Annotated in this window: 205 protein-coding genes and 2 tRNA genes (2 of these 207 running past the window's edge); 39 read left to right on the forward strand and 168 right to left on the reverse strand. The window is 57.2% G+C overall.

Going from position 1 to position 230,686, the window contains the following annotated elements:
• The 27 genes from QGH30_02375 to sprA all read right to left on the reverse strand — a co-directional run.
• A protein-coding gene (locus QGH30_02375) for a GWxTD domain-containing protein (GenBank protein ID MDP7021177.1) crosses the window boundary here: on the reverse strand, positions 1 to 438 show its 5' portion. 1,026 nt of this gene lie to the left of the window's left edge; the window shows 438 of its 1,464 coding nt (coding positions 1-438); its start codon is at positions 436 to 438; its stop codon lies beyond the left edge, outside the window.
• Between the two features lie 26 nt (positions 439 to 464).
• Entirely contained in the window at positions 465 to 1,406 is a 942-nt protein-coding gene (locus tag QGH30_02380) for a PorV/PorQ family protein (GenBank protein ID MDP7021178.1), read from the reverse strand.
• Between the two features lie 31 nt (positions 1,407 to 1,437).
• Positions 1,438 to 3,960 carry a hypothetical protein gene (locus QGH30_02385; GenBank protein ID MDP7021179.1) on the reverse strand — a complete coding sequence of 841 codons (2,523 nt, stop codon included), beginning with the start codon at positions 3,958 to 3,960 and terminating at the stop codon, positions 1,438 to 1,440.
• An 8-nt stretch (positions 3,961 to 3,968) separates the two neighbouring features.
• Positions 3,969 to 7,004: a TonB-dependent receptor gene (locus QGH30_02390; GenBank protein MDP7021180.1), complete on the reverse strand. Its 3,036-nt coding sequence runs from the start codon at positions 7,002 to 7,004 to the stop codon at positions 3,969 to 3,971.
• Positions 7,005 to 7,208: 204 nt separating this feature from the next.
• Positions 7,209 to 7,904, reverse strand: coding sequence for a lipoate--protein ligase family protein (locus tag QGH30_02395; GenBank protein MDP7021181.1), 696 nt, complete (start codon positions 7,902 to 7,904; stop codon positions 7,209 to 7,211).
• A gap of 56 nt (positions 7,905 to 7,960) precedes the next feature.
• A complete protein-coding gene (gene gcvPB / locus QGH30_02400; protein ID MDP7021182.1) occupies positions 7,961 to 9,427 on the reverse strand; it encodes an aminomethyl-transferring glycine dehydrogenase subunit GcvPB in 1,467 nt (488 codons plus the stop codon).
• Positions 9,424 to 10,776 carry an aminomethyl-transferring glycine dehydrogenase subunit GcvPA gene (gene gcvPA, locus QGH30_02405; protein MDP7021183.1) on the reverse strand — a complete coding sequence of 451 codons (1,353 nt, stop codon included), beginning with the start codon at positions 10,774 to 10,776 and terminating at the stop codon, positions 9,424 to 9,426. Before gcvPA ends, gcvPB begins: the two co-directional genes overlap by 4 nt.
• A complete protein-coding gene (gcvH, locus tag QGH30_02410) occupies positions 10,776 to 11,159 on the reverse strand; it encodes a glycine cleavage system protein GcvH (GenBank protein ID MDP7021184.1) in 384 nt (127 codons plus the stop codon). Before gcvH ends, gcvPA begins: the two co-directional genes overlap by 1 nt.
• Before the next feature lie 9 nt (positions 11,160 to 11,168).
• Positions 11,169 to 12,272 carry a glycine cleavage system aminomethyltransferase GcvT gene (gene gcvT / locus QGH30_02415; GenBank protein MDP7021185.1) on the reverse strand — a complete coding sequence of 368 codons (1,104 nt, stop codon included), beginning with the start codon at positions 12,270 to 12,272 and terminating at the stop codon, positions 11,169 to 11,171.
• Between the two features lie 8 nt (positions 12,273 to 12,280).
• On the reverse strand, positions 12,281 to 15,085 hold the full coding sequence (gene uvrA / locus QGH30_02420) for an excinuclease ABC subunit UvrA (GenBank protein ID MDP7021186.1): 2,805 nt from the start codon (positions 15,083 to 15,085) through the stop codon (positions 12,281 to 12,283).
• On the reverse strand, positions 15,075 to 18,674 hold the full coding sequence (locus QGH30_02425) for a tetratricopeptide repeat protein (GenBank protein MDP7021187.1): 3,600 nt from the start codon (positions 18,672 to 18,674) through the stop codon (positions 15,075 to 15,077). Before QGH30_02425 ends, uvrA begins: the two co-directional genes overlap by 11 nt.
• An 8-nt stretch (positions 18,675 to 18,682) precedes the next feature.
• Entirely contained in the window at positions 18,683 to 19,978 is a 1,296-nt protein-coding gene (gene asnS / locus QGH30_02430; GenBank protein MDP7021188.1) for an asparagine--tRNA ligase, read from the reverse strand.
• Positions 19,979 to 20,136: 158 nt separating this feature from the next.
• A complete protein-coding gene (locus tag QGH30_02435; GenBank protein MDP7021189.1) occupies positions 20,137 to 20,595 on the reverse strand; it encodes a hypothetical protein in 459 nt (152 codons plus the stop codon).
• 132 nt (positions 20,596 to 20,727) lie between these two features.
• The gene (locus QGH30_02440; GenBank protein MDP7021190.1) at positions 20,728 to 21,771 is read right to left on the reverse strand and encodes a hypothetical protein; all 1,044 of its coding nucleotides are present in this window, start codon (positions 21,769 to 21,771) and stop codon (positions 20,728 to 20,730) included.
• An 8-nt stretch (positions 21,772 to 21,779) separates the two neighbouring features.
• Positions 21,780 to 23,051 (reverse strand): pitrilysin family protein, encoded by a 1,272-nt coding sequence (locus QGH30_02445; protein ID MDP7021191.1) that lies wholly within the window; start codon positions 23,049 to 23,051, stop codon positions 21,780 to 21,782.
• 1 nt (position 23,052) lies between these two features.
• Positions 23,053 to 25,143: a polyribonucleotide nucleotidyltransferase gene (locus QGH30_02450; GenBank protein MDP7021192.1), complete on the reverse strand. Its 2,091-nt coding sequence runs from the start codon at positions 25,141 to 25,143 to the stop codon at positions 23,053 to 23,055.
• A 99-nt stretch (positions 25,144 to 25,242) separates the two neighbouring features.
• A complete protein-coding gene (gene rpsO, locus QGH30_02455; protein ID MDP7021193.1) occupies positions 25,243 to 25,512 on the reverse strand; it encodes a 30S ribosomal protein S15 in 270 nt (89 codons plus the stop codon).
• Between the two features lie 129 nt (positions 25,513 to 25,641).
• The gene (gene ribF, locus QGH30_02460; GenBank protein MDP7021194.1) at positions 25,642 to 26,571 is read right to left on the reverse strand and encodes a riboflavin biosynthesis protein RibF; all 930 of its coding nucleotides are present in this window, start codon (positions 26,569 to 26,571) and stop codon (positions 25,642 to 25,644) included.
• 4 nt (positions 26,572 to 26,575) lie between these two features.
• Positions 26,576 to 27,469, reverse strand: a complete 894-nt coding sequence (gene truB, locus QGH30_02465; GenBank protein MDP7021195.1) for a tRNA pseudouridine(55) synthase TruB — start codon at positions 27,467 to 27,469, stop codon at positions 26,576 to 26,578.
• 4 nt (positions 27,470 to 27,473) lie between these two features.
• Positions 27,474 to 27,827 carry a 30S ribosome-binding factor RbfA gene (gene rbfA / locus QGH30_02470; GenBank protein ID MDP7021196.1) on the reverse strand — a complete coding sequence of 118 codons (354 nt, stop codon included), beginning with the start codon at positions 27,825 to 27,827 and terminating at the stop codon, positions 27,474 to 27,476.
• A complete protein-coding gene (locus tag QGH30_02475; GenBank protein MDP7021197.1) occupies positions 27,814 to 28,095 on the reverse strand; it encodes a DUF503 domain-containing protein in 282 nt (93 codons plus the stop codon). Before QGH30_02475 ends, rbfA begins: the two co-directional genes overlap by 14 nt.
• A 12-nt stretch (positions 28,096 to 28,107) precedes the next feature.
• Positions 28,108 to 30,660, reverse strand: coding sequence for a translation initiation factor IF-2 (gene infB / locus QGH30_02480; GenBank protein ID MDP7021198.1), 2,553 nt, complete (start codon positions 30,658 to 30,660; stop codon positions 28,108 to 28,110).
• Positions 30,661 to 30,972 carry a ribosomal L7Ae/L30e/S12e/Gadd45 family protein gene (locus QGH30_02485; protein ID MDP7021199.1) on the reverse strand — a complete coding sequence of 104 codons (312 nt, stop codon included), beginning with the start codon at positions 30,970 to 30,972 and terminating at the stop codon, positions 30,661 to 30,663.
• Between the two features lie 10 nt (positions 30,973 to 30,982).
• The gene (nusA, locus tag QGH30_02490; protein MDP7021200.1) at positions 30,983 to 32,548 is read right to left on the reverse strand and encodes a transcription termination factor NusA; all 1,566 of its coding nucleotides are present in this window, start codon (positions 32,546 to 32,548) and stop codon (positions 30,983 to 30,985) included.
• On the reverse strand, positions 32,541 to 33,035 hold the full coding sequence (gene rimP, locus QGH30_02495; GenBank protein ID MDP7021201.1) for a ribosome maturation factor RimP: 495 nt from the start codon (positions 33,033 to 33,035) through the stop codon (positions 32,541 to 32,543). The genes nusA and rimP overlap by 8 nt, the downstream gene beginning before the upstream one ends.
• 92 nt (positions 33,036 to 33,127) lie before the next feature.
• The gene (locus QGH30_02500; GenBank protein MDP7021202.1) at positions 33,128 to 34,033 is read right to left on the reverse strand and encodes a M28 family peptidase; all 906 of its coding nucleotides are present in this window, start codon (positions 34,031 to 34,033) and stop codon (positions 33,128 to 33,130) included.
• A 7-nt stretch (positions 34,034 to 34,040) separates the two neighbouring features.
• The gene (gene sprA, locus QGH30_02505; protein ID MDP7021203.1) at positions 34,041 to 40,310 is read right to left on the reverse strand and encodes a cell surface protein SprA; all 6,270 of its coding nucleotides are present in this window, start codon (positions 40,308 to 40,310) and stop codon (positions 34,041 to 34,043) included.
• 199 nt (positions 40,311 to 40,509) lie between these two features.
• Between sprA and QGH30_02510 the strand changes: the two genes are divergently transcribed.
• Together QGH30_02510 and QGH30_02515 are read left to right on the forward strand one after the other, a co-directional pair.
• Positions 40,510 to 41,847, forward strand: a complete 1,338-nt coding sequence (locus tag QGH30_02510) for an LptF/LptG family permease (protein MDP7021204.1) — start codon at positions 40,510 to 40,512, stop codon at positions 41,845 to 41,847.
• Positions 41,844 to 42,941, forward strand: coding sequence for an LptF/LptG family permease (locus QGH30_02515; protein MDP7021205.1), 1,098 nt, complete (start codon positions 41,844 to 41,846; stop codon positions 42,939 to 42,941). Before QGH30_02510 ends, QGH30_02515 begins: the two co-directional genes overlap by 4 nt.
• On the opposite strand, the gene crcB is transcribed toward QGH30_02515, so the two are convergent.
• The 23 genes from crcB to QGH30_02630 form a co-directional block, all read right to left on the reverse strand.
• Entirely contained in the window at positions 42,938 to 43,315 is a 378-nt protein-coding gene (gene crcB / locus QGH30_02520) for a fluoride efflux transporter CrcB (GenBank protein ID MDP7021206.1), read from the reverse strand. The genes QGH30_02515 and crcB overlap by 4 nt on opposite strands.
• A gap of 53 nt (positions 43,316 to 43,368) precedes the next feature.
• Complete coding sequence (locus tag QGH30_02525) at positions 43,369 to 44,631, reverse strand: adenosylhomocysteinase (GenBank protein MDP7021207.1); 1,263 nt, start codon at positions 44,629 to 44,631, stop codon at positions 43,369 to 43,371.
• Positions 44,632 to 44,654: 23 nt separating this feature from the next.
• Positions 44,655 to 45,836 carry a methionine adenosyltransferase gene (gene metK, locus QGH30_02530; protein MDP7021208.1) on the reverse strand — a complete coding sequence of 394 codons (1,182 nt, stop codon included), beginning with the start codon at positions 45,834 to 45,836 and terminating at the stop codon, positions 44,655 to 44,657.
• Between the two features lie 8 nt (positions 45,837 to 45,844).
• Positions 45,845 to 46,831, reverse strand: coding sequence for a sugar phosphate nucleotidyltransferase (locus QGH30_02535; protein MDP7021209.1), 987 nt, complete (start codon positions 46,829 to 46,831; stop codon positions 45,845 to 45,847).
• Positions 46,831 to 47,904, reverse strand: a complete 1,074-nt coding sequence (locus QGH30_02540) for an SIS domain-containing protein (protein MDP7021210.1) — start codon at positions 47,902 to 47,904, stop codon at positions 46,831 to 46,833. The genes QGH30_02535 and QGH30_02540 overlap by 1 nt, the downstream gene beginning before the upstream one ends.
• Complete coding sequence (gene ptsP / locus QGH30_02545) at positions 47,888 to 49,672, reverse strand: phosphoenolpyruvate--protein phosphotransferase (protein ID MDP7021211.1); 1,785 nt, start codon at positions 49,670 to 49,672, stop codon at positions 47,888 to 47,890. The genes QGH30_02540 and ptsP overlap by 17 nt, the downstream gene beginning before the upstream one ends.
• On the reverse strand, positions 49,662 to 49,934 hold the full coding sequence (locus tag QGH30_02550) for an HPr family phosphocarrier protein (protein MDP7021212.1): 273 nt from the start codon (positions 49,932 to 49,934) through the stop codon (positions 49,662 to 49,664). The genes ptsP and QGH30_02550 overlap by 11 nt, the downstream gene beginning before the upstream one ends.
• A 60-nt stretch (positions 49,935 to 49,994) precedes the next feature.
• Complete coding sequence (locus QGH30_02555) at positions 49,995 to 50,447, reverse strand: PTS sugar transporter subunit IIB (protein MDP7021213.1); 453 nt, start codon at positions 50,445 to 50,447, stop codon at positions 49,995 to 49,997.
• Positions 50,448 to 50,450: 3 nt separating this feature from the next.
• Positions 50,451 to 50,840: a hypothetical protein gene (locus QGH30_02560; GenBank protein ID MDP7021214.1), complete on the reverse strand. Its 390-nt coding sequence runs from the start codon at positions 50,838 to 50,840 to the stop codon at positions 50,451 to 50,453.
• Between the two features lie 13 nt (positions 50,841 to 50,853).
• A complete protein-coding gene (gene hprK, locus QGH30_02565; protein ID MDP7021215.1) occupies positions 50,854 to 51,840 on the reverse strand; it encodes an HPr(Ser) kinase/phosphatase in 987 nt (328 codons plus the stop codon).
• 4 nt (positions 51,841 to 51,844) lie between these two features.
• Positions 51,845 to 52,399: a ribosome-associated translation inhibitor RaiA gene (raiA, locus tag QGH30_02570; GenBank protein ID MDP7021216.1), complete on the reverse strand. Its 555-nt coding sequence runs from the start codon at positions 52,397 to 52,399 to the stop codon at positions 51,845 to 51,847.
• Between the two features lie 179 nt (positions 52,400 to 52,578).
• Complete coding sequence (rpoN, locus tag QGH30_02575) at positions 52,579 to 53,961, reverse strand: RNA polymerase factor sigma-54 (GenBank protein MDP7021217.1); 1,383 nt, start codon at positions 53,959 to 53,961, stop codon at positions 52,579 to 52,581.
• Between the two features lie 9 nt (positions 53,962 to 53,970).
• Positions 53,971 to 54,711: an LPS export ABC transporter ATP-binding protein gene (gene lptB / locus QGH30_02580; GenBank protein MDP7021218.1), complete on the reverse strand. Its 741-nt coding sequence runs from the start codon at positions 54,709 to 54,711 to the stop codon at positions 53,971 to 53,973.
• The gene (gene lptC, locus QGH30_02585; protein ID MDP7021219.1) at positions 54,704 to 55,297 is read right to left on the reverse strand and encodes an LPS export ABC transporter periplasmic protein LptC; all 594 of its coding nucleotides are present in this window, start codon (positions 55,295 to 55,297) and stop codon (positions 54,704 to 54,706) included. Before lptC ends, lptB begins: the two co-directional genes overlap by 8 nt.
• Before the next feature lie 147 nt (positions 55,298 to 55,444).
• Positions 55,445 to 56,437 carry a KpsF/GutQ family sugar-phosphate isomerase gene (locus tag QGH30_02590; GenBank protein MDP7021220.1) on the reverse strand — a complete coding sequence of 331 codons (993 nt, stop codon included), beginning with the start codon at positions 56,435 to 56,437 and terminating at the stop codon, positions 55,445 to 55,447.
• A complete protein-coding gene (locus QGH30_02595) occupies positions 56,434 to 56,970 on the reverse strand; it encodes an HAD hydrolase family protein (protein ID MDP7021221.1) in 537 nt (178 codons plus the stop codon). The genes QGH30_02590 and QGH30_02595 overlap by 4 nt, the downstream gene beginning before the upstream one ends.
• On the reverse strand, positions 56,957 to 57,787 hold the full coding sequence (gene kdsA / locus QGH30_02600) for a 3-deoxy-8-phosphooctulonate synthase (GenBank protein MDP7021222.1): 831 nt from the start codon (positions 57,785 to 57,787) through the stop codon (positions 56,957 to 56,959). The genes QGH30_02595 and kdsA overlap by 14 nt, the downstream gene beginning before the upstream one ends.
• Positions 57,784 to 59,421: a CTP synthase gene (locus tag QGH30_02605; GenBank protein MDP7021223.1), complete on the reverse strand. Its 1,638-nt coding sequence runs from the start codon at positions 59,419 to 59,421 to the stop codon at positions 57,784 to 57,786. Before QGH30_02605 ends, kdsA begins: the two co-directional genes overlap by 4 nt.
• Positions 59,422 to 59,456: 35 nt before the next feature.
• Positions 59,457 to 60,161: a 3-deoxy-manno-octulosonate cytidylyltransferase gene (gene kdsB, locus QGH30_02610; protein MDP7021224.1), complete on the reverse strand. Its 705-nt coding sequence runs from the start codon at positions 60,159 to 60,161 to the stop codon at positions 59,457 to 59,459.
• Positions 60,162 to 60,221: 60 nt separating this feature from the next.
• Positions 60,222 to 60,473 (reverse strand): 50S ribosomal protein L27, encoded by a 252-nt coding sequence (rpmA, locus tag QGH30_02615; GenBank protein ID MDP7021225.1) that lies wholly within the window; start codon positions 60,471 to 60,473, stop codon positions 60,222 to 60,224.
• Between the two features lie 8 nt (positions 60,474 to 60,481).
• Entirely contained in the window at positions 60,482 to 60,790 is a 309-nt protein-coding gene (gene rplU, locus QGH30_02620) for a 50S ribosomal protein L21 (protein MDP7021226.1), read from the reverse strand.
• Between the two features lie 88 nt (positions 60,791 to 60,878).
• Complete coding sequence (locus QGH30_02625; GenBank protein MDP7021227.1) at positions 60,879 to 62,423, reverse strand: Rne/Rng family ribonuclease; 1,545 nt, start codon at positions 62,421 to 62,423, stop codon at positions 60,879 to 60,881.
• An 82-nt stretch (positions 62,424 to 62,505) separates the two neighbouring features.
• Positions 62,506 to 64,209: a hypothetical protein gene (locus QGH30_02630; GenBank protein MDP7021228.1), complete on the reverse strand. Its 1,704-nt coding sequence runs from the start codon at positions 64,207 to 64,209 to the stop codon at positions 62,506 to 62,508.
• A gap of 214 nt (positions 64,210 to 64,423) precedes the next feature.
• On the opposite strand from QGH30_02630, the gene QGH30_02635 reads away from it, so the two are divergent.
• Complete coding sequence (locus tag QGH30_02635) at positions 64,424 to 65,320, forward strand: proline dehydrogenase family protein (GenBank protein MDP7021229.1); 897 nt, start codon at positions 64,424 to 64,426, stop codon at positions 65,318 to 65,320.
• Between the two features lie 2 nt (positions 65,321 to 65,322).
• Here QGH30_02635 and QGH30_02640 read toward each other — a convergent pair whose 3' ends face one another.
• The 3 genes from QGH30_02640 to trmB are packed head-to-tail and all read right to left on the reverse strand — an operon-like array spanning position 65,323 to position 67,271.
• The gene (locus QGH30_02640) at positions 65,323 to 65,688 is read right to left on the reverse strand and encodes a hypothetical protein (protein ID MDP7021230.1); all 366 of its coding nucleotides are present in this window, start codon (positions 65,686 to 65,688) and stop codon (positions 65,323 to 65,325) included.
• Between the two features lie 9 nt (positions 65,689 to 65,697).
• Entirely contained in the window at positions 65,698 to 66,684 is a 987-nt protein-coding gene (locus QGH30_02645) for a tRNA pseudouridine(13) synthase TruD (protein MDP7021231.1), read from the reverse strand.
• On the reverse strand, positions 66,681 to 67,271 hold the full coding sequence (trmB, locus tag QGH30_02650; protein MDP7021232.1) for a tRNA (guanosine(46)-N7)-methyltransferase TrmB: 591 nt from the start codon (positions 67,269 to 67,271) through the stop codon (positions 66,681 to 66,683). The genes QGH30_02645 and trmB overlap by 4 nt, the downstream gene beginning before the upstream one ends.
• A gap of 75 nt (positions 67,272 to 67,346) precedes the next feature.
• Here trmB and QGH30_02655 point away from each other — a divergent pair, with 75 nt between their 5' ends.
• Positions 67,347 to 68,072: a deoxynucleoside kinase gene (locus QGH30_02655; protein MDP7021233.1), complete on the forward strand. Its 726-nt coding sequence runs from the start codon at positions 67,347 to 67,349 to the stop codon at positions 68,070 to 68,072.
• Between the two features lie 32 nt (positions 68,073 to 68,104).
• Positions 68,105 to 69,424, forward strand: coding sequence for a hypothetical protein (locus QGH30_02660; GenBank protein MDP7021234.1), 1,320 nt, complete (start codon positions 68,105 to 68,107; stop codon positions 69,422 to 69,424).
• Between the two features lie 103 nt (positions 69,425 to 69,527).
• On the opposite strand, the gene QGH30_02665 is transcribed toward QGH30_02660, so the two are convergent.
• From QGH30_02665 to purL, 6 genes are read right to left on the reverse strand one after another with little or no spacing between them, the layout of a single operon-like run.
• The gene (locus QGH30_02665) at positions 69,528 to 70,688 is read right to left on the reverse strand and encodes a saccharopine dehydrogenase C-terminal domain-containing protein (protein ID MDP7021235.1); all 1,161 of its coding nucleotides are present in this window, start codon (positions 70,686 to 70,688) and stop codon (positions 69,528 to 69,530) included.
• Between the two features lies 1 nt (position 70,689).
• Positions 70,690 to 71,061: a hypothetical protein gene (locus QGH30_02670; GenBank protein MDP7021236.1), complete on the reverse strand. Its 372-nt coding sequence runs from the start codon at positions 71,059 to 71,061 to the stop codon at positions 70,690 to 70,692.
• Between the two features lie 59 nt (positions 71,062 to 71,120).
• Entirely contained in the window at positions 71,121 to 72,542 is a 1,422-nt protein-coding gene (gene purF, locus QGH30_02675; protein ID MDP7021237.1) for an amidophosphoribosyltransferase, read from the reverse strand.
• Positions 72,535 to 73,125, reverse strand: coding sequence for a hypothetical protein (locus QGH30_02680; GenBank protein MDP7021238.1), 591 nt, complete (start codon positions 73,123 to 73,125; stop codon positions 72,535 to 72,537). Before QGH30_02680 ends, purF begins: the two co-directional genes overlap by 8 nt.
• Positions 73,115 to 73,951, reverse strand: coding sequence for a phosphoribosylformylglycinamidine synthase I (gene purQ / locus QGH30_02685; GenBank protein ID MDP7021239.1), 837 nt, complete (start codon positions 73,949 to 73,951; stop codon positions 73,115 to 73,117). Before purQ ends, QGH30_02680 begins: the two co-directional genes overlap by 11 nt.
• On the reverse strand, positions 73,944 to 76,319 hold the full coding sequence (gene purL / locus QGH30_02690) for a phosphoribosylformylglycinamidine synthase subunit PurL (GenBank protein MDP7021240.1): 2,376 nt from the start codon (positions 76,317 to 76,319) through the stop codon (positions 73,944 to 73,946). Before purL ends, purQ begins: the two co-directional genes overlap by 8 nt.
• A 125-nt stretch (positions 76,320 to 76,444) precedes the next feature.
• Here purL and sppA point away from each other — a divergent pair, with 125 nt between their 5' ends.
• Positions 76,445 to 77,470, forward strand: coding sequence for a signal peptide peptidase SppA (sppA, locus tag QGH30_02695; GenBank protein ID MDP7021241.1), 1,026 nt, complete (start codon positions 76,445 to 76,447; stop codon positions 77,468 to 77,470).
• A 52-nt stretch (positions 77,471 to 77,522) separates the two neighbouring features.
• Here the strand turns inward: sppA and QGH30_02700 are convergent, their stop codons facing one another.
• From QGH30_02700 to QGH30_02750, 11 genes are all read right to left on the reverse strand, one after another.
• Entirely contained in the window at positions 77,523 to 78,062 is a 540-nt protein-coding gene (locus QGH30_02700; GenBank protein MDP7021242.1) for a hypothetical protein, read from the reverse strand.
• Complete coding sequence (purB, locus tag QGH30_02705) at positions 78,059 to 79,375, reverse strand: adenylosuccinate lyase (protein ID MDP7021243.1); 1,317 nt, start codon at positions 79,373 to 79,375, stop codon at positions 78,059 to 78,061. The genes QGH30_02700 and purB overlap by 4 nt, the downstream gene beginning before the upstream one ends.
• Complete coding sequence (locus QGH30_02710) at positions 79,372 to 80,535, reverse strand: trypsin-like peptidase domain-containing protein (GenBank protein MDP7021244.1); 1,164 nt, start codon at positions 80,533 to 80,535, stop codon at positions 79,372 to 79,374. Before QGH30_02710 ends, purB begins: the two co-directional genes overlap by 4 nt.
• A 2-nt stretch (positions 80,536 to 80,537) precedes the next feature.
• The gene (gene fsa / locus QGH30_02715) at positions 80,538 to 81,185 is read right to left on the reverse strand and encodes a fructose-6-phosphate aldolase (protein MDP7021245.1); all 648 of its coding nucleotides are present in this window, start codon (positions 81,183 to 81,185) and stop codon (positions 80,538 to 80,540) included.
• A gap of 63 nt (positions 81,186 to 81,248) precedes the next feature.
• Positions 81,249 to 81,998 carry a tRNA pseudouridine(38-40) synthase TruA gene (truA, locus tag QGH30_02720; protein MDP7021246.1) on the reverse strand — a complete coding sequence of 250 codons (750 nt, stop codon included), beginning with the start codon at positions 81,996 to 81,998 and terminating at the stop codon, positions 81,249 to 81,251.
• Entirely contained in the window at positions 81,995 to 82,735 is a 741-nt protein-coding gene (locus QGH30_02725; GenBank protein MDP7021247.1) for an energy-coupling factor transporter transmembrane component T, read from the reverse strand. Before QGH30_02725 ends, truA begins: the two co-directional genes overlap by 4 nt.
• The gene (locus QGH30_02730; protein MDP7021248.1) at positions 82,732 to 83,862 is read right to left on the reverse strand and encodes a glycosyltransferase; all 1,131 of its coding nucleotides are present in this window, start codon (positions 83,860 to 83,862) and stop codon (positions 82,732 to 82,734) included. The genes QGH30_02725 and QGH30_02730 overlap by 4 nt, the downstream gene beginning before the upstream one ends.
• A 2-nt stretch (positions 83,863 to 83,864) precedes the next feature.
• Positions 83,865 to 85,190, reverse strand: a complete 1,326-nt coding sequence (locus QGH30_02735) for a TldD/PmbA family protein (protein ID MDP7021249.1) — start codon at positions 85,188 to 85,190, stop codon at positions 83,865 to 83,867.
• Positions 85,190 to 86,626 (reverse strand): metallopeptidase TldD-related protein, encoded by a 1,437-nt coding sequence (locus tag QGH30_02740; protein MDP7021250.1) that lies wholly within the window; start codon positions 86,624 to 86,626, stop codon positions 85,190 to 85,192. The genes QGH30_02735 and QGH30_02740 overlap by 1 nt, the downstream gene beginning before the upstream one ends.
• 41 nt (positions 86,627 to 86,667) lie before the next feature.
• Positions 86,668 to 87,165: an NUDIX domain-containing protein gene (locus QGH30_02745; GenBank protein MDP7021251.1), complete on the reverse strand. Its 498-nt coding sequence runs from the start codon at positions 87,163 to 87,165 to the stop codon at positions 86,668 to 86,670.
• Positions 87,162 to 88,364, reverse strand: coding sequence for an alanyl-tRNA editing protein (locus QGH30_02750; GenBank protein ID MDP7021252.1), 1,203 nt, complete (start codon positions 88,362 to 88,364; stop codon positions 87,162 to 87,164). The genes QGH30_02745 and QGH30_02750 overlap by 4 nt, the downstream gene beginning before the upstream one ends.
• Before the next feature lie 98 nt (positions 88,365 to 88,462).
• Between QGH30_02750 and QGH30_02755 the strand changes: the two genes are divergently transcribed.
• Positions 88,463 to 89,674: a hypothetical protein gene (locus tag QGH30_02755; GenBank protein ID MDP7021253.1), complete on the forward strand. Its 1,212-nt coding sequence runs from the start codon at positions 88,463 to 88,465 to the stop codon at positions 89,672 to 89,674.
• Positions 89,671 to 90,903 carry a peptidoglycan DD-metalloendopeptidase family protein gene (locus QGH30_02760; protein ID MDP7021254.1) on the forward strand — a complete coding sequence of 411 codons (1,233 nt, stop codon included), beginning with the start codon at positions 89,671 to 89,673 and terminating at the stop codon, positions 90,901 to 90,903. Before QGH30_02755 ends, QGH30_02760 begins: the two co-directional genes overlap by 4 nt.
• Here QGH30_02760 and lnt read toward each other — a convergent pair.
• The 43 genes from lnt to QGH30_02975 all read right to left on the reverse strand — a co-directional run bounded on the left by lnt (position 90,825) and on the right by QGH30_02975 (position 132,984).
• Complete coding sequence (gene lnt / locus QGH30_02765) at positions 90,825 to 92,357, reverse strand: apolipoprotein N-acyltransferase (protein ID MDP7021255.1); 1,533 nt, start codon at positions 92,355 to 92,357, stop codon at positions 90,825 to 90,827. The two genes, QGH30_02760 and lnt, sit on opposite strands and share 79 nt — an antisense overlap.
• Before the next feature lie 50 nt (positions 92,358 to 92,407).
• The gene (locus tag QGH30_02770) at positions 92,408 to 93,850 is read right to left on the reverse strand and encodes a sigma-54 dependent transcriptional regulator (protein MDP7021256.1); all 1,443 of its coding nucleotides are present in this window, start codon (positions 93,848 to 93,850) and stop codon (positions 92,408 to 92,410) included.
• Between the two features lie 63 nt (positions 93,851 to 93,913).
• Entirely contained in the window at positions 93,914 to 94,918 is a 1,005-nt protein-coding gene (gene purM / locus QGH30_02775) for a phosphoribosylformylglycinamidine cyclo-ligase (GenBank protein MDP7021257.1), read from the reverse strand.
• A gap of 10 nt (positions 94,919 to 94,928) precedes the next feature.
• A complete protein-coding gene (locus tag QGH30_02780) occupies positions 94,929 to 96,239 on the reverse strand; it encodes an HD-GYP domain-containing protein (protein MDP7021258.1) in 1,311 nt (436 codons plus the stop codon).
• Positions 96,240 to 96,315: 76 nt separating this feature from the next.
• Positions 96,316 to 97,053, reverse strand: coding sequence for a hypothetical protein (locus QGH30_02785; protein MDP7021259.1), 738 nt, complete (start codon positions 97,051 to 97,053; stop codon positions 96,316 to 96,318).
• A gap of 114 nt (positions 97,054 to 97,167) precedes the next feature.
• Positions 97,168 to 98,076: a PfkB family carbohydrate kinase gene (locus QGH30_02790; GenBank protein ID MDP7021260.1), complete on the reverse strand. Its 909-nt coding sequence runs from the start codon at positions 98,074 to 98,076 to the stop codon at positions 97,168 to 97,170.
• 1 nt (position 98,077) lies between these two features.
• A complete protein-coding gene (gene argS, locus QGH30_02795) occupies positions 98,078 to 99,736 on the reverse strand; it encodes an arginine--tRNA ligase (GenBank protein ID MDP7021261.1) in 1,659 nt (552 codons plus the stop codon).
• Positions 99,733 to 100,113, reverse strand: a complete 381-nt coding sequence (gene rsfS / locus QGH30_02800; GenBank protein MDP7021262.1) for a ribosome silencing factor — start codon at positions 100,111 to 100,113, stop codon at positions 99,733 to 99,735. The genes argS and rsfS overlap by 4 nt, the downstream gene beginning before the upstream one ends.
• A 23-nt stretch (positions 100,114 to 100,136) precedes the next feature.
• Positions 100,137 to 101,126, reverse strand: coding sequence for a polyprenyl synthetase family protein (locus QGH30_02805; protein MDP7021263.1), 990 nt, complete (start codon positions 101,124 to 101,126; stop codon positions 100,137 to 100,139).
• Between the two features lie 28 nt (positions 101,127 to 101,154).
• Positions 101,155 to 101,895: a twin-arginine translocase subunit TatC gene (gene tatC / locus QGH30_02810; GenBank protein ID MDP7021264.1), complete on the reverse strand. Its 741-nt coding sequence runs from the start codon at positions 101,893 to 101,895 to the stop codon at positions 101,155 to 101,157.
• 3 nt (positions 101,896 to 101,898) lie between these two features.
• Complete coding sequence (locus QGH30_02815) at positions 101,899 to 102,768, reverse strand: hypothetical protein (protein MDP7021265.1); 870 nt, start codon at positions 102,766 to 102,768, stop codon at positions 101,899 to 101,901.
• The gene (gene nrdR / locus QGH30_02820; protein MDP7021266.1) at positions 102,765 to 103,238 is read right to left on the reverse strand and encodes a transcriptional regulator NrdR; all 474 of its coding nucleotides are present in this window, start codon (positions 103,236 to 103,238) and stop codon (positions 102,765 to 102,767) included. Before nrdR ends, QGH30_02815 begins: the two co-directional genes overlap by 4 nt.
• Before the next feature lie 10 nt (positions 103,239 to 103,248).
• Positions 103,249 to 104,505 (reverse strand): serine hydroxymethyltransferase, encoded by a 1,257-nt coding sequence (gene glyA / locus QGH30_02825; GenBank protein ID MDP7021267.1) that lies wholly within the window; start codon positions 104,503 to 104,505, stop codon positions 103,249 to 103,251.
• Positions 104,506 to 104,555: 50 nt separating this feature from the next.
• A complete protein-coding gene (gene rpiB, locus QGH30_02830) occupies positions 104,556 to 104,999 on the reverse strand; it encodes a ribose 5-phosphate isomerase B (protein MDP7021268.1) in 444 nt (147 codons plus the stop codon).
• Positions 104,999 to 105,940: a branched-chain amino acid transaminase gene (locus tag QGH30_02835; GenBank protein ID MDP7021269.1), complete on the reverse strand. Its 942-nt coding sequence runs from the start codon at positions 105,938 to 105,940 to the stop codon at positions 104,999 to 105,001. The genes rpiB and QGH30_02835 overlap by 1 nt, the downstream gene beginning before the upstream one ends.
• Before the next feature lie 19 nt (positions 105,941 to 105,959).
• A complete protein-coding gene (locus tag QGH30_02840) occupies positions 105,960 to 106,406 on the reverse strand; it encodes a low molecular weight protein arginine phosphatase (protein ID MDP7021270.1) in 447 nt (148 codons plus the stop codon).
• On the reverse strand, positions 106,403 to 107,056 hold the full coding sequence (locus QGH30_02845) for an L-threonylcarbamoyladenylate synthase (protein MDP7021271.1): 654 nt from the start codon (positions 107,054 to 107,056) through the stop codon (positions 106,403 to 106,405). The genes QGH30_02840 and QGH30_02845 overlap by 4 nt, the downstream gene beginning before the upstream one ends.
• Positions 107,053 to 107,520: a 5-(carboxyamino)imidazole ribonucleotide mutase gene (gene purE, locus QGH30_02850; protein MDP7021272.1), complete on the reverse strand. Its 468-nt coding sequence runs from the start codon at positions 107,518 to 107,520 to the stop codon at positions 107,053 to 107,055. The genes QGH30_02845 and purE overlap by 4 nt, the downstream gene beginning before the upstream one ends.
• Positions 107,517 to 108,794, reverse strand: a complete 1,278-nt coding sequence (purD, locus tag QGH30_02855; protein ID MDP7021273.1) for a phosphoribosylamine--glycine ligase — start codon at positions 108,792 to 108,794, stop codon at positions 107,517 to 107,519. Before purD ends, purE begins: the two co-directional genes overlap by 4 nt.
• A 52-nt stretch (positions 108,795 to 108,846) precedes the next feature.
• Positions 108,847 to 109,710 carry an ABC transporter permease gene (locus QGH30_02860; GenBank protein ID MDP7021274.1) on the reverse strand — a complete coding sequence of 288 codons (864 nt, stop codon included), beginning with the start codon at positions 109,708 to 109,710 and terminating at the stop codon, positions 108,847 to 108,849.
• Positions 109,707 to 110,804 (reverse strand): ABC transporter permease, encoded by a 1,098-nt coding sequence (locus QGH30_02865; GenBank protein MDP7021275.1) that lies wholly within the window; start codon positions 110,802 to 110,804, stop codon positions 109,707 to 109,709. The genes QGH30_02860 and QGH30_02865 overlap by 4 nt, the downstream gene beginning before the upstream one ends.
• Positions 110,801 to 112,315, reverse strand: coding sequence for an ABC transporter ATP-binding protein (locus QGH30_02870; protein ID MDP7021276.1), 1,515 nt, complete (start codon positions 112,313 to 112,315; stop codon positions 110,801 to 110,803). The genes QGH30_02865 and QGH30_02870 overlap by 4 nt, the downstream gene beginning before the upstream one ends.
• A 1-nt stretch (position 112,316) precedes the next feature.
• Positions 112,317 to 113,309: a BMP family ABC transporter substrate-binding protein gene (locus QGH30_02875; protein ID MDP7021277.1), complete on the reverse strand. Its 993-nt coding sequence runs from the start codon at positions 113,307 to 113,309 to the stop codon at positions 112,317 to 112,319.
• Positions 113,306 to 114,280 (reverse strand): carbamate kinase, encoded by a 975-nt coding sequence (locus tag QGH30_02880; GenBank protein MDP7021278.1) that lies wholly within the window; start codon positions 114,278 to 114,280, stop codon positions 113,306 to 113,308. The genes QGH30_02875 and QGH30_02880 overlap by 4 nt, the downstream gene beginning before the upstream one ends.
• A complete protein-coding gene (locus QGH30_02885) occupies positions 114,261 to 115,277 on the reverse strand; it encodes a hypothetical protein (GenBank protein ID MDP7021279.1) in 1,017 nt (338 codons plus the stop codon). Before QGH30_02885 ends, QGH30_02880 begins: the two co-directional genes overlap by 20 nt.
• 56 nt (positions 115,278 to 115,333) lie before the next feature.
• On the reverse strand, positions 115,334 to 116,251 hold the full coding sequence (murQ, locus tag QGH30_02890; protein MDP7021280.1) for an N-acetylmuramic acid 6-phosphate etherase: 918 nt from the start codon (positions 116,249 to 116,251) through the stop codon (positions 115,334 to 115,336).
• On the reverse strand, positions 116,251 to 120,330 hold the full coding sequence (locus tag QGH30_02895) for a C25 family cysteine peptidase (GenBank protein MDP7021281.1): 4,080 nt from the start codon (positions 120,328 to 120,330) through the stop codon (positions 116,251 to 116,253). The genes murQ and QGH30_02895 overlap by 1 nt, the downstream gene beginning before the upstream one ends.
• Positions 120,331 to 120,427: 97 nt before the next feature.
• Positions 120,428 to 120,991: a hypothetical protein gene (locus QGH30_02900; protein MDP7021282.1), complete on the reverse strand. Its 564-nt coding sequence runs from the start codon at positions 120,989 to 120,991 to the stop codon at positions 120,428 to 120,430.
• A 147-nt stretch (positions 120,992 to 121,138) separates the two neighbouring features.
• On the reverse strand, positions 121,139 to 121,708 hold the full coding sequence (locus QGH30_02905; protein ID MDP7021283.1) for a hypothetical protein: 570 nt from the start codon (positions 121,706 to 121,708) through the stop codon (positions 121,139 to 121,141).
• 182 nt (positions 121,709 to 121,890) lie between these two features.
• Positions 121,891 to 122,451, reverse strand: coding sequence for a hypothetical protein (locus QGH30_02910; GenBank protein MDP7021284.1), 561 nt, complete (start codon positions 122,449 to 122,451; stop codon positions 121,891 to 121,893).
• Between the two features lie 106 nt (positions 122,452 to 122,557).
• Positions 122,558 to 123,142, reverse strand: a complete 585-nt coding sequence (locus QGH30_02915) for a hypothetical protein (GenBank protein ID MDP7021285.1) — start codon at positions 123,140 to 123,142, stop codon at positions 122,558 to 122,560.
• A gap of 285 nt (positions 123,143 to 123,427) precedes the next feature.
• Positions 123,428 to 123,502, reverse strand: a tRNA-Val gene (locus QGH30_02920).
• Positions 123,493 to 123,684 (reverse strand): hypothetical protein, encoded by a 192-nt coding sequence (locus tag QGH30_02925; GenBank protein ID MDP7021286.1) that lies wholly within the window; start codon positions 123,682 to 123,684, stop codon positions 123,493 to 123,495. The genes QGH30_02920 and QGH30_02925 overlap by 10 nt, the downstream gene beginning before the upstream one ends.
• Before the next feature lie 321 nt (positions 123,685 to 124,005).
• Complete coding sequence (gene mltG / locus QGH30_02930) at positions 124,006 to 125,025, reverse strand: endolytic transglycosylase MltG (GenBank protein MDP7021287.1); 1,020 nt, start codon at positions 125,023 to 125,025, stop codon at positions 124,006 to 124,008.
• Complete coding sequence (gene ruvX / locus QGH30_02935; protein ID MDP7021288.1) at positions 125,015 to 125,437, reverse strand: Holliday junction resolvase RuvX; 423 nt, start codon at positions 125,435 to 125,437, stop codon at positions 125,015 to 125,017. Before ruvX ends, mltG begins: the two co-directional genes overlap by 11 nt.
• Entirely contained in the window at positions 125,430 to 125,873 is a 444-nt protein-coding gene (locus QGH30_02940) for an ATP-binding protein (protein ID MDP7021289.1), read from the reverse strand. Before QGH30_02940 ends, ruvX begins: the two co-directional genes overlap by 8 nt.
• 3 nt (positions 125,874 to 125,876) lie before the next feature.
• Positions 125,877 to 126,221, reverse strand: coding sequence for an STAS domain-containing protein (locus tag QGH30_02945; protein MDP7021290.1), 345 nt, complete (start codon positions 126,219 to 126,221; stop codon positions 125,877 to 125,879).
• Positions 126,218 to 127,216, reverse strand: a complete 999-nt coding sequence (locus QGH30_02950; protein ID MDP7021291.1) for an RluA family pseudouridine synthase — start codon at positions 127,214 to 127,216, stop codon at positions 126,218 to 126,220. Before QGH30_02950 ends, QGH30_02945 begins: the two co-directional genes overlap by 4 nt.
• The gene (gene lspA / locus QGH30_02955) at positions 127,213 to 127,713 is read right to left on the reverse strand and encodes a signal peptidase II (protein MDP7021292.1); all 501 of its coding nucleotides are present in this window, start codon (positions 127,711 to 127,713) and stop codon (positions 127,213 to 127,215) included. The genes QGH30_02950 and lspA overlap by 4 nt, the downstream gene beginning before the upstream one ends.
• On the reverse strand, positions 127,694 to 130,831 hold the full coding sequence (ileS, locus tag QGH30_02960; GenBank protein MDP7021293.1) for an isoleucine--tRNA ligase: 3,138 nt from the start codon (positions 130,829 to 130,831) through the stop codon (positions 127,694 to 127,696). Before ileS ends, lspA begins: the two co-directional genes overlap by 20 nt.
• A gap of 3 nt (positions 130,832 to 130,834) precedes the next feature.
• Positions 130,835 to 131,584 carry a hypothetical protein gene (locus QGH30_02965; GenBank protein MDP7021294.1) on the reverse strand — a complete coding sequence of 250 codons (750 nt, stop codon included), beginning with the start codon at positions 131,582 to 131,584 and terminating at the stop codon, positions 130,835 to 130,837.
• A 114-nt stretch (positions 131,585 to 131,698) separates the two neighbouring features.
• Positions 131,699 to 132,385 (reverse strand): YggS family pyridoxal phosphate-dependent enzyme, encoded by a 687-nt coding sequence (locus QGH30_02970; protein MDP7021295.1) that lies wholly within the window; start codon positions 132,383 to 132,385, stop codon positions 131,699 to 131,701.
• A complete protein-coding gene (locus tag QGH30_02975; GenBank protein ID MDP7021296.1) occupies positions 132,385 to 132,984 on the reverse strand; it encodes a thymidine kinase in 600 nt (199 codons plus the stop codon). Before QGH30_02975 ends, QGH30_02970 begins: the two co-directional genes overlap by 1 nt.
• 112 nt (positions 132,985 to 133,096) lie before the next feature.
• Here QGH30_02975 and QGH30_02980 point away from each other — a divergent pair, with 112 nt between their 5' ends.
• Positions 133,097 to 134,713 carry an alpha/beta fold hydrolase gene (locus QGH30_02980; GenBank protein MDP7021297.1) on the forward strand — a complete coding sequence of 539 codons (1,617 nt, stop codon included), beginning with the start codon at positions 133,097 to 133,099 and terminating at the stop codon, positions 134,711 to 134,713.
• Between the two features lie 131 nt (positions 134,714 to 134,844).
• On the forward strand, positions 134,845 to 135,486 hold the full coding sequence (gene rplC, locus QGH30_02985) for a 50S ribosomal protein L3 (GenBank protein ID MDP7021298.1): 642 nt from the start codon (positions 134,845 to 134,847) through the stop codon (positions 135,484 to 135,486).
• 6 nt (positions 135,487 to 135,492) lie between these two features.
• Here the strand turns inward: rplC and QGH30_02990 are convergent, their stop codons facing one another.
• Both QGH30_02990 and QGH30_02995 read right to left on the reverse strand, forming a co-directional pair.
• The gene (locus tag QGH30_02990; protein ID MDP7021299.1) at positions 135,493 to 136,350 is read right to left on the reverse strand and encodes an RNA polymerase sigma factor RpoD/SigA; all 858 of its coding nucleotides are present in this window, start codon (positions 136,348 to 136,350) and stop codon (positions 135,493 to 135,495) included.
• A gap of 66 nt (positions 136,351 to 136,416) precedes the next feature.
• On the reverse strand, positions 136,417 to 137,829 hold the full coding sequence (locus QGH30_02995; GenBank protein MDP7021300.1) for a trypsin-like peptidase domain-containing protein: 1,413 nt from the start codon (positions 137,827 to 137,829) through the stop codon (positions 136,417 to 136,419).
• Positions 137,830 to 138,020: 191 nt separating this feature from the next.
• On the opposite strand from QGH30_02995, the gene QGH30_03000 reads away from it, so the two are divergent.
• Complete coding sequence (locus QGH30_03000) at positions 138,021 to 138,782, forward strand: UDP-2,3-diacylglucosamine diphosphatase (GenBank protein MDP7021301.1); 762 nt, start codon at positions 138,021 to 138,023, stop codon at positions 138,780 to 138,782.
• On the opposite strand, the gene QGH30_03005 is transcribed toward QGH30_03000, so the two are convergent.
• From QGH30_03005 to QGH30_03050, 10 genes are all read right to left on the reverse strand, one after another.
• Positions 138,779 to 139,729 (reverse strand): PorV/PorQ family protein, encoded by a 951-nt coding sequence (locus QGH30_03005; protein MDP7021302.1) that lies wholly within the window; start codon positions 139,727 to 139,729, stop codon positions 138,779 to 138,781. The genes QGH30_03000 and QGH30_03005 overlap by 4 nt on opposite strands.
• A gap of 12 nt (positions 139,730 to 139,741) precedes the next feature.
• On the reverse strand, positions 139,742 to 142,972 hold the full coding sequence (locus QGH30_03010) for a T9SS type A sorting domain-containing protein (GenBank protein ID MDP7021303.1): 3,231 nt from the start codon (positions 142,970 to 142,972) through the stop codon (positions 139,742 to 139,744).
• Positions 142,973 to 143,060: 88 nt separating this feature from the next.
• Positions 143,061 to 143,336, reverse strand: a complete 276-nt coding sequence (locus QGH30_03015; GenBank protein MDP7021304.1) for a DUF1858 domain-containing protein — start codon at positions 143,334 to 143,336, stop codon at positions 143,061 to 143,063.
• Position 143,337: 1 nt separating this feature from the next.
• The gene (locus QGH30_03020) at positions 143,338 to 143,742 is read right to left on the reverse strand and encodes a hypothetical protein (GenBank protein ID MDP7021305.1); all 405 of its coding nucleotides are present in this window, start codon (positions 143,740 to 143,742) and stop codon (positions 143,338 to 143,340) included.
• Positions 143,742 to 144,413: a hypothetical protein gene (locus tag QGH30_03025; protein ID MDP7021306.1), complete on the reverse strand. Its 672-nt coding sequence runs from the start codon at positions 144,411 to 144,413 to the stop codon at positions 143,742 to 143,744. The genes QGH30_03020 and QGH30_03025 overlap by 1 nt, the downstream gene beginning before the upstream one ends.
• Before the next feature lie 64 nt (positions 144,414 to 144,477).
• Positions 144,478 to 145,149, reverse strand: a complete 672-nt coding sequence (locus QGH30_03030) for a Crp/Fnr family transcriptional regulator (GenBank protein ID MDP7021307.1) — start codon at positions 145,147 to 145,149, stop codon at positions 144,478 to 144,480.
• On the reverse strand, positions 145,133 to 145,546 hold the full coding sequence (locus QGH30_03035; protein MDP7021308.1) for a VOC family protein: 414 nt from the start codon (positions 145,544 to 145,546) through the stop codon (positions 145,133 to 145,135). The genes QGH30_03030 and QGH30_03035 overlap by 17 nt, the downstream gene beginning before the upstream one ends.
• The gene (locus tag QGH30_03040) at positions 145,543 to 146,949 is read right to left on the reverse strand and encodes an NAD(P)/FAD-dependent oxidoreductase (protein ID MDP7021309.1); all 1,407 of its coding nucleotides are present in this window, start codon (positions 146,947 to 146,949) and stop codon (positions 145,543 to 145,545) included. The genes QGH30_03035 and QGH30_03040 overlap by 4 nt, the downstream gene beginning before the upstream one ends.
• A 49-nt stretch (positions 146,950 to 146,998) precedes the next feature.
• A complete protein-coding gene (locus QGH30_03045; protein MDP7021310.1) occupies positions 146,999 to 148,465 on the reverse strand; it encodes a TonB-dependent receptor in 1,467 nt (488 codons plus the stop codon).
• On the reverse strand, positions 148,462 to 148,782 hold the full coding sequence (locus QGH30_03050) for a hypothetical protein (protein MDP7021311.1): 321 nt from the start codon (positions 148,780 to 148,782) through the stop codon (positions 148,462 to 148,464). Before QGH30_03050 ends, QGH30_03045 begins: the two co-directional genes overlap by 4 nt.
• 128 nt (positions 148,783 to 148,910) lie before the next feature.
• On the opposite strand from QGH30_03050, the gene QGH30_03055 reads away from it, so the two are divergent.
• Together QGH30_03055 and QGH30_03060 are read left to right on the forward strand one after the other, a co-directional pair.
• Positions 148,911 to 151,091: a FlgD immunoglobulin-like domain containing protein gene (locus tag QGH30_03055; protein MDP7021312.1), complete on the forward strand. Its 2,181-nt coding sequence runs from the start codon at positions 148,911 to 148,913 to the stop codon at positions 151,089 to 151,091.
• A gap of 8 nt (positions 151,092 to 151,099) precedes the next feature.
• Positions 151,100 to 151,804 carry a class I SAM-dependent methyltransferase gene (locus QGH30_03060; GenBank protein MDP7021313.1) on the forward strand — a complete coding sequence of 235 codons (705 nt, stop codon included), beginning with the start codon at positions 151,100 to 151,102 and terminating at the stop codon, positions 151,802 to 151,804.
• Positions 151,805 to 151,834: 30 nt separating this feature from the next.
• On the opposite strand, the gene QGH30_03065 is transcribed toward QGH30_03060, so the two are convergent.
• The 5 genes from QGH30_03065 to QGH30_03085 are packed head-to-tail and all read right to left on the reverse strand — an operon-like array spanning position 151,835 to position 159,803.
• Positions 151,835 to 154,612 carry a glycoside hydrolase family 38 C-terminal domain-containing protein gene (locus QGH30_03065; protein ID MDP7021314.1) on the reverse strand — a complete coding sequence of 926 codons (2,778 nt, stop codon included), beginning with the start codon at positions 154,610 to 154,612 and terminating at the stop codon, positions 151,835 to 151,837.
• Positions 154,609 to 155,550 (reverse strand): glycoside hydrolase family 130 protein, encoded by a 942-nt coding sequence (locus tag QGH30_03070; protein ID MDP7021315.1) that lies wholly within the window; start codon positions 155,548 to 155,550, stop codon positions 154,609 to 154,611. The genes QGH30_03065 and QGH30_03070 overlap by 4 nt, the downstream gene beginning before the upstream one ends.
• Entirely contained in the window at positions 155,534 to 157,531 is a 1,998-nt protein-coding gene (locus tag QGH30_03075; protein ID MDP7021316.1) for a sodium:solute symporter, read from the reverse strand. Before QGH30_03075 ends, QGH30_03070 begins: the two co-directional genes overlap by 17 nt.
• Complete coding sequence (locus QGH30_03080) at positions 157,528 to 158,550, reverse strand: carbohydrate-binding family 9-like protein (protein ID MDP7021317.1); 1,023 nt, start codon at positions 158,548 to 158,550, stop codon at positions 157,528 to 157,530. Before QGH30_03080 ends, QGH30_03075 begins: the two co-directional genes overlap by 4 nt.
• Complete coding sequence (locus tag QGH30_03085) at positions 158,547 to 159,803, reverse strand: COX15/CtaA family protein (protein MDP7021318.1); 1,257 nt, start codon at positions 159,801 to 159,803, stop codon at positions 158,547 to 158,549. The genes QGH30_03080 and QGH30_03085 overlap by 4 nt, the downstream gene beginning before the upstream one ends.
• 184 nt (positions 159,804 to 159,987) lie before the next feature.
• Here QGH30_03085 and cyoE point away from each other — a divergent pair, with 184 nt between their 5' ends.
• Positions 159,988 to 160,896, forward strand: a complete 909-nt coding sequence (gene cyoE, locus QGH30_03090) for a heme o synthase (GenBank protein ID MDP7021319.1) — start codon at positions 159,988 to 159,990, stop codon at positions 160,894 to 160,896.
• 11 nt (positions 160,897 to 160,907) lie between these two features.
• Here cyoE and QGH30_03095 read toward each other — a convergent pair whose 3' ends face one another.
• From QGH30_03095 to QGH30_03185, 19 genes are all read right to left on the reverse strand, one after another.
• Positions 160,908 to 161,216 carry a cytochrome C oxidase subunit IV family protein gene (locus tag QGH30_03095; protein ID MDP7021320.1) on the reverse strand — a complete coding sequence of 103 codons (309 nt, stop codon included), beginning with the start codon at positions 161,214 to 161,216 and terminating at the stop codon, positions 160,908 to 160,910.
• Between the two features lie 8 nt (positions 161,217 to 161,224).
• Positions 161,225 to 162,019 carry a cytochrome c oxidase subunit 3 family protein gene (locus QGH30_03100; GenBank protein ID MDP7021321.1) on the reverse strand — a complete coding sequence of 265 codons (795 nt, stop codon included), beginning with the start codon at positions 162,017 to 162,019 and terminating at the stop codon, positions 161,225 to 161,227.
• On the reverse strand, positions 162,016 to 163,638 hold the full coding sequence (gene ctaD, locus QGH30_03105; protein MDP7021322.1) for a cytochrome c oxidase subunit I: 1,623 nt from the start codon (positions 163,636 to 163,638) through the stop codon (positions 162,016 to 162,018). Before ctaD ends, QGH30_03100 begins: the two co-directional genes overlap by 4 nt.
• A 9-nt stretch (positions 163,639 to 163,647) precedes the next feature.
• On the reverse strand, positions 163,648 to 164,598 hold the full coding sequence (gene coxB, locus QGH30_03110) for a cytochrome c oxidase subunit II (GenBank protein MDP7021323.1): 951 nt from the start codon (positions 164,596 to 164,598) through the stop codon (positions 163,648 to 163,650).
• A gap of 16 nt (positions 164,599 to 164,614) precedes the next feature.
• Positions 164,615 to 165,424 (reverse strand): SCO family protein, encoded by an 810-nt coding sequence (locus QGH30_03115; protein MDP7021324.1) that lies wholly within the window; start codon positions 165,422 to 165,424, stop codon positions 164,615 to 164,617.
• Positions 165,421 to 165,711, reverse strand: coding sequence for a hypothetical protein (locus QGH30_03120; protein MDP7021325.1), 291 nt, complete (start codon positions 165,709 to 165,711; stop codon positions 165,421 to 165,423). The genes QGH30_03115 and QGH30_03120 overlap by 4 nt, the downstream gene beginning before the upstream one ends.
• Positions 165,712 to 165,720: 9 nt before the next feature.
• On the reverse strand, positions 165,721 to 166,935 hold the full coding sequence (locus QGH30_03125) for a quinol:cytochrome C oxidoreductase (protein MDP7021326.1): 1,215 nt from the start codon (positions 166,933 to 166,935) through the stop codon (positions 165,721 to 165,723).
• A gap of 3 nt (positions 166,936 to 166,938) precedes the next feature.
• Entirely contained in the window at positions 166,939 to 167,580 is a 642-nt protein-coding gene (locus QGH30_03130; GenBank protein MDP7021327.1) for a cytochrome c, read from the reverse strand.
• Entirely contained in the window at positions 167,581 to 168,117 is a 537-nt protein-coding gene (locus QGH30_03135; protein ID MDP7021328.1) for a DUF3341 domain-containing protein, read from the reverse strand.
• Positions 168,114 to 169,574 (reverse strand): polysulfide reductase NrfD, encoded by a 1,461-nt coding sequence (nrfD, locus tag QGH30_03140; protein ID MDP7021329.1) that lies wholly within the window; start codon positions 169,572 to 169,574, stop codon positions 168,114 to 168,116. The genes QGH30_03135 and nrfD overlap by 4 nt, the downstream gene beginning before the upstream one ends.
• Positions 169,567 to 172,512 carry a TAT-variant-translocated molybdopterin oxidoreductase gene (locus QGH30_03145; protein ID MDP7021330.1) on the reverse strand — a complete coding sequence of 982 codons (2,946 nt, stop codon included), beginning with the start codon at positions 172,510 to 172,512 and terminating at the stop codon, positions 169,567 to 169,569. The genes nrfD and QGH30_03145 overlap by 8 nt, the downstream gene beginning before the upstream one ends.
• Positions 172,500 to 173,159 (reverse strand): cytochrome c3 family protein, encoded by a 660-nt coding sequence (locus QGH30_03150; protein ID MDP7021331.1) that lies wholly within the window; start codon positions 173,157 to 173,159, stop codon positions 172,500 to 172,502. The genes QGH30_03145 and QGH30_03150 overlap by 13 nt, the downstream gene beginning before the upstream one ends.
• A gap of 116 nt (positions 173,160 to 173,275) precedes the next feature.
• The gene (locus tag QGH30_03155) at positions 173,276 to 174,865 is read right to left on the reverse strand and encodes a tetratricopeptide repeat protein (GenBank protein MDP7021332.1); all 1,590 of its coding nucleotides are present in this window, start codon (positions 174,863 to 174,865) and stop codon (positions 173,276 to 173,278) included.
• 15 nt (positions 174,866 to 174,880) lie between these two features.
• Positions 174,881 to 175,168 (reverse strand): hypothetical protein, encoded by a 288-nt coding sequence (locus QGH30_03160; protein MDP7021333.1) that lies wholly within the window; start codon positions 175,166 to 175,168, stop codon positions 174,881 to 174,883.
• A 99-nt stretch (positions 175,169 to 175,267) separates the two neighbouring features.
• Positions 175,268 to 176,614, reverse strand: coding sequence for a sigma-54 dependent transcriptional regulator (locus QGH30_03165; GenBank protein ID MDP7021334.1), 1,347 nt, complete (start codon positions 176,612 to 176,614; stop codon positions 175,268 to 175,270).
• 51 nt (positions 176,615 to 176,665) lie between these two features.
• Positions 176,666 to 178,063 carry a hypothetical protein gene (locus tag QGH30_03170; protein ID MDP7021335.1) on the reverse strand — a complete coding sequence of 466 codons (1,398 nt, stop codon included), beginning with the start codon at positions 178,061 to 178,063 and terminating at the stop codon, positions 176,666 to 176,668.
• 28 nt (positions 178,064 to 178,091) lie between these two features.
• Positions 178,092 to 178,787 carry a hypothetical protein gene (locus QGH30_03175; protein ID MDP7021336.1) on the reverse strand — a complete coding sequence of 232 codons (696 nt, stop codon included), beginning with the start codon at positions 178,785 to 178,787 and terminating at the stop codon, positions 178,092 to 178,094.
• Positions 178,788 to 178,953: 166 nt separating this feature from the next.
• Positions 178,954 to 180,333 carry a sigma-54 dependent transcriptional regulator gene (locus tag QGH30_03180; GenBank protein MDP7021337.1) on the reverse strand — a complete coding sequence of 460 codons (1,380 nt, stop codon included), beginning with the start codon at positions 180,331 to 180,333 and terminating at the stop codon, positions 178,954 to 178,956.
• The gene (locus tag QGH30_03185; GenBank protein MDP7021338.1) at positions 180,330 to 181,556 is read right to left on the reverse strand and encodes a HAMP domain-containing sensor histidine kinase; all 1,227 of its coding nucleotides are present in this window, start codon (positions 181,554 to 181,556) and stop codon (positions 180,330 to 180,332) included. The genes QGH30_03180 and QGH30_03185 overlap by 4 nt, the downstream gene beginning before the upstream one ends.
• 47 nt (positions 181,557 to 181,603) lie before the next feature.
• On the opposite strand from QGH30_03185, the gene rlmN reads away from it, so the two are divergent.
• Positions 181,604 to 182,668 carry a 23S rRNA (adenine(2503)-C(2))-methyltransferase RlmN gene (rlmN, locus tag QGH30_03190; protein MDP7021339.1) on the forward strand — a complete coding sequence of 355 codons (1,065 nt, stop codon included), beginning with the start codon at positions 181,604 to 181,606 and terminating at the stop codon, positions 182,666 to 182,668.
• Here the strand turns inward: rlmN and QGH30_03195 are convergent.
• Positions 182,665 to 184,113, reverse strand: coding sequence for a sodium/proline symporter (locus tag QGH30_03195; GenBank protein ID MDP7021340.1), 1,449 nt, complete (start codon positions 184,111 to 184,113; stop codon positions 182,665 to 182,667). The two genes, rlmN and QGH30_03195, sit on opposite strands and share 4 nt — an antisense overlap.
• Positions 184,110 to 185,840, reverse strand: coding sequence for a Na+:solute symporter (locus QGH30_03200; GenBank protein MDP7021341.1), 1,731 nt, complete (start codon positions 185,838 to 185,840; stop codon positions 184,110 to 184,112). Before QGH30_03200 ends, QGH30_03195 begins: the two co-directional genes overlap by 4 nt.
• 67 nt (positions 185,841 to 185,907) lie before the next feature.
• Between QGH30_03200 and QGH30_03205 the strand changes: the two genes are divergently transcribed.
• The gene (locus QGH30_03205; protein MDP7021342.1) at positions 185,908 to 187,251 is read left to right on the forward strand and encodes a DUF4139 domain-containing protein; all 1,344 of its coding nucleotides are present in this window, start codon (positions 185,908 to 185,910) and stop codon (positions 187,249 to 187,251) included.
• Here QGH30_03205 and QGH30_03210 read toward each other — a convergent pair.
• The 10 genes from QGH30_03210 to QGH30_03255 all read right to left on the reverse strand — a co-directional run bounded on the left by QGH30_03210 (position 187,248) and on the right by QGH30_03255 (position 199,730).
• Positions 187,248 to 188,660, reverse strand: coding sequence for an oligosaccharide flippase family protein (locus QGH30_03210; protein MDP7021343.1), 1,413 nt, complete (start codon positions 188,658 to 188,660; stop codon positions 187,248 to 187,250). The two genes, QGH30_03205 and QGH30_03210, sit on opposite strands and share 4 nt — an antisense overlap.
• A 37-nt stretch (positions 188,661 to 188,697) precedes the next feature.
• Complete coding sequence (locus QGH30_03215) at positions 188,698 to 190,380, reverse strand: S8 family serine peptidase (GenBank protein ID MDP7021344.1); 1,683 nt, start codon at positions 190,378 to 190,380, stop codon at positions 188,698 to 188,700.
• 7 nt (positions 190,381 to 190,387) lie between these two features.
• Positions 190,388 to 192,931, reverse strand: a complete 2,544-nt coding sequence (locus tag QGH30_03220) for a DUF2817 domain-containing protein (protein MDP7021345.1) — start codon at positions 192,929 to 192,931, stop codon at positions 190,388 to 190,390.
• A gap of 102 nt (positions 192,932 to 193,033) precedes the next feature.
• Positions 193,034 to 193,879 (reverse strand): 4-hydroxy-3-methylbut-2-enyl diphosphate reductase, encoded by an 846-nt coding sequence (gene ispH, locus QGH30_03225; protein MDP7021346.1) that lies wholly within the window; start codon positions 193,877 to 193,879, stop codon positions 193,034 to 193,036.
• Between the two features lie 58 nt (positions 193,880 to 193,937).
• Positions 193,938 to 194,933 carry a FlgD immunoglobulin-like domain containing protein gene (locus QGH30_03230; GenBank protein ID MDP7021347.1) on the reverse strand — a complete coding sequence of 332 codons (996 nt, stop codon included), beginning with the start codon at positions 194,931 to 194,933 and terminating at the stop codon, positions 193,938 to 193,940.
• A 262-nt stretch (positions 194,934 to 195,195) separates the two neighbouring features.
• Positions 195,196 to 196,518 carry a BamA/TamA family outer membrane protein gene (locus QGH30_03235; GenBank protein MDP7021348.1) on the reverse strand — a complete coding sequence of 441 codons (1,323 nt, stop codon included), beginning with the start codon at positions 196,516 to 196,518 and terminating at the stop codon, positions 195,196 to 195,198.
• A gap of 55 nt (positions 196,519 to 196,573) precedes the next feature.
• Positions 196,574 to 197,665 carry a hypothetical protein gene (locus QGH30_03240; GenBank protein ID MDP7021349.1) on the reverse strand — a complete coding sequence of 364 codons (1,092 nt, stop codon included), beginning with the start codon at positions 197,663 to 197,665 and terminating at the stop codon, positions 196,574 to 196,576.
• On the reverse strand, positions 197,652 to 198,263 hold the full coding sequence (locus tag QGH30_03245; protein ID MDP7021350.1) for a hypothetical protein: 612 nt from the start codon (positions 198,261 to 198,263) through the stop codon (positions 197,652 to 197,654). The genes QGH30_03240 and QGH30_03245 overlap by 14 nt, the downstream gene beginning before the upstream one ends.
• The gene (locus QGH30_03250) at positions 198,260 to 199,171 is read right to left on the reverse strand and encodes a DUF4097 family beta strand repeat-containing protein (protein MDP7021351.1); all 912 of its coding nucleotides are present in this window, start codon (positions 199,169 to 199,171) and stop codon (positions 198,260 to 198,262) included. Before QGH30_03250 ends, QGH30_03245 begins: the two co-directional genes overlap by 4 nt.
• Positions 199,152 to 199,730 (reverse strand): sigma-70 family RNA polymerase sigma factor, encoded by a 579-nt coding sequence (locus tag QGH30_03255; protein MDP7021352.1) that lies wholly within the window; start codon positions 199,728 to 199,730, stop codon positions 199,152 to 199,154. Before QGH30_03255 ends, QGH30_03250 begins: the two co-directional genes overlap by 20 nt.
• 70 nt (positions 199,731 to 199,800) lie before the next feature.
• Here QGH30_03255 and QGH30_03260 point away from each other — a divergent pair, with 70 nt between their 5' ends.
• From QGH30_03260 to QGH30_03310, 11 genes are all read left to right on the forward strand, one after another.
• The gene (locus QGH30_03260) at positions 199,801 to 200,484 is read left to right on the forward strand and encodes a hypothetical protein (protein MDP7021353.1); all 684 of its coding nucleotides are present in this window, start codon (positions 199,801 to 199,803) and stop codon (positions 200,482 to 200,484) included.
• Positions 200,485 to 200,511: 27 nt separating this feature from the next.
• Positions 200,512 to 201,798 (forward strand): phosphopyruvate hydratase, encoded by a 1,287-nt coding sequence (gene eno / locus QGH30_03265; GenBank protein MDP7021354.1) that lies wholly within the window; start codon positions 200,512 to 200,514, stop codon positions 201,796 to 201,798.
• A gap of 38 nt (positions 201,799 to 201,836) precedes the next feature.
• Positions 201,837 to 202,175, forward strand: a complete 339-nt coding sequence (locus tag QGH30_03270) for a septum formation initiator family protein (GenBank protein MDP7021355.1) — start codon at positions 201,837 to 201,839, stop codon at positions 202,173 to 202,175.
• Positions 202,176 to 202,275: 100 nt separating this feature from the next.
• A complete protein-coding gene (locus QGH30_03275) occupies positions 202,276 to 202,509 on the forward strand; it encodes a hypothetical protein (GenBank protein ID MDP7021356.1) in 234 nt (77 codons plus the stop codon).
• 37 nt (positions 202,510 to 202,546) lie between these two features.
• Positions 202,547 to 202,620 (forward strand) — tRNA-Met (locus tag QGH30_03280).
• 181 nt (positions 202,621 to 202,801) lie between these two features.
• Positions 202,802 to 203,890: a 4-hydroxyphenylpyruvate dioxygenase gene (gene hppD, locus QGH30_03285; protein MDP7021357.1), complete on the forward strand. Its 1,089-nt coding sequence runs from the start codon at positions 202,802 to 202,804 to the stop codon at positions 203,888 to 203,890.
• Positions 203,891 to 203,898: 8 nt separating this feature from the next.
• Positions 203,899 to 204,876, forward strand: a complete 978-nt coding sequence (locus QGH30_03290; GenBank protein MDP7021358.1) for a fumarylacetoacetate hydrolase family protein — start codon at positions 203,899 to 203,901, stop codon at positions 204,874 to 204,876.
• Positions 204,876 to 206,021, forward strand: coding sequence for a homogentisate 1,2-dioxygenase (locus tag QGH30_03295; protein ID MDP7021359.1), 1,146 nt, complete (start codon positions 204,876 to 204,878; stop codon positions 206,019 to 206,021). The genes QGH30_03290 and QGH30_03295 overlap by 1 nt, the downstream gene beginning before the upstream one ends.
• Positions 206,022 to 206,031: 10 nt before the next feature.
• Positions 206,032 to 206,667, forward strand: a complete 636-nt coding sequence (locus QGH30_03300; protein MDP7021360.1) for a flavin reductase family protein — start codon at positions 206,032 to 206,034, stop codon at positions 206,665 to 206,667.
• A gap of 148 nt (positions 206,668 to 206,815) precedes the next feature.
• Complete coding sequence (locus QGH30_03305; protein ID MDP7021361.1) at positions 206,816 to 207,703, forward strand: hypothetical protein; 888 nt, start codon at positions 206,816 to 206,818, stop codon at positions 207,701 to 207,703.
• Positions 207,704 to 207,745: 42 nt separating this feature from the next.
• A complete protein-coding gene (locus QGH30_03310; GenBank protein MDP7021362.1) occupies positions 207,746 to 210,460 on the forward strand; it encodes a metallophosphoesterase in 2,715 nt (904 codons plus the stop codon).
• Between the two features lie 41 nt (positions 210,461 to 210,501).
• Here QGH30_03310 and QGH30_03315 read toward each other — a convergent pair whose 3' ends face one another.
• From QGH30_03315 to QGH30_03340, 6 genes are all read right to left on the reverse strand, one after another.
• A complete protein-coding gene (locus tag QGH30_03315; GenBank protein MDP7021363.1) occupies positions 210,502 to 211,764 on the reverse strand; it encodes an SBBP repeat-containing protein in 1,263 nt (420 codons plus the stop codon).
• A 30-nt stretch (positions 211,765 to 211,794) separates the two neighbouring features.
• Positions 211,795 to 212,145 (reverse strand): hypothetical protein, encoded by a 351-nt coding sequence (locus QGH30_03320; protein ID MDP7021364.1) that lies wholly within the window; start codon positions 212,143 to 212,145, stop codon positions 211,795 to 211,797.
• Between the two features lie 68 nt (positions 212,146 to 212,213).
• On the reverse strand, positions 212,214 to 213,083 hold the full coding sequence (locus QGH30_03325) for a cation diffusion facilitator family transporter (GenBank protein ID MDP7021365.1): 870 nt from the start codon (positions 213,081 to 213,083) through the stop codon (positions 212,214 to 212,216).
• 65 nt (positions 213,084 to 213,148) lie between these two features.
• Positions 213,149 to 215,128 (reverse strand): M1 family aminopeptidase, encoded by a 1,980-nt coding sequence (locus QGH30_03330; GenBank protein MDP7021366.1) that lies wholly within the window; start codon positions 215,126 to 215,128, stop codon positions 213,149 to 213,151.
• Positions 215,129 to 215,236: 108 nt separating this feature from the next.
• Positions 215,237 to 217,396 (reverse strand): pitrilysin family protein, encoded by a 2,160-nt coding sequence (locus QGH30_03335; protein ID MDP7021367.1) that lies wholly within the window; start codon positions 217,394 to 217,396, stop codon positions 215,237 to 215,239.
• Positions 217,389 to 218,894, reverse strand: coding sequence for a pitrilysin family protein (locus tag QGH30_03340; protein ID MDP7021368.1), 1,506 nt, complete (start codon positions 218,892 to 218,894; stop codon positions 217,389 to 217,391). The genes QGH30_03335 and QGH30_03340 overlap by 8 nt, the downstream gene beginning before the upstream one ends.
• Positions 218,895 to 219,133: 239 nt before the next feature.
• Between QGH30_03340 and rpmB the strand changes: the two genes are divergently transcribed.
• From rpmB to QGH30_03400, 12 genes are all read left to right on the forward strand, one after another.
• On the forward strand, positions 219,134 to 219,325 hold the full coding sequence (gene rpmB, locus QGH30_03345) for a 50S ribosomal protein L28 (protein MDP7021369.1): 192 nt from the start codon (positions 219,134 to 219,136) through the stop codon (positions 219,323 to 219,325).
• Positions 219,326 to 219,570: 245 nt separating this feature from the next.
• Entirely contained in the window at positions 219,571 to 220,635 is a 1,065-nt protein-coding gene (locus tag QGH30_03350; protein MDP7021370.1) for a hypothetical protein, read from the forward strand.
• A gap of 147 nt (positions 220,636 to 220,782) precedes the next feature.
• Complete coding sequence (locus QGH30_03355) at positions 220,783 to 222,615, forward strand: glutamate mutase L (protein ID MDP7021371.1); 1,833 nt, start codon at positions 220,783 to 220,785, stop codon at positions 222,613 to 222,615.
• A gap of 12 nt (positions 222,616 to 222,627) precedes the next feature.
• Positions 222,628 to 223,755, forward strand: a complete 1,128-nt coding sequence (locus QGH30_03360) for a hypothetical protein (GenBank protein MDP7021372.1) — start codon at positions 222,628 to 222,630, stop codon at positions 223,753 to 223,755.
• 1 nt (position 223,756) lies between these two features.
• A complete protein-coding gene (locus tag QGH30_03365; protein ID MDP7021373.1) occupies positions 223,757 to 224,188 on the forward strand; it encodes a hypothetical protein in 432 nt (143 codons plus the stop codon).
• Positions 224,175 to 224,555 (forward strand): hypothetical protein, encoded by a 381-nt coding sequence (locus tag QGH30_03370; GenBank protein MDP7021374.1) that lies wholly within the window; start codon positions 224,175 to 224,177, stop codon positions 224,553 to 224,555. Before QGH30_03365 ends, QGH30_03370 begins: the two co-directional genes overlap by 14 nt.
• Positions 224,552 to 225,742, forward strand: a complete 1,191-nt coding sequence (locus QGH30_03375) for a hypothetical protein (GenBank protein ID MDP7021375.1) — start codon at positions 224,552 to 224,554, stop codon at positions 225,740 to 225,742. Before QGH30_03370 ends, QGH30_03375 begins: the two co-directional genes overlap by 4 nt.
• 3 nt (positions 225,743 to 225,745) lie before the next feature.
• Positions 225,746 to 226,462 carry a hypothetical protein gene (locus QGH30_03380; GenBank protein ID MDP7021376.1) on the forward strand — a complete coding sequence of 239 codons (717 nt, stop codon included), beginning with the start codon at positions 225,746 to 225,748 and terminating at the stop codon, positions 226,460 to 226,462.
• Between the two features lie 7 nt (positions 226,463 to 226,469).
• Complete coding sequence (locus QGH30_03385; protein MDP7021377.1) at positions 226,470 to 227,315, forward strand: hypothetical protein; 846 nt, start codon at positions 226,470 to 226,472, stop codon at positions 227,313 to 227,315.
• Between the two features lie 15 nt (positions 227,316 to 227,330).
• Positions 227,331 to 228,098 carry a hypothetical protein gene (locus QGH30_03390; GenBank protein MDP7021378.1) on the forward strand — a complete coding sequence of 256 codons (768 nt, stop codon included), beginning with the start codon at positions 227,331 to 227,333 and terminating at the stop codon, positions 228,096 to 228,098.
• Positions 228,099 to 228,113: 15 nt separating this feature from the next.
• Positions 228,114 to 228,278: a hypothetical protein gene (locus QGH30_03395; protein MDP7021379.1), complete on the forward strand. Its 165-nt coding sequence runs from the start codon at positions 228,114 to 228,116 to the stop codon at positions 228,276 to 228,278.
• A gap of 10 nt (positions 228,279 to 228,288) precedes the next feature.
• A complete protein-coding gene (locus QGH30_03400; GenBank protein ID MDP7021380.1) occupies positions 228,289 to 229,929 on the forward strand; it encodes a UDP binding domain-containing protein in 1,641 nt (546 codons plus the stop codon).
• On the opposite strand, the gene QGH30_03405 is transcribed toward QGH30_03400, so the two are convergent.
• Positions 229,926 to 230,686: the 3' portion of an NADH-quinone oxidoreductase subunit N gene (locus QGH30_03405; protein ID MDP7021381.1), read on the reverse strand. The gene runs 673 nt beyond the window's last position; the window shows 761 of its 1,434 coding nt (coding positions 674-1,434); the start codon falls outside the window, past its right edge; the stop codon is at positions 229,926 to 229,928. The genes QGH30_03400 and QGH30_03405 overlap by 4 nt on opposite strands.

Here is a 230,686-nt window from a genome sequence, read left to right on the forward strand (position 1 = left end):
TCCCCCAAGCCGAGCGCCCTTTTCCTCCACTGTGAACTCAAGTCGGTAGTCCCCCGGAGGAAGGATCCACTCCTCGGTGACCAGAAGCTGTTCCTCCCGACGGGAATCGGAAAGAGAACGGACCATGACTTGATTGTGAGTGCTATTGCGATGCAATTCCCCGCCTTCATGAAACTCGAAAGAGAATTGAAGTTCTGTGCGAAGGCTGTCGCTTTCCTGCCAGTGCAGGCGGCGAGCTGGAATAGAGGCCAGAAGAAGAAGACGGCTACTGTCCGGGGAATGAGGAAAGGAATAGGTCCATAGGCGGAAGGGAAGATCCCCGCCGGCAATCGCAGACAGGCTCTCTGCATGCAGAGCTGAAAACAGCCCCGGAAGAAGAACCAGGGCTGTCAAAAGAGTCCATTTTCGAAGGTGCATCCTGCGCCCCATCTTCATCATGCCGTGTTGCGGGGCGTACTCGCCATCTAGTAGGAGAAGCTCACGCTAAAGCGGTGTGCGACACCCAGCCAGGAGAGATCCTCGAATGCATAGTCAATGTGCATCTTGGACTTCTCGCTCGTGTTTACTTCAAGGCCGAAGCCGAAGGTCGCACCGTTTGCATCGTAACCGGCATTGTACCCGCCCCTCAGGTAGAGGAAACGGTTGAAGGAATACTCCAGACCCAGGTTGGCGCGCTCCTTGTTGTCTGAAGGGTGGCTGAACTCAACGGTGCCAAGAAGGAAGTGGGCATCCATTTCCAGAAGGTCTGCGGAAAGCCCCACCTTGAAAAGCATGGGCATCTTCGCCGGACGGGAGTCGAAGTCAATTTCTCCGCCCATGTTCTGCACAACCATCCCCAGGCGCATTCCCCGAATTCCGATGCGGTAGATCAGACCGAAGTCCACAGCCACTGTATTCACGCTGCGCTCTGCAAGGCCCATGTGAATCATGTTCACGGTCACTCCCGTGGAGAAACGATCCGTGAAGAACTGTGCATAGGAAAAACCGAAGCTCATGTCCCCTGAGTCAAACTCCCGCCCCGTGCCTCCGGGCAGGTAGATGGTTCTTTCAATCTGGGGATCCATGGTCAGTCCGCGAGCCGTCAGGGCCATAGTGCCCGGCACCCAGTCCGTCTGGAAAGCGTAGGACACGTAGTCCAACTTGATGTCCGCAGGCCATTCGAGGTGATCCACGTGAAGAGATGTATTCGGGATCTCCACCAGACCCGCCGGGTTCCAGTAGGCCGCACTGGCATCGTCGGCAACGGCGGTAAAGCTGTTCCCCATTGCGGAACCCCGGGCACTGGGACCGATCTTCAGAAACTGGGCACCGAAGGTTCCCACCTTCTCGAAGATGTCTCCACTGGCCTGCGCCGTGGGTGCCAGACCAAGCAGAACCATGAGGGTCATGAGCACGAAGCGTTTCACCGTAACCTCCTGCAGAAGAGAAGACTCTTCTTCATCGGATGATCGTAAACTTGTCCACAAAGGGCTCGAAATTGCCGTCTTCTGTGTGAACCGAGTAGAGATAAATCCCGCTGCACACATCCTGTCCATTTCTGCTGACCAAATCCCAAATGGCTGTTCCAGTGGAAGCAAAGTCCCCGGAACTGTTCGCAGAGCTTGCATCATGATGGATCGTCTGCACCAGATCTCCCGAAAGGGTGTAGATACGAATCTTGCAAATCGCTGCGGGAAGATGGCGGAACTCGACCTTCAGACCGGTCGGGTCCTCATTGTTGGAACCCAGTGCCCAAGGCTCAAGAGTTTCCGTAGTCGCTGGGTTCGGCACCACATAAATCCGGTTCTTGTCGTAGTTCCAAGCCGCCTGGCTCTCACTCTGGGGAACTGCATAGGTGAACCCCGCCGAGGGATCTCCGGAAAGACCCTTGTCGAAACGCAGGATGTCTCCCTGATCATCATAAACCGGGACATGATCCATGGCCGTCACACTGTAGAAGTAGTGCATTCCCGTGTGCACCCTGCTGTCCTCGTAACGGTAGTAGTTGCTCCCGCCCGGGATCCCCAGATTGGTCTTGGCCAGGCCAATGGCCGTGTCCGCATCTGCCAGTGAGAAACCCTGAGGGGGAAGGAAGTCCAGAGCAGAGCCGATATTGGTTCCTGAAAGGAGAGCCTCTTCGTAATAGGTAACGAGTCCGGGATCAATGTTCGGCTGGTAGCGTAGAATTTCAAGACCCGTGTCCGGCTGGAGACCATTGACATGATCGTACTCCGCCAGCAACATCCAGAGATCGCTGGAAGGTCCATTCTCAATCGAAGAGCCGTAGGGGCGTTTCCAGTTGTCCGCCCGCCAGATCCGGTAACCCTCGAAGTCATAAATCAGTTCACTGACATCGGGAATCGACTCACTGAAGTTGTCCCAGAAAACAACGTTCTTGCCCTCGGTCATCCAGACCCGGATGTTCGGGGGAGGCGGAGGAGATCCGTAAAGCCAGTTGATCTGGGTTTCCTTGCCGTCAAGGCCCGTACACCAGTAGATGGGATTGGCACAACGCTCATTGGCTTCGATCTCAAAGAGACAGTCGTTGTTCACCCAGGTCGGAGTGTTTCCAGGAATCGTGGTAATGGTGCTGTCACAGGGGTTGAACCAGTCCACCGGATCGCGGGAAAAGATGAGGGACTCATTGCAATCCTCGCCCGTGTCCAGGTTCTCATCCAGGTTGAACCAGTTTCCATCGAAGGTCATTTTCGCCTGGGCTGCATTTTCCAGAAGACCCTCACGACCGCGACCCACCACAAAGGCAACCTGGAAAACCAGACTGTCTCCGGGGGCAAAGCCCTCTTCTCCACCAAAAGGACCCGCTGAAAGCAGCATCCGGTAATCCCGGGGAACCTCGGAAGGCTTGTCACTGCCCATGGAACTCATCAACTGGTAGCGCTCGTTGTCATTCGAGGGATCGCCGCCGTCGGAGAAGGCAGCCTGTCCGCTAAAGGCCTGCCAGGTTCGCAGTTGCACCCGCTCGGGAGCAATCTCGCCCTTGGGGTCAGTAGAGTGGCCGAGGAACATGATTCCCACCTGTCCTTCGGTATCTCCATTGTCACCGTCATCATCCATGGCAATCCCCATGGGGAACTCCACCGGAATATTGAAGGATCCCTTGCGAACACAGGACTGGCCGGTCTCAATGTCGAGAAGATCATCTTCGTAGTTATTGGGCAGACTGCGGGGCCCGACATCGGGATCCGCAAAGAAAGCCAGATAAAAATCCTCGAGCGTCTGTTCCCCTTCATTGAAGATGGAAAACTCCACCCCCACGAAGTCGTCCACACGATCATTTTCCCACTGGTAACTCTCCTGAACGACACGCAGGAAGAGGGGATGGTGATCGGGAGAATTGTTAAAACTCTCAGGCAGATCATCCCGGTATTCACAACGAAACATCTGGTTGGAGATGGCCGCATAGTCTTCATCAATCAGGCCATCGCCATCGTTGTCAAAGCCGTCGATAGGATCCTCATCGGCAGGGCCGTCACCATCATCATCCACTGCAGGAGAAGGGCTTCGATTGCCCCCCCGGGAACCTTCGAAGCTCCGGTACACCGTGTAGATCGGATCTGTCTCCGGACGGAACTCCCACTGCCCGGCCTGGGTCGTGGAAACGTAGGCGTTCCCCCCTTTCAGCGCGCCACACCAGATCCCGGCAGACCAGAGATACTCCACACCACTGCCGGCAGGCCACTGTGCAGAGGGCGCCTCGCTCATCTGGATTCCCCAACTGGGATAGGAACCGAAGACCCCGAAATTCGTGATGTTCATCTGGAGTTCGCCCACATTATGAACGAAACTCCCGTCCCATGTCATCGTGTTCAGGGCGGAGGGTATGTTGCCCCCCATGTCGCTGATCTCCTGATGTGCCAGGAGTCCCTGACTGAAAAGAGGGAGAAGGGCCAAAGCAAACATCAGGACACGCCGGAAGCTGCCCCCTTGCTCTCTCTGATTCAATGCTCTGCCAAAACTCATCGGCTCTCCTAAAACTCGAGTCCGAATCCGATACGGAATGTGCGATGCGAATAGTAAACCCGTGGGTCGTGAACGGGGTAGTATTCATCATCCCCGTCCCCATCCATGTCTGCGAGGTAGGCTCCCCCGAAGTTCCCCGTCTCTGTCAGGTACTGGGTATAGGCCGGAGAACAGTAGCGGGGTCCCGGCCAGATTCCCGGAGAGATCGAACCCACCATGTCCTGATCCAGAAGGTTCCTTCCGTCAAAGAAGACACTCAGATCCTGCCCCCAGATGTTGAAGAACTTCTGTGCGGTCAGCGTCACGCTGTGGGTTGCGGGAAGGCGGCGAGAGTTCTCCAGCTCCGGATCCTGCCTGCGAACAAAGCGGAATGCAGGAGTCCAGGGGAATCCAGAACCAAAGCTGTAGGTAAGGGATCCTCCCCAGTTTCCCGGATCCTGAATCTGCAGGGAAACATCCAGGCTGTGGCGCTGGTCCCAGTTCAGGGGAAGTTCCCGGGTCGGCAGATGGGTCAGCCCGGCCGCGGAGGTGCCAAAGAGAGCGTCACTGGCCACACCGTCTGCATAGCTGAAGGTGTAGGCGATCTGACCACCGTAGTTGTCAGCAAAGCGGCGACTCAGGGTCAACTCCATACCCCGCGCAGAGGCATAGGCCTTGTTGATGTAGCGGTAGCTGATGTCTCCGGTAACCGTATCCTGAATGGAGGAAGTCGTGATCAGCGAGTAGATGTCCTTATAGAAGAGAGCAAAATCGCCGGTCACATTCGCCGTGAACTGGTGAGAGATACCCGCCTGGTAGGAAACCGTGATCTCCGGCTTCAGGTCCGGGTTTCCAAGAACATCCGTTCCTGCGTTCGGATCCTGGGTCTGGAAGAGATAGTTGTTCGCCGGAGCCTGGATAAAACGCCCGTAGTGGAAGTGAAACTTGTCCCGGTCGGTGATCGGGAAGGCCAGTCCGAGACGGGGACTGAGAGCATGCTTGTAACGCTCGATGTTCGGATCCACCCCGGCAGCCCGAAGGAGAATCTCCACGCCGTTTCCGGGGCTGAAGAGATCGTAACGGACACCAAAGTTGGCGACCAAGCCCTGAAATTCCCAGCGATCCTGGGCATAGAAGGAAGCCAGAGGCGCATAGTTGTGAAAGACGTTTGCGCTCAGGCCCTGGGCACGCCCCAGAACTCTCCCCGTGAAACTGTCCGTCAGGGTGCGGGTGACACCGGGGAAGGATACGGACTCACTGTCCATGTCATTATATTGAGCAAGCAGACCAGTCTTGAACTTGTGTCCCCTCCAGCGATTGCTCGTCAGATCGAACTTCAGAATGTAGCTCTTCACATGGCGGTCAAAGTAGGAAGGGTAGTCATAGGCCGTCGCAAGGAAGGGATTGTCGGGGTCCGTGTACCAGGAGAGTCCGGTCACGCGCTGATCCGTGGACCCGTTGTGAAGAACGGCAGGCTGTCCTCCCGAGAGATATTCACCGGGGAGCTTGTCTCCGACACCGGAATGCCTTTTGAAGTCCAGACGGGTCAGGGCCAGCTTGTAGAAAACATCATCGCTGAGATTGTGAATGGCGATGAACTTCTCGCTGTTTGTGAAGTTGTCACTCGAGGTCGTGTGTTCTGCTGAGTTGTAATACACTTGAGAGCTGTCATCCTGCACATAGCTCCACTGACTGAGGCCATCATAGAAGCCGTCAAAAAGCTCTTCCGTTAGAACCAGGAACTCCGCCCCCGACCAGGCACTCTTGACACGCATGGCATCACAGATTTCGAGCACCTTCTCATCGATGCCGGCCGGCTTGTAGGCAACCAGTATTTTCTCAAAAGCATTGGGAAGTCCCTGCTTCTGAAGCTCCTTGTTGCGAAGATAGAAGTCATCATACCAGGGACCATGGTAGGCGGCGGTGCTTCCCCGGATCACATGGAAGTAGACGGTCTCTTCGTCAATCACTTCACCACTGGGTTCAAGACGCTCGAAAATATGGATCCGGTTCACATACCCTTCCTGGTTCCAGTTGTGAACATAGGGATCACTTCCAGACCAGTTCAGGTTGGTTTCGAAGTTGAACTTCAGTTTCGGGCTGACCTTCCAGGTCAACTTGTTCTGCACATTGAAGGAACTTGTCGCGCGTTCCCCGAACTTGATAAACCCATCAAAGAACTTCCATTCCTTGCGGCGATCCAGAGTCAGGTTCTCTCCGTCACTCCAGCTTCCCTCGCCGGAGATGTACCAGCGAAAATCGGGGTTCCAGAAGGGCCCGCCCATGCCGAAGGAGACTCGGTCGTAGTTCGTATAGGTCTTGTCCTGTCTCCCGTAGTCATCGGTATAGAAACGGAAGGTGCCTTCGAACTGGCTGCCACCTTCCCGGGTTGTGATGTTGAAGACAGCCGACTGCGCGTTTCCGAATTCGGCATCCATCCCGCCGATCACTGCTTCGGCTTCAGCGATAGCCACATTGGAAACTTCCACTTTACCGCCCAGAGGGTCATTGACCGGAACTCCGTCAATCATGAAGGTCACCTCACCGGAGCGACCCCCGCGAACGTGAAGAGATCCACCCTGCATCGTAATGCCGGCCTGCAGGGCCATGGCCTCTTCCACATTGTCCACCGCAAAGTTTTTCAGGTCGTCGGCACCGACTCTCTTGCCCACGGAAGAGCTTTTGACATCCACTGCGGGAGCTTCGCCCTCCACGACAATCGTATCCACGGTCAGAGCCACGGAAGGAGCCATGTTGAAGTTCAAGGTCACAGTCTGCTCGGCCATGACGATGACATTCTCCTGGTCGAACTGCTCGTAGCCCATGTAGATGCATCGAATGGTGTAGGAGCCTTCAGGGATGAGGATCGTGAAACTGCCATCCTCCAGCGTCATGGAACCGAACTCGGTGTTGACGACCATCACATTGGCGAAGGGAAGGGGGACTCCGGTTTCCGCATTGATAACCCTTCCCTCAATCTTGCCGATCTGGGCTTCTGCAAAAGAAGGAAGAATGAGGAAGATGGCCAGGGCAGTAACCAGACATGAAAAACCCCGAGCACGCATGAAAGCCCCTTTTCTGCAATCCAATCCCCGGGAAGAAAACCGAACACCGGCTCCTCCACAAACAAAACACCCCGAGAGGGATCTTCAGAAGGCCCGAAACCGATCCAGACGGGGTGGGGTTGGGGACGCTAAGCACTGGCAATTTAGTGCCTTGAGTCCCTCAGCGTCAACCCCATTTCACGGGAAAGAAAAAGCGGACAAAGCTCAGCGGAAGTCCTGAATCTCCGGAGCCTTGATTTGAAATTCCTCGCAAAAAGCATCCATCAGGCTCTCCGCCAGACGCTGCCGGGAGGGAACCCTGTCCAGATGCAGTGAGAGACAGGCGGAACGGGAGTTCAACTGCCGTCGGGTTTCCTTGCGAGAGGCCGGATCGCCGGGCATAAGATCGGCCAGATCCAGGTGAGCAGGGCCTATCGGAAGTGAACCGTGCTGAAGAAAGGCACGCTTTCCACGAAACTGCGCGCTCCCTGCCATTTTCTTTCCCTCCAGTTCCAGCTCGGAGAGTCCGGGGGCCAGAAAACAGGGATCCGGGAGCTGGGGATCGAGTTCGCGAGCAGGCGCAGGATTGCTGAGACGGGGAGATAGACCAAGTTTCCGGTAGAAGCGGAGCAGAGCCTGGGAAATCCTGTGGTGACTTTCCGCAATGCTTCCCTCAAAAATGTCCTCAAGAGGGGCCGCAAGACAGTAGGTCAATTCCTCCGCATGAAACACGGCCCGGCCCCCACTTGGACGGCGGACCCAGCCATAGCCCCGACGGGACAACTCCTCAAAATCCAGACTCTTTTCAGGATTCTGGTGACGACCGAGAGAGACCGTCCAGGGGCTCCAGCCATAGATTCTCAGCAGGGAATGATCAGAGCCGCTCTCCAGTGCTTCCCAGGCCTCCCGGTCACGGCGCATGTTCTCTTCGCCGTCGCAATCCGGGTCGAGCCGGAGGATCCAGAAGTTTCGGGAACTCAGGGGGAAACCTCGCCGGCCTCGGGATCCCGGCTACCACAGGCCTGGGAAACCAGACAAAGATGCCGGGCAGCCCTTGTCTCATCCAGCCTTCCCACGGGAGTTTCATGCGGTGCTTCCCGAAGAAGCTCGGGGTTTTCCCTTGCCTCTTCTGCAATCTGCCGGATCACCCGCACAAACTCGTCCAGAGTCTCGAGAGTCTCGGTTTCTGTTGGCTCGATCATCAGGGCTTCGGGAACAATCAGGGGGAAGTAAATGGTCGGAGCATGCATGCCGAAATCCAGCAGACGCTTGGCAAGATCGAGAGTACGCAGATCATGTTTCCGGAGGAAACTCCCGCTCGCCACAAACTCATGCATGCAGAGACCCTCGCGGGGCATATCCAGGATGCCCCGAAGTTTCATCTGAAGGTAGTTCGCATTCAGAACGGCCGCTGCGCTGATGTCCTTCATGCCATCGCCTCCCACTCGGAGGATATAGGCAAGGGCGCGAAGGCAGATCCCTGCATTCCCGTACCAGGAATGCAGGTCACCGATGCTTTTCTCCGGGATGAAGAACTCCAGACGGCCTTCAGACTCCCTGACTCTGCGACCCGGAAGATAGTCCATCAGCTTCTCGCAGACCGCTACCGGACCTGCTCCCGGACCTCCGCCGCCATGAGGGGTGGCGAAGGTTTTGTGAAGGTTCAGGTGAAGGATGTCAAAACCGATGTCCGCCGGTCGAACTCTTCCGAGCAGGGCATTCATATTGGCCCCGTCCATATAGAGGAGAGCTCCGGCCTCATGGACGCGATCTGCAATTTCCCGGATGTCCTTTTCAAAAAGACCAAGAGTGTTCGGGTTGGTAAGCATCACCGCAGCGGTATCATCTCCCAGCTCACGGTCGAGTGCTTCCAGATCCACCAATCCCTCTTCCGTGGAAGGAATCACGATCGTATTCATCCCCGCCATCCGGACTGTGGCCGGGTTCGTGCCATGGGCACTGTCCGGGATCAGAACCTTGTCACGCTTTTCTCCCCGGTCTTCGTGCCAGGCGCGTGCCATGAGCATCCCCGCAAACTCACCCTGAGCGCCGGCCGACGGCTGAAGACTGAGAGCGGCGAAACCCGTAATCTCCAAAAGTGCCTCTTCCAGATCCTTCATCATCTGAAGGCTTCCCTGCAAGGACTCCTCTTCCTGTGCGGGATGGCAACCGGCAAAACCGGGATCGGCTGCCAATTGCTCGGAGAGAACCGGATTGTATTTCATGGTGCAGGAACCGAGAGGATAGAAACCCCGGGCAATGGAGTGATTCTTCACGGAGAGATCCACAAAGTGACGAAGGATCCCCAGTTCATCCAACTCGGGAAGGCCTGCATCCTTCTTGCGCAAAATGTGCTCCGGCAAATCATGAGCTGCAAAGCCCTCAGAAGAGGGAAGACGAAAGGCGCGCCGTCCGGTGCTGCTTTTCATAAAGAGATCGCTCATGAGGCAAGACTCCCGAGCAATTCTTCCAGCCTGTCGAGGTCTTCCGGACGATGTTTCTCAGAGACCGTAACAAGCATCGTATGATCGCCCATCATGGGAAAGTCCCGGTCGAGAGGAATCCCCGCATAGACACCTTCCTTGCGCAAGTCCGAAAGGATCTCCCGGGCCGGGCGGGGTGTGCGCAGGACAAACTCCTGATAGAAGGGAGCGGAAAAGGCAAGCGAATAGCCCGGCAACTGTTGCAGGCGCTCCGCCAATGCCTTCGCCCGGCTGGCGAGCCCCCGGGCAAGTTCTTTCATGCCGGATTCTCCGAGACAGGCCAGATAAACGGTGGCAGCCAGCATCATCAGCCCCTGATTCGTGCAGATATTGCTGGTCGCCTTTTCCCGACGGATATGCTGTTCGCGAGTTTGAAGGGTCAGGACATAGCCGTCCCTTCCTTTCGCATCCACGGTCTTGCCCACCAGACGACCGGGCAGTCTGCGCAGGTACTTCTTCGAGGCCGCCATGATCCCCAGAAGAGGGCCGCCGAGATTCATCGGGAGGCCAAGAGACTGGGCTTCCCCGGTCACCAGGTCTGCATCAAAGCTGCCCGGGGGTTCCAGAAGAGCCAGACTTCCCGGCTCGCAGTGTACGATCAAAAGAGCGCCCGCCTCGCGGGCAAGAGGAGCCAGCGACTTCAGGTCCTCAATGATGCCGAAGTAGTTGGGACTCTGGACAACAAGAGCCGCCGTTTCACTGTCGAGTTGTTCCTTTACGAGGGCTGGATCCAGCCGGCCCTCCTTCGTCCAGGGCAGGGACTCCAGATGGTAATCCTGCCCCCGGGTGTAGGTCTCCACGACCCGACGCACCGAGGGTTGCAAGCTCCCCGGCAGCAGGACCCTCGACCGGCCAGTGGCCGCGCCAGCCAGAAGAACGGCCTCCGCAAGAGCACTTCCCCCATCGTACATGGAGGCGTTGGCCGCTTCCATACCGGTCAGGCGGGCAATCATGGTTTGAAACTCGAAGATGGCCTGCAGTGTGCCCTGGGAAACCTCGGGCTGATAGGGAGTGTAGGCCGTATAGAACTCTGGGCGGGAGAGAATCTGGGAACTCATGGCCGGAATGACCCGATCATAGATCCCGCCGCCGAGGAAGGAAAGGGTGCAGGAAGCGGGATGGTTTGCTGAGGAAAGATCCTCCATGCGGATACGAAGCGAGTGTTCATCAAGTCCCGCTGGAAGAGAAAGATCATCGCGGAAATGACAGTCAGCGGGAACCGAGGAAAAGAGTTCCTCCAGATCCGCAAGACCCAGTTCCGACAGCATCTGCCGCAGGTCATCCTCGCTGTGAGGGACGAATCCCCGCATCACTCTCCGATCAGGCCCCGATAGGCCGCTGCGTCGAGCATGTCCTCGCACTGTGCAGGATCCTTCAGGCGGACACGAACCATCCAACCCTCTCCATAGGCATCCTGGTTGACCGTTTCCGGCGAAGATTCCAGGGAATCGTTCACCTCCAGCACCTCTGCTTCAAATGGACAGTTCAGTTCCTCCACGGTCTTCACGGCCTCCACGGTCCCGAAGGCATCCCCGGGAGAGAGCGTGGATCCTGCAGCCGGAAGTTCCACATAGATAATGTCGCCCAGTTCGCCCTGCGCATAGTCGGTTACTCCGAGGGTTGCAACATCGCCCTCCAGACGCACCCACTCATGTTCCTTCGTATAACGAAGATCTTCGGGAATCTGACTCACATCCACTCCTCAGGCGCGTAGCGCAGCTTGCTGGTAGAAGGGTAACTTGCGGCGAATGGCCGATACCCTTTCTCCCCGGATCTCAACCGAGAGATCCGACTTGAGACAATCTCTTCTTACGAGAGCCAGACAAAGGTTCTCATCCAGAGTGGGAGCAAAGCTGCCACTCGTCACCCGCCCGACTTCCTCGTCTTCGCAGAAGACGGCAAAATCCTGCCTTGCAATTCTCCGCCCCGGAAGAGACAGACCTAGAAGTCGCTTTGCGGAAGGATCCTGTTTCCTTTCCCGAAGCGCATCCCGGCCAATGAAGTCACCCTTGTCCATTTTTACAAGCCAGAAGAGGCCGGCTTCGAAGGGGTCCGTTTCTTCGCCAAGCTCATTACCGTAGAGGCAGTAGCTGGCCTCAAAACGGAGAGTGTCTCTTGCCCCCAGACCCGCTGGCTTCAGGCCCGAATCGGCACCGAGGTCCATCAGCCGATCGGCAATTCCATGCGCCATTTCTGGGGGAAGATACATTTCATAGCCCAGTTCTCCGGTGTAGCCCGTGCGACTGAGAATCAGCGCCTGTTCCCCGAACTCCATCTTCATGAAATGGTAGTAGGGAAGGGCGTGAAGCTCCATGGTCCGCTCGGGGAAAAGTGCGGAGAGAAGACCGCGGCTTGCCGGGCCCTGAACAGCGATCTGTGCCGTTTGACTTGAGTGATCCTGAACTTCGAGGGACGGTAAACGATCCCGGCACCAAGCATACATCTTCTCAACATTCGAAGCGTTGACCACCAGGAGGTAATCCTCCTCGCCCATTTTATAGACGAGAAAATCATCGAGGATGCCCCCGTCCTCACGGCATGCAACGGTATAGAGGATGGAAGATTCGCCGAGAGAGGAAAGGTCATTGCTCACAATTCGCTGAAGTCCCTCGAGAGCCCCTGGCCCGCTGATGCGGATCTCCCCCATGTGGCTGACATCGAAGAGGCCGGCATTCTGGCGAACGGACTGATGCTCCTTGAACAGCCCATCATAGGAAACCGGAAGTTCCCAGCCGTGGAAGTCTACTAGTCGAGCGCCCATTTTCTCGTGCCATGAATGAAGCGGTGATTTCTTGAGAGTTTTCATTGAGGCTTTCAGGATGTCCTCCTGTCTTCCTCCCGACTCAGGAGGATCTTCCCTGTATGGCTTTCCGGGCAGTCCAGAATCCCTCTGGGCGGGCCCTCATAGACAAGCCCACCACCCTGGGGGCCTCCCTCGGGACCCAGGTCGACCAGCCAGTCGGCCTCCCGGATGATGTCGGGATTGTGTTCAATAATAATGACCGAATGGCCCCTGTCAACCAGGCGGTGAAGGATCCCCATGAGAGTACGAACATCTTCAAAGTGAAGACCGGTACTGGGTTCATCGAGTATGTAAAGCGTTCGCGAACGGTTCCGTCTCCCCAGTTCCTTCGCGATCTTCAGGCGCTGGGCCTCGCCCCCGGACAGGGATGTGGCACTCTGGCCCAGACGGAGATAGGAAAGACCCACATCCCGAAGACTCCCCAGTGACGAAGCCACCTTGGGCACCTCGGAAAAATGATCGAGTGCCTGCTCAATCGTCATGTCCAGAACTTCCGAGATATTCTTGCCACGATAATGGATTTCCCGCGTTTCCCGATTGAAGCGCTTCCCCCTGCATTGCTCGCAGGGGACAAAGGCCGGAGGCAGGAAGTGCAGGGTTACCTTTCGCTGCCCTTCGCCCTTGCAGGTCTCACAGCGCCCCCCCTTGATATTGAAACTGAATCGACCCGGACCGTAGCCGCGAAGCCGGCTTTCGGGCAAAGAGGCAAAGAGATCGCGAATCACTCCCCAGGCTCCACTGAAGGTCGCAGGATTGCTCCGGGGAGAACGCCCAATGGGCGCCTGATTCACATGAATCACATCCCCGAGATGCTCGCTCCCGAGAACTTCGTCACAGAGACCCGGTCGCTCCGTGCTGCCGCAAAGGTCCCGGGAAAGTGTTGCATAAAGGACATCGTGAACCAGGCTGCTCTTGCCGCTCCCGGACACCCCGCTCACACAGCTGAGGCGCGCGAGGGGAAAACGAACCCGAAGCCCCTTCAGGTTGTGTTGACGGGCACCCCGAACTTCCAGAAAGTCCGAAGGAAGCTCTCTTGGCTCCCGAAACTCGCCCGTATCTTCGCTAAGGCAACGGCCCGTGGGGCTATCTGCATTGCCGCGCAAATCCTCCAGGCTCCCCTGAGCCACCACGTTCCCGCCGTGTTCTCCCGCACCCGGGCCGAGGTCGATAATCCAGTCGGCCCTTTCCATGGTCTCCCGATCGTGTTCGACAAGGAGAATCGTGTTCCCCCGATCCCGCAAAGTGTGAAGCGTGTCGAGCAGGGCATGGTGGTCTTTCAGGTGAAGCCCGATGCTGGGTTCATCGAGAATGTATAAGACCCCGGTCATGCTGGTTCCAACCTGTTCTGCCAGAGAGAGACGCTGGCGTTCTCCTCCTGAAAGTGTGTTGGCTCTTCGATTCAGGGACAGGTAGCCAAGCCCGACTTTTCTTAGAAATCCGAGCCGGCTGCGAATCTCGGGCAGGATCTCCGATGCCACCGCTCCCCGGGCTCCGGAAAAACCCAGGCGATCGAAAAAGGGAAGCAGTTCATCGAGGGAGAGAGAAGAAAGCTCGGCAAAGTTCAAGCCTCCCAGTCGAACCCGCAGAGCTTCGGCACCAAGGCGCTGCCCCTTGCACTCCGGACAGGGATCCTTGGCCATAGCCTTCTCGATCAGCTTGCGAAGAGGCGTACTGGAAGTCTCCCGGTAGCGTCTCTCCAGATAGGGAAGAAGCCCTTCGTAGTTCCGGGATCTGCGACCGCGGGGAGTCTGCAGTTCAATGCTGATTCCCTTTTCGCCATTGCCATACAGAAGCAGACGGCGCGTTTCCCGTGAGAGTGAGGAGTAGGGAACCTTCATGGAGAAATCGAGGGCGTTTGCAAGTGCTTCCACCTGCACATAGAGCCAGGACCCGCGGGCACCCTTGAGAATGTCAATCGCCCCCTTTTCCAGACTCAGGCTCTCATCCCGGATCAGGAGGCTCTCGCTGAGCTTCATCTGAGTCCCCATGCCCTGGCAGGCAGGGCAGGCTCCGCTGCGGCTGTTAAAAGAGAAGAGACCGGGAGACAGCTTTGGCAGGCTTCCCCTCTCGGCGCTAGCCAAAGAAAAGGTCCACTCTTCCTTTCCGCAAAGAATGCGCACCCGACCTGAGCCCAGAGCAAGAGCACGATCCAGCCCGGCAGAGAGGCGCTTGTGGCTTTTCTCCCGGAGCAGGATCCGGTCGACCACTGCATCTACACTGTTTCTCTGTTGTGCCGGCAGGGAGGGAAGATCATCGAGATCCACTACCTCTCCGTTCAGCCGGACCCGCACAATTCCCGACTTGCGAAGGCGATCCAGCAAACGCTTCTGCGCCCCCTTCCTTTCCTCCAGCACCGGAGCAAAGAGTGTCAGGGAAGAATCTTCCTCCAGTCCTTTCAGCCTTTCGAGAATCCCTTTTCTGTCCAGATGAAAACCCTGGCTGCCCTCTCCCAACTCCCCCAGTCTCGCATAGAGGAGGCGCAGGAAATTGCCGATCTCACTGATCGTGCCCACCGTGGAGCGAGGGCCGGCCTGTGTGCTGTGCTGAGTGACCGCAACGGCGGGGCTCAGACCTTCTATCAGATCAACATCGGGTTTCCCGAGTTCCCCCAGTAGCTGTCGAGCCTGGGAGGACAAGCTCTCGACATAGCGTCGCTGCCCTTCGGCAAAGAGGGTGTCGAGAGCAAGACTGCTCTTGCCCGAACCGCTCAAGCCGGTCAGAACCGTAATGGAGTAACGGGGAATCTCGAGGTCGATGTTGCGAAGATTGTTCTCCCGGGCCCCGAATATGCGAATCGGGGGAGCCTTACGGGACATTGGCGTTTCCCGCAAGACGCTCGAGCCCCTCCCGGGCGGCTCGCCCGAAGTCGGAGTTCTCGCCCTGGGAGGAAAGAACCTTGCGGAAGAGACGGTCGGCCTGACTGGCATCCCCGAGTTTTTCGCTAAGCAAGGCGCTTCGAAGCGTGGCCGTCACCCCCCACATCCCCTGGTCATTGTAGAGGTAGGAAACTTTCAGGAACGCGGTGGCCGCTTCTGCGAGATCTCCCCGGGCTTCCAGACAGTCGGCGATCCAGAAATGGAGCCTCGCCTTGCCCTCCCGGTCCTGAAAAAACTCCGCGTTCCGGTAGGCCAGAAGGGCCCGGTCAAACTGCCCGAGTTGCTGGAAGAAATAACCAAGCTTCATCATGGCCTCGGGCACTTTCCCGTCTTCCGGATAGCGGGCAAGAAAAGACTGGATGCGCTCCAGAGCCTCCCGGGGATTCCCCGTTTTTTCCAGGGCAAGCGACGACCAGTAAAGCAGGTCCGCGTCCGGGTTTTCTTCCAGGGATAGAGCCAGCTCGTAATTGCGACTGGCCTCCTCGTAGTCGCCACGATTAAAGAGAATCCCGGCCGCTTTGACAGATGCACGAAATGCGGCAGGGCTTCCCGGGTGCTCTTCCTGCAAGGTAGCAAAGAGAGACAGAGCGCGGTCATATCGCCCGGCCCGTGCTTCAATGAGGGCTGTCTCGAAGCTCACTTCCGCAGCGGCCACACTCTCCCCGTGACGATCCAGACAGAGAGAAAACCAGCGTCGGGCTTCTTCCAGCCTGCCCTCTTTCCCATGCCATCGACCGAAGGCAAGAAGGACTCTCGCGCTCTCATCTTCTCCAAGGGGGCTTGCATCCTCCAGAGACTTCCAGATCGCAAGAGCCTCCTCCCCCCGATCCAGTTGAAGAAGCGAGCGAATGCGGAGCGAACGCAGCAGAGGAAGATTCTCTCCGGAATCCGTTCGGGTAAGAAGGGAATCACAAAGTGCCAGAGCCTCTTTTCCCTGCCCTGAATCCAGAGCGCCGCGAGCAAGTTCGATGGCCGATTCCTCAGAGTAACGACCCGACCAGCCGAGCTTCAGAAGTTCCTGCAAGACTCCTTGTCGGGAAGATGCTTCTGTGGGAAGAGCGGCCAGCCGCCAGAGAGCTTCCCGACGGAAACGCTCTTCGCCATTTTGGGAAAGCCAGACAAGATCCTTCCGCTGGGCATCCCCCTCTCCCATCCTCTCGGCCGCCAGAGCCGAGCGGAATACGGTGTCGTCCACAAAGGGATTGTCCGGGTACTCCTCGCGAATTCTCCGATAGTAGTCTCGAGCCTTCTCCCAGTTTCTCAGAAAAAAGTGACAGTCTCCAAGATGGATCAGGCAACGGGGAATTCGTGAGCTTCCGGGAGCCATGCTTTCGTATTCACCGAAGAGAGTGAGCGCCGTTCGAAATTCCTTTCTCTTTTCAGCCAGTTCACCAAGGCCATAGCGAGCCTCCACTCCCTCATAGCGGGTGGAGAACTGGTCGAGAAGAATCCGGTACTGAATCTCCGCATCTTCCATGCGGTTCAATTTCCGGGAAGCACGGGCGAGAGTCAGTCGAGTGGCGGGTGCTGCGGCCCCGCTGGAGTCCAGAGTCAGAGATCTCCGGCAATCTTCAAGCACGGCCAGAATGCGTTCTTCCTCGATGTCGCCGGACTGCTGCTCCAGAAGAATCTCCGCCCTGCGGGAAAGAAGAAGTGCAGAACGCGGGGAGGCAGGCCAACTTTCAAGATACAGATCGAGGAAGGGCATCTGTTCCGGGCCCTGTTCCAGGCGGTCCAGTTCCAGAAGTGTCCGCTCATAATCGCTGCCTTCCAGAGTTTCCGGGCGGCTCGAACGCGAGGCCCAGCGAAAAAACTCCAGAGCGCGCTCCCGCCACTGGAGTGCGGTCTTCTCATCGCCGGCAAGAACCAGTTTCCGGGACTGAAGAGCGGAGACGCGACCTGCCTCATACGCGGCATGGGCCGACTCGTCAAGATCCTCCAGAGACTCCGAGAGTGCTTCAAAATGTGCGACGGCGCGGGGAAAATCCTTCAGTTGCTCTGAGAAGACCCGCCCCAATCTCAGGGAGGCGGCAACACTGAGTTTGGACTCGGATCGCAGGATATCGACAAGTTCCTCGACCGCAGCCTCCTTCAGCACCCGCTCGTAGCGTGCGACGGACTCCAGATGGTCCCGGGCCTGCAGTCCCCAATGGCTTCCTCCGTACTCCTCCTGAAGTTTCATCAAGAGGAAATCGCCCTCTGCGCCACGCTCCAGTTCCGCAAGAAGAAGGGCACGATAATAGAGAGACTCCTGATACTCGCTTGCCCTGCTTTTTTCCTTTTCGAGCAGTTCCCAAGCCTGCAGAGCCGGCATGTTTTCATCCCGATTCCGGAAATATAACCCGAGACGAAGGAGGCTTTGGGAACGTTCTCTTGCAGAATCGAGAAGAGGAAACAAGTCGCTGTGAAAAACAGGATACTCCGAGCCGGGGTCATCCTCAAAGACGGTCTCGCATAATGCGAGCAGCGTCTCTCTTTTCTGTTCGACGTTCAGGTCCAACTCCAGGGACTTCCTCCAGGAGGCTTCCGCTTCACCTTCCTTGCCGAGGGAGTCCAGAGTTCTGGACTGCAGAATCCAGAGTGAAGACGAACTGCCGTGAGTCCGAATTGCTTTTCCGAGAATCAAGAGAGCTTTCCGGGGGTCAGCCGCACTCAGCAGAAGTTCCGCTTCCCGCATGGCCTGTACCTGCGAGTCGGCCCTTCCCGGGAAACGAAGCTGGAGTTCCCCCAGAGCAGAGGCGGCCTCCTTCAAGTGACCGTATTCCTCCAGATAGTCTGCCTTCCTTTGCAATGCCCGAAGAACCAATTCCTTCTCGTCGAAGCGGGAGAGGATCCAGTCGATTTCATCAAGGGCCTTGCCGGTCTCCCCCTGTGAATGACGAATTCCAGCAAGACGCAGGGAAGCAAAACCCGCAAGGGGATGGTTCGGCAGAGAACCTTTCAGTGCTTCCAGATCCAGAGCGGCACTTTGCGGATTGTCTTCCCCTCGCAGGTCTGCTCTCTCGTAGAGAGCCTTTCCGAGGAGTTCGGAGTCCGAACTGTTTTCGACAATCCAGGCAAGCAGTTGCAAGGCTGCCGGTCGGTTCCCCTGCGCATGGCGAATTCTCGCGGAAAGATAGACGACCTCGCCCTTCTCTTCGCAGTCAGGGTGCTCCCGGAGAAGCCTCTCGATCAGGGGGTCAGCAAGTTCGAAGCGACCCTCCCGGGCGCACTCTCTGGCTGATTGAAAGAGAAGGTCACAGAGACGGGGATCCTCGGGTCGAAGATCGGCAAATCGCTGAAGGTGTCGAGACAGTTTCTCCAGTTCCCCCAAGGCAAGTGCGCTGAGAGATGCCAGATGATGGATTTCATGAGAAAGTTCGTGTCCGGGATTCTTTGACAGAGAGGATTCCATCTCTCGAAGGGCGACCTCATGGAGACCATCTTCATGGAGTTTCTGAAAAAACTGCAGCTCCTCGCCGGCATCAAGAGCCAAGGCCGAGGACAGCGAGAAAAGAAGGAGAGCCGGAAAGATCCAGGCGAACTTCATTGATTACCTCATGGCTTGATCCGGTACATCATTCTCGGGAAGGGGATGCACTCCCGTACATGCTTCCGCCCTGTCAACCAGGCAAGGGTTCTCTCCACACCGAGCCCGAATCCGGCATGAGGAAAACTGCCATAGCGCCGAAGATCCAGGTACCAATCGTAGGGTTCGCGGGGAAGCCCGTGTTCCTCGATTCTCTTTTCCAGAAATTCAAGATCGGAAGAACGCGCCCCTCCCCCGATGATTTCACCATAGCCTTCACTGGCAAGACAATCCACTGACATGCAGTGTTTTTCGCTCTCCGGGTCTGGCTCCATGTAGAAGGCCTTGATAGCTGTCGGAAAGTGATGCACAAATACCGGGCGGTCGTACTTCTCTGAAAGAGCGGTCTCGTCCTCTGCTCCAAAGTCATTTCCCCATTCAAAGTCTCGCCCCATGTCCTGAAGCATCTGCACGGCCTCATCATAATGAACTCTGGGGAAAGGAGCCTTGATCTTTTCCAGCACACTGACATCCCGCTCCAGAACATTCTCCAGCAGGTCCCGGTGCTCGTGAAGAACCCTTCCCGTGATGTACTCCAGCATCCTCTCGCTGGTTTCCATGACATCATTCAGATCTGCGAAGGCCATCTCCGGCTCCACCATCCAGAACTCTGTCAGGTGGCGACGGGTTTTGCTTTTCTCGGCACGAAAGGCCGGACCGAAGCAATAGACCTTACCAAAAGCCGCTGCGGCCGCTTCGTTGTAAAGCTGCCCACTCTGCGTGAGGTAGGCCTCTTCTTCAAAGTAGTCCACGGTAAAGAGAGTGGTCGTTCCTTCTACAGAGCTCGGTGTAAAAACCGGAGCATCTACGAGAAGGAAACCTTCTCCATCGAGAAAATCACGGATACTCCGGATCAGAGTGGCACGGATGGTCAGTACCGAATGCTGGATTCTGCTCCGAAGCCACAGGTGTCTGCGCTCCAGAAGGTAGTCGATCCCGTGTTCCTTGGGAGTAATCGGGTAGTTCTCACTCCCTGACAGGAGACGAAGATCCTTGACCAGAAGCTCATAGCCTCCGGGAGCTCGATCATCCTTGTGGACTTCCCCTTCCAGCTCAATGCAGCTTTCCTGTGTCAGGGACTGGGCCAGAGAGAAGACTTCCTCTCCGATGTCATTCAGGGAAACAATGGACTGGAGAATCCCGCTGCCATCTCTCACCTGAAGAAACTGGAGTTTCTTGCTCCCCCGCTTCCCATAGAGCCAGCCCCGGATTCTCACCCGTTCCCCGTCATGGTTTGCAAGCTCGGCGATTCTCACTTCGTGCATGTTCTCTCCCAGAGTCTCAAAACAGAAAGCCCAAGAACCATTGCTTTCGAAGCAGGGATTGTATCAGAGGGGAATGACTTTTCAATAGCAGAAGGAAAAGAAGAGTCAGGAGCAAAAAAAAGAGGGGAGGACGAATCCTCCCCCCAGCGAGAAATCAGCTACTTTTTGCGGGCCTTCTTGGCGGCCTTCTTCTTGGTCGCCTTTTTCTTGGCCGGCTTCTTTTTCGCAGCCTTCCTCTTGGCGGCCTTCTTCACGACCTTCTTCTTGGTCGCCTTTTTCTTGGCGGCCTTTCTCGCGGTCTTCTTCTTGGCAGCCTTCTTCACGACCTTCTTCTTGGTCGCCTTTTTCTTGGCAGCCTTTTTCGCGGTCTTCTTCTTGGCGGCCTTCTTCACGACCTTCTTCTTGGTCGCCTTTTTCTTGGCAGCCTTCTTCGCGGTCTTCTTCTTGGCAGCCTTCTTCACGACCTTCTTCTTGGTCGCCTTTTTCTTGGCGGCCTTCTTGACAACCTTCTTCTTGGCAGCCTTCTTCGCGGTCTTCTTCTTCGCGACTTTGCGGACCGTCTTCTTCTTCACGGCCTTCCTCTTGGCAGCCTTCTTGACAACCTTCTTCTTCGGCATTGCCTATCCTCCTGACTAGGTAATCAAACACATGAAGAGGAATCGATCCTGCTTCAATGGAATGAGTAACGAAAGACTGAAAAACTTGTAAAGAAGTTTTTCCCTGTATTGCGTTTTTTTTGAAACCGCTCTTCAGCTTTCATTCACTGGAGAAGCAAGTTCCCGGGAACGGTTTTCAATTTTCACTTGCCTGGACGGGTAGTCGCGAATCGTCAAGTGCGCGCGAGTCCAGGGAAATTCCTGTCCAAGGTAAAGTGCCTGGGCCGCGAGATCCCTGTCTTTAAAGGCTCTCTCGCACTTCTCTCTTTTCCTTCCTTCGAGTCCTTCGAGTTCCCTTTCCAGGGATGTTTCGAAATCTGCGATGAGATAGATGCGATAGTCGAAGAAAGCAAAGACATCTTCCTGAAAGAGAAAGGGACCATCGAGAAGAAGAATACTTCGTGAACCAAGTTCCAGATGACGCTTCCCTTCGTGTCGCTCCCGATCCGGATTGAAGACATCATAACTGAGGGAGCGGGATGTCCCTCCCTGCAAGGGAAGGAGAACTTGCTCGCGAAGGCGGTCAAGGTCGAATCGTTTTCGATAGTATCTTTCGGCCGGCGGATAGCTGCGATCCCTGCGCTGCTTTCTCGCCGCCGTAAAATCACGGAGAGAAATATGGACGGGGTCAAATCCCAGTGAGGTCAAAACGACAGACAGATCTTCACAGAAACGAGTTTTGCCTGAATGCCGAATTCCGTTGACCGCGGTGAGGAATGGTCGATCCTCCCGCTTGCGTTTCATGTGAAGGAGAAGAGAGATCGCGTCCTTCACCACAAGAGAGGGTGCGAGAACTTTCTCAACATTCAGACCTTCTCCCGGATCCAGAACGGGTACTCCCAGCTTTCTCGCCCATGAGGTTCTACCTCCATGACGGGAAACAAAAAGGGTGGAACCCAGCTTGCCCTCCGCATGAAGTGCCGCCAGAAGAGGTCGCCCTTCATCCAGTGATGAGCCTGAGAAGATCCTGTGGAAGAATGTGTCTCTTCTTACCTGGTCGGGAACCTCTCCCGGGAGAAAGAGACAGCGCTCTCTGTGGTCAGTCTCCAGTGTCCGCTTCCAGACTTGAAGTGTTTCAGGGTTGGAGATGATGTCCCGGTCCAAAAGAAGAGAGCTGGCGTCACTTGCCAGAGGCATGTCTCCCATCAGAATGGACTCCTCTCTTCATTGGGACCGATGGACACCAGAGAGAGGGACTCGGGATCCAGAAACTCTTCCGCCAGTTCCTGAAGTGTTCCTGCCTGTACGGAGTCCACTCCCTCCACGATCTCTTCCAACTCAAGAAATCTCCCGTAACTGAGTTCATTCCTTGCAAGGCGGGCCATGCGACCAGGGATACTCTCCATGGACAGAAGCAGGCTTCCCTTCAACTGCGCCTTGGCGTCCTCCAGTTCCTGCTCTCCGCAACCCTCCCGTGCCAGCTTTTGGAATTCATCCAGAGTTCTCCCCAGAGCTTCCTTCCTGCGTTTTGGAGATACAGCCATTGAAGTTCCCAGAGTGCCCGTATCTGAAGCAAAGTCTGCATGGCTGTAGACTGAATATGCAAGCCCGGATCTCTCGCGAATCTCCTGAAAAAGGCGACTGCTCATGCTCCCACCGAGAATCGTGGAAAGCAGGAACATCCCATAGCGGCGGGGATCATGAAAGCTCATACCTCGCCTCCCCAGCCAGAGATGCTGTTGCTTCAGATCCCGGGAAACATGCCGAAATGACTTGTGCGGTTTCGAAGGGGAAGGGAAGTCCCGATCCACATCGCCTGCTGCGGTCCGGGGAAAATGATCCTGAACCCGGGAGAAGACCTCCTCGTGAGTAAGAGGCCCCGCAACGGCGATCACTAGCCGGTCCGCACTGTAGCGCTTCTTCATCCACTGCCGGACATCTTCGGCGCTAAACGAGAGGACGGATTCCTCGTTCCCAAGAATCGGCTGGGCCAAGGGGTGCTCGCCAAAGATCTCCTCGCTTGCAAGGTCATGGATCCAGTCATTGGGATCATCAGTGACACCGCGAATCTCCTCGACGACCACCATTTTTTCCAGCTCCAGCATCTCCGGCTCCAGAAGAGCGTTATGCAGGAGATCCGATAGAAGATCGATCGCCGTATCGAAATGTTCCGCCAGAACTCTCGCGCTGAAACAGGTGCTCTCTTTTGAAGTGAAAGCGTCCAACTGCCCCCCCAGACGATCCAGGCAGGACGCGATTTCGAAAGCACTGCGATTTCGGCTCCCCTTGAAGACCATGTGCTCCAGGAAATGGCTGATCCCCTGGAGGCGGCCTTCCTCATGCCGGCTGCCACTGCGAATCCAGACTCCCATCGAAACCGAGAGAGCTGAAGGCAGGGTCTGGCTAAGCAAAGTGGCCCCCCCGGGGAGGGCCACTTTCTTTCTGTCTTCCTGAATCGCATAAAGCTTGGGATTCATACTACCGGCTTTCTGCCGCCTCCTGAAGAAGAGCCTTCCGGCTCAGACGAATCTTGCCGGAAGAGTCCACTTCCAGAACCTTCACCTGAACAGCGTCGCCGACCTGCAGAACATCTTCCACCCTGTCGATCCGACGTGTATCCACTTCAGAAATGTGCAGCAGTCCTTCCTTGCCGGGAAGGATCTCCACAAAGGCACCGAACTTGACGATGTCCTTCACCTTGCCTTCGTAGACCTTTCCGACTTCGGCATCAGCCGTCAGCATCCGAACCCAGTCAAGAGCCGCATCGCCACTCTCCTGGTCGACCGCAGCGATCTTGACTGTTCCGTCGTCTTCGACTTCCAGCGATGCTCCGGTCTCATCCTGGATTCGGCGAATGGTCGCACCACCCTTGCCGATGATGTCCCGAATCTTGTCCGTAGGAATGCTGATCGAAGTGATCTTCGGTGCATAGGGACTCAGGCTTTCACGAGACTTGTCAATCGCCTCATTCATCACATCCAGAATATGCGCTCTGGCCGTCCGGGCCTGCTCCAGTGCCTGCGCCATGATCTCGCGGGGAAGACCCTCGATCTTGGTGTCCAGCTGGAAGGCTGTGATTCCCTTCGCGCTTCCCGTAACCTTGAAGTCCATGTCTCCGAGGTGATCCTCGAGTCCCTGAATGTCCGTCAGGATGCGATAGCGCTCCCCGTCGGTGATCAGGCCCATGGCAACACCAGCCACATGGTTTTCCAGAGGAACTCCACCGTCCATCATGGCAAGACTGCCACCGCAGACCGAGGCCATGGAACTCGAACCATTCGACTCGGTGATGTCACTGACAATCCTCAGGGTGTAAGGAAAGACATCTTCGCCGGGAACATGATTGCTCAGGGCACGCTCGGCCAGGTTACCGTGACCAATCTCACGGCGACTGGTGAAAAAGCGGCCCGTTTCGCCCACACTGAATCCGGGGAAGTTGTAATGAAGCATGAAACGCTTGAAGTACTCGCCCTCAATGCTGTCGATTCGCTGCTCGTCGCGGGAAGTACCCAGAGTCAGAGCGACCAGCGCCTGGGTTTCACCACGGGTAAAGAGAGCAGAACCGTGAGCGCGGGGCAGGTAGCCCAACTCGACACTGATCGCACGGACCTCTTCGAGCTTTCGGCCATCGGCCCGCAGTTCCTCATCGAGGATCATCTTGCGCATGAGCTTTTTCTCAAGATGAGAGAAGGCCTTGCCAAGCCACTTCTCCTGCTCCGGAAAAGCTTCGGCCTGCTCCTCGAGAACCTTCGCCTTGAGTGAGTGAAGATCTGCTTCCCGCTGCTTCTTGTGGTCATTGCGACCAAGACGATCGAGTTCCTCGCCGTAGCTGTTCTCCACGGCTTCGGCGATTCCTTCAGGCATTTCCGGCGGAGAGAAAGAGAGCTTCTCTTTGCCATCGGCCTTTTCAAAGAGTTCCCTTTGCAGGGCGTTCATTCTCCGGACGTTCTCATGTGCGAACTCGATGGCCGCGATCATGTCTTCTTCGGAGACCTCTTTTGCGCTTCCTTCCACCATCATGATGGAAGTGTCACTTCCGGCCACAACGATGTTGATATCGCTGTCAAGAGATTCGTCGGTCGTGGGGTTGGCCTTGAAACTGCCATCCACCCGGGAAACCCTCACACCGGAAATCACATCCCCGAAGGGGATCGACGAGAGGTTCAGTGCCGTGCTGGCACCAGTGATCGCCAGAGTATCCGGCTCATTGACTCCGTCATAACTGAGAACAAAGGCCACTACCTGGACCTCGTTCATGAAACCGTCGGGAAATAGAGGACGGATGGGACGGTCCACCAGTCGACTGGTCAGGGTTTCCTTTTCCGTGGGGCGTGCCTCACGCTTGAAAAACCCTCCAGGAATCTTCCCGGCCGCATAGTACTTTTCCCGGTACTCGACCATCAGGGGAAACCAGCCGCGCTCGGGATCTTCCCGACCGACAACAGCGGTTACAAGGACCAGGGTGTCGCCCTGGCGAACGAGAACGGAACCGGACGCCTGACGGGCGATCTTCCCGGTTTCCAGGACATACTCCTGCCCTGACAGTTCGAGACTGACTCTAGAATGCATGAATTACCTCCGTGGCCCGGATGGGCCATGGGCGGGAATGAGAAGGGACTCTCCCTTCGGGTGGAGGGGACCTTCCCCCCCAATTCATTTCCTGCCGACTTACCTTCGCAGGCCGAGGTCCTTGATCAACTGACGGTAAACATCAAGCTTGTTCTTCTTCAGGTAATCAAGAAGCCGGCGGCGTCGGCCGACCAGCTTCATGAGTCCGCGACGGGAATGATGATCCTTCGCGTGAACCTTGAAGTGTTCCGTCAACTGGCTGATCCGTTCCGTCAGAAGCGCAATCTGCACTTCCGCAGAACCGGAATCCTCGGTGTGAAGTCGATACTTATCAATGATGCTTTTTTTAGCATTCGGCTCAAGTGCCATCGTCGATACCTCCAGGAGGGTTGAGCTGACACGATGGCGGCAGGCGATTTCACCCACCAACAGGACAGCAAGCTAACACAGTCCCTTTCGGCTGTAAAGGGTCTGAGCTGAAGTCTTTACGGGTTTTTATCAGGAATTCCGTCCGAGAAACCGTCTCAGATTTCTGACATCTTCCTCGATCTGCCGAACCAGAGAGGCCAGATCCGGAAAGCGTTGTTCATCTCTAATTCGTTGAAATATATCCAGTTCCAAGACCTCTCCCAGAAGATCCCGGTGAAAGTCCAGCAGATGGACTTCCGCCACAAAGGAATCCCTCAGCGTGGGAGCCCAGCCGAGATTCATGAGGCCCGGAAAGGCCGCATCCTCGAGTCTCGCCTCCACCCGGTAGACTCCGGGAGGAGGAAGCAGTTTTTCCGGCAGAAAGGCATCGAGGTTTGCCGTGGGAAATCCAAGTTCCCTTCCCTTGCCGGCACCCCGAACGACACGGCCGCTCAATCTCCAGGGCCGACCCAGTTGGGCTGCAACTTCCTCCAGCCGCCCTTCCCGAAGATCCCTTCGAATGCGGGTACTGCTGATCACCTGCCCCTCATGAAGACAGGGAGGTATCACCTCCACGGAAAAGCCTCGCAAAGCACCTTCCTTCCGGAGCTCCTCAATGCCTCCTTCACGGTCGCGGCCCATTCGAAAGTCCTCCCCGATCACCAGACTTTGGGTTCCGAGTGCGGAAGACAGAACTTCCGCGCAAAACTGTTCAAAGGGCAGGGCGGCCCACTCAGGACTGAAGGGCAGAAGCAGAATTTCATCAATCCCACGTCGTCCGATTTCCAGACATCGCTCCTCAGGAGTGCAGATCAGGGAAGGAGACTGCTCCGGGCGAGTCACCGCAAGAGGATGGGGATCAAAGCTGAGAACCAGCGAAGTGTCCAATGACTCCTCATCCTTCCGAAGTTTGAGCTGGTCCAGGATCTTCGCATGCCCCCGGTGGATGCCATCAAAGACCCCCACCGCTACCGAACGGCTCTGTCCTCCGGGAACTTCTGCAGGATCCCGATAGATCATCACCTCAGGCCTCCAGCATTCTACGAAGACGCAGGGCCGGACCCTCTTCCCTCATCTCCACTCGCCCGAGAGCGAGAAGGGCATCTCCCTCTCCCAAAAAACGCATCCATGTGCCCGGCTCTGGCAGGGGAGATTCCATTTGAAGCTGCTCTGCTCGAGGTTGTTCCCCATGCAGAAAGCGCGGCAGGAAGTCCCCGGAAACACGGGCCGAGGGTAAACTCGCAAAGGCAAGCCCGAGAGGAAGGCCCGCCTCAAACCCTGACTCCTCGATACTCTCGATGGAAACCGCATCCTTCACGCTAAAGGGACCCGCAGCATTTCTGCGCAGGGAAGACAGATGTGAAGGAATCCCCAGAATCTCTCCCAGATCACGGGCCAGCGAACGGATATAGGTTCCCGAAGCGCAATGGACTTCCAGATCGACTTCCCTCTCCCTTTGCTCCAGAAGACGAATGTCGTGAATCAGTACCGGACGCACCGGGGCTTCCGGCTTTTCGCCCCTACGCACTCTTTTATAGAGAGGAACCCCGTCGATCTTGATGGCGGAGTACAGGGGAACCCGCTGTTCCTTCCGGCTTGCAAGATCCAGAATTGACTCATGGAGAGCATCCCGGTCGACTGTGAAATCCTCGAGAGACTCGAGCACAGCCCCTTCGCGGTCATCGGTTTCCGTGGAGGAGCCGAAGCAAACCGTTCCCTGATAACGCTTGTCATGTTCGCGGAAAACTTCGGCAAGGCGGGTGGCCTTCCCGGTCAGGACGAGAAGAAGTCCGGAGGCAAAGGGATCCAGGGTGCCCGTGTGCCCGACCCTTCGAATGCCGAGAGAACGCCGAACCCTGTCCACCAGATCATGGCTGCTGGGACCCTCGGGCTTGTCGATGAGGAAGACCCTTTCCACGGGCTTACTCCCCTTCTTCGTCCAGCAATTCCTCAAGCCGGTTTACCCGGTCGAGACTTTCATCCATCTGGAAGCGGATCTCGGGAGCCTCCCGAAGTCCCAGAGCACGTCCAACCGCGCCGCGCAGAAAGCCTGCACTCTTGTGAAGTCCTCGAGTAACTTCATAGGGGTCTTCCCCCACCGGGGGCATATAGAAGACCTTGGCCACGGAAAGATCGCGGTTCATCTCCACGGAAGTGAAGACCACGCCTTCCACCCTTGGATCCCGAACCTCATTGAGCAGGAGATCGCTCAGAGCCTTCTGGATCATGTGTTCAAGTCTCTGTCGATAGTGTCCCGACATGCTAGCAGTACTCACATTCTTCCTCGAGAATCTGGACGCGTCTTTCGCGTTCCAGAAGAGCTCGGATTTTAGTTCTCTGGGAATCTCCTGAAGCTCGGTGATCCACCACGGAAGCCACGCCCAAGGTTGTGCGATCGGGGATGTCGCGAGGCTCGACCTCGGAAACCGATAGATTCAGATCGCGACGAAGCCGGTTCTTGAGCGACTCCAGAATACTTCGTCTCTGCTTCAGGCTCCGGCATCCTGGCAGACGCAAATGAAGCCTCAGGACGAGAACCCTCAAGGACCCTCCCGACTAGAGTTTGCGGGCAACCTCTTCGGTCAGGAAGGACTCCAACTGGTCACCCACCTTGAGATCCTGGAAGTCCACCAAACCGATTCCACATTCGAATCCGCTTTCTACCGAGCGGACATCTTCCTTGAATCGCTTCAGGCTGGAAATTCTTCGAGTCCCTATGACGATGCCGTCGCGAATGATCCTGATCTGGTTGTTTCGCTCAACGGTGCCTTCCTTCACAAGGCAACCGGCAATGACACCAATCTTGGGAACCCGGAAGAGTTCCCTAACCTCGGCCATTCCCGTCACCTTCTCCACCTGGTCAGGCGTAAGCATGCCTTCCATGGCATTTCTGACAGCGTCCACTGCCTCGTAAATGATGTCATAGGTGCGGACATCCACGCCTTCGCGCTTGGCCAGATCGCGGGCCTGACTCTGGGGACGAACATGGAAACCGATGACAATCGCATTACTGGCAGCGGCCAGAAGAACATCACTCTCATTGATCGTGCCCACGGACTTGTGGACCACGACCACTTTGACTTCCTCGGTGCTCAGTTTCTGGAGACTGTCTGCCATGGCCTCCACCGAGCCTCCCACATCGCCCTTGAGAACCAGTTTGAGTTCGTGGACTTCTCCCTGCTGGATCTGGGTGTAGAGCTGGTCGAGAGTAAGGAGCCTCTTGTAACGAATTTCCTGCTCCCGCTTCAGCTGCTGTCGCTTCAGGGAAATCTCGCGGGCTTCCTGCTCGGTATCCAGTTCCATGAAACTGTCTCCAGGCTCCGGCACGCCGCCCGAACCCATGACTTCCACGGGCATCCCGGGACCAACCGAAGTCACCTTGTCACCCCATTCGTTGACCATAGCCCGAACCGCACCGAAGTGCTGTCCTACGGCAAAGAAGTCACCAACATTCAGGGTGCCCTGCTGGACGAGAACCGTAAAGAGAACTCCTCGACCGGGATCTTTCTTCGCCTCGACCACCGTTCCCTTCACAGAAAGAGAGGGAGCGCCCTTCAGTTCGAGCATCTCCGCCTGCAGAAGAACGATTTCCAGAAGCTTGTCGACATCGATTCCCTGCTTGGCAGAGATGGGAACCGCCGGGATATCTCCCCCGAAATCTTCCACCGTGATTCCGTGCTGAAGGAGATCCTGCTTCACCCGATCGGGGTTTGCATCCGGCAGGTCGATCTTGTTCACAGCCACGATGATCGGAACTCCCGCGGCCTTCGCATGGTCAATGGCCTCCACAGTCTGGGGCATCACGCTATCATTGGCCGCAACCACCAGAATCACAATATCGGTAACGGAGGTTCCCCTCGCGCGCATGGCACTGAAGGCTTCGTGCCCCGGAGTGTCCAGGAAGGTAACACTCCCGCCCGGTAGTTTCACGGAGTAGGCACCAATGTGCTGCGTAATCGCGCCCGCCTCACGGGCAACCACATTTGCCTTTCGGATGTAGTCGAGAAGTTTCGTCTTTCCGTGGTCGACATGACCCATGACGGTAACAATGGGAGGACGAGAGGAGAGATCGGACTCATCCACCTCCACCACTTCTTCTGCCTTCTCTTCCCCGTACTCGCTAAGGAACTCGACATCGAAGCTATATTCAGCGGCGATCAACTCGATATCTTCCTTTTCCAGTCTCTGGTTGATTGTCACCATCATCCCGTTTTGCAGACAACTGGCGATCACATCGGTTTCCGGCACGTCCATGGCCTGGGCAAGTTCAAAGAGCGTGGAAAGAGGAAGAACCTTGAGAGGAGTGTTGGCTTCCAGCACCTCTTCACCCTCTTCTCCCTCCGATCCTTTGCGCCTCTTCCGGGTCTTTCCTCCCGTATCGGCCATGGCCTGGCGAACGCTCTTGGCGATTTCCTGTTCAGCGAGACCGGAGGTTCCGCGCTTCTTCCTTTTCTTCCGGCGGCTGGGGCCACTGCCAAAAGCACCGGCGGTTCCTCTTGCACTGCTAACATTGCCGCGGACTCCCGGGCCGCCTCGGCCACCCTGGGACTTGAACTTGAAGCCGGTCAGGAGATCCTGGCCCTGACGTTTTTCCTGCCCACCGCTGGACTCTGCAGCTGGACGCTGGGGACGCTGGGAACGGCTCCCCGGGCCGAAGCCCGGCGCATAGCGAATCACTCGTGGCTTATCTTTCTTTTCCTCCACCTCCGGAGTGCTTTCCTCTTTACTGCTTTCCCCGGATTTCTCCTCCGGCTCCGTTTTTTCGGTTGGCTTCTGTGTTTCCTTTTCTTCCGCCTTCGGCTCTTCGGAAACCTCTTCCAGGGCGACGGCGGCTTCCTCTTCTTCCGAAGCTGCTACCTTACTTACCTTCTTCGCCACTTTCTTGGCCGTTTTCTTACTTGCCTTCTTCGCCACCTTCTTGGTCGCCTTCTTGGCAGGCTTGGAAGCCTTGCCAAACTCCGGGTACTTCTTCCCGAGGGACTCGATCATCTCGTCCGAGCAGGGCGACATATGGCTCTTGACATCAAAACCCTGATCCCTGAGATAGTGAACCAGGTCGACACCCTTGGCACCGATGGTTTTGGCAACCTGGTAGATTCTCTTCGCCACTTAGGCCTCCCTCTTTCTTCCCGCTTTCAATCCTTCACCGGCACGGGAAACAGCCTGTGCCAGATTCGGATCCGTGAGCCCGAGAACGGAGATTTCCTTCCGCCCCATCCAGGCTCCCAAAGTTCTTCGATCCACGGTTCTAAGAACCGGTACTTCCCCTGTTTCCATTCTCAAAAGGGACTCTCCTGCATCTTCTGCGAAAACCAGCAACTTGCACTGTTTCCGGTGCAGGGCCTGCCGAACGGCACGAAAACCGATCAGCAGGGATCCGCTTTTGCGGGCCATATGCAGCGCGGCCCGAAACTTGTCCAATCCAGGTTCCTCAGGCATCCCCGGACTCGGATCCCGTCTCCGCAGCCTCTACCGATTCCTCTTCCGAAGGAGCATCTTCCTGCTGCACTTCGACGGGATCCGCTGCGGCCTCTTCTTGAGATTCCGCTTCCTCCCCAGAGTCATCCACCTCACTGAAGGTCAGGGTGGAAGCATCCACCTCTTCGCTTTCAGCTGGCTCTTCCTCATCCTCCGAGAAAGCATCCTCTTTGAAAATCTGGGCCTCCTCCGCATCGCGAGCCTCCTGGGCGCGCTCTTCGTGGGCCTTGAGTTCCTTGTCGATGAAATCCTTGCGGGCTTTCACGATTCTCTCGTCCTCGACAAGAGCATTGTCGAAGAGGGCCTGGGCCTTGACCTCTCCCACGCCGGGCAGTTCCTGCAGGGCATCGGGACCCAGTTTCACGATCTTCGCCACGCTTTCGATTCCAGCTTCCTTCATCACTTCAAGAAGCTTGTCCGTGACCCCCGGCAGTTCGGAAAGCACAAAGGGAATCTCCTCTGCCGCCTGCTCCCGAATCTTCAGGATGGTGGAGGTCACCAGATCCAGATTCCACCCGGTCAGTCGGGCGGCAAGACGGACATTCTGCCCTTCCCTGCCGATGGCCAGTGAAAGCTGGTCATCCTCCACAATGACCTGCATCTCGCGATTATCCCAGTCCAGAATCCGGATTGCGGACACCTGGGCGGGAGAGAGAGCTCTGGAGACATAGGTGGCAACATCCTCGTCCCAGGGAACAATGTCGATGCGCTCACCGCTGAGTTCCTTCACAATCGCCATGACACGGGCACCCTTCATGCCGACGCAGGCTCCCACCGCATCCACTCTCTCATCATGAGAGTGAACGGCCACCTTGCTCCTCCAGCCCGGCTCCCGGGCAATCCCCTTCAGTTCCACCAGGCCCTCATAGACCTCCGGGATTTCCTGTTCGAAGAGACGAGCCAGAAGATCCGGGTGAGTTCTGCTGAGGATGATCTGCGGACCCTTGCTCTCCCGATGGACTTCCAGAACCAGCCCACGGATTGTTTCGCTCTGATGAAAACGCTCACGACGAATCTGTTCTCTCCAGGGCAGGAGGGCTTCGGTGCGACCCAGATTGATCAGGATACTGCCGCGATCAATCTGCTGAACCGTGCCCGTGATGATCTCTCCGACGCGACCGCTGTATTCGTTGAAGATGTTCTCCCGCTCCGCATCCTTCACGCCCTGAACCAGCACCTGCTTGGCAATGTGGATGGCATTCCTCCCGAATTCCGAAACTTCCAGGGGAATCCGAATCACATCACCGGGCTCGGGGTTGTCCACGAACTCTTCCGCTTCATCCACGGTCAGTTCCTGGTCCTCCTCGATGAGGTCCTCTTCGGTGACCACGCGCTTGACCAGATGAACCTCGATCTCGCCCTTTTCAGGAGAAATCTCCACATCCACCTCGGCCTCGCTCCCGTGCTTGCGACGAACTGCGGAACGGAGGCTGAAGATCAGGGCCTCCAGCAGAGTTTCCCGATCGACCTTCCTCTCCCGGGTGATCTGTACCAGTGCGTCAAAAAAGCCGTCACTCATGCGTTCCTCCATCAGAATCCCTCTTGCTCCTGCGAAAGGAGTAATCGGGCAAGAGTCGGGCTCCCTGGATTTCCTCCAGGGGAAGCCTCTCGTTTCCGTTTTTCAGTCCCAGAAGAACCTGACCGTCCTCGAATCCCAGAATCTCGCCTTCCAGAGTCCGGATCTCGCCACTCTCCCCCTGCTGCCTCAGGGAGGCACGAGCACCGGTCGAAATCTCGAAGTGGCGCGCTGTCTTCAGGATACGGTCCATGCCCGGAGAAGAAACCTCCAGAACATAGCCCCCGTCCAGAAGACCCGCTTCCTCGATGGCCGCCGAGATATTCCGGCTGATGGCGGCACAATCGTCCAGCCCCGGACCTTTTTCACCGTGCAAGTAGATACGGAGCATCATTCCCCGGCTCCCGCCACGGTCGATTCTCCAGTCATAGAGCTCAAAGTCGCTTTCCAGAAGCTGGGCATGAATCAATGCTTCCAGTTGATCGTGCATAGCTCCCTCACAGCTCGGGCAAGAAAAAAAGTGGGTTCCCACCCACTTCACGCATACTTTAGCCAAGTTCAGGGACTCCCGCAAGGGGCAAATTACCAGCTGGGCAGGCTCTCGTAAAGCAGAGCAAGCAAAAGGGTTCCCACCTGCAAGAGGGAATTGGGAGAGCAGTTCTCCGGACGGTCCTCCAGAGTGTGCCAATAGCGATACTCCAGATCCACCAGATCGATGGCGGGAATCCCTTTTTCCAGGAAAGGGACATGATCATCCCAGACGGCAGTTCCTCGCCGGGGAAGAAAGGCGGGAAGCCCCAGTTCGGCAGCCAGAGAGTAGATGAGAGCCATTTCCTGCGGCAATGCAGCCAGGGAATAGGCTTCCATGGGCAATTTCAGGTTCTTTCCCCCCACCAGATCGACCAGAAGAAGCAGGCGGCAAGTCCAGGAAGGATGATCCTCGACAAAGGTTCGGCTTCCGAGGAGGAAATGCTCTCTCTCCCCGGCCTTGCCATAGTCCTCCCCGTCAAAGAAGAGAAATTCAACGGGCAGGGGAGGAGGAACTTCCGCACAGATTCGGGCCAGTTCCATCAATACGGCCACGCCACTGGCCCCGTCACTGGCTCCGGGAATCGGCAGTTTCCTCCTGGCCTTCTCCTTTTCCATCTCCGCACGGGGACGGGTATCCCAGTGAGCCGCAAAGGCAACCGGGAGGCCATCGGCCCCCGGCATCCTCGCCCTGATATTGACCAGAGAGAGGGAGTCGGGACCATAGGGGTCCGCCTTCTGGAAGCGATGTCGCTCCACCTCGTAGCCCAGGTCCTCCAGAGAGCGGGCAATCCACTCCCCGCAGAGTTTGTGGCCGGGAGAGCCGGGATTGCGAGGCCCCATATCGCACTGGGCGAGAAGATCCTCCCAGGCACGACCCTCATTGAAGGAAGGAAAAGCCAAAGCAGGAAGGCTGATCAGGAGACCCAGCAGAAGTGTCGGAAGAGGGCTCTTTCGCATCGGACTCCTAGAAGATCAGGGTCGAGGTCAGGGTCAGTCCCAGGCCGGTCTTCTTTTCTCCTGTCAAAACCCAGTAGGAGCGGCTGAAGTTTAGCGTGGCTCCCCCGGTCAGTTTGTCGGAAAAGCGATAGTTGGCTCCCGGTGAGAAGCTCCAGGTGCTGCTTCCCCCCAATGGCTCCGTGAAATCATCCGAGGACACCCTCACATTACTGACTCGAGTGTACTTCAGAGCCGCCCTCATATCCAGCCGGCTCTGGAAGGCCGGCATCCAGGTCAGCCCCAGAAAACGCTTTCCGGAAGAAGAACTGAGGCTGTAGTTGAAGTCCACGCCCGCAGTGAAATTCCGGTTACGGGTCGTTTGCGTGTTCTGCCCGTTCTCCGTGGACTGATAGCTGACCGTCAGGTTGCTCCTCATGCGGTTCTTCCAGGAGATGTTCCAGTGCGGAGTAAAGACTCTGCCGACGCTGCGGGTCTGCAGACCGGTTCCCAGATTATCCGTTTCCGTGAGTGTCGACTTGAAGCCGAAGCCCAGGCTGCTACTGTCCATGAGATTGCCCCAGAGAGGCCACTTCTCCACAGAACTCAGTTCCACACTGAAACTCGGCCAGGTCCACCTCCGGTTGATGCTCCGGCTTGAGCGGCTGTCCTTGTCTGTGCGGGACCAGTCGAAATTGGTGGAAATCTGCACCTTTGACCAGAGGTTGATGCCGCTGGACATCCGGAAGTCCCGGGTCTCGTCCTGCTGGTCCGCTTCTTTCAGTTCCAGCAACTCCCCTTCGCTGCCGTATCCCGGCAGACCGGGAGACTCGATAAACCCCAGGCGATAGAGAGGATCTGCAGATCCGGTCACATTGTTGAAACTGCTTACCAGTCTCCGGCTCAGATCTACCTTGATCGGCTTGATCCCTCCCAGCAGGGCAAAGGCCTTTTTGGCAAGGTAGAGAGGGTCCTTCAAGTTCTGGAGGCTGTCTGCAGGAGCCTCGGTCAGGGCCAACTCTTCCTCCTGCTCCTCGATCCAGCGACGCGTGACCCGCTTGAGAGCCCGAGGATCGGGGCCGCGCAGCGGATCCACGGGTACGAGAACGTGCGATGGAAGGCGCTTCGGCTGCACCGTTGCAGGCATGCTCTGGGATGGGCTCTTGGCAGCGGAGCTTGTTCCGGTCACCTTCTGGATCCAGCGCCCCACATCCAGGTTGTAGTTCGTACTCAGGTTGTTGGTGTTCTGGATATTGAGGGCATCTTCACGGGCAGAGCTCCCCCCGATTCCGGAGAAACTCGGAACGCTTTGGGAATAGGAACTCCTGAAATTGAGCTTGGGGCGGAACTTCCGAAAGAAGGGAAGAGTGTAGTCGAGCGTCAAACCCTGGCTCTGGCTCTTCTGGAATCCCAGATTGAGTTCCACGCCACCGAGATCTACCCGCTGAGCCAGTTCATGCTCCAGATCCCGACTGTCACTCATGGAGAAATTGCCGCGAAGGGAGGGGAAGAGATTCCAGTTGAAGGAAAAGTTGTTGTTCATGCTGCCGCTCGTCACATCGGGGTTCCGGCTGTATCGCTCACCGATGGCCGTCCAGTTCTTCTGGGAAGAACGGCGGGTCTTCGAAGACAGGTTCAAACTCTGGGGGCTCCACCTCAGACGGGCTCCCAGAGGCAGGGGAAGTTCCCTCTCCTTGAAGTTGCCCTGCCAGGAGATCGTATGATTGACCCCTTCCTGCCAATCCACCCGGTAGGGTCCCTCGCTCTTTCTCTGGGAGAGAGAAGCATTGAGCTTCAGGTTGTCCAGAAAGACACGCATGAACCAGTTCTGCGAGGGCTTGCGGCTCAGGTTCACCGAGAAGCCCTGGGTTTCCGTGACCGAGGTACTTTCCCTTCGCTTCCCGGAATCGGTGATCTCCACATCACTGCCCGGTTCGTACTTCGGAGTACTGCTGCTGAAGCTGCGATTCACACTGACAGGCATCCGGTATCCAAAGAGCGGAAGGAAGTGCTGAAGATCAGTCGAAACATTGACTCCCCAGTTCCGGTTCCTCTGCCCTGACCCCTGCGTCGCTCTCAGTCCGCGGAACTCGGGATCGGTCTCCTGGAAGTTGGCACCGATGTTCAGGACATTGGCCAGATTGGCCGAGGCATTGACCTTCCCCGCATAGCCGACATCCCTTCGCACATCCCGTACACGGATGTCATTGATCCAGGCCTCGCCATTGAGTTCTTCGGTTTCCGAGGTATTGCGAATACCAAAGTAGAGGGCCTTGACCCGACTGAGATCCGGAGAACCCACTTTCCGGAGAATGTACTCCCGACCGGGAACATTGAGATCCCCTACGACACTCATCACCGTGTCTTCGGCGCTGAAGAGCTTCATGTCCGTCCAGTCGGTCATGCTGATGTTGAGTTCCCTCCATCCCGGAGAGTCAGGCCTGTGCTGCAACTCGTAGTAATTCAGGCTGTCAAATGCTGCGCGCACGAAGAAGTCATGCCCCAGAGCTTCATCATCCGGGTGCAGATAGAAAGAGACAGAGCGGTAGCCGAGCAGGTTCAGAGCCTGGTAGTCCTTTCGGATCAGCACCTGATGTCCCGGCAGGATCCTTTCATAGACGAAATTCAGAGCCTGCTCCCTTTCGGGCAGCCCTGTCTCGGGGTCAATAATCGTCTCATAGGGCCAGGTGAAGGTGGCATTGTCCTTGGTGTTGACCACCTCTACACGAAAGTCCTCGCCGGGCCCCCAGGACTCCGGCTCCAGGGAAACCCCGTCCTCCGAGGACTGGATGGCGTGATTCTTCCAGCGGTTGCCCACAATCTTGATACTGGCAATCTCAAGCGTATTGAAGGGTTCGCTGGCCGCCAGTTCGTTCATTCCCTCTACCCAGAAGCGGAAATACTTGACCCGGCTCCAGTCCGGCTCACTGGCGCCATCACTTCGAATCCCCGCATCCGTCAGTTTCAGACGATAAAGCCGCCAGGCCTTGGAGGCCTCGGGCAGGGAAGCTGTCTCTTCATCGTAGACGGACACCATGTCGATGAGAGGAGTCTCATCCAGATCCACCGCAAGAGTGAAATAGCTGTCCTTGACATCCAGTTGCCCGTCCTTGTCGAGGTCTTCGGTGTCCAGGCGCCGGTTCTTCTCCCTCCCGTTGACCTTGAAGTAGGAATAGGCATAACTCTCCGACTGCACGCTCGCATCATAGTTGTCCCCGGCAGGATCGTTCTCGTCAGCCCAGGGACTCTCCATGCCCTCTTCACTGCTGTCGTAACTGCCATCGAGTCCGGTATCCTCGTCGATTTCATCGAAGGTCCCGCGATTGATTCGGTCCTCGGTATTGAACTCGTTCTTTTCCGGTTCAAAGAAATCTTCCGAGAGATCCCCCATGTCGAAGTGCAGGGTTCCGTAGCGGAGAGTGGAATCCTGCTGGAAGTCGTTGACCCAGATCTCCAGATACTCTGCTTCACTGAGATCGAGTCCCTCTCCGCTGAAACCCTGCATGAGTCCACACCAGAGGCTATCGCCAAGTGCGACATTGGCATCATTTACTTCCTGCAGGGCAGGCCAGACGGAAATCTGATCCTGCTTGAGATTCACCGGAATCTCGAGACGAAGAACATCCACCGTTTCGCGAGACTCCTGATCGGGGAGGCTCAGGTTGAAGTCCCTGCGGAAGGTCGTTTGCTGCGGATGAAGCCAGTAGGCAGCCTGAGCCCGGTTCTCCGGAAGAACGGGGATATCCGCTCCGCCGATATTGGGAATCCAGTCGACCGGCTCGCTGGCCTCCATCCAGAGACTGCGGCTCAGGGACAGGTCATCGGCATCCTCGATTCCCTCCATGTCATCGAGATAGGCATGATCATCGACATTCGGATTGGGAAAACTGACGGCGATTTCTCCGGAAATCTTCAGCGAACTCGCCGCATCGGTATCCACTCTCGGCAGATAGTTCATGGCACGAGTGAGAAACTCGGGTTCCATCTGGTAGTTGCCCAGAAGGTTTCCGACCACATTGCGCGTGGATTCTTCCCCCAGTCGAGGTCTGCGCGAGCCACTGTAACGAGCTTCATACAGCCAGGAACTGGCCACACGACCGTTTTTCCCAAACTGGTAGTTTCCATGAAGCCCGACCAGGCTGCTTTTCCCGCCCCCGAAAATCGGCTTGTACTGGTAGGTGATCGAAATATTGCTGTCCGGCGTCAGACGGCTGGCGGCATCTCCGATCAGTTCCACTTCTCCCGAGAAATAATCGATCCGGTAATCCGTGTTCTTGCTCAAAGTCTGCCCATCGAGCGTGACCAGTTCGCTCCCCTCCATGATGTCGAAGGCATTCAGGTTGAAGCGGCTGGAAACCGTGGCCGAGCTGTAGCGAATCAGGTAGCGGTTGTATGCAGGATCCTTCAGGAGATCCCGTCTCCCGATTTCATAGAGGTAAGGGTTGCGATCATCGCTCTCTTCTGCCAGAAAAAAGCTGTCCACACCCGTACTGGTCCAATCGTAAACGAGTTCCTCCGGAGGGTCGAAGGGATTGACGTAGGGGAAGAAGAGCAGCCCTCTGGATTCATCTACCCAGACCTGGTCCACCTTCCCGTCATGCCCTTCGCTGGAACTTCCCGTCCCGTAATACTGGTCCAGACCGAAGATTCTCAGATAGGGAGTCGTATCGCCTTCGGGGTGAGAAGGGTCGGGTCTTGTGGACACCCGATGAACTTCCACTTCCAGCGTGTTGTAGTCCAGATTGCGTCCGCCAAGACTGTAAACATTCCGGAACATATAGTCCCAGGTTGGACTTTCCGGCAGAAAGTTCTCCGGCTTGATCAGTTCCAGAGCCAGCGTATCCGGGTTCTCGGTGAACCAGCCCTCGCTCGTGCTCAGGTCCACGGTTCCCACATGAAGGCTGTCGCCGGTCTCTGAATGGTGGGCCACATAGCTGACGGCAAGGATGTCGCTCTCCTGAATCGGGTAGTTCAGTTCCAGAGCGACGAAGTTCTGCTCGGGGTCGAGACGGAGGATGTAGTCGGTTCCCAGGGTCAGAAGACGGAAAGAACCGAATGAAAGGTCGTGGCCTTCGCCCCCGTCGGCGAGACCGTCACCCAGACTGTCGACCAGGGCATAACCGGCATACTGGATTTCCCCCTGGGGACTCGGAGGAACGAAGTCTTCAAGAAAGACATTCAGAGTCGCTTCGTCGACAATCCAGTGGTAATAGGTTTCCGCAGAACCGGGGTGATCGAGGTAGAAGAACTGGTTGGCGAGAAACTGCGTATCCAGAACATAGTCACTCTGAACCACCTGACCCGTGTTGTTGAAGGTCCGGCTGCTCATCTCGCTTTCCTGCTTACTGGCAATGGCCGTAAACTCCAGGTTGCCGAGATTGCCGAGCAGCTTGATTCCAAAAAGGCCCTTGTTGCTTGCGCTGTAGGTGATCAGTCCCGCCGTGGGAAGCGTCAGGTGGGTGTCTCCCATTTCGATGAGCTGGATGACTTCGTCGTCTTCCCCTTCATAGCGAAGACGGATATTCTGTGCTTTCGAACTCAATTGCTCCCCATGGCTCTCCACCTCCACGTGAACCTTCTCGCCGACGGTTCCACTGAGTTTGATCGAGAGATCCTGTTTCATCTCCAGGCGTGGAAAGAGATCCTGCCCGCGACCGGACTCATCGGTCAGAGGTTTGTTGGTGATCGTGGACGTTCCTCCGAAGGAAATCGACTGCCGACCCGTCACGGTGATATTGCTCTTCTCTCCCCGGCCCACCACTCTCTCGATACTCGCAGGCAGTTTGATGGGAATATCAAAGTCCGCCCAACTCCCCCGCTTCTCCTGACCGACCAGTTCCTGCCGCGTCTGCGCCGCCTTCTTCAGCATCGTTTCGCGCCGGCGATCCCGGATTTTCCGACGAAGATACTCCTCGCGATCCATGAGATCCCGGCTCAAGCTGCCGGGGAAAGTCCGGCTACCCTGAAGCCCCCAGGGATCCTCTCTCAGGGAACAACTCGTGATTTGCTCCAGAATCTTCGGGCGGCGAGTCCATATTACCCAGGAACTTTCCGAGAGGATCCGTATTTCATCTTGGGAAAAGACCGTCTTCGAAGAAAGACGCAGATCGGAAGCGAGCCAGTGAGAATCATGAAGCCCGCGAACACGGTGATCCAGCGGAAAGTAGCGACTTTGCTCCGAGTACTTCAGCAGACCGGGGACGGGAGTATCGCGGAGCGGGAGAACTTCTGCGAGACTCCCCGCAGACAGAAGAAAGAGGAGAAGCAGCAGGAGCCGGTTCCTTCTTGTCGCTTGCTGCATGAAACCTCTCTCAATAACCGTCCCCCACGGGGGACAGACCCGTCCCTTCCGTGGGACGGGAGAACGTCACGGCGATCCGGAGAAAAGCGGCCCGATTCTCTGCGCTCTTCTTCCCTGAGGTCGAAGAGTGAAAAAGCTTGTCCTATTCTGCAAGGAAAATTAGCCTTGCTTGCCTGCTAAACTCCTACAGGAAAAGGAAATGTTCCGAATCAGCGACCGCTACATCCTTTCAAACCACCGGGCTCCCTATTTTTTGAGCCTCGGGGTTCTGACCTTCCTATTCCTGATCAACATTGTCATCCAACTTCTGGAGCTTTTCCTCGCACATGATGTGCCTTTTTTGACGGTTTTGGAAATGATTGGTCTCAGTCTGGGACACATTCTCGCACTGACCATTCCCATGTCCGTCCTTCCGTCCACCCTGCTTGCCTTTTCCCAGATGGAGGAAGAAAACGAAATCGCAGCACTTCGCTCCGGGGGAGTCAGCCTTTACCGAATCATCCTGGGTCCCTTTCTCGCGACCTTGGCCCTGATGATCTTCGTCTTCTTCTTCAACAATTTCCTCATGGCCGAAAGCAATCACCGGCTAAGGAGTCTGCAGAGTGATATCCACAGGAAGAAGCCTTCGCTGGCCATTGAGGCGGGACGATTCATCGACGACATTCCGGGGCTTACCCTCTACACCCGCCGCATGGAAGATCCGAGTGGTGACCTTCTGGACCTCTACCTCTTTGAAACGGACCGGGGAGGAGTGACCTCGGTCGTTACTGCACAGTGGGGACGCATCCTGCCCGCAGAAGGAAGCCAACTCCGCATGCACCTGAAAGATGGGGAACAGTTCGAGATCAACCCGGCAAACCGGGAGGAGCTTCGTCTTACCCGTTTTCAGGAGATGGAATTGCTTCACGAGGACTCCGAAAGGGACCTGATTCGAAAGAAGAGCAGTTGGCGGGGCGACCGGGAGCTGAACACCGTCATGCTGTCGGAGAGGATTGAAAAGGGTCGCGCAGAAGTGGACACGATGACCGTGCAGATGAAGCGGGTCGCAGAAGAGGCTCTCGAAAAGAATCTGGCGCTTCTGGACACTCCTCCTCAGGCCGTCGATGCCCGCTCCATGAAAAGACTGGAACAGAATACAAAAGAGCAGCTGAAAAATCTGGCCCGCAATATCGCGACCAAAAAGGAGAAGATCTCCCGCTACGAAGTGGAGAGGCACAAGAAGTACGCGATCCCCTTTGCTGTTCTGGTCTTCTTCTCTCTGGGTGCGCCCCTTGGCATCAAGACCGGGCGCAGCGGAAAGTCATGGGGTGTGGCCTTCAGCATTCTCCTCTTCTCCGCCTACTATGTACTGATCGCTCTTGGCGAGAATCTGGCAGACCGATCCTACCTTCCCCCGATTCTTGCCACCTGGACACCGAACATGATCCTTCTTCCTCTGGGAATCTGGACCCTGTACTGGACAAACCGGGAAAGCCGGACTTTCTCGCTCCTTCCCCGCCTTCAGGAATGGCAGAGGAAGAGGAAGGAGTCAAAATGATCCGGGTTTTCGACCGACATATCATTCAACAGTTCCTTCGCTTCTATCTGTTTTCGATTCTGGCCTTTGTCCTGTTTTTCCTTGTCACTGATTTTTCCGAGAACATCGCACGCTATAACGACCGGGGGACACCCGGACTGGTGATTGCGAAGCTCTACCTCTTCCAGATCCCCTGGATCATGATCTTTCTTTCCCCTGTCTGCGTCCTTCTTTCGACCTTCTGGACCTTCGGGAGAATGAGCCGTGATCGGGAATTGAGTGCCCTTTTCAGTTCCGGCATCTCACTCTATCGGATTCTTCTGCCCCTGATTCTTGTGACCAGTCTGCTCAGTGCTGGCAGCTACTTTTTCAATGACCAGGTTGTCAGCCGTAGCATGCATGCCCGCAGTGAACTGGAGAAGGCCGACAAGAAACAGCGAAAACCGCGGCGTGCAGGGGAGCGCATTCGCAATCTCTATCGACGGGGAGAAGACGGGCGCATTTACTGGGCCCAGCAGTATGACCCATCGAAGGAGAGTTTCCAGAATCTGGCTATCATGGATTTCGAGAAGTCCCGCCTTCGCCAGCTTCTCATCGCCCGCCACGCCTTCTGGACCGGAGATGAATGGATGCTCCGGGACGCAAGGATAACCGAGGTACCGGACTCGCTGCAGGAATCAGGGGAAGGCAGAATGCTGTCCCTCCAGAAGGAAGTGCTGGAAGGCCCAGCCCTCCTGCCTCGCGATTTCCTTGAACAGAAAAGCGAGCCGGATGCCATGCAATACGAGGAACTCAGGGAGCACATTGAACGCAGTAATCGCTCCGGAGAAGATGCAAGCCACCTGGAAGTTGACCTCCACATCAAGCGAAGCTACCCCCTGGCCAATCTGATTATCCTTCTGATCGGCACCGGTTTGAGTGCCCGACACCGGAGAATCACCATGGCCGCGGGAGTGGGCTGGACCGTGGGCGTAGGGCTCTCCTACATCGCACTCCTGAGAATCGGAATGGCACTCGGGCATGCTGGAGTCATGTCAGCATTGGCGGCTGCCTGGATCCCGAACCTGATCTTCCTGACCCTGGGCATTCTCTTCCTGAAGAAGGCAAGCCGCTAGAAAAGGCGAGAGAGAAGAAAACCAGCCCAGACGGCAAGGATCCCGATCGAAACCTGCAGGAACACATTTCCGGCAGCCATCGCCCACTGCCCTTCCCGCAGCATCTCAAAGGACTCCAGACCGAAGGCGGAGAAGGTGGTGAATCCTCCGAGGAAACCGATCATAAGAAAGAGCTTCCACTCCATTCCCCAGAAACCACGAAGTTCCGCAAGTCCCCCGAGAAAACCGATGAGAAGGCATCCCGTAGCATTCACCAGAAGAGTTGCCAGAGGCGAGCAATTCGCACAGGGTAGCTTGAGCACGGCAAGCCCCGCTCCGTAACGCATCACGGAGCCCAGAAAACCGCCCATCCCCACCATGAGGAATTTCGTCATCTTTCGCTCTTTCTGGATAAAGGCCCGGGGCGCCAGGCCCCTGGCTTCCGGAATCAGGTACCCGCCGAATAATCCGTGGCATAGGCAATCTGCTCATCACTGAGCTTGTCGATTGCAATGCCCATGGTCTTTAGCTTCAGGGCCGCTATCTCGCGATCCTGTTCAAGGGGAATATCAAAGACCCGCGCTTCCATGCCCTTGCCTTCGCGACTCATCCAGAGCAGGCTCATAAACTGGTTGGCAAAAGACATGTCCATGACCTCGGAAGGATGTCCTTCCGCTGCTGCGAGATTGACCAGGCGGCCCTTGGCCAGAACATAAACCCGGTTGCCGGAGGGAAGCCGGAACTCCTCATTGTCCTTTCGAATCTCACGACCCTCGCCTGCAAGCGCAGAGAGTTCTTCCAGCTTCAGTTCGCAGTCATAGTGACCCGTGTTGCAAACCACCGCGCCGTCTTTCATCGACTCGAAGTGATGGCCCACAATGATGTCCTTCATGCCGGTTGCAGTGATAAAGACATCACCGATCCGGGCAGCCTCATCCATGGTCATCACCTGGAAGCCTTCAAGCGTGGCCTTCAGAGCCTGGGTCGGCTTCACCTCGGTCACGATCACTTCGGCCCCCATGCCCCGCGCACGCATGGCCACTCCCCGGCCGCAGTGGCCGAAACCGGCGACTACAAACTTCTTGCCGGCAAGCAGGATGCTCGTTGCGCGGAGAATGCCGTCGATGCTGGACTGCCCGGTCCCGAAGACATTGTCAAAATCCCACTTGGTTTCCGCATCGTTCACTGCCACGACAGGATAGAGAAGCTTTCCGTCTTCGCCCATGGCGCGAAGCCGGTGGACGCCCGTCGTGGTTTCTTCGGTTCCCCCCTGCACCCGGGAGCAGAGTTCCGGACGCTCGGAGTGAGCGCGGAAAATCAGATCCGCCCCGTCGTCCAGAGTGAGGGTGGGATTCGCGTCGAGGCACTGGTCAATCGCCCAGTAGAACTCTTCCGTGTTCATTCCATGCCAGGCATAGATGGGCACATCGGCAGCAGCCAGTGCGGCCGCGACCTCGTCATTGGTGGACAGGGGATTGCATCCACTCCAGGCCACTTCCGCACCTGCGGCGATCAGGGTTTCCACCAGAACCGCCGTTTCCTTGGTCACATGAAGGCAACCTGCGATCAGGTGTCCCTCAAAGGGGCGGGTTTTGGAGTACTTCTCGCGAAGACTCATCATCACGGGCATCCGGCTTTCCGCCCACTCAACCCTCATTCGCCCTGCCGAGGCCAGGGAAAGATCTGCAACCTTGAATGTTTCCGTCTTCATTCCCATTCCTTTCAGAATCCTGATCAGGATCCCTGACTCATTGCGGCCTCAAGAGCCTGCTTCAGTTCTTCTGCCTTGTCGGTGTCTTCCCAGCGGAAGCCCTGATCTTCCCTTCCAAAGTGACCGTAGGCCGCAGTCTTGCGGTACTGGGGGCAAAGGAGATTCAGATGCTCGATAATCAGTGCCGGGCGGAGGTCGAAGACCTTGCGCACCGCTTCCTGAAGCAAAGCATCGCTCACTTTTCCAGTCCCGAAGCTGTCGACCATCACGCTGACCGGCTCCGGCACAGCAATTCCATAGGCCAACTGAACCTCGACCTCATCGGCAAGATCCGCAGACACAAGATTCTTGGCAATGTAGCGAGCCATGTAGGAAGCCGAGCGATCCACCTTGGAAGGATCCTTGCCGCTGAAGGCTCCCCCGCCGTGGCTGCCCTTCCCGCCGTATGTATCCACGATGATCTTCCGTCCAGTAAGTCCGGCGTCCCCCATCGGACCACCAATGACGAAGCTGTCCGTTCCGTTGATATGGAACTTGCAACCATCAAAGTCATATCCACTTTTCTTGAGAACAGGGAGGATCACTTTCTCCTTAACCTCTCTGCGCAGATTCTCGACTTCCCATTCTTCGTCGTGCTGAGTAGCCAGAACCACGGTATCGATTCGCAGGGGCTTGTTTCCCTCATACTCAACGGTCACCTGGCTTTTCCCGTCCGGGCGAGCCATGGGAAGCTCTCCGTTCTTTCTGAGGTCTGCCAGGCGCTTTGTGAGCTGGTGAGCCAGGACGATGGGAAGAGGCATCAACTCAGGGGTCTCCTTGCAGGCATAGCCAAACATCATGCCCTGATCCCCGGCGCCCTGTGGCTTCCCGTCACTTCGGTCCACGCCCTGATTGATGTCGGGGCTCTGCTTGTCGATGCAGGTCAGCACCGCACAGGTATGGCTGTCAAAGCCCATGTCGGAACTCGTATAGCCGATCTCCGCAATGGTCTCCCGCACGATCTTTGGAATGTCCACCCAGGCTTTCGTCGTGATCTCCCCGGCAATAATCGCCGTCCCCGTGGTGACCAGGGTCTCGCAGGCAACGCGGGCACTTCGATCTTCCTCAAGAATCGCATCCAGAATTGCATCGGAAATCTGGTCCGCAACCTTGTCGGGGTGCCCCTCGGTTACAGACTCGGATGTGAAGAGGTGTCTTTCGGCCACCTTGTCTCCTATTCTTTCCCGCCCATGAAGACGGACTCGTTTCCCAAAATCACTTGCCCTTCGGCTCTGGAAACTTCGCAGTTTGCGCCCAGCAGGGAAGCAGACAATGTACTATCTGTCACTCGGCAACCCTCGTCGATCACCGAGTTCTCGATCCGGCTGGAAATGACCCTTGATCCGGCACCCACAGAGACATGGGGACCGATCCTGCTCTCTTCCACAATGGCGTCCGGATGAAGATAGACCGGAGGAATGATCTCCACACCATCCCGCGCCTCAAGTTTGGCGGCGCTTTCCAGAAGAACCCGGTTTGTCTTGAGCCAGGTTTCCGGCTTTCCGACATCATACCAGTTCTCGATTTCGAAGGGGAGAAGTTCCTCGCCCGCATCAATCATGGCCTGCAAGCCATCGGTCAACTGGTATTCCCCCCGGGTCCGCTGGTCGCGAGCCACAATATCCGACAATGCTCGATAGAGAGGAGCCAGGTCACTGAAAGAATAAAGACCGACAAGAGCCAGATCGCTCTTTGGATGCTCCGGCTTTTCCACCAGATTGCTGATGCGACCGCCTTCGAGTTCGGCTACCCCGAAACGCCGGGGATCCTCCACCCGCTTGACCCCCATCGCATGGGAGCCCAGAGAAAGAAACTGTGCAAGATCCGCCTTGAAAATCGTATCGCCCAGCACGCCCACGGCCGGACCTTCCCTCAGGGAGGCCTTCTCCATGGCCATGAGAAAGGCGTGGCCGAGACCCTCGCGTTTCTCCTGAAGAACGAACTCCACTTCCAGTTCGTAGTTCTTGCGAACCCAGTCGAGAATCTCATCCCCGAGATAGCCCACCACAAGAACCACTTTCTCCAGTCCGAGCCCCACGAGAGAGTCCAGAATGTGCGCCAATACGGGGCGTCCTGCCACGGGCAGGAGTGCCTTGGGAGTGCTGTAGGTGTGCGGTCGAAGCCGGGTTCCGACTCCCGCCGCCGGGATGATGGCTTTCATTACGATTCCTGTGTCCCTGTTTTACTCAGGCGTTCTTTCATGGCAGAGAGGGGACGCACATGGGTCGGCTCTTCCCCACGCATGAGTGCATGATAGACTGTTATAAAATCGCCAAACAGGACACTTGTCAACAGTCTGCTGAAGAGGAAATGGCCGGAAGAGGGAATGTTGATCCCGGGCAGCTTTCTCTCTCTCAGGATCTCCTCGCTCAATTCCCTGCGAAGGAGAGTCCGGGAATGTGCATCGCTCTCGCCGATCCAGAGCGCCGCGCCCGGAGGATCCGGGTCCCCGGTCCAGGGAATCCAGCTGTTATGATGCAACTCGGGCAGGGAACGGGAGAGGGACGATCTCTTTGCGTTTTCTTCAAACTGCCCGCGAAGACGGGTGGCTACTGCTTCATAAGCAGGACTGAGAGCCACGAGAACCGGTCGAAATTCCCCGAGTAGTTCTGCGGCTCCCTTGGCGGGATTCCCCACGAGCGGGCGATCCGGGTGACAGAGATCAAGGGTCTTCGACAAAGACTCGTGAAGATCCACGATCTCTTCCTGCGAAAGCCCGAAGCCCCACTCCCCGGAAAGACGGAGAAGTCGTCCCAGCATGTAGGGAAGGGCGGCCCGTGGAGGTTTTCCTTCAGGAACCGGCAATCGCAGAAGACCATCCTCCCGCAAGTTCTCCGCCAGCATTCCCCCCGAGCACATTCCGAAGCGTGGAAGGTCCCGGTCGCGGGCCTCCGAATAGAGAGACAGGGTTTCTTCCGTGTTCCCCGAGTAACTACAGGCAAGAAAAAGATCGCCCTCGCGGCTCGGGGGAAGGGCATAGTCACGAATCGCAATCAGTTCCGGCCCTCCGGTGGCACGCCAGAATCCGGCCAGGATTTCCGAAGCAATGGAAGAGCCTCCCATTCCTCCCACAAGAAAACGGGCAGGCCGGGGCGGTACATCCTGTAGGGGAAGCTCCAGGGCTTCTCGCAGCATGGACGGGAAATCCCGGAGATGATCGAGCATCCCCTCCGGGTCTCCGGCGATTCTTCTTGCAGCATCATCCAGAATGCCGGGATCACTGTTCCGAGTCATCTTCCCTCATCATTTCCTTCAGGCCCGGGAAGAAGCCCCAGGCCGCTTCCCTTGTGTTCTCTCTTACTTCCAGGGCGGTTCTTCCCGCCCAGGCCGCCTTGACCACCTGCCTTGCCTGATCGAAGGTGATCTGTCGAATCACACGCTTCAGTTCCGGAATCCGGTAAGGCGCGCAACTCACTTCATCAATCCCCATGCCGAACAGCAGGAGGAAAAAGAGAGGGTCATCGGGCAACTCGCCGCAAAGCCCTACCCAATTGCCCTCTCCATGACCCGCCTTGATCGTCCTGCGAATCTGCCGAAGGATCGCAGGATGGAATGGATCATAGAGATTGGAAACCAGAGGATTGTTCCGGTCAATGGCCAAAGAAAACTGGATCAGGTCATTAGTACCGATACTGAGGAAATCCAGTTCACGGGCAAGAAGATGGGCAATGGCCACCGAACTCGGTGTTTCCACCATCACGCCCAGAGAAATATCCTTGCCGTAGTCCAGCCCCTCGCTGTCCAGCTCTCCCTGCACCTCCTGCAGGATCTCCCGGATTCTCCGAACCTCTTCCACGCTGGAAACCATAGGGAACATTAGTCGCAGGTTCCCGCTTACTCCGGCACGAAGCACGGCACGAAGCTGGGTCCTGAATGCTTCATCCTCTCCCAGGGAGTAGCGGATGCCCCGCCAGCCCATGTGAGGATTCTCTTCGCGGGGGAATCGCATCCAGTGAGGAACCTTGTCCCCGCCCAGATCCATGCTGCGGATAATGACCGGGTCGGAATCCATGTCCTCAAGCACACTGCGATAGGCGGCCACTTGCTCTTCTTCGTCTGGAGCCTCATCACGACTGAGAAAAAGATACTCGGTGCGGAAAAGACCGATTCCTCCCGCCCCATGCTCTCTGGCCGCTCTGGTTTCCCCGGGAACCTCAATATTCGCAAGAAGCTCGATGCGGCGGCCGTCGCGACTTTCTGCCGGGAAATCCTTGTAACGGAGCATTTCCCGGCCCCAGGCCGCATAGGCATCCTGCAGTTCCTGAAAACGGCTGTGGGCTGCCTTGTCAGGATTGATGACAATGCGCCCCGTGTGGCCGTCGAGGATCATCTCGTCCCGGGGAAGGGTGTTTTCCAGAAGCCCTTCAACTCCCGTCACCACGGGAATGCCCAGGCTGCGTCCGAGAATCACCGAATGGCTGGCCGGGCCTCCGCGCTCAATGGCAAAACCGAGAACCATGTCCCGGTCGATGGTCACGGTATCCGAAGGAGAGAGATCTCTGGCGACAATGATCACCTTCTCGTGAAGGTCCCGAAATCCGGTGGAACCATGTCCGAGCAACTTGGCGAGGACCTTTCGCTCCAGGTCTTTCAGATCCTCGCTTCGATCGGGAAGCCCCGAGGGCAGATCCCGAAAGGAATGGATGACCCGTTCGCAGGCACGGCTCCAGGCCCACTCCGCACACTTGCCGTCGGCAATGCCCTCCCGAACCTGGCCGATGAGAAACTCGTCCTTCAGGATGAACCGATGGGCCTCGAATATCCGGGAATGATCTTCACCGAGGGACTCGGCCACTCGCTCCTGTGCTTTCTGGACTTCGTCATCCACCTTCTGGAGAGCCGCAAAAAAGCGTCGACTTTCCTCTTCGACTTCTTCGGGCTTCAGGGAGCGAAACTCAATGGTGGGGATTTCCGTCTGGTGAAGAAGAACCCGCCCGAGAGAAATCCCGGGAGAAGCCGGGAGCCCTTTCAGGCTCGTGGGTTTTCGTTCTTCAGGGGGCATTCTCGTAGAAACCTCTTTTAAAGAGATCGTCGATCTTCTCCATGGATGATTCCTCGCCCTCACCGGTCGTGCGAACCAGGATCTTCGATCCACGCGCCGCTCCAAGAGCGGCCACGCCGAGGATGCTCTTGCCATCCACCTCAATGACTCCATTGGACAGGGAAATCTTGCAGGGAAGGGAAGAGGTCAGCTTGACCAGTTCACTGGCTGCACGAAGGTGCAGTCCCTTTTCGTTGGTGATTTCAAGTTCTCGCTCTTGCAAGGAAAACTCCTGTCTCGATCTGGAGGTAAAGGATGACTATCAGATTGCGAAGAAAACGGCTCAAGTCAAGCCGTTTTCCCCTTTCTGAGGATAGGGTTCAGGGGAAAGGGAAGGAAAAGACTGCAGAAGAACCTCCACACCGTCTAGAATAGCTTGTCCCATCAGGACTTCGCTCTCTTCACTAATGCACACATCCTCGCTCAAACGGCGGCCCTCCTTTTCCCGAAGCCCGATCAGAATCATCTGTCGGGGACTCCTGCCCGCTTTCTGAAGAAGGGAAAGGATTCGGGGGTGGTCGCAAAGCCAGAAATCGCCCTCCTGATATTCCGGCACAGCATCCCGAAGCGGATTGACAAAGAGAAGTTCTGTCTCGCCGGCGGCTTCCAGAAAAAGAAGTTGGAGAGAATCCCCGAGCCGCTCGGAGACAAGAACGGTTCGACCTTCTGAGTCCTTTCGCTCCCAGCCCCGGAGGATCCGTCCATGCAGAAGCCGGTCATCAAGATAGAGGATCATGATTCAAAGAGAGGGGGGCTCAAGTTCACGGATAGCATTCTGTCCCCGATTGAGAAGGCCTTTCAACAGATCCCTGGCTTCCATTTCTTTTCGGTGCGAAAGAAAATAGAGGAGCATGGGAAGATTCACGCCGCTTACCACCGGCAGGTTCTTTCTCCGCCTGGCGTTTTCCAGGCAGGCGCTCGCACAGGATCCCCCGAAGTAGTCGGTAAAGAGGAAAGTGTCCTCCCCCATTTCATCGAGCAGCTCGGAGACTCGGGCTTCCAGATCCGCTGCCGAAAGTCCCTCATTGCTGATCGTCTGGAATCCTTCGAGGGGCCCAAGAATCCCTGAAAGAGTGTCCTGAAGTGCCTGTCCCAGCAGACCGTGAGCCACCACCAGTGCTGAGATCATCCCCTGCCTCCTGTCACTCCTCGTCCTTTCGAAGGTATTCCAGAGTCCGGACCTTGCCCTGCCTTGCAATTCCCTCGGTCAGTTGCCGGTTGAATCGTTCGGCAGGATCCAGGCCATAGACCTTCAACATATGGTTCATTGCAATGGTCTCTGCGATCACCGTGATGTTTTTACCAGGGAAAATCGGGAGCAGAACCAGGGGAATGTCCACCCCGAGAATGGAACCCTTTTCGTATTCAAGTCCGGTGCGGTCGTAGTGCTTGCCCTCTTCCCAGATTTCCAGACGAACCTCCACCTCGACTCGCTTCTGGATGCGGATAGCGCGGATGCCGAACATCTCGCGGATATCGATCAGTCCGATCCCACGAAGTTCCATGAAGTGTTTAAGGAACTCGTCGCCCCTGCCAATCACCACATCCTCGCCCCGGCGGATCAGGTGGACAACATCATCGGCCGCCAGACGGTGACCTCTTTCCACGAGATCCAGGGCAATTTCGCTCTTTCCGATTCCGCTGGGCCCGGTGAAGAGGAGACCCACACCGTATACGTCCACGAGGGATCCATGCATGGTTCCCCGGGGAGAAAAGCTGTCGGCGAGATAGGACCCCAGACTCCGGACGAAGTCTGTCGTCCTGCGAGAAGTTCTCAACAGGGGGATCCCGTGTTCATTGGCAAGATCCAGAAGAAACTCGGGGGGAGTTTCTCCGCGAGTGATGACGAAACAGGGAACCGGCTTGCAAAAGAGGTTTTGCAAGGCCGCCTCGACTTCCTGCCTGGAGAGCCTTTCAAGATAGGAGAACTCCGCTCCCCCGAGAACCTGAATCCGATGGCTCTGGTACTTCTCGGTAAAACCGGTCAGGACGAAGCCGGGCCGAGAGACTTCAGGAACCGTGATATCCACGGAAGATTCAAGGGCGTCCCCTAGTACCTCGATCTCCAGGCTGTCGGCCGCCTCTTCAATGAACTCCCGAACCTTCAAACTCTGGTTGGCGATTTCCATGTTCTTATTCCTCGGGCTGAATCAGCCCATAGTTGTCGTCTTTTCTCCGATAGACGATGCACATGTGTTCGGTTTCTGAATTGCTGAAAACCCAGAAATCATCCCCATGAACTTCCATCCGGCTGATGGCTTCCGCAGGGCTGAGTCGATCCAGATGCAGCATCTTCTCCTGAATTACCTGGGGAGACTCCTCCACTTCCATTCCGCTGCCCAGGATGGTGATCGACCCGGACTCGAAACCACCCACCCCTGCGGCCACCGTCTTCCGGTTCCTTCGGTTCAGCATGCGGGTCTTGTACTTTCTCAACTGCCTCTCCAGCTTGTCGGACAGACCATCCACGGCGGAGTGGAGATCATCGCCGCTTTCCTTGGCCGTGAAATCTACTTGAGGAGCATGAAGAGAGGCTTCTGCAATCTGCCAGTGCTTTTCGGAGCTGAGAAGAACCCGCACCTCCATAATTCCGTCCATATAACGATCCAGTTTCCCCAGCTTCTCTTCAATGTACTCCCGAAGAGAATCGCTCATGTCCATTTTGCGAGCAGTGATCGAGATTTTCATCGTAACCTCCTGGCCGGGGAAGGGTGAAAAAAAACCGCGCAGGGAAACCCACGCAGAAATGCCACTGGGGCAGGGAACGGTTCTTTTGACAAGACTGAATCAATCTCACTCCGGGAAGGGATAGGATCACCTTCTCTTGGAATCTTAGCAGCGAGCAGGCATTCCGGCAAGTCGGAATGCTAGTACTCCTTGCGCATTCGTGCAGGCAGAACCCCCATCTGTTCCCGATACTTGGCAACAGTTCGCCGGGCAATCACCAGACCCTCGTCCTGCAAGGTGCTCATGATTTTCTGGTCGCTGTAGGGTTTGCCCTTGTCTTCTTTCCGGATAATCTCACGAATCCGGTCCTTGGCCGCCTTCGCACTGACTTCTTCTCCTCCGGAAGTACTCAGGGAACTGGAAAAGAAGTACTTCAGGGAATAAGTTCCGCGAGGGGTCTGAACATATTTCTGACTGGTTACCCGGCTCACCGTGGACTCGTGCATGCCGATCCGGGTGGCCACCTGCTGAAGAGTCAGCGGGTTCAGTGCCTGGGGACCCTTGTCGAAAAACTCCCGCTGTTCTTCCACAATTGCATTCATGACCTTGACCATGGTGCTTCGCCGCATCTCGATGGTCTTGATTAACCACTGAGCATCGCTGGTTTTTCCCTGAATAAAATCCTTCGTCTCCCGGGACTGCTTCGCCATGTCCTCCTGATAGGCCTTGGAGACCCTCAAGCGGGGCAGGAAACGGTCATTGAGAGTGACAACATATTCCCCGTCCACCTCATCAACAATCAGGTCCGGCGTTACATAGTGAGGATCCTCATTGGAGTAACCGAGGCCGGGCTTGAGATCCAGTTCACCCACCAGAGACACGGCCTCCTGCACTTCCTTAATGGAGAGCTTCAGCTTTCGGGCAATCTCCGGGAACTTCTTGTGAAGCATGGCCTGAAAGTAATCGCGCACCAGAGTGGCCGTCAGACTATTCTCTTCTCCTCGCGCCTTCAACTGCAGGAGAAGGCACTCGGACATGTCCCTTGCGCCGATACCGACCGGCTCAAGAGACTGAACCTGCACCAGGGCCTTCTCCGCAACCTCCTCACTCACACGAAACACATGAGCGATTTCCTCCAGAGAAACCGTCAAGTATCCCCGGTCATCCAGACTGCCGATGATGTACTCGCTGATTTCCAGAATCTGGGCATCCTCGCAGTGGATGCGAAGCATCTGGAGCAAATGATCTCCAATATCCTGATGGTAGATGGGAGCCTTTTCGATAAAGTCCTCTTCGGAGACATCTTCATGCTGATCGTGCTGCATCTCCAGGCCGTCGTTGAAGAAATCGTCCCAGGTCTCGTTACTTCCGGCGGCCTGTTCCTCGGTCCCTTCATTTTCACCCTGCAAACGATCGCTCTCCTCTTCCTCGATTTCGAGAATGGGATTGCTTTCAAGCTCGTTCTTCAGTGCTGTCTCCAACTCCATCGTTGGAAGCTGTAGAAGTTTCAGGGCCTGCTGAAGCCGGGGGGTCATGACCAGCTTCTGGTGCAGGCCCATATTGAGCCGGAACTTCATCTCCATCAAATACTCCTAGAGACGGAAGGTTTCCCCGAGATAGACCTCGCGGACCTCTTCGTTTTCGATCAGTTCCTCCGTCTGACCGGAGCAGACGATACTGCCCTCACTCAGTACATAGGATCGGTCGGTGATACTCAGGGTTTCTCTCACATTGTGATCGGTGATCAGGATGCCGAGGCCCATTTCTTTCAACTGACTGATGATCTCCTGCACATCTCCCACCGCAATGGGATCAATCCCAGCGAAAGGCTCATCGAGAAGGAGATAGTAGGGTTCCGTGGTCAGCGCTCTTGCGATCTCCACTCTCCGACGCTCGCCACCACTGAGTTGGTGCCCGTAGCTTTTTCGAAGATGGGAGACCTTGAGTTCCTTCAGCAGTCTCTCGCGCCGCTCCTCCCTCTCTTCCTTTTCCAGGGGAAGATACTCGAGGATGGCATCAAGGTTGTCCTGTACCGTCATTCGACGGAACACCGAAGACTCCTGGCTGAGGTAGCTGATGCCGAGGCGGGCCCGACGGTACATGGGCATGGACTGGATTTCATTTTCTCCGAAAAGTACCCGGCCGCCATCAGGGCGAATCATGCCAACGATCATGTAGAAGGTCGTCGTCTTCCCCGCGCCATTTGGCCCCAGAAGTCCGACCACTTCGCGGGGGCCGAGGCTCAGGCTGACACCATCCACCACCCTGCGCTTTCCATAAATCTTGACCAGTTCTTCGCCCCTGAGAATCCCGGGTTCAGACCGTTCAATCATCAAACTCTCCTTCCATGTCCGCGATCCTGCTGAAGGGCTCCCGGGCAATGGTCACATCCTCCAGACCCTCGTCGCTTCGAATCTCGTAGCCACTGTAATAGTCTTGCCCTTTCCAGACTTCTACGAAGGAATCCGTGTGGAATTCCCGGCGGACATGGTCCCAGTGCAGTTCGGAGCTTGTCAGTACATATCCTTCAGTACTGACAATCCTGACGTTTCCATAGGCAGTCCCGTTGCTCTTGCCGTCACGCCGATCCTGACTGGCTGAATCCGCAGTAAGGACGCTTCCCGCCACACCCTGCTCGTCGTAGAAGCAGAGTCGGATTCCGTGAGCCCGTACTTCCGGGCGAGAGTCGTAAATCCAGGCCTGCTCCCCTGCGAGAGTCATCTGAAGTCTCCCGGAATCCCTCTCGGCAATCTCGAAATCCCAGAGGATTTCCCGGGGAATCTCCTTCGCGGAATCCAGGCCGGACTCCTCTGAGCGGCGAGAACAAGCGAGAAAAGACAGGAGAATGCCCAGAAAAACAATGAAAACTGGCCCGAGAGAGGGAAGGGGGGAACGCTGGTGGACAGGCTTTAGTGACAAGGCAACTCGTTTTCTTTCAGTGAGTTATGATTCACTTAAGGCTATAATAGACCCTTGGAGAGAGCTTGTCAAGCAATCCATATGCCAGAACTATGGGGAATCAGAAGAAATCAGGAGAAAGGCAGGGAAAGCACGGGGAAGGGCAAACTAGCCCAGTCCGGCGCGGAGAATATCATGAATATGGATGAGTCCCAGAGTCTTGCCCTTCTCATCCAGAACCACCAGGCCGGTGACGGGTCCCGGTCTCTGTTCTTCCATGAGGGTCAGGGCCTCCGTGGCCAGAAGATCGGGGGAAGTGCAACGGGGATGGGGACTTGCATATTTCTCAACGGCCTCTTCCAGTGGTTCCGCTGTATCACCCTGCAAAAGAGCCCGCTTGAGGTCGCCGTCCGTGAGAAGACCCCGGATATCTCCGCCTTCTTCCTCCAGCAGGCAGACCATGCCCAGCCCTCCCTCAATGATCGCAAGAAGGGCGTCTCGAAGCAGGGTCTTCGGAGTAACCCAGGGCAGGTCCTCCCCACTGTGCATCAGATCCCGGACTCTCAGGCTGAGCCGTTTTCCCAGAATGCCCCCCGGGTGAAGTCGCAGGAAGTCTTCGGAACTGAAGCCCCGCAGTTGCAATAGCGCAATGGCCAGAGCATCGCCCATGACCAGGGCCGCCGTACTGCTCGAACTGGGCGCCAGATTATTGGGGCAGGCTTCCTGCTCGACCGAACAGTCCAGGGCAAGATCCGCTTCCCTGGCAAGACGGGAATCCATCTTGCCGCTCAGGGCAATCGTGAAACAGCCTTTTCCCTTCAGGAAGGGAAGCCAGTAAGCAAGCTCCTCGTTCTCCCCGCTCTTTGAAATCAGGATGCAGAGGTCTTCCCGTCGAAGGAAACCCAGATCGCCATGGGCTGCCTCGGTGGCATGAATAAAGGTGGCAGGAGTTCCCGTGGAACTGAGAGTGCTGGCCACTTTGCGCCCGACATGACCCGACTTGCCCAGACCGGTCAGCACGACACGCCCTTCACAGCGATGAAGGGCTTGCACGGCCTGAACGAAGTCTTCGCCCAGTCTCCCGGACAGGGAGGCAATGGCATCGCCGGTGATCGAGATCACTTCTCGCCCGGCATCGAGAATCTTCTGCGAGTCGCTCATGAGTCCTCTCCAAGAAAGGGAGCACAGACTCCGTCCCACAGATCCTGAGCCTTCAGCACCGCCTCGATCACTTCCCTTGCGGCTCCCCTCCCGCCGGAGCAGTCCAGCTTCCAGTCCACGAAGTCCAGAAGCTCGGGGCGGGCATTGGCCGGAGCGGCCGACAGACCCACTTCCCGCATCCCGGGAAGGTCGAAGAGATCATCGCCCACAAAGATGGCTTCCTCCGGAGACACCTTCATTTCCTCCAGAATCTCCCGAACCGCCTGTCCCTTGTCCAGTCTTCCGAGCCGGATGCAATCCACCTTCAAAGCTTCTGCCCGGTCTCTCAATTCCTGCTCATCCTTGCCGCTACAAAGGGCCAGGGACAGTCCCGCCTGCCGCGAGAGATAAAAACCGAAGCCATCGTGTACATGGAATTTGCGACCACCGCCGAGGTGAGGGCTGCTCAGGCTTCCATCGGTCAACACCCCGTCCACATCAAAGATGAAGAGCCGGATTCTGCGAAGGGAGGAAAGGAGTTCAGGGGAGGGCATTTCCCGCCTCCATGGCAGATGCGAGGGTTTCCAGATTCTCGAGAAGCTCTTCGGCTTGCTTGAAATCCAGTTGAGTGGTCGAGTCACTAAGCGCATTTTCAGGATCGGGATGAACTTCCAGGAAGAAGCCGTCCACGCCCATGGCAAGCGCGGCCCGGGCCATGGGAAGAACATGTTCCCGGCTGCCGCCTGTGGAACCTCCCGCTGCGCCGGGCTGCTGCTGGCTGTGAGTCAGGTCAAAGAGAACCGGATGACCGCTATGCCGCATGGTGGGAAAGCTGCGGAAATCCACCATCAGGTCCCGGTAGCCGAAACTGCTGCCCCGCTCGGTGAGCAGAATCCTGTCGCTCCCGGCACGACGAACCTTCTCCGCAGAAAAGGGAAGATCCGAGGGCGAAAGAAACTGACCCCTTTTGATATTAACCGGCAAACCGGTCGCGCCTGCGGCCTCCAGAAGAGAACTCTGTCGACAGAGAAAGGCGGGGATCTGAAGCGCATCCACGACTTCGGCCGCCCGGGCGGCATCCTCCACCTGGTGGATATCGGTAATCGAGGGAAGCCCCGCACCCTGTGCCACCTCTCCGATCATTCCCAGAGCTTCCTGGGGATCCAGGCCCCGGAAACTGTCCACGGAGAGTCGATTGTCCTTGAGAAAACTGGCCTTGAAGACCAGAGGCCAGTCCAGGCGACGGGACAACTCTGCCAGAAAAGCAGCGCTGTCCTCCAGCATGCGCCGTCCCTCGACCACGCAGGGCCCGGCGATCAGAAGCGGCCTGCGCCCCCCCACTTCCGCCGATCCGATGGAAAAGCGGCTCATGTAACTTCCGCCTTCTTCTGGCTGAGGCGAAGCGAGGTCGCCACCAGTTCACGGAAGAGAGGATGAGGGCGCCCCGGACGGCTCTTCAGTTCCGGATGGAACTGGACGGAGATGAAAAAGGGATGCGAGGGAATCTCGACGATCTCCACCAGTTCCCCGTCGGGAGAAAGACCGGACAGTTTCATGCCCGCCTTCTCCAGCTTTTCCCGAAAGAGATTGTTGAACTCATAGCGGTGACGATGACGCTCGTGGATCAGTCCGGAGCCGTAGCAGACCTCGGCCAGGGAACCGGGCGCAATTTCGCAGGGATAACTTCCCAGCCGCATGGTGCCGCCCATCTGGGCAATGCCCTTCTGTTCTTCCATCAGGCAGATCACCGGAGAGGGGCTCTGTGGAGAAAACTCCGTGCTGTCAGCTCCGGGCATTCCGGCCGCATTTCGGGCAAACTCGATCACTGCGGACTGGAGACCCAGACAGATCCCGAGGAAAGGGATGCCCTTCTCTCGCGCCAGGCGAATGGCCTCGATCTTGCCGTCCACGCCCCGAACCCCGAAGCCCCCGGGAACCAGAATCCCGTCCACGCCCTCGAGCCTCTCTTCCACATTGCCTTCGTTCAGAGCTTCACTGTCCACCCAGCGGACACTCACCTGTGCCTGATTGCTCTGTCCTGCGTGAATGAAGGCTTCGATGATACTCTTGTAGCTGTCGTGGTGATTGACATACTTGCCGACCACGGCAATCTCCAGCTTCCGGGGAGCCGACAGGATTCCCTGCGCCATTGCCTTCCAGGAAGCAAGATCCGGTTCCTTCGACTCCTTGCCCAGCTTTTCCATGACCTGACGGTCGAGGCCTTCGGCATGCAGGCGAAGGGGGACCTCATAGATAGACTCGACATCCCGTGCCTCGATGACATCCTCGGAGCGCACACTGCAGAACAGGGCGATCTTGTCTTTTACGTCCTGGGCAAGGGGCCGCTCGCTTCTGCAAATCAGAAGATCCGGTTGAATGCCGATTTCGCGAAGCTTGTTGACACTGTGCTGCGTGGGCTTGGTCTTGATTTCCCCTGCCGACGCGATCCAGGGAACGAGGGTGAGGTGGGCGTAGAGCACATTCTCGCGACCATGCTCGAAGGGGAACTGTCGGATCGCTTCCAGAAAGGGAAGGCCTTCAATGTCACCCACGGTGCCGCCGATCTCTGTGATCAGCACATCGAGTTCCGGATCCTGTTCGGCCACTCTCAGAATGCGGCCCTTGATCTCATTGGTCACATGCGGAATAACCTGCACCGTGCGCCCGAGGAAATCTCCCCGTCGCTCCTTGGTCAGAATGGAATCGTAGATCTGCCCCGCAGTAACATTGTTGTCCCGGCCCAGGGCCTGATCGAGAAAGCGCTCGTAATGTCCCAGATCCAGATCCGTCTCGGCACCATCATCCGTGACATAGACCTCTCCATGCTGGAAAGGACTCATGGTTCCGGGATCCACATTCAGATACGGGTCGAGCTTCAGGAGAGACACATTCAGCCCCTGCCGTTTGAGCAAGAGACCCAGAGAAGAAGCGGCAATCCCCTTGCCGAGAGAGGAGACAACGCCCCCCATGACAAAGATGTACTTCGTACGACCCTGCTTGGACACGGGAAACTCCTTTTATCTGTGGGAACCCGAAGAGACTAGAGTGCTTCCAGGTCTTTTTCAATGACTTTCAGATCTTCCGGGCGATCCACTCCCGGAGACCAGTTCTCCACCGTCGCGACCAGAATCCTCATCCCGGATTCCAGAGCCCTCAGTTGTTCGAGGTTCTCGGAGGATTCCCTCTTCGTCGGGGGCAGGGAGATGAACTTTTCCAGCGCGCCGGGGCGATAGAGATAAACCCCGATATGGCGAAGAGTCTCCCCCCGCCTGTTCTCGAACTGTCGGGAGAAATCAAGGGCCAAGCCCTTTTCATCGAAGCAGACCTTGACCCGGTCGGGATTATTACTTTCCCCTTCCCCGAGGGGACAGGCCAGGGTTCCGATCTCCGCCTCCGGGGACTCTTCCATGGCACGAAGAAGCGGTGTCAGAGACCGGGGATCAAAGAGGGGTTCATCGCCCTGCAGGTTCAAAATCCAGCCGGTCCAGCCCCGGGAAGCCTCCGCCACCCGGTCGCTTCCGCTGCGATGTTCGCTGGATGTCATGACTGCCGCAAAACCTGCATCCTCGACCACCCGCAGAATCTCCTTATGGTCGGTCGCCACGAGAAGACGATCCACATCGGGAATCCGGGATGCCCTCTCACAGACATGGAGGATCATGGGACGCCCGGAAAGCGGGGCAAGCATCTTGCCCGGAAAGCGGCTTGATGCCATTCGGGCCGGGATCACGACCAGAAGCGACATATCCCCCCATAAAAAAAGCAGGCACTGAGCCTGCAATTCAAAAAGGAAGGGGAAGAAAAACTAGGGGAGCACATTGCAGACCCTGCGATCCTTGCCCTTGCGGGAGAAGTTTACGGTCCCGTCCACCAGGGCAAAGAGAGTATCGTCACGACCGCGACCGACATTCTCGCCGGGGAGAATCTTCGTTCCCCGCTGACGAACCAGAACGCTTCCTGCAGAAACGCCCTGCCCGGAGAAACGCTTGACTCCAAGATACTGGGCATTGCTGTCGCGTCCGTTTTTGGAGCTTCCTACACCTTTTTTATGTGCCATGGGGACTCCTAGCTGATTTCCTTGATCTTCAATTCCGTGTATAAGGTCCGGTGCCCAATGGTCCGGCGATAGTTCTTCCGGCGCTTCATCTTGAAGACCCGAAGTTTCGAACCCTTGCCATGAGCCATGACTTCGGCACTGACGCTAACGCCTTCAAGGTAGGGCTGCCCCGCCTCGAAATCAGAGCCCTCTCCCCGGGAGAGAACTTCTTCAAAAACGACCGTTTCACCGACTTCGGCGCTCAGCAGGGGAACCCGGATCAACTGATCGGGCTTCACCTTGAACTGCTTGCCTGCAACTATTACCACAGCGTACACCGTGGGTCCTCCTTCTTCTTGCACAAGGGCATATATCTAGTCAATTTGAGACCTTCTGTCAAGATGCTCATTCGCATCCTCCCGATTATCAGCTACTTACCGCGGAAATCAGGTCCCTTCCGGTCTCCATTGCCGTCACCTCGAAATGTTCGCGGTGAAGTCTAGGATCATCGAGAATATGAAGCTCCACGCGGAATTCCTGCTCCAGTTCCTGAAGAAACTCCAGACGATGCGTCCGCAGATAATAGGCAAGAACCGGGTTTACACGAATCATGTACTTCCGCTCCCGCACCCGGGAGGCAACTCTGCGCAGAAGGGTCTCCATCTTGTTGCTGAGGCTCTCCGGCGTAAGGATATGTCCGGAACCACCGCAGTAGGAGCATTCTTCATTGTAGTAGTGAAGGAGACTGGGTCGCACTCTCTTGCGACTCATCTCCACCAGGCCCAGAGGCGTAATGTCGTACATCTTGGATCTCGCACGGTCGGCCCGCAGACAGTTCCGCAGTTCGTTGGCCACTTTCTGGCGGTCGCTCTCTCGATCCATATCGATGAAGTCGATCACGATGATTCCGCCGATGTCCCGTAGCCGCAACTGGCGGGCAATCTCGCGGGCCGCATAGAGGTTGGTAGTCAGGATCGTCTCGGCCTGATTCTTTTTCCCAACATACTTTCCGGTATTGATGTCGATGGCTACAAGAGCTTCCGCGTGGTCGAAGAGAAGATAACCGCCCTTCTTCAACCAGACTTGCCGGCGCATTGCCTTTTCCAGCTCCGCCTCAATCCCGAAGTGGTCAAAAAGAGGTTCCTGTTCCCGGTAGTAGAGAACTCGCCTCTCCAGTTCGGGAGAGTAGCCTCGAACATACTTGGCCAGGGTGGCATGTTCCTTCTCGTCATCGATCAGGAGTCTCTTGACATCTTCATTGAAGAGGTCGCGAACCAGCCCCGTGGTCATGGAAACTTCCTTGTGCATGCAGGTCGGTGCCTTGGCCCGCCCGGACTGGGACTTGATCTTCTGAAAGGCACGCACGAGTTCCTTGATGTCCTCTTCGATCTGTGCGCTTTCCACTCCTTCGCCCGCGGTGCGAACGATCACTGCATAGCCCTTGGGGGTAACTTTCTGAATGATGCGCTTGAGACGACCGCGCTCGTTCCGGTCGAGAATCTTCCGACTCACCCCCACGTACTCGTGACCCGGCATCAGGACGCAGAACTTGCCCGGGAGGGAAACCTGCGCGGAAAGCCGGGCGCCCTTCGTGCTGATCGGTTCCTTGGTGACCTGCACATCGATCTTGTCGCCCTTCTTCAGAAGCGACTCGATGGGAGGGAACTGTGAGGAATCGCGACGCCGGCGACGGCCGCCGGTGTGGGCATCGCCCTCACCCTCGATTTCCTGAAGGAGGGAATCCCCTTCCGCAAGATCGGATACGTGGAGAAAACCGGCCTTCTCCATGCCAATATCCACGAATGCGGCCTGGATTCCGGGTAAGACCGCCTTGACGGTGCCCTTGAAGATACTGCCGACAGTGCGCGCATCATCCGGTCGCTCCACGAGAAACTCCACGAGTTCCCCCTGTTCGCGAATAGCAATGCGCAGCTGCGCCGAAGTTACATTGACGAATATTTCCTTTTGCATGAATCCCCATTTCGTGTTTCCACACGCAGGGAGCCAGCCCATCCCGAAGGGATGCGATCAAGGGAAGAAAAGCGGAAAGCGTCTAGGGAGAGAGTTCCTCCAGAGTCAGCAGGATTCTTCGTTCGCCGTCGGGCCAGGTCCAAGCCTCATAGAGGATCTGCATTCCGCTTGGCGTAAAGCGCGGAAACAGTTCCTGCCCCGGATTGTTGGTCACCCTCCATGGGTTTCCACCGTCAGCGTCCATGATCCACAAGTCAGAGCTTCCGTAGAAGCCCGAACTGTAGACAATCCTGCTCCCGTCCGCTGAATAGGACGGGTAGCTTTCCAGTTCAGAGGTGTCGGTCAGTTGAACGCGTTCTGCGACGGTGACCGAATCCCCCTCAAATGCAAGGTTCAGGCGGAAAAGATCTCCGCCATCGACATAGAGCAATTCTTCCTCATTGACCGGGTTGAAAAAAGGCTGGCGTCCCCCATCATCCGTGAGAGCGCGAGGCAACTGGCCTGCGTCAGGCAACCCGTTCACATTCAATTTTACAATCCAGAGCCCGTCGCTTTTGATGTCGGCATCCTCATCGGAGATGCCGTCTTCGTCATCATCGTCGGCAGGCACATAGCCACTGGAAAGAGAGGCCCGCAGTTGCGCGTGCCGGACTTCTCTGTCCTCAAAGTTTGCGAGGCCGTCCCCATCGTCATCCTGATAGGTCCCGGGCCAATCGTCATCGTTCCAGTCCCCGGGATTGTCCTCATCGATCTCGCCATCTCCATCATTGTCGAGACCGTCATTGGGATCTTCATCCATGAGCCCGTCTTCATCGTCGTCATGGGCTGCAATGTAGTTTCGCATGTTCCAGCCCGCGCTACCCTCTGCGGGGTCTGGATCCTGCATGACGGAAACTTCCGGATCCTGAAAATCCGCCAGGCCGTCATTGTCGTCATCTACGCCCAGGTAGCCAGGGGCACCGTCATCCGAACCCCCGTCCTGGCTTTCAATAGAACCGATCGGGTCTTCGCCCTTCGCGACGTCCCAGTCGCGGTCGTAGTGTTCGAGAGTGGTGTCGGCAAAGGCAAGCCACTGCTGGCCAAAGTCGTCCGCAATGGAAACCGTTGCGTAATTCCCGCCCGTGAAACCCCATTCCACGGGAAGAGTGTCCGATTCCGCCACATTCTTCTTCGTGTACCAGTACTGCCAGTTCGGAGGACGCCCTGCGCCGGAGTTGTAAACCTCGTCGAGGGGAGGGTCGTATTCACTGCCGGAGAGGGGGCTTGTCGTGGAAGCAATCTGGCTCAGCTTGGTAAATCCCATGGAGTAGAAAATGCGGTCGTTCAGGGAATCGTAGGCCAACTGCCGAGGACCCGCGAAGTACACTCCCCCGGGGTAGCTGGGATGGCTGGCACCATTTTCTGATGATTCGTAATGCCCGATCTCGGTAAACTGCACAGCATTGGGCACGGTGATCACGAGAGTGGAATCAAACTCGTTGGGGAAATACTGGGTCACCGGATAGGACTCGTAGTAGCCGTCTTCATCGAAATCGTAAAGCTCCAGTGAGTAGATGTCCCCGGTTCCGTTGAAAGTACTGGAAAAAGCCATGCTGAGGATGTTCCCGGAGACCTGCATGGGAAGGGGAGAGCCCGAATCCATCCCCGGAGTAATTTCCAAGGATTCCATGATCAGGGCTTCGTCATAGGGAGATTCAATGTTGGGCTGTTCCGCACAGGACAGTGTCAAGGCAAGGGACAGCAACAAGACGAGGAATGGGCTTCCGGATCCCCGAAGTGTCCGCATGAAATCTCTCCTCAGATCGCAAGTGACAGAATACGCAAGGGAGTCCGAAAGGACCCCGGACGAATCTGGATAACACCCCCACTCCCGACTGTCAAGCCGGCAAGCGAAAGCACGGAAGGAAGATGCGAGATTTCGGACAGATTCGCAAGCCCCTTGACCCCAGGCTCCGGGATTCCTACTATGCCAGCGCTCAGGCAAAACAGTGGAGATGGATATGCCCTCTTTTCTGGATCACACAATTGCAGCCCTGCTTCCTCTGCTCCCCCGTCCCCTTATTCGCAGGTTCTCGGCACGATACATCGCAGGGGACTGCCTCGACGATGCGGCCTCCCTGGCCGCAGAACTCAGTACAGAGAGCGTTCGCAGTACCATGGACATCCTGGGCGAGGATGTAACTCTGCCGGAACAGGCGGAGCATTACACCAGAGAATACCTCACTCTGCTGGAGGAACAGTCCCGCTTGGGCCTCGACCGCAATGTCTCGATCAAGCTCTCCATGCTGGGGCTGAAGATCGACCCGGAACTCTGCCTTTCCAATATGCGAAAGATCATGGACAAGGCGGCCTGTCTGGACAGCAAGATCCGCATCGACATGGAGGACAGTTCCTGCACGGATGACACTCTGGACCTGTTCCGCACTCTTCACGGGGAGTATGGCAAGGTTGGCGTGGTCATTCAGGCCTACCTCTACAGGAGCATGACTGACATCGAGGCACTCTCTGACCTTTCCCCAGACTTCCGGATCTGCAAAGGCATCTATGTCGAGAGCCATGAGGTAGCCCTTCAGGATGCCGATGAAATCCGGAAGAGCTTTCTCCAGCTTCTCGAGAGGATGTGGGAACTGGGCAGCTATGTAGGCATTGCCACCCACGATGGAGAACTGATCGATCAGTGCCTGCAGTTGATCCGCGAGAAAGAAATCGGAAGGGATCGCTATGAGTTCCAGATGCTGCTGGGAGTTCAGAAGCACCTGAAAGACCGCCTGATTCGGGAGAAACAGCCCCTGCGAATCTACATTCCCTTCGGCGCAGACTGGTATGCCTACAGCATCCGCCGCCTTAAGGAAAACCCCGCCATCGCGGGGCAGGTATTCCGCTCCCTCTTTCGCTAGCCTCAGGAAGTCCGGAAAGCCTCCCACTCTCCCTCAAGGTTGCAGGGCTCCACGCCTGCACTCAATAGCTCCGAAATGGTCAGACCCAGGCGAAGAATCAGCCTCTTGACGCCGGGAGTTTTCTCCGGATCCGTGGAAGGCAGGCATCGTAGGAGGAGTGCGCCTTCTTTCTGCTGAAGGGATAGAAAGAAATAGCGGGGCAGCCCTCCCTCGGCCACCATTCCCTCGGCCAGAATCTGCTTCTCCTCCCGGTCAATGAAAAAGGCTCGAATCTTCTGCACCCCCAACTCATCCTTTGCCTCCAGTGGCTTGAGGCGGGGGAAGAGATCGGAGAGCGATCCGGGGTCCTGGATTTTCAGGTGCGGCATGATTTCCCCTCAGGGCTGGATTCCAAGTTCGCGGACAAGCACCGTGGCATAGCTTCCGGGGGGCAGAGAGAAGTTCAAGTGATGGCCCTTCAGGGCAAGCCCCTGCACCGGGACCCGGAGCGGTCGCCGGGCTCCCGTGAGAGAAGCGGAAAAGGACTCTTCCCAGCCCCCCTCTTCCAGAGTCTTCCTCTCCGTCTCCCCGACAGAACCTTCTGCCTGTCGCATCTTCCGGCCCGGCATCGGGCCACTGGGGCTGATTTCGAGATCTCTGGCCCGCTGCATTTCCCCTTCGGGATCCTCCACCAGAAAGATGGCTCCCTTTGAGTGAATCCAGGCAAGGTCTCCGAAGCGCAATTGGTCGAGGGCCTGAATCCTGTCTGCCAGAATCCGGTTGAAAAGAAAGGACTGGTAGGAATGAACCAGAAGTTTGTCGCGGCTTCCCCGGGGACGACGGTTTAGAAGAAGCAGTGAGTGGCCGCGAGCGGCATTGTCCCCGTGACGGCCGAAACGCTGAGGGCCATAGTAATTGGGCAGGCCCTGTTCCTCCAGCATCCGGATCCTGTGTTCCAGATCTCCGATCTCGCCCTGGAGAAGGAGGGTGAAACGGTTCCCCGAAAGATGGCCGGTTTTCAGTTTGTTTCCGTGAGGGCGGGCTTCGATCACCTGATACTCATCATCCCCGAGTCGACCGAGGTTCTTTTCAGCTTCCTTTCGAGGCAGGGAAATCCTCTGCCGGCAGGTAGCATGGCGATCCTTTCGCCCGGCCCAGCCCATGCGGGACTCGGGAATTCCGAGAGTCTCCGCCACTCTCCTGATCAGTTCCCCGGTGGTCAGATTCTGCTTCTCGATCTCCAGATAGAGATGCTCTCCCTCCCCGGAAGCTTCATAGAGAGGAATTTCCTCCACCCGGAAGGTGTCCGTGGAGGGACTCCAGTGCAGCGGGAGAGGTTCCTCCCCGGATCTTCGGGGAAGCTCCTGGTAGTCCGGTATCTTCACCCTGCCTCCTTGCGGAGCCGAAAGTGATGGATCCCGCGGCCCTCTTTCCGGTACTTGATCTCATAATGAGTCAAGCCTTCTTCAAAGACCTGTTCCCAGGGAAGGGGCTGAAGGAGAGGATGATCCCCCAGCCTTTGCCCGATCCACTCTGCATAGCCACCGGAATCCGTGACAATCCTCAATTCTCCACCATTGTGGAGAATCCTCTCGCACTCCCTGAGAAAGGGGTGATCGACAAATCGTCTCTTCAGATGCCGTTTCTTCGGCCAGGGATCCGGATAGTAGGCGTGCACCACTTCTACCGATTCTTCGGGCACAAACCTCTGGAAGAAATCCACAGCCTCTGCATTCATGACCCGCAGATTCGCCATCTCCCCCGCCTTCTCAATGCGCCGTTTCCCGTCCCGATACCACTTGCGGGACAGTTCCACTCCCAGAAAATTGACATCCGGCCGCTCGGACGCTGACTTCAGGAGAAATCTTGCCTTTCCGAAACCGATCTCAACCTCCACGGGATTCCTGTTCCCGAAGATTCCCTCCCAGCTGAAATCTTCAGGCAATCCCCGCTGGATTTCCATATCTCTCATGCAGCCTCCTGTCGTTTACAGTTGCAGGAGGCTTCCCACTTTGTCAATCTCTGCCTGAACGCAAGAAGGAGTTCCGTGTCTTCCACATCCTTTCAACACATCGTTCTGGCTGGCAATATCGGAGCGGGGAAAACTACCCTGACCCGACTCCTCTCCCGGCGCTACTCTTGGCGATCCTACTACGAGAGGGTCGATGACAATCCCTTTCTGGAAGACTTCTACTCCGACATGGCTCGCTGGGCGTTTTCTCTGCAGACCTTCTTTCTGGCTCATCGAGTGGAAGACCATCGACTCATTGCTGATAGGCAGGAAAGCGCGATTCAGGATCGATCCCTGCAGGAAGACGCGCTGATCTTTGCCCGAAACCTCCACGAGATGGGTCACATGAGTGAGAGGGAATGGGAAACCTATCGACGGCTTTACCAGCAGGCTCGCGCCCTCCTCCGCCCTCCCGACCTGATCGTCTATCTTCGCAGAAGTCTGGAGGGACTGCAGGCGAACATCGAGCAAAGAGGCCGGGACTTCGAATCGAAAATCCCCGCAGACTACCTCCTGCGCCTGAACCGTTTCTACGAAGACTGGATTGCCTCGGAAACCGTGCCCACACTGATTGTGGAAGCCGACCACGTGAACTACCTGGAGAAGGATTCTGACCGGGAACATCTCTACGCCCAGTTTGAGAACGCACTGGGGCAGGGAGACCTCTTTTCGGATTCGGCTCCCCGTCCCGAGGATCCGCGCTTTGAGTTTCACTCGAGAGAGGCCCATTCTCTGCTTGGTCAGGCCGGGTTTTCCGGCTAGAATGATCCTCTCATTCAAGAAGTCTGGACGGAATGAACCTTCCTGAAGCCAGAATCCTCCGTCGCGAGGATCATCAAATCTCCCGAGAGGACATCGACCCGGATGCCCTGAAGGTACTCTATCGACTCCACAGTCGGGGTTTTCGTGCCTTTCTGGTCGGAGGCGGAGTGAGGGACCTCCTTCTCGGGCGCACGCCCAAGGACTACGACATCGGCACGGATGCCCGCCCGGCGGAGGTTCTCAAACTCTTTCGAAACAGCCGGGTGATCGGCCGCCGCTTTCCCATTGTTCACATTCTCTTACCACGAAGGAAGTTCATTGAAGTCGCTACCTTCCGCGCCCTGGAAGAAGAAGTCGGTGACGCCGAAGGGGAAGAGGAAGAGAGGCTTCTGGAAGAGGCCGACCGGCTTCTCGGGGGAGACCCCCCTTCCGGGGAGGAAGCCCCTCCCTTGCGTAAGGACCGGCGTCCGAGCCCTCTGGAGATCTCGAAACGGCAGAACTATGGAAGCCCCGCAGAAGATGCCCTGAGGCGGGACCTCACCGTCAACGGCCTCTTCTATGACATCGCCGACTTCTGTGTCATCGACTATGTAGGCGGTCTGGAGGATCTGGAAAAGCGTATCATCCGCAGTATTGGAGATGCAGAGACCCGCTTCCGCGATGACCCGGTGCGCATGATCCGGGCCGCCCGCCATGCCGCCCGCATCGGCTTTCAGGTAGAGGAAGAAACCTGGAAGGCCATCCTGAAGCACCGGGAACTGATCTCTTCCTGCAACAAGGCACGCCTGGTGGAGGAGTTCTACCGGGACCTTCTCGGCGGAGCAAGTTTCAGCACCTTTGCCCTGATGAAGAAAGCCGGGATCCTGTCGGCTCTTTTGCCGGAACTCGAAACGTTTCTCCCGGACGATCCGGAGGACACCGCCTGGCGTCGCCTGCGAATCCTGGATCGCAAGATCGCAGAAGGCGAGGAGATCCCCTCCTCTCTGGGCCTGGGAACCCTCTTTGCCTTTCCCATGCTCGACCACATCCTGAGCCTGGAGAAGCAGGGATCCCGTCGAAGCGATATCGGTCGAGCCGCCTACCGTTTTCTGAAACCCATGGCCCTTCGTCTGGGCGTCTCCCGCCGGGACACCGAGCAGCTTTTCCTGATCTCCATCAGCCAGCGCAAGATGCTGGCCTTTCTGGACGGAGGACGGATTCCCCGTTTCCTGATGCACAAGAACTACTTCCAGGAAGCGCTCCATCTGCTGGAAATCGAAGCAGAGGCAAGGGGCATTGAAATGCCGGAAGTTCAGTTCACCTCCTCGAAGGGCAATAAGAGACGGCGGCGACGGCGACGCCGTGCGAACTGAGTCTACAGTACTCTCCCCCGGGTTTTTCCAGCGCGGAGTTCTGGAGGTGGCCAAAGCTTCGGCGGACTGGCCCGGCGTTTTGTGGAAAAAGGAAACGGGTTCCTCAGCCGATAGAGTCGCTGACCCTCTCCTGAAGATTGATTCCCCTCCGGGGCAATTCCTCCAGAAAGAGACGGGCGGGAATGGCCTCTTCCAGTGACAGGGCCCCGGCTCTTTGGGCATCTCCGCGGGCAAGCATCTGGAGAACAATCGAGGCGGGAAAGGCCGTCGTTCTTCGCATTGCCGACATTCCCTGTTCTTCGTTGAAGAAGTCCATCATCTCAAAGCGGCGGTGGATATTCCGCTGCCCCTGCTTCCCTTCCGCATCGACACGGAAGAGAATCAGATCCTTCGCCTCAAATGATGTGAGGTATTTTTCAAGAATCCGGCTGGTGAACTCCCGGGGACTCCCTGCATCCCCTTCTTCTGGTGTTTCGCTGAAAAAACCAAGATCGCGGAGCATGCGGATTTTGTCTGCATGACCCGGGTAACGCAGGGTCTTGTAGTCGAGATTCCGGACCCGGCCTTGCAGGGTCCAGGGCAGGGTGCTCGCCCCCCCCAGAGTGCTGAAAGCCTCACAAAGCCCCACGGGCTCGGGGAACTCGAGACTCTCCACATCGTCCAGAGTTGTCTGGAGGTGGATCTTCCCGTCCCGAAGCTGGACGGCCTCGCCCAGGTATTCGTTGACCAGTCCGTGAATGGAGAAAAAGAGAGCATAGTCCAGCGGAGGTCTAGGATCCTGGGGAAGTCCCCCCACACGGATCTTCACTTGCTCGACCTGATCCATATCCTCAATCGCCGCCATCGTGACGGTGGCAGCCATTCCGGGAGCCAGTCCACAGTCAGGAACCAGACAGGCAGAGTTTTCCCGGGCCAGAGAGTCAAGCTTCAGGATCTTCTGCACAATGTCCGTGTTGCCGCCCAGATCCACATAGTGAACTCCCCTGCGGGCGCAGGCTTCCGCCACCGCCAGTGTCATAAACCAGGGAAGGGCATTCAGGCAGGCATCGACAGAGGAAAGAAGTTCTTTCAGGGTCTTCGGATCGGAGAGATCGGCGGGAGATGTCCCGATGTCAAGCCGGGAAGGAGGAAGAGACTGAAGAGCCCGGTTCAGGATTTCCCGAGTCCGGTCGACCAGAAGAACAGACTCCACTCCGGGACTGTTTGCCAAATCCCAGGCGGCAGCGCTGCCCTGCAGTCCGGCTCCCAGAACGAGTACATTCATATCAGAACCCGTTGATCCGATAGTAAAGCCAGGTCATGAAAAGAGCCATGGCCGCAATCGAGGATCCAACGATCCAGACATGATTGTCCCGGTAACGGATACTCCGGACATTTTCCAGAGGAAGGAGGTATTCCTGCTCATGGGAGATGACCCCGTCATCAACAATCCTGACCAGGGTCAGGGTCAGGGTGTCCGGCGCCGCTTCCACAATGGACTGGGCAAAGTAGCGAATGCCCTGATCATCGAGAATCTGGATGTTGCCATAGTGATCCACTTCACCGATTGCTTCTTCGGTGTTGAGGTCGACGGTCTTCACACAGCCAATTGTCAGTACGAGCAGGATCAGTGCGAGGGAAAGGCGACGTTTCGGCATGAAGGAAAACTCCTTGATTGGAAGATCGGGAGGGAAAATAGCACCCGTTTGCCACAGATTCAAGCCTTCTCGGCGATGGTCTCCTCCGCATCCGCTTCTTCCAGTTCATGCTTGTTCCAGGCATCCACGGAAACCGGGTATTTTCCGCTGAAGCAGGCTGTGCAGAAGTCCCTTGCTTCCTTCACACAGGACATCATGCCTTCAATGCTCAGATAGCCCAGGGAGTCCACTCCCAGAAACTCGGCAATTCCGGGAACATCATAGCGATTGCGAATCAGTTCTTCCCGGGTGGGCATATCGATCCCGTAGAAACAGGGATGCGCAATCGGCGGGCTGCTGATCCGAAGGTGCACTTCCGCGGCTCCGGCCTCCTTGAGAAGACGGACGAGTTTTCGCATGGTCGAACCCCGCACAATGGAATCATCCACCACCACAACCCGTTTGTTTTTGAGAACACCCCGCACAGGATTGAACTTGAGCAAGACTCCCCGGTCGCGAACCGTCTGCTTCGGGCTGATAAAAGTTCTCCCCACATAGTGATTGCGGATCAGTCCGAACTCGAAACGGGTGCCGCTCTCCAGGCTGTATCCAAGAGCGGCACTGTTGCTGGAGTCGGGAACGGAGATCACGATGTCCGCATCGGCGGGATGCTCCTGAGCAAGCTCCTTCCCCAGTTTGCGGCGCACCTTGTCCACATTCTCACCGAAGACAATGCTGTCCGGACGGGAAAAGTAGACGTATTCGAAGATACACTGGGACAGCGATGAGGGGCTTACCACCTGAATGCTACGCATTCCCTTGCCGTTGATTACCACCATTTCTCCGGGAAGCACATCCCGCAGATATTCTCCCTTGACGATATCAAAGGCGCAACTCTCGCTGGCCACCATCCAGGAATCTCCGAGTTTCCCGAGGCAAAGCGGACGGAAGCCCTGAGGATCACGATAGGCAAAGATCTTCTCCCGGCTCATCAAAAGGAGGGAAAAGGCACCCTCCAGACCACGCACCGCTTCCATGAACATGTCCTCAATCTGCGTGGCTCCGGATCGGACAATGCGGTGAAGGACTACCTCGCTGTCACTCGTGGACTGGAAGATGCTCCCACTTGCCTCCATGTTCGTTCGCAGGCTGAGTGCATTCGTGATGTTCCCGTTGTGGGCAATAGCCAGACGACCGGCCCGGGTGTCCACCAGAATCGGTTGGGCATTGATCAGGCTGACCCGCCCCGTGGTCGAGTAGCGGTTGTGGCCAATGGCAATACTGCCTTTCAGGTCCTCAAGGCTGCCAGCATCGAAAACATCTCCCACCTGCCCCATGCCCAGCTTGCGACGCATGGTCTCGCCATCGCTGGCCACCATTCCACTGGACTCCTGCCCCCGGTGCTGAAGAGAGTAGAGTCCCAGGTAGCTGATTTCCGCTGCACGGGGATGCCCCCAGATTCCAAAGATCCCGCATTCCTCGCGGGGTCGATCTTCATGCATCGGAGGAACCTTCCTTTTTCAGGGAGAAGAGTCTGGCTTCCTGATAGTGAGGATTGTAGAAAAGCCCCCGCTCGCGACTGCGGCTACGGGCCATGCCGACCAGGGCGGAAAGAGCCTGCTCCCGGCTCTCGCAGCGAATCCGGATTTCCCATAGCACGCCCTTTTTCAGGGAAGTAAGGCGGGCGGGATGGATCCTCTCCGAACCCGGTTTGCGAAGCCTCTCCTGCTCGCCACCTTCATCGGTGATCCAGATCCGGGCCTTCCAATGTCCTTCGCCTTCCAGTTGCGAGGGTGCAAGAAGGGTATCCGAATTCAGAGGCTCGCCACTTCCCAGAAGCAAACCATCCTGAAAAACCGCCTGATGCTTCGTAGTGTTGACGAAGACTCCCGTGCGAGCCACTTCCCTTTGCAGTTTTTCACGGAAGATCGACTCGCTCTCGGCATCGCCCTCGAAGCGCCAGAGATCTCTGCGGCGGAGACCCAGAAGGCGATCCCCCCAGGAAAGAGTGTCCCGCAGGGCCATGGCTGCCGTCTCACAAACCAGATCGACGGTCTTCAGGGACACAAGAAGGTCAAGATGCATGGCAGGCCTCCTTCTTGAGGGCGGCGGCACTAACCATGGCACGAAGGATTTTCATTCCGGGCCCATCCGACTGGAGTTCTTTCCAGTCCCCCCGCGCTTTCCGGCGAAGTTCTGCCCAGTGCCCCGGCAGTTCTTCCGGAACCTGGCCGAGCCAGGCCGCTCTCTCCGGGTGCGGCATCATGGCAAGAACATTGCCCCGGGGATTACAGATACCAGCGGCATCCTGTAGGCTTCCATTGGGATTGTCAGGCCAACTCGCCTCCCCCCCATCGGCACTGCGATAGCGAAGGGCAATCTGTCCCTTTTTCTCAAGCTCTTCGAAGAGTCCTTTCCGACGACTCGTGAAACGGCCCTCCCCATGAGCAAAAGGAATGGGAAGAAGCTCGCCTTGTAGTGGCGAAAGCCAGGAAGGAGACGCAGAGGAAACTTCCAGCGTGGACCAGTCGGAGAAATAGCCCTCCCGCCCCACCATCCGGTTGGGAGCCAGAGCAAGATCCACCTCGCCGGAACGGAGTCCCGGGATAAATCCCGCCTCCACGAGAACCTGTGCCCCGTTACAGATACCGAGAATCGGCTTGCCCTTTTCCGCCTCTTCGGCAAGAGCCTCCAGTACCGGCTCCTTGGCCGCCACCACTCCTGCCCGGATACGATCCTGGTAACTGAATCCACCGGGCAGCAGGAAGAGATCAAAGCCGGCAAGCAGGGAAGGATCTTCATTCCAGCGCAGGATGCTCGCACTCGCTCCCGCATCCTCAAGAGCGCGGGCGGATTCATATTCGCAGTTTACCCCGGGAAACTGGAGAACCAGGGCTCGCGGGCTAGACATGAGTCTCCTCTCCGGCCGGGAAGAGAGAGGGAAGAGTGGAACGCCAGGCCCGGCTAAGCTCCTCATGGCCCAGTGCCAGGATCTCCTCTCCCTTGCATGAAATCCGAAGCCGGGCTTCTTCCTGAACCTCGCCCAGTCGATTGACTTCCAGGAACCTTGATTTCAACAGATCCTCGAATTCCCCGGCGCGGTCGGTCTCGACTTCCACAAGGAAACCTCCCGTCTCCGAGAAGAGTTGCGCCGGAGCGCGAAGCTCGCCCCTGAGATTCAGCGACAAGCCTCTCGAGCGACCCCCTCGCCGCCCGAGCATCATTTCCGCTGCGGCCACGGCGAGGCCTCCCTCGGAGATGTCATGAGCCGCGGCCACCATTCCCGAAGAGATCGCTTCAATCACCGCGAGACACTCCCGCCGCAGTCGCTCGTAGTCGGGTTCCGGCAGTTCGCCTCCCTGAACCCCGAAGAGAACCCGGTGCCAGGCACTGGCCCCCAGTTCCTCTTGTCGCTCTCCCAGCAGATAGACCGGATTGCCCGCAGACTTGAGGGAAAGCCCCTGCACTAAACTCACATCGTCCACCCGGCCAACCAGGCCGACAATGGGGCTCGGGGGAATCGCCCGACCCTGGGCACTTTCATTGTAGAAACTCACATTGCCGCTGATCACGGGGATGGGATGGGAAGGACTGTCCTCGCAATCATCGGCAGCCATGCGCCCGATGCGGCGGCAAGCCTCTCCGATGCCACGCACCCCTTCGGCAAAAGCGGCAAAGGGACCGGGTTTCTCCGGGTTCCCGTAGTTCAGGCAATCGGTCAGGGCCAGAGGCCAGGCTCCCACACAAGCCAGATTTCGAACTGCTTCGCAGACGGCCAACTCGGCACCGCGACGGGGATCCGCAGCTCCGTACCAGGGGTTGCCGTCGCAGGTAACCGCCATGCCGAGGGGACGGTCGCGGAAGGGGGCAATCAAACCGGCATCGGCCTCTCCGGGTCGAAGAAGCGCATGCCCCTTCACTTCCTGATCGTAGTGCTGATAGAGATAAGAGCGGTCACAGAGATTGGGATCGGAGAGAAGTGCAAGAAGATCCCGACCGGCATCAAAGGGAGCCGGCTCCGGCAGCTTTCTCTCGGGAAGTTCCAGTTTTTCCTCCCGGTCGTAACGGATGCCGCTGGTCACCACCTCGACTTCCGCATCACAGAGAACTTCCTCTCCCCGAAGCAGAACATAGCGCGTCTCTTCGGTTACTTCCCCCACAACCCGTGCATAGGCTCCGCGATAGACATGGGGAAGGTCATAGTCCTCGTTGTAAATCTTTAAAACCCGGTCGCTCACTCTGCGCGGCACGGCAAGTCCGTATCGTTCCTGAGTCTCGCTGCAAGCAATGACATGGCCGGGAAGAGAGGAATCGGAAACCGGCACTTTCTCAAGATCCACACGCATGCCAAAGCCGCCGGCTTCTGCCAGTTCACTGGAGACACAGGCAATGCCACCGGCGCCGAGATCCTTGAAGCCGATAGCAAAGCCCTCTTCCTCTGCAAGGCGAAGAACCGCACGGTTCGCCTCACTGAGAACGCGTTTGAGGAAGGGATCGGGAACCTGCACGGCCCCGCGGTTTTCTTCTTCCTCATCGAGGATCACGCTGGCAAAGGCCGCACCGCCAAAACCACTCTCATCGGTGGGCTTGCCGACCAGAATGAAATCGTAGGGCTCCTCCCGAGCCTGCTCCGGAACCCGGCTTCGAATGACGCCATCCTCGGGAAGAAGACCCAGAGCCACCACATTGACCAGACAGTTGTCGTCATAGCCGGGATGGAAAACCAGATCGCCCCCCAGATTGGGAACGCCCAGTGCGTTTCCGTAGTGCCAAATGCCGTCGACCACACCGGAGAGAATCTCCCGGCTCCGCTCTCCATTGGCTCCCCGGGGGTCGCCCATTCGCAGGGGGTCGAGGACACCGATCACTTCCGCTCCCATGCAGTAGACATCGCGAACAATGCCGCCGATGCCTGTCGCTGCGCCTTCGAAGGGGAGAACCTGGCTCGGATGGTTGTGGCTCTCGTGGCTCATGGCCACGCACCATTTCTTTCCGTCGGCCTCCCCCAGACGCACAATGCCCGAGTCCTCGACAGGACCCAGCACCACATCGGGTCCCTCGGTGGGAAGATGTTCCTTGAGCAGCTTTCGGCTGCTCTTGTAGGAACAATGCTCCGACCACATCGTATTGAAGAGAGTGAGTTCGGTAAGAGTCGGCTCCCGGCCCAGCAGCTCTGCCACCCTTCTCGCCTCAGAAGGCTTCAGGGACAGGGTATGCTCGGACAGAACTTCCAGAAGTCTGGAATCACTGAGACTGGTGATTTCGATCACCGCTTGCATGGGATGACCGCCGTATTTTGGGAGACAGAGAGTTTGGAAAGACTGTATAGTACGCAGGAAGCAGAGGATGTCCAGTTTTATCAGCCTGAGCCGGATTCTTTTTCGAAATGAACAAGGAGGCCCGCGTGGACGCGCACAAAACCATCCAGTCCATCTTTCACATTCTGGGAATTCTGGTGATTCTCGGCTTTCTCGCCCTGCAGGGCGCGGGGTGCATGATCATGGTCAGCGCCATGGGAGATTCCGCAGGCAGTGTCTCCACGGGAAGTGAGGCAGAGGATGAGTTCCTCTTCGGCGATGAATCTGCCGAGACTCACTTCCTGAGAATCCCGATCGAGGGAATCATCCTCAACCAGCCCGAAGAACGCTTCCCGGGTCTGAGCGAGGAGAGCATGCCTGCGAGAACCCATAGGCTGATTGATCATGCCCGCAAGTCCGATGAAATCGCGGGAATCCTCGTGGACATCGACTCGCCGGGAGGAGCGGTCGACCCCAGTGATGTGATCTACCACCAGCTCATGCGCTTTCGGGAGGAAAGTGGCAAGCCTGTGGTGGCGCGTCTTCGGGGAGTCGCCGCCAGCGGAGGATACTACATCGCCTCGGCCGCAGATCTGGCCATCGCCCATCCGAGTTGTATCACCGGTTCCATCGGCGTGATTATCCAGTCAATGAATATGCGCGGCCTCTTCGACAAACTGGGCCTGGAACTGCTCACCCTGACCAGTGGCCCGAACAAGGATCTTCTGAATCCAGGGCGGGAAATGAGCGACGAGGAAAGAGCCATCCTCATGACGGTCGTCGACGATGCCTATGGCAACTTTGTCCGAGCCATTGTCGAAGGGCGGGAGATGGACGAGGGACTGGTTCGAGAGCTGGGAGACGGCAGGATCTACACAGCGGCCCAGGCTCTGGAGAACGGGCTGATTGACGAGATCGGCTACGAGGAAGAGCTTCTGGAGATTCTTCGGGATCTCAGCGCTTCCGCCACGGTGGATGTTGTCAGCCGTGAAGAGCCGACTTCCCTGCTGGATGTCCTCGGACTGGAGATCCGTTCTCTCTTCCCTTCTTCCACTCCGGAACAGATTCTCGGAATGAGAACAAGCACGCTCCGGGAAGCCGGGCTCTATTATCTCTGGGAACCGGGCCTGTAATAGTAAACCCCGGAGCCTGAGCTCCGGGGTTTCTTTTTCGAAAAGCCAGAATCTAGAACATCCAGGCGAGTCCCAGTCCGACCGACCACTTCGGGCCGCTGATAGTAAAGGTGGACTCCGAGCTCCAGTCTCCATAACCATCATCGCCCCCGGTTTCCACCCACTCCCTTGCATTCCCCATGGGAAGCTTCAGGGTCATGGTGGGAGCCAGGGTGAAGCCGTTATTCCAGATCCAGCGGTACCCGACTTCGGCCTTTGGAGAGATGATCACCCCATCATACTCATCCCAGGCGAAGCTCACCGTTCCGAGATCCACACCCGCACCCCAGAAAGGACCCTGCCAGTTGCCCCGCCGGTACCAACGGTACTTCGGACCCACGGAATAGGCTCCTCCCTCGTTCAAGACAAAGAAGAAAGGTAGATTGATCTCGTTCTTTCCATCGTTCGTGAGAATCCCGTAGTGCCCATAGTAGATGTCGCCCATGAGCATCAGGGGATTGATTCCGAACATCCGGTCCTTTTCCACCTCAACATCCGCCACCGCTGTTATCGAGGCGGCAAGAAGAAGAAACAGGAGAATTGCTTTGTTCAAGAGGGAGCTCCTTTCATAGAGCTTTCGAGGGTTCTCTCGTAGATTGCATCTACATTGCGTAATTGTCTTTCGAGGTCAAAGCACTCGAGGATCTCATTCTCATCCAGTTGCGCCCGGATATCGACGGATTCGAGTACCGCATCCTGAAACTGTTGGTCGCTGTTCCAGATTCCCATGGCCGCCTTCTGCACCAGAGCATAGGCATCCTCGCGGCTGAGTCCCTTCATGACGAGAGCCAGAAGAAGGCTCTGGCTGAAGACCAGCCCGCGTGTGGCATAGAGGTTTTTCAGCATGTTCTCGGGGTAGACCTGCAGGTTTTCGACCACGCCGGAAATCTTGTCGAGCATGTAGTCAAGAAGGATGCAGCTGTCGGGGATGATCACTCTTTCCACGGAACTGTGGGTGATATCCCTTTCATGCCAGAGAGCCACGTTTTCGAGCGCGGCGATGGCATTGGCGCGAAGCACCCTGGCCAAACCACTCACGCGCTCACCAGTAATGGGATTGCGCTTGTGAGGCATGGCACTGGAGCCTTTCTGCCCGCGGGCAAAGGCTTCCTCCACTTCCAGAATGTCCGTTCGCTGTAGATTTCTAAGCTCCGTTGCGACCTTGTCGAGGCTTGAGGCGATAAGCGCAAGGGTCGTCATGAACTCTGCATGGCGGTCCCTTTGCAGAACCTGAGTGCTGACGGAGGCAACCGAGAGTCCCAGCTTTCGGCATACAAACTCTTCCACCCGCGGATCCATATGGGCCAGCGTGCCCACAGCTCCTGAAATCTGACCCGTAGCCACACTCTCAATGGCTCGTTCCAGCCGCAGGCGATTGCGACGCATCTCCGCATACCAGAGAAGAAGCTTTAGTCCGAAGCTCATGGGCTCAGCATGAATGCCGTGACTTCGACCGATGCAGGGCGTCTTGCGGAACTCCTCGGCGCGGCGAAGGAGAATGCCGATGAACCGATCCACTTCGGCGAGCAGAAGTTCGCCCGATTCCTTCATGGCCATGGCAAGAGCCGTATCGAGAATATCAGAGCTGGTCATCCCCAGATGTACATAGCGGCTGGACTCTCCCACGTACTCGGAGACATTGGTGAGGAAGGCGATGACATCGTGGTGAGTGCTTTCCTCGATTTCGAGGATGCGTGCGATCTCGAAGTCACCTTTCTCGCGGATCTCCCGGGCTGCTTCTACCGGGATGATGCCATACTCGGCCATCCCCTCTGCGGCCAGTGTCTCGATCTCCAGCCAGCGGGAGTACTTGCTCTCCTCCTGCCAGATTTTCCCCATCGCAGAACGCGTATATCGTTCGATCACGGTACGCTCTCCTCGTGTGCAACCAGTGTCAATTCGAGTTCGTGAACTTCGCCCATTCGATCCACGCTCAACTCAATCAGGTCTCCAACCTCGTAGTGCCAGAGGATCCGGCTGGCCTCGCGACGGCTCCCGATTTCTGCACCATTGATCGCAGTGACCACATCGAACTTCTTCAGGCCTGCTGATTCGCCAGGCCCTCCGGCAAAGACGCGGGTAACAAGAAGACCCTTTTGGGTCTTCAGGCCCAGATACTTGACATGCTGTGGCCTGATCTCATAGGCCTCAAAGCCCGCCCAGCTATTCCGGATCTTGCCGAAGCGGTTGAACTCGTTGAGGATTCGAACCACATCCTCGATCGGCCGGGCAAAGCCCACGCCCTCGCTCCCCCCGCCTTCGGTAAAGATAATCGTGGTGATGCCCACCACCTGTCCTCTCAAATCCACCAGGGGCCCCCCGCTGTTGCCCTGGTTGATGGCCGCATCGGTCTGGATCATGTCGCTGAAGAGAACATTGTCAGAGAGGAAGCTGAAGTCCCGGTGAAGGGCGCTGACCACCCCCAGTGTGACCGAGGGTCTCGGGTCATTGATCTGGGTTCCGAAAGGACTGCCGATCGCAAGCACCTTTTCGCCAATACGAAGCTGGTCACTATCCCCAAGCTCAGCGGCCGGGAAGGTTTCATCGCCGGGATTGTGAAGTTCCACCACAGCGATGTCATACTTGGGGCTGGAGGCCATGAGCTTCCCGGCGTATTCCCGCCCGTCCTCCAGGGTCACCTTGATACTGTGGGCATTGCTCACAATGTGGTAGCTGGTGACCAGCCTGCCGATTTCGCTGACCAGAACTCCGCTCCCGAGGGTCAGCACCTCCTGTTCCCGCGAACGGAAAAAACGGGAGCGGGGCTTGGCTGCCTCTCTTCGAAGAGCCTCGACCGTGACCACGGCGGGGGTCACCTTCTCGATGGCCTCCTGAAGGATCGTGCCTTCGCGAATATCCCGGTTGCGGGCCTCCTCATCGAAGATCGGTTGCATAAGATCTTCGACCAATACAGGGATCCTCGCATTCAGGTAGAGAGAAAGCAGTACCGCCGCCAGACCAAGGCCAGCAAGGAAACCCGACAGGATCGGAATCCAGTTGCCTGCTCCTCGCCTCTCCTTGTTCATTGTCATCCTTTCTTACCCGCCTTTGCGTCGGCAAGAAATCGCTCAATCCCCAGGTCTGTCAGGGGATGCTCAAGGAGACGGGAAATCACGCCGAAGGGGATGGTCGAGACATCCGCCCCCAGGCGGGCCGCTTCCACGACATGCATCGGATGGCGAATCGAAGCCACCAGAACCTGGGTCGGGAAACTGTAATTCTGGTAGATCTCGACAATGTCGGCGATCAGTTCCATGCCATCCTGCCCGATATCGTCCAGGCGTCCCACAAAGGGACTGACATAGGTGGCCCCGGCCTTGGCAAGCAGAAGTGCCTGATTCGGGGAGAAACAGAGGGTGGCATTCGTGTCGATGCCTTCCTCGCTGAAAGTCTGGATTGCCTTGAGACCTTCGAGAGTCGCCGGAACCTTGATGACGATATTGTCAGCGATTTCCCGGAGTTCGCGACCCTCTGTCAGCATTCCCTCGGCATCGAGAGCCAGAACTTCAGCACTGACCGGGCCCGGAACCAGCGAGCAGATTTCAGCCAGGATCTCCACGGGATCGCCCTGCTCCCTTGCCATGAGCGAGGGATTCGTGGTCACTCCGTCGAGAACTCCCATTTGAACTGCCTGACGGATTTCATCAAGATTGGCCGTATCGATAAAGAACTTCATTTTTCCTCCCGGAAACAGGCACCGGCAGTATAGGAATCAGGACGATGTGAGTCCAGAAGCCATTCAGGGAGTCAGAAGTTCTTTCGGATACTCGACCCGCATCAGGTACAGGCCTTGGGGAGGTGCCGTGTCGCCGGCTTCCTGCCGGGAGCGGCTCTCCAGAATTTCCCCCATCTTCTCCGCCTCCCAGCGGCCCCGGCCGATTTCCACCAGAGTCCCGGCGATAATCCGAACCATGTTGTGAAGGAAACGGTCGGCCCCAATGCGAAGCTGCAGTTCCCCGTTCCGCTCTTCCAGAGACAGTTCTTTCAGGTGGCAGGTCGTACCTTTATCTGCCGACTCGCTGCGACAGAAGGAACGAAAGTCCGTGGCATTCTCGAGATAAGCCAGTGCCTTCTGCATCCTCTCCACATCGAGAGGCCATCGCGGCTCCCAGCGAATGCCGCGAAAGGGAGCCAGGGCTTCCAAGCCGATCCGGTAGAGATAGAATCGTCCTGTTGCGCTGAAGCGAGCATGGAAACTCTCGTGAGCCAGATGCAATTCACGAACGCTTATGTCGTAGGGAAGAAGGGAGCGCAGGGACGCGAGGATCTTGCCCGGATCAAGTGCTGAGTCCAGGCGAAAGGAAGCCACCTGCCCGAGTGCATGCACTCCTGCATCCGTTCTGCCGGCCGCGGCCAGAGGAACCCGTTCCTGGCAAATGATGGCCAGAGCATCTTCCACCTCGCCCTGAACCGTCCTCTGCCCCAGCTGGGTCTGCCAACCGTGGAATCCGGAACCGTCATAGGCCAGAAGCAAACGAAAGCACCTCACCCTCCACCTCCCCGAACAGAGAAGAGAAAACAGAGAAAACCCAGCATCGGACTCCAGAGATCCCGCCACTGAAGAGGGCGAAGGGAAGACCCGGCCCAGGAGTCCGGGAATCTGCGCATGGCCAAAGATTCACTGAGCTGTTCTGCGCGGGAGAGCATCCCGCGAAAGAGAGGAAGGAGCAGGGAAGGCCAGTGAGCCTTTCGCCCTCCCCCGCCCCGTGCAAGCCATGCAGAGCGCAGGGAATGGGCCTCCGCGAAAAAAAGATCCAGAAAGGAAAAGGCGAGGATGGGCATAAGAGCCAGCCGCGCCCATCGCCTTCCCCTCGGCAGCCGGGACATCAGGGACAGCGGAGAAAAGAGTTCCAGACATCGGGACACAAGAAGGATCCACAGGAGAAAGCGGGAGACCTGCAAGAGGCTTTGTGGAATGGCTCCCGCACGAATCGACCAGGGAATTACACCGGAACTCATGCCCGTCCATTCGAGAAGGGAGAAGAGGCTGGCCAGAACCAGCAGAGGCAAAAAGACCGGAAGCATGCGAAGGGAACGAAAGGAGGGAGACGGAAAGAGATGGAAAAGGAAAAGAGCCAGGGCCGGGATTCCGAGAGAACCCAAAGAGGCGGCTCGGGCAATGGAAACAGAAAAGAAGAGAAAGGCAAGAAAGAGAGCCGTTCCTGATTCCGCTCTTCCGGACAAGACACCGTGAAAGGGGGAAGCGGGAAAGACCGGGCGCTTCAAGAGCCCACCGCCAGTTCCCGAAGGCAGCGAGCCAGAGAAGCCCAGTCTCGGGTGGAAAGCTCTGCTCTAATTGCTTTCACAAAACCGGCTTCCAAGCCTTCCCTAAAGTATTGCTCGATGGCATTCGCAAGAGCGACAGGATCTTCCGGGGGAACCAGCAGCCCGGTTTCCCTGTGCCGGATCTGGGCGGAAAGCCCTCCCACATCCGTGGCCAGCACGGGGCGGGACGAGGCGTGGGCAATCTCCACGATGCCGCTCTGCGTTGCGGAACGATAAGGGAGAAGGAGGAGATCGGCTGCCTGAAAATACAGGGGAATCTCATCGTTGGGGACATAGCGATTGACCAGGCGGACTCGCCCCTGAAGCTTCAGGCGCTCGATCTGTTTCTCCGTCTCTGCCTGTTTTTCATAGAACTCGCCGACCACCCAGAGTCGAAGTGTGGGGTCATCAGAAAGAGCGAGAGCTTCGAGAGCCAGATCCAGTCCCTTGTACTGTCGCACCAGACCGAAAAAGAGGAGAATCTTCTCCCCGGGATCGATTCCGAGCTTCCCGCGGGCAGTTTCCGAATCCATCGAGGAGTCGCTCAGCCCGTGATAGGGAGGATGAGGATGCACTCTCACGAGAGCTTCGGGGTAGAGTTTTCGCAAAGCCTCCCCGTCCCCCTCACTGTGCGCCAGAAAGCCCTGCATCGGCGAACGACCCAGTTTCATCAGGGCACGATCCACAAAGCTCGACTCATGGGGAAGCACATTGTGGCAGAGCATGAGGCGGCGGCTCTCGGGGGATAGCTTCGCCATGCGTCGGGCAATCCAGGCATAGGCCGGTCCAAAGAAGGGATGCCACCACTGAAAGATCAGGGCATCCGGCTTCTCTTTCGCAAGAAAGCGGGCCGCCTTCTCCCAGCTTGCAGGAGAAAGGCTGTCCAGCATTCTCTCCGACGGGTAACGCAGTGAGGAAGCAGACTCATCCAACTGGGTTTTTCCCGGAAAAAGAAGTCTGGGGTAAAGCCTGCGAAAGTTCAGGGCCCGCACCTCGTCCTCTTCTTCCAGTGCCCTTGCAAGGAAGGTCCCGTAATGGGAGATCCCCCCGCGATAGGGAGGAAAAGGACCGAGCAGTGCCCAGCGCATCGCTATTCCCCGCTGACCATCATGGAGGGAAAGCGGATGCTCGGAGAAACCACCGAGCCTCGACTGAAGTCCAGATCCTTGCCCACGGCATCGATGGACTGCAGCAAGTCATCGAGATTGCCGGCGATCGTCGCTCCCTTCACCGGATAGGCGATCTTGCCCTTTTCAATCCAGAGACCCTCTACGCCCTGGGACCAATGACCGCTCGTAGAATGAAAAGTGTTACCCATCAGACCGGTTACGAGCAGTCCGGTCTTCGTGTCCTCAATGATGTCCTCCCGGGAGAGATCGCCGGCCTCGAGGTAAAGATTGGAAGGACTCTCCCCTCCCCCATGTCCGGTACAGGGAAGACCGAGTCGCCGGGAGCTTTCCACATTCATTACGAAGTGTTTCAGGATTCCGTTCTCAATAAGACGAATCGGTTTACTGGCAATCCCTTCATCATCGAAGGGGCGACTACCCAACCCCCGAAGGCGATGGGGATCATCCACCAGGTGAACAAGCTCCGATGCCACCGGCGTATGGAGCCTACCGTCCAGGTAGCTGAGTTTTCTCCAGAGGGAAGCTCCCGAGATGCATCTAAAGAGCATGTGGAGAATCGCCGAGGAAACCCTGGCATCGAAGATCACGGGAACTTCTCCGGTAGGAGCCTTCCTGGCATCGCAGAGAAGAAGTGTTTCCTCGGCAGCTTTCTTTCCCACTTCCTCCGGGTCGGGAAGGTCTTCATGATAGACACTGGACCGTCCCCAGAATCCCCTGACAAGATCCCCCGCAGAATCCCGGGCTACTGGAATACAGTAGAGGGAGTGAATGGTGGAGGAAAACCCGGCGGCAAAACCATTACTCGTGAGTCGATAGACGGAACTCTCTCCACGAGACCCACTGGAGCCTTGTGAGTTTTCAATCCTCGCGTCGCTGTCCAGTGCTACTTCTTCTGCCTGCTTTGCCATGTCAATGCACTTGGCGGCAGACAGTGCCTCGGAAGAATCATGCACATCCAGTTCCGGAATCTCCCGGGCATAGAGTTCTGCTTCCGGGAGACGATGATACTCATCGGCCTGACTGACCGATGCAAGATCCACGGCGTCTCGGGCAAGAGCCTCCATGGCATCCGGGCTGAAGTCGGAAGAGAATACCTGCGCCTTGCTCTGATTACGATAGACACGGAGAGCCAGCTTCCGACTGCCGGACTCCTTCAGCACATCCAGTTCCCCCATGCGGACCTCGACATTGAGTTCCCTGTCCTCCCGAAGGGAAACCTCCGCCTCATCCGCCCCGGCCTGAAGAGCAGCATCGACCAGTTTCCGGGCCAGCTCTTCCTTCTTCATCAGGAGGCTCCTTCCATGCTGGTTCCACCCACCGTGATCTCGCTGACCTTCAGATGGGGCATTCCCTGTCCTACGGGAACCCCCTGTCCGTGCTTGCCGCAGGTCCACATGCCCTCGGAGATGGCAAGGTCATTGCCGACCATCGTAACGCGATCCATCACTTCGGGGCCGTTGCCAATCAGGCTTGCGCCCTTGACCAGTTCCCCGACCTTTCCGTTTTCAATCCGGTAGCCCTCAGCGACGGTAAAGACAAAGTCCCCTCGCGAGATGTCCACCTGCCCGCCTCCGAGTCTCTTCGCATAGAGACCGTTCTCCACGGAGGACAGAATCTCCTCCGGCTCACTTTCACCCGGTTCCAGATAGGTGCAGGTCATTCTCGCCATGGGATAGTCCTGGTAGCTTTCGCGGCGACCATTGCCGGTGGGAGCATCTCCGGTAAGACGCGTGCTGAGGCGGTCCTGCATATAACCCTTGAGGACACCCTTCTCGATCAGCACGGTGCGTTCTCCGTCCTGACCCTCGTCATCCACATTCAGGGCTCCCCGGTCATTGAGTACGGTCGCATCGTCGACAACGGTGCAAAGTTCACTGGCGACCCTTTCACCGATTCGATGAGAATAGACGGAGGTTCCTTTTCTGCAGAAGTCCGCTTCCAAGCCATGGCCCACGGCCTCATGAAGAAGAACCGAGCCCGTTCCCGCCCCCAGAACCACGGGCATGGCTCCCGCGGGAGCTTCCCCGGCATCCAGCTTTCTCACGGCAAGATCGGCGACTCTCTTTGATAGAGAGTGTAAGCGTTCCTCTGTAAGGGACTCGAGGTCCTGACGGCCTCCAATTCCTTCATAGGCATTCTCCCTTCTGCCGTCCTTTTCAGCAATGACGGAGAGGTTGCAACGCACCATGGGACGAAAATCCCGAACCAGCAGTCCCTCGCTGTTGGCAATCAGGATCTCCCGCTGGTTCTCCCCGATCCCGGCCATGATCTTCTCGACCTTTGGGTCAAAGCTCGCCGCCGCTTTCTGCAGGGTCTCGAGATAGGAGAGCATGGATCCTGCGCCCTTTTCCCCGAAGGGATGCTTGAGCGGATAGAAGTTCGATGCAGACTTGCGAGTCTGAAGGGAAACGGAAAAGTCCCGGCTCGATTCCGCAATGTGGGAGGCCGTATCGGCGGCATGAAGAAGTGCTTCCTCACTGATTTCATCCGTGTAGGCGTATCCGGTCTTCTCCCCGGAGATCACCCGGATCCCGAGCCCTCTTGTCAGGACCATGCTGCTGGACTTCAGCTTGGACTCTTCCCACTGAAGAGAACGCAGTCTGGAATCCTCGAAAAAGACATCGGCAAAGTCCCCTCCACGGGAAAGAGCCCGCGAAAGGACTTTTTCCAGAAGAGTCTCACTGAGACCCAGTTCAGAAAGCGGTCGCAAATTGTCGTTCATAAGAACCTCCTCATAGAGACTAGTGCGGGAAAATAGAAGCGTCAAGCCGGCTTGGGGCGAAGGGACTCTGCCACTTGTCGGTGGATGTCCCAGGCGATATCCCGGGGAGGGTCCTCCAGGGGAAACCAGGCCAACTCTGAGGCATCGTCACCGGCTTTTTCCTCTCCTCCGGTGATTCTCGCCCGAAAGACAGCAAGGAGGGGCCGGGTGCGAGGGTCGTCAAAGCCAGACAGGGCATCCATGCATTCCCCCACCTCCACCTCCAGTCCGGTCTCTTCGAGAGCCTCCCTGCGGGCGCATTCACGGATATCCTCATCCCACTCCTGAAAACCGGAGGGCAGGGACCAGAGACCCTTGCGGGGCTCGAAGGCTCTACGCACCCAGAGACAGTGGTTCTCTCGCAGAATCACCACAGCCGCAGCGGGAGCCGGGTTTTCCCAGTTCACAAATCCACATTCGCAAAGGGAGCGAAGGCGCCCCGCATGAGAACGCTTCTGCAGTTCTTTTCCACAGAGCGGGCAATAGCGATAGTCCTTCATTCGCTGTCCTCTCCCGGGAAGATCCCATTCAAGAGTGCCACCAGAACATCGTTCTCGTTCGAAAAGGAAAGAACACCCTGGGCACGATCCTCTCCTCCCCCGCCTCGCCCGTCCCTTTCCCGAAGGACTTCCCCGAGACAGGAGCCCAGGGAAGGTCCCTCTCCCCGGCTTCGTTGAGCCAGCACATGAAGCTGATCTCCCTGCCGGGAAGACAAGAGAAGTAGTCGGCCCGGCTCCGCACAAAGCTCACGAGACAGGGCATCCAGTTCCCCGGGACTTCTCTCTCCGAAGTCCCGAAGCAGGATCTCCCAGCCCTCCTTCTGAAGCCACTCCTCCTGCTCAAGCTCCCGGCTTTCCTGCTTCAGGACGCTTTCTTTCAGTTTCTTAACTTCCCGTCGAAGATCCCGACACTCGCTGATCAGTCCCTCCGCTCGCTCGGGGACCTCTGCCGATCCTGTCTGAAAGAGACGGGACAGTTCGGCGATTCTCCCGGCGTCACGGCGACCAGCCTGCCGCGCCCTTTCTCCTGCGAGAAACTCCAGCCGGAGGTGGCCGCGGATCTTCTCCTGCCGAAGAATGCGAATACTTCCAATCTCGGCAGTAGAAGAAAGATGGGTTCCTCCGCAGGGCGCATGATCGAGATCCTGAATGTGTAGAACTCGCACTCCCTCGCTCACCTGAGGCGGGCGGCGCAGGGGAAGTTTCTTCCAATCCTCATTTTCCGGATAGAGAGCCTCGATAATGAGATTCCTGCGAATGAGCGCCGCTGCCCGGTCCTCGAAGTCCCGCAAGCGGTCTTCGGGGAGAGGAGGATGGTCCAGCTCGAGAGTGGAAACATCCTCTCCCATATGAAAGGAAAGAGTCTGGATGTCAAACTCCCGAAAGGCCAGTCCGCTGAGCAAATGCTGGGCACTGTGCTGTTCGGCATGATCCCTCCGTAGATCAGCATCCACGCGCGCCGGGTGTTTTCCCACCCCGGGATCCGCGTCCAGGATCAGCCAGTCCGCCCCGTCTTTCGTGTAGCAATCGAGAACCCGGTGGCCGCCCAAAGTCCCCCGATCCGAACGCTGCCCCCCAGACTCGGGATAGAAAAGCCCCGGCTCGCAACGAAGATGAAAGCGACCCTCTTCCTCTCTGCACTCGAGAACTTCGAGATCGGCTTCCAGGGGGGCGGGCATCTGCCAATACAATTTGCTCATCGGCACCTCCGGGAGGAGATTATCAGATCGGGAATGGGAGAACAGAGGATTTGACCGGATTCCGCAGTTCCGATAAGCTCCCGAAAAACAGGAGCCCCATGAAACCACGCATTGCGCTTTTCCTTCTATTCCTTTTTCTCGCCCTCTCCTCACTGGCAGAACCCGTTTCGACCATTCTCGTTCAGGGGCTGCGAAATGTAGAACGAGAGGTTCTCCTTGCGGATCTTGGAATCCATGAAGGTCAGGAGTGCCCGGAAGATGTGGTGCCGCTTCTCAAGGAGCGCGGACGAGGCCTTCCCTACCTCCAAAGCCTGGAGGTTTCCCTTCACCGAAGCAGGCAGGGCGTCCACCTGACGCTTCTCTGTCGGGAGACCCGGGCGATCCGCTTTCAACCGATTCTACAGGCACTGGAAGACGGAGAACTGACCGGGGGCTTCCTTCTCGGAACCTACTCCCTTCTCGGCCACAATGAAAACATAGACTTCCGGATTCTCGCCGGAAGCCGCGGGGAAGTCGGAATCCGGATGAAGAACTTCCGCATACTGAGGGATCCCCGCCTCCCCCTTCTTCTCTTCGACTACCGCTATCGCGACTGGGAGGATCCCTTCCTGCAAGCGGGAATCCGAAGCATCCGAATCCTGGGCGGAGCCAGCAGAAATTTCCCCGGCCTGGGGCGGATCGAGTTTTCCGGAGGTTGGGAGAGAATCGAATCCAGCCCGGCCGTCGGTCTGGAGAGCCTGAACGGAAAAGACGAACACGCACTCTATCGACTGAAGCTCTCCTCGACGGAACTTGCTTTCGGCATAAAAGGCAGGCTCAATTCGGAACTCCGTGTTCCCCTCGAACATGCCTCCTATTCCCGGGCGGAGGCTCTTCTGGAAAAGACATCGAAGTGGGGTGCCTGGAATCTCCGCTTCCGACTTCGGGGAGGCCTCGCCAGCAAGAACAGTCCGGCTTTGGGGATCTTCCACCTCTCCTCCTGGAAGTACTTTCACGCCTATGAACCCGCCAGCCTCCCCAGCCAGCAGTTCTGGGGCTTGTCTGCGAGAAGCACGATCCACCTGACCGACCTGCCCATCCGCTTCCAGCGGCGAGGGGCGGGAATAGACAGCCCTCTGGATCTCTTTCTGGAAAGCCGTTTCATGCGCCGTCGAAGTTCCTGCCTCTTGCCCTGGGAGTTTGCCATGGAAGCGGGCCTGGGACTTCGCCTCACCCTGCCGACAGGGCCGATGGTCTCCCTGGCCAGCTATCTGCACCACGGAGGCGAGGATCTGCGCTTCCTGATTCTTCTGGAGGATTCCGTCTTTTGAGGTCCGCGATCGGCATGGCGCTTCTTGTCCTGATGGCTTTCTCCTGTGGGAAGAAAGTACCGGCAGCCCCGGATGTCCGTGGCATCCCTCCTCTCCTGCCCCGTGCGGAACTCCAGGAGCTGGAGTTTCGGCGTGGGGACAGTCTGGACGGCCTGCTGAAAAGAGCGGGGATCACCGCCCGGGAAAGAAGTTCGGCCATCGAAGCCATTGCCTGCGCCTTTGACCCCGGGCACTTCCGCGCGGGTGAAACCCTCGAAATCGGATTGGATTCCCGAAACTCCCTGCAGACCCTCCACTACCCTGTCAATTTCCAGAGCGATCTCTGTCTCTGGCGGGAAGGAGAGGGCTTCCGCGCCCGAGTGGTGCTTCCGGATCTTGTCTGGGAAGCGAGCGCGGTGTCGATCACCATGCAGCACTCTTTTTACGAGGATTTCGAAAAGCAGGGACTGGACGGAAATCTCGCCACCCGGGTGGCCGATCTATTTGCGGGAGAAATTGACTTCCTTCTGGAACTTCGCAACGGTGACCGGATGGATCTGCTCCTGGATCGAACGCATCGCCCCGACCGCGACCTCGAGAAACACCGGGTGCTCGCCGCCCGCCTTTCTATCGGCGGACGCGACCATGAGGCCTATCTCTTTCCGGACACGAGCGGAACCCGCCACTACTATCATGCAGATGGTTCTTCCCTCGACCGACAGTTCCTGAAGGCACCTCTCAGCTTCACCCGAATCAGTTCAGGTTTCAGCCGAAGCCGCATGCACCCCATCCTGAAGAAGCGGCGGCCGCATCTGGGAATCGACTATGCAGCCCCTGCGGGGACCCCCGTTCTTGCTACAGCCGATGGAACCGTGATCCGGAAGCAGCGGAGCAATTCAGCGGGACGCTATGTCAAGATCCGTCATCCGGGGAAAATCGAAACCACCTACATGCATCTGCTTCGTTTCGCCAGGGGACTGCGACAGGGGCAGAAGGTAAAGAAGGGCGAAGTCATCGGATATGTCGGTTCCAGCGGTCTTTCAACGGGGCCGCACCTTGACTACCGGATTCGGGTCGGCGGGAAGTATGTCGATCCCCGCAGTTTCCGGTCGGACCCTGCACGCCCGCTTCCGGACTCGCGAAGAAAGCTATTCGAGGAAGAGCGGGATAACTATGAATCCACCTGGGCTTCGATCCGCCCACCCGGGCCACTGGTTCTTGCCAGCACGAGCAAGAATCCCAGCAAGTAGAGAACCCCGAGAAGCTGCGGCAGCCAGGCTCCTGTCCTTGCGTAGAGACTGGGGCGTGAAGGAATGGCAACTTCGGCAATCAGGACAGCCCGTTCCCCGACAGGCAATTCCACGACCCTTTTCCCCCTTGAGTCCAGCAGCATCGTGATCCCGGCATTGCTGCAGCGCAAAACGGGAACGCCGGACTCCGCCGCCCGCATGGGAGACAGGGCGGCGTGAAGAGCCAGAAGCTGCCGGCCTTCAAACCAGCCGTCATTGGTCGAGTTCAGAAGAAGGCGAGCCCCGCGCCGAACCGAGAGGGTCGTCAACGATGACAAGCCCATCTCATAGCAGATAAAGGGCGAGAATGTGAGTCCCTCCCACTCAAAGACTCGCTCGCCTCCACCGGGTTTGAAATCCGCCTGCCCGAAGTCCAAATGGAATCCGCCAAGAACAGGATCGAGAAAGGCCGTGGATTCTCCGAATGGCAGAAGCCTCGCCTTGCTGTAGATGTTCTCGAAACTCCCCTCCCTTCCCAATAGCAACATGGAATTGCGATAGCTCAAGGCCCCCTTGTCGTCATATTCCATGCCCTGTACTCCGGTAACAATGGGAACTCCGCTGTTGCGGGCGATCTCGCGAAGCTGTAGTTCATGCGCCTGGTAGCTCGGCCACAACACCGGAATGGGAATGGCGGTTTCAGGCCAGAGAGTCAGTTCAGCCCCGGCCTCAGCCGCCTCGCGATGAAGCTCCGTGAAAATCCGGAAGTTCTCATGACGAAACTCTCTCTTCCATTTCAGCTCCAGGGGAACATTTCCCTGCAGAGCGGCAAGCTTCACCGTCCTCTCCGAATCCTGATGTGTGGGGACGCGGAAGATCAAAAGCAGGAGAAGAAAGGCGAGCAGAATCCAGCGGGCAGCCTTTTCCCGAAGACTCTTGATCAGGGACACCTGAAAGAAGACCATCAGGAAGCTTAGCCCCAATCCTCCCACCCAACCGGCCGGAGCCAGAAACCCGCCCTCTGTCGTCTGTGTCTGGGAAAGGTGAATCCAGGAAAAGGCAAAGACGCCGCTCCCCCGAACCCATTCCAGAAGAACCCAGAGCAGGGGAGCGATCCAGAGGGTATGACTTCCTCTTCGATCCCGGAGCCAGGTCAGAATCCAGAGGAAGGCAAGGGCATAGATCGTGGTCATGAAGAGAACCAGTATCAGCAAAGCAGCCGGCATCATTGCCGCCGGGATGTCAGAAGAAGGCAGAGGACGAAGAATCCAGAAAAAGGACAGGGTTCCCCAGAGCAGCCCAAAGGGAAGAGCCAGCCAGCGCAGGGTTTGCCTTGTAGCGGGCCTCAAAAACTCAAAGGCGGCCAGAAGAGGAATCAGAACGAACCAGCCCAGCCAGGGCGCGGGCCCGGGGGGCAAGGCAAGATGGTAGAAGAGGGCCGAGAGGAACCCGAGGCCCAGAAGACGGAGTCGCATGTCACCTCCCCGGAGAGTGTAATTCCCCATGACCCAGCTTCCAAGGCAATTCAGGCTTTTGCCGCCACTCTCTCCAGATCCAGTCGCTGGATCTTGTTCAAAAGCCCCTGCCGGCTGATGCCGAGAGACCGGGCACATCGGCTCCGGTTCCCCTGAAAACGCATCAGGGCGTGACGGATCATTCTCCGCTCCAGATCCTCCTGAGCCTGTTGCAGTTTTCCCGAAAGGGGACGACTGCCGTTCTCAGCGTCAAGTTCCGTGCGGTCGAAGAAGATCTTTTCGGGGAGCATCCATCGCTCCAGACGGGGATGATCTCCGTAAAGAGCTACAATTCGCGCAATCTCGTTTTGCAGTTCCCGGACATTGCCCGGCCAGGAGTAACCTCGCAGGAGAGCCTCCACTCCGGGCCCCAGTTCCCGCATCTGCTGTCCGTTTTCCCCCTGCCGGTTCTCCAGAAAGGCCAGCGCAAGGACGGGAACATCCATGGGCCTTTCCCTCAGGGGCGGGATTCTCAGGCGCACTCCATTCAGACGGTACCAGAGATCCTCCCGGAATTCCCGAGCCTGCACTTTCTCCTCCATGTCCCGGTGGGTTGCGCTGACCAGACGGAAGTCCACCGGGCGAAGTCGATTCTCCCCCACCCGCCGGATTTCCTTCTCCTGTATCACTCTCAGAAGTCTCACCTGAAGCCCGGGACTGAGATCCCCCACCTCATCCAGAAAGAAGGTTCCTCCCTGCGCCAGTTCAAAGAGTCCCACCCGCTCGTCCTTCGCACCGGTAAAGGAGCCCCGGGAGTGCCCGAACAGTTCGCTTTCTATGAGAGAATCCGTCAGCGCCCCCCCGTTTTGCGCGACAAAGGTGCCCTGACTTCTCGGGCTCAGCCGGTGAAGGGCGCGGGCGAAAAGTTCCTTGCCCACTCCGGACTCTCCTTCAAGAAAGACCGGCGTATCCACGCGAGCAATCCTGCTCAATTGGTCGAGCAGTTCCACCACCGGAGAATCCGGATGATGAAGAATGGAGTGAAAGTTACTGCAGATCGAAACGGCTCCATTGCATCCATTCTCCAGACCGGAGAGAAGACCGCCCATCCAGATTCTCAGGTATTCAGGACTCTCCGGAACCTCTCCCTTCAGCCGCCCGATCAGCCAGGCTCTCTCTTCCAGCTCCAGGGGCCAGAGAAGCACCCGGCGATCCGGCTCTTCCAATCCGAGATCCAGAGAACACTGGAAGTCCTCACTGCAAGGGACTCTTCTCAGGTGCGGGGGAAGTCCGGTCAACTGTCCGAGCTCCCGGGGCGAAGGAAGGGGAATCCCCCGACCCAGAAGTGAGTCCCGAGAGTTCTGATTCAAATAGAGATCCCAGATGCTTCCGGGGAATCGAAGCTCCAGAAGATGCAGGATGTGGCGGAACAGGGTTTCTCTTGAAGCGGGCGCATTGAGCATAAAGACCTCCGCCGGAAAATGGCAAAAGTCGTGCCGGATGAGATACCGCATCAGATCAAGGGATGGGCAAGATCTCCACAGGGGAGATGTCCGGACATCAGGACAGGGAAGGCACTAGTCCAGGTGAACTTCTCCGGATCCCTCCATGACCTCTCCCAGAACTCCCAGACTGTCGGGGATGTCCAGATCCAGCACTCGCTCCGAATCTTCCGGGGAAAGAACAAAGAGAAAGCCCACGCCCATGTTGAAGACCCGATGCATTTCCTCGTCGCTCACATTTCCGCACTCGGCAATCCTGCGAAAAATCGAGGGGATCTCCCAGCGATCCCGGTGGATGCGAACCGAAAGACCTTCCGGGAGGATGCGGGGGATGTTGTCGACAAAGCCCCCGCCGGTAAGATGCACCATTCCCCGAACCTCGCAGTAGTCACGAAGAATCTGGAAGTGGGGAAGATAGCTGCGGTGAATGGCCAGCAGGGCATCGGCCAGGCTTCCTTCATCATGGGAGTCGTCCGGCGAGAGCCCACCCTCATCCAAGAGAACTTTCCGGGCCAGGCTGTAGCCATTGGTGTGCAGCCCCGTGGAAGACATGCCAAGAAGAAGGTCGCCGGGGCGGATTCTCGAACCGTCCACCAGGCTCTCCCGGGCTACAGCGCCCACGATACATCCGGCGAGGTCGTACTCCCCTGCGGGATAGAAGCCGGGCATCTCCGCCGTCTCGCCTGCGATGAGAGCGCAGGAATTCTCCTCACAGGCTTTGGCCATTCCCCCGATGACCGCCTCCAGCACTCCCTCCTCCAGTTGCCCTGTGGCAAAGTAGTCGAGAAAGAAGAGCGGCCTTGCGCCCTGCACGAGAATGTCGTTGACGCAGTGGTTGACCAGGCACTGCCCCACGGTATCGTGGCGTCCCGTCTGGAAAGCCAGCTTGAGTTTCGTCCCCACACCATCCACGCTGCTGACCAGAACATTTTCCTCAAGTCCCTGCAGATCGTAGAGCCCGCCGAAGGCACCCACGCCGGAGAGAACCCGCTGGTTCCAGGTGTTTCGGATCGAGGATCCCGCACCCTTGAGTGCAGAGCTGGCCCGGTCGATATCCACACCACTGTCGCTGTATTTCATAGTTTCCTCGCTAGGCTTCGTTCAGTGCGTCATAGACTTCGAAGGGGATGTCCTCATGAATAATCTCCAGTTCCCCACGATTGTAAAAACCCACGAAAACATCCACAACCTCGGGGTCAAACTGGCTCCCCCGATACTTCTTCATTTCCTCGATGGCTCGCTCCACGCTGAGAGCCTGTCGATAGGGTCGATTGCTGGTCATGGCGTCGAAGGTATCACAGAGATGAAGGATGCGCGCCATCAGGGGGATCTCCTCTCCGGAGATTCCCTCCGGATAGCCTTTCCCGTCGGGTCGCTCGTGATGGAACTTCACCACGCGAGCCGATTCCTCCAGGAACTTCAGTCTTTGAAGAATCTCGGCACCGATGGCCGGATGCCTTTTCATGTCCTCAAACTCAGCTTCGGTCAACTTGCCGGGTTTGGAAATGATCGAACCCTGGATTCCAATCTTCCCGATGTCGTGCAAGAGAGCGGCATATTCGAGAACCTGCATCTGCGAATCCGCAAGTCCCAGGCCCTCACCGACAAGAAGCGCGTAGCGGCTTACCCGGTAGGAGTGCCCGTGAGTGTAGGGATCCTTGGCATCAAGAGCCGTGGCCAGCGCTGAGAGTGTCGAGATATGAACTTCCCTCTGATCGAGGTAAAGCTTGTAGGCATACTTGATCAGCAAGAGTGGAATGATGAAAAGGGCCAGAGTCCAGGGAGCGATTTTGTAGACCAGCACGATGATCGCCGTAAAGGGAACAAAGGCGAGCAGGTGGCGGAGATTCCAGAGGTAGTTCGTTTTCCAGACCCTCACGGGGCTACGCTGGTCGGAAAGCCCGATCACGATGCTGACCAGGGATGTGTTGATCGCAAAATGCACCACCCCCACCAGAAGCAGGGGCAGGAGAATCAGGGGACTCCCGATCTGAACCTGCAGGTTACCGAAGGGAAAGTGCTGGAAAGCCAGACCGGCGAGTCCGGTGGACAGGGCAAGAACCGGAATGTTGAAGAAGATCTTCACCGGCGGACGACGATTGACGAAACCCTCCACGACCAGTGCGCTGAGTGCCTCTACCCAGGCGGCTGCTCCGGGCCCCAGAATCACGATGGATGCAAATGTCACCGGCGTGGAGACGCTCACCGATGCTCCACCGCGCGGGAGTGTCAGGTTCACAAGGTCAGCGATGATGGTCAGGAGAAGAAAAGTCAGGTAGGGAATCCAGGAAGCCAGGTCCAGATCGGCCGCCCAGATCCCGAGTGCCGCAAAGCCCAGGATGGACACACCCAGATAGTAGACCACGAAGGGCCAGCGAAATCCTCTTAGAAAATCCAGCATCCTGCTCCTACCGGGACTCGTATGAGCTTCGACAGGGCACAATGTGAAGGAAGGGAGGAATTAGGTCAAAGAAAAATCAGTGGATATCAAACTCAAGCGAGCTTCGGGGAGCCCAGACGCCACAGACCCGGTTCAGAGCGGAAAGTGTGGCCATGACGGCCGTCTTGCGGGTATCACGCTGAACCAGAGCCGATCCCGTAAAGGACTGAACGCCGGAGGAGTCCACGGCGGAAAGATAGACAACAAAGATATCCTCCTGCCCCATGGTCAGGATCCGGAACTGGGGATCAGAGAAGCGGGTCTCCGTGTCATGAAGCAGAAGCAGGGACTCCAGGGTTGCCCGTACGAGAGCGGAAAGATGTCCGGAAGGAGTGTCGGCGTCCACCGCCTCACCCACCGACTTCTGTCCCTTGATCGAGAGACTGACCTCCGCTCGAACCTCATTCTCTTCATGGGAAACCGAGATCTTCTGAATCAGAACCCGTTCCTGAGGGCGAGGGGGCTCCTCAATCAGCAACTCCCCGGCCTTTGGTTCCGGAGGAGGGTCCTCTTCAATCAGCAGTTGTCCGCTGGAGGGGGGATCGGCGATCACGACTCCGATCTTCCGGTGATCCACCTCCACGTCGGCCTTGACCTTGAGCAGAGAGTCCACATCGCGCGCTATCAGCCGCGGAGCGCGTCCACTGACCGCTGTCACATGAATCTCGGTAATATCGCCGGCAGCGTTCACCATCACACGACAACCGCTGACCTCATGGATGCCTTGAATCAGGCTCTCCAGAAAGGCGGCGTCAGGAGTGGAACCGGGTTTCATCATGGACAAGAAGGACTCCTGAGGAAGCAGAGGTAACTTAGGTCCATTGTAGCACAGCGAGGGAGCAGAATCCAGTCCCACAAAAAAGGAAGTATTACTGAATTACAAGAGAGTTCAAAGAGCCAATAGCTCGGTAAACTGCCGAAGTCGATGGCGGAATTCCGCCTGGCTCTTCCTCTGAAGTCCCGACACCCCAAGGCCTTCGACGGCCATGCTTCCCAGAACCGATCCGGCCAGAACGGCCGGGCGAAGGCAGGACTCCTCGAGCCGGGGCTCTCGGGCCAGAAAGCCCATTACACCACCAGCAAAGGAGTCTCCCGCTCCCGTGGGATCGCGGGGATCAGCCAGCGGAAAAGAGGGAAAGGGAATGACCTTCTCTCCGAGAAAAAGCAGCACGCCGTGCTCTCCTTTTTTCAGGAGGCAGGCAGAAGGACCCATGTCCAATAACTTCCTTCCAGCACTTACCAGATTATTGTCACCACTGAGAAGGCGGGCTTCCTCATCATTGATAAAAAGAAGGTCCACTTTTGCGATTACTTTTTTCAGATCTGCCGGACAGCTTTCGATCCAGAGGTTCATGGTGTCGAGGGCCAGCAGGACTGGATGGTCCACCTGTTCGAGGACCTGCCACTGCAGGGCAGGATGGATGTTGGCCAGAAAGACCGTCTCGCTCTTTCGGTAGGATTCGGGCAGTTTCGCCTGGAAGTTCTCGAATACCCCCAGTTTTGTGTAGAGTGTCTTCCTCTCGGAAAAATCCTCCTTGTAAACTCCCCCCCAGCGGAAGGTCTCCCCTGAAGCCCGCTCCACTCCCTCGATGTCCGCTGGCAGAGCGGACAGGAGTGCCAGATCCTCTTCGGCAAAGTCCTCCCCGACCACCGCAACAATTCTCGGAATGGCTCCGGCCAGAGAGGCCGCCAGACTGAAATGCGAAGCACTTCCCCCCAGAAGCCCTTCTCCCTTTTCGCTGGCAGTTTCAATGTCATCGTAGGCAAGAGAACCCACGACCAGTAGAGGCTCACTCATGCTACATCCTCTCGGGTGCATCCACACCCATCAGGGAAAGACCATTGGCGAGAACCTGCCGGCTGGCTCGCGACAGGGCCAGTCTTGCCACGCTGAGCTCCCGATCCTCCGAGACAATCTGATGCTCGTGGTAGAAGCGGTGAAAGAGCGTGGACACATCGCTCAGATAGCTGAAAAGCCGATTCGGCTCCCGGGCTTCCGCTGAGGAAGCCAGGATCTCCGGGAAGCGTTCGAGCGCACGAATCAGGGCCAGCTCTTCCTCACAGTTCAGCCTCTGCAGCTCGACTTCCTCTTCTCCACTGAAGCCCGCCTCGGCCGCCTTTCTCAGGAGACCGGAGATTCTGGCAGTTGCGTACTGCGCGTAGAAGACCGGACTCTTGCTGCTCTGTTCACGGGCAAGATCGAGATCGAAATCCAGGTGGCTTTCCGCACGGCGAGTAAGGAAGTAGCAGCGGGCCACATCCACGCCCACTTCCCGGATCAGATCCTCCATGGTGACGAACTCACCGGCCCGCTTGCTCATGGAAACGGCCTCGCCCCCTTCCATCAGGGTCACCCATTGCAGAAGAATGACTTCGATCCAGTCTGAGCCCTTGCCGATGGCCTCCGCGATTGCTTTCAGCCTCGCCACATAACCATGGTGATCCGGCCCGAGAACATAGATCGCCTTGCTGAAGCCCCGGTCCCGTTTGTCGATGGCATAGGCAACATCGGCCAGAAAGTAGGTAGGAGTTCCATCGCTTCTTTGGATCACGCGATCCTTGTCGTCCCCGAAATCGCTGGAACGGAACCAGAGAGCGCCCTCTTCCTCGTAGCAGAGCTTTTGCGAAACCAGAAAGTCCCGGGCTGAATCGAGATGCCCCCCTTCATGGAGAGTCCTCTCGCTGAACCAGACATCGAAGGGAGAACGGAAACCCTCCATCTGGGTTCGGATCTGCTCGCCGATGCGGACAATCGCCCAGCCGGCAAAAGCTGCATGGCACTCCTCTTCCGGGAGACTCTGCCACTGCGAGACCATTGCGGAGTCCAGCTCAGCTGCAAGATCCTTCAGATAGATCCCGTGGTAGCCGTTCTCCGGGATCTCCAGCGCCTCGCCCTTCCCCTCTTTCCACCGGGCAAGAAGACTGGCTCCGAGTTTGAGAACCTGTTTCCCTGCATCGTTCAGGTAGTATTCACTGGTGCTCTCATAGCCGGCGAAACGGAAGATATTCGAAAGCGTGGAACCAAAGGCGGCGGCGCGAGCAGAAACCACCACCGGGGGGCCGGTAGGATTCGCACTGACGAATTCCAGATTGATCTTCTGACCCCGCCCGGCATCACTTCTGCCGAACTCGGCTCCCGCCTTCAGGATTGTATGAAGGATGCCCTGCACCTCGCCCATTGCCAGGCGAAAGTTGAGAAAACCGGGACCGGCCACTTCGACCGTCGCACGGCCGGACAAGTCTCGATTGCAGTGTTCTGCCAGATGTGCCGCAAGATCCCTTGGCGAGAGCCCCAGTTTCTTTGAGAAGATCATGGCCGCATTGCTGGCAAGATCTCCATGGGAAGGATCGCGCGGAAGCTCCAGGCCAAGTCTTCCGAAGTCTGCGTCTTCCAGTTGAGAGGCTTCTTCAAGGGCGAGAATGCCCGCTTTCAGGGACTGAAGGATCTCCGATTTCATGCGTTCCGATCCCCGGCCGGAAGATCCTCGACTCTTTCCATCTTCGCATCGCCCCAAAGGCGCTCAAGACCGTAGTAGTCGCGAGTTTCTTCACGAAAAACATGGACAATCACATGAACATAATCGAGAAGAACCCAGCGCAGGGTGTCATGCCCTTCTATGTGCCAGGGTTTCACTTTTTCCTCACCTTTGCTCTCTTCCAGGAGGGAATCCTCGATATGCTTGCTGATCGCCTTCACGTGAACATCGCTGCCGCCCGAGCAAATAACGAAGAAATCCGCAATGGAACTGAGTCCCTTCAGGTCCATGATCACCACATCCCCGGCCTTCTTTTCCAGAGCAATTTGCGCCGCTCTCAGTGCCAGCGTTTTCCTCACTGTTAAATCCACGCTGCCTCGATTCAGAAAGGTCGTTCGATTACATAGTCTGCTGCTGCGCCCAGAGCAAGGCGGACCGGACTCTCGGGCAAGAGCTTCAGGGCTTCCCGGGCTTCCAGCCCCAGACTTCTTGCTTCTTCAAGAGAGGAATCGACTCCTCCCGAGAGACGAACCCACTCCAGAAGCTCTCCGGTGTCCCTGTTCCGAAACAGTTCCATCATTTTTTCTCTCTCCGATTTCTCCGCGCCGTCGAGAGCACGAAGGAAGGGAAGGGTCTGTTTCCCCTCCGCCAGATCCGAGCCCACCGGTTTTCCCAGTGTCGATTCATCTGAGCGGTAGTCGAGCACATCATCCACGATCTGGAAGGCCATCCCGATCTTCCGGCCGAAGGTCCCCAGAGCTTCCACCTCCCGGTCGGAGCGGCCGGAGAGAATTGCCCCCGTCCGACAGGATGACTCGATCAGTCGGGCGGTCTTCTCATAGATCACCCGGAAATAGGCCTCCTCGTCAATCTCCCCGCCCTCTTTCAACTCCAGTTGAAGAAGCTCGCCGATGCTCATCTGGTGGACGGTTCTTGCAAGAAGCCCGAGCACAGCCGTCAGTTCCGCTTCCACCAGAAGAGTAATGGCACGGGAGTATATGTAGTCGGCCATCAAAATGGAAGGACCGTCCCCGAAGCGGTGGTTCAGGGTCGGAAGCCCCCGGCGCTTCTGGCTGCAATCAACCACATCATCGTGAAGCAGCGTGGCCGTGTGGATCATTTCCACCACCGCGCCCGCAAGAAGGGTCGAAGAGGAGCTTTCTCCCGGCTTGCCCGCGGAGAGGATCACGAGAGCGGGACGAAACATCTTTCCCCGTACCTCGAGAACCGCATCGGAAAGTCTCCGAATATAGGGAATCCCGGAGGAAAGACTGTCGTCAATCCTCTCTTCCACGCGCGCGAGGTCTTCCTTCAGGGAAGAAGAAAGTCCCGTTGCGCCTAGCTGAAGCCCTTTCAGGAAACCGGTGTGCATCAATCCTCACTTCCTCGAGGCGAAATTATCACGGGTCTTCTGCACTGTCAACGCGCCCCCGCTTGCCTCTGGCAAGAATCGCAATCAGGGCACTGAGCAGGTAGAGCAAGAAGAGAGGAAGGGTCATCGCAATCTGGCTGATGAGATCCGGAGGCGTGAGAAGAGAGGAAAACAGGAGCATCAAGAGCAGGGCAATTCGCCATTGGGAAAGCAACCAGCCCGGAGAAACCACTCCCAGCACGCTCAGCACAAGAATGACGACGGGTAACTGGAAGACAATACCAAAGGCCAGACTGAGGCGCGACACCACCGAGAAGAGCTGGCTGATCCCGACCGTCATCTCCGTACCTTCAGGACTGAGACCGAAGAAGTAGTTCATCATGATCGGGATGATCACCGTGTAGGCAAAGTAGCTGCCAAGGTAGAAGAGGACGACCGAGGAAAGGAAGACCGGGAAGATCCGTCGTTTCTCCGGAAGAAAAAGGCCCGGGGCAATGAAAGCCCAGATCTGGTAGAAAATGAAGGGAAGGCCGAGGAAGAGGGCGGTGAAGGCACTCACCTTCAGTCGAATCAGGAAGGCCTCGGGCGGTGAAAAGATGTGTGCGGCTTCCTCGTTTGGAAGAAGCTCGGTGATGAGCACCAGGATTCTCTCAGAAAATGCCCAGCAGAGCAGGGTCCCCACGATCAGCACCCCGAAACTCACGGCCAGCACCTTTCTCAGTGCCTTCAGGTGATCCAATAGCGGCATGCTCTTCAGGGCTTCGGACATCTCCTAGAGCTTCTTCAGGCTTGAGGCCGCCGTCACGCTCTGTTCCATGGATTTCTCTCCACCGAGGGCTTTGCCACGCGCATCAAAGTCCTGCATGCTGAGATTTATGTCGAGCTTGGTCTGGCTTCGCAGGAAAAAACGATGCTCCCGGGAGTAGAGACCTTCTCCGCTGATCCGGATCTTGCCCCGGGTTTGCGAACTGACCTCCCCGGACTTAGCCTGTTCATCCAGTTCAATGAAGCCCTTGAACTTCAGCCTTGCACAGGGATGTCCCCGGAAGTCCTGCATTCCTGTCCAGGTCACGGTCATCTGCACCTTGTCTGCCATCTTTGCAGAATCCTCGGGAAGCATGTCCCTCGCTTTAATAGGAAGCTCCACCGCTTCGCCATAGGGAAGAGCTTCTTCGAGGGTCAAGGCTTCCATGGGAACAAGCCCCATCTGCAACTGCGAAAAGACCTGCATGAACTCGGGATCCTTGTTTGGCTTATTCAGGATCTCCATTCCCTTGTCATCATCAAAAGAGTAGATGGCACTGAAGCCCTCAAGGCGGGAGAAAGCCTTGATCGGCTCATAGCCGGTCGCTGCGCCACTTCTTTGCATGGCCTTGACCTTGCTAAAGCGAACCTTCGCCGTACGCAGGGAATCGCTCTCCTTCCAGTGACTGACCTTCCAGTCGAAGGTAAGAAAGGACTCCATCACCATGCCGCTGAACTGGGAGGTGGAACTGATTTCCGCAGCAAACTCCAGGTCGCGGGACTCTGGGTTGAAGACGACTTTCAGGGGAGGAAGAGAGGTATCCGTCCTGAGCCCGGGTTCCTCTCCCCCACATCCGAGCAGCAGAAGCAGGAACAGATACAACATCAGTTTCTTCATGAGTCCCCCTTTTCTCTTTCCCGAAGCAATCGTTCCATTTCCTCGGCGAACTGGCTCAATTCCGTAAAGCGGCGATAGACAGAAGCGAAGCGTACATAGGCCACCTCATCAAGGTCCCGCAGGCGGAGGATCAGTTCCTCCCCTATTTTCTGGGCCGTGATTTCCTGGGCCAAACCTGAATAGATGACCTCCTGCTCCACCTCATCAACCAGTGTCTCAAGATCCTCGCGTGCAACGGGGCGCTTCTCGCAGGCTTTCAAGAGACCGGAGAGCATCTTCTCACGCGAGTAGGATTCCCGTGTTCCGTTGGACTTCACCACGGTAACCGGGCCGTGTTCGACATACTCGTAGGTAGTGTAGCGGGCGGAACAGGCAATACACTCCCGCCTCCTGCGAATGGCCTCTCCCTCACGCGTGCTGCGGGAATCGACCACCTTGTCTTCCTGATGGCCGCAAAAGGGACACTTCAAGGTCACCTCCCTAGCTGGGGAAGACCGCCCTGGAGTTCTCCGCGTAGAGCGGGAAAGCCGCGGTCAGTTCTTTCACCTTGTTGAAGACCCTTTGCTGAACCTCGGGATCCGCTTCCTCTCCCCGGATGCTGTCCAGCACATCAGCGACCAGGCCGCCGGTGATGGCCAGCTCCGGCTCCCGGAATCCCCGGGTACTGATGGCCGGTGTTCCGATGCGGATTCCGCTGGTCACAAAGGGACTTCTCTCATCAAAGGGAACCGTATTCTTGTTGACGGTAATGCCTGCGCCTTCGAGAGCTTCCTCGGCACTCTTTCCTGTCACATCACTGCCCCGGAAGTTCACCAGAATCTGGTGATTGTCGGTTCCTCCGGAGACAAGAGTGTAGCCTCTTTCGATCAGGGCCTCCGCCAGTGCCTTGGCATTGGACACGATCTGGGCCGCATAGTCGCGGAACTCCGGACGCAGGGCCTCCTGGAAACAGACCGCCTTGGCAGCAATGACATGCATGAAGGGGCCGCCCTGGTTGCCCGGGAAATTCGTCTTGTTGATGGCCCCCACATGTTCCTTCTTCTCCAGAATCAGGCCACCGCGCGGGCCACGGAGAGTCTTGTGAGTGGTACTGGTCACGACATCGGCCCAGGGAACGGGACTGGGGTGAACTCCTCCGGCCACCAGACCCGCAATGTGTGCCATGTCGACCATCAGCAGTGCCCCGACCTCATCGGCCACCTGGCGGAACTTCTCGAAATCAATAAACCGGGGATAGGCACTGGCTCCCGCCACGATCATCTTCGGGCTGCTATCCCGGGCAATGTCTGCGAGTGCTTCATAGTCGATCGTTTCCTCGCCTTCCTTCACGCCATAGGGAACGACCTTGAAGAACTTGCCCGAAAAGTTCAGGGGATGCCCATGGGAGAGGTGTCCACCATGAGAGAGGTTCATGCCCATGATCGTGTCGCCCGGCTCCAGGAAGGCCATGTAGGCCGTGATGTTCGCCTGGGTTCCGGAGTGGGGCTGAACATTGGCACGATCGGAGCCGAAGAGTTTCCTCGCGCGGTTTCTGGCAAGGATTTCGATCTCATCGACATTCGCGCATCCGCCGTAATAGCGTTTACCGGGATAGCCTTCCGCATACTTGTTCGTCAGTACGGAACCCATGGCCTGCATCACGGCCGGAGAGACGAAGTTCTCCGATGCAATCAACTCGAGTCCCTCTTCCTGGCGATGCAACTCACCCTTCATCGCTTCGAACACTTCCGGATCCATGTTTCGGATGATCTCCACATTCCCTCCAAAGACATTGCTGTCTGTCTTGCCTAATCCCTCGCCTCGTAGTCAGCGACCTGTTGCAACCTTCTTGCATGACGATCCCCTTCAAAAGGGGTGTCAATCCAGCGAAGAAGCCAGGCGAAGGCAGTTTCTTCCTCCAGCCAGTTCCCCGGGAGAATCAGAAGATTCGCATCATTGTGTTGCCTTGAAAGAATCAGCGAGGACTCATCATAGACCAGAGCCGCCCGGATTCCCGGCACCTTGTTCGCCGCAATCGACATTCCGATCCCGGTTCCGCAGATGAGAACCCCCCGCTCCGCCTCGCCCGATGCCACGGCCTCCGCCACGGAAAAGGCAAAGAGCGGATAGTCCACAGACTCTCCGCCCTCGCTTCCCCGGTCGATGATTTCGTGACCAGCCTCCCGGAGAAAGCCGATCAGGGCATCCTTGAGTTTCACTCCCCGGTGATCCGTCCCCAGGGCGATTCGCATTACTTCGCCACCGCAGCCGATTTGACAAAGGTCAGCCATTCGTAGCGATCCTTCTCGCTCCCGTCAAACATGCCGAAGAAACGATCCTGCAGTTTCTTCGCCACGGGTCCACGTCCACCGGTGCCGATTTCAATCCGGTCGATGCTGCGGATCGGGGTCACCTCCGAGGCCGAGCCTGTGAAGAACACCTCGTCTGCCAGATAGAGCATCTCGCGGGGAATGTTCTGCTCCCGAACCTCGTAGCCCATTTCCTCAAGCAGGGTGATGATCGTGTTTCGGGTGATTCCCACGAGAATGGAACCGCTGATCGGGGTCGTGTAGACCACATCGCCCTGAACCAGGAAGATGTTCTCCCCGCTTCCCTCGCTTACGTATCCACTGACATCGAGTCCAATGCCCTCGACATAGCCGTTGGTGATCGCTTCCATCTTGATCAACTGGCTGTTCATGTAGTTGCTGGCTGCCTTTGCCATGTTCGGCATGGTGTTCGGGGCCATTCGTGCCCAACTGGAAACACAGACGTCCACCCCTTTTTCCAGAGCCTCAGGACCGAGGTACTTGCCCCACTCCCAGACTGCGATCGCCACATCAATGGGGCTCCCGGCCGGATCCACGCCCACGGTGCCGTAGCCACGGTAAACAACGGGCCGAATGTAGCACTCCTCCAGCTTGTTGATGATCACGGTCTCCAGCATGGCGTCCCGAAGTTCCTCAAAGCTGAAGGGAACCTCCATGCGATAGATTTTCGAGGAATCCAGGAGCCTGCGAACGTGATCATCAAGACGGAAGACCGCCGAGCCCTGGGGAGTCTGGTAAACCCGGATTCCCTCGAAGACACTGCTTCCATAATGGATCACATGACTGAGAACATGAATCTTCGCATCGTCCCAGTCGACAAGCTGCCCGTTCATCCAGATAGTATCGGCCTTCTTGACCGCCATGTCCGCCTCCCTGAGCTGTTCAGCCCTGTTCGATCCTGCGGAATCCCTCTTCCAGGTATTCCAGGATCCTGCGGAAAGTTGCTTCGTATGCCGCCCGTTCCTGTCCGTAGGGATCCTCAAGATCAGGCCCCGGGGTGCTTTCCCCCGCCCATTCACTGAAGAGAAGAACCTGCGATCCGAAGCCATCAAGTGCCTCTCTCTGCGAGGCCTCCATGACGAGGATCAGGTCCACGCCACCGCTTTCATCAAGGCTCCTGGATCGATGTCCCGAAAGGTCCAGACCTTCTTCGGCGAGAATCTCCCTGGCTTCCTTCGAAGCGGGCTGTCCACCGCTGGCCCGAATCCCTGCTGAACGGAAGTCCAGCGAGAGCCCTCGCTCAGAGGCCATGGCTCGAGCAAGAACTTCCGCCATGGGACTCCGACAGGTGTTACCGGTGCAAACGAAGAGAATCGTCTTGTTCTTCATCCCCGAGTCGGTTCGAGATCCAGTTTTGGGCGGACCTGCCCCTCTCTCAGGATCCGGGGCGGGTCCACGGTCAGGTCGACCAGAGTGGAAGCCTGGGGTCCCTCCTTCGCGATTCGTTTCTCAAGGGAGGAATCCGAAGCCACGAGATCGACCTTATCTGCATACAGCATAACAATTTCAGCGGCAGTTTCAAGGGGAGGCTCGCCGCTGGGATTGACACTGGTGGAAATCAGAAAGTCATCGATAAGCGAAAGTAAATGAAGGAGATAGCTGTTATCAGGAATGCGAAATGCCAGGCGCCGAATGCCGGCCTCTTCGGTGCAGAGTTCATCGGGAGCTTCCGGGAGAGCTTCCAGGAGGAAGGAGACCGGGCCCGGGCAGTTCTGCTTCACAAAGGCGAGAACCCGGTCATCCACCTTTGCCCAACGGGCCATCATCTCCGCAGAATCGCTGAGAAGGATAAATCCCCGGGAGTCTTCATCACAGCCCTTGAGGACGCAAATTCTGCTGGCCATCCCTGGCCAGGAAGCCAGGCCATGGAATCCGTAGAGGGTGTCCGTGGGCAAAGCCGCGATTCCTCCCACTGTAAGGGTGCGGATTGCTGCCAGGGCTGTTCGGGGATCTTCCACCTTGCTCAGTACATCGCTCATGACTGTTTCCATTCCTCCATGATAGCAAGCAACCTGTCTCTGACTTCCCTGTCGTCGACAGCAAGAATTCGTCCGGCAAGAAGAGCCGCATTGACTGCGCCCGTCTTGCCAATGGCCACCGTGGCCACCGGAACTCCGCGAGGCATTTGAGCCATAGACAGGAGGGCATCCACTCCCTGAAGAGCGCCCCCCTGAACAGGAACCCCGATCACGGGGAGCAGAGTATGGGCGGCCACCACTCCGGGAAGGGCGGCACTCAATCCAGCAACAGCAATAATGGCCCGAAGTCCTCTCTCTTCCGCACTTCCCGCAAAGTCCGCGACCAGAGCCGGGTCACGGTGAGCACTGGCCACGCGCGACTCCCAGACAACTCCCAAGCGGTCGAGGACATCGGTCATCGGCTCCAGAAGAGCTTCATCGCTTTTGCTTCCAAGAACGATCCCGACCCGTGCTTTCTCACTCATGCTTTCCCTTTCATCTCCAGGGCCCGCCAGCCGATATCCCTTCGGTACTGCATTCCTTCAAACTGGATTCTCTCAATACGACGGTAACAGCGTTCACGGGCTTCTGCAAGGTCCTCTCCCCGGGCCGTCACCCCGAGAACCCGTCCTCCGGAATTGACGAGCCCTCCTGTCTCCAGACATGTACCCGCATGGAAGACCACCGACTCATCGTAGTCTCTTCCCAGCCCCTCGATGGAATATCCCGTGTCACTGGCCGAAGGATAGCCCCGGGAAGCCAGAACCACCACCATGGAACTACCATCTCGCTCCCGAAGCGCTTCCGTCTCCAGATTACCCCGGGCGGCCGAGTCCAGAAGAACTCCCAGATCTCCCTCGAGAAGCAGCATCAGTGCCTGCGTTTCCGGATCTCCAAACCGACAGTTGAACTCCAGAACCCGGGGCCCTGAGGCGGTCATCATCAAACCCGCGTAGAGAACTCCCCGGTAATCAAGCCCGTCTTTGGCAAGACCCTTCAGAGCCTTGCCAAACACCTCATCGGCAATCGTTTTCAATCCTTCGGCATCCATCGTGGGAACCGGGCCATAGGCTCCCATTCCGCCGGTATTGGGGCCAAGGTCATTTTCCAGGGCGCGTTTATGATCCTGACTGGAGGGAAGAAGGAAGTAATCCTTTCCATCCAGAACGGCCAAAAGGGAAACTTCATAGCCTTCCAGCCTTTCCTCGATCAACAGGGTCTTTCCCGCCTCCCCGAAGCTGCCCTCTTCCAGCATGGCCCTCCCTGCGTGAAGAGCCTCCTCCCGGCTTTCCGGCAGAAGCACACCCTTGCCGGCAGCAAGGCCATCAGCCTTGAGGACAATGGAGTCTCCCATTTCATCAAGAGCCTTTTCCAGGGAATCACCCTCGCCGAGCGTAAGTGATCGGGCCGTGGGGATGCCATGGCGGATCATGAAGTCCTTGGCAAAGGACTTGGAGCCTTCCAGACGAGCCGCCTCCTGGCCGGGGCCGAAGACGGCAATGCCTCGCTCGCGAAGCCGGTCGGCAAGGCCATCCACCAGAGACTGCTCCGGGCCGATGACCACAAGGTCCGGCGCCATCGACGCGATCGCCTCTTCTTCGCTCCTGCCCTCAAACAGGGCCACCGAGAGGTTCCAGCCTGCAAGAGCCGTCCCCCCGTTGCCGGGCCAGACCCGAAGCTCGCTGACACTGGAAGACCGGGAAAGACGCCAGGCAAGGGCGTGTTCCCGCCCTCCGGAACCGAGAACCAGAATTCTCACAATTTCCCCCTTTGCATCAGGAAATAACGGAGATCAGGAAAAAACTCAAGCCCTATCCTCGATCAAAGGGGCGCCCAAGGGCAGCAGGAGCCCGACTGTGGCCAATCATGCCGGCCAGGGCGACCATGGTGATCAGGTAGGGAAACATCTGGACGAAGCGCACCGGGAGCCAGGCTATGTGCAAATGCCCCTGCAGAGCCTCGGCAAAACCGAAGAGCAGGGTAGCCGCCAGCAGACCCTTCGGGCTCCATTTTCCGAAAATCAATGCCGCCAGAGCGATAAAGCCACGACCGGCACTCATGTTTTTCACAAAATAGTGGGCATTGAGACTGAGAAAGGCTCCTCCGAGCCCCGCAAAGGCCCCACTGAGCAAGACCCCGTAGAGCCGCATACGAAGAACAGGGATCCCCAGAGATTGAGCAGCCTCGGGATGCTCTCCGACAGAGCGAAGACGCAGACCAAAACGGGTTCGAAAGAGAAGCAGGGAAGAGAGGGGCAAAAGAAGGAAGACCAAAATGGTCAGAGGAGGAATCTCCACCAGAAAACCGGCATGGATTCCGGTTTCAAGCCGGGGAGAGTTGCTTCCGCTGTCAAAGATCACCCACATGAGAAACTCGGTAAGGCCGATGGCCAACAGGTTCAGAGCCACGCCGCTGACAATCTGGTCGACATGAAAACGGAGAGTAGCCAGCGCATGCAGGGAGGAGAAAAGAACTCCTGCGAGCAAGGCCGCCAGAACACCGATGATCGCAGAACCGGTCGCCCAGGTGGCCGCAGCTGCCGCAAAAGCACCCACCAGCAGAATCCCTTCCAGGGCGATATTCACGACACCGCCCCGCTCGGAGAACATGCCTCCCATTCCCGCAAAGAGAAGCGGCGTTGCCGTACGCAGGGTGCCGAAGAGCAGGGCAATCATGTGACAGCCCCCTTGCCGCGCCGCCGTTTGCGTCTTGTTGCGGATTCACTCATGGCAAGCACCAGAACAATCACCAGCGCCTGCATCACCACGACCAGTTCCCGGGGAACCTCCGTGAATATATCAATCTCCAGGGCCCCCGTGTTCAGGAAGCCGAAGAGCAGGGCGGCCAGCACCACGCCAAAGGGATGATTGCGACCCATCAGGGCCACGGCAATGCCCAGAAAGCCCAGACCACTGGAGAAATTGTCCAGAAAGCGGTGACGGTAGAGAAGGACTTCATGCACTCCGACCAGGCCCGCCAATGCACCACTGACAGCCATGGCTCTTACGGTCAGCGCCCCGGTGCGAATCCCGCCATAGTGTGCTGCCACCGGATTCAGACCGCTCACGCGAAGGCGGTAGCCCTCCACGCTTCGCCGGAACACGATGAAGACGATCACTGCCACGAGGAGAGCAAGAAGGAAGGAGGGACCCAGAGGGTTTGCAGAGTCCAGTCCCATTGCAAGTCCGAGCTTCGAGTGCGCAAAAGGATGAAGCTGGTAGGACTCCCCGATTTCATAAGTATGGGGAATCATCTGTCCCGCTTCCTTGAGATGATGCACCACCAGATATCCGGTTAGACCCAAGGCTATGAAGTTCATCATGATCGTATTGATCACTTCATGCACGCCGAAGCGAGCGCGCAGATAGCCGGGAATCGCGCCCCAGGCGGCACCGCCGGTCGCCGCCGCAAGAACCGCAAGAGGAAGAGCCAGAATGGCGGGAAGGCCGGGAAGAAGCAGGGGAACAAGAGCGGCGAAAAAGGCACCCATGTAGAGTTGGCCCTCGCCGCCGATATTGAAGAGCCCCGCGCGGAAGGCATAAGACACGGACAGGCCGGTAAAGATCAGCGGAGTTGCGTCATTGAGAACCCGGGCAAATCCATCCACACTGGCCAGACCTTCACGAAAGAGAAGGGCAAAGATGGCAAGGGGATTTTCGCCGATGGCAAGGATGATCGCAGAACTGATGAGGAAGGTAAGAGCCAGAGCCGCCACGGGAGGCCACAGGGACTCCAGAATCTCCGCGCCCAGTCTCTTCCAGTTTCTCATGAGACGGCCTCCGGGTTTGCACCCGTGATGTAAAGTCCCAGTTCCTCTTCATCGGTCGTAGATGCGTCCAGAATACGAAGCAGCCTTCCCCGGTAAAGCACTCCAATCCGGTCGCAGAGAGCCAGAAGTTCACTCAACTCGGAAGAGAAAAGAAGAATGGCCATCCCCCGGTCCCTTCTCTCCAGAAGAATCCTGTGAATGGATTCAATCGCCCCTACATCCACGCCTCTTGTAGGCTGACTGGCAATCAGGATGCGAGGATCGTGAGCCAGTTCCCGGGAGAGGATGAGCTTCTGCTGGTTTCCTCCTGACAGCTCCCTCGCACTTTGAGCAGGATCATGAACCCGCACGTCCAGACTCTCAATTCGCTGCCGGGCCACTTCCCGAATCCGGCTCCGGTGAAACAAGCCCCGGGTGGAAAGGGGAGCTTCCCCTTCTTCTCCGAGAATCAGGTTCTCTTCCAGACTCATGTCCAGAAGAAGCCCGGTCTTCTGCCGGTCCTCGGGCACGTGGCGAATTCCCAAAGCTCTCGCAGTCCGCGGATCCAGTGCGTCCCACTCTCTTCCCTCCACTTGAATCGACCCGCGGTCGGGAGGAATCATGCCGGAGAGGATCCCCGCCAGTTCCCTTTGCCCATTTCCCTCCACGCCTGCAAAACCGAGAATCTCCCCCTCCCGAATGTCAAAGTTCACATCCTCCAGCGGTCTGCGCTCAGGAGTCGCTTCGAGAGAAAGGGCCTCCGCCAAGAGACAGACCGGACCAGGCCGGGAAGGCTTCTTGTCCACAGTGAAGAGAACCTCCCGCCCCACCATTCGGCGGGCCAGCTCCTCGGGACTTGCCTCTGCATGAGGGAGGCGGCCCTGGTATTTGCCCCGACGCATGACATCAATTTCCTCGGCCAGGCTCATGACCTCATCCAGCTTGTGGCTGATCAGGACGATGGTCTTTCCCTCCTCGCGCAGCGAGCGGAGGATTGTGAAGAGAAAGCGACTTTCCTGAGGCGTCAACACGCCGGTGGGCTCATCGAAAATCAGGAACTCTGCCCCGCGGTAAAGAACCTTCAGAATCTCCACCCGCTGGCATTCTCCCACGGAAAGGCTGGAGACAGGAGCATCGGGATCCACATCAAGGTGAAAGCGGTCGGCATAGTCCAGAACGCTGCGCCGGGCTGCCGAATGATCAAGCAGGCCCCGAGCTATGGGCTCCGAACCCAGAACCACATTTTCCGCCACAGAGAGTGTGTCGACGAGCATGAAATGCTGATGAACCATTCCGATTCCCGAACGGATTGCATCCTGGGGGCTTCGAAAGACGGTCGGTTTATCCTCGATAAGGATGCTTCCTGAATCCGGGGACAGCATGCCGTAGAGGAGGTGCATGAGGGTACTCTTGCCGGCTCCGTTTTCGCCGACCAGTGCATAGAGACAGGCTTCGTGATAATCCAGACTGATGTCATCAACGGCACAGAAGGTGCCGAAACTTCGGCGGAGATTCCGGAGACCGACCTTCACGCTATTCCCGGGGCACGGAGATCCGGCCCCCGATGATTTCCCCTGCCAGGGAATCGGCCAGGGCGCAAAGCTCCGGACCAAGAACCGATTGGTTGAACTCATCAAGGGTGTAGCCCACACCTCCGGACTCAAGTCCGAACTCCTGCACTCCTCCCCGGAACTCCCCCCGAACAAGACCCGAGATGCATTCGTAGACGGCGCGGTCCACTTTCTTTTCCATACTCGTCAGCACGATTCCCGGCGCCATGTAATTCTGGTTGCTGTCCACGCCAATGGCGAAGACCTGCTTCTGGCTGGCCGCTTCGATCACGCCGTTTCCGGTGGTTCCTGCTGCATGGAAGACCACATCGGCTCCCCGACCGATCTGCGAAAGTGTCAATTCCTTGCCCTTGACCGGATCGGCAAAGGAGGAAGGGGTGACTCCGGCATAGTTCACCAATACCCGGATCTCAGGACGCACGAACTGGGCGCCCGCCCGGAAACCGGCTTCAAACTTGCGTATCAGGGCGACTTCCATTCCCCCGACAAATCCGATGACCCCTGATTGCGACTTCCTGGCGGCAATGGCTCCCACCAGAAAGGAGCCTTCCTCTTCGCGAAAGAGGAGGCTCGCCACGTTTTCCCGTCCATCCACCAGCCCGTCCACCAAAGCGAAATGTACTTCGGGGTAATCGACCGCCACTTTTCCGATGGCATCGGAGAAGAGAAAGCCCACCCCAATGACCAGGTCGAAGCCGCGCTCTGCCAGTTTTCGCAAACCCTGCTCACGGTCGGAGTCCTGTCCCGGTTCAAACTCGACACTGCGGATTCCGAAATCCTCGCAAGCCTTTTCCAGGCCTCTCCATGCGGAGTCATTGAAGGAGCGGTCACCCTTCCCTCCAATGTCAAAGACCATTCCCACTCGAAGGGAATTGTCGGCCTCCTTGTTCTCCCCGGTCTTCCCGCAGGACAAGAGCAAGAGGGCGAGGAAAAGGATCGGGATTGCTCTTTTCATTCGGATTCCTCCTCGGCATGGATGCGCGTGCCCGCGTTCCCGTCCAGAGCATCTTCCAATTCCTCGGGAACACAAACGATAACTTCCTTTCCCCCCCACTCGAGGAAACGGCGAGCGGCCTCCATCTTGGGCCCCATGCTTCCGGGAGGGAAATGGCCCTCGGCCATGAATTGCTTCAATTCCTGAAGGCTGACAGAATCCAGGTTCTTCTGTTTCGGACTTCCGTAGTGCAAGGCTACTTTCCGGGCGCTGGTCGCAAAGACCAGAGTGGAAGCGCCAATGCCCCGGCAAAGGACTTCTGAGGAAAGATCCTTGTCAACCACTGCGTCCACGCCCTTGAAAACACCTTCCTCATTCCTGCGAACGGGGATTCCTCCCCCTCCGGCTGCGATGACCAGGACTCCTGCATCCACCAGAATTCGGATGGAATCCAGTTCCAGGATTCGAACCGGCTCGGGGCTGGGAACCACTCGCCTCCATCCCCTTCCCGAATCCTCCATCATGTCCCAGCCATTCTCTTCCTTCATCTTCTTTGCCTCATTTTCCCGATAGAAGGGACCGATGGGCTTGGACGGATGCATAAAAGCAGGGTCATCGGAATGAACTTCCACCTGAGTAACCAGAGAAACAACCGGCCGTTCCTGTCCGGACAGATGAAGCTCATTGACCAGTGAGTTCTGAATCATGAAGCCGATGCCGCCCTGACTGTCCGCATCGCAGATAAAAAGAGGCATGGGAGGAACCAGGTGGCTGGCACACTCATTTCGGATCACGATGTTGCCGACAATCGGGCCATTACCATGACTGAGCACCACTCTCGCTCCGGAGGCGGCAATCCGGGAAACCTGTTTCATGGAACCACGGGTCAGGTCGAACTGCTCGCGAATCGTCCCCTTCTTCCCCACCGGAAGAACAGCATTCCCGCCGAGGGTGATGACCAGGGTTTCTTCTTTACTGAATTCGCGCTTCATCACTCATCACTCGGTCTTCCTCGGGTGTCTGAAGGTCCATGCTCAAAGCCAGCACGGCGCGAGCCACATGAAGCAGATCGCTACTCTCCTCAAGATGAATCGATCTCGGATGCTCCAGCAGCTTCGCCTCGATTTCCGTGTCCCGGCTCTTGGGCAACATCCCTCCAAAGAGGGCATCCGGGGCCGCCAGGGCGAGCATTTCTTCGTTCAGCATCCAGGATGAAAACTCGCCGGCGATCCTGGCAATTTCTTCAAAGTCCTGATTCTGATAATCCAGATCCCAGTTCATGGAGAAAACAAGATCTGCGTCCTCAATCGCTTCAGAGGGATCCTCGCAGAGTGTGAACCCGGTAGGTGAAATCTCCCCCGCAGCATCCTGAACCTCAAGACCCGGCTGGAAGGAAGCAGGGCAGGCCAGAGTGACCGCGATTTCCTTTCGCAAGAGAATTTCCAGAAGAGAAAAAGGCAGGGAAGGCGGACGGGAACGGATTCCCGGAGGGGCCCATAGCAGCGCGGCACGGAGATTCTCCAGATCGGGGCCCTTCTGTCCCTGCACCGCCATCAGGCTGGCCATTGCCTGAAGGGGCGCGGCGCGTTCACTCATCATGTTGATCACAGGAACCCGGGAAAGCTGGGCCGACTCCTCCAAAAAGGCATGACCCTGTTCCGGGTCGGCCGAAGCCATTGCAAGACCGTGAGCGGAGCGAGAAAGAAGCTGAATACGATCCCTCCAGGTCTCCCCCCAATCCTCCCGTAGCCCCCCGGCTTTCACGCGGTGACACCGCCCTCCGAGGTTTTCAAAGGCAAGACTGACCGGATCCCAGGCTCCCATCAGGGACTCCGGATCAAAGAGATAGAGATGACCGCCGCTCATAAACTCCGTGCTCTCTCCACTGAGAAAACGAGCCTTGAGTTCCAGAGCAAAGTCAATCAGCTCATTGATTTCCTGATTATCCAAGTCACTGAGGCTGAGAAGATGCCTTCCCTTGATGAACATACGGGCTACCCCCAATTAGCGGGAAAGGATGAATCTAGCCCAGTGGGATAGGGGTGTCAATCGCAGGAGGAATCATCGCAGGCAGTGCGAAGGATTCCGCCGGAATTCCGCAACTTTTCTTCCGCCTCTTCAAAACCCAGACCGGCCCAGTGCATGAGAAGAGCCGTCTTAACCCGGCCTTCGGCAGAGCTCAGAAGCTCTCTGGCTTCATCGTATTTCAAATCGGTCAGGGCCATGACCATCCCGCGGCTGCGCTCCACGAGTTTGTCGCTGAGGGGGCGAAGGTCTACCATCAGGTTCCCGTATACCTTGCCCGTCAGCACCATGGCCGCTGTGCTGATCATGTTGAGTGTCATCTTCTGTGCCGTGCCGGCCTTCATCCTCGTGGAACCGGTAATGGCCTCCGGCCCTGTGAGAAGGCGAATCACACAGTCCCCGGGAACCTGCACCTCGGGATTGGAGGTGACAAAGGCCGTGGAACAGGATCGTCTTTCCGCCTCCTCGATAGCTCCAACCGTGTACGGAGTTCGGTGGCTTGCAGAAATCCCGATTACGGTGTCACTCGGCCCCGCATCCAGTTCCGCCAAATCCAGGGCTCCTTGCTCGGGATCGTCCTCGATTCCCTCCTTGGAGCGAAGCAGGGACGGGGGTCCCCCGGCAATCAGCCCCACAACCTGTGCGGGATCCGTTCCGAAAGTAGGCGGGCACTCTGCGGCATCCAGAACTCCCAGACGCCCGCTGGTTCCCGCCCCGACATAGATCAGGCGCCCCCCATTCCGAAAACTGGCTGCAGCCATTTCAACGACCTTCCGGATCTCCGGCAGGGCTTCCTTTACTGCCTCCGAAGCCCGGGAGTCCTGCTCGTTCAGTCGCTGCAACAGGGAAAGAGGGTCCAGTTGGTCCAGGTACTCCGTCTCGGGATTGCGGGCTTCCGTATTCAATTCCGAGAGAAGATGGAGAAGTTTCTCACCCATCAGCGCATCCTCACAACTTTGTCCTGCCAGACCTGTTTCTTGCCGTCCTCTCCCTCAAAGACCATGCGCGCCAGGTAGACACCGTTGGAGACACGGTCTCCTTCCTCGTCGAGTCCATTCCATTCCAGCCAGTGCTCCACCCCTTCCCCGAGATCCTGGATCTCAATCCTGCGAACCCTGCGGCCCGAAAGACTGTAGATCGTCAGTTGGCCGGAGGAAGCTCCACCGCTGAGTTCATAGCGGAAGAGAACAACATCGGTAAAAGGATTGGGGAATATGAGAGTGTCAAGCAGGCGAGGCTGATCATCGACCTGAAGCCGGATGCTGGCACTGGAGCCGAAGACCTTTCCTTCTCTTTTGACCATGAGCGAATGGAAGCCTGGAGACCACTGGTAGCCCTGCCGGGCCTCGAACACAAGGTCGTCATCTTCAGATACCGAGAACACAGTTTCCGAAGCAAGTCCGTCGATAAAGAGGGAGAACTCTGCAGGATCATAGCTGGGCGCAGGCACGGCGATCGCCACTTCAAGTTCTCCCGATGAGCGAACCCACTGCCCCGATTGCAGGGTGTCGCCTTCTTCGCCGAGATAGAACACGGACTTGGCCGACGGTAGCCGGAAACTCCCGATGGCCCCGTGAGGGCTGATCGCTTCGAGAATCAGGGTGTCGAGTGCCAAGGAGTCATTGGCGATCATCTCCGGCAGGATAAGGGCCTCCAAAGCCCAGGCCCGCGCTCCCGAGCCCTCTTCCGCCGCGAGGCTGTCGACAAGAGCCGTGAGCTGGAAGGGAAGATCGCCGATGGAGGGATCCCTCAATCTCAGATCCGAGAAGCGGGTCTCATCACTCAGCCAGGCAGAGACCTGAAGAGTGTCCGCCAGATTGTCAATCCGGATCGACTCCCCATTCGCCATCTCTTCGCCATCAAGAAAAAGACGAATCCTCGGGGGCGCAGGATCCAGCAGTGTCAGGGGATCCCCGAGCAGGTTGTAGCGATAGACGGAATAGAAACTGTCGTAGCGAAGTTCCGCGGCCAGGAGAAGGATACCGAGCCGCCATTCGGGGAAGAGATCCACTTCACCTTCCGGATCTTCGCGCCAGCACATGATCTCCATCCAGTCATTCCCGAGTGCCACATTCGGATAGAGAAACTCGAAGCCATCACTGGCATAGCTGGCCACCGATCCCCGCATGCCATCGAGAAAGAGCATCTTCTCGCCCATGCAGTCCTTGCGGCTTTCCTCGTTGATCACAGAGAACTGGTTCCCGTGGCAGCCAAGGACAGCCCAGACGAAGGGACGGCCATAGTTCTCCAGATAGCCCTCGTCCCCGGAATGGGCGAAGTCCACCGTGTTCAGGTAGGACTCATGCCCGAGAAGGTAGCGGTTGGCGTGCGATTGAACCGACACGATGAGGTAGCCATGGCTCAGGGTGTCGATGAAGGCATCGCGCAGCCTCGGGCTGAGATCGGAATGTACCGTCAGAAGATCCGCACCGGGATGGCTCTCATACCAGGGGTGACTGAGTGAATCCAGATAGAAGGGCAAACTCGACAAGTCCCCCGGATTTCCCCAGATCGGGTCATTCACCACACAGTCGGCAACACGCTCGGCCGCCTCTTCCTGTCCGATGCGAAAATACTGCTCATCGTAGTGGAAAGTCGGAGAGCAACCAAGATCACTGCAACTGTAGGCATCATCCGCTGCAAGCAGAATCCGGCTCTTCCAGGAATTATCTCCCTCACAGCCCTGCCCTGTTTCATAGCACTCCAGCTTGTCGAGAAAACTGTCCAGATCCTCCTGGCTGTCAGCGGGAATGCGCCCCATGATCATCGAAGGCAGGGCATTGAACTGAAACTTCACGACCCATTCGTCAAGAGCCACAACCTCGTTGATACTGGCCACCTGTTCGTGGTAGCTGTGAGCGGGGATAAAATCAGGAGACGAGAACTCGTTCTTTTCCCGAGCATCCTTGCTGCTGTCTCCCACAAGAAGAAGTGCCTCGGCCCCCCACTCCTGCATGGCATATTTGGCCGCCCGGCGAATGGCAAGATCACTGCGGCTACCCGAGTGAAAAGCATCATAGACCTGCTCTGCCAAGAGGAGGGTCACATCGTAACCCTGCGCCTCCCGCCAGGGCTTCCAGCGATTCTCCATGGTCTCATAGAAGTCACGGTGGCTGATCACCAGCACATCGCAGGAGGAGGCATTGTCGAGATAGGACAGATCCGAGGCCTCTTCCATGCGAACCGGGAACAGGGACTCCTCATCGCAAAGCCACCAGCTTCCCTGACTTTCCAGAACATCCCGAAAGACCAGCGAGTAATTGCCCGTGGAACCCTCCTGATTGATCGCCTCCAGTTCCAGTCGAAGGGGCTGCTCTCCGGAGGTTTTCACCAGAATCCAGTGCGAGGAGTCCCGGCTGAGTCCGGAAACCCTCAGTTCCGTATTCCCGGTGACCCCACCGCTTGTAAAAAACAGGGAGTCCTCCAGAACCTCATAATCTGATTCGTAGGACAGGTCCCAATTCTTCACCAGCGTGAAGAAGGCGCCCTGTCCTATGCGACCGATCCCGAGTTGGCTGCTTCCGTCCGAAAGTGCATTTGCGGGGAGGATCTCCGAGTAGAGGCTGTCGATGTTCCCGCTGATCTGCATGTCCGGAAGAGTCATGAACCCGCCGGACTCATTGAGCAGTTCCATGCTGAAAAAGCGGTAACTGTCCTGCCGGTTGTAGCCCTGAAACTGAAGCTGAATTTCCGCCTCGCTCCCGCTACGGTAGCCGGGGCTGGGGATGTCAAGCAGCAGCGTGTCGTCGGTCTGGCTGTTGAAGAAATACAGGTTGTCGATCCAGCGGTCTTCCGGTCCGTCAATGTAGTAGTACTGTGGGGGCGTGTAGAAGAACTCGCTTTCCCCTGAATTCGCCTGATGCCTCTCAAAGAAATCTGGACTCGTCCAGCTTCCTCCCTCTTGCCAGGAGGAACTGCTGTTCATTTCGAGGGCCAGAGAGGGATCGAGGGAGAGGAAATAGCATCCTTCCCGGCTAAACCATTCTATGGAGTCCACACCATCTTCCTGATCCGAGAGACGACGCCCCACAAAAACGCATAGATCATCGCTGTCGAGGTTCCCGTCGCCATTGCGGTCCTGAAAGAAGCGGGGAGTGGGTGTTTCCTCCCATTGCGGCAAACCCTGCTCGTCCCAGGTGAATTGGCGGCGGAAGATCGCAATCTCCGATAGCGGCGTTCCCAAGGAAACTCCGGCGGCCAGGAGGTCTTCCCCGCGGAGACCCTGTAGCCCACTGTCATTGCAGTAGAGCTTCAGCAGAGCGGGAGACCAGCTTCGCTGGCTGCGCCCAAAGCTAGCAGGAACCCTCCTCGCCCAAGTCTCTGAAAACTCGTGATTGAGAAGGGAGGACTGATAGAGCTCCGGCCAGAGCTTGTCCTCTCTGCGGGGACTTTCCCGGGGAATGTCGGGACTTTGGCTCTCTCTCTCAAAGCGGATCTCTACCTCAATCCGCCGCGCCAAAGTCAGGCCTGTTTCGGGATCCCAGCGCAGGGGACGAACCTCAAGACGCTGCACTCTCTGATCGCGCATCCAGCGGGTTTCCCCCAGAGAAACCTCCATCGCCCGGGGGATCGCAAAGAGAGTCTCGTCCCTTTGCAGTTCCTCACTGAACAGTTCTCCCCCATCCGGGAGATCGACGCGCCGGGGCGTGGGATAAGGCAAGGGCTCGCCATCGAGAGGGAGAAGCTCGCTCGCATTCCAGGTGAGTCGGGCGCGAAAACCCGGAGGAAGGGCAATCATCCCGCTCCAGATCGGCAGCATGGGGCCGCCACTCTCCCCCGAAAGTCGGCAGGACTCCAACTGCACTTCCCGTCCCTCATCGCTGTCCCTGAATTGAACAGAATCCCAGTACAGTCGCAGGCTCAGGCTCTCCTCCGTGCTGGAGAGAATCTCCAGAGTTTCTGCAGATACCGACGGGGAGAAAAGTAGCAGCAGGGGGAGGGTCAGAAGCAAAAAACGGGATCGCACAAGACGCCTCCAGTAAGGGAAATCGCGCATTTCCGGGAAATGTAAGGGCATGGCAGGGGACTGTCAATTCAATGCTTGGCGAGCAATTCGAAACAAAAAAGCCCCACCCTTGGCAGGGCGGGGCCATCATCAGCGAGAAAGCGCTTTGCTAGTACAGGGCCTTCAGGGATGTCCAGTTCAGATTCTCGTTGGCCGTTACAGGCTCCGGACAATCACAGTCCACACTGCAATTCCAGGTGAAGGTGCTGCCGGAGGGCTGGTACTGAAGGAAGTTCTCATCGGTGACAACGATGCAAGAGCAATCGTCCCCCGCCATAATGGTCATCACATGGTCCGCGCCAATCCAGTCCGCGGTGAAGCCAACGGAGGTCAGAGTGGCAATCTGGACCACCGCAGCGGTCTGGGGCTCGGCCCAGGCAATGGAAAAGTCCGTTGCCATAGCCCCGATGACGACCTGAGATGTCGCCGTCACGGTGACCATGCCCCCGCCGTTGTCCGGGAAGTAGTTGTCAATCTTGAATTCCGCAGCAGTAATCCCGTTGGGGAACTCGTCCTGATCCACGAGAATGGAAACATAGGTCATCTGGGGCGCAAAGGCGGCGTAGTCCAGATTGCACAGCGTTCCGTCTGCATCCGCGAACATTCCGATTCTCGTCGCCTGCGCTGAGAAGGCGACAAGCAAGATGGCAGTAACAATCAGCAGTTTTTTCATTCTCAGGTCCTCCTGGATTTTGAAACGCCTGAGGGTCTCCCCCCTTTTGCGGGAAACTATCCCCGGGGAGCATAAGTGTCAAGGATTAGCATGGCACTAAAAAAGCCGCCCCGAAGGGCGGCAATAAGACAAAAGTCGAGACTTGTTCTAGAACAGAGCCTTGACCGCACCCCAGCTGGTCTCCGCAGAGGCCGTGCCTTCGTAGCAAATGCAGGCGGCATCACTACAATTGAAGGTGAACATACCGCCACCAACATCGTGCTGGATGTAGTTTTCATCAACGACCACGAGGCATTCGCAGTCATTACCTTCGGCAACCGTGATCAGGTGATCGGCACCGATCCAGTTTCCGTTGAAGGCGATGAAGGTCAAGGTTCCAATGTGGACGTTTCCGGGAGCCTGAGGTGAACTCCAGGCAATGGAGAAGTCCCAAGCCAGGGAACCGATAACGACCTGGGAGCTGAAGCTCTCAGAGACCATACCATCGGCACCCGCAACGGGGTAGTTGTCCAGACGGAACTCGGCAGCCGTAATCCCGTTCGGGAAATCGGCAGGATCGATCACTGCGAAGAGAAAGGTGTTCACAGGAACGCCAGGACCAATATCCGCATCACAGATGGTGGCAGCATCGTCGGCAAACATGCCGATCCAGCTTTCGGCACCAGCGACACTGCTCATCAGAGCCAGCGTAAGCAGAGCGACCATCAGTTTTTTCATGTTGTAACTCCTTAAGATGTGTGATGAAGCCAACGCTTCAATCTTCAAGTGACAGTCAGGAGAGAAAACTCTCAAGTCCTGCCTCCAGCCGGAGACGTCTCAAGCGAACGGCTGGATTCGAAAGAAGGAGTCGCCGCCGCAAAAGCGACGACTCCCGTCAACCATTGTGTAAAGAACCTGTCCTAGAACAGGGCCTTTACGGCACTCCAGCTCGCATCCTCGGTCGCGGTGCCTTCGAGGCAGTCGCAATCGATGGTGCAATTGAAGGTGAAGCTTCCGCCAACCGTTCCATGCTGGATGAAGGCATCATCCACGATCACCAGGCAGGCACAGTCGTCGCCAGCCATGATGGTCATGACATGATCCGTTCCCAACCAGGCCGCATTGAAGCCGACCGAAGTCAAGGTGGCGATCGTCACGAACGCACCCGTCTGGGGAGTACTCCAGGCAATGGAATAGTCCGTATCCATGGCACCGATGACGACCTGAGAAGTCGCGGTCACGGTGACCATGCCCAGGCCATTGTTCGGGAAGTAGTTGTCAATCTTGAATTCCGCAGCAACGATACCGTTGGGGAATTCAGTAGGATCAACGACAACACCCACGTAGGTGGTCTGGGGAGCGAAAGGCACATAGTCCAGGTTACAAACCGTGGCATCCGCGTCGGCAAACATGCCGATGTAACTAGCATTGGCAACACCTGCGAAGAGGAGCAGCGCAAAGAAGATAGTAGCTTTCTTCATTGAGGTATACCTCCGATTAAACACTTGTCAAAACATCCCGGGAAGCATGCTTCCCGCATGACTCCCCCGAGTTCGAGGCAGCCAAAGCTTGGGTGAGCAAACGCCCCTAGGGGCAGTTGCTCAAGTTGAAGATCGACGCAAACATCCCGAGGTCGGAAATGTCCACTGCGCCAGTCTCATCATAATCAGCGCAGAACTCAGTTCCCTGGTAGGCCGTCGCGAAGACGCCCAGGTCACTAATGTCCACCGCACCGGAACCATCGAGATCGAAGCTGTTGTTGTTGAGATCCAGAACATCAATGACCACACCAACGGCGATCACGTTGAACTGAATACCTGCACAATCAGCACCGAGAGCAACACCACCACGGGGAATCCCCGAGAAGGAAGTGTGGCCAGGATCCGGAGCATAGGTAGAACTGTCTGCGACAAAACCGCCAGCACAGAAGACGACATCGGCGTGCTCCAGCCAAATATCCGTGGAGGCCACTTCGACGGGATCGCCGACTGCATCCAGAGTCCAGACATCAACCGTAGGAACCGATTCGTATCCGCCAGGTGCGGAAGTCAGTGTCGCGGGACAGTCCGCGCAAGTTGCAGAACTATTGGTCGCGTCAACAACGCCCGCCTGGGCGCCGAGAGCGATCATTGCGAGAGCGGCGAGAGCCGCGAAGAGTTTCCTGCTAGTCATCAGCAGAAGCACCTCCTACAAAAAGTCGCAAAAGAGTTTCCGACCCCGAATCCTGACTGGAGAACGGGACCTGAAACCCGGGTGACTACAAGCAAGGGCATTTGCAGGGGCCTCAATAGCCAAAGTTAAAAACTTCAACCACATCAACCCATCCTTGCGGACGGAATTCCCCGAAGGGAGTGATTCCTGTGGCTCGGCAAGTATACCAGACCGGGAATCCAACTGTCAACTGCCATTAAACCAGTCGAAAGCCCTGAAACCGCCAGAATACAAAGGGACTTTCGGTGGGCGAAACAGGATTCGAACCTGTGACCCCCTGCTTGTAAGGCAGGTGCTCTGAACCAGCTGAGCTATTCGCCCCCGGCAGATCCACCGGATCCGCCGTTTTCCGTACGCCCCAACTTGAAAAGAGCCCAGGGAATCAGAAGGCAATAGCCCAGAACCAGCAAAAGCGGCGCAAAGGTCATACTTCCCATGGCCAGAGCCAAATAGCCCAGAATCACGGAAATCAGACCTGCCACAAATAGTCTGGAAAAGACCATATTCTCCTTAAATTCCCACTCTCATCAAGAGGGGCAGGGAATCAAGCTAGACTTGCACCCACCCTCTGTCAACCCGGCTCTCGCCGGATCCGCAGCTTCATTAGGAAGAAATGTACCGAAACTCACAAAATCTCCCAATAATCGGCATGGGAAGGTCTTTTCTTCTCCTGCTCTTTGCTCCGGGGATCTGGGGGGCGCAAAATCCTCTGCAATCTGCCGGCCCGGCCCCCCTCGAGGCGCATCCCCGGCCTGCATCCATCCTCAAAAGGGGAAAAGCTTGCCGGAATAGGGGGAAGCAGGGGGAAGGACAGGAAATCACCGCTATCTGTGCGGAATCCTGCCATTTCGCAAATCCTGCACCTTACTCTGGTGTTCCCGATAGGTCTCAGAAAAGAGGTGGCTCCCATCTCCCCGGGCGACAAAGTAGAGGCTGGGGTCACTGAGGTCAGCCTTCAGCACTGCTTCCAGGCTTCGATAGCCGGGGTTGCAGATGGGGGTCAGGGGAAGGCCCGGGTTCTGATAGGTGTTGTAGGGGCCCTCTATGTCAAGATGCTTATAATAGAGTCTTCGCAGGCGACGCCCGAGACCATAGATGATCGTGGGATCGGCCTCCAGCTTCATTCCCTTGCGCAAGCGGTTCAGGTAAACGGCAGCCACACGCTCTCTCTCCGTGTCCAGACGGGTTTCCGCCTCTACAATGGAGGCCAGAGTCACCCAGTTCCATCGGCCCAGCTCCCGGGCTCTTTCCGGATATTGCTTCTCCAGTTCCCCGATCACCTCCTCGCTGCGCTCGCGGAGACGGCGAACTACGGTCTTTTCACGCACGGGATACTCAAAGGCATAAGTGTCGGGGAAGAGAAAACCCTCCATCCCGGAACCCCCGGCCCCAGAATCCCCTACCGGCGGCGGAGTGTCGAGAAAGCGTGAATGCAGAGAGAGGGAGTCCAGCCCCAGTTGCGAGGCCACCACTCCCGCAGTCTCCTTCAGCCAGAGTCCCTCGGGAATGCGTAGCCAGACTCTCTCCGTCTCGCCCCTTTTCAGGGCGGAAAGAACACGCCCGGGAGCTTCCGGTCGCCGAAAGAGATAACGCCCCGCCTTCAGGTCGCGCCCCCCTCCCAGATAGAGCGCAACACGAAAGAGGCGGTCATTGCGAAGTACGCCCCGGGCCAGCAGACTGTCGGTGATTTCGCCGGAGGTCCAGCCTTCGGGGATCAGAACCAGTTCCTCGGACACCGAATCCTGGCTGGGCAAAGCCCAGGAGACCCAGATGGCAAAGAGAAGATCCAGAATCAGGAGAAGCAGAAGAAGAAGCAAGGGACGGTGCGTCTTGCTAGTACTCATCGCTGCCTCCGGCAATGGAGTCCAGATAGCCCTGCAGAATCAGGGCTGCGGCAATCTGGTCCCAGTCTTTCCGGCTGCCGGGAGGAAAGGCCTTTCGAGCCTCGACACTGCTGAGACGCTCATCCCACAGGTGCACGGGAAGACGGAATCGCTCCACAAGCAGATCCCGTAAGCTCTCGGACTTGAGGGCACTCTCTCCCGCACTGCCATCCATATTGAGCGGGTATCCCAGAACAATACAGTCTACCGCATAGTCATGAATCAGTGTCTCGAGATGATCCAGGAAACTACCCCGTCCCCGGACAAAGGTCTCCAGACCCTGCGCAGTCATGCGGAGAGAGTCGCTAATTGAAAGGCCCACTCTCACCTCACCGGGATCAATGGCCAGCACCCTTCCGCCCGATTCACTCACGCCCCACCTCCCCGGAGAGATCTTTCTCCAGTACCAGCGTGAAGCGCCCTTCATCATCATGCAAGCCGAAGACCCGATCCACCAGAGAGTGGATGATCGAAAGTCCCCGTCCTCTTTCCGGGATCTTGCCGTCCTCCGGCTCCGGGAGCTCGCGAAGGTAATCCGCCGGATCAAAGCCTTCCCCTTCATCACGGATGCGAAAGACAAAGTGTCGGGGATCCGCTTCGATCAGGTAGTGAATCTTGCGGGAAGGGTCAAAGCCGTTTCCATGCTCGATGGCATTGCTCAAGGCTTCGATGCAGGCAATGGACAGGGAGTCCCGCAGGGAATCATCCCAGCCCAGCGATCCCGCAAGGCTCGCGAGTTGCTGATTGAGATTGTCCAGTGCGGAAAAGTCACTGGAGATGTGACCTTCCACAATGCCGGGGCGATCCATAGATCAGGAATCACCGAAGCTTGCGAGGGCTTCCCCTTCTTCTTCGAAGGAATCGAAGATCCCGGCCAGCTTGGTCACCATGAAAATGGACTCAATGCGGTCGGAAATGTTGAGGAGCTTGAACTCTCCCCCGGCATCCCGTGTGGAAGTATAACCTGCAATGAGGATCCCCAGACCCGTACTGTTGATCCACTGCACCTTGCCCAGATTGACGAGGATCTTTCTGCGGCCCTGCCCCAGCAGGTCTTTTACTGTCTCATGGAAGGTATCCGCATCCGGCCCGCCCATGACATTTCCGCTGATGTCCAGTACCGTCACCGAAGCTACTTCCCGTACCTTGATATTCATTCGATCTCCTTACGCTTGTCTTTCTCCTCCTGGAGAAGATTCAGTGCGGCCTTGATATCCTCGGGAAGGGGAGAGAGAAACTCCAGTTCCTTCCCGCTCCCTGGATGGGGAAAGGCCAGTCGAAAGGCATGGAGAGCCTGACGATCCAGCATCTCCAGCAGGCGACGGGATCGCTCCACATCGCTGCGCTTGCGACTTTTCTTTCCGGCGCTCCTCCCTCCGTAGAGAGGATCTCCAAGAACCGGATTCCCCTTCCGGGACAAATGAACCCGAATCTGGTGAGTCCGTCCCGTGTCAAGATCCAGACGAAGATAACTGAAAGACCCGAAGCTGTTCAAGCAAGAGTAGCGGGTCAGGGCCTCCTTGCCTCCTTCTTCCAGCACCGCCATCTTCTGACGGTGCAGGGGATCCCGCCCGATGTTCCCCCGGATCTCCCCCTTGTCAACGGATAGAGTTCCCCAGACCAGGGCAAGATAACTCCGCTGGAGGGTGCGGTTCTGGATCATTTCCGAGAGCGCCCGATGCGAGCGATCGTTTTTGGCAACAAGCATCAGCCCGCTGGTGTCCTTGTCCAGACGGTGAACAATGCCGGGGCGAAGTTCTCCTCCGATCCCCGAGAGATCCCCGATGTGGTGCAAGAGGGCATGAACGAGCGTGCCCTCGTGGTGCCCGGCGGCGGGATGGACGACCATGCCGGCGGCCTTGTCGACGACCACCAGGTCTTCGTCCTCGTAGACCAGATTGAGAGGAAGGTCTTCCGGCTGAAGTTCCGGAGGGACGGCCGCTGGGATTCTCAATATCACCTCGTCGCCCTCTTTCAGCAGATGCCCTGTTTTCACGCTTTGCCCGCCAAGCTGCACCTGGCCCTTTCGAACCAGTGCCTGAAGAAAGGAGCGGCTGTGGTCAGGAACTTGGCGAACAAGAAAATGATCCAGACGGGAACCCTCGTCACCTTCTGAAACCCGAAAGCGGTGACACTCTTCCCCGGAACTCATTCCGCGAGCCTGCCTGCCCGCGTTTCCCCGGGCTGAAAGAGAAGGTGCAAGGCGACAAGAGCGGCCCCGATGCTGATGAAGGAATCGGCAATATTGAAAACATACCAGTGATGACCGGCAATGCTGAAGTCGATGAAGTCGATGACCTCCCCGTTCCCCCGGAATCGGTCAATCAGGTTGCCGGCCGCTCCGCCCAGGATCAGGGCCAGAGGGAATACGGGGATTCCCGGTTTGCGTCTGTCCTTGCTGGCAACCAGATAGAGTATGACCCCAATGGCAAGAAGCTTGATCATGACAAAAAGAAAGCGGGCTCCCGAGAACAGTCCGAAGGCAGCTCCGGGATTGGTCACCAGGGTGAAGTCCAGAAACCCGGGAATCACAGGGCCCGCCCAACGCCCGTCCAGAGCCAGCTGCTTGCTGGCCAGGTCGAGAAAGAGGACCGCAAGAACCACCGAGAAAAAGAAGGGCCAGGGAGAATTAAGCTTTGCTGATTTCAATCTTGATCTCCTCACCGGATAATTCATGAGTCTCCTGGGAATCCAGCCCCCCGCAGCCTTCCTTCAGACCCAGGGCCAGGGTCTCGCTACAAAGTCGATCTCCCCAGACCGACAGACAGCGCCGGGTAAGATCTCCCCCTTCCCATGCAAGCTGAATCCGGTCGGAAACTTCCATCCCGGAACTCTTGCGGAGGTTCTGTACCCGGTTGACCAGTTCCCGGAAATGACCTTCGAGGAGAAGTTCCTCATCGAGATCCGTGGAGAGGGCTCCCAGGATCCGTCCTTCCATTCCACCGATCCAGTCGCCTTCGGCCTCCACGGCAAAGTCGAGATCATCCCTCTCCATACGGAAGGGACGCCCGGAGAGTTCCAGCGTCAGGGTGCCCTCCTCCCAGGCCTTATCGGCCTCCGGGGCCTCCAGACTCGCCAGTTTCGAGGCTGCTTCTTTCATGGAGGAACCCAGCCGGGGGCCCAGCGCCTTGAAGCGGGGCTTTACCTTGATTCGGAGCAAGCCCGCATCCTCCGACATCCTCTCGATGGACTTGAGATTGAGCTCATCCAGAATCTGCTCCCGAAGTTCGGGAACCCCGAGAACGGAATCCAGAGATGAAGAACCCTGCACCCGGAACTCGCGAAGCGGCTGGCGAATGCGATGCCCGCTTTCATTGCGCAGTGCGCGACCGAGACCCACCAGACTGAGAAGAGTCTCCATGGATTCCTCCAGCTTCTCGTCCACGAGCTCCGTTCGGGGCTTGGGATAGGACTGCAGGTGGACACTGTCCCCGGTCTTGCCGCTCAACGAGCGCCAGATCGCCTCACTGAGGAAGGGAATCATGGGTGCCGAAAGGAGACAGACTCCTTCAAGAACCGTTGAGAGAGTTTCGTAGGCAGCCGCCTTGTCCGCATTCATCTCGCCCTTCCAGAAGCGGCGACGGTTTCTGCGGACATACCAGTTGCTCAATTCCTCTTGCACAAAGTAGCTGATGCCCTTCAGCGCGCGAGTGATGTCATAGGCATCCAGATGCTCTCTTGTTCGAGCCACAAGAGTTTCGTAGCGGGAACGAATCCAGCGGTCGAGCAAGGTGTATTCCGCTTCCACCTGCCCGGGCTCCCAGCCATCCAGGTTTGCGTAAAGAGAGAGGAAGCCATAGGTATTGCGAAGAGTCCCCAGGAACTTGCTGTTCATCTCCCGGGGGCCGGCCTTGTCAAACTTCAGGGGCTGCCACAGGGGGCTGGACATGGCCATATAGGCACGGATCGCATCGCCGCCCTCACGATCCAGAATCTCCCAGGGATCCACCCGATTGCCCAGGGACTTGCTCATCTTCTTGCCCTTGGCATCAAGCACAAGCTCATTGACCAGCACTCTTTTGAAAGGAGCAGAATCCTTGAGGAAGACCGAGATGGCCAGCAGAGTGTAGAACCAGCCGCGACTCTGGTCGATGCCTTCGCAGATAAAGTCCGCAGGAAACTGGTCTTCAAAAACATCCTGGTTTTCAAAGGGCCAGTGCCACTGGGCAAAGGGCATGGAACCGGAGTCGAACCAGGCATCAATGACATCGGGAACCCGCTTCATGGCTTCCCCGGTCTCAGGATGACGCAGTTCCAGATCATCGACGAATGGTTTGTGTAGGTCTACTTCCTCGGGACAATCGACGGCCAGACTTCTCAGTTCCTCGATACTGCCCACACAATGCAGTTTGCCGCTCTCCGTTCTCCAGATTGGAAGCGGCGTCCCCCAGAAGCGATCGCGGCTCAGGGCCCAGTCGACGTTCCCTTCCAGCCAGTTCCCGAAACGGTGGCGACCGACTTCCTCGGGATACCAGGTCACCTTATCATTGGCGGCCAGGAAGCGATCCTTCAGCTTTGTCGTCTCGATGAACCAGGCCGGCTGGGCGAAATACATCAGCGGCCCTTTGTCACGCCAGCAGTGGGGATAGCTGTGTGTCACCCTGTCCCGGTTGAAGAGAAGTCCCCGCGTCTTCAAATCCCTGATGATGTGGGGATCCGCTTCCTTGAAGTCCATGCCCGCAAAAGGCTCGCAGGAGGCATCCACCTTGCCGTCTGCGCCCACCATGGCGACAAAGGCCAGGTTCTTCTTCCGGCCGATTTCGTAGTCATCCGCGCCATAGGCCGGTGCCATGTGCACGATCCCGGTTCCATCTTCCGAGCTTACAAAATCTGCCTCCACCACCAGAGCGCAATCCTTGCCCTCCTCCACCGGCGCATAGTCGTAGAGCCGCTGGTAGCGAAGCCCCAGAAGGTCCGAGCCTTTCAAGCGCTCAAGAACCTCGTATTCCCGATCTCCCATTTCAGCCAGACGAGCTTCGGCCAGAATCAGGATTTCATCCTCGCAGGACACTTTCACATAGTCGAGATTCGGATTGACGGCCGCGGCCACATTGGAAAGAAGGGTCCAGGGAGTGGTCGTCCAGACAAGCAGGCTCGTCTTCTCTTCATCGAGCAAGCGAAAGCGAACCGTGACGGTCGGATCCTCGACATCGGCATAGCCCTGGGCAACCTCATGGCTTGAGTACACGGTTCCCAGACGGGGATTGTAGGGCATGACCTTGTAGCCCTCGTAGATCAGGCCCTCATCCCAGAAACGCTGAAGAATGTGCCAAACCGACTCCACATAGTCATTGGTCAGCGTGATATAGGCATCGTCGAGATTCACCCAGTAGCCGATGCGACGGGTCATCTCGCGCCACTCCTTCTCATAGGAGAAGACGCTCTTCCGGCACTGCCGATTGAACTCGGCAACTCCGTACTCCTCAATGGAACGCTTGTCGGACAGTCCCAACTGCTTCTGCACCTCCAGTTCTACGGGCAGTCCGTGCGTATCCCAACCGGCCTTGCGTTGCACGCGGTAGCCGTCCATGGACTTGTAGCGGCAGATGCTGTCCTTGGCCAGACGGGCCAGGATATGGTGAACTCCGGGACTTCCGTTTGCGGTCGGCGGTCCCTCGAAGAAAACGAAGGGAGGCACGGAAGCATCCAGATCCTGGGTCTTCTCAAAAATCCGGTTCCGCTCCCAGCCTTCCATGATGGACTTCTCCATCTCCACCGGGTTGGCGTAAATGCTCAGCGAGGGAAACCGGGATTGGGATTCGCTCATCCTCTACTCCAATTGATCTTCGATCAGTGCTTCCAGAAGAAACTGCAGGGTTTCGGTATGTTCGCCGGGGGGATCCGAAGCTTCGCCGGGCCAGGCCAGCCCGAGAACCGGGATTCCCGCATGAGAAGCAGCCAGTGCTTCGGGCAGATGATAGATGCCGCAGAAATCCGCGCCCAGCCTTTTCATGAACTCCCGCTCCGCCGGGGTATTGAGGTTGGGACCGGATAGATAGGCGAAAATTCCCTCGGACTTCGAGTGCCCCGCTTCTGCCAGAAGTTCCGCAGCCCTGTCCCGAAGATGCGGAGTCCAGGTGTTTCTGACATCGGGAAAGCGGGGGCCGAGGGATTCGTCATTTTCCCCGATCAGGGGATTGTCTCCCGCAAGATTCAGGTGGTCGCTGAAGAGCAGAAGCCCGGAGCCCTCTCCCCCCAGCGGACTGGCCGGTGCGCAGAGAATCAGTGCCTCTAGTCCGCCCGCTTTCATGGCGCGAAGGACCTGCACCAGGCTTGCCATGCTCTCGCCCTCATAATAGGAGGGAGCATCATGAATCACGGCCCAGCTGCCATCCTCGCGAAACTCCAGGTCACCCCGGGACGGGCAGTGGGGAACTTGGGAAAGGGGAAGCCGGGAACCCTCGCGGCCGGGGAGCTTCAGGCTGGAGGCTGGCGGAGCGAGGGACAGAAGAAGCCGAGGATTCCCCTGACCCTCGAAGGCGAGGGCGGTCTCCCTGATTCTGTCCGACAATGTGCTCACAGTTTACGCTCCCAAGCTCCAAGGGGCGCAATCTAGGGCACTTAGGGCTGAATTGCAACGGATTAGTTCCGGCTGGGGAATTGTTCCTGTTCCTGTCGGGGCTTGCCCTGCCCCTCACTCCCGGGTTTCAAAAAGAGAGCGACCGACCCGGACCATGCTCGCACCCTCTTCAATGGCAATCTCGAAATCCTCGCTCATCCCCATGGAAAGCTCCTCCAGGAGAAGGCCCGGGGCATTTCTCGCACGGATCCTGTCCCGGATTTCTCTCAGCAGACGAAAGGCCTCCCGGGCTCCCCTCTCTCCCCCGCCCAGGGGGCCGATGGTCATCAGTCCCCTCAGGAGAATGCCCGGGTAGTCCTGGAGGGAGAGAGCGAATTCCTCCGCATCCCCGGGCAACACTCCGGACTTGTCCGAATCCCCGGAGCAATTCACCTCCAGAAGAAGAGAAGTCCTGAATTCCCGGTCCCGGGATTTCTGTGAGAGGATTCCGGCGAGTTTCAGGGAGTCAAGGGAGTGGATCATTTCAAAACGCCCGAGGACCTTGTTCACCTTGTTGCTCTGGAGGTGGCCGACCATGTGCCAAACCACGTCTTCCGGTAGAAGCTCGATCTTGCGAAGTGCATCCTGAACGCGGTTCTCGGCGAACTCCCGCTGCCCGCACTCATAGAGTTCAAGAACCTGCTCCGGATTGGCCGACTTTGTTACTGCAATCAGGCGGGCGGAATCCGAAGCTCTTCCCGAGCGAAGAGACGCCTCCCTCATTCTTTGACGAATGTTTGCGAGATTCTCCCGAATCGACATCAGTCCTCGTTGACATCCGAAGAAGTTTCGGGAGCCTCGAAGTGATCCCGGCAACGGGGCTCATAGATACTGCCGGCTCCGACCAGCACCCTCTCCTCTCCTTCGACCAGTCGCTGTGAGTAGGCAGCAGGGGCGCCACAGATCAGGCAGACAGCGTGGGTTTTCGTAATCTCTTCGGCCATGGCCAGAAGCTGGGGAATCGGTTCGAAAGGGCGGCCGCGGAAATCCATGTCCAGGCCAGCGACGATCACTCTCTTGCCCCGGTTGGCCAATTCTACACAGAGTTCGGCAAGGCCCTCTCCGAGAAACTGCGCCTCATCGATTCCGATGACCTGAGTATCCTCGTCCAACTGGGCAATCATTTGAGGAACATCGGCAACGGGAATCGAGTCGATACGGTTCTGGTCGTGCGTGACAATCTCCGACTTGGAAAAGCGGTCATCCACTTTCGGTTTGAAGGCCTGTACCTTCTGCCTTGCGATCTTGGCCCGTCGAAGCCTGCGGATCAGTTCCTCACTCTTTCCGCTGAACATTCCACCGGCGATCACTTCGATCCATCCGGCCTGTGCGGGTCTCATGCGTGGTGTTGCGGGGCTCATCATCCTCCCTTTCTGGAAAGAGATGTATCACTCCGGAAGCCGGGAATCAAGGGGGAGACGCTTGCCAAAGACAGATCGGGGAACTATTCTGCCTTCCGAACCTGGAGGAACCATGAAAAACCGTTTTGCCCTTGCCCTGACCTTTCTCGTCTCCACAAGCCTACTGGGTGCCGGTAGCGACTCCTTCATCGGGGAGTATCACTTCCTGCTCGGAGCCGGGGGAAATACAATCGGCGAAGAGACATTTCATGCGGAAACCCGGGGAGACACCCTGATTCTGGCAGGCTCCAGCACCCTGAGCCTCCCGAGCCCCCAGACCTTCGAATGTCGCACCCGGGTCCTCCTCCCGGACTATCGCTTCCTCGACTACCAGTTGCTCACGGCTCTTGGAGACTCCCTTCTGGCTTCTGCCGACAACCGGGAGATCCACTTTGCACTCCGGGGGCGGGCCGCGATGGACAAGAGCGTCCCCCACTCCGGTCAGATTCTTGCCCCGCTGGACAATGCCCTCACCCAGCATCTCTGGCTTCTTGCAAGAATGCTCCGGGAAAAGGGAAGCGAGGGAGACTGGTTGGCCATCATCCCCCAGCCGCAATACGCGGGCCCTCTCACCTGGAAAGGGAGAAGCGAGAAACGGGGATATCTCAGCGGCAAGGAAATCGCCGTTTTCAAACACAGCCTCTCCATCGCAGGCGTACTCAGCGAAATGGAACTGAGTGAGGATGGTGAGCTACTTGCTTTCCGGGTTCCCATTCAGGGTTTCGAGATCCGTCGTGATGACTACAGCTTCTTCATTAAGGAAAGTAGCCGAAAGCTCTATGAGGGCCGGGAGCTGGAGATTCAGGGAGGCGGCCCTTCTCTGGGAGCAACCCTGACCCTGCCAGAAGGCGAAGGGCCTTTCCCGGCAGTGGTTTTCCTGCATGGTTCCGGCCCCAATGACCGGGATGAGACCCTCGGACCCAACCGGATCTTCCGCGATCTGGCCGAAGGCCTTGCAGATCGGGGGATCGCAAGCCTTCGATTTGACAAAAGAACCTGGGTGATTGCCCGCAACCCGGCAAAATACGACTCGATGATCCGGACCATGACGCTTCAGGAAGAAGTTCTCGATGACGGAGAAGCGGCCTACCGTCTTCTTCTCGAACAGCCGGAAGTCGACCCCGGGCGGAGCTTCATCCTCGGGCACAGTCTCGGCGCAATGGCAGCCCCCCGTCTGGCCCGAAGCATTGAAGAAGAAGAGCTCCCCCTCTCAGGTCTCCTGCTCATGGCTCCTCCCGCCCGCAATCTGCTGGAATTGACTCTCGACCAGTATCGCTACCTGCACAGCATCGGAACGGTGACCGACGAGATGCTCTCAGAAGCGGAAGCCCTCGGTGCCCGGCTCTGGTCCGGCGAGGTGGGAAGGGATGAGACGATCTTCTTTGCGAGACCCGACTACTGGGATTCGGTTCTCTACATCAAACCCGCCCGGGATCTTCAGGCAGTATCTGCGCCGGCTCTCCTTCTCTTCGGAGGTCGCGACTACCAGGTATCTTCCACAGACCGAAAGATCTGGGAGAAGAGCCTCGAGGAGAATCCGCGGGAAGGAACCAGAACCCTCTTCTTTGAGAATCTCAACCATCTCTTCCTCTCAGGAGAAGGAACTCCCTCTCCCGAGGAGTACGGAATTGAAGGGCATCTCGGGGACGACTTCCTCGACGCCCTCTCGAACTTTGTGCAGGACAACTAGTTTCCCGTCCCCCTTTACAATCGGGGGCGGGCTGACTATCCTGTGCACACTGTGGGGCCAAGAGAGGCTCCCCCTTCAGGTTGATCACCGCAACCCTCTGCCCTGAGCACGGTTGTAATTCAGGAGGCATCATGAGTCTGAATCTACTCGGCAAAAAACTCGGCATGACCCATATCTTCAAGGAAGATGGACGGCAGATCCCTGTGACGGTAGTCCAGCTGGGACCGAACTACATTATCCAGAAAAAGACCGTCGAGACGGACGGCTACAATGCAGTTCAGCTCGGTTTTGAGCCCAAGCGCGCCAAGAATACTTCAAAAGCCCTGCAGGGTCACTTTCACAAGGCCGGCTTCAACCCCCTGCGCCACCTGAGCGAGTCCCGCCTCGATGAGAGCGAACTGGACCAGTTCAATGTAGGCGATGAGTTGAAGTCAGACTATTTCAGCGAAGGCGAAATGATTGACGCGACGGGCACATCCAAGGGCCGCGGTTTTACCGGAGTGATCAAGCGTCACGGGATGCATGGAACCGCCAGCCTCACCCACGGAAGTCATGAAGTCATGCGCCACGCAGGATCGATTGGTCAAAGCGCCACCCCTTCCCGTGTTTTCAAGGGCAAGCGAATGGCCGGTCGTCATGGAAACGAGCAGGTTACTGTTCAGGGTCTGGAGGTCATGGAAGTTCGGGCCGAGGAGAGCCTGCTATTGGTCAAGGGTGCCGTGCCGGGACCCACGGGCGGACTGCTCCACATTCGCAAGAGCGTAAAGGCCTAGAAGCAGCTAGCCTTCCAGATAGCTTCTCATCTCATGGACGAGGTCTCGGGAACGAAGTTTCTCGAAGACCTCTTCCTTTATCTGGCGGATTCTCTCTCGAGTAAGACCCAGATGCTGGCCGATCTCTTCGAGAGTCTCTCTCTCGACTCCCCCGATTCCGAAGTAACGCATGAGGATCAGGCGCTCCCTCTCACTCAGGCTATCGAGAAGCCGCCCGACTTCCTTGCGGAGCGAGTTGCTGAAAGCCAGTTTGTCGGGGGACTCCACATTCTCGTCTTCCAGATAGTCCTGAAGAGGGTTGTCTTCCTCGTCACCCCAGGTATCGGAAAGCGAGAGCGGTGCATGAGAGATGTCCAGCGTGCTTCGCACTTCCTGCTGGCTCACTCTCAACTTCTCGGCGATTTCCTCCACCGAGGCCTCACGGCCGAGATCCTGATAGAGTTGCGCCTGAGCCTTGCCCAGACGATAGAGAGCGTTCGCCCGGCTCGTCGGAACACGATAGATACGGGACTGGTCTGCCAAAGCCTGTAGCATGGCCTGCCTCACCCACCAGACTGCATAGCTGATGAACTTGAAACCCCGGGTCTCATCGAAACGCTCTGCGGCGCGGATCAGTCCGATGTTCCCCTCATTGATCAGGTCCGGCAGACTGAGACCCTGCCCGGCATAGCGCCGTGCATAGGACACCACGAAACGAAGGTTGGCTCGAACCAGTTTGTCCTTTGCAGAGGGATCACCCTTGCGGATCCTCCGCGCAAGATCGGCCTCCTCCTCACGACTGAGCAGGGGCGTGTCATGGATGTCCTGAAGATAGGCATCCAGGCTCTTCTCACCGGAATGGCGAATGGTCTTACTGTTTTTCATCAAAACTCCCTTGCTTGTGGGCGACCCTGGGGCCGCCCTGCCCGATCAAGCAGGAGCGGGGCAAATCTAGTCTTCATTCAGGTCCAGGAGCAGGTAGGTCTCCCGGCCCGATCTCTCAATCCTCAATCGAATCGCAGAAGCAAGCGAAAGCCGGGATGCTGCCTCTGTATAATCATCCATGGTGACAATGCTGATATCGAACTGCGGGGAACTCATCTCCACAAGCCGGTCACCAGCAAGCAGTCCCGCCTCTTTTGCGGGACTCTTGTCCTCAACACTGACCACAAATACCCCTTCCTCATTCGCCCTTGCATTGGACGAGGGAGGGAGAGAACGAACCCTCATTCCGGCAAAGTGATCCGGAGAGGCCTTCTTGAGAGCGGGGGTGGTCCGCCCGGATTCTGACTCGGGAAAACGGGCCAGCTTCACTTTCTTATCGTGAAACTCCCCATCGCGGAAATAACGGATCTTCACCTTGTCGCCAGGATCTTTCCCGGCAACCAGCAGGCGGAAATGATTCAGATCTCCCAGTTCTTCCCCATCAAACTCCACCAGAACATCGCCGGCCAGAAGACCTGCCCGGTCCGCAGGCTCGCCGGGGCTGACCCGGTCAATCAGGATTCCCTTTTCCAGGTCCGAGCCATAGTAATCTGCCCAGTGGGTATCCAGTTCCTTGGGCGCCACGCCGAGAAAGGCTCTTTCCACATTGCCATGGATTCTAAGGTCACGAAGCACGCGCTTGGCGAGGTTTACGGGAATGGCAAAGCCGATTCCCTCGGAACCCGCGTTCATCGCGGCGTTGATACCGATGACACGGCCCTGGATATCCACCAGCGGCCCGCCACTGTTGCCGAAATTGATCGCTGCATCGGTCTGGATGAAGTCCTGAAAGCGGGGAGCTCCGCCCCGGATATCCAGTTCACTCCGACCCTTGGCGGAAATCACTCCCACGGTCAGGGTGCCTTCCAACTCTCCGAGGGGATTGCCCACGGCAACGGCCCAGTCCCCCACATGTGCCTCATCGCTGTCTCCGAGTGTCAGATAGGGGTATTTGCGCTTTGAGGGATCATCAATCCGAAGAAGGGCCAGATCCGTGTCCGGGTCGGATCCCACAAGCTCCGCGCTCAGGGCCTCGTCATGCCCGGCCAGACGGATCTTCAGTTCCGTCGCTCCGGCCACTACATGATTGTTGGTCAGGACATAGCCCTCACCGTCGATCAGGAAACCGGAACCGGAACCGGGAACCTCCTGCTCCTGGATACCTTCCCGGGGGAACATCTGATGAAAACGAAAGCCCGGAAGCTCCGGATGGTTCATCGTTCGGGTGACTTCCACAGAAACCACCGCGGGAACCACCTTCTCCGCCACTGTCCGGAAGGGACTGACAATTCCCTGGTTCATGTCGTAAGCCGTTCTCGCAGAAGCAGTTCCGGCAATCATAAGCAATGCGGAAACCACAGACAGAAAACGTCCTGACATCATGCAATTCCTTTCCTGTGTGGCTTGGGGCCCGAATACAGAAAACCTGGCCCCTGCGCCGACCATTCAAATCAGCCGGGGCAGAAAATGCCCGGTTCAATGCTGAAATACCGCTCCCATGTTGGAAAGTTCCCGAAATTCCTTCCGAAAGTGCTTTTTATTCACTAGTCTTCTCTTTCACAAGGAGTCGCATGAGTTCCGAATCCGTTTTCTTTCTTTCTGACGCCCATTTCCGCAGCCGGGATTCCGACTCGGAACGGGAAAAACTCCGCCGTTTCCGGGCATTTCTCGAGAAGATTGAAGGTGCCGAACACCTTTACCTTCTCGGCGACATCTTCGACTTCTGGTTTGAGTATCGACGCGTGTTGCCAAAGGGCTATGGAGAGGTTCTCTTTCCCCTGCGCCGCCTCCGGGATTCGGGAACCGGCCTGACCTTCATTGGAGGAAACCATGACTACTGGCTGGGTTCCTTTCTCCGGGACGAGTTGGGTGCAGACATCGCTCCCGATGGATGTCGTGTGGAGATACAGGGGAAGCGACTGCTTCTCCTCCACGGAGATGAACTCCTCAGCGGAGACTGGTCCTACAAGATGCTCAAGTCCCTGATTCGCAATCCCCTTTTCATCTCCGCCTCCCGCCTGCTCCACCCCGACTTCACCTTCTGGGCCGCCGACCGTCTGGCGAACTCCAGTCGTCTCTTTGGCCGCCCTGCATCCATGAAACGGGATGCCAAGAAGAGTCTGCGACTACAGCCCCTCCTGGGCCAGGAAATCGATGCCCTTCTCTTCGGGCACCTTCACCTGGCTTTTCACTGGATTCTTGGCGAAAAGGAAATGGTCTGCCTGGGGGACTGGATCCAGCACTTCTCCCATGCGGAGCTTCAGGGAGGAGTCCTCACCCTGAAAGATGCAGAAGGACGAATAATCGAAAAGGAAACTGCGCCTGAACTCTAGTGGAGGTCCACACTGATTCCGAAGTGGTGGGAGTTCCCAAGATCGTTCAGCAGGTTCATGAAGGCGTAATCCAGGTAATAGCGACCCCAGTGAATTGTTCCCCCCGCCGTCAGACCCTGGGATTCGTAGCCGTACTTGTAGCCCACGCGCAGAGACGCAATCTGCTGATAATCAAACTCAAAGCCCAGATGATGACGGGTGTTCATGGCCTTCGCCTCCCCGATTGCATCATCGCTGGAGATGTCTCCATCGCCGACCAGAAGCAGGTCGTAGGCGAGAAGTGCTGAACCGTCCAGAATCATGGGCGGACGCCAGGCAAGGCCGGCCTTCATGGTCAGGGGAGCGGAGAAAGTCTCCTCCCGATACTTCATGGCCTGGCCGAAGTGCTGAAGAACTCCCGCAAAGGTCAGGCCCGGGATCTTCGTTTCCAGCAGGGCTCCCGCATCGAAAAGCAAGCCTCTTGCGCTGTCCTCATGAAGGCGGCTGTAGATCCACTTCGTTCCCATGCCCAGATGAAGGCCCTCAGGCAGGAAGCCAAAGCTCCCTCCCCAGGCAAGATGAAAGGCCATGTCAAAGGCCGAGAAGTGGCCGACAGGATCCCCGGGACCCTCGTAGAGTTCCATCTCGTCCATGGTCAGGGCTGTGAGCCCGAAGCCCAGAGTTCCCCGCTCGCCGCCGCTCAAGGGATAACTCATCCCCAGAAACTCCTGCCTTGTTGAGAGGATCCACTCCTTGTGCGACACATACAAGTCAGCAGATGAAAGAGACAGTCCTGCAGGATTCCAGTAGAGAGCCGTTCCACCGGAACTCACGGCGGTTTGAGCTTCGCCCATTCCCCCGGCGCGCGCGCCCGCACCCAGACGAAGGAAGAGCAGACCCGAGGTTCCGGCCTCATAGGCCTGGGAAGAAACTGCGAAGAGCAGGAAAAGAATCAGGCTGCGTTTCATGCCAACTCCCGATTAGCGGATCACAGCAAGGCTGCCGGTTTTCAGGCGCCCGCTGTTCTCCGAGTGGATACGATAAAAGTAAACTCCCGGGGCAAGGCCGTCCACCAGGACTTCCGCCTGCCAGGGGCTGAAGCCATCCAGATCGGCTTCCTCCCGATAAAGTAGCTGCCCCTCCAGATCATAGAGTTCCAGATGAACATGATCCGGGCTGTCGGATTCCACAGTCCAGTGAACGACATCCTGCGCCGGGTTGGGCCAGCAATGGGCGATAAGCCAGGACTCGCTCCCGGAACTGGACACCCAGGCCTTCGAAGAGGCAAGCCTCCGGCTTCGCCGGGCATCGCTCCCCCCCATGGCCCAGGGAGAGCTGAAGCCCTCAGGGGAAGGGGAGTCCACGCTCCAGAAGTGCAAGCGCGGCGAGCTATGGAGAGTGTCCTCTTCAGCCGTGCTGCTTTCAGCCAGCTCAAAGAAACGAAGACCCATGATCTTCCCTTCGGCTCCGGGCAGGATCAGCGGGCTGGAGATCTGGTTCCCGCCGATGGGAAGAGGAGTGCCGGAAGGGTTGCCATCGGAAAAAAGTCGCCCATCCCGACTAAGAAGCAGGGGCCGATCCTTCCCCGACTCATCACGGAGAAGCAAGGCCCAAACGGCAGGAAGGTCCTCAAGAATCAAGGGCGCGCTCATGGGAATCGATGTGGCCCCATCCTCTCTCATCACAGCATCGGCTGTGAAGAAGGACACCGCATCGGAAAGAAGTGACAGGACTTCCAGATTCCCCTCTCCCCGGGGATCCAGCGGCAGCACGGTGCCCCCGAAACCCTGCATCGTTTCTGAATGGAAAAAGAACTCGCCGGCCTGGGGCCCCCCGAAGCGTCCTTCCGGATACCAGAGACTGAGGAGCCCTTCTCTTTGCACGAGGATTTCATCCACACCATCGGCATCCAGATCCCCGCAGGCCAGGTCCACACGCCCGAAGAGAGAGTCGAGGGAGAAGGATCCCAGGATTTCCTCTGCGCCAGCTCCCAGCCGCCAGACACGGGTTTCCCCGGCTACTGAGTCGGCAAGTGCAATGTGAAAACTGGCAAGAGAGGGGGCGGGATGGTCGTAGCCCCGCTCCTCAGTGGGAACATCAAGCCCCAGGGCGGGATCGGAAACCGGAACTCCGGGGAACACTCCCGACCAGGCCTGCTCCCAGTTGCCGAAATCACTCACTTCTCCCGCTGAGAGGTTCCAGATCCGCAGACGCGTTTCTGCCTGCCCCTGCCCGGAGTCGGGCAAAACCTCTGCAAGCAGGATCTCCATTCCCGGAGCTCCCCCAAGATCGAAGAGCATGGCTCCGGAATGAAACTCACCTCCCAGAGAGAGGCTTCCCAGAGATGAGACAAGTTGCCCATCCCTCGTGAGGGCCAGCCAATCCTCCTGACCGTCCCCGTCGAGATCCCCGGCAAGGAGCGAGCCGATGCAGTCCCCTTCGAAAGCGTGAAGGTCCTCTGGAACAAGGTCCCTCACTTCCGAGACATAGCTGCTATCCCCGGCTTCATCGTAGGACAGGTAGAGAAAGGCATCCTCCATCAGCAATGGATCTCCCCGAGGGAAGCGGGAAGGCAAGGCCACTTCCTCGACGGACATGTTTGGATCGCTTTCCCAGCGGGCGGTAATGCCCATGGCCGGACCCTGAGAACCAATGGAATGGAAACGCCAACCCGTGTCACTTCCCTCAGCATCCCGGGTAGAGGGAAGACTGTTCTCGTCCAGGGATGTCCGGGTTTCGGGCAGGGCAATGCCGGGAGAAAGGGTGTCGCCCTCTGCCCGGAAAGCGTCAAAATCACTGCCCCAGGATTCTGAATAGAAGCCTCTTACACGAAGATCGGGATAGCCGTCCGCCTCCAGGAGACAAACACCGTAGTGATCGTTCCAGGCATTGATCACATTGCTTCCGCCCTCAAAGCTCATGCGAAGCAACTCTTCATCGATGCGCCAGATCAGAAGACCGCTTCCCAACTGGTCGTCACTCGAACTGGTCTTGGTCGTGTAATAATCGAACTCCGCGCCCAGCAGACTCTCGCCACTGTCGGGTATCCCGTTGGCATTGCTGTCGTCAAAGGTGAAGATCGAATCCCCGTTGGCATCCTGATTCCGGTTTTCCACGAGGAAATACTCACGATCACTGATCGGGAACTTCAGGATCGCAGAGTCCCCGTTGCCGGCAGAGTATTCAAGCACGCGAAGGGAAAGTCCTCCCCCCTCCTCCGGGGACAGGCAATCGTCCTTGCCGACAAGTACCGGATCGGCCCAGCCAAGAAGCATACGGTTGAAGGCTGAAGGAGGCCCGGGCACAAAGCCGAGAGCATTCCAGAGTCCGCTGCTCATCAGTTCAAAGTTGCCGGCACCCTGGGCACGCGGTTCGAGATAGTCGTTCAGGCTGACCATTCCCAGGTAGCCTGCCATCTGGTGGACATAGACACCCAGGGTTCCCAGAATCGTGGGATAATCCCCGGTTTCCTCAATCTCTTTCTCGGGTGCAATACAGAATCGTTGCAGATAAAAGCTGCTGTCCTGATCGGCGGTTGCAATTCCCTGAAAACCGGGAATGGAGTCGACAAAGGTCTCCTGCAGCGACTCGTAGTCGACATAGCCGCTCCAGAGTTGCTCGGGGGAATCTCGCCAGAGATCGGACTCCTGCCCGCTTCCTGCGTGAATCATGAGAACCAGATCATAGGCGGAAAAATCAAGATCCGGATCCGCAAGAGCCACTGCATCAAGAGCCAGTGAGTGGCCCCCTTCCACCCAGTCCAGATCATCGTCGCCGTAGTCTTCCATTTTCCCGGGGAGAACACGGATAGAATCCTGAAGGCTGTATTGCAGGTCCACCCTCCCCCCGGAAACCGTCCGGTAGTAGTCCCGGACCCTCTCCAGCTTGCGCTCGAACCAGTCGAGGGTTTCCACTCCCAGAGTGTCAGCGAAATCGTAGTAGAGAGAATCGAAGGAGGCGTCGGAAAACTCGAGAAGCAGGGCCAGAATGGAGACTGTGCCCTCGACCTGCCCGGAGCGGTTCCCGTTCAGCCAGTGAAGATTGCGCGGGCTCAGGGGTCGGGGGCTTTCCGGAATCTCCCAGCCGCCCGGGGATTGGCTTTCAGGATCCGGAGCAGGGGGAACCGGAAGGGCCAGCACCGACAGGGCAAGGACCAAGGTGAGGAAGAAAGCCAAGGAGACGCTTTGCAGGCGCCGGGCCGGGTTTGTCATCAAGGCTACCTTCCGTGTTGAAACAGGGTCCAATCGGCGCGGAAGTATAGACAGCACCCGTCAAAGCGTCAAGAAATCGCCCGCAAGCTCAGGGATCCTTCTTCAGAAGATTGGAAAGGAAGCTGCCCTTTCTCTCGGGCGGACCGAGCGAGATCTCGGTCACCCCGTCTTCCAGTGCATTGAGTTCGCCCAGCAGTGCATCGAGATCAATCCCGTGGATGCTGGAGGCCATGGAAAGAGGCTCCGTGGTAATGGCCGGGCAGGTAAAGCAGCCCTTGCCCATGTACTTCTGGATTACTTCATCCGCACCCTTCTTGATGGAAAACACTTCTCCAATCAGGGTATCCCCGGTGATTTCCGCCATCTCAGGCTCCCTTCTTCACGGGGACAAGACCCCGGAACATCACGAACAGGAAGATCAGAACCCCGAGAAACTCCATGCCGCCGCCCAGGTAAAGTAGCCAGTCATGGGGATTGCCCTTCCCCCGGAAGTACCAGCCGAGAAGCATGGCCGACAGGCCCAGAGTGGCAATGTAGAAGTGCAGGGTTGCCCAGGCCCAGGGAATGATCGCATGACCCTGGAAGCGGGGGATGATGTGGTAGCCCACTCCGAATACCATCATGCTCATAAAGCCCAGAAGAAGCAGGTGAACATGAATGGGGCGGAAAGCCATCATTGAAGCCTGCGACGTCATCAGAAGCCCCAGTCCAAAACCGAGAACCAGACTAATGACCGAGACCCGGATAAAGTTCTTCGCATAGGTTTCCATCAAGTGCTTTCCTTCCTGCGGATGCTGAAGACATAACGCTCGCCGCCCTCAAGGGGAGATTCCGTACACACAAGGCAGGATTCTCCCTCGGAGGCTGTCCTGATAAAGGAGTTCATCCACTCCAGATGCAAGGGGAAGATTTCGGAACTTCCCAGCCCACTCTCCTCCCAGTACTTCGAAAGAACAAGAGTCGGCCAGGCCCAGTCGAAACGGTCCTCTGACTCCGCAAGGATCTCTCCCGCGACGTCACAGGGCATTCCCTCAAGCCAAACCTCGCGAAGTGCCCCGAAAAGCGCCCGGGGTTCCGTAGAACCCTTGCCTGCAGCACGAAGCTTCTCCCCCCAAGCCGATCCATCGGAGGAGAAGAGTTCCCGCAAGGTATCCGCCCCCTCCGCTTGTTCCAGGCCCCAGGCAATCAGGCCCGCTTCGCGAGACTGCACGGTGGCAATCATGGCATCCAGCGCCGGGTGGATTCCCTGCCCGGCAAGCAACTCTTCCAGGTCGGCACCCTCGAATTGACCGGGGAACCGTCCCTTCAGGCTATTCCAGCACTCGACGGCCTCGTCCCCGTATTTATCCTGAAGCCCGCGGGAAAGTACTTCGCCCCGGGACTCGCAGAGACAGACCTGTGCAAAAATCCAATGGTGAATGGGACCAAGAAATTGGCTCATCTTCCTCCTTCATTGAGGAAAAGATGAGCCGTGGAAGAAGAAAACGCCTTGATACATGTCAAGCTTACTCCAAAGCAAGCTCACGGAGACCGGATTCGTCCAGAACCCGGATGCGCTTGCCATCAACCTGAATCAGGCCCTGCTCGGACAGAATACGAAGAGACCGGGAAAGACTTTCTGCCGTTGTGCCGAGAAGCCTCGCCAGTTCTCCTTTTCCCACGGGGAGTTCGATTTCATCACTGTCACCGTGGCGCTCCCTTTCCCTCAGGAGCCAGAGTGCCAGCCTCGCCCGAACCTCCCGAATGGAAAGATCCTCAATAATGCGCCGAAACTCTATGAGCTTTCGGGCCATGGAAAAAAGAACCTGTCGGGAGAAAGTGGGGTTCTCGCAAAGCAAGCGAAGAAAGGGGGCTGCGGGCACATGGATCAGTCGGCAATCTTCCATGGCCACAGCATTGACCGGCCATTGACGATGCCCCAGTGCAGCCGCTTCCCCAAAGCTCTCGCCCTTGCGAATGAAGTGGAGAACCTGTTCCCGCCCTGAACTGCCACTGACGCTGACTTTCACCATTCCCTGGCTGACGATGTAGAATCCCATCACCTCATCGCCGGCATGAAACACCGATTCACCCTTCCCATGCTTCTGCTTGCTGGCAATTTCGATGACCTTCTCAAGAAAGTCCTGGGAGAGTTCCTGAAAAAAGGGCGAGGCCTTCAGTTCAATCAAAATCGACATGATCCCCGTCCCAGAGTGCGACCTCGATTTCCCAGCCGGTGGGATCCTTGAGATACCAGGCCGTCGAATGGGGCCAGCGAATGGGGCCATCATAGAGAATCTCCAGATTCTCCCTTTCGATGATATCGAGCCATTCCTTTTCATCCGTGATCCGCAGACCGAAGTGGTTGAGTCCGTGCAGTCCTCGCTTTCGCATCTCGAAGCGGTCGTGAAGTTCACAGTCGGGGTATTCGTAGATGCAAAGCAAGGCTTCGCCCGCCCGGATTACGCCCCACTTCGTGCCGTCCTGCACTCCTTCTTCCACCAGTTTGAATCCGAAAACCCGAGAGTACCAAGTCACTGTATCCTCAAAGGAAGAGATGCTGAGATTCAGATGATCCAAAAAACGAAGGTTCACGAATCTCCTTTTCTCCTTCGGCGAAAGCGCTGAGCCAGGCGCTGAGCCATTTCTCCAAAGAGCTCCGTCTGTGTAGGATGGGGATGCACGGCCTCGGACAACTGGTAGACCGTGACTCCCGCAGTGACCAGTGCCACGGCCTCTCCGACAAGAGTGTCCGCATGCTCGGCCAAAAGATGGACCCCGAGAATCCGGCCGTCCTCTTCGGAGGCCAGCATTTTGATGAGTCCGTGCTTCTCGCGATGGATGGCAGCCATGGCATCCACGCTGAGGGGCAGTTTCATTTCACCGGCGGCAATTCCGCGTTCTTTCGCCTCCGCCAGACTAAGACCGAAGGAGGCCACCTGCGGACGGGAGAAGATCACTCCTCCATCCAGATCCGGATCGTATTCGCAGTGCTCTCCAAGAATGTTCCGGGCCGCCACTCGACCCTCTCGCGATGCGCTGTGAGCCAGCATGCGTCCGCCACTCACATCGCCCACGGCATAGATGCCTTCCACCGAGGTCCGGCAGCTCTTGTCCGTCGTGAGAAAAGTACCGACGGAATCCAGTCCAAGGGATTCGAGCCCCAGTTTAGCGAAGTCGGGACGCTTTCCCGTGGCCAGAATCAGGTGATCCACTTCCTGCGTGTCAGAATCCGAATGAAGGATCAGGTGATCTTCACGAACTTCAATCTTCTGCAAGGGGCAGGAGGTCCGGATCTCCAGCCCGGCTTCCTCTCTAAGAGCCTCTTCGAGCTTCGAGGAAATCTCCTTTTCCATCTCCGGAAGGATGCGGTCGAGAATCTCGTAAACCCGAACCCGGCTACCGAAGTCCGCAAAAATCTGTGCCATCTCAATGCCAATGGCACCTGCGCCCAGTACGGCCAGTCGCTGCGGAACTGCCTCCAGATCCCAGACACTGTCGCTCGTGCTGGCCCGGCTCTTTTCCAGAGCTTCCTTCAGGCCCTCGACAGGAGGAAGGAAGGGTGGAGCGCCAACGGCGATGACGGCCGTGTCAAAGGAGTAGCTCTCCCCGGACACTTCCAGTGTCCCGGGGGCCGTAAATCGCGCCCGACCCTCGATGTAGTTGATTTTCGCAGAAGCGTCGGTCTTGAGTGCCAAGGCCCCGCGTTCCTCCTGCAAGCGACGGCGAAAGTCCTGCAGAGCTTTCCAGTCCAGGGCAGGAGCCTCTGCGGAGACAAGGGCGAACTCCGCATTTCGGCGACTGTCCCGGATCCGGTCTGCCGTCGCCCGCCAGATCTTGGAGGGAATGCAGCCTCTCCACAGACACTCTCCGCCGGGCAGGGGGGCATCGTTGACAAGAGCCGTCGAATGGCCGGAGGAGGAGAGAAGGCGGGCACAGTCCTCTCCGCCGGGGCCGGCCCCGATGACGATCGTTTTGAAATGCTTTTCAGAGTTCATGATTCTCCCTAGAGAGATCATTCACAATCAGGGTTTCGGGTCAAGTCTTTCAGAAGAGTCCAGCTTTCTGGAAAACCCCAGAATCACCGTCCTCGGTCGCCCCGCCTGCGTGGGAAGGGACAGGTGGTGTCCATCGACCTCGTATTCCCGATCCATCAGGTTTTCGACATCCAGAGAGAGAAGCCAGGAGCCGGGCAGACTGCTGCTCAGTCTCAAGCCCAGCAAGGCATAGGCTTCGATCTTCTTCCGCTCTCCTGATGGAGGTATAACTGGGAGCCTCGATGCAGGGAAGAAAAGGAAATCCCGAAATCTGCAAACTGTTTCCGGAGTGAGAAATTGTCCGGGTCTCCGGGCGGAGATTGAGAGGGGTTTCCTCCGGGCCGCTGGAGGCATCAAGAGTCTCATGGTTCACGCGAAGCTGAAGGTCCTTTCCGGGTTTCCAGACTCCCTCCCACTCCCAGCCATTCATCTGGACGGATTCCAGATTCACGAAACGCCAGGGCATGCCCTGAGAGAAATCCCGCTCGACCAGGTTCGAGACATTCGATTCAAAGCGGGTCAGCCGCAACTGGATCGCCTGGCTCAGGTGAAGGTCCAGTCCCGCGTCCCAGCCGATACTGGATTCCGAAAGAAGATCCGGATCTCCCCACCCCGGTGCCGGTGCAGTCAAATAGAACTCACGAAGCGCAGGGAAGCGGCTTCCGCGATAGGCCTGTCCACGAGCCCTCAATTCAGGCCACGAGTATTCCGGAGTGAGCCTTCGTGAAAACCCGAGATGCCCGGCAAAGGCCGCTTCCGCGCTCGAATGCCAGTCTCCCCGAAGACCGGCCTCGCTCCTCATGCCACCCGGGTTCTCGTGGGTCCAGCGGAGGAAACTCCCCAGAATGCTCTCCGCCTGCCTTCCTCCCAGAAAAAGCATGTCCGCTGAGTCCCTGCGCCATTGCAATCCCGTGCCCAGAATCGTCCCGCTGCCAAGCACGCGGTGAAAGGACAGTTCGGCACCAGTCCCGAGAGTTTTGAAAGGACTCTCCGACTTCAGGGTGTCGAGACTTGCATCCGTATAGGAATCGAGAACACTGCTTTCCCCAATTCCATAAACACTCAGGTTCCAGCGGCTACGCGAGGAAAGGCGGCCCTGAAGGCGAGCAGACAAGCGGGTGTTCTTCCAGTCACGGAAACGCTCGTAACGGTTCGGCATAATGGGAACCCCGTACTCGCCAAAGGCCACTCCTGCATCCAGATGGAATCTCCCGTGGAGACTTCTCAATCTCGCCCCCAGATGGTGAAGCCGGGAGTCACCGTTGGGAAGGTGGCCCTCGCTTTCTTTCTGCCCCGCTTCCAGACTCCACTCCGCAGCGGGACTCTGCCAGGCCCGGGAACCATCCAGAGAGAAAAGCCCCCGGCTCCCCCCCCGTGCCGTCAGTTCTGAAGCATCTTGAGGATCCCGGCCGAGAATGTTGATGACCCCTCCCTGGGCATTCGGGCCGAAATGCGTTCCCCCGGCACCGCGAATCACCTGAAGTTGCTGAAGGCGGCCGGAAGGGAAGGCAAGTGAATTGCTCCCTTGATCACCCCCTCCATCTGTACACCGGGAGCGGTTTCCAGAATTCGGGAAAGAGGGCGTGCCCCCTGCTCTTCAAGATCCCGAAGATTGAGATCATAAACAGGAGTGGGAAGTCTCTCGGGAAGGAGGAACTCCCTGCGGGCGGTCACAAGAATCGCTTCCGGGACTTCCCAGTCAGCAGGTCCTTCGGCTCTTCGGGTTTGAAGAGAATCAGACTCCTGAGCAAAAAGACCGGAAGCAAGAAGCAAGAGGATTGTGAGGGTTCTCATTGCATCTCCTTTCTGGCGAGAGTATCTGGAAACTGCCCTGCAGGCAAGGCTCAGGATGCATCGGGAACCTGGTGAACTCTTCCCTGATCCGAAGGATTCCGTTATAATGGGGGCGAATCAGGAGGAATATGAAGCAAATCTGTCTTCCCCTTGCTCTTGCCGTGTTCACACTGGCTCCAGCGCTACAGGCCTGTTCTCGCGACCTGCTTCCCCTTCCCTCTCACGCTGCGCCGCTCCAGGGAGACCGAAGCTGGGCAACGGACTACAGTCATCTGATCAGTGTGCCGGTTTCCAACTACGACTCGGACTGCAATCCCTGGCTCACGCCCGATGAAGACGAGATCTTCTTCATTCGCGCCTCGGGCCATGCGGGCCCGGCAGATGATGAGTTCGAGGGAATCTGGGACATCTACCACGCTGAGTGGGACGAAGTGGAGGGTACTTGGGGGCCCGTCAGCAATCTGGGCCCCAACGTAAATTCCGAGAATGCCGATCGCAGTCCCACGACCACGGCTGATGGCGACACGCTTCTCTTTCACAGTGGCAATTTCATCTTCTGTTCCATTCGAATTGGCGGAGAGTTTCAGGAGTCGCAACTCATCCAGAACGGAACCGACCCCTGCCTGAGCCTGGACGGGCGGACTCTCTACTATGCTCTGGACAAGGACATCTGGGTCTGCAGCCGGGGCCCGAGCGGTGCGATCGACGACTGGGTCGACCACCAGGAGCTGGGACCCAATATCAACAGCCTCAAGGCAGAGGTTCGACCCTTCATCTCTCAAAATGACAGTCTCCTCTTCTTTTCCGATTTCTCCAACCCCCGCCCGGGAGGTTACGGAGATGCGGACATCTGGGTCAGCGAATGGGTCGAAGGAGACTGGGGGCCCGCAGAGAACATTGGCGCACCCCTCAACATGGACCGGCCTCTTTGTTCCACCTGGGTCTCTTCTGACCTGAACCGCTTTTATGGTGCAAGCGAATCCTATGAAGGGAGTGCGGGCACAGAAGATATCTGGATTTCCTATCTGGATTCCATCGTGGAGCCGGAACTGGTGATTGCTTCACCCGGGGTCTGGGTTCAACTGGGTGAACTGGAAGGAGCCTGGAATGTCTATGACATGGCCGAGGATGCCAGCGGGATGCTCTTTGCGGCGACGGCTCCCTCTGCCCGGGTCTACCGATCCAGTGATGCGGGCGAATCCTGGGAAGCCTGTGCGGAACTTCCGGGAGCCATGATCGCCCACTCCCTGCTGAATACCAGTGCCGGGGATCTTCTTGTCGGAACCTATCCCTTCGGCGACATATTCCTCTCCAGTGATCAGGGAGACACATGGACTCTCTCTTCCAATCTCCCGACGGCCACGGCCGTACGTGCCCTCTACGAACTCTCCGATGGTCGCATTCTCGCAGGGACTTCTCCAGAATGTCTGCTATTTCACAGCCTGGATGGAGGAAGCAACTGGTCTCTTCTCTCGCCCCTGTCGAGTCTGAAGAATGGCGTCACGGTGCTTTTTGAAAGCTCGAACGGACTCCTGATGGCGGGTGGTTGGGGCAACCCCATGGTTTCAATCAATGGAGGCAACCACTGGAACACTCTCTACACCTTCAGCGGGATGGCCAGCATTGAGGCTTTCCTGGAAACTCCCGGCGACACTCTCTGGATGAGTGGCTGGGGGCATAACGAGATGGGCTTTGCCAAGTTCAGTACTGACCTCGGGATCAACTGGCAGGACAGCGGAGACATTGGACATGGGCAGATCCATGCAGTTCGTGTCTATGACATCGAGCAGTTCGATGATTCCTCGCTCATTGTGGGATACCAGCCGGGGCCCGACTCCGTGGCCTGCCGTTCCTGGGACGGTGGCCAGAACTGGGAAAACCTCCCTCCCCTCGAAGGGGCTCATGAGATTCTCCGTTTCTTTGAAACCTCTGCGGGAGATCTTCTCGCCTGCACCACTCCCAACGGTGACATATTCCGCTATAACCCGGAGGCAGTTGCTGTCCCCGGAGAACCTGGAGATCATCCCTTTGCCGTTTCCGGGCTGATCGGAGGATTCCCGAATCCCTTCCGGGAAAGCACCCGCCTGTCTTGGAGAATCGCTGAAGACGGTCCCGTGGAACTCAGTGTTCTGGATGTTCGCGGACGGAGAGTCGCCCGTCTTCTTCAAGAGTCCTTGCCCGAGGGCTATCACGAACTGGAATGGAATGGTCGCGATCAGGAGGGAAACCGGGTCGCTGCGGGTGTCTACTTCCTGAGAATGAAATCTCATGATACCGTAAGCTATCAGAAAGTTCTTCACCTTCGATAAGGAGTCTCATGCGAAGGATCGCTTTCCTCCTCCTCTTCCTTCTGGCCTGCACACCCCAGGGCGGACCCGGGCATGGTTCCGGCGCTCGGGAGTTTGACCAGTTTGCCAGGGAAGTCTTTGCACCGATCTACCCCCTGCTTGCCCAGCAGATCCTCGAGGACACAGGCATCAGCGAAGGGCATTGTCTGGACATCGGCTCGGGCGGCGGATACCTCGGAATCGAGATTGCTCGCATGAGCGGCATGAAGGTGGTTCTCGGCGACATCGATCGCGCAGCTCTTCGTATTGCCGACCGAAACCTGAAAGAGGCCGGACTCCGAAGACAGGTCTCGACCCGCTATGCGAACGTTCAGAGTTTGCCTTTTGCAGACAAGAGTTTCGATCTCGTGGTGAGCCGTGGATCCTTTCTATTTTGGGAGGACAAGAAACTCGCATTCTCGGAGATCGCTCGGGTTCTCAAGAAGGGCGGCGCGGCCTATATCGGAGGAGGAATGGGTCGCAGAATGCCCAAGGAGGCCCGCTCCAGCATCAAGGAAGAGATGAAGATTCGGGGTATCGGTCCCGAGGGAGTTAGCAAGCTAAGCCCTGAAGAGATGGAATCCATCCTGAAGGAGGCCGGCATCCGGAACTTCAAAATCCTCGGGGATGGCCCTCAGGACTTCACCTGCAAGTGTGGAATGTGGGTGCAGTTCGATGGATTTGAGCGCATGTGACAAGAGGCTGGCCGCAGACTCTTTCCCGCATCATTGCTTTGGGTATCGCGAAAGAAGCTCGGCGCTTGCGTCCAGACAAGTGCATTGTATCTCCAGGCACAGGATTTCATGGCCAGCAAGTTCTACCGTAAAACTGCCCGTCTTCTGAACTTCCCGTTCCTGCTCCCGTTCCTCCAGAAGGTTGCAGATCCAGACTCCCCGGATCGGCAGTTTACAGTCGAGAGTCTCGACCTGCGGCTCCTCACCAAGATTGAACAGTCGAAGGATCATTGTTCCCCGTTCCTCGTGGACACGGAGGGCGGAAAAGGCGACTCCCGGGTTTTGCTTGGCAATCAGGCTGCGGGAAGGAGCACTTCCCTCGAGCACACCCTGACGCACTCTCGGCGTTCTTCGCCATCGAAGTGACTTGCCGAAAACATCCGCATCGCGCCAGTCTCCCCGGAAGGGGACAAGAGACAGGGAGAAACACTGCTCTCCCTGCATTTGAGCATCCGGCGTGGGGATTGTCGGGCCGGCATTTGCGTTTCCTCTTTCAGGGAAATCATCCCGGGACAGCCAGCCCACGGCACGAAGAAGCGTAAAGGAAAAGCCGTCCTCCCGGGCTTCCACCTCCTTCAGCCCTTTGGAAAATACGGCCAGTCCTCCCTGATCGTCCTGCATCAGGCTGAAACCCTGCTGGGGCCAGGTTCTCAGTTCTTTCTGTGCCCAGTCGTCCTTCCACTCTCTATGGACAGGACGCAGAGCGACCCGGAAAGCATCTTCGCTCCAGAGCTCCTGACTCTCAAAAGGCAGGGGGAAGTCCATGCGGAGTCGATGATCCTTTGCACGATTGTCGATGCGGACTTCCAGGTCCAGACGATCACTTCCTGCGTCGAGTGAAATCCGAAGGCGCACCGGACACTCCACCATCTTCCCACTTCTGCTGTTTCTGTCTTTCGTCAAGGAAACTGGAAGTAAAAAAGAACCTCGCAATTCCAGAACCCCGCGAAGCGGCGTAGAGGGCGGATGATGGATTTCCCAGTTACTGAAATCCGTTTCGAAAGCTCCTTCAGGCAGAGCGGCAAAGTCGTACTCATCGCCCCGATCTCCTTCGTCCAGGAAGCGACAGAGCTGTGAATACCTGCGACCGGTCTTTCGATGCAGAAGCTCGAGCCCTTCATCGCAGATCCTCATCGAAAGCTGCCCGTTTTCCAGGGAACGCTCACCACGCAAAACCGGGTCGCCGGGGAGCAAGGGCAGGTCCTCATCGCTTTCCCGAAGCAGGTAGTTCCGGTGCCCGAGAGCCGGGAGATCTTTTGCTTCGAAAACCAGATGCAGATAACGGTCTGCGCTCTCTGCTTCCGGATTCAGAAGACGCTCCCCGAAGTGTTGCCGATAGCCTTCAAAGCACTGCAACTGCTCCTTGCAATCGGGAAGGTTGCGGTAGTCCACTCCCCAGAACCGTTCCACTTCCTGAAGGAAGACCCTGTCCTGGGGAAGCAAGTTTCCCTCTTCATCGAAAAGGCGCAGTTTATTGAAGTCCAGAGTCCCGGGCTGAAGCAGGATCATTCTCTCCACGACTTCGCTTCGCTTCTCAGGAAGCGGATTGAAGACCGAAATCAGGGTGTCCTGATCCCCTTCCGGCTCCGGAGCAAACTCCGGGCAGAGCTTTCGATGCGCCCTCTGAATCAAGCCCTGCGCACTTTCTCGGGCGGCAGCAAATCGGGAGAGCATTTCCCGGTGAACAGCATCGGTGCTGCAACCACAAATGCTGTCATGGGGATGGTTCTCCAGCAACTTCTTCCATGCGTAAGCCAATTCCTCGCCCGGCCAGTTTTGCTCCTGGCAGAAATATGCATAGCTCGCAAGAGGCTCGACCTGCCCGCAAAGGAGTTCCTGGATCTCGTCGTTCTCCTGCTTCAGGTTCACACGACTTGACCAGACTCCCGACAGGACAAAGTGCAGTCTTGCCCCGAGCAACTCCCCTTCATGGACTTTCAGGGGAAGTTCTTCCATGCTAACCGCGGAGACATAATCGGAGAGCGGGCCGTGGGAGAACTCCGTTTCCGGGAAAGCCTCTTCCAGTGCCCGGAGGATCTCTTCGAAGCCCTTCTGTGCCGGAAAATGATCACAACCATTGCTGATGAGAAAGTTCTCGCTTGCTGAACGCCGCCGGGTCTTCTCAAAGAGTTCCCGAATCTTGTCCACTGCTCTCTGGATGCTCACATTCCTGGGCGTGTGGGCATGCCAGATTTCCTCATGGCCCAGGCCCCCGGCATTGCAATAGCCTTCGCACTGATTGAGGGCGAGGACCTCACTCCCGTCCGGCGCTTTCCAGAGAAACTCCTGCCCCGTGCGGTCAATCTCATCGCCATTGCCGCGGGTGTAGAGAAAACTCCCGATACCGCACTTTTGAAGGATCTGGGGCATCTGCGCCAAGTGTCCAAAACTGTCGGGCATGTAGCCCTGTTTCTGTACTCCCCCCATCCGTCTTGCCAGGGAATGGCCAAAGAAAATGTTGCGAAGGGTCGCTTCCCCGCTGACAAGAAACTCATCGGGCAGGATGTACCAGGGACCCAGAGAGAGATGGCCCGATTCGACCAGTCTTCTGATGCGGGCTTCTTCCTCCGGAAATATCTCAAGAAAATCCTCGAGGATGAGAAGCTGGCCATCGAGAAGGAAGTGACGGAAAGCGCCCCCTTCTTCCAGACGCTCCAGTATCTCCTGGAAGATCTCGTGGAAGCGGAATCGGAACTCGTGGAAACTCTGATACCACTCCCGGTCCCAGTGCGTGTGGGAAACGATATAGGCAGTTCGGGGGGCAGTCATGCTTCCTCCCGGGCCATGTCGATGAGATCCCGGACGCGGGTACTGGCTCGCCCGATCATTGTGTCGGCAGCTCCGTAGTAGATTCGCAACAGTGCTTCGGGGTCTGCAAAGCCCTCTTCATCGCAGTCCACGGTAAGACCACTGGGAAACACGACATTGGGAACCTGTCCCGTCAGTTCCCAGGTTTCTCTCGGCTCCAGAATGTTCACAGCACTTCGTGCAATCAGGCGAGAGGGATCCTCGAGATCCAGAAGAGCGACTCCCGCCTGATAGAGGTCGCCGGAGGCGAAGTGGCTTGCGATTCCATGGTAGACAAGAAGCCAGCCCTCGCGGGTCTTGAGGGGAGGAGGTCCCGCACCGATTCTTTCGTCCCAGAAGCGAGGTCTTCCACGCATGATCACCGGCCCGGGCTCCCAGTGCAGGAGATCATCGGAATAGGCCAGCCGGATTTCATCACCGCTTCCACCCAGATTGGGACGCTCGAGACGGGCGATTCGTCCTCCGATACGCTCGGGAAAAAGAACCCCGTTGCGAAGGTCGTCTCCGCGGGACTGTGGCAGGAAGTCCAGGGCCCGGAAGTCCTTCGTTGTGGCGATTGCCAGCCGGCAGGCACGATCCGTATCAAGGGCAAGGCAGACCAGGATCCTGTCCTCAAATACAGTGATCCGCGGGTCGTACACATGAAAGATCTCTTCTCCGGGGATCTCGAGTTCCCCGACACGGACAGGTTCCCCTGCCACGGCAAAGGAAGCATCCCCCTGCTCAGTCGCATGAAAGAGCAGGCTTCGGCGACCACGATCCTGCACACGAAGCAAGAGGTGGTCTTTACCCTTGATACGAAGAGCCCCGGGATTGAAAACCGCAGAACAGTCGTTCCAGGGAGGCGGCAGGTTCTCACGACTCAAAAGAGGCTGCCGGAAATCACGATGAAGAGGCATCGACCCTCCCGTCGTCACTCTCGTCCCGCTCCGGTTTTCCGAGACGGGAGAACATCTCCCGAAGATCCCTCACTCCTCCAATGGTGAACCAGACCATGACGAAAACCGCGACCACGATCTGGATCATCACATAGGTTTTCCAGAAACTGCCCCAGGAAGAGTCATCTGCCGGGTTCTTCAGGTTGATGGCAGATCCCACAAGGAAGATCAGGGTCCAGATCGCTGTCCATGCGTAGCTCGCGATGTAGATCACCTTGTCCCCGCGGGTGAACTCGCGTCCCATGCCCAGGACTTTCCACCCACGGGTCGGAGTTTTCTCCACCACTTCCATTTCCCCGGCAATGGCGTGTTCGTTTCGATGAAGCAAGCGGTCGAGATCCACCTCCCTGCGCCCTAGCAGGGAAACGGCGACATAGAGAAGCGTTGAGGCAAACATGGCCAGTGCCCAATACTGCTGGCCATTGATTTCGTAAAGCCAGTGAAGAACTGACCAGAAGTGGCGAGCCAGTGCCGGAAGATGTCCGCGACTGAGTTCGAAGAGCCCTGCATCCAGGCGGTGAATCAGGATGCCGCCCACAGCAATCATGGCTCCGCTGCTGAGAGCCGTCCAGGCTCCGGCCGCCGTCCCGCGCTTCCAGTAAAGACCTCCAATGATCACTGCACCGGAGCCTCCTGCGAAAATCGCTCCCGTGATGGCAAAGAAGAGAAAGATGTACTCGCTCTGCTGGAAGAGGAGGCTGAAGAAAAAGATAAAGAGAGCCACTCCGAAAATGGAAAGCCGCAGTGCCAGCAGATGTTGCTTCGGTGTCAGTTCTTTCTTCCGGAAGGGAAGAATGACATCCTGCACAAAGATGCTCCCCCAGGAATGAAGGTAGGTGTCATGCGTGCTGATAAAAGCCGCCAGCATGACCGCTCCGAATGCGCCAAGCAGACCCGGCGGAAGAAGTTGAACCAGAACCAGAGGTGCGCGCAACTGGTTGCGAAGCGTCTCACTGTCGACCTGCTGCAACTGGCCCTGCACCACCGAAGAGAGTGCCGACCAGTCCGGGTGTCGCATCACGGTGTAGATCATGATGGGAACCATGAGGAGAAAAATCCCCTGGGGAAAACCTCTCCAGTTTGTCAGAACACTGCCCATTTTCGCTTCGTGGGCCGTCTTGGCCGAAGCGTTGTACCCTTGGGTCCCCTGCCAACTCATGGCTCCATAGAAAACCCCGAAAATCCCGATCAGGAAGAATACAAGATTGAAGTCCTCCACATGGCTGGTCTTGTAGGGATTGATCAGGGAAGCATTGTCCGGTGCGGAAGCCAGAGCCTCCATGATCTGTCCCCACTCGACGACACTCATCAGATAGAAGAGAATGACGAGGAACACGAGGTTCACAAAGACGCCCTGGATGAAGTCCGTGATGATCACGGCCACCTGCCCTCCGGAGAATACAAAGTAGAGAGCCAGGGAAAGCAGGAAGAGCATGAGCAGGGGAAATACCGGAAGGGAAATGCCGCCAAGGATCCAGTACTCGGGGAATCCACAGAAATGGATAAAGAACCGCGCCCCCACCGCAGGGAAAATCCCGAAGTTGATGATCCCGCTAAGCCAGGCAATCAGGCCGGCGAAGATTCGAAAGTTCCGGCTGTATCTTTTCTCGAAGAACTCCGCGAGAGTCAGGGCACGGGTCTGGCGAAATCGATACACAACCCAGCCCGAAACGGTCATCAGGAGGATGACCACTCCCATGGTAAGCCCCCACCAGGACATGGAAAAGCCTGCGATGAAGTTCATCTCGAAGAGACCCACGATGGTGATCGCCCCGAGGCCCGCAATGCCCTGAGACAGGCTGAGGACATAGCGACCGGCGTTCCGTCCTGCTGCGAGGAAGTCAGCGACTCCCCGCATGTAGTTACGGCTGAGGAGAATCCCTGAAACCATCAGGGCAAGCACGACAGCGACAATGCCCCAGTCGAGAAGGGTGAAGTTCAAGGAGATTCCCTCCAGAGACGGCTTTCTTCATCCACACGCCAGTCTCCGATCATGGCGAGAAAGCCACCGGGAGCAGGAAGCAACTCCAGTTCCTGATCCTCAATCCCCAGAGCCAGGGGATCGGATGCATAGCGACCGCTGATCTCGTGGAACTCCTTCTGCAGGTAATAGACATTCATCAGGCGCTTGCGGATCTCAAATGCAGGATCCTGCAGGAAGGGATCCTCCCCTTCACCGGCCTTCCACCGGGAGAACTGCACAATCCCCCAGCGTTCCGGATAGTGCATGTTCACCAGACCCTGCGCACTCCAGACCCAATTGTGTTCGGGAAGATCCAGCTTCACATATTGACCGTCCTCGACCCAAAGATCCCACTCCACCCGGGAGAAGTTCATTCTCCATTGATCGCCGGCATCCGGCGGAGACGGGCGGCCTGCCGCTTCGGACAGCACAGACCAGGGGATGGCAATCTCCACGCTCCATCCCTTGTCCCGGTCTGTCGGATCGTTCAGGGTTCCGAAAAGTGCGACTGCTGTCTGCAGCCCCGCAATGTCCCAGGCATGCAAGGCGGGACCCCCGTCCCGATAGGGTTTCACCAGAAAGAGGTCCCACTCGGTTCCCAGGGCGTTGATCTCGAGTTCGTAGTAGGCGTGGTGATCTCCATCGGGATCGATAAAGACCTCAAAGTCATTGTCCTGATAGATCACGGCATCGCGTTCTTCCAGCGTAGCCCAGAGATCCGGTTCTTCCATGACTGCGTTGATGTAGAGAAATCTCTCATCCCAGAGCATTCGAATCTGTGTGCGAAGCATCGGGGCGGACTTGAGGTCCCCCTCAATATCCACAAACTCCCGGGTCCACTTGGCAGACTGCCAGGAACCCTCCTCCGGAACTCCATCAATGATCAGGGAATCTGAGGTTTGATAGCAGAGATAGGTCTCCGGCGGAGTCTCGATCATCGGGCGGTCAAACGCCATCGCAAGACTGGCAAGACAGAGTAGAACCAGAAATAACCTCACACCGTCTCCTTCCTTGAAGCCCATGCACGCAGGGAAAAAACCAGGGCCAGCAAAAGGGCTCCCAGTGCCTGATGTCCCGTGCTCACCAGAACTTCCAATCCAGTGCTGTTCTCTCTCAGGGGAGTAAAGATCACAATAGCAGCAATCACTCCCAGACAGAGTTGAAGAACGAGAAGAGCCGCAAGGCCCTTCCCCATCGGCCGAAACAGTCCCCGTTTCTCTGCATGCTCCCAGAATCGGGCAGCCACCGTCAAGCCCACAAGAAACACCAACAAGGCTCCGGCGATATGAATCCACAGTCCCCAGGCCAGATGTCTGACAAGAACCCCGAGAGACAACTGGAGGAGGAGGGCCGCGATCAGAAGGTTGAGAGCTCTTCTCTCCGATCTGTCCGACTTCTCCTCTCTTACCCTCCAGCTTCGACTCATCAGGACCGCTGCCATCACCAGAAGCGCAAAAACCAGTTGGCCGAACACCCCATGCACCATGGCAAGAAGGATGCTCGGAGAAAGATCCGCCGCTTCCTGGCTCAGGGTCAGGTTTCCCGTCACCCGCAAGCCCCCCAGCAAACCCTGAAAAGAAACCGCCAGCAGGACAAACCAGGCCATTCTCTTCAGGCGAGAAGAAACCCGGCTGGCCGATAGATGCAGGGCGAGTACAAGGCAACCCAGGCCTACAAGGGAACCCAGCAGTCGGTGGGAGTGCTCGTAAAAGATGCCGCCACTCATCTTCGACAAGGGATAAAAAAACATGTTCGTGCCGAAGGAATTGGGCCAGTCCGGAACGGCCAAGCCTGCTTCCTTGCTGGTCACCAGGCCTCCGGCCACCAGCAGAAAAAAGGTCGAAAGAGAAACCACAGCAGTGAAACCGGAGTTCCAGTCCGGGGCTTCCCAGTCCCCGGAATCACGCGAGAGAAAGCCGCCCAACCCACCGAGGAGAACTCCCAGGAGGAGATTTCCACACAGAAACAGGGTTGCCCAGGAACCGGCCTCCTTCAGAAGACTCCCGAGAATAAGAAGGTTGAGCAGAGAGGCCAGAAGCCCCACCATTGCGCCCTTCTGCACTCCTCCCCCGCTCCAGCGGGCCGCAAGGAAGCCCCCCAGGGGAAGGCAGGCCAGCATGAGCAAGAGAATCAACCAGCTTGGCCACAGAAATCCGGGAAGATGACCCAGATAGGCCCAGATCCACATATCCACCGTGACCAGAAAACCGAAAGTTAGAAGTGCCGCACGGCGCTCGGGGTCAAAGAACATCGCCACCTGCCTTTGTGGTCAGCATAGCGAAGGAAATCCCCCTGACAAGAAAAACCCCCTTTCGGGAAGGGATTCCTGCATGTCAGGCGATGGGAAGTTCTGCATAATCAGGTCTCTAATTCACATGAGTGTGTTTCGCAGTGAAGGTGCTTGCACCATACGATATGCCTGCTATTCTGACCCCATGATCAAGAGGATAAAGGTTCTGCTGGAGTTGAGTGTTGTACGGCTGACGGCCCTTGTGGCTCTTACTGCTGTGCTGGGATATCGCCTCGCGGATGTTCCGGACAAGAACCTCGCGAGCATTCTCGCCGTGAGCCTTGGAACTGCCCTTCTCTCTGCGGGTGGCAACGCTCTCAACCAGTGCATGGAAGCGGACACTGATGCGCTTATGAAGCGCACCTGCAATCGTCCCCTGCCTGCGGGAAGGATCGCTCTAGGTTCTGCCGCCCGCTGGGCTCTCTTTCTTGCTCTGGGAGGCTTTGCCCTTCTCCTGCTCTTCACGAATCCACTGACCGCAGGTCTCGGACTTTTGGCCCTTGCAATCTACCTCTTCGCCTACACCCCCCTGAAAAAGCGAAGTAGCCTCAACACCGTGGTAGGCGCAGTTTCCGGCGCTCTCCCCCCCATGATGGGCTGGACCGCTGCCAGCGCATCTCTGGATCTTGGTGCGTGGATCCTGGGACTGCTTCTCTTCCTCTGGCAGATCCCCCACTTCCTTGCCCTCGCCTGGCTCTTTCGTGAGGACTACGCAAAAGCAGGGTTCCGGATGCTGCCGGGCCTGGATCCCAGCGGACGAATCACCTCCCGGGTGGCGTTTCTTTACATTGTCCTGCTACTGCCCCTGATCAGTGGATTCTATCTGTCGGGACTCGCCGGGCTCGTTGCGACTCTGGGCGGTCTGAGTCTCTGCCTCTTCTTCCTGCTACGAGCCTGGCAACTGATGCAGAATCCAAACGCCCGGAATGCGCGAAGGCTCTTCCTGGCCAGTGTGATCTTCCTGCCCCTTCTGATTGTCCTTCTTCTGGCCGATCCGGGCACGGGAAAGCCGGCAGAGAGGATCTCCCCGCCGGCGATTGTCGCAAGCCACTGACTCTCCCGGAATCAGGCGCTGATGATATCCCCCGCATACTGCATGGTATCGAGCAATGCCAGCCCCACAAAGACCACCAGAAACACAACGCTGGTCAAAAAGACGATGGCATTGATCGGGCGATCGTAGCGAAGGTGCATGAAGTAGAGCAGAACCAGACTGGCCTTGAATGCGGCAATGAGCAGAGCCAGGACGATGTTGAAACTCCCCAGATCCACCCAGGTTACCGCCACAGTTACAAAGGTCAGGAAAGCCAGGGCAAGAAAAACCCCGACCAGAACTCTGGCATCGACAATGTGGCCACTCGCGTGATTGCTCATCAGAACTCCTAACGAATCAGGTAGAGCAGAGGGAAGAGGAAGATCCAGATGAGATCGACCAGATGCCAGTACAGTCCCACCAGATCCACGGGAGTGTAGTACTCTGCGCCGAAATCGCCCTTGCGGCTTCTCAATGCGATCCAGAGGATCAGACCCATTCCTACCAGAACATGGATACCGTGCAGTCCGGTCATCAGAAAGTAGATCCCGAAGAAGATGTGGACATTCTTTGGAACCACATCGTGCGTATCCGCAGAATGGTCTCCCAGAACCAGTCCGGGTGGCGCCGGGGACGCTTCCGGGAGAAGGCTTCCCGACTCTTCCCCTGAAGGAGAAATCGGAATCCCATCGGCAGTGTCTTCCGCCTCCTGTTCTGCGGGAGCCGCGCCTTCCTCCACATGCTCGACCGGCTGATACTTCTTGCCCCAGAGCAGGCCGTGCTTCCACTTGTGTTCGTACTCGACAAACTTCACACCCAGAAAGCCGCCTGCCAAGACCAGAGTAAGGATCAGGGAAATCAGCAGTGCGCGCTGGCGACCCAGGGCAGCCATGCGGACAGCCCAGGCCATGGTGAAACTGCTGGAGATCAGGATGATTGTATTCAGGGCGCCGAGGGTGCGATCCAGAAACTGGTGAGCATAGACGAAGATCTCTGGATGATTGGCACGGTAGACCGCATAAACGACAAAGAGTCCTCCAAAGAGAAGAATCTCCGTGGCCAGAAAGAGCCACATCCCCAGTTTTCCGGATTCGAACTGCTGGGATTCATTGTCGAAGTGATGCGCCAGGAAGCTCTTTCTCATGGTCCGCCTTTGCTTCGATCCCAGTTTGCGGTCTCCGCATTCCAGCGCAACTTCTTGTAGTTGTAGGGATCTCCTTCATCTTCAGGAGTACTCTCGAAATTGTGATGGATGGGAGGAGAGGTCGTGGCCCAATCCAGAGTCGAGGCGCCCCAGGGGTTTGCGGGGGCCTTCTTACCTCGAAGCAGACTTTGCACCAGGTAGATCGCAATCAGGACAAAGCCCAGGGCCATCAGGTAGGAACCAATCGTGGATAGCTGGTGCGCTCCCTGGTACTCGGCAGGGTAGTGGAAATAGCGCCGGGGCATGCCCTTCGAGCCCATGAAGAACTGGGTGAAAAAGGTGACATTGAAGCCAAGAAATATCATCAGAAGAGCGATGCGGGCCGCCAGTTCGTTGTACATCTTCCCGAACATTTTCGGCCACCAGAAGTGCAGTCCCGCCAGAAAGGCGATCAGGGTGCCTCCCATCATCGTGTAATGGAAGTGGGCAACCACGAAATAGGTGTCATGCAGGTGAACGTCCGTAGCCACCGTTCCCAGGAAGAGTCCCGTCAGGCCGCCAATGGCGAAGAGGAGAATAAAGCTCAGGGCATAGAGCATCGGCGAGTCCAGACGAATCGAGCCCTTGTAGAGAGTGGCCAGCCAGTTGAACACCTTGATTGCCGAGGGAATTGAGACGCTGAAGGTAAGCAGGCTGAAGATCATGTTCGCCAGAGCGCTTTGCCCGCTGACAAACATGTGGTGTCCCCAGACCATGAAGCCGAAGAAGGCGATGGCCACGGAACTGTAGGCGATGGCCTTGTAACCGAAGATGGGCTTTCGGGAGAAGGTGGTCATCAACTCGGAGATGATTCCCATCGCCGGAAGGATCATGATGTAGACGGCCGGGTGACTGTAGAACCAGAAGAAGTGCTGGAAGAGAACCGGGTCGCCTCCCATGGCGGGATCGAAAATACCCACATGCATGACGCGCTCGGCAATCAGGAGCAGGAGAGTGATTCCCAGCACAGGAGTCGCAAGAATCTGGATCAGGGCCGTCGCATAAAGGCTCCAGAGGAAGAGAGGCATCTTGAACCAGCTCATCCAGCGGGGGCGCATCTTATGGATCGTCACGATGAAATTCAGTCCGGTCAGAATGGAACTGAAGCCAAGGACAAAAGCACCCGTGACCATGGAGATCACACTGCTGTTGCTCGTTGTGCTGTAGGGAGTGTAAAAGGTCCAACCCGTATCTACTGCTTTCGTAAACAGGGAGTAGGCAGCAAAAAGTGCTCCGATCACGTAGAGCCAGAAGCTCAGTAGGTTCAGCCTCGGAAAGGCCACGTCCTTTGCACCCAGCTGCAAGGGGAGTACAAAGTTCCCGAGTGCAGCGGGAATACTGGGGATGATGAAGAGGAATATCATCACGGCGCCATGGAGGGTGAAGACGCGGTTATAGGTATCGGCGCTCATCATCACCTGCTCGGGTGAAACCAGCTCTGTTCGCAGGAGCATGGCGAAGATGCCACCGAGCAGGAAGAAGGTGAGGATGGCAATCAGGTACATGACGCCAATTCGCTTGTGATCCAGCGTAAAGAGCCAGCTCTTCAGTCCCTTTTCACAATTCAGGTAGTTCGACACGATCCCGTCCTATTCTTCGGAAAGAGATTTGATGTACTCGACCAGATAGTTCAGTTCCGCATCGCTGAAGCGTCCCTGATAGGTCGGCATGACCGGCTGGAAGCCTCTCGTAACCCTGACAGCAGGATCCTTGATGGACTCCAGAATGTAGTTCTCATCCACTCGAACACTGCCGCCGCCTTCCAGAGCTTCCATGCTCCCGAATAGCCTCTGGAAAGTGGGCCCTACAGAAGCGGTTCCATTGATCGAATGACAGGCCGCACAGCCCCCGCGGTTGAAGACCAGGGCACCGGCTTCTGCGGGTGGAAGATCGGCAAGATTGTTCGCCGCATTCTCCAGCCACTCTGCAAACTCCCCGGACTCATGAACCACAATAGTCGTGGTCATGTCCGAATGGCTGGTTCCACAGTACTCTGCACAGTAGACCGGATACTCGCCAGTTTCCGTTGCAGTGAACCAGAGCTTGGTATAGCGGCCGGGGACGACATCCCGTTTCAATCGAAAGGCGGGCACGAAAAAACTGTGGATCACATCCTCGGATCGCATGATCAGGCTGACCGGGCGATCTCCCGGCACGTGAAGGACATCATCCGTATAGCCGTTCGGGTAGGTAAAGAGCCAACGCCATTTCTGGGCAGTCACCTGAACTTCGTAGCTCTTCCCCGGGAGAACATCCATGTTCAGGAAAGTTTTGAAACCCACCACAAACATGACCAGGACAAGTACCAGAGGGATGGCACTCCACAGAAGCTCCAGACGAATATTGTGGCTGGGAGAATCTTCCGGTTCCACTCCTTCCCGATACCGGTAACGGACGAGGAAGATCGCCATCAGTCCCACGATCATGACGAAGAAGAAAACGGAGACCCACAGGATGAAGTTGAAAATGCTGTCGACCTGGCCGGCCACCGATGAAGCACTCTCGGGCATGCCAAAAGCAAATATGCGAATCAGTGCCATCAACACGGCGTCCTCCTCAGAGACTCTCGTCAGCCCGGCGTTTTCTCTTAAGGAGAAAAGCACCAAGCAGGAGCAGGGTGAGACTTCCCCCCGCTCTCATAATGTTCATCGCCTGCAGCGAGTAAGCCCCCTGCTCTGGATCATAGGCGAAGCAGTAAAGCAGAAAATGGTCTCTCGCCTTTCCGATTCGACCCTCTCCAGCTTCCAGTAATGAAAGCCGAAGATCGCGTTCCGGATAATCAACGCCATAGAGACACCGGCTGAGCTTCCCGTCGGGACTGAGAGCGAAGATACCTGCTGCATGAAGGTATTCGCCGGTCTCCTCATCGAAGCGATAGCGAAAGCCCAGCGAATCGGCAAGAGCACGGGTTACCTCCGAAGAAGCGGTGAGCAGTTTCCAGGCATCTTCGCTGCCTTCGCGGCCATAGCTTGCCAGGAGATGAGAACGCTTTTGAGCGGAATCCTCCACCGAGTCGCGGGGGTCGATACTCACGGTGAGGATGGAAAACTCCTCCCCGGCACTCCACTCAAGGTCCCGGAGTCCTGCGATCATGGAGTCGAGAACCAGATTGCAAAGCATCGGGCAGTTGTAATAGACAAGGCTGAGAAGTACCGGATGCTCTCCGTCAAAGAACTCCCCCAGCTCTCGCATCTCGCCACGGGAATCCCGAAAAACCAGGTCCAGCGGCAGTTGCGCACCGGCCCTGTCATCGATTCCGATCCCTTCCAGTTCGGCAGGCTCGGATTCCTGCCTCTCTCCGAGAACCGGCAGAATGGCAAGTGCAAGAAGAAGCAGGCCCAGGCGATATGAGAATCGAAAGCTCACTTCGACGCATTCTCCTCAATGATCAAATCCATGGCTCTTTGAGCGGGAATCGCATAGCGCTTCGATCTCTCGTCGATCACCCGATACTCCTGCAGGCGGGAAAGCTGGCTGCTCTCGAGCTGTGCGGCCTCAGCGGAAAGCCCGGAAAGTTGTTTTCGATAGACTTCCTTGTCCTGCATCCGGAAAAAGATCCCCTGCAGGGCTACGACAATCAGCAGGGTAAGGAAGAGACTCAGGAGTCCCACAAACCAGACTGCTCCCGCATTTGGATCATCCTTGTGCCTCATGTTCAACTCCTATGCGTTCTCAAATGAGATAGAATCCTGAAGCCTCGGATCCTTCAGGGGAATCAGCGCACTCTTTCCAAGGGTCCGGAACAGCCCGGCCACATACAAGCCCGCAAAACCGGTGAAGGTCAGCGCGTCCAGAATGCTCAGGGGCAGTACTCCCGACTCCCCAAAGACCGGCATGACCAGGTAGAACATATCCACCCAGTGCATCAGCAGAAGCCAGATCGCCCAGGGAAGAAGGGTGCGCCCTCTCCTTTTGAGGCGCTTGGATACCAGGCCCAAAAAGGGGATCACGAAGTGACCGAAAAGAAGGAGCCAACTCCAAGCTTCCCATTGCCCGGTCTGCCGTGCAAGGAACCAGGTGGTCTCTTCCGGCACATTTGCATACCAGATCAGCATGTACTGACTGAATGCGATGTAGGCCCAGAAGACCACAAAGGCAAAACTGAACTTCCCGATGTCGTGATAGTGCTCGATACTGATCGTCCGCACCAGGAATCCTCTCTCCTGAAGCCAGACGGCAAGAATTGAGAGCGCGGCCAGAAAAGAGAGAAAGCTCCCTGCGAAGTAATACACGCCGAACATGGTGCTGAACCAGTGAGCATCAAGGCTCATAAGAAGATCCACGCTTACGAAGGTCGCAGTGAGGGCAAAGATCACCAGTGAGGGGGCTGCCAGCCGTTTCATGCGAATACTCAGAGCCGGATCACCACTGGCGTCCTGCTGAATCGAGGTCTTCCGGTAGTAGAGAGAAACAGCAATCCAGGCCAGGAAGTAGAAGGCCATGCGTGCACAGAAGAAGGGGAGATTCAGGTAGGGTTCTTTCCACTGCAACAGGGAGTCATGGGCAACGGCCTCCGCGTCAGACCAGTGATAGAGAAGATCCATTCCTCCGAGAATGGGCAGGAAGAGAATCAGAAGGACAGGGAAGTTTCCGGCAATTCCCTCTGCCAGTCTTCTTACAACGACACTCCAGCTGGCGCTTGTTACATGCTGGATCAAAACGAAGAAGAGTGCGCCCAGGGAGAGACTCAGAAAGAAGACAAAACTCAAAAGCCAGGAGGCGAAAAAACGGGTGGCATCCTCGGCCAGAACAAGACCGAAAATGGCGGCAGCGGCCAGGAAGAGAAGCCCGGTGATCCCGGACACACGACTCACCTTTGAGGAAAGTTCCCCGATCTGGAGCTTCTCATTGCTCATGTCTACGCTGTGCTGTTTCATTGGCTACCTCAGCGTGGCCCGCTCTTCGGCGGGAAGATCCTGGAGTCTGGCATTCTGGCTTCTCTGAAGAACCCGGATCCATGCAACGATGGCCCAGCGGTCCTTCACGGAAATCTGCTTTCCATAGGCCGGCATGTTCCGGATTCCGCGATCAATCGTGTGATACAGTTCGCCTTCGCTTCGCTTGACAACTATCTCAGTGTGCAGATCCGTGGGAGGAACCCACTTCGGTTCCTGAAGCTCCAGGGCACGCCGGGCCACCATGCCATCGCCGTAGCCGGAATAGCCATGGCAGGGAGCACAAAAGATACCGTAGCGTTCCTGCCCCCTCTCCAGAAGATCCTGTTCCACGGGGAGAGGGAAGCCTTTGACCCAGTCCCCCGATTCCTTGCCGAGCCTGAAGGCCTCACTCCCCTCAAGATCTCCACGAGCCACCGTTCCCTCGATGCGGGGACGCATGGAACGCCCGTCTTCAAAGAGCGGGTTTTCCGACTGGGAGCCGAATGAAGGCATCTGGTCCATGTCCCAGATCACCGAGATGCGCGGGGAGCCGCTGCTTCTTCCCCTGTCCCTTGCGATCATGCTCAGGGGCACAAGCGTGGCGAGGAAGAGAATGATCAGTGTTCGTACAATCCAGCGCGACATCTAGTCCTCCAACCTTTCAACCGGGAGGGAAGACAGGGTCTTTGCAAACTCCAGAGTGCGTTTCTCATCAAAGGAAGGGTCCCTTGATTCCAGACTGATGAAGAAACGATCATCCGTGGCGCGTCGAAAACGCTCGCTTCCGAAAACGGGATGATGCAGGCGGGGCAATCCATTCAGGGCCAGCATCCCGAAGAAGGCGCCAAAGGCCGCCATCAGAACCGTCGTCTCAAAGCCCACCGGAATGTTCGCAGGGATGCTCCACAGAGGCTTTCCGCTGATATTCAGTGGGTAATCCACAGCGTTCATCCACCACTGCATGAGCATGCCCAGGAAAGCGCCCGACGCTCCGCTCAGAAGCACGATCCAGGGAAGCCTTGTTTCATCAAGTCCCATGGCATCGTCCAGACCGTGCACGGGGAAAGGAGTGTGACAGTCCCACTTCCTGAAACCCGCAACGCGAACCTTCTCGGCAGCTTTCATGAGGTCGCCGGCTGTTTCAAACTCCACAAGGTATCCGAAGAGTTTCTCCTGGCTCATGAGTCCAGCCTCTCTTCCTCGGCCTTGCGCTCCTCAATCTGGTGAGGAATCGAGCCGTGAAAGTCGGCTTGCGCCCGGCGTGTTCCATTAGTCCCCTCCGCTTCAGGCATCACGGTCTTCAATTCCGCCATGGAAACAATGGGGGCAAAGCGCAGGAAAAGCAGGAAGAGTGTTGCAAAGAGACCAAGGCTGCCGGCCAACATGGTGATGTCCACCCAGGTCGGTTTGAACATTGCCCAGGAGGAAGGCAGAAAGTCACGGGTCAGCGAGGTCACAATGATCACAAAACGCTCGAACCACATGCCGATGTTCACGCAGACTGCAACGATCCACATGATCAGGATATTGTGACGGAGTTTCTTCACCCAGAAGATCTGGGGGATCAGGACATTACAGCTGACCATGATCCAGTATGCCCAGGCCATGGGCCCAAAGGCACGGTTCACAAAGGTAAACATCTCCAGGGGATTGCCCCCGTACCAGGCGATGAAGAACTCCATCGCGTAGGCGTAGCCCACCATTGACCCCGTCGCGAGAAGGATCTTGGCCATCATATCCAGATGATGCGGGGTGATGATATTTTCCAGCTTCAGCCATTTCCGGGCAGGAATAACGATGGTCATCACCATGGCAAAACCGCCGAAAACCGCACCGGCAACAAAGTAGGGCGGGAAAATGGTGGTGTGCCATCCGGGGAGCTGACTGGTGGCAAAGTCAAAACTGACTACCGAGTGGACGGAAAGAACCAGGGGAGTCGCAAGTCCTGCCAGAAGCAGATAGGCCTTTTCATAGCGGTGCCACTGGCGATTCCCGCCACGCCATCCAGCAGCGAGAACCCCGTAGACGCGACGGGAAATGGTCGTCTTTGCTCGATCCCGAAGAGTGGCGAAGTCGGGAATCAACCCCATGCTCCAGAACAGGATGGAGACAATCATGTACGTGCCGATAGCAAACACGTCCCAGACCAGGGGGCTGCGGAAGTTGGGCCAGACCGCCTGAGAATAGGGCAGGGGAAAGATAAAGTGAATGACCCAGATCCGTCCGACATGGATCCCCGGCCAGATACCGGCACAGATCACGGCAAAGATGGTCATCGTTTCCGCAAAACGATTGATCCCCGTGCGCCACTTCTGGCGGAAGAGAAAGAGGATCGCACTGATCAGGGTTCCCGCATGCCCGATTCCGATCCAGAAGACCAGATTGACAATGGGGAATCCCCAGTAGACCGTATTGTTGTTTCCCCAGATTCCGGTTCCCACAAAAATCAGGTAGCCAATCAGTCCCATCAGAACCCCGGCCAGCGGAGCCGATAGAGTAATCAGGGTGTACCAGAGTTTCGGCATGGGATTCTCCACGATGGAGCAAACCGTCTCCGTGACATCCGCCGTCGAGAGCCCCCCGGTAACCAGAGTCACCGGACGAGTCGGATCCTCAATGCGGTTCTCGATATTAGCCATGATGGTGACCGTCCTGATCGCCCTGCTCATGAACAAGAGCAGGGTTCGGATTCTTCAGCCGCGCAAGATAGGCCGTGCGACTCTTGAGGTTCAGTTCTCCGAAAAGTGCATAGCTGCGGGGATTCTCATGAAGGCGGAAGACCCGGCTCTCACGGTCATTGAGGTCCCCGAAAACAATGGCTTCCGCAGGGCAGGTCTGCGCGCAGGCGGGAGTGACATCGCCGTCTCGCAGCTCACGCCCCTCCACCTTGCTCTTCGCCCTCGCCGACTCAATCCGCTGCACACAGTAACTGCATTTCTCCATGACACCGCGCCCGCGCACAGAAACATCGGGATTGTAGGCCATCTTTTCGGTCTCCGATGCCCGGGAGGAATAGCCGAACCAGTTGAAGCGGCGAACCTTGAAGGGGCAGTTGTTTCCGCAGTAGCGAGTGCCGATACAGCGATTGTAAGCCATGTCATTGAGACCCTCATCGCTGTGCGCGGTGGCACCCACGGGGCAGACCGCCTCGCAGGGAGCCAGTTCGCAATGCGTGCAGGCCACGGGCTGCACCCCCATTTCCGGGTTCTCAAGATCGCCTCGGAAGTAGCGGTCCATCCGGATCCAGCTCATTTCACGACCACGCCGGACTTCCGCCTTGCCCACAACCGGAATGTTGTTCTCCGCCTGACAGGCCACGGTGCAGGCGCTGCACCCGGTGCAGGAGTTAAGGTCGATGGCCATGCCCCATCGGTGGCCGGGATACTCGTGCTCTTTCCAGAGAGAATCCAGAGGAGGATGATGATCCATATGCCGGGCAAAGTCGGGATGCTCCTGATACTCCTTCAGGTCTCCCTGTCGGATCAGTGAGGGAAGGCGACGAGCGCGTTCCTCGAAGCCCAGCTTGTCGATCATCCAGTGATCCTGAGTCAGGGCAAGTTTATATTTTCCGCCCGCCTTCGAAAGCAGGAGAGCCGGGGAATACCAGGAGGACTTGCTACTTCGAAGCGCATAACTGTCGAAGCCCACGCCATCACCCACGCGGCCGGCATTTCTGCGTCCGTAGCCGAGAGGAAGAATCACACTGTCTTCTGCAACCCCTGGCACAAGCATAGCCGCAACTTTCAGGCTTCTGCCGTCGAGTTCCAGTGCCAGAAGATCTTCATCCTTGATGCCAAGCTGGGCGGCAGTGGACGGAGACAGAAGCGCGGCATTGTCCCAGGTCAGTTTGCTCACAGGGTCGGGAGTCTCCTGCAACCAGGCAAGATTCGAAAAACGACCGTCCAGAACGGAAGCATCTGCGGAGAACACGAGCTCAAGCCCGGAATCATGCGATGGCTTTTCCTGTGCGGAGAGAACCTTCTTCTCCCGAATCTTCCCCTGGACAGGGGAGCTTTCGCTACCCGCCAGCAAGCCGTCATGCAGGGCCTTCTGCCAGCGGGACTCCGGCATTTCCCTGCCGAAAGAATCCCGGCAAAGTTGCCAGTCATCCAGTTCTTCCCCGAAGAGAATCGACAGGATCTCATCCTGGGTCTTCCCTCCGTAGAGAGGCTCGATCAGCGGCTGCACGGGACTCGCCGTGCCATCCCAAGTTCTGGAACTGCCCCAGCTTTCCAGATAATGCGCCTCCGGCAGATGCCAGTCACAGAGTTGTGCCGTTTCATCCTGATACAAGCCGAGGTGAATAGTGCTGGCTTTGGAAAGATCGGGCAGCAGATCCCGGGGGGCATCGTATGCAGGGTTAGAAGAGAGGATGAGAAGGGTACTCACGCGCCCCTTCTTCAGATTCCGCTGAAGGCGCCGCAGTGAGTCTGAATCGGAGGGCGGGAGAAACTCCTCAGTATAATGGAGCGTCTTTCCGACATTTCCCAGTTTCTCGTTCAGAAGAGCCAGAAGTGCATGAACCCGGGCAGGCTGACGGGGTCCGGCACAGAGAAGACTCTTGCCCCGATGTTCGAGAAGGTCATCGGCCAGCGCCTGAAGGAACTCGTCATTCTTACCATGGGCAAAGCCCGGAACTCCGAGTAGGGAAGCCAGTCGATGGAGGAAAGAGTCCACCTCCCCCACTTTCAGGGGCTTCCGGTGATCGGCCATTCCCCCGGTCATGGTAAACGCAGGCTCCAGCACATAGAGCCGATTCATCGACCCCTCTTCCGCTCTCCGGAACCTGCTGAAGGACCGGGTCAGATGCAGAGCATCGGGATGCTGGCCGAAGAGATCTTCATCCAGGCAGACAATTCTCTCCGCATGAGAAAGATCAAACTGTGCACGAAGCCTCTTGCCGTAGGCAATCTCCAGGCCGGCCGTCTGTGTCTCCCGTGACAGAGGCTCATGGTCCAGCCAGAGAGCTTCCGGAAGCTCCTTCTGAAGTCGGGATCGAAAAGCTTCGCGGGAGAGAGAAGAGGAGGAATTGGAAAGAATCGCAAGTCCCTTGCCCCGAGCCTCCCGGATCCCGGCAAAGTGGGGCCGGGCAAAGGCGAGAAAGCTGTCCCAGTCGGAATCCTCGCCCTCGTAGCGAAGGTGCTGGCTCCGGTCAGGATCATAGATCTGAAGCACGGAGGCTTGTGCGAAACTGTCCGCGGCTCCAAGGCTGGCGGGATGCTCAGGGTTGCCCTCAATCTTGATCGGGCGACCCTCGAAACTGGAAGCCAGAAGACCACGACCCACGCCGCAGAGATCCATGCTGCTCGCAAAGGCCTGAGTGTTCCCCGGCTCCTGCCCTGCGGGGCGACTACTATAAGGAAGAATCTTTTCCTTCGGCCAGCGGCAGCCAGTCATTCCCGCCAGGGCCGCAGAGGCTCCCATGATTTGCATGAAGCGGCGGCGGGAAAAAGAATCGGGAAGCAGGCTTGCGTCTTCGGCAAACTCCTGCCGGCTCTCTTCCAGCAGTTCCGGTGAAGAGGTACGATCCCGCAAACTCCGCCACCAAAGCTCTTCGCTCTTCTTCATCGATGACATGCGCTGCAACTCTCCGAAGGATGAATGTTCTTCTCCGCCCGGATTATGCTTCCCGTCTTCTCCGGATCTTTTGGACTCCAGGCAAGATCGGTGACCCGTTCTTCGGGGCGAAGGTGTGGTCCAGGATTACGGTGACAGTCCAGACACCAACTCATGCCCAGAGTCTCCACCTGCTCCACCCTCTCCATCTCGTCCACGCGCCCGTGGCAACTCACGCAGGAAACTCCGGCCTGCACATGGGAGGAGTGGCGGAAAAAAACGAAGTCTGGCAGATCATGAACGCGCGTCCACTCCACGGGACGCCCGGACTCAAAACTCTCCCGAAGGGGTGCAAGTTTCGGACTCTCCACATGCAGAAGCTGGTGGCAGTTCATGCAGATATCCGTGGAGGGAATGCCTGCAGTCGTTGTCGTTTCCACGCCCGTGTGACAATAACGGCAGTCAATTCCCAACTCGCCTGCATGCATCGCATGGCTGTAGGGAATCACCTGTTCGGGCGCATAGCCGATGTTCGTGGACTTGGGAGAAAAGAAGGAGGCAATCAGGACGATCCCATAGACAAGCCCTCCCAGCAGAAGCAGAGGGATCAGGTGCCGAAACGCATTCGTCCAGCGGGGAAATGGGAAGCCGGATTGGGGATTACTCATAGGGGAGCGAAGATAACAGGGCTTTGCGAATTGTCAAGAAAACGCTCTCATTCAAGAATAAAGGATCCGGAAGCAAGGTATTGCTATTACTCAGGTTCCGGGGTTCCGGTTCATCCTCAGTGACAGGCTTCGGCAGAAGGAGGAGGAAGTTCGAGAATGCTCCGCAGCTCTTCCAGTTTACTTCGCTTCCCTGATGACGGGTCCCCGAGACAAGCGGCTTCTGCATCCATCAGGGCAAGTCGGGCTCCCTCAAGGCTCCCCAGACCGGCTTCCACGCCGGCCATCAGGAGACTTGCCTGAAAGATCTCTTCTTCGGAATGCTCCTCGCGGGCTGAGGCCAAAAGGCGATCCAGGATTTTCCTGGCACGAAGGAGATCCTCCTGACTTCCGGATTCCATCAGGAAGCGAGAAAAGTCGTAGCGCGCTTTCCTGCCGGAGACAGGATTCCGGCTCTTTTCAAAGGCACGCAGAGAGTCCCGATACCCGGTAAGAGCTACGCTGCGATCCCCGAGTGAGGCGGTCGCACGAGCACGGGTCCAGAGAAGGAAGGGGATCTCGTAGAGTTCTCCATTGAGTTCCGCTAGTTTGAGTCCCCGCTCTGCCAGCAAGAGCGACTCCCCCTCTCGCCCCAGATCCTGAAGCAGACTGCTCAGTCTTTGAAGAACTTCCACCACCAAATCTCCGCGGGGAGCCAGGATCTCGGCATCGGCAAGAGCTGAACGAAAGTTGCTTTCTGCAGCCCTGAGATCTCCCCGGAACCAGGCCAGTTCTCCCAGAAACTCATCGGCGAGAACGGCACTTCTCTTTTGCCCGTTTCTCTCAGCCCGGGCCTTGCCTTCGAGCAGGAAGGCTTCCGCCCTTTGATGATGTCCCAGCCGCGCCTGAACGCGGCCAAGAGACAGGGTGCTGGACACCAGAAGCGATTCTTCGCCACACCGACGGGCCAGCCGCCTTGCCCTCTGGAAACGGCGGGAAGCCTCCCGGTCTCGATGCATCTTGAACAGGATGATCCCCATGTTGAGTTGCAGGTTCAACTGCCACTTGTAGAGGGAATGTTCGCGAGCAATCTCCAGCCCCTTATGACTCAGTTCCAGGGCCTCCTCGAATCGACAGGCGTTCTTGGCCAGCAGTCCGAGATTCGTGTAGCAACAGCAGATGCCCAGAGAGTGATTCACGCGACGGAAAGTCGCCAGAGCATCCAGGAAAAACTCGCGAGCCTCCCGGGGATAACCAAGTCGCATGTAGGTGATGGCAATCCGGTTCAGGACTTCCGCCACTTCCGAGTGATGCTTACTGTCACGAATCAGTTCATAGGCCTGGAAACAGGAACGAAGACCCTCCTCCGGATGCCCCGTGTTCATCTGAACCGAACCCAGGCGATCCAGAAGCAGGGCCCGCTCCACGCCGGTGCGAGAGTCTTCCAAAAGAGCCAGAGATCGAGTGAAGAACTCACCCGCCTCCTGATACAGCCCCTTCCTTCGAAGGCTTTCTCCCATTTTGAAAGACAGGCGCCATTGATCCCCGGAAGAAGGCTCCTCCTCCTGAATGGCCCGGCCGTAGTACTCCATGGCCAGCGCCCAATTTTCCGTGGAAAAGGAAAAGTCCCCGGTCGCTTCGAGATTGCTCCTGCTCTTCAGGCAGGAGAGTTGACGGGAACTCTCCCGGGAAGACAGATCTCCGGATCGGGGGAACTTCGGGTCGCTCAATTCAGCCTCCGGGGGCTAGGGAAGGAGAATCCAGATTCTCAAGAGAATGCGCAGCAGGGGGGGCTTTCCCACAGGGGGGCTTTCCGTCTGCCCCATGCGGCGGCCCCGTTTGACGGTCTCGCCGGGTGCATCATCATCACCGCTGTCGCGGTCTCCTCCCTCCTCGGGAGGAAGCGGTGGCGGACTCAAACTGCTGTCATGGATTCGCGGGAGTTCCTGTTTCAGGGGGGCTGAGAGAAGCGGGCTGCTCATCCACAGCAATCCCGAGACCAGGAGAATTGTGACAATCCATGCCCTTTTCATCGTCCAACTCCTTGCAAGAGATTCATCTGCCTCCTGAGAGGCAAGGGAAGATAGGAGCCGGAAAAAGGGCTTGTCAAATTCAGGAGCGGTTTTTCTGAATTAGCGGATGTCCTTGTGCAACTTGTATTTCTCAATCTTTCGATAGAGATGACTGCGCTGAATGCCCAGGCTCCTGGCTGCCTTGCTGACATTGCCGCCACAGTCGCGGATTCGTCCGGCGAGAAAGGCCGATTCACTCTGTTCCTTGAAATCCTGAAAGCTCTCGGCCTGCATGAAATCCGAAGGATCCTTATCTCCTGCGAGAAGAGGAATGTCCCCCGCATCAATCGGATCATCGGGAAGGAGAATCAGAAGCCGTTCCACCAGGTTCTGGAGTTCCCTAACATTCCCGGGCCAGGGATGCATCTTCAGCCTCTCCATGGCCTTCGCCGTGACTTCTCTCACGGCGCAACCCATTTCCGAACAGAAACGGGAAAGGAAGTGCTCGACCAGAAGGGGAATATCCTCTCTCCGCTCCCGCAAGGGAGGCAAGACCAGAGGGACCACATTCAATCGATAATAGAGATCCTCGCGGAAGAGTTTCTCCCGGGCTTCCTCCAGGAGATTTTTGTTTGTGGCAGCGATCACGCGAACATTCACTTCGAGGGTTTCGGTACCACCCACTCTTTCGAGGCGGCCTTCCTGGAGAACCCGAAGCACCTTGGCCTGGGCATCGAGACTCATATCGCCAATCTCATCGAGAAAGAGCGTTCCTCCGGTTGCCTGTTCGAACTTGCCGATGCGCCGCTGATGGGCACCTGTGAAGCTTCCCTTTTCATGTCCGAAGAGTTCACTCTCGATCAGCTCATTGGGAATGGCTGCACAGTTCACTTCCACAAAGTTCCCGGCACTCCTGCGGCTCGAGAGGTGAATCGCGCGGGCAACCAGTTCCTTGCCCGAACCGTTCTCCCCGGTAATCAACACGCGAGCTTCCGAGGGACCGACTCTTTCCACCAGGGTCAGGATCTCGCGAATCGCGGGAGACTCACCGATAATCTCAAAGCGCCCGTGCAGGCTCTCTTCCAGACGGCGGCGGAGTGTTCCCTGTTCCAGTGCGTTTCGCAGTGTCAGGAGAATACGGTCAACATCCAGTGGCTTTTCCAGAAAGTCGAAGGCTCCGAGTTTCGTGGCTTCTACAGCCGTGGAAACATCTCCATGGCCAGAAATCACAATGACCGGAATCTCCAGGCCCCGTTTTGCCTGTTCCTTGAGAACCTCCAGGCCATCGAGACCCTTCATCTTGATGTCAAGAAACACCAGGTCGAGATCTTCCCGGGCGAGAATCTCCAGAGCGGAAAGACCGTCTTCCGCCTCCATAGTCTCGTGACCTTCATAGTCCAGGATTCGAGCCAGGGACTCGCGAACCTGTGCCTCGTCATCCACAATCAGGATTCGGGCAGATGCCATGACAACCCACTTTCTCTGAGCAAATATACACGGGCACAATCGCGGATCAAGCTAGAAGGCGAGACTCTGTCTCCATTCCAGGGAAATCTCCGTGTTCTCGATCAGGTCTCCGCTCTCGAGAAAACTGTAGGAACGACTGCGGCGTGCGCTGGCCAAAAGAGAAGCGGACTTCCACTTCCGCTTCCAGGAGGCAGACCAACTGAGCCCCTCTTCCCTCTCGACAGGTTCTTCTCCGTAGTGACTCTGGTAGTCATCCAGACTGAGGGAAAGGGAGACAAGTCCAAGAACCGGGCTTTCATAAGTCGCGGAACCCTGCCAGTGCAGGGAGAAAAAACGATCCTCATCCTCATCAAGCATCCTGCTGTCATCGGCCATCAGGCTCGTGGACAGGGAAAACGGTCGGTCGGGGAGCCAGCGCAGGACAAGGTCGACTTCCTTTTCCTTCTCTCCTGATCTCCGAAGAATCCACGATTCCGTTTCCTGATGGTCTGGGTCGAAACTCGCCTGCCCGTAAAAAGCTTCCATGCGAACTGCGCCGCCGGGCGAGTGTGACAGAAAGAGCTCTGCAAGAAAACCGTCGCCATCCCGGTAGTAGCCCTCGTACTCATTCCAGTCTTCCCGGATCAGGGAGACATTCGCATTGGCCTCAAGCCCGGACTCCCGAAAGAGGTCATAGATGAGTCCCAGTTTCGCGACCCGGCCACCAGGCTCTTCATAGGAGGAGAGACCCTCGACATCCTGAACCTCCCGGTGGCGGAAACCACATTCCAGTTCCAGACTCCAGTCCCGGTCGGTGGGGCGACTGCCTCGAATCTGAATGCCTCTCTCCTGAAAGTCTGCGTAACTTCTCTGCAAGAACTCTCCCTTCAGAAGCTCTGCCTCATACTCCAGCAACCAGTCTTTTTCGAAAAACAGGGCACCCTCGATCATCATTCGATAATCGGCCCGGTCGCTGTAGAGGGAGTCGGGACTTTCAAAAGCAAGTTCTTCCCGGGAGACGGAAAGACGGGTTTCATGACGGTCCCCCAGAAAGCCGCCCTGAAGGCTCCACTCACTTCGAACCTGTTTTTGGCTGGCCTGCTCAAGGATCAGGAGGCTTTCGGGATCAAAGGTATAAAGAGGAAGAGACCATTCGCCGGGGCGGTACTCGGAAACACCACCCTCTGCCCTGCAATCCAGCCAGAGGCCGGCCCAGTCGATGGCCCCCCGGGCCTGTTTTCTGGAACCCGTCAGATCCTCGCTTCCGGAGAGGTCGAAATCCAGCCCCAGATCACCGGGAACAAGAGCATCGACCCTCAGGTCGAAGTTCAGGAGACGGCCCTCCATCTCCTGCAAGGAAGAACGATTGCTCTGCCATCCAGTGGACAAACGGGCATCCAGATCCCCTGCAAATGCAAAGCAGGGGACGATAAGAAAGACAAAAAGCGCGCGCGGCTTTTGCCCGTTCATTTCAGGAAGGGAATCGGCAAAATCCCTCTCAGTGTCGGTTGCTCAAAAGACTTTCAATGGTGCGGTCTGTTGCCTGAATCTGCCTCAGCCATTCCCGCATATTTCTTTCTCCCCCCAGGCGGCCCAGATTCGCAAGATGCTCACGAAGGGCACGATCCCGGATACGGAGACTTTCCAAACGGGAAAGCAGTTCCGTCTCCTGCCAGCGTCGGAATGCCTCGGCCCTGTCCGGCAACTGGCTTTCCAGTTCGGCGAGACTTTTCTCAAAGCGTCGCTCAAGCCTTGTCAGTTCCTTGAGGGAAGAACGATTGTCACGGTCCAGTTTTTCCGCACGAGTAATCAGGCGACGAACACGACGCAGACGGCGAACCACCTGGCGAACCTTCAGTTGGTTCACCCGAAGGCGAGTGATCTGCAGGGTGCTCAACTCATCCGGCGAACTCAGATGGAGATCCCGGATCCAGATTAGCTCCACCGTTCTCCAGACGGGCAAAATCTCCGTTCGGATATAGGCAGCGAGACCCGGGTAGTCCCCCTTCTGCAGGCGGCTTTCCAGACGCTGGATTCCCCGGTCATAGCGGTCCAGCAGGCCCTGCTCCGGCATGGCCATTCTCTCCTGCATACGCAGAAGACGACTTGCCAGTGCCTCTTCCCCGCTGGCCAGGGCAGAGGCAGATGTCGTCAGGACAAGTAGCAAGAAAAGCAGAAAACTATGCGGTCTCATGAAAGAACTCCTTGGATTGCCGATCCGCCCCGGAGGGTGCAAGGGGAGTGCCGCAGGGGCAGAAGGAAAAGGAGACCGCTGCTAGCCAAAGCCACGCAATATGTTACGGGGCCACACAAACCGAAAGCCGGGCCAAAAACACGCCCAAATGGTACGCCTGTGTTCCTCAGGGTTCTTCCTCCTGCGAGTCAGATTCGTCACCGATTCCGTGCTTCTCCAGGCGATATCCCAGAGTCCGCCGGGTCAAGCCAAGAAGCCGGGCCGCCGCGCTCTTGTTCCCTCCGGCTCGCTCCAGGGCCTGGCCCAGGAGGGACTTCTCCACTTCTTCCAGAGAAATGCCGCCATCGGGAAGCGGGAACACCGCTCCTCCGCTGGCCGGCAGACTGGCTCGAAGTACCGGCAGATCCCCGACATCGAGCCAGTCCCCCTGGCTCATCACCAGCGCCCGCTCCAGCACATTTTCCAGTTCCCGGACATTGCCGGGCCAGAGATGGTTCTTCAGATGTTCCAGCGCGGCCGGGCGAAGTCCCCGCACCTTTCTCCCGCTTCGATCAGCCATCCTCTCCAGGAAGAAGCGAACATAAAGTTCCAGATCGGCGAGACGCTCACGAAGGGGCGGCAACTCCAGTCGAATCACATTCAAGCGGTAGAAGAGATCCTGTCGAAAGAGCCCTTCCCTTACCATGGACTCCAGATCCCGGTGAGTCGCGGCCAATACCCTGAGATCTACCTTGAGGGGACGATGCCCTCCGACTCGCTCCACCTCTCTTTCCTGAAGTACGCGGAGCACCTTGGCCTGAGTGCCGGGAGCCATGTCGCCGATCTCATCGAGCAGAATGGTTCCCCCATTGGCCAACTCGAACTTGCCGGGACGGGCTCCCACATCGGTGGCCGCTCCCTTTTCGACTCCGAAGAGTTCCGCCTCCAGAATGCTTTCCACCAGGGCCGCGCAGTTTACCCGGACGAAGGGTTTGTCCTTGCGCTTTCCATGTTCATGGATGGCGCGGGCAAAGACCTCCTTGCCGGTTCCGCTCTCTCCGAGAATCAGAACCGTGGAATCGCTGGCCACCATGCGTGGCAGCATCTCGTAGATGCGTCGCATGCCCGGATGGCTTCCCACGAGAATCTCGTCGAAGGTGAAGGGAATCTCTCCTCCTCCGGCTTCCACTTCAGGAGCCTCCGGACGCTCAGCAAGCAGTTCCTTGACCTTTTCCGCAAGGGAACTCATGCGCACGGGCTTGGTCAGATACTCGAGGGCTCCAAACTCCAGGGCACTCAAGCCGACATCAATGCTCGCAAAGGCCGTCATCAGGATGGCCGGCGTTCCGGGCTCTGCCAGATGAATCTTCTTGAGAAGATCCAGCCCGGCTTCCTCGCTTTCCATGCGCAGATCCGTGAGCACAAGGTCGGCACCCTCCCTTTGAAAGAGCTTCCAGGCCTCCTCGCCGGAACTTGCCGTCAGAATCCTGCGACCCGAAGCCGCCAGGGATTCTTCGAGAAGTTTCAACATCCGCTGTTCATCATCGACCAGGAGAAGGGTCTTCATGCCTTGCCTTTCTTGAGGGGAAGTCTCAATTCGAAGCAGGTATTGCCGGGCCCGGGTTGAAGAAGGGAGAGATCCCCGCCATGAGCACGGGCAATGCTGCGCGAAATTGCCAGACCCAGACCGGTTCCCCCCTCCTTGCCGGAGTGAAAAGGCTCAAAGAGCCGGGGGAGCAGGTCCGAGGATATGCCCGGGCCATCATCGCGGATCAAAACGCGAAGTGCCTTCCGTTCCGCAGCGAGTTCCACTTCCACCCGGCCGGACTTGCAGGCATCCGCTGCGTTCCCCAGAAGATTGAAATACACCTGCCGCAACTTCTCGGGGTCACCCAGGAAGTCAGGGACCTTGCCGGGGGACTTCAGTTGAAACTCACAGCCCGGGAACAGCGCGCTGCTTTTCTCCAGACATTCCCTGCTGAAATCTTCTGGATTCAGGCTCTGCATTTGCAGATCCATGGGCCTTGCATAATGCAGAAAGTCTTCCAGCAGCGTCTGCATGCGCTCACTCTCTTCCAGTATTTCGGCCGCCCGACGGCTTTCATCCCCTTCCGAGCGGCTTTCGATCCATTCGGCCTGCCCGAAGATGATGGCCAGCGGGTTGCGGATCTCATGCGCAAGACCGGCTGCGAGGGTTCCGATCCTTGCCAGATGCCCCGCGCGGTCGAGTTCCCTTTGACGAGACTGCGCCCGTCGCAAGAGACCCGCCAGCGAGGAAAGAAGAAACACCGAAAAGAGAGCCGCCAGACCACTTGCGACCCAGAGAAGATGCCGGAGTTCCACGATCTCACTGCTCAGTCGATAGCCTCCGACAAGGAGCAAATAGCCCTCTTCATCCATGAGTGGAACCCGCACTCGCAGAAAGATCTCATCGTCATCTCTTTCCACTTCCCGTTTTTCACTATTGAGATCCAGATCCTTCATCAGCTCGGAGCCCGAAGCCGGCAGGAAACCTGGATCCCCGTCAAAGGGGAGCCCCTGCATGTCGATTCTGGCAAGTTCATCGAAGCCGGCCTGAATCCGGAGTCCCTCAAGATCCGGGCTCTTCTGACCCTTGATGGAACGGACAATCAGGCGCCCTTCTTCCTCCAGAGCGTCCAGATGGGCCTTCTCGAAGGCAAGACGAATCCTGCCCTGACTGTACCAGCCCCCTGCAATCAAAACAGAAAGAAGGAGGAGGGTGAAAAGAGCGACCAGTCGTGTTAGCTTGTTCTCCAGGGGCAGGCTCATAAGATGATACTGCTTCTCCCACTCCGGACTGTCAAAGGGAAAGGCTCATGGCAAAAACCCTCCTCAAGAACCTGTCTCTCGATGAACTCGATTCCTGGATGAAGGAGCTCAAGCTTCCGGCCTATCGTTCCCGGCAACTGAGCGAATGGATCTACCGCAAACGGGCCAGGGGCTTCGAGGACATGAGCAACCTTCCCGCCGGGCTTCGCAAGAATCTGGAGGAAAAGGCCACCTTGAATTCACTTTCCCTGCTTCGTTCTCGCAAGAGCGGAGACGGTTCCGAGAAATTCCTGTTTCAACTCGAGGACGGCGAGAGCATTGAATCCGTTCTCATGCCGATGCGGAAACACCAGACCCTCTGCATTTCCAGCCAGGTGGGATGCGCCATGGCCTGCCACTTCTGTGAGACCGGTCGCTGGGGCTTTCGCAGGAACCTCAAACAGGCGGAAATCCTCGACCAGGTTCTTTTCCTGATGGATCGGGCCGGAGACAGCACCTTCAATCTGGTCTTCATGGGCATGGGAGAACCCCTGCAGAACTATTCCACGATGCTCGGAGCTCTTCGAATCCTGAGCCATGAGCGGGGATTCGGGATCAGCGAAAAGCGCATCACCGTTTCCACGGTGGGCATTCCGGGCAGGATTCGCGATCTTGCCAACTCCGGTCTTCGAGTCAGCCTTGCACTCAGCCTGGTCAGCGTCGACGAGGACATTCGCCGGGTTCTGATTCCCAGCGCCTCCAAAATGCGAATCCGGGAGCTTCTGGATGCTTCCGAATACTACGCTGACAAAACCCAACGACAAGTCACGCTGGAGTATGTCCTCTTTGACGGAGTCAATGACCGGTCCAAAGACGCAAAACGCCTGAGGGAGATTGTTCAGGGGCGTCCTTTCAAACTCAACATCATTCCCTTCAATCCGGGAGAAACTCCCGTGGAGATGATGCTTCCCGGAATCCAGGAGGCCAGGGAACTGAGAAGGCCTACGCCACGAAAAATCGACACCTTTGTCGGGCGACTTGCCAGCGCCATTCCCTCGGTGACCGTGCGCTGGAGCCAGGGAAGCGATGTCGGCGGAGGCTGCGGCCAGTTACGCGGCCGAAAGGAGAGCTAGTCCCGCCCGGGCAGTTTCGAGAAAATCACTCCCGCCAGAAGTGCCAGAGCAAAAGCCGAGAAGCGGTGGCTGATCAGGGTATCCAGTAGCGAGTTCTTCCAGAGAATCGTGGCAAAGGTCCCCGTCAACAGGGAAGCCAAAGCCCCGTTTCGCCGGATTCCTTTCCAGAATACCATCAGGAGAATCACCGGGCCGAAGGAGGATCCCAGTCCGCTCCAGGCATAGCTGACCATGCTGTACACCGTGTCGCCGGAAGACAGGGCCAGGGCGAAGGCGGCTCCTCCCACCAGAAGCACCACAATTCGGGAGAGCATCACTTGGGCAGAGGCACTGAGATTCAGGCCCAGAATGCGCTCGGCGATATCCTCGCTGAAGGCAGAGCAGGTGACCAGAAGCTGGCTGTCCGCGGTCGACATCATGGCTGCCACCGCCCCGGAAATCACGATGCCCGCAATCCAGGCGGGGAAAAGGCGCGTGGCGAGCATCGGCATGATCTTCTCTGCATCGCCGGCAAAGCTCTCGGCGCCCAGAAGACCCAGGCCCAGAAGACCAATGGCAAAGGCACCCCCGTAGGCGAGCAGGGTCCAGACTCCGGCCAGCCACCGCAGCTTGCGAACCTCCGAGGCACGAGGCAGAGCCATGAAACGAACCAGAAGATGCGGTTGCCCCATGTAACCCAGCCCCCAGGAGAGGCCACCCAGAATCAGGCTCCACGCCGCCCAGCCACTTTCCCCCCCTGTCCAGGAGGCCTTCTCCGGACCGAGAGCCTTCAGGGCACTTGCGATGTCGCCGTGTTTTTCCTGAAGCTCCCAGTAGCCAACCAGGGGCAGAAGCACCAGGGCGAGAATCATGATGAAACCCTGCAGAAGATCCGTCCAGACAACAGCCCGAAATCCCCCGAGCAGGGTGTAGAGCATCACAATCATGGCACCGAGAACGATGCCCCAGGTTTCCTGGGCAAGGAAGGCGGGCCAGATTTCGCTGACAATGCCTGTTTTCATCAGGATCTTGCCGGCCCCGACCATCTGTGCCGCCACATAGAAAGAGAAGAAGAAGATGATGACGAGAGAGGCCGTCCAGCGCAGAAGATGCCCGGGATCGCCGAAGCGCTGGGCCAGAAGTTCAGGCACTGTCAGCGCGTCACTGCCCTCCAGTTCCGCACGGATTGACCCTCCCAGACGAAACCAGAGGAAAAGAATCCCCGCCACGCACCCGAGAACCGTCCAGATTTCTCCCAGCCCCACTGTCAGGGCCGCTCCGGTCAAGCCGAGGAGTAGCCAGGAGGACTCCCCGGAAGCTCTTTCGCTGATGGCAATGGCCCAGCCGGGGAGTTCGCGACCTCCGAGAAGAAACTCCCTCTGGCTCAAGGCCTTTCGCGCGCTGAAGATTCCAATGAGCAGGACAATCCCAAGATAGAGAGAGAAACTGAGGATCAGGGGACTCATGCCTTTCCTTTCGCTTCTCTCAGATTGAGAAAGAGCAGGATGGCGCCGAGAGTGGCGGCCGTCAGAAACCCTGTAGCCCAGAGAGGGCGGCCGAAGAAGGCGTGGCCGAGTCCGAAGAGAAGTCCATAGACCAGAAACAGGGCAAAGAGAAGATTGGCCCAGCTCTTCCCGCTGCTTTCTCTTTCGATCCCGTCGTCATAGCGACCCCAGAGACCCGGCGGGCGCGTTCGCGCGACGAAGTTCCGCAGCACCGGCTCCTCTTCCGGGCCAGTGGCCAAGGCCACGCTCACCCAAACCACCCCGGAAAGCAGAACATTCCAGAGGAAGATCTCCCAGGTCGGGAATTGGTGTCCGAACCAGTCTCCCCGGTTGGCAAGATTCAGGAAGGTCGCCACCAGAAGGCTTGACGCCATGGCAGCAATTTCACTCCAGGCATTCACGCGCCACCAGAACCAGCGAAGCAGGAAGACGGCACCGGCTCCGGCCACCAGTTGCAAAAGGAACTTGAAGAGAAAACTGATCGAGTCATTCATCCAGGCCACCATGCTTCCCAGGAGTACGATCACGATGCCGGAGATTCTGGCCACTGCGATGTAGTGCTTCTCAGAGGCATCGCGCTTGAGGAAACGCCGGTAGACATCGTGTACAAAGTAGGAGCTGCCCAGATTCATGTGCGTGTCGATGGTACTCATAAAGGCGGCCAGCATGGCGGCCAGCATCAGGCCCAGCCAGCCGGGACCGAGGTACTTCGCCATCATGGCCGGATAGACGGCTTTGTGATCCGTCATTTCAGGGAAGACCCAGAGGCTGACCAAAGCCACGAGAAACCAGGGCCAGGGACGAATGGCATAGGTGATGACCGAGAACCAGAGCATGGACAGTTGGCTGTCCCGCTCGGTCTTCGTGGAGTTCATGCGCTGGATCAGCACTCCCCCGCCGTCGGAATACTTCCAGCTCCACCATTGGACCAGCACCGCCACCACAAATCCTAGAAAGGCCCCGCGAAAGGCGGGGCTGGCCCAGTCAAAGCCGGAAAGAGGCGCCATCTCAGCAGCCGGGCGACCCACCGCATCGAGAAGCCCGGGAAGTTTGTCGATCAGGGCCGGAAAGCCACCTTCTGCAAGCAACACCTTCCAGGCAAGCAGGATCGCTCCTCCCATGGCCACAAAGAATTGCAGAAGGTCGGTGGCCACCACTCCCCAGAGTCCGGAGAGAGAAGCGTAGAGGGAAGCAAGGGCAATGCAGCCGACCAGCGTTACCCACTTGGGCACTCCGAAGATCCCTGCAATGGCCGTCATGGCCAGAATCACCCAGCCAAGAACCACGACATTGGTGACGAAGGCGTAGAACAGACCCTTGAACAGCCGAAGGCTGGAAGCTCCCCGCCCGGAGTAGCGCAATTCGCAAAACTCGACATCGGTTGTCACGCCGCTACGGTGCCAGAGCTTGGCAAGAAAGAAGGTGGTCAGCAGATGGCTGATTGCGAAATTGAACCAGACCCAGTTTCCCCCGATGCCTTCACTGCGGACAATCTCGGTGACCACCAGAGGAGTGTCGCTGGCAAAGGTCGTTGCGGCCATGCTCGTCCCCGCAACGAACCAGGGCAGGCTTCTTCCGCTGAGGAAAAACTCCTGCGTTGAGGAACCTGCCCTTCTCGAAAAGAAGAGCCCGATTCCCAGCATCAGAAGCAGATACAGAACAATGATCCAGAGGTCGAGAGCCTGCATACACCTTCCTTGTTTCCTTGATCCCCTGACAGGCCGGGGCTATGCTCCCTTAATCCGGGAGGTAAGGATGAGAACCCTGATCTTGGCCCTGTTGATATTTGCCAGCTCTTCCATTGGCGAGCTCGAACTCACTGTATACAACAAGAACCTGGCTCTCGTGAAGGAAAGTCGTGTTCTGGAAATCGAAAAGGGAGTGTCAGAAGTGTCCCTTCCCGGCGTTCCCGCCAGGATTTTGCCGGAAACGGTTCACTTCCACAGCCCGTCCGGAGAACTCCGGGTACTGGAACAGAACTTCCGCTATGACCTTCTCCATCGGGAGAGCCTGCTGGAACGATATCGCGGCAAGGAGGTTCGTGCCCTCATTGAGGGGAAGTGGGAGACGGTGCGCCTTCTGGCTCACGGGAGCCCTTCGAACACGGGGAGTCCCCTCGGGCGAATCCTGGAAGTAAATGGCGAGATTCATGTGGAGGATCTCATCCTTCCGGAACTTCCCGAAGGCCTGCTTCTGGAACCCTCGCTGCTATGCCTGCTGGAATCCCGGCGTGGAGGAAAGCATGACATCGAACTCAGCTACCTCAGTGAAGGCCTGGAATGGAAGGCGGATTATGTGGCAGTCGTCAGTCCGGAGAATCGAATCGACCTTCAGGGATGGGTCACCCTGAACAACCAGAGTGGGCGAGACTATCTCGATGCTGGGCTCAAACTGGTCGCCGGCGATGTCAACCGGGTTCAATCAAGGAATTACCCTAGAGGGGAAAAACTCGCCATAGGTTTCGATGCTTCCCGGCATGGCTTCAGCGAGGAGTCCTTCTTCGAGTACCACCTCTACACCCTCGGCCGGAGAACCAACCTGCTGGACCGGGAACAGAAGCAGGTGGAACTGCTGGAGTCCCGGGACATTCCCGGCGAGAGGGATTACCTGCTGAGATCAAACTACGGTCAAATGGACACCGAAGCACGGAGTCTGGATGTCACCCTGAGTTTCCCGAACAGGAAGGGAGAGGGTCCGGGGCTTCCGCTACCCGGCGGCATCGTGCGTGTTTATCAGGAGGACCGCTCCGGGCAGCTTCAGTTTGCAGGAGAGGACAGAATCTCCCACACGCCGGAAGGTGAGTCGATTCGCCTGAAAGTTGGACAGAGCTTCGACCTTCGCGGCGAGCACCGTGTGCTTGAAACCGATCGGCAGCTTCGCGGGAAAATCATCGTCTCGACCATTCAGATTCTGCTCCGCAATCACAAGGATGAAAAGGTGACCATGACGGTGCTGGAAGGAATGCCGGGCTGGAAGGAATGGAAGATCCTTAGCACGAGCCACAAGGGCGAGAAGGAATCTGCAAACACCTGGAAGTATGAAGTGGAAGTTCCCGCCAAGGGAGAAGTGGTGATCGACTACCGACTGCGTATTTCCTAGGGAGTCGGCCTTCGGACAATCTCCCTCAGCTCTTGCAGACTGGCCGCACGACTGAGGAGGATGGACGGAATCACCAAGAGGGGAAGCAGGAAGATCGCGCCCAGGAATCCGGGATCCAGGATCCTCTGAACCCCGGACAAGAGAAGTGCCGATACAGCAAGAGCCACGAGGACCCTCGCCAGCATTTTCAGATCCACTCCGTAGCCCTGCCGGAAAGCCGCAAGGAGGCAAAGGGCTGCCATCAGGGCTTCTCCGCTGATCAAGGCCACAATCACGCTCCCGACTCCTCCTGCGGGCACTCGCCAGAACATCAGGAAGAGGGTCAGAGCCACTCCGGAAGACACACAGAGAGTTCGTTCCCTTTGCCGATCCAGGGCCGTCAGCAGATTCCCGGGAGCCAGAGACAGAAAGCGCAGGGGCAGAAGGAGAGCAAGCCACTTCAGCCAGCCTGCGGCCGGGAGGTAGTTCTCGCCGAAGAGCGTTCCTATCAACTCTTGCGGGAAAAGACCGAGGAGAAGGAGAGGGAAGAGCGAGAGCAGGAGGCTTCTGCGAAGATAGTCCCGGTAGAATCCCGGCAGTCGTTCCCGCTGGTTGCGACCATAGTCAAAGAGTACCGGCAGAACGGCCGCCTGAAGAACCATGGGAAGAATCTGGAAGACCAGGGCCAGGCGAATCGCTGAAGCATAGAGCCCCAGTGCCTCCGGACTCGCCCACTCCCGCAAAACCAGCATGTCCACCCGCGAGTTGACCATGTAGAGGATGCTCGAGATGGCAAAGAAGATGCCCTCCCGTCCCACGGTTTCCCGAAGGGAGATCATGCCCGACTTCGGAGAGGCAAAACGCCGGCTGGCAATCAGGACGGTGGCCATCGCCGTGAGGGCGCTGATGAGAAAGTAGAGCCAGCCGAAGTACAGGATCCCGCGCCCGGAGACCCAGCCCGCAAGAACGCTGATCAGAAGAAAGACACGCCCTGTCACCAGAATGATGGCCGAGTATTCCATTCTCTGGAAAACCTGAAAAACCCCATCGAACATAATCCCGAAACTGTCGGCCACCTTGCAGAGCATCAGGAGCATGGTGAGTTGGTAGAGGGGGCTCATCCAGCCCATGCGAAGAGCCAGCAGGTGGACGAGCAGGAGAACTGCGGCCGAAAGAAGGGACTTGATGAGGAGGATGTTTGCCAGATGCCCCCCCACTCTCTTGCGGTCTACCGAGCCTTCCTTGACCAGAATGCGACTGAGGCCGAGATCCAGAAAAGCTGCAAAGAGTTCCGCAGAAGCCAGGGCGGCAATGAACTCACCATAGCTCTCCACACCCAGAGCACGGGCCAAGACAAAGGTGACCAGCGCGCCGATGGCAAGCGCCGTAAAGCGACCAAAGGCAAGGGACAGGAAATTTCGCAGAATCACGGGGATCAAGAAAGCCTCCCGAAAAGGGAGGGTCCGGCTATTTCAGGAGGAGCATCTTTCGAACCTGCTGATCCTGGCCGGAGACAAGTCGCGCGAAATAGATTCCACTTGGAAGCTCTCGCCCCTCCCGATCCTTTCCATGCCATAGCAGAGAATGAGTTCCCGCGGCAAGGGATTCATCGAGAAGAAGATCGAGAAGGCGGCCCTTCAGATCATGGATTTCCAGACGAGCAAAAGTAGCCTCTTCGAGACTGAACTCGATTCTGACCTTCGGATTGAAGGGATTGGGCCAGGCATGAAGAGTCCATCGAGGCGTGGACGCTGGAGAAGCCGTGAAGGTCAGGTACTCCAGAGCCGCCTCCGCATCGAGGATACCCCAGCCATAGTCATTGTCAGGGTTGTCTGCCCGGTCGGCCGTTTCCCGCATGGCATCGCGAATCTCCATGGGAGTCGCATCCGGATGGGCGGACAGAAGAAGTGCCGCTACGCCTGCGCTCAGGGGGCAGGAAAGAGAGGTGCCGGACACCAGCGTGTACTCGTCCCAGGTTCCGGGGTAGGCCACATGATTAGCCACGCCGCGAGCCGAGACATCGGGCTTGATTCTGCCATCGGCCGAAGGGCCGGGGGAGGAGAAAGAAGCAAACTCCCCGTTCTCATCGACGGCAGCAACGGCGATCACACTGTCGCCGTCTGCGGGGGCGATGATGTGTCCGAAACCGTTTCGACTGTTTCCCGCACTGTTGACCACAACCACACCGAGGCTCACCGCATAGTCGGCGGCGATGGTCGTCACGGCGGTGTTGCCATCCATATCGTCGAAGACATACCAGTCATAGTAGCCGAGACTGGAACTGACGACCTGGCATCCCTGGGCCTCCAGCCACTCGATGCCTTCCACCCAGTGGTCTTCCTCGAGAGGAATCTCCTGACTGACATCCTCGGTCTTCGCCAGATAGAAGCTGGCTCCGAAAGCCACGCCCACATGTGTCCCTGGCATATACCCGGCCAGAGAGGACAGTGTCATCGTGCCGTGGTTTTCCTGGCTATCAGGATCTCCGTCTTCATTACTCACCACGGGGTCATCGTTGATGAAGTCCCAGGTTCCAAGAACATCAAGATCTGCAAGTGCCTCGTGGTTTGTATTGAAGCCCGTATCGAGCATTCCCACGATCACTCCCTCTCCATGAATCCCCAACTGGTGGACGGGCGGAACATTGATCTGCTGAAGTTCCTGAACCGTGTTCCCGTAGTCAATCGGGTCTTCCAGTCCGGAGCGGGAGGAGGGAGGAGCGGGCATCATGTTCAGTTCGCGCCTGCTGGAACCAGCCACCGGGCGCAGGAAGCGAACATAGTCCAGAGCGGAAAGCTCTCGCAGGGCTTCCTTGTCTGCAAGGACACTAACCGCGTTGAGCCACCGGCTCTCGGCACGGATCGTGATTCCCTTATCGCGAATGCCCTGAAGCATCGCCTCATCAAGAGGAAGGTCTCTTTCCGTGAGCAACTCGCTTCGCACCTTCGCCCGGCGGACGAAGGCCGCTTCGCTGAGGAGTCCCCTTGCTTCCTCGAATCGGGATTCGCTGATCTCGCCCTTGTCACGAAAGAAGACCCACACGGGAAGCGTCCCATTTTCGGCAATCCTCTCTTCAAGCCCTTCGGCAATCTCGGCCGCAGTGGCAAGAAGACTCAGGAGAATCAGTAGTGATGCAAGACGCAGTCTCATGCGTTCCTCATTTCAGGAGGGTCAGTTTTTGAGTAAAGAGCTTTCCCCCGCTTTGCATGCGAGCGAAGTAGACCCCGCTGGGAAGTGCGCGGCCCTTATGGTTCCGGCCATCCCAGCTAAGATCGTGGGAACCGGCATCAAGCGGGCCGTCCTGAAGAAGCGCGATTTCCCGTCCACGGACATCGTGGACAGAGATGCGACACACAGAACGACTCTCCAGTTCGAAGCGCAGGGAGGTTTTCGGATTGAAGGGATTGGGCCAGGCTCCCCGAAGAGCGGTTTGATAGACCGGGTTCTCCGCGTCCGTACTGACCACGGTTCCCACAATGCTGAAGTCATCGAAGTAGAAACCGTCCTTGCGAACCGAGGAATCACTGCTCAGCAGAAAACGGAAGCGGAGGTCTGATTCCTCTTCGTAGGCAGACAGGTCGACGGTGTTCTCCACCCAGGAATTCTGGGTTCCCTCGAAAACCGGTTCCCCGGAAGGCTGGCTTCCCTGCCCACTTCCCGGCTCTGTAAACTGCGTCGAAACGGCTGTCCAGGAGGAGCCGCCATTGACGGAAACCTGCAACTGCACACAATCCCAGTTCGTCTCGATTTCCCAGCGCGCCTGGAAACTCAGAACCGGTTCCATGACTCCCGAGAGGTTGACCCCGGCAATCATGGCCGTGGGGTTGCTCTCGTTGTTGCCGTAGTCACCGGAAGGACTGTCGGTCATCGAGTGCGTGGGACTTGAGGAAGTAGAGCTTGTCAGACTCCATCCACCCGTCCACTGACCATCGCCGCTCTCGAAATCATCGTCAAAGAGAAGGAGTTCTTCACTGGCATAGAGAGAAAAGTTCTGCTGCAGATCATCGGAGTTCAGGTTGATGATGCTCTCGGCATCCATGAAACCATCCTCACTGGCAATCAACTTGTACTCTCCATAGACCAGGTTCACGGAATACAGTCCCCCGGATGCGGCAGAACTGAAGGTCGTGGTCACATAGGTATCGGAGGGCCAGCTTCGCACTTCAATGGTCGCATCCAGAGGATTGCCACCGCCGATCACATAGCCCCAGACATCCCCGTTCGCCACGGGATTGAGTTGGACATTGAGCACCGTGGGCGTGCCCCAGTTGGTGGAAACCCCGTACTCCGTGTGCGTAATGTAGCCTGGCGCGGAGTAGCTGATGTCCCAGCTGCCGTTGTCGAGAAGCTTGTAATAGTCTCCAAAATCCGGGTCCGTGCTGACAGACTTCGCATTGCCGGCTACGGTCACCGTGGCCTCCAGAGGCAGACCGGTGTCGGAAGCCGTCACGGTTCCGTTCACACCGTAGCGAGCGGCCTTGATCCAGTGCATGAAACTTTCCCGGTTGTTGTTCCAGTAGGTTTCCAGTTGGCTGGCCGGAGGGGAATAGCTATCGCTGTACTCGATGGTCACATCAATGCAACCCGTCTCCTCGTAGCTCCAGTCCTGGAGACTGCCGTGGACGACATACCAGTCGGCACCGTTCGTGATGCCATGCCACCAGTCCCCGTTCCACATCGGGGAGTTGTAGTAGCTGTACTCCTCGCTGAGAAGGATGATCGCGTCATTGTCGGGCGTAAGCGTGTAGGTGTAGTCCCAGGGATAGTTCACCACGAGAGCGCCACTGTGACCGTTCTCACTGATCACGAAGTGATGGTCGAAAGCATAGTTCTTGAAAAGGATGGTCTCGATCTGCTCGCTATAGGTTCCGTCTTCACCGATGGAACCATCGGGCACCGGGAAGTTGCGGTTGAGGTCCACGCCATTGGCATTGTAACGACTCCCGACTGCATGGCCGTCCGGGTTATGCAGGGGCATGATGTGAAGTTCGTAGTTGTCGACGAGGTAGGTGACATCGGGGTCACTGCCGTAGTTGTCGGTAAGGTAGTCCACCAGGTAGAGGAGCATCTCCATTCCGGGGGGCTCGTTTCCGTGCATGGTGCTTGACAGTCGAAGCTCCGGCTCGTTCTCCTCACTCATCACATTGTCGCTGATGCGGATCATCCAGAGTTCACGGCCCTGCACGCTGTTTCCGACGTTGAAGAAATCGGCGATGGCCGGGTGATCGGCTTCTGCCTGCTGAAGGATGGCTCCCGCCTGGGCATGGGTATGATACACGCCGCGGTCGCCCCGCAGGAAGGTGTCGCCACCCAGAGAGGACTGCGCGGCCCAGACCTTTTCCATCTGACGGCGCTCAAGCTTCTCGGCATCCTCTATCCTCTCAAACGGGATTCCTGCCTCCCGGAGATTGTGGGCCACCGTTTCCGTGATGCGCGGTTCAAAGTGGATTTGTGAGGAAAACGGTGTGTCTGCAATCACCTTTACCTGTTCCCGATGGAAGCCGGGGATCTCTACCCGATCAAGAAGTTCCCGAAGCTCGCCGGAATCCTTCAGTCGAATCCGAATCGGATAATCCGTATACACCGCTTCTTCCCAGAGCGGGAGACCATTCTCATTGATCGGGATTTCCGCAGAAAGGAGAGGGAGGGATAAAAGAAGGAAGAAGGAAAAGAAAAGCGATCGCAACTGTACACGTCCCATTGAAGCCATCCAGGAAAGCGGTTACGGGCACCCGAGCATGCGGAGACCCTGCCCGCAGGCCACCGCCCTACCATTATACCATAGTGAAAAGAGGGGTTCCAGTCAGTCCTGAAGCTTCTCAAGGGCTTGGACCACTTCTTCAATGATCCAGTCGGGAGTAGAGGCACCCGCACTGACTCCGATGGTGCCTGCCCCCTCAAACCAGGAGTTTTCCAGCCCTGATGCGTCTTCCACCTGATGAGTCCGGGGGTTATTCTCCTGCGAGAGCTCGGTCAGGCGGCAGGTATTTGCGGAACTGAAGGAGCCGACGATGACCATGACATCGACTTCTGAAGGCAGGGACCGGATCTCCCGCTGGTGAGTCTTGGTCGGACCGCAGATCGTGTCCACATAGCGCAGTTCGCGAACTCGCGGCAGAAGCTCAAAGAGAATGCGCTGGACATTTTCAATCTTCTGCGTGGACTGAACCACAATGCCAACCTTCCTCAGGCGGGAAGGGATGCGGTTCTCCACCTCTTCCGGCGCGGCCAGGACGATGGCACCTTCCACCTGCCCGGCAATGCCTATGACCTCGTCGTGTCCGTGGTCCCCGATCACGATCAGGTGATATCCGCCGGCGGCCATCTCACGGGCAACCTGATGGATCTCATGCACCAGAGGACAGGTCGCATCCAGGATTTCCCGCCCCTGTTCGCCGGCCTTTCGGTAGACCTCGGGGTGCGCTCCATGTGCACGGATCAGGAGGCTGGCCTCATCGTCCATCTCCCCAATCCCGGAAATCACTTTCACACCGGCATCATCGATCTTTTTGACCACATGCTCGTTATGAACAATGTCACCGAGCATGCCGACGGGCTTGTCGCGCCCGGCAGCGTCCATGGCGATATTGAAAGCGCGTTTCACTCCGAAACACTGCCCTGCGCTCTTGGCCAGAATGATCTTCGGCATAGACAAACCTCGCTTCCAAGGAAGCTAAGGCATTCCACTCCGCTCGCAAAGAAGGAAACTACTGAAGGAGGATCATCTTGCTGCCCGCGCGGTGGTCACCCACACGGATTCGGGAAAAATAGACCCCGGAAGGAAGAGGCCGATTCCCGTTGTCTCGCCCATCCCATTGGAAACTCAGGCTCTGGGTAAAGAGAGTTCCGCGATAGAGCTCGCGAACCTGTCGTCCCTGAGCATCGAAAACTCTCACCGTCAGGGTCTCGCCAATCAGATCGACTTCTGCGTCCACTTTCACCGTGGTTCTTGGGTTGAAGGGATTGGGAAAACAACTGGCCTGCAGGAGCGAAGCCGGGACGATCTTGTCGGAAAGGGACAGGAAGAACTCCCTCAGACCGAAGACTTCGTCGGGCAAGGAAAGATCGTGGTTCTCGATAGTCCCGCTGTAGTTTGCCAGATCTCCTCCAAAGAGGTAGCGGAAGTCTTCAGCGAAAATCTCGTGGGGGCGGTTCGCGTGAATCGCTGAATCGTGATAGATGTCTTCATTGCTTATCCTGCGCAGTTGACGGTACTGGCTCCAGAGCGAGGTATTCATGTCGGACATCTTCGCATACTGGAACAGGTGCCCCAACTCATGCACCACGGTCATGTGGGTGATTTCTTCGGGAATCTCCACTTCAGCGGGAGCAAGAAAGATCCGGTTTCCCCGGGCAAAGCTGTGGGAGTGTTCCCGAAGAGGGAGAGGCAGGAAGATGATCTCAATCCGGTCCACCGGTCTCGGATAGCTCAAGGACTGCAGGGCATCTATCGCTTCTTCCGGATCGTGGTCGAAGAAAACGGTCTCGCTCGGCAGGACAAGTTCCATGGGCGGAGACCCGGGAAGCTGGAGGAATGACATGTCTGCGGTCTGACGGAGAAAATGATCCCGCACATAGTCGGCTGGATAGATCTGGACCCGGCTGCCACTGGCAAACTCCCTTTCCACAGGCAGGACGCTTTCAGCCATCAGAGGCAGGGCCGAAAGAAGCGTCAGAGCCAGGATCAGGATACTGCGGGTCATTTTCCTCCAATTTGCGATGGAACCGCTTTCGGGAGAGAAGGAACAAGCAGCGTTCCTCTCCCTCACCCCAATGATACCCCATGGGGAAGAGGAACTTCAAGAGTGAAACAGGCTTTTTATCGCCATTGATTTCAATGGCTTATAACAATACAAGTTTCAAGGCAAAGGAAATGGGTGAAAAACGCTGCTCGGAAAGTGACTATCCGCTTTCCCGGAAGTCGAAAATGGAGAAATTGGGGAAAAGTCCCCGATCTGCAGGGATTCAGGGCAGACGGGTTCCCAGGTGAAGTCGGACACCGCCTTCGGGGTTCAAACCGGCCTCCAGTCGAAGAACATCCCCGAAGGGAGAGAAGAGTCGCAGTCCGATTCCCGGGGAAAAAGTCGCAGAAGCACTCTGCGTATCCCAGGGCATGCCCCGGTTCCAGAGAACTCCGGCGTCCACGAAGAGGAGACTCTCCGCCTCAATGAGCACCTTCCCCACGCGCCAGATCTGGAAACAGCTTCGGGGGAAGAGATCCCTTCGAATTTCCAGACGGGCGAGGAAGCGGTTCCTGCCCTGCGGCTCTCCCCCGGCCCCGGCATCCCAGCCGGACCATTCTCCCTGGGCCCAGCCTCGCACGGCATCAATCCCGCCAAGCCCCCAGCTTCCCCGGTGATAAAGATCTCCCGATTGAAGACCCAGTTCCGCCTTCATCGCAAGAACGCTTCCTCCGGGAAGGCGGCGGTAACGCGCTCCCTTCAGGATGAGCTTTTTCAGGTCATGGCTGCTGCCAATCAGGGGACTGAATCGACTGAGAACGCAAAGAAAACTGACACCCCGATCCGGGCGGATCATGCGTTCCCGAAGATCCACGCTGAAGCCGACCGAGGCCGCATTCAGGGATTCCTCCCAGCTATCCTCGCCTTCCTCCTGATAACGCTCTCCCAGGAGGAGTTGGATCAGAAATCGTCGATCCAGAGGGCGACTTCGGTCCAGGGGAATCCAGAGAGAGAAGGAGCCCCAGGATTCGCGAAACTCATCCCGGTCCTCGGCATCGAGATCCCGGTGAGAGTAGAGAAAGGTGTGTTCCAGTGGCTGAACTCCCAGCCATGGGCGATTCAGCTTCAGATACATGCCCTCTTCCCAGCCCTGGCTCTTCATCAGGGTGAGATCCTCCCGCAGACCCCGTAGATTCCGGTGCCGGTAGATCAGGGACAGGCGGGGCCTCATCCTGCTATCAAAGTCCAGGTTCGGGTAAAGCTGCCGCATGGAGGACAGCCCTCGCTCCCGGACAAGAAGAGTCAGAATCAGGCGGTCCTCTTCCTCCCGGACTTGAGCCGAGACGGATTCAAAAAGACCGATGCTGTCAAGAAAGCGAAGATCCCGTTGCAAGAGACGGATATCAAAGGCAAGGCCCGGCTGAAGGTAGAGTTCCCGAAGGATGGCAAGATCCCGGGTACGACGATTCCCTTCCAGACGAATCTCCGAAAGAACCCGTCCCTCATGAGAAATCTCCTCCAGCCCCTCGATTACGGGAAGAAGCGGCTGGGCCAAGCCCGGCAAAAAGAGAACCGGAATGAGAACAATGAAGAGTAATCTCGCCACGAAAAACCCCCTCCCGGAAACTAGCGGGAAGGGGCGGAGGGAACCAGAAGAAAACCTATTCGCCGGGAAGTATTTCCCGTCGACCGATGCGGCTGTGAAACAGGGCACCCAGGCCGAGAAAGTACACCAGAAGTTGAAGAAGAATCAGGACTCCCTCGCCCACCGAACCCATACTTACCAAAATACCGGTCAGCAACCAGACTGAAAGAACCAGAAGCAAGAGAGAGAGCCAGACATTCCAGCCCCTCTTCTCCAGGACGTAGCGGGAAAGGGCAAAGACCGGCATAAGCATGGGCAGGAAGACCAGAGCAATCAGCAGGATCACAATGAAAAGAATGAGCAGAAGAAGTACGGGAATCAGAAGCCAGGGTACGGGAAACAACAACACGGCCAAGAGAGACATGAGTAGAATCATCCCCAACAGAAATGGCGGCATAAGGAGAACGATCAGAAGAAGTCCCAGGATTCCCTGGAAGAAGCTCCGCCCGGGCTTCTCGCGCAGGGCACTGGCCGCCCGGCTCAAGGGACTGCGAAAAAAGAGTTGCAGTAGAAAGACAAGGATCAGCAAGCCGAGAAGAAGGCCGAACCCATCAGCCGAGAAGAAGGTGTCCTCCTCCTCGAAGGAAAACCCCTCACAGCCCTCCTCGTCAAGCAGGGCTCGCCAGGCCGCCCCACTAAAGAGAGAACGGGACTCAAGAACGGCCTCATCTCCATGGATCGTGGCCGTGGAGTCCTGCTCGACCTGTCCGCCAATGCAGAGCAGGTCTCCGGCAATTTCCGCGCCCCCATGAAGACGCACATCGCCCCCAAGGACCACGACATCACCGCCCAGAAATCCTTCCAGATCCAGATCGCCGAAGAGAACCACCAGGTCTTCCAGATAGTGCTCCTCTGCGCCAATCCGGACATCCTCGCGGAAGAAGAGCTTCTCGTCCTCCTCATCGCAGGCAACAATGACCTTTCTTTCGCACAGTCCGAGCCCCGTGTCGGCGGAAACCTCGACGCAGCGCCCGTCCTCATTGATGACGATTCCGGAATCATCAATTCTCACCTCGATAACATGGATCGTTGAGTCCTGCCCCTGGGCAACTCCTGCAAGGAGCAAGAGAGCGGAAAGGGCGCTGAGAAACAGTCTAGCTGGAGACATGAAGAAACACTCCCTTGCTTTTCCCCTGAGCGGAGAAGGCCATTAAACTCAGGAAGGGGGTCAGTGAGAGGGCAATAAGGGCAGCCTTCGCCACAAGGGGCAGGGAAGCCAATAACAGTGCAGCTCCGTGAATCAAAACGCGAAGGGTCTGTTCAAACTGGGCAAGCCAGACCGGATCCAGAAGGATGTTCCGGAAAGTACTTCCCCACTCGTTTGCAGTGCCAAAGCCCGAAGAAGTGATGGAGAAGTAATGGCCGGGCAGAATCCAGAACACAAGCATTGCGATCAGAAGGGTAAAGGCGACGGCGAAAGAGAGAGAAAAAAGGGCTTTCCCGAGGATTGCCATGGGTCTTTTTCTGCTGGCTCGCATGGCAAGGAGACTTCGATCAGCAAAACCTGGAGGAGCCGGCAAGGTCTCCAGACCCTTGAAGAGCCGGTCAAGTTCGACCTCTTCCTCCAGAAACTCCCGACAGGAAACACAATGAGGCAAGTGCCCTCGAAGCAGCCGGGACTCATCCTCCGAAAGTAGGTTATCGTGGAACTCCTGAATCAGGGCAGGATTGATTCCGCAAGCCAGTTGTTGCTTCTGTTTACTCATTCCTTTTTCTCCTGAAGCCGGATACGGATGTCACCGCTGGAGGTTTCGACGCGAGCGGGCAAATCGCCCGAAGCCAGGTAACCCTTCAGCCGGTGGCGGTCGAGTTCCAGCACTTCCATGGGAGCCTGAACCTCCAGATTTCCACTGCCTGAGCGAAGTTGCAAAAAGACAGAGGCCTCCGGGTGCAGAGCCAGATCCACATCGCCACTGCTTGTAAAAACAAGGAAGGAATGAGCGGGCGAGGCGATTCCCTTCGCCTCTACATCACCACTGCTTGTTTTTGCCTCCAGATTTCCCGACAGCCCTGAAACCCGGATTTCACCGCTGGAACACTCCACTTCGCAGTCCCCGAAAAGCCCCCGAACATCAATGTCACCGCTATGGCTTCTGGCGTTCAGGTCGCCGTTGATTGATGCCAGGGAAAAATCTCCGCTATTTGACCTCAAGCGGGCAGGGCCATCAAGAGAACGAATCCGCAGATCACCGCTGCCACTTTGAAAATCCACGCGGCCCCGATGATCCAGAATCTCCAAATTCCCGCTGCTCGACAGGATTTCCACTGCGATGCCTGCCGGAAGGAAAACCCGGTAGTCGAGGGAAACCTTCTTCCCGAAATCCTTACAGCGCAATCTCAGATGCCCACCTTCCCTTTCTTCATGAACCCCCAGTTTTCTGAAGATCGCCTCGGCCTGTTCTCTTTTTCGGGCACGAATCCTGGCAGTGAGCTCAAAGACAATCATCCCGTTCCCGGCACCCCGGATCTCCAGATTCCGGGAACCGGTTTCAAGACTGAAGGTCTCGATTCCATCCGGCGAATACTCCAGGGTTCGGGTCCTCTCGAGAGTTCCAGCAGTGAGGCCAAGCGGCAGGCAGAACAAGAGGATCAGGCTAGTCGAGGAAAGATTCACGACGGAGTCTCCTTTTCAGTCTTTCACGAGCACGGTGAATCCGGATCTTGACGGTTCCGAGGGGAAGCTTGAGAATGGATGAGATTTCCTGATAGCTAAGATCCTCCTGATGCCGGAGGAGGAGGATGGAACGATACTGCTCGGGAAGTTCGGCAATGGCCTGATTCAGGAGTGTATTCTCCTCGCTTCGAATGGTATCTTCCTGCGGGCTCGGATTCTGGGAGGCCTGCTCCGGATGCCAGCTTCCCTCTTCTCCCTCGATCCCCGCATCCAGGGAATAGGCGATGCGTTTTCGCTTGCGGATGTGATCGATGCAGAGGTTGTGGGCGATGCGAAACAGCCAGGAAGCGAAGGGAAAGCTTTCCTTGTAGCGGTCGAGTCGGGTCAGGGTGCGGACGAAACACTCCTGGGCAATTTCCTCGGCTTCTGAGGGATCCTTGAGAATGCGGAAGCAATAGTTGTAGAGGGAGTCCTGATAGCGCTCCACAAGAGAGCGACAGGCATCCTGCTCCCCCTTGCGGCAGAGACGGATCAGTTCCAGCTCTTCTGCACGGCTCACTACTGAGGCTCCTCGAAGGGGCTTGCGCTTTGGCTTCACTGCAAGAGCAGTCGATTTGAAAGAGTAGGACATGAGCGATTCCGTTTCGAGCCTCTTTTTTCGCCTTCTCTACCGCAATCTGGGAAGCTTGTCCCTCTTGGGGCTTCTTCGCTCCCTTGCCTGGATCCCCCTGCTTCTCTGGATCAGCCTTCGTCCGCCCTCTTCCATGACACTGCCAAGTTACGGGATCACCTGTCTCGGGTTTCTCCTGATTCCCCTCTTTCTGGATCCCTGGATTCAGAATGCGGGGCAGCAGCGCTCCCTTGCGATTGCAAGAGGTCGCCCAATTCCGGGCCTTCTGCAGGGTGCCGACAGAAACTATGCGAAACTCTGGCTCTGGCACTTTCTTCAGTTTCTCTTCCTGGCTCTCTTGCTCTTCAATACCTCTTTGCTGTTCACGGCAATTCCCGGCCTCCTTCTGGTAATTGCCGCCGAACTCAGTTTTTGGGTCTGGCTGATTCTTCGAGGCATGAACCTTCACATGCCCCGGCTGCTGGAAGTTCAGAGCTTCCGGGCTGCTTTCCTGGAGTCCCTGAAACTGCTCATCGCCCGCCCCGGCGCTCACTTTCTCGCCCTCGTTTTCCGATTCGGACTGAGCCTCATTCTGCTTGCCAGTGGAATCGGCGCTCTCCTATGGCTCGGGAGCTTCGGGCTTCTTCATGCGTCGCTTTTCCACGATGAATCCCTTGATCCAAATGCCAAGCTGTGCGATTAGGAAGGAAGCCAATTCTGGGAGGAAGCCATGAGCCAGATTCAGGAAATTCGCGCAAGGGAAATCCTCGATTCAAGAGGCAATCCGACCATCGAGGTCGATGTGATTCTCGAGAGCGGAGCCATCGGGCGAGCCGGAGTCCCGTCGGGAGCCTCGACCGGGGAGCACGAGGCCGTTGAACTCCGCGATGGCGACCGAAGCCGCTATCTTGGCAAGGGAGTTCTTGATGCGGTTTCCAATGTAAACGACAAGATTGCGCCCAGAATCATCGGCGAAGATGCTCTCAATCAGCCCCGGATCGATGAGATGATGCTGGAAATCGATGCTACGGGAAACAAGGGACACCTGGGAGCCAATGCGATTCTCGGGGTCAGCATTGCCTGCTCGAAGGCGGCGGCCAGCCATGTGGACCTGCCCTACTATCAGTATCTGGGCGGGGTCAGCGCCCGCGCCCTGCCGGTTCCCCAGATGAACATTCTCAATGGCGGATCCCATGCCGACAACAATGTCGACATCCAGGAGTTCATGATTCTGCCTGCGGGGGCTCCGGACTTCCCCACTGCCCTTCGCATGGGTGCCGAGACCTTCCACTCCCTGAAGTCCGTTCTCAAGGAACGCAATCTGGCGACATCTGTCGGCGATGAGGGAGGCTTTGCCCCCAATCTGGAGTCCAATGAAGCGGCCCTGCAGGTGATTCTTGAAGCCATTGAAAGGGCAGGCTATCGACCGGGAGAGGACATTTATCTGGCCCTGGACTGTGCGGCGAGCGAGTTTTTCGAGTATGGGGAATACCACCTGGCAGGGGAAAACCGCAAACTGTCCGCAAGTGAAATGGTGGACTACTATGCCAAACTGGTCGAAGCCTATCCGATTGTCTCGATCGAGGATGGGCTCGACCAGAATGACTGGGCGGGATGGAAGATCCTCACCGACCGCCTGGGAGACGAGATCCAGCTCGTCGGCGATGACATCTTTGTTACGAACATGCAGAGGCTGGGACGGGGCATTGAGGAGGAAGTCGCCAACTCGATTCTCATCAAGCTCAACCAGATCGGAACCGTGACCGAGACCCTCGATTGCATCGACATGGCCAAGCGAGCGGGCTACACGAATGTCATCAGCCACCGCAGTGGCGAAACCGAGGATGTCACGATCAGCCATGTGGCCGTGGCCACGAATGCGGGGCAGATCAAGACCGGGTCGCTTTGTAGAAGCGACCGTGTTGCCAAGTACAATGAACTCCTGAGAATCTCCGAGGAACTGGAGGAACAGGGACTCTTTGAGGGCCTTGAGAATCTGAATACTAACGGACGCTAGTCGTCCCTCAGGGGGCCAGTCCCCCGGAAAGCTGGGTCATGCCTCCCTCCCCCCAGCCCTTCCTGCGCCGCCCCTGGCAAAACGGACGCATTGCCGGTGTGCCCTGGCGCCCCCTCCTCCTGCTCGGAGGCGGGCTCCTTCTGCTCATTTTCTTCTTCGGCCAAAAGGGGCAAATCCATCAGTCTCGCCTGAAGCAGCAACAGTCCCGACTGAAGGGGGAAATCCGGGTTCTGGAGAATCAGGAAACCCAGCTCCAGAATGAAATCCAGCTCCTTCAAGAGGATCCCGGCTACCGGGAAAAAGTCGCTCGCGAGGAGTGGGGCTACAAGAAGAATGACGAGACCGTCTACTATCTGAAGAGAGAGAGTCAGCCCTAGATTCCGGCTCGATCAGGCCGGAGAAGGGGTCCTCTCCCTCTCCGAAGAGAGAGTAGCCTTCTCGGGGTGCACCCTCTGTGACCTGCACGCCATCCAGATCGTGGACGAAATCATGATGGAGGATCCGGCAGACCTTGTCGTCGTGACCATGACAGACCTCCTCCCACATCTCGACTTCGACATGGACAAGCTCCGCAAGCACATTCGGGAAGTGAACCCCGAAGTTCCGGTCATCGAGCTTTCTGCAAGAAACGGAGAGGGCATGGAGAAGTGGTTCGACTACCTGAGAAAGACTCTGGAAAGCGTGCGGGAATCACGCTCTGCGGGCTCTTGACTTCCCCATGAGCCCTGCCTATATTTGGCTCCCTTGACGCGGGGTGGAGCAGTCTGGTAGCTCGTTGGGCTCATAACCCAAAGGTCGTTGGTTCAAATCCAGCCCCCGCCACCTAGAAGAAAGAAGGCCGTCCCGACCAAGGGCGGTCTTCTCCTTGTATACACGAAACTGTCCGCATTTAACCCATTCTTGTCCGGTTTCTTGCAAGGATTTCGGGATTGCGAAATCCCGGAAGAATACCAAAGTTACCCAAAACCCCCCTTCTCATGAACTTCTTGAAAGCGAGTCCTCCATGTCCGACTTCAGGATTCTGGGTTTCGACCATGTCGGCTTCTATGTGTCAAATGCCAAGCAGGCTGCCCACTATTATCGTAGTGTCTTCGGATTTCACACCCGGGCCTATGGCGGCCTGGAAACCGGCCTGCGCGACCAAACACGATACCTGCTGCGACAGGGCAAGATTGACCTCCTCCTTTCCTCGCCCCTTGAGGAGACCGGTCCCATCGCCGAGCATGTCCGACTCCACGGTGACGGAGTAAAGGATGTCGCCTTCCGGGTGGATAATGCGGAGGCCGCCTGGAAGACCTGCCTGGAGAGGGGTGCAGAAAGTGCCTACGAACCCTACACACTGGAGGATGAAAAGGGTCGAGTCACCCTGTCCGCCATCCGCACATACGGAGATACGATTCACAGCTTTGTCGAAAGGCAAGACTATGCCGGGATCTTTCTCCCCGGCATGAGGGAACTGGACTTGCCCTCACCCGGAAAGCCTGTGGGACTAACCCACATTGATCACATCGTCGGCAACCAGGCTGATGCTGGCATGATCCCGGTAGTGGAGTGGTATGAGAAGATCCTCGGCTTTCACCGGATCTGGACTGTTGACGACAAGGATGTTTCGACCGAGCACTCCGCTCTTCGCTCCATCGTGGTGGCAGATCCTACCGAGAAAGTGAAGATGCCCATCAATGAACCGGCCAATGGCCTGAAGAAGTCACAGATTCAGGAATACATCGACTACTACAAAACTCCCGGAGTGCAGCATCTTGCCATGTACACTTCGGACATCATCTCTACGGTGAAGAATCTGACCGATCGGGGTGTCGATTTCATTCTCGTTCCCGAAGAGTACTATGACGAACTCCCGGACAGAGTGGGCGAAATCGATGAAGACATCCCGGAACTGGCAGAACTCGGAATCCTGGTAGACCGCGATGACCGCGGCTACCTTCTCCAACTCTTTACACAGCCCGTTCAGGACCGACCCACCCTCTTCTTTGAATTCGTTCAAAGAAAAAAGGCCCGCAGTTTCGGAAAGGGCAATTTCAAGGCTCTCTTCGAGTCCATTGAAAGGGAACAGGCTCTTCGGGGCAATCTCTAGGAGGAACATTGAAGCTCTGCACCTATTCACTTCCCGCAGACCCCACACAGCGTCTTGGCTTTCTTCAGGACGGACAGGTTGTCGATGCAGAAAGGTGTCGCTCCTTTCTGAATCATGAAAAGGAACTCCCTCTCTCGATGAGGGAAATCCTCTCCTCCTGGGAAGAGAACTTTGCCATTCTCCGTTCCCTCTCCGAGGCTCTTGAAGGGAAGGATCTTGCGAATCTGGAGTTCGGGGGCAATAGCCTCTCCCACAATGAAGAGGACATCATCTATCACGCACCCGTGCCCGACCCACCCTCTTTCAGGGACTTCTACGCCTTTGAGCAGCATGTTCGTGCGGCACGCAAACTGCGCGGGCTGGAGATGAACCCGCTCTGGTACGAGATTCCGATTTTCTACTTCTCCAACCACAATCAACTCTTCGCCCATCGAGATGATTTTCCTTACCCGAAGGGATGCGATGAACTGGACTTCGAGTTGGAATTTGCAGCCGTGATCGCCAATGGCGGGCAGGATGTCTCTGCAGAAGAGGCAAAGCCCCTGATCGCGGGCTACACGATTCTCAATGACTGGTCGGCCCGGGACTTCCAGCGTGAAGAAATGCAACTGAACCTTGGCCCGGCCAAGGGCAAGGACTTCGGAAGCAGCTTCGGTCCCTGGCTTGTCACCGCAGACGAGTTGGAAGATGCCTGGGACGAGAACGGAAAACTGCAGTTGCGAATGACCTGCCACGTCAACGGAAAGCTCATCTCTGATGGAAATACCAATGATCTCTATCACTCTTTCCCCTCAATGATCGAGCGAGCCAGCCGGAATGCCATGCTCATGCCGGGCGACTACATCGGATCCGGTACGGTGGGCACCGGATGTATTCTGGAGCTTCGACCGGAGTCGGTCGGCGGCTGGATCCGGGAGGGAGATGTGGTTCGGATGGAAGTAGAGGGCCTCGGGGTTCTCGAAAACCGGGTCATCGGGGAGTCCTGATGCCAATTTACGCCAAGAGAGGGCAGATCCCCTCAAAACGCCATGTCCAGTTTCGCAACAATTCCCCTTCACTGCTCAGTGAGGAACTGGTCAGTCGTCAGGGATTCGGAGATATCTACTCCAACCTCTATCACCTCAACATGCCCACGGCCGTCAGAAATGTGGGTGAGTTCCAGGCACAGAAACTGGAGGCCTGGAGCCGGGAACATCGGCATCATCACCTGAGAACTGCGGCGATGGCCATTGGAGGAGACGCAATTTCAGCAAGAGTGCCTCTCTTCTTCAATGCCGACATGGTTCTCAGCAAGGCCCATGTAGACCATAACATGGAACTGCTCTACCGGAACGGGCATGCGGACGAGCTTCTCTTTGTCCACCGGGGTCGGGGAGTTCTGAAAAGCAACTTCGGCAATCTTCCCTTCCATCCGGGAGACTATATCGTCATTCCCCGGGGAGTAATCTGGCAGATGGAGGTCGAGGAAGACTGCAGGCTGCTGGTTTTGGAAAGTGCTGGAGCCATCAAGACTCCCCGGCGCTATCGCAATGAACACGGTCAGTTACTCGAGCACTCTCCTTTTTGCGAAAGGGATCTTCGTCTGCCTGAGTTCCAGGAGCCCCTTGATGAAAAGGGCGAGTTTCTGGTCAACATGAAACTGGCAGGAGGGACTCAGCGTCTCTGCTATCAACACCACCCTTTTGACCTCGCTGGCTGGGACGGTTTCTACTTTCCCTGGATCTTCAATATCGAGGACTTTGAGCCCCTTACCGGGCGCATTCACCAGCCCCCGACAGTGCACCAGACCTTCCAGGCACCGGGACTGGTGGTCTGTTCATTTGTGCCCCGACTCTATGACTATCACCCGGAGGCAATTCCTGCTCCCTATGCACACAGCAATGTCGACTCAGACGAGATCCTCTACTATGTTCGGGGAGAGTTCATGAGTCGAAAGGGAATCGAGGAAGAGTCGATTAGCTATCACCCCATGGGCCTGCCTCATGGGCCACAGCCTGGAAAGACAGAAGAATCCATCGGCGCGAAAGAAACCAATGAACTGGCGGTCATGATCGATACATTCCGTCCGCTTCAGATGACTCCTGCCTGCGCCCCTCTGGATGACCCCGTCTACCCGCTCTCCTGGATCTAGTGGAGGAATCATGATTATCGACCCCCGGGAAACGCCCTTTCAGGACATTCACAAGTTGATGATCGGCTCGATTCTTCCCCGACCCATTGCCTTCGTCAGCACCCTGTCACCGGAAGGAGTCCGGAACCTGGCGCCGTTTTCCTACTTCACCGGCGTCTGCTCGAATCCACCCACACTGGCCTTTGCCCCCGCAAGACGCGGCTACAGCGGAGAGGTCAAGGACACTCTCGTGAACATCCGGGAGAACGGTGAGTTCGTCGTGAACATCGTATCCGAAGAGTTCGCAGAGAAGATGGTGCTATGTTCCACAGACTATGAACCCGGTGTCGATGAGTTTGAGGTTTCCGGGCTCACGGCACTGCCCTCACAGCTCATTCACCCTCCGCGACTCGGCGAAGCTCATGTCAGTTTTGAATGCGAGTTGGAGCAGATCGTGAACATCGGAGACGGATCTGCAGGGAGCGGTTTCCTGGTGATTGGTCAAATACGCCTCTTCCATGTGAGTGACGAGGTCTACGAGGATGGTCGCATTCAGGTGGATCGCCTTCGCCCGCTAGGCCGCATCGCAGGGGACGGCTATTGCAGAGTCACGGACACTTTTGAAATCGTCCGTAAGATCCGACCGGATGAGGGGGAGAAACCCTGATTACTTCCTCCCATGCTTCCGGCGATCAAGTCCTCCCCAATTCAGACCTGTTACTCCAGCTTGCGACAAACTGCCTGCTCCCGGTGGACAGGCAGATCTTCTCTCCGATAGTCTTCAAGTCTCACAGCCTCTTCCAATGGAGTCCTTCATGAGCCTCAGCGTATCCAGCAAGTTGCAGGAAAGAGCCAGCAAGGGGCGTCTCTCTTCGGAAGACCTCCAGCGCTTCACCTCCTTTGTCGACATCTGTAACCGGAAACTGATGAGCCATCCTGTAATCACGGACAACCGCTACTGCAAGTGGTTCGCCAGCGGCGAGGCAAACCGGGACGATGTTCGCCATCTGGTGGTCCAGTTCTCGGTATTTTCAAACCTCTTCCTGATTGCCCAACTCCTGAAAATGATCAATGCAGGAAGTCTGGAGGGAATGAGAGCTTCGAAGGAAATCCTGGCCAACGAGATTGGAGTCATCTTTCACAAGGCCGGAGCACCTTCATTGGAAGCAGAAGATCCGGACCGGGAGGAAAACCCGGACATCGTCTCCAGCGAGGGAAGTGTGGACGGAGGAACCTTCCGTTTCCAGGCAGCACATTTCGAGTGGCTCCTGAAGATGGGCAATGTGCTTGGCCTGGAATACTCCGACATGGGAAAGCGGAGGAACGGCACTCCCTCCACGATCTACTTTTGCGAGCAACTGGCAAGGATCTACGGGAACGAAGACCCGAACATTGCAGAAGGAGCCAGTTTCGCAGTGGAAAACTGGGCGGCAGCCGGTTTCTGGAAGCAACTCGTGGCAGGCCTGGAGGCCTTCAAAAAGGCCGAAGAACCAGGACTTCCCCTGGCGTTTTTCACCTGGCATGACCGGATTGAAGACCAGCATGCGGGTCATGTCATGGATGAACTGGAAGAGCTGTTTTTCACCGAGGGCTTTGACGAGGAGAGTTTTCTTCAGGGCGGGAATTCCATGCTTGATGGAGTGGAGGCCTTCTGGACGGGTCTGAACGAGCAGAGAATCGCCGCACGCCACCGGGAAAGCTGATTTCAGACTCCCGGTCTCGCCTGATTAGTGGTACAATGAGGTATGCTGAAACAAGTTCCATTGCTTCTCCTGCTTCTTCTGTTCTCCTCCCCTTCCTGGGCGGTGACGGCTCATTGGATCTCCGCTGAAGAAGAACTTCTCGGTGGCGGCTCGGCCACCGGTCGTCTGAGCGACCTGATTCTGGAAAACGACCTACTCGTGTTCATCATCGGCGCTCCCGGACATGGCGGTGAGTACGCCAGCAGTGGTGGCAATGTTCTGGATGCGGGGCTTCGCTCTCTGGGGCAGGACCTGCTGGGCGAACAGTACACCTATTTCAACGATACCTGGCCACGACAGGCTGTCTATTCAGAGATCCAGATCCTGGATGACGGTAGCAGTGGAGAGGCTCGCGTTCTTGCAAGCGGCCGGGATTCAGACAATGCTTCCATCCTCGTGGACACCGAGTACCGGCTCCGCGACGGGGAGCCGTTCCTTGAAGTCCAGACCACCCTCTTCAACGGAAGCCCGGTGACACTGCCTTCCTTTGAACTGGGGGACGCTTTTACCTGGGTGTCGGTCGCAGCCTTCATTCCGGGATATGGCGAGGAGTACCCGGCGAGTACGGTTAGCTCCTGGATTGCCGCAAGCGACGGAAGTTCCAGTCTGGGCTATCGGGGCGAAAGCGCCACGATGATCGGTGATCATGGAGGAAGCTGGAGCGACATGATCCTGGAGTCGCCGAACCTCCCGGCCGGCTTGGAGGTCAGCTTTACAAGGCAGTTGATAGTCGCAGAAGGCGGGGTGTCTTCCGTGGCAACGGTGGTACATGAACTGGACGGCCTGGAGACCGGAGTCCTGACGGCAGACTTCGGCTTCACTCCCGCAGCCTATCCTTATCTGCGTTCGAAGGTCACGCTGAAAGACAGCGAAGGCCTTCCCTACTGCATGATGAGCGTCCCGGAAAACGGAATCGGGCACGCCAGCCTCCCTCCGGGCAACTGGAGCCTGAAGGCAGAGACAGCGGGCTACACCGAAGATCAGGGGAGTTTTGCTCTTGCTGCAGGAGATTCCCTGCATTACCACTTCGAACAGACTTACGGTGGCCCGGTCTACGATATCGGCGACACCCTGACCCTGGTTCAGCGCCCTCTCCTGAACATTCCGCAGATTGCAAGACCCGGGGACTCTTTCCCCGTAGAATGCGATGCGGATGCAGGAGCCAGCGACTGGCACGCCGCCTTGATTCATGAAAGCAAGCGCATCGAACTGGATCTTCTTTCCGAAGATTATGACCCCACGACCTTTCTCTGGACTCTGAACCTTCGCATTCCGGAGACCGTCCCTGCTCTCGATCTCTACGATCTGGAAGTTGGCAACAGCGACATTCTGGATGTCACGGAAAACGCCGTGGACCTGATCGATGATTTCGAGGGGGATTTCTATTTTGTGCAAATCACGGACACACACCTGCCCACCCATGTTTTCATTGGCGAAACGGGGGAAGTCCCTGACAGCAGTGAAATTCTCAACCTTCGGGCCGTGATCGCTGATCTGAATATCATCCGCCCCGCTTTTGTTCTCCTGACCGGAGATCTGGTCAATGAGGGGGAACTGGAAGACTACCTCTTCGGCAGGGAGTACACGCGGGCCCAGAGCCTGCTTGCCGAACTGGAGGTTCCTGTCTACCTGACGGCTGGCAACCACGATCTCGGGGGATGGCTATACACGCCTCCTCCCGATGGAACGGCCAGAAGGGACTGGTGGCGTTTCTTCGGCTGGAAGCGTCTGGGCAATCCTCCCCCCGGGCTTCCTTCTCGTACCCAGGACTACAGTTTCGACTACTCGGGCGTTCACTTCACCGCACTGGAAAGCTACGACAACTATGACCTCTGGCGTTCCGAGATTTACGGAGAAACCAGTTTCACCTCAGAGCAACTTCAATGGTTGGCCGAAGATCTCGCAAACAGCGATGCGGGGGCGAAGGTTCTCTTCTACCACTACGACTTCAAGCAGGAGATGAACCTCTCTTCCCTGGGCGTGGACATGGCTCTCTGGGGACACACTCACCGGGATGAAGGGAATACCCAGTCCCCTCCCTTCAACTTCGGTACCAACAACACCTGTGACGGGGAGAGGAGTTTCCGGCTGATTCGGGCCACAGACACGGAGCTTAGCCCCCGACCCACCCTGTCCTCCGGCCCCTATGGCCTCAAGCTCCGCGCACAGTACATGCCCCCCAATGATGGAAACTGGGACGAGGTCGCCTGCCAGTTGACCAACCAGCTCAACGAGCGTTTTGAGCATGGGCGCCTGAAGTTTCGACTTCCTCACAGTGCATTCGGCTATCAGATTGAAGGCCCCGGCGAGATTGCCCAGGTGGATTCCAGCGGAGCCTATAGCGTTCTGAGTGTTCATGTGGACATCCAGCCAACGAGCCAGGAACTGATCACGGTTCGCGTCATCGATGGAACTCCTGCACAGCCCCCCTTGCTTCCTGAGAGACTCCGCCTGATGCAGAACCACCCGAACCCCTTCAATCCTCGCACGGAGATTCGCTTTGAGCTTCCGGAGGATGGGCCCATGAGTCTGAGTGTCTTCGATGCGAGAGGTCGCAGGATTGCCGTCCTTCTGGACGAATGGAAGGAAGCAGGTCTTCATCAGGTCATCTGGAGGGGGCACGGGGAGAAGGGGCAAAGCCTGCCTTCGGGGAGCTATCTGCTCCGTCTGAACGCAGGGGGAGAATCCATCAGCCGGAAGCTGCTTCTGATCAAGTAAGCCCCGGCACGAATCTGAAATCCTGATGGAAAAACCGATCCCTAGCGGAGGATCACCAGGGCAGGGGATCTGAGTTCAGGAAAACCGGAAGCCCGGAGGAAATACACTCCGGAGGGCAGATCCCGACCCCGGGAGTCCTTCCCGTCCCAGGTGAATTGCTGATCTCCGTGCTGCAGGTTCATGCCATCCCAGTGCCGAACCCGCCGTCCCCGCAGGTCGTAGACGGCCAGATCCAGCGAGCGATCCTGCTCCAGAGAAAGGGAAAAGTGGAATTCGCCCGCCGAGGGATTGGGCCAGGCACGAAGACGGGTAAAGGCATCCATGCCGGGTACTGCGGTCTCCGCAAGGCTGTAGCGAATCAGGAGCTGATCCATGTCTGTTTGATAGCTGTAGCTGTAGCCGCCGACAAAGAGGTCTGCCGTGTTTTCATCGTAAAAGAGTACCTGTCCTTCATCGGTCAAACCGTCGGAACCATCGAGCCGAAGCTCCCAGGCGATCGAGCCATCCGACTCATCGACTCCCAGGGTGAAAGCGTCCCAACTGCTGTCTCCCCCGTCACTGAAGCCTGTGGCGACCACCTCTCCCATCGGAGTCCAGGTGACGCGGTTTCCCAGATCATACCATCCGGGAGGGCCATCATAGCGGGTGTCCCAGAGCAGATCACCATTGCCCGCAAACTTCAGCACCATGAAGTCGCTGTTGCTGACGCCGGTAACCAGAATGTTCCCCTCCGAGTCCAGAGTCATGTCCCGGAGATCGTCCGAAGAACTGGTGGGCCCGTTGTAACCGGATTCCCAGAGAGTGCTTCCATCGGAAGAGGAATACTTGCGAAGAAAGACATCGTAGCTACTCTCGCTAGTCCAGGTACGATTGGCAATCACCGGCATGCCCAGGGGATCCAGATCCACCCAGCCTGCCCGGGTCTGGTTATTCACGGCACCCGGCTCCAGACGCCTCCAGACTTCCTGTCCCTGACTGTTGATCTTCATGGTCAGGAAAGATACATCGCCGTTTTCCCAAGCACTGCTTCCTGTCACATAGGCATTGTCGGAGGAGTCCAGCACCAGACTCCAGGCCCGATCATCCAGGCTGTCGCTTCCATCATATTCGAAAGCCCAGTCCAGACTGCCGTCATTGCCATCAAAACGGAGAAGCAGGAGATCGTCAAGTGTCTCCTCGCTGAAGACGCGACCGGCAACAAGGATGTTTCCCTGGGAATCGAGAGCCATGGAGTAGGCCGTTTCATGCCAGATCGAGGGACCGTAGATCGTAGACCAGAGAACCTCCCCGGTCGCATCGTCCACCTTCAGGACGATGACATCATCTCCGTGATCTCAGCCGGTTCCGCAGCCGCGGACATACCCCCCCACGATGAGATCGCCGTTGGAGTCCCACTCCATTCCACTAAGCGCCATGTCGGATACATCGTCATAGGCGGGAACCCTCAACTGCCAGAGCTCCTGCCCGTCATTGCGGGCACACTTGCGGATCAAGAGGTCAGAACCACCGTTTCCATCGTAGCTCTCGCCTCCCACAATGGCATGTCCTTCACTGTCACAGAGCAGTACTGTGGCATTGTCCATATAGGAGCCCCCGCCATCATGGGTGGTGGACCATTCAAACAGGGGTATCGCCCAGAGAAGGGCGGGTACAAACATCAGGGCGAAGATGAGGAAGCTTCGCATGGACCCTCCCAAGTATCAAAATGAGACGTAATTATAGCAGTTTTGGGAGAATCTGACCAGAATTGAACTCAGGAATCGGGGCGACCGAGAGGATCCACATGGACCATGACCCGATAGACATCCGGACAAGTGTCGAGGATCTTTCGCCTCAGCTGTCGCGCGATCTCGTGCCCATCATTGACACTCAGGGAGCCATCCACCTCAATGTCCAGGTCCAGGGCAATCTGCCGGGAGTAGTATCGGCCGCGAAGTGCGCGAAGCCCTTTCACTCCTCTGAGTTCCAGTGCCTTTTCCTCGAACTCCCGGAGACGCTCGGCGGGGGGAGCGGTATCGACCAGATCGCGGGCGGAATCCCTGATGATCCCCCAGGCCGACTTGCCAATAAAAAGCGCAACCGCAATGGCAGCAAGGGAGTCCAGCCAGGCGGCATTGGGGAAGAAAAGAAACACAGCAGTCCCGAAAACGGAGGCGAGAGAACTGATGGCGTCGCTGCGATGATGCCAGGCATTGGCCATCAGGGTTGCCGAGGAATGTTCCTCCCCCACCCTTAGGGTAAGGCGAAAGAGCCACTCCTTGCCCAGCACAGAAACCAGGGCCACAAGAACCAGCCAGACGCTCCGTTCCGGCAGGACGCCTTCCCAGCCGTACCAGACCGCCTTGATCGCAATACCGAAAGCAACGCAGAAAAGGAATAGCCCGACCAGAAACGCGCCCAGGTCCTCGATCTTGCCATGCCCATAGGGATGCTGAGAGTCCTTGGGTTTTCGGCCCAGACGCAGGGCCACGAGAGCCAGTAGGTCGGAAACCAGATCACTGAGACTGTGAACCCCGTCGGCCAGAAGCACCTGGCTCCTGCCAAAATACCCGGCAAGAGTCTTGATGAGGAATAGGCCGACATTCGACCAGATCCCCCACCAAGTCACCTGTTCGGGCTTCATTCCCTTTTGTCTGGAAGCTTCCATAAAGCGATACTAGCGGAGACGAAGAGGGACTTCCAGCACGATCATTTCAGAAGAAGCACCCTCTGCGTCCGTTCCTCTCCCCCGGCCTGCAGCTTCAGAAGATAGACGCCTCCCGAGAGGGCCCGGCCCCGGGAGTCGAGACCATTGAAGCGACAGAGTTGATGCCCCTCGCCCAGAACTCCGTCAAGAAGAGTGGCCACCTTCTGCCCGCTTGCATTGTAGACTTTCAGACTGACCGGCCCTTGTTCTGCAAGAACAAAGGAAACATGGGTCGCCGGGTTGAAGGGGTTCGGGTAGTTGCCGAGGATTTCCGTCCTGAACTGGGGAGCTTCTCCAGCTCCCGTCGGATCGAAGGGAACTTCGGTCTCGTCCTTGAGAATCCAGGAGTCCGGGTCGAAGAGCAAATCCACAGGCTCGGTATAGCCCATGGGAATCGTATACAGGGTACTCCACTGATCGTTGTCCAGACGCAGATCCATGAACCCGGAATCCGTTTCCAGGCGGAAGGGAATCGGCATCTCAAAAAGCCCGGTGAGAGTTTGAACCTGGTCTACACGGATCTCCAACTCCCAGGCACCGGGGCTTCCCGTCTTCTGCCAGGCCCATTCGTAGATCGGCCGCTCGATGCCATAGATCCACTGAGAGAACCACTGCTCCAGATCCAGACCCAGATAGTTCTCCAGATCCGACTGAAGATCTGTCGTGTGAGCGTTCCCGTAGGCATGCAGGTTCTTGTAATAATCCAGCGCTCCGTAGAAAGCCTCATCGTCATTGATGAGCCAGCGGGTCATGTGAAGCACCCAGGCGCCCTTCTTGTAGACTTCCTGGCCGAAGAGGTTCGGGTTGTTGTAGACGGGGCCATCGAAGTCCCGGATGATCTCGTTCATGTACCAGCTCAATCCGCTTTGGCCGTCGCGGTGCTCGAACCAGAGAGCTTCTGAATAGGTCGCAAAACCTTCGTTCAGCCAGACATTTTCCCAGTCCTCCAGAGTCACCATGTCGCCCCACCACTGGTGTGCCAGTTCGTGCGCCACGATGCGGTCGTAGCGATGGTCGCCAAAGAGCAGCCACCAGCCATAGCTCGTGCAAGTCTGGTGTTCCATAGCCCCAGCCCAGGTGAAGAGAGCATGCCCGTACTTTTCATCCTTGAACGGGTATTCACCGTAGAGATCTTCGTAAAGACCCAATGCTTCGGGAGTGATGGAAAGGTCTTCGACCGCATTGTCCCAGGTATCGATGTAAATGTAATTCTCGATGGGAAGCAGGTTGCCCTCCCCGTCGTCATACCAGTCGGTGTAGTGAGTGTACTCGCTCGCGGTCATGGCAATGAGATAGGTATTGATCGGCCAGTTTTCCTGCCAGTGCCAGGTTTCCGTTCCGTCGCCGTGATCGTTCACCGACTGAAGGAGTCCGGGGCCGGGAGCCGAGATGCCGTTGGGAACCCGATAGCGTACATCCGCTGTGAACTTGTCATTGGGAACATCCTTGCAAGGCCACCAGCTTCGCGCCCCTTCCGGCTCGCTGAGCGTGCAGACGATGGGATGCCCCATCACCTCGTCCCATGCAAAAGATCCGAAGCCCACGGGAACGGGCTGCCCCTCGAAGTCCACGCTAATCTCGAAGACCACACCCTGGGAGATCGGAGGCGAGAGAGTGACGCTGATCCTGTCGCTCCCGTGCGTCCAGGCAGCGGCGACTCCATTGACCGTTACAGAGAGAACCGTCATCGGGTCATTGAAATCGAGATGGATCTCTGAGAGATCCTCCACCAGGCTCTCCGCATCCAGAGTGACACGGCCTTCGAGGGTCTCCGTGCCGAAAAAGGGCTGAACCAGCAGGTCCACATGCTGGACATCCCAGCTCTCATCCACGCGATTGGGGAGCCGGGAGGCTAGATGCCCGGGCCCCGAAAGGCAGTGGGGTTCATCCAGCGTGGAAGAAACCAGCGTACGATAGTCCGGCGTGTAGGCCACCGCAGCAAGAGTCAGGATCAGGGTGAACACAAGAAACCATCGGGACATGCTTCCCTCCCTTTCTGAGACACTAATGATAGCACATCCGGAGGCCGGGAGTCCCGGATACAAAAAAGCCCCCACCCGAAGGCAGGGGCTGAATTGCGAAAGGATCCGCTATTCGGGCAAGTCGAAAAGGGAGTCTTCCATTTCCACGCCGAACTCCATGGTCGAGACCTTCGTCACGCCAAAGAGTTCGCCGTTGTGATAGACCTCTTCCAGGAAGGGAATCTGCATTCCCCCGACCACCTGGTAGTCCCGGTAGAGTTCCCTCACCAGAGCCGGGCCGGCCTCCGTCTTTTCGCGACTCTCTTTTGCAAGAGGGAAATGGGTCTCTGGATCCAGATACAGACGGATCCAGTCTCCATCACCCTTGCTCAAGTAAATCAACTCGCAGGGTTTGCCTTCGAGCTTCCGGCTCTCCAGACTTTGCACCTGGTAATCCGAAATCTCCTGAAAGAGTTTCGAGAAACCCGGCCTCCTGGAATCCTGCAACTCGCTGAGCTGGTCTGCGGGAAGGCGATCCTGCCCGCGGGGACTGATCATCCAGCCTTCCCCGCCCTTGGCAATCTGCACCATGTCTCCAAAGGGAGTCTTCATCTCCTGGCGAATGCTCTCTCCCCGGGCGTAGACGCTAACCTGGAAAGACAGGGGACCCATGGGAGTGTCCTGTATGGTGAACTCCGCCTCTGCACGGAGGCTGGCCGGTTCCCGAAGAAGTGCCTCTCCGCCCAATGCCATAAACGCGGCATCGGCAAGCCTGGAGCCTTCTGCGAGAGTTGCTTCCGTGGCCTCGGGAATCTCTTCTTCCTTGATCGTGGGATCAGGAATCGCGATATCGATTTCCGTCACTTCACCCAGGCCGAGTTCTGAGAGCGGCTTGTCGAAATCCTCTTCGCGTCCTACGACAAGAATCGCCATTTCATCCGGATGGATGCGCTCTTTTGCGGCCTGAAGGATGTCGGCGGCACTCACTGCATCCAGATTGCTGAGGTAGTTCTTCAGGAAGTCGGGATCCTTGTCCCAGAACTCCGTGCGCGCCTTCTGCCTTGCAATGGAGTAGGAACTGGAGAACTTGAAGACATAAGAGTTCTTGAGAGCATCCCGAGCCATCTTCAACTCCGCCTCGCTGACCTCTTCCGTGGTCACTCTTCGAAGCTCTTCCATCACGATCTCGATTGCTCGAGCCGTGGACTCACTCTTCGTGTCCACTCCGACAAAGAAGGGCCCGGGGTGATGATCACCGGCCACCATCCAGGCATAGACCGAGTAGGCCAGTTCTTCCTTGCTGCGAACGCGGGTAAAGAGACGGCTGGAGAATCCTCCGCCGAGAATCTCGTTCAGCATGTGAAGAGGAAAGTAATGCTCGTCATCGTGCCGAATACCGATATGGCCCATGCGAACCTTGGACTGGTTCACATCCTCCTTGAAGACATAGTTCAGGCTGGCTTCGGTATCCTCGATCACTGGGTCAGGCGGGAAGAATGTATCGACAAACTCCCAGTCTCCAAAGGTGGCTTCGACTTTTGCGATCATTTCCTGCGTGTCGAAATCACCGCCGGCCACGAGAATCATGTTGTTCGGATGATAGAAGTACTGATGAAAGGCCTGAAGATCCTCCACCTCAATCGCTTCAATCGTGTCATATTCGCTGTGGCGTGCATAGGGACTGCGACTGCCGTAGAGAAGCTTGCGAATCTCCCGCCTCGCGATCCCGTCTGCATCGTCGTTGCGACGGCTGATTCCGCTGCGCGACTGCTTCTTGGCAAGATCCAGCTTTTCGGAGGGGAAGGCAGGGTTTCTCAGGACATCGCCAAAGATATCAAGAACCTCGTCCAGGTTTTCAACAAGACAGTTCATGGAAGCACTGCCACTGGCGTCGCCCATTCCCATTTCAACCCGGGCGCCGATCCCTTCGAGGCGGACATCCAGCTCATCTCCCGGGAAACGCTCACTTCCACCGCTCCGCATCACCGTAGCCATCAAGCCGGAAAGACCCGTCTTGGCCGCCGGTTCATAGATGCTGCCCGCGCGAATCATCGCGGAGAGTTTCACCAGGGGAAGATCATGATCTTCCACCAGATAGAGCACCATGCCGTTTTCCAATTCATGGCGCACAGCTTCCGGGATCTGGAAATCCCGCAACTCCGGCGTGCGGGACATCACCTGGTCATAGGGATTCTTCTTCGCGCGAGCGAAGCTCTCCGTGCTGAAAGAAGCCAGCAGAAGAAGGGTCAGCGATGCCAGTAAGGCGATTCTCGACACTTGCCTAGTCATTGCCGACCTCCTTCTCAGTCACCATTACCGCGACCGATCGGTTCTTTTTCTGGAAGATCTCCCCTGCCACCCGATTCAACTCATCCAAAGTCAGGGCATCGATCTTCTCCAGCCCGCGGAACATCTCTCGCCAGTCTCCCATCAGGCTCTCCGAAGAAACCAACTGCATGGCCATTCCCTGATTGCTGTCGAGGCCTCGAATGAAGGAAGCGCGCCCCCGGTTCTTGTAGGCGGCGAGTTCTTCTTCGCTCACGCCTTCGCTCACAAGAAGCTCGATCTCCGCATCAAGGGCTGTTTCCAGCTCCTCGACGGGGATTTCCTGGTTCGGGGCAGCGAAAACTGCCATGAGGCTGGGAAACCTGGTTCCAGGAAAGCCGGCCCAGGTCGCCGCATAGAGCGCCTGCTGGCTGTCCTTGACCAGTTTGCTGTGTAGGCGACTGCTCCTACCCTGACCGAGAATGTCTGACAGAGCCTCACAGGCGGGGAAGTCCGGATGCACGGTTTCAGGAATGTGGTATCCCATGAAGATCATCGGTTGCGAAGGATCCTTGATGGTCACACGCCGTTCGCCAAACTGTTCCGGCTCCTTGGTGCGAACCGGAATACCGCCGCTTCCGGCAGGAATCTTCGAGAAGTACTTCTTTGCCAGCTTCTCAAGCTCCTCATAATAGACATCCCCCACCACGGCAATAATCGTGTTCTTCGCGCCATAGTGCCGCTCGTAGAAATCCTGCGCATCGCGGCGGCTGAAGGCGGCAATGTCGGAGCGATGGCCGATCACGGGCTGTCCGTAGGGGTGCCCCTTGAAGCTGATGGCCAGAGCCTCTTCAATCAGTCGTCCTGTTGGCTGGCTCTCCGAGCGCATGCGCCGCTCTTCCATCACCACATTGCGCTCCTTGTAAAACTCACGCAAAACGGGATTGACGAAGCGGTCGCTCTCCAGCAGCGCCCATAGCTCCAGTTTGTTGGACGGGAAACTGTAGAAATAGACGGTCATGTCGGATGCCGTGAAGGCATTCATTCCGACGCCACCGTTCTGGTCAACCATTCTCCCGAAGGCATTCGTGTCTACCAGTTCATCGGCCTGCTTCTGCAGTTCCTCGAACTCCTCTTCCAGAGCCGCAATCCGCTGCTCGTCGGCACGGATTCCGCGAAAGCGTTCTGCCTGCAGGAGGTCATAGACATCGTCCATCTTTTCGAGGACTTTCTTTTCTTTCCGGTAATCCTTTGCCCCGAGAGTCTGGCTGCCCTTGAAAGCCATGTGTTCAAACATGTGGGCCAGACCGGTGCGGCCCTGTTCCTCGTTCACTCCGCCCACCTCCACCAGGGTGGCAAAAGTGAAGACGGGAACCTCATGGCGCTCCAGGAGCAGAATCCGAAGACCGTTCTCCAGAACAATCTCCTGTACCTCGCCTTCAAGATCCTCGTAGGCGGCCAGAGATGGCAGCGTAAGGAGAAAGCAAAGCAGACCGAAGAGCGAGAGCTTTCGCATGCTCATCGAATACCTCCGTTAATGAATGTAGATTTAAACCCGAGGGAAGCTAGCATGCTGGAAGAGCGGGATCAAGGGGAGCAGGCAATCTCTTTCGGTCCGAAACACCGTGAAAACAGGGAAGTTCTGCAATTAGCCCGGAGCCTGCCCTTGACGCTACCCGAGCCTCTTGCTATCTTTGCTCTTCCTGGGGCCGATGCCGACAATGGATGGCTCCTTTTTTTCTGTCGAGGAAGGTGATTCTCATGTCCAAGCGCTGCGCAGTCACGGGCAAGGGCCCCCGCAGTGGCAACAATGTCAGCCACGCCAAGAACCGTAGCAAACGCTGGTTCAAGCCCAATCTCCAGAAGAAGCGTGTCATGATTGACGGGAAAATGCAGAAGGTCTGGGTTTCCGCCAGCGGTCTGCGAGAACTCGACAGGAAGGACGAAGCCTAGGCTCGCCTCAAAAGACATTCGCGCCCTCCGCTTGCGGGGGGCGTTTTTTTGTGGCCTCTCATCTCGTCCGCTCTTGTTCCATTTGGTGCAGACAGGAGCCGGAAAGCCCGGGGAGCCGTTTCCCCAAGTTCCTTTGTTTCGAACACTTAGCGAATTGAGTTCCCCTCCGCAGCTTCCGGTACAGGGCTTGCCATTCCCTCCCCGTCAGGCACTAGCGTGGAATCACCAAATCAAAAGGAATGGATATGAAACGCAGAACCAGAACCTCGATGGCAGTTCTCTCCGGTCTTCTGCTCCTCCTTCTGGGAGGATGCAGTGTCTTCTCTGGCCCCCAGAGCGACCCTTACTCCAGCGAGGCCTACGATGACAGCATCTACGATGATCTGAACTTCTCGATTGATGAAGAAAACGGTGGCTATAACACCGAGAGTGAGAACCCCGGTTTTGGCGACCCCTTCTTCTCCTCCATGTTCGAGAATGATCAGGAAGTCAATGATCCCATGGCAGAGGAAGTCAGTGAAATGGACGAGGATCCCGCATCCGAAATCTATTACACGCACATTGTCTGGGGAAATCTGGAAGGCAATGTGGTCGAAGATGTCATGACGGACTGGTCGGGACAGATTTCCGTGGATCGCGGTGCCGTGCTGATCGAAAGACTGATCCGCTTCGAGCCGGGGCAGGACTGGATTGAGGAAAGAGAAGAAGAACTCTGGTTCAATCTGGTCAGTGAAACCGGGCCGGATCGCGACGGCCTGCTACTGAAAATCATCGACCCCGAACCCGGTTCCGGTTCCAATAATCTTACGGTCCTTCTCGGGGATCTCGAGTACAGCATTCCCGTGGACTCGCTCGTCGGTTATTCGGAAAGCGTGGAAGTCGGGGATCTTGGGAACCTCTTTGCCCTTCGAAGCCTCCAGCAGTTCGACTGCCCGAATGGTTTTCTGCGCGGCATCTGGGTGCAACGCTTCCCCGGGCACGGGATTTTCCGCGGCGGCTGGCTGAGCTATGACGGCGAAGTGCAGGGGCATGTGCGGGGCCGCTGGGGCATCCGCAGTGACGGAAGCAAGGTCATGTTCGGCAAGGTCATCGACCTCGACGGCAACTTCCAGTCCATCCTTCGCGGCCACTGGGAGGAAAACGAGATGCACCCCCGCCGGGGTCGCTACGGCGGCCACTGGTTCAGCCCGGATCCTGAGGGAGAATCCAGTGACAGTCTGCTGGCTTCAGGTCCCTACTGGGGACACTATCTGAAGGGTCACCGAAGAGGCGGTTTCATGCTCGGGCGCTGGCTTGAAAACTGCGAGTAGTCTTCCATCCCCGCTTCTCAAAGCCCCCCTCCAATGGGGGGCTTTTTCTTTGTTTCGAGAGACTTGCATTCGCCTTTCTGATCTCTTAAGATGCCTTGGTTCTGGCGCCTGCGGCGCCTTTTTTCCTGTATCTGCGGAGAGGTTCCCTTGCCTGAGAAAAACTTCCAGAAAGCCCGCTCCATTCTGGCCACCGACTGTGGAAGCACTACGACGAAGGCCATCCTGATTGAAGAAGTGGAAGGAGAGTTCCGTCTCGTGAACCGGGGGGAAGCTCCCACAACGGTCGAGGCTCCCTTTGAGGATGTAACCCGCGGTGCCCTGAATGCGATCCGGGAAGTGGAAGAGCTTCGAGGACGGCAGATCCTCGATGGCGAGACCATTCTTTCGCCCCAGGAAGGCGACCGGGGAGTGGACATCTACATCTCCACCTCCAGTGCAGGGGGCGGTCTTCAGATGATGGTCGCCGGGGTCGTAAAGTCCATGACCGGCGAAAGCGCCGAGCGTGCAGCCCTCGGAGCCGGTGCCATCGTCATGGATGTTCTTGCCAGCAATGATGGGCGACTTCCCCACCAGAAGATCAGCCGCATCCGCCAACTGCGCCCGGACATGATTCTCCTTTCCGGAGGGATTGATGGCGGCACGGTCAGCCATGTTGTCGAACTTGCCGAGATCCTTCATGCCGCCAACCCCAAGCCGCGTCTGGGGCACAGCTACAAGCTTCCGGTCATCTACGCCGGCAACAAGGATGCCCGCGATACAATCAGCGACACTCTCGGCGAGATCACCGATCTGGACATCGTCGACAACATCCGCCCGATTCTCGAGCGTGAAAATCTCCAGCCCAGCCGGGACAAGATCCACGACCTCTTCATGGAACATGTCATGGCGCAGGCTCCCGGATACAAAAAACTCATGAGTTGGACCGATGCGCCGATCATGCCGACTCCCGGGGCCGTGGGAGCCATTATCCAGACGGTGGCCGAGAGGGAAGGGATTACCGTTCTCGGCGTGGACATCGGGGGAGCCACGACGGATGTTTTCAGCGTTTTCGAGGGTATCTTCAACCGTACTGTCAGTGCCAATCTGGGCATGAGCTATAGTGTGAGTAATGTGCTGGCGGAAGCCGGACTCGATAATGTCCTGCGCTGGGTTCCCATGGACATGGATGCCGAAATGCTGATGAACCGCATCGGCAACAAGATGATCCGGCCCACGACCATCCCCCAGTCTCTGGAGGAATTGAAGATCGAACAGGCCATTGCGCGTGAAGCCCTGCGCCTGTCCTTCATCCAGCACAAGGAATTCGCTGTCAGCCTCAAGGGAGTCCAGAAAGAGCGGACGATCAGCGATGCCTTCGACCAATCCGGCAGCGGAGAAACTCTGGTGGACATGATGAACCTGAAGCTCCTGGTCGGTTCCGGTGGAGTGCTCAGCCACGCTCCGCGCCGTCATCAGGCCGCGCGCATGATGGTCGACGCTTTCCTGCCCGAAGGAATTACCGATCTGGCAGTGGACTCCATCTTCATGATGCCGCAGTTGGGTGTTCTCTCCACGGTGCACGAAAAAGCGGCCACCGAAGTATTCGACAAGGATTGCCTCATCCATCTGGGTGCCTGCATCGCTCCGGTGGGTTCTGCCAAGCCGGGCAAAAAGCTTGCAGATATTGCCCTGGAAATGCCCGACGGCAGCAAGCTGGAAAGAGAACTGCTCCATGGGGACATGTTCCTCATCGAGTCCTCTCGCGAGGATCGTGTAAAGGCAACGCTCAAGCCGGCCAAGAGCATCGACCTTGGTGCCGGCAAGGGTCAGGAAGTGAGAACGGAACTGCGGGGCGGAGTCGTCGGCCTGATCTTCGATGGAAGAGGACGGCGGCCCTTCACGCTGCCGGAGGAATCCTCCGAAAGAGTGGCGAAACTTGGACAGTGGAGCCAGGCCGTATCCGAGTACCCGAACGAGACCGCCGAAGCGGTCACCTCCTGAGAAAGGATTCAAATGGCGCACGCCTATACTCCAGGACTCAAGGTTCTCCGGCACAGCACTGTCAGGAAGACCCGCATTCTCCCTCTCAAGGGGGAAGTGTATGCTGGGCTGGGCAGTGAGGTTCAGCCCTCCGATGTAGTCGCAGCCACGGAGCTTCCCGGGAATGTGCAAATGGTCAATGTGGCCGGTCAGTTGAATATCGAGGCAGAGGATGTTCCCGAATGCATGCTCAAGACCGAAGGCGACTCGATTGAGATCGGCGAGTTGCTGGCACGCAGCAAGGGCATTTTTGGACTCTTCAAGAGCAACCTGAAGAGTCCGACAACTGGCACTGTCGAGAGCATTTCCCTGATCACCGGACAGGTTGTTCTTCGGGAAGCCCCCATGCCGGTTCAGGTTGATGCCTATATTCAGGGCAGGATCACGAAACTGATCCCTGAAGAAGGCGTGGAGGTAGAAACCGAAGCGGCCTTCCTGCAGGGGATTTTCGGAGTCGGTGGCGAAAGACAGGGTGAGATCCTTGTGGCGGTCGAGGACCCTGCCGAAGAACTGAGCGTCGATCGAATCCGGGAAGAACATGCGGGGAAGATTCTCGTGGGTGGCAGTTTCCTGAGTCTGGAAGCCATGAAGAAAGCCATGGAGATCGGTGTTGCCGGCATCATTGTAGGTGGCTTCAATTACCGCGACCTGCGCCCCATTCTCGGCTACGATCTGGGCGTGGCCATCACCGGCTCTGAGAACATCCCCACGACTCTCGTCGTGACCGAAGGCTATGGCAACATTGCCATGGCCGGGCGCAGTTTCCGCCTCCTGCAGGAGCGGGCCGGCGAGATTGCCAGCATCAATGGCGCCACACAGATCCGCGCCGGGGTCATCCGCCCCGAGGTGATCATTCCCCTGAGCGGAACCTCTTCAGATGACAGTCGCAAGGCCGCTGAGGTCACGGGAATCGAGGAAGGAAGTCTGGTGCGCGTGATCCGCGCGCCCTGGTTCGGCGCTCTGGGGCGCGTAAAAGGTCTCCCGCCCGAGTTGACCGAAATGGAGAGCGGAACCCTCTGCCGTGTTGCCGAGATCAGTCTGGATGAAGGCGGGGATGTCATGATCCCCCGGGCCAATCTGGAAATGCTGGAAACCGATTAGGATGGTCAAGCAGGAAGCCCTGGAATGGAAGGTCTTCCTCTTTGCCAGACAGCCCTGGCGAGGTTTCGGAGCCCTGCTCGTCTGCCTTGTCACCCTCTACTTTATTCACAGTCTGGCAGACAGCCCCTGGCTCACCGGGCTTTCGGCCTTTGTTCTGGCTGCATCTCTTTCCAGCTTCCTGCTTCCCACCCACTACCGACTCGATGAAAGCCATGCCGGCAGCCGGAATCTCTTTTCCCGCCAAAGCAGACCCTGGACGGACTTCCGTTCCCTGAGCCATGATGGCGCGCGGCTGAAGTTGCGCACTTTTCGACACGACTCCCGCCTGGATCACTATCGAGGCATGCTGCTCCTGCTCGATCCCGAGCGACGGGATGAGATCATCGACTTCGCTCGACAGAAGATCAAAGAGGCCCACAATGAGCAAGACTGAAGCCCCCAAGCTCAGCGAAGAGGATCGCGAACTTCTGGAGAATCTGGCGAAGAAAGTCGTTCGCCGCAGGCTCTCGGTTCCCGCAATCTTTTTTCTGGAGTCCACGAAACCACTCAACTATGTTGGTTCTCAGGCGATGGTCTTCTTCGGGCCTTTCGTTCGCATGCTTTTTGAGAGTCCGAACTACTATCGTTACACGGAACTGTTCGAGGATCGGGAAGTCGTGGAACTGCTTCTTCGCATGATCGAGGAGCAGGAATCCGATCAGCAATCGAAGGAGCGGGAAGAGCGTCGCAATCGCCCTCGAAGGGGCATCTTTGCCCGCTTCCGCAAAGGGAAAGACCCCGAATCAAGGGAGACCCGATGAGACTTCCACTGGCCGCCCTGATCTTTATGGCCACCATGCTCTCCGCGCAGCCAGAGTCCCTGAACTTGTCTGCAAAGGACAACCCCAATGACCGGGGGCATGCGGTTCTGCTGGAATGGAAATCCGGTTCTTCCGATATTGCTGGCGCAGATCTGTCCTACTCCGTCTGGCGCGCCGACTACCGGGGGGAACTTGCCCCCACAGAACATCACTGGACGCGCATCGGTTCCCGCTCAGCGGCGGGAGCCCCCGGCAAGAGTATCCAGTTCATCGATGTCTCCGAAGACCTGCACAACGGCGAGTTTTACCTTTATCGCTTGGACGAGGAAGAGGACGGTGAAAGCCGAAGCCACTATCTCGGCATGCCGGCTGCACCCATGGCCCAGTGGTTCAATGCAAATCGCTGGAACATGCTCCTCGCCGTTCTGGTTCTCGGGGGTGCCATCCTTTACTGGATCCGTAGAGGGCAGCGCGGAGACGACATCAATCTGCGCCCTGTGGCAGGACTGGAAGCCTTCGACGAAGCTGTGGGCCGTGCAACGGAAATGGGACAGCCAGTTCTCTTCGTTCCAGGAATCATGGACATGGACCAGATTGAGACCCTTTCGGGAGTGAGCATTCTGGGCTATGTGGGCAAGATGACGGCCCGCTACGAGACTCCTCTGGAAGTACCCGTCAGCCGGAGTCTGGTCATGGCCCACTCGCGGGAAGTTCTGCGGGAAAGCTACCTGAGTGAAGGCCGCCCGGACCTCTTTCACGAAGACATGGTTCACTATCTCACCGATGACCAGTTCGCCTATGCGGCCGCCGTGGACGGCATCATGCTCCGCGAAAAACCCGCCGCCTGTTTCTATCAGGGCAAGTTCTACGCGGAAAGCCTGATCCTTGCAGAGACTGGCAACTCCATCGGAGCCATCCAGATCGCTGGAACTGCGAGTCCTTCCCAGTTGCCCTTTTTCATTACGGCCTGCGACTACACCCTGATCGGCGAGGAATTTTTCGCCGCCAGCGCCTACCTGTCCCGGGACAAGAAACTCATGGGAAGTATCCGTGGGCAGGATGTGGCAAAGGTCATCTTCATGACCGCACTGATCCTGGGGCTCCTGCACACCATTCTGATCAGTGCCGGACTGAAACTACCCTCCTGGCTGGACCCGAGCGCTCTCTTTCAGGTGAGCGGAGGTTAAACGATGTTGCTGAAACGATGGATTCCGCTCTTCATTCTTGTCTTCGTGGGAAGCCTGACCCTGATCAGCTGGTTTGTCCCGCACGATCCTATCGGCAGGCTCGGCAAGGACTTCAGCCAGTTCTTCGACATTATCGCATCCTTTGCCATCATTCTCGGCGGCGCGAACCTGCTGAAGCTACAGGGGCTGAAGATCCTGCGCCGCAAGAAGAACTGGCAGTACAGCGTGGTGACCATTCTGGGGTTTGCGATCACCGCCTTCGTGGGACTGAACTACCGCAGTTACTTCGGGGGACTTCCTGCCGACATGCACAGTTTCCTCGGTGGCGCACATATCAGTAACCCGAAGAGTCATCTCTTCTGGATCTACTGGAACATCTTTACGCCCCTGAGCGCGACCATGTACGCGCTTCTGGCCTTCTATGTTGCCAGCGCCAGCTATCGGGCTTTCCGCGCGCGCAATGTGGAGGCCACGGTCCTTCTGGCGGCCGGCATAATCCTCATGCTCGGGCGGGTTCCCCTGGGACAGCAGATCACGGCCTGGCTGCCGGAAGCCGGCTTCTTCAGCACACTACGACTGGAGAATGTCAGCGACTGGATCTACAGCTACCCAAACGCAGCCGGACAGAGGGCCATCGCCATCGGCATCGCCCTTGGCATCGTGTCGACAAGCCTGAGACTGATTCTGGGAATCGAAAAATCCTTCCTCGGTGAAGAGTAGGAGCCGCATGAGCTTGCTGAAGAATGTCAGTCAACTGGATCGACGGTGGATCTTCCTGGTCATCGCCCTGAGTGTGGCCATCCCCCTGCTCTTTCCCTTCTCCATGCCGATTCGCATTTCTCCTCATGTGGAAACGGTCTACGAGGCGCTGGAGGAACTACCCGATGGGAGTATCATCCTCTGCTCTTTCGAGTACGGACCGAGCACCATGCCCGAGGTTCATCCCATGAGCCGCGCCCTGCTTCACTACATGATGCAGAAAAACCACAAGGTCATTGTCACCTGTCTCTGGCCTGACGGTCTTTTCATGAGTCGCGCCATCCTTGACGAGGTCTGCGATCAGGCCTACGGGAAGGAATACGGTGTCGACTACATCAACCTCGGATACAAGGCCGGAAACGAGGTCGTGATCAAGTCCATCGTCGAGAGCTTCTCGACCACCTATCCCGTGGACACCCGTGGCGGCTCTCTTTCGAGCTACCCGATTATGAAGGGCATCGAGAATCTCGCGAACATCGACTTCATCTTCTCCTTTTCCGCCGGCTACCCGGGAACCATTGAATGGGTTCAGTACGCGGCCGACCCCCTGGACAAGCCCATGAGTACGGGCTGCACTGCCGTGCAGGTAACGGAAGTGGTGCCCTTCATCCAGTCCGGGCAGTGCAAGGGGATTCTGGGGGGTCTCTCCGGAGCCGCCGAGTTTGAACGGCTTCTCATGGAGAAAGGCCACATGGAAGAGCTGGGAAGCGGGAACCGGGGCATGGCAGCCCAGAGCGTGGCCCACATCGTCATGGTTCTCTTTATCGTCATTGGCAATCTTGCCTTCTTCCTCGAACGACGCAGACAGCGCTAGTCGCAGGAGACTCGAATGGCTGAAAGCATTGGAATCTGGTTCGCCGCCTTTTTGACCCTGGCGATCTTCAGCTTTCTGTACAAGGACAACCCCTTTTACAAGTTTGCCGAACATCTCTTCACAGGAGTCTCGGCGGCCTACTGGATGGTGGTGGCCTACTGGGTGCAGATCCACCCGAACCTCTTCGGCAACCTCTGGTGGCCGGAGAGCTTTTTGCGGAACAACCTGGAGACCAGCTATGTCTGGATCGACCGGGTGATCTCCGGCGGTGTGGAGTACCCGGGAAGTGCCCTGGTTGACGGAACCCTGACACCCGAACTCATTGAGCAGGCAGAGCTGGTCAATGTGACCAACGCCTTCTATTATGTGCCCCTGGTTCTCGGGATCCTCTTTTTCACGCGCCTGATCCCCAAGGTCAGCTACCTCAGCCGCTGGCCGCTGGCCTTTGTCATGGGAATGGCAGCGGGGCTTCGCCTTTATGTCTTTCTGCAGTCGAATGCCATGGCGCAGATTCACAGTACGATCGTTCCGAGCACAGAGCTGACGAGTTTCGTCTCCTGGGCAAACTACCTGCTCCTGATGGTCGGCGTGTTCACGGGGCTGATCTATTTCTACTTCTCACGCGAACACAAAGGCGTCTTTGGAGGAATGAGTCGAATCGGAGTCTACTTTCTCATGGTCTCCTTCGGCGCATCCTTCGGCTACACGGTCATGGCCAGGATCAGTCTTCTTCTCGGCAGGTTTCAGTTCCTGCTCGGAGACTGGTTGCATTTGGTGAACTAATCCGGAAGGTGTCTAATGAGACTTGAAGTGGGAATGTCCGTCAAGATCATCACGAGTGCCGATCGCCTTTACAAGGGCAAGATCGTCGAGATTCAGGAAGACGGCTGGATCGTCGTGGAACAGGAACTCAGCGACCGGGTGCAAATCAATCCGCAGCATATCGTCGCCATCGAGGACTAAGCGGGAGGGAATGATGAGTGAGGAAGTCAGGGTTTCCGTAAACCCGGAAGGGGAGAGTTTTCCCCTGCCGATGCCGGCCGATTACGAAGAAGAATGGAAGCGACTCCAGTCTCTTGCCGCCGCCAAACGGGAAGAGGGCAAGGAGATTGTCGTGGTCATGGGAGTCGGCTTCGTAGGAGCTGTCATGGCCGGAGTGGTGGCAGATTCCAGCGACGCCGAAGGGAACCCCGCCAAGTATGTCATTGGCATGCAAAGGCCCAGCGAACGCAGCTTCTGGAAGATCCCCATGCTCAATCGCGGGGTCGCGCCGGTCACCAGTGAGGATCCGGAAGTGGAGCCCCTGATCCACCGCTGTGTCAGGGAAAAGAAAACTCTCTCGGCCACCTACGATGCCCGGGTTCTCTCCCTGGCCGATGTCGTGGTCGTCGATGTCCAGTGTGACTATCTCAAGGCCGACCTGGGGAATCTTCGCACGGGACGCGTTGCGATGGAAGCTCTGGAAGCCAGTATGGGAACCATCGGTGAGAACATCCCGGCCGAATGTCTGGTGCTGATCGAAACCACCGTCGCCCCGGGAACCACGGAACTCGTTGCGCTTCCGCTCTTACAAGAGGATTTTCGAAAGCGTGGAATCGAGTCGGAGCCTCTCTTGGCCCACTCCTATGAGCGCGTGATGCCGGGCAGGGAGTATGTTCGCTCCATCCGGGACTTCTGGCGGGTATGCAGTGGCGTAAATGCGGAAAGCCGTCGCCGCGTTGAGAAGTTCCTGCGAGAGGTTCTCAACACCGAAGACTATCCTCTCACCGTACTGGATCGCCCCATCGAAAGTGAAACCTGCAAGATCGTGGAGAACAGCTACCGAGCTACGATTCTGGCCTTCATGGACGAGTGGAGTCTCTTTGCAGAACGCAATGGAGTGGATCTTGCCAAGGTCATCGAGGCGATCAAGGTGCGTCCCACTCACAGCAACATGCTCTTTCCCGGCCCGGGCATTGGCGGTTACTGCCTGCCCAAGGATGGAGGGCTGGGCATGTGGGCCTACCAGAACATTCTCGGCTTTGATGACGACATTTTTCGGATCACTCCCGAAGCCATCGACATCAATGACACCCGCGCCCTGCATGTCGCAGATCTCGTGGAAGACGGGCTCGGGGAACACGGAAAAGCCATGGACTCGGCCAGGGTTCTCGTCCTCGGAGCCTCCTATCGCGAGGATGTGGGCGACACCCGCTACAGCGGCAGCGAACTGGTCGTTCGCAAGCTCACGGAAATGGGAGCAGAAGTCGGCGTCCACGACCCCTATGTAGACCACTGGTGGGAATTCGAAAAGCAGGACAGCTATCCCTCCCCCGGGCAAAGCTGGGGACGCTTTTTCAGGAATCAGGAAAAGCTCGTGGACTTGAGAGTTTCCAAGGATCTTGCTTCCGCTCTCGAAGGGGTGGATGTGGTCATTCTTGCGGCAAGGCATGAAGAGTATCATGCCATCGAAGCTTCCTGGCTCGTGGATCGGGTGGGAAGCCCCCCGCTCATGGTCGATGCCTTCAACATGCTCGACGATGATGCGATCCGCGCATACCTGCGTCTCGGTTGCACCGTGCGGGGCATGGGCAAGGGGCACATTGCGCGCCTGAAGGATGAAACCCGGGCCTAGAGAATCACAAAGGTCTTCTCGGCAAAGACCCGGAGCGGCTCCCAGTAGACCCCCAGAATCAGGGTCAGTGCGGCCAGTACTCCGAGGCTGATCCCGGTCAGCAGGGGCAGCTTCTCCTTTGCAACTTCCTCTTCACCCTCGTCGATGAGCATGGCCTTGGCGATCCTCACATAGTAGGCAAGAGAAATCACCGAGTTGAGAAGCCCGACGACAGCCAGCCAGAACCATCCGCTTTCAATCAGGGCCGCGAAGAGATAGAGCTTCCCGACAAAGCCGAAGGTGGGCGGAAGTCCGGTCAGGCTGAAAAGGAAAATCGCCATGCTGACCGCAAGGAAGGGATGACGCTTCCACAATCCCCGCACTCCATCAATCTCCTCGCTCCCGTTTTCATTCGCGATGGCGGCAATCACCAGGAAGGCGCCGAAGTTCATCAGGAGATAGGCGAAGAGATAAAACACGATGGCCGTCATGGCCTGGGTATTGAGGAGAACAACTCCCATCAGAAGGTAGCCTGCGTGTGCGATGGAGCTGTAGGCCATCAGTCGCTTGAGATTGTTCTGCCAAAGGGCGCTCAAGTTGCCGAGTGTCATCGTGGCCACCGATAGCAGGGCAATCAGGCCGGGCCAGATCGGAGAAACGCCTCCATCAAAGATCGCTCCCCCGAAAAGACGCAGCAAGAGCGCAAAGCCGGCAGCCTTCGGTCCCACGGAAAGAAATGCCGTCACCGAAATCGGTGCTCCCTCGTAAACATCGGGAC

The sequence above is a fragment of the Candidatus Krumholzibacteriia bacterium genome, assembly GCA_030748535.1.
Lineage (GTDB): Bacteria > Krumholzibacteriota > Krumholzibacteriia > JACNKJ01 > JACNKJ01 > JASMLU01.

Coding starts and splice junctions, on each gene's coding strand:
- purM (MDP7021257.1), bottom strand. CDS start 94,918: ATGAAATACAGCGACAGTGGTGTGGATATCGACCGGGCCAGCTCTGCA.
- rpmB (MDP7021369.1), top strand. CDS start 219,134: ATGTCCAAGCGCTGCGCAGTCACGGGCAAGGGCCCCCGCAGTGGCAAC.
- rpoN (MDP7021217.1), bottom strand. CDS start 53,961: ATGGAGATGAAGTTCCGGCTCAATATGGGCCTGCACCAGAAGCTGGTC.
- purL (MDP7021240.1), bottom strand. CDS start 76,319: ATGCAAGCGGTGATCGAAATCACCAGTCTCAGTGATTCCAGACTTCTG.
- QGH30_03100 (MDP7021321.1), bottom strand. CDS start 162,019: ATGAGAAAGAGCTTCCTGGCGCATCACTTCGACAATGAATCCCAGCAG.
- QGH30_02995 (MDP7021300.1), bottom strand. CDS start 137,829: ATGTCAGGACGTTTTCTGTCTGTGGTTTCCGCATTGCTTATGATTGCC.
- kdsB (MDP7021224.1), bottom strand. CDS start 60,161: ATGTCGCTTCTGGTCGTGATCCCGGCCCGAATGGCATCAAGCCGCTTT.
- QGH30_03135 (MDP7021328.1), bottom strand. CDS start 168,117: ATGAGCCAGGAGAAACTCTTCGGATACCTTGTGGAGTTTGAAACAGCC.
- purQ (MDP7021239.1), bottom strand. CDS start 73,951: ATGTCTAGCCCGCGAGCCCTGGTTCTCCAGTTTCCCGGGGTAAACTGC.
- glyA (MDP7021267.1), bottom strand. CDS start 104,505: ATGGATCCGGAAGTGTTCGAAGCGATGAAGGGTGAGTTGCATCGCCAG.
- QGH30_03055 (MDP7021312.1), top strand. CDS start 148,911: ATGAAGCAAATCTGTCTTCCCCTTGCTCTTGCCGTGTTCACACTGGCT.
- trmB (MDP7021232.1), bottom strand. CDS start 67,271: ATGAGAGATATGGAAATCCAGCGGGGATTGCCTGAAGATTTCAGCTGG.
- QGH30_03260 (MDP7021353.1), top strand. CDS start 199,801: ATGAGCGATTCCGTTTCGAGCCTCTTTTTTCGCCTTCTCTACCGCAAT.
- QGH30_02640 (MDP7021230.1), bottom strand. CDS start 65,688: ATGCCGCACCTGAAAATCCAGGACCCCGGATCGCTCTCCGATCTCTTC.
- QGH30_03170 (MDP7021335.1), bottom strand. CDS start 178,063: ATGAACGGGCAAAAGCCGCGCGCGCTTTTTGTCTTTCTTATCGTCCCC.
- QGH30_03160 (MDP7021333.1), bottom strand. CDS start 175,168: ATGAAAAGGGCATGGATTGTCACAATTCTCCTGGTCTCGGGATTGCTG.
- QGH30_03200 (MDP7021341.1), bottom strand. CDS start 185,840: ATGCAGGCTCTCGACCTCTGGATCATTGTTCTGTATCTGCTTCTGATG.
- QGH30_03390 (MDP7021378.1), top strand. CDS start 227,331: ATGGCTGAAAGCATTGGAATCTGGTTCGCCGCCTTTTTGACCCTGGCG.
- sprA (MDP7021203.1), bottom strand. CDS start 40,310: ATGCAGCAAGCGACAAGAAGGAACCGGCTCCTGCTGCTTCTCCTCTTT.
- QGH30_02590 (MDP7021220.1), bottom strand. CDS start 56,437: ATGAGCGACTCGCAGAAGATTCTCGATGCCGGGCGAGAAGTGATCTCG.
- QGH30_03350 (MDP7021370.1), top strand. CDS start 219,571: ATGAAACGCAGAACCAGAACCTCGATGGCAGTTCTCTCCGGTCTTCTG.
- QGH30_02875 (MDP7021277.1), bottom strand. CDS start 113,309: ATGAAAAGAGCAATCCCGATCCTTTTCCTCGCCCTCTTGCTCTTGTCC.
- QGH30_03335 (MDP7021367.1), bottom strand. CDS start 217,396: ATGACTAGGCAAGTGTCGAGAATCGCCTTACTGGCATCGCTGACCCTT.
- QGH30_02660 (MDP7021234.1), top strand. CDS start 68,105: ATGAACCTTCCTGAAGCCAGAATCCTCCGTCGCGAGGATCATCAAATC.
- hppD (MDP7021357.1), top strand. CDS start 202,802: ATGTCCGACTTCAGGATTCTGGGTTTCGACCATGTCGGCTTCTATGTG.
- QGH30_03020 (MDP7021305.1), bottom strand. CDS start 143,742: ATGGAAACCTATGCGAAGAACTTTATCCGGGTCTCGGTCATTAGTCTG.
- QGH30_02625 (MDP7021227.1), bottom strand. CDS start 62,423: ATGCAAAAGGAAATATTCGTCAATGTAACTTCGGCGCAGCTGCGCATT.
- QGH30_03340 (MDP7021368.1), bottom strand. CDS start 218,894: ATGAGCATGCGAAAGCTCTCGCTCTTCGGTCTGCTTTGCTTTCTCCTT.
- murQ (MDP7021280.1), bottom strand. CDS start 116,251: ATGGGTGAGAAACTTCTCCATCTTCTCTCGGAATTGAATACGGAAGCC.
- fsa (MDP7021245.1), bottom strand. CDS start 81,185: ATGAAGTTCTTTATCGATACGGCCAATCTTGATGAAATCCGTCAGGCA.
- uvrA (MDP7021186.1), bottom strand. CDS start 15,085: ATGTCCCGTAAGGCTCCCCCGATTCGCATATTCGGGGCCCGGGAGAAC.
- QGH30_02770 (MDP7021256.1), bottom strand. CDS start 93,850: ATGCGGTATCTCATCCGGCACGACTTTTGCCATTTTCCGGCGGAGGTC.
- hprK (MDP7021215.1), bottom strand. CDS start 51,840: ATGGAAATCGCCAACCAGAGTTTGAAGGTTCGGGAGTTCATTGAAGAG.
- QGH30_03220 (MDP7021345.1), bottom strand. CDS start 192,931: ATGGGACGTGTACAGTTGCGATCGCTTTTCTTTTCCTTCTTCCTTCTT.
- QGH30_03330 (MDP7021366.1), bottom strand. CDS start 215,128: ATGTCCCGATGGTTTCTTGTGTTCACCCTGATCCTGACTCTTGCTGCG.
- QGH30_02755 (MDP7021253.1), top strand. CDS start 88,463: ATGAAACCACGCATTGCGCTTTTCCTTCTATTCCTTTTTCTCGCCCTC.
- QGH30_03400 (MDP7021380.1), top strand. CDS start 228,289: ATGATGAGTGAGGAAGTCAGGGTTTCCGTAAACCCGGAAGGGGAGAGT.
- QGH30_02945 (MDP7021290.1), bottom strand. CDS start 126,221: ATGAATATCAAGGTACGGGAAGTAGCTTCGGTGACGGTACTGGACATC.
- QGH30_02790 (MDP7021260.1), bottom strand. CDS start 98,076: ATGAGTGAGCCTCTACTGGTCGTGGGTTCTCTTGCCTACGATGACATT.
- QGH30_02740 (MDP7021250.1), bottom strand. CDS start 86,626: ATGAACGACAATTTGCGACCGCTTTCTGAACTGGGTCTCAGTGAGACT.
- QGH30_03380 (MDP7021376.1), top strand. CDS start 225,746: ATGTTGCTGAAACGATGGATTCCGCTCTTCATTCTTGTCTTCGTGGGA.
- QGH30_03385 (MDP7021377.1), top strand. CDS start 226,470: ATGAGCTTGCTGAAGAATGTCAGTCAACTGGATCGACGGTGGATCTTC.
- argS (MDP7021261.1), bottom strand. CDS start 99,736: ATGAAATCGGAGATCCTTCAGTCCCTGAAAGCGGGCATTCTCGCCCTT.
- rpsO (MDP7021193.1), bottom strand. CDS start 25,512: ATGGCACTTGAGCCGAATGCTAAAAAAAGCATCATTGATAAGTATCGA.
- QGH30_03375 (MDP7021375.1), top strand. CDS start 224,552: ATGAGACTTCCACTGGCCGCCCTGATCTTTATGGCCACCATGCTCTCC.
- QGH30_03295 (MDP7021359.1), top strand. CDS start 204,876: ATGCCAATTTACGCCAAGAGAGGGCAGATCCCCTCAAAACGCCATGTC.
- QGH30_02925 (MDP7021286.1), bottom strand. CDS start 123,684: ATGGTCTTTTCCAGACTATTTGTGGCAGGTCTGATTTCCGTGATTCTG.
- QGH30_02670 (MDP7021236.1), bottom strand. CDS start 71,061: ATGCCGAAACGTCGCCTTTCCCTCGCACTGATCCTGCTCGTACTGACA.
- QGH30_03215 (MDP7021344.1), bottom strand. CDS start 190,380: ATGAGACTGCGTCTTGCATCACTACTGATTCTCCTGAGTCTTCTTGCC.
- QGH30_02540 (MDP7021210.1), bottom strand. CDS start 47,904: ATGACTCGGAACAGTGATCCCGGCATTCTGGATGATGCTGCAAGAAGA.
- QGH30_03185 (MDP7021338.1), bottom strand. CDS start 181,556: ATGAGCCTGCCCCTGGAGAACAAGCTAACACGACTGGTCGCTCTTTTC.
- QGH30_02525 (MDP7021207.1), bottom strand. CDS start 44,631: ATGAAGACGGAAACATTCAAGGTTGCAGATCTTTCCCTGGCCTCGGCA.
- QGH30_02975 (MDP7021296.1), bottom strand. CDS start 132,984: ATGAGCCCCGCAACACCACGCATGAGACCCGCACAGGCCGGATGGATC.
- QGH30_03000 (MDP7021301.1), top strand. CDS start 138,021: ATGAGTTCCGAATCCGTTTTCTTTCTTTCTGACGCCCATTTCCGCAGC.
- QGH30_03040 (MDP7021309.1), bottom strand. CDS start 146,949: ATGAACTCTGAAAAGCATTTCAAAACGATCGTCATCGGGGCCGGCCCC.
- QGH30_02970 (MDP7021295.1), bottom strand. CDS start 132,385: ATGTCGATTCGGGAGAATCTCGCAAACATTCGTCAAAGAATGAGGGAG.
- QGH30_03005 (MDP7021302.1), bottom strand. CDS start 139,729: ATGAAACGCAGCCTGATTCTTTTCCTGCTCTTCGCAGTTTCTTCCCAG.
- QGH30_03085 (MDP7021318.1), bottom strand. CDS start 159,803: ATGTTCTTTGACCCCGAGCGCCGTGCGGCACTTCTAACTTTCGGTTTT.
- QGH30_02735 (MDP7021249.1), bottom strand. CDS start 85,190: ATGAAGAAGGAAGAGCTGGCCCGGAAACTGGTCGATGCTGCTCTTCAG.
- QGH30_02515 (MDP7021205.1), top strand. CDS start 41,844: ATGATCCGGGTTTTCGACCGACATATCATTCAACAGTTCCTTCGCTTC.
- kdsA (MDP7021222.1), bottom strand. CDS start 57,787: ATGAGCCGCTTTTCCATCGGATCGGCGGAAGTGGGGGGGCGCAGGCCG.
- QGH30_03195 (MDP7021340.1), bottom strand. CDS start 184,113: ATGAGTCCCCTGATCCTCAGTTTCTCTCTCTATCTTGGGATTGTCCTG.
- raiA (MDP7021216.1), bottom strand. CDS start 52,399: ATGAAAATCTCGATCACTGCTCGCAAAATGGACATGAGCGATTCTCTT.
- QGH30_03050 (MDP7021311.1), bottom strand. CDS start 148,782: ATGAGAACCCTCACAATCCTCTTGCTTCTTGCTTCCGGTCTTTTTGCT.
- tatC (MDP7021264.1), bottom strand. CDS start 101,895: ATGTCCGAAGCCCTGAAGAGCATGCCGCTATTGGATCACCTGAAGGCA.
- QGH30_02425 (MDP7021187.1), bottom strand. CDS start 18,674: ATGAAGTTCGCCTGGATCTTTCCGGCTCTCCTTCTTTTCTCGCTGTCC.
- QGH30_02980 (MDP7021297.1), top strand. CDS start 133,097: ATGAAAAACCGTTTTGCCCTTGCCCTGACCTTTCTCGTCTCCACAAGC.
- QGH30_03175 (MDP7021336.1), bottom strand. CDS start 178,787: ATGAGACCGCATAGTTTTCTGCTTTTCTTGCTACTTGTCCTGACGACA.
- QGH30_02915 (MDP7021285.1), bottom strand. CDS start 123,142: ATGACTAGCAGGAAACTCTTCGCGGCTCTCGCCGCTCTCGCAATGATC.
- QGH30_03395 (MDP7021379.1), top strand. CDS start 228,114: ATGAGACTTGAAGTGGGAATGTCCGTCAAGATCATCACGAGTGCCGAT.
- QGH30_02510 (MDP7021204.1), top strand. CDS start 40,510: ATGTTCCGAATCAGCGACCGCTACATCCTTTCAAACCACCGGGCTCCC.
- QGH30_03365 (MDP7021373.1), top strand. CDS start 223,757: ATGGTCAAGCAGGAAGCCCTGGAATGGAAGGTCTTCCTCTTTGCCAGA.
- QGH30_03010 (MDP7021303.1), bottom strand. CDS start 142,972: ATGACAAACCCGGCCCGGCGCCTGCAAAGCGTCTCCTTGGCTTTCTTC.
- QGH30_03270 (MDP7021355.1), top strand. CDS start 201,837: ATGCCTCCCTCCCCCCAGCCCTTCCTGCGCCGCCCCTGGCAAAACGGA.
- lptB (MDP7021218.1), bottom strand. CDS start 54,711: ATGATTGAACGGTCTGAACCCGGGATTCTCAGGGGCGAAGAACTGGTC.
- QGH30_03150 (MDP7021331.1), bottom strand. CDS start 173,159: ATGAGTAATCCCCAATCCGGCTTCCCATTTCCCCGCTGGACGAATGCG.
- QGH30_02435 (MDP7021189.1), bottom strand. CDS start 20,595: ATGCCGAAGAAGAAGGTTGTCAAGAAGGCTGCCAAGAGGAAGGCCGTG.
- QGH30_02905 (MDP7021283.1), bottom strand. CDS start 121,708: ATGAAAAAACTGATGGTCGCTCTGCTTACGCTGGCTCTGATGAGCAGT.
- eno (MDP7021354.1), top strand. CDS start 200,512: ATGAGCCAGATTCAGGAAATTCGCGCAAGGGAAATCCTCGATTCAAGA.
- nrfD (MDP7021329.1), bottom strand. CDS start 169,574: ATGGCTAATATCGAGAACCGCATTGAGGATCCGACTCGTCCGGTGACT.
- QGH30_02750 (MDP7021252.1), bottom strand. CDS start 88,364: ATGAGCAAATTGTATTGGCAGATGCCCGCCCCCCTGGAAGCCGATCTC.
- QGH30_02815 (MDP7021265.1), bottom strand. CDS start 102,768: ATGAAGAAACTGATGTTGTATCTGTTCCTGCTTCTGCTGCTCGGATGT.
- QGH30_02395 (MDP7021181.1), bottom strand. CDS start 7,904: ATGCGCCGTGACCGGGAGGCCTGGGAAGCACTGGAGAGCGGCTCTGAT.
- QGH30_03305 (MDP7021361.1), top strand. CDS start 206,816: ATGAGCCTCAGCGTATCCAGCAAGTTGCAGGAAAGAGCCAGCAAGGGG.
- QGH30_02635 (MDP7021229.1), top strand. CDS start 64,424: ATGCCCTCTTTTCTGGATCACACAATTGCAGCCCTGCTTCCTCTGCTC.
- QGH30_03230 (MDP7021347.1), bottom strand. CDS start 194,933: ATGACCCGCAGTATCCTGATCCTGGCTCTGACGCTTCTTTCGGCCCTG.
- QGH30_02940 (MDP7021289.1), bottom strand. CDS start 125,873: ATGGATCGCCCCGGCATTGTGGAAGGTCACATCTCCAGTGACTTTTCC.
- QGH30_03165 (MDP7021334.1), bottom strand. CDS start 176,614: ATGGCATCTGCCCGAATCCTGATTGTGGATGACGAGGCACAGGTTCGC.
- QGH30_02805 (MDP7021263.1), bottom strand. CDS start 101,126: ATGCACACCGGTTTCCTGAAAGGGCTTCAGCTAGGCGCAACGGGACTT.
- QGH30_03300 (MDP7021360.1), top strand. CDS start 206,032: ATGATTATCGACCCCCGGGAAACGCCCTTTCAGGACATTCACAAGTTG.
- QGH30_02780 (MDP7021258.1), bottom strand. CDS start 96,239: ATGCTGGATTTTCTAAGAGGATTTCGCTGGCCCTTCGTGGTCTACTAT.
- gcvPB (MDP7021182.1), bottom strand. CDS start 9,427: ATGAGCGATCTCTTTATGAAAAGCAGCACCGGACGGCGCGCCTTTCGT.
- QGH30_02865 (MDP7021275.1), bottom strand. CDS start 110,804: ATGAGAAACTGGAAGAGACTGGGCGCGGAGATTCTGGAGTCCCTGTGG.
- QGH30_02535 (MDP7021209.1), bottom strand. CDS start 46,831: ATGAAAGCCATCATCCCGGCGGCGGGAGTCGGAACCCGGCTTCGACCG.
- QGH30_02880 (MDP7021278.1), bottom strand. CDS start 114,280: ATGAAGCGCGAATTCAGTAAAGAAGAAACCCTGGTCATCACCCTCGGC.
- mltG (MDP7021287.1), bottom strand. CDS start 125,025: ATGAGTACTAGCAAGACGCACCGTCCCTTGCTTCTTCTTCTGCTTCTC.
- QGH30_03145 (MDP7021330.1), bottom strand. CDS start 172,512: ATGTCATCGATGAAGAAGAGCGAAGAGCTTTGGTGGCGGAGTTTGCGG.
- QGH30_03095 (MDP7021320.1), bottom strand. CDS start 161,216: ATGAGCAATCACGCGAGTGGCCACATTGTCGATGCCAGAGTTCTGGTC.
- QGH30_03030 (MDP7021307.1), bottom strand. CDS start 145,149: ATGTCGATTTTGATTGAACTGAAGGCCTCGCCCTTTTTTCAGGAACTC.
- QGH30_03130 (MDP7021327.1), bottom strand. CDS start 167,580: ATGTCGCGCTGGATTGTACGAACACTGATCATTCTCTTCCTCGCCACG.
- QGH30_02440 (MDP7021190.1), bottom strand. CDS start 21,771: ATGCCTCTGGCAAGTGACGCCAGCTCTCTTCTTTTGGACCGGGACATC.
- QGH30_03065 (MDP7021314.1), bottom strand. CDS start 154,612: ATGACTGCCCCCCGAACTGCCTATATCGTTTCCCACACGCACTGGGAC.
- nusA (MDP7021200.1), bottom strand. CDS start 32,548: ATGAGTGACGGCTTTTTTGACGCACTGGTACAGATCACCCGGGAGAGG.
- QGH30_02390 (MDP7021180.1), bottom strand. CDS start 7,004: ATGCGTGCTCGGGGTTTTTCATGTCTGGTTACTGCCCTGGCCATCTTC.
- gcvT (MDP7021185.1), bottom strand. CDS start 12,272: ATGAAAACTCTCAAGAAATCACCGCTTCATTCATGGCACGAGAAAATG.
- ispH (MDP7021346.1), bottom strand. CDS start 193,879: ATGCCGAAGATCATTCTGGCCAAGAGCGCAGGGCAGTGTTTCGGAGTG.
- QGH30_02630 (MDP7021228.1), bottom strand. CDS start 64,209: ATGCGGACACTTCGGGGATCCGGAAGCCCATTCCTCGTCTTGTTGCTG.
- rlmN (MDP7021339.1), top strand. CDS start 181,604: ATGGCAAAAACCCTCCTCAAGAACCTGTCTCTCGATGAACTCGATTCC.
- QGH30_03125 (MDP7021326.1), bottom strand. CDS start 166,935: ATGAAACAGCACAGCGTAGACATGAGCAATGAGAAGCTCCAGATCGGG.
- purF (MDP7021237.1), bottom strand. CDS start 72,542: ATGCATGAAGATCGACCCCGCGAGGAATGCGGGATCTTTGGAATCTGG.
- QGH30_03310 (MDP7021362.1), top strand. CDS start 207,746: ATGCTGAAACAAGTTCCATTGCTTCTCCTGCTTCTTCTGTTCTCCTCC.
- lnt (MDP7021255.1), bottom strand. CDS start 92,357: ATGCGACTCCGTCTTCTGGGCCTCGGGTTCCTCTCGGCCCTCTTCTAC.
- QGH30_02450 (MDP7021192.1), bottom strand. CDS start 25,143: ATGCATTCTAGAGTCAGTCTCGAACTGTCAGGGCAGGAGTATGTCCTG.
- QGH30_02680 (MDP7021238.1), bottom strand. CDS start 73,125: ATGCATCTTGACCTTCTTGTGTCCCTGAAGACCGTCGATCTGGTTTGT.
- QGH30_03180 (MDP7021337.1), bottom strand. CDS start 180,333: ATGAAGACCCTTCTCCTGGTCGATGATGAACAGCGGATGTTGAAACTT.
- QGH30_02950 (MDP7021291.1), bottom strand. CDS start 127,216: ATGAGTTCCGGGGAAGAGTGTCACCGCTTTCGGGTTTCAGAAGGTGAC.
- asnS (MDP7021188.1), bottom strand. CDS start 19,978: ATGCACGAAGTGAGAATCGCCGAGCTTGCAAACCATGACGGGGAACGG.
- QGH30_03325 (MDP7021365.1), bottom strand. CDS start 213,083: ATGAAGCCCGAACAGGTGACTTGGTGGGGGATCTGGTCGAATGTCGGC.
- QGH30_02595 (MDP7021221.1), bottom strand. CDS start 56,970: ATGCCCTCCCCTGAACTCCTTTCCTCCCTTCGCAGAATCCGGCTCTTC.
- QGH30_02710 (MDP7021244.1), bottom strand. CDS start 80,535: ATGAACAAGGAGAGGCGAGGAGCAGGCAACTGGATTCCGATCCTGTCG.
- QGH30_03240 (MDP7021349.1), bottom strand. CDS start 197,665: ATGTCTCCAGCTAGACTGTTTCTCAGCGCCCTTTCCGCTCTCTTGCTC.
- QGH30_03245 (MDP7021350.1), bottom strand. CDS start 198,263: ATGAGTAAACAGAAGCAACAACTGGCTTGCGGAATCAATCCTGCCCTG.
- QGH30_02555 (MDP7021213.1), bottom strand. CDS start 50,447: ATGATCCTCTATCTTGATGACCGGCTTCTGCATGGACGGATCCTCCGG.
- QGH30_03070 (MDP7021315.1), bottom strand. CDS start 155,550: ATGCCTCTTCATCGTGATTTCCGGCAGCCTCTTTTGAGTCGTGAGAAC.
- gcvPA (MDP7021183.1), bottom strand. CDS start 10,776: ATGCGGGGATTCGTCCCTCACAGCGAGGATGACCTGCGGCAGATGCTG.
- ileS (MDP7021293.1), bottom strand. CDS start 130,831: ATGAGCGAATCCCAATCCCGGTTTCCCTCGCTGAGCATTTACGCCAAC.
- QGH30_02990 (MDP7021299.1), bottom strand. CDS start 136,350: ATGAAAAACAGTAAGACCATTCGCCATTCCGGTGAGAAGAGCCTGGAT.
- QGH30_02745 (MDP7021251.1), bottom strand. CDS start 87,165: ATGAAGGACTATCGCTATTGCCCGCTCTGTGGAAAAGAACTGCAGAAG.
- QGH30_03370 (MDP7021374.1), top strand. CDS start 224,175: ATGAGCAAGACTGAAGCCCCCAAGCTCAGCGAAGAGGATCGCGAACTT.
- ribF (MDP7021194.1), bottom strand. CDS start 26,571: ATGATCTATCGGGATCCTGCAGAAGTTCCCGGAGGACAGAGCCGTTCG.
- QGH30_03025 (MDP7021306.1), bottom strand. CDS start 144,413: ATGAGCCAATTTCTTGGTCCCATTCACCATTGGATTTTTGCACAGGTC.
- QGH30_02845 (MDP7021271.1), bottom strand. CDS start 107,056: ATGAGCGATGTACTGAGCAAGGTGGAAGATCCCCGAACAGCCCTGGCA.
- QGH30_02860 (MDP7021274.1), bottom strand. CDS start 109,710: ATGATTGCCCTGCTCTTCGGCACCCTGCGTACGGCAACGCCGCTTCTC.
- QGH30_02500 (MDP7021202.1), bottom strand. CDS start 34,033: ATGCGAAAGAGCCCTCTTCCGACACTTCTGCTGGGTCTCCTGATCAGC.
- QGH30_02785 (MDP7021259.1), bottom strand. CDS start 97,053: ATGAAACCCGGTTCCACTCCTGACGCCGCCTTTCTGGAGAGCCTGATT.
- rpmA (MDP7021225.1), bottom strand. CDS start 60,473: ATGGCACATAAAAAAGGTGTAGGAAGCTCCAAAAACGGACGCGACAGC.
- QGH30_02885 (MDP7021279.1), bottom strand. CDS start 115,277: ATGTTCATCAAGGGAAGGCATCTTCTCAGCCTCAGTGACTTGGATAAT.
- rpiB (MDP7021268.1), bottom strand. CDS start 104,999: ATGCGAATCGCCCTGGGGACGGATCACCGGGGAGTGAAACTCAAGGAT.
- QGH30_03060 (MDP7021313.1), top strand. CDS start 151,100: ATGCGAAGGATCGCTTTCCTCCTCCTCTTCCTTCTGGCCTGCACACCC.
- QGH30_03360 (MDP7021372.1), top strand. CDS start 222,628: ATGGCGCACGCCTATACTCCAGGACTCAAGGTTCTCCGGCACAGCACT.
- purE (MDP7021272.1), bottom strand. CDS start 107,520: ATGAGTGAGAAAGCACGGGTCGGGATCGTTCTTGGAAGCAAAAGCGAT.
- QGH30_03205 (MDP7021342.1), top strand. CDS start 185,908: ATGAGAACCCTGATCTTGGCCCTGTTGATATTTGCCAGCTCTTCCATT.
- rimP (MDP7021201.1), bottom strand. CDS start 33,035: ATGCACGATCAACTGGAAGCATTGATTCATGCCCAGCTTCTGGAAAGC.
- QGH30_02910 (MDP7021284.1), bottom strand. CDS start 122,451: ATGAAGAAAGCTACTATCTTCTTTGCGCTGCTCCTCTTCGCAGGTGTT.
- QGH30_02385 (MDP7021179.1), bottom strand. CDS start 3,960: ATGAGTTTTGGCAGAGCATTGAATCAGAGAGAGCAAGGGGGCAGCTTC.
- cyoE (MDP7021319.1), top strand. CDS start 159,988: ATGATCAAGAGGATAAAGGTTCTGCTGGAGTTGAGTGTTGTACGGCTG.
- QGH30_02835 (MDP7021269.1), bottom strand. CDS start 105,940: ATGGCGGTCAAGAAGGCCGATACTATCTGGATGAACGGGCAGCTTGTC.
- coxB (MDP7021323.1), bottom strand. CDS start 164,598: ATGGCACTGATTCGCATATTTGCTTTTGGCATGCCCGAGAGTGCTTCA.
- QGH30_03120 (MDP7021325.1), bottom strand. CDS start 165,711: ATGAGGCACAAGGATGATCCAAATGCGGGAGCAGTCTGGTTTGTGGGA.
- QGH30_02560 (MDP7021214.1), bottom strand. CDS start 50,840: ATGATCTCAGCACTGGTGGTGGCTCACGGTCTGCTGGGACAGGCACTT.
- QGH30_02895 (MDP7021281.1), bottom strand. CDS start 120,330: ATGCCCTTACATTTCCCGGAAATGCGCGATTTCCCTTACTGGAGGCGT.
- QGH30_02665 (MDP7021235.1), bottom strand. CDS start 70,688: ATGAATGTACTCGTTCTGGGAGCCGGACTGCAGGGCAGCGCTGCCGCC.
- QGH30_02730 (MDP7021248.1), bottom strand. CDS start 83,862: ATGCGCTGGGCACTGCTCGGTCCTTTTCCTCCCTATCGCGGGGGGATC.
- QGH30_03015 (MDP7021304.1), bottom strand. CDS start 143,336: ATGGCGGAAATCACCGGGGATACCCTGATTGGAGAAGTGTTTTCCATC.
- QGH30_02445 (MDP7021191.1), bottom strand. CDS start 23,051: ATGAATCCCAAGCTTTATGCGATTCAGGAAGACAGAAAGAAAGTGGCC.
- QGH30_03320 (MDP7021364.1), bottom strand. CDS start 212,145: ATGCGAAGCTTCCTCATCTTCGCCCTGATGTTTGTACCCGCCCTTCTC.
- QGH30_02840 (MDP7021270.1), bottom strand. CDS start 106,406: ATGAAGAACAAGACGATTCTCTTCGTTTGCACCGGTAACACCTGTCGG.
- crcB (MDP7021206.1), bottom strand. CDS start 43,315: ATGACGAAATTCCTCATGGTGGGGATGGGCGGTTTTCTGGGCTCCGTG.
- rplC (MDP7021298.1), top strand. CDS start 134,845: ATGAGTCTGAATCTACTCGGCAAAAAACTCGGCATGACCCATATCTTC.
- QGH30_02900 (MDP7021282.1), bottom strand. CDS start 120,991: ATGAAAAAACTGCTGATTGTTACTGCCATCTTGCTTGTCGCCTTCTCA.
- ptsP (MDP7021211.1), bottom strand. CDS start 49,672: ATGCCCCCTGAAGAACGAAAACCCACGAGCCTGAAAGGGCTCCCGGCT.